Source organism: Ruegeria sp. L12, assembly GCF_056531745.1.
On the sequence record NZ_JBQFMH010000003.1, the window covers coordinates 111,944 to 334,098 of the forward strand.

Below are 222,155 nucleotides of genomic sequence, written 5' to 3' on the forward strand. Positions count from 1 at the left end.
AGTTGTCGACCTCGACATTCTCGGTCTCGACGCTGAGTTCGGGGTTCGCTGGCACGTCATACGGGTCTGAGATGCCGGTGAATTCCTTGATCTTGCCCTCTCGCGCCAGCTTATACAAACCTTTGCGGTCACGGCGTTCGCATTCTTCGATGGTGGTGGCCACATGGACCTCGCAGAAGGCACCGAACTGTTCGATCTCTTCGCGCACGGCGCGGCGGGTGGTGGCATAAGGTGCGATTGGCGCGCAGATGGCGATACCGCCATTCTTGGTGATCTCACTGGCCACATAGCCGATGCGGCGGATGTTCAGGTCGCGGTGTTCTTTCGAGAAACCCAGCTCTGACGACAGGTTTTTCCGCACGATGTCCCCATCCAACAGAGTCACCGGACGTCCGCCCATCTCCATCAGCTTGACCATAAGCGCGTTGGCGATGGTGGATTTGCCCGAGCCCGAAAAGCCGGTGAAGAACACGGTGAAACCCTGCTGCGAACGTGGCGGCTTGGTCTTGCGCAGCTCGGCCACAACCTCGGGGAAGCTGAACCATTCCGGGATTTCCAGTCCTTCGGACAGACGGCGGCGCAATTCCGTACCCGAGATGTTCAGGATGGTGACCTTGTCCCTGTCCAGAATCTCGTCATTGGGTTCGTATTGCGCGCGTTCCTGCACATAGACCATGTGTTTGAAATCGACCATCTCGACGCCGATTTCGTCCTGATATTTGCGGAACAGGTCCTGCGCATCATAGGGGCCATAGAAGTCTTCACCGGCCGAGTTCTTGCCCGGGCCCGCGTGATCGCGGCCTACGATGAAATGGGTGCAGCCGTGGTTGGCGCGGATCAACCCGTGCCAGACCGCCTCGCGCGGGCCGGCCATGCGCATGGCCAGGTTCAGCAGTGACATCGAGGTGGTGGATGCGGGGTATTTATCCAGCACTGCCTCATAGCAGCGGACGCGGGTGAAGTGATCCACGTCGCCCGGCTTGGTCATGCCGACGACCGGGTGTATCAGCAGGTTGGCCTGTGCTTCTTTCGCGGCGCGGAAGGTCAGTTCCTGATGGGCGCGGTGCAGCGGGTTACGGGTCTGGAAGGCAACGATACGGCGCCAGCCCAGTTTACGGAAATAGGCCCGCAATTCGTTCGGCGTGTCGCGGCGGCCGCGGAAATCATAGTGGATGGGTTGCTGAATTCCGACCACCGGGCCGCCCAGATAGACCTTGCCAGCCACGTTGTGCAGGTAGTTCACCGCCGGATGCGCATCGTCATCGGCGCCGAAGACCTTCTCGGCCTCGCGCGCCTTGTCTGGGGTCCAGCGGTCGGTGACGGTCATGGTGGCGAGGATGACACCCTCTTGATCGCGCAGAGCGATGTCCTGACCCAGCTCGATTGTGTCGGCGAAATCCTCGCTGACATCCAGCGTGATCGGCATCGGCCAAAGTGTGCCGTCCGCCAGACGCATGTTCTCGACGACGTTGTCGTAGTCGGCTTCGCTCAGGAAGCCCTTCAGCGGGTTGAAGCCGCCGTTCATCAGCAGCTCCAGATCGCAGATCTGACGCGGGCTCAGGTCATGGCTGGTCAGGTCGGAGGCTTCCACCTTCAACTTCTGGGCGGACTCGTAGGAGACATACAATTCGGGGATCGGGGCCAGATTGGCTAGCATCGTCATCGAAAAACTCTTGTCGCAGTGTCGTGTGCTTCTGTTTCAGGGGTATTTGCATGGGCATTTGCCCCGTGCCGTAGAGGAAGTCCAGAGCTTCGCATAAACAAAGGACGATATGAGTGGTTTTTGCCGCGCATGGGAATCTGTTCCGGTTTGCCAGGGTAAATGCGACGGGATTTCCCCGCATCATCGATCCGGGTAGCGGAATCAGGCAATCTGTTCCTGAGGCGAGAGCTGTTGCTCCAGCGCAGCTGCATGTTCAATCGGAAGGGCCGAGATCGGCGCAGAGACCCCGCGAAGCTGAAAGTCGCGCAAATCTCGAGGATCGCAGTGCAGGTCAGCGGCCAGCAGAACATCCTGAGACAACAGAAGTTCAACACCCAGAGCCTTGGTTTCGCTTTCCAGTCGGCTGGCAACATTCACCGCATCGCCGATGATGGTGCGGGGGGCGTTCTTGGCTGCCCCGATTTCACCCAATACCAGATCACCCAGATGCAGACCCATACCAATACGAACGGGTTGGCTGCCTTCGGCTTGAAGCTGCTGGTTGAAGCGTTCCAGCGCTCGTCCGATGTCAGCGGCGGCCTTCAGCCCGGCGCGGGCCGAGCTTGCGGCATCGGCCGTCTCGAACATCGCCAGCAAGCCATCACCCATATATTTATCGACCACACCGCCTTGCGCCGTAATCGACGGGACGATCGCGTCGAAAAACCGGTTCAGAAGGAAGACGATGTCATAAGGAAGCTGCCCGGTGGTGCGCGCTGTGAAGCCGCGCATATCCAGGAACAGCACGGCCAGCTGACGCTCTTGCCCCTGACTGGCATGTGCCCGGTCGCGCGCGCCGTCAGGGCGGAAGACACGGAAGACCGTGAGGGGATCATTGGGGCGCATCTGACAAGCCAGTCGGGTTCCTTCCGGAGCGCCAACGGCTTTCAGACTTCGCGCCTCGATTTCGGTGGGTGGGGGCAGGTTTTCGGCCCCTTGTTCAACGATCACGCGGCAGGTGGTGCAGCGGCCTTTGCCGCCGCAAAGTGCGGTATGCGGGATACCGTTGGCATGTGACATCTCAAGCAGGGTCATGCCTTTTTCCGACACCACTTCGGGCCCGTTCACATACCGGATGCGCACTGAATGCCGCCGCCGCCACAGTTTACGGCCCAGATAAGTCATGCCGGTCAAGGCAAGTGCGGTCCAGAACACGGTCAGAGTGTTGCTCTGAACAGCGAACATATTCTGAAACGCCTCCGAGGACGGCCAATTGTAATGCTCGATATATTGTTCGCGTAGGTCCGGGTCGGCGAAATCGGTCCAGATGCGGCGGCCCTCGGTCAATACGCCAGAAAGCGCAAAGGCGGGCACGAACACGGCGACGCCGATCAGATAGGGCACCAGCCTGCGCCACCAATCTGTCATGCGCAGCCACTTATGCAGCCCGATGCAGCCATGCACCCAGACCAGCAACAACAGCAGGCTTTGCATCCAGATTGCGGTGCTGGGCCACATCAGAATGATGATGTAGCCCATCTCATCGTTCACGTCATAGATTTCGTGGGCATAGCGCGTATGCACGATGTGGGCGATCAGTTGCAACGGGATCAGCAAGCCCAGAACCACCTGCAACGCCATGCTAAACGGCATCCGCAACGTACGGCGCGCCGCGATCGAGGTCAGCGCAAGACCAGCGTGGACCAACAAGGATACATAGAGAAGAAGGCTGACAAGACCATGTCGCGACACGGCAATTCGGCCGTCCTGCATCCCATGCAGCAGGTCGGTGTGGAACAGGCCAAGGCCGATATTAATAAAATGGAAGAACGCAAAAACAAACAGCACCAGACCGCTCGCGATCCTGAGCCGGCTTGTCCATCCGCCGCGCCAAAGAGCACTCTTCAAAGGCTCACCCGTCTTTTGCTTTGCTCAGGCGATCCTGATACGCCACCGCCCGGCGGTCAAGGCGAGGGCGTTTGAGCGGGCGGCAGAATTCCCCGAAACGGGCCGGGGAATTCCATGATCCTATCAGTCGTTTTCTGCCAGAAACCGCTCGGCATCCAGCGCGGCCATGCAACCCATACCGGCGCTGGTCACGGCCTGACGATAGACGTGGTCGGTCAGGTCACCGGCGGCGAATACGCCCGGAACCGAAGTCTGCGTCGTACCCGGCTTGGTGACCACATAGCCGCCCATATGGGTTTCCAGCGTGTCCTTGACCAGTTCATTCGCCGGGGCGTGCCCGATGGCGACGAACACGCCTTTGCACGGAATTTCGGTGATTTCGCCGGTCTCCACATTCTTGACCCGCACGCCTTCGACACCCAACGGCGCATCGGTGCCGATAACTTCATCCAGTTCGTGGAACCAGAGCGGCACGATCTTTTCGTTCTTGAGTAGCCGGTCCTGCAGGATCTTTTCAGCCCGCAACTCATCGCGGCGATGGATCAGGGTGACCTTGCTGGCGAAATTGGTCAGGAATAGTGCCTCTTCGACCGCCGTATTGCCGCCACCGATCACCACAATCTCCTGACCACGATAAAAGAACCCGTCACAGGTCGCACAGGCCGAGACGCCAAAGCCTTTGAACTTCTCTTCCGACGGCAGGCCCAGCCATTTGGCGCGAGCGCCGGTGGCCAGAATGACCGCATCGGCGGTATAGACCGTGCCGCTGTCGCCTCTCGCAGTGAAGGGGTGCTTGCTGAGATCCAGATCGCTGATGATATCGCCGATCACCTCGCATCCCATCGCCTTGGCGTGGTCCTGCATCCGGATCATCAGATCGGGGCCCTGAACTTCGGTGTCGCCGGGCCAGTTCTCAACCTCGGTGGTGGTAGTCAGCTGTCCGCCCGGCTCGATCCCCTGCACAAGAATCGGCTCCAGCATGGCGCGGCTGGCATAAACGCCCGCAGTGTATCCTGCCGGTCCCGATCCGATGATCAGAACCTTGGTGTGTCGTGTTTCAGCCATGGTACCCCCACTCAATCTGCCTCGGCGGACATTTTGTCCGGTGCGGATCGATATAGCGACGGTGAAGCCGCGCTTAAAGCCCCTTCCTGCTGCAATTCAGAATTGCATTTCACTGGGATGGTCATGGCTAAACCTACATGTGAAATAAAGAAAATTGCGCGGCTGTGAAATATAATTGCGCCCGCCACACCTGCTGCTATAACAACTGAAAACTTCAGGAGTATTCGATGGTCACGACTCGGCTGGATGAAATCGATCGCAAGATTCTGGCAGAACTGCAGGCCGATGGCCGAATGACCAATGTCGAGCTTGCCAAACGGGTTGGAATCTCGGCTCCGCCCTGTTTGCGCCGGGTGCGCACGCTGGAGGATTCTGGTTTTATTCGTGGCTATCATGCAGAGGTCAACGCCCGCGAACTGGGGTTCGAGGTGCAGGTCTTTGCCATGGTCGGATTGGAAAGCCAGGCCGAATCCGAACTCAGCGCCTTCGAGAACAAATGCCGCGAATGGCCGCTGGTCCGCGAATGCCACATGCTGAACGGCGAGGTGGATTTCATTCTGAAATGCGTCTCACCCGACCTGAGCAGTTTTCAGCAGTTCCTGACGGGTGAGTTGCTGACCACGCCGAACGTGGCCAGCGTTAAAACCTCGCTTGTTATCCGAGGCGCAAAAGACGAGCCAGGCGTACCATTTGACGTGCTGGAAGACCGGATGAACCGGTCGGCCTGATCCTGGCTGTGTTTGGTTCGGTGGCGCAGGGCGGCAAAAGGGCCGCCACGGCCAAGTAAAATATCCATCCTAGTAATAGCTGCATGATGCCCCCACACTTGCAGTAATCATTAACATCTTAAGCGGTAAGAGCGTCAATCTCACCATCACCGGCACGCGGCAACAGCAACGGGCCGAAATCGCTCAGCGATTCGATATGAGAGAATAGATTCAAATAGATCGAACGCAAAGAATGACTGATCATCCGCACCGCATTTACGCCCGGATGGTAGGTCTCGAATTGCAGACCATCGACGCGAATGACCGAATGGCGCGCCGTGCAGATGTGAAACAATTCCACCGGAGTCGGCGGCAGTGTTTCGATAACGCCCATTCCATCCTGGAACTCGTGCACAGGTGTCAGCATCTGTTGTCCGCTGCTCAGGTGACGCAGATGGGCCGGTGTGCCAAGCAGCCGCGCCGCAGGCCCGGCGATCACGCCCGACATGGGTTTCTGCATGCCAAACGTATCGGCCATGATCCGCGTCAATGGCCGTGTGCGCCCGCGCGAGTCAGGGCGACCGGGGATCAGCGTAACCGAACCCTTCCAGAGCACAGTCTCGGGCAATCCATCCTGGTTCAGAACTTCATCCCCGGGCAGCAGATCCTCGATTGCCATCGGGCCTTGCGACGTCTCCACCAGCGAGCCGCGTGTGAACGCGCAGAACGCGTCTTCGAACATCGGCAGGGCCGGGGCAATGTGGCGTGTCTGTGAAATCTCCCCGTTTTTCAGCAAAGAGCTCACTTCATAGCGCCTTAACTGCGCCTTCGGTGTGGTCGTTGGACGCGGTGCATCGCGGAGCAGAGCAGATGTTTCAACCGCGTTTCTGGCCGCGCGGGCCAGTGAATTTGGAATAGTCATATATATTCCGTCCCCTCTAAAATACGTCCCGACGGGTTGAACCCCCGTGCAGTCCCGCAGGACGATTTTGTTCTTTGTCTTTTTTCAAATGGGCAAACGCAGGTTGGACGCCGCAAAGACACCACGCCGCGAGAGAAAATAGCAGTATTTCGGCCAACTTCATGACCCCCCAAGACAAACTCGTTAACCGCAGGCGACAATTGCCTGCTGCAGACACACTCCGAAACATGGCCGCATAATCTCTGCGACCGCGCATACCGAACCGGAGCTACATCCGATACGCGCTTAGCCCTGTGAGACCGGCAGCTGGTCTCGTGGGGTGATCTTGTGTCAGCGGCGTGCGGCCAATCGGCGCGCGACCCTGACTGAGTGACTTGAAACCCGCTTCCAGGGCATTTCAGGTTCCTGTTCCCTGACCGCCTCGAAGACGGCATTCAGAAAGCGTGATTTCGATTTCATTTTATTGCCCTGCGTCGATGGAGCACGCTGCCCCGGTTTCCGTAAGTGAACCTAATGTGACGCTGGTTTGCGGCGCTCATAAGGCTGCACCGGGATGAAATGAGGACAAAATGAAGGTTCCAAGTACCTCTTTAATTGTGTTGCCGGCCCGGGGTTGCCTGAAAAAACGGTAACCGTCTGAGCGTTGGCAAAAATTTGAGACGATTTCGACTCAGATAAACACAACAAATGTGGCAAAAGCTGGGCAATCCCGCCCTATTTCGGGCAGAGATTACAATCTGATCGCAGAAATCAGACGGCCATAATCGGCCTCGGCGGAATGGGTTGACCGTCTGTAGGAATAAAACCGATCAGGGTCGGAATAAGTGCAATGGCGTGTCCATTCCGCGTGCCCGATTCCGGCCTCGCGCAGGCGATGCAGGCCGAAGGCCGGCAGGTCGAAATGCAGCCGGTCAGCTTGCCCATTTGCGAAGAAACGTGTGTTTTCGGGCGCATCGGCCATGAAGTTATCCAGAAATTCTGGCCCCACTTCATAAGCATATTGAGAAATCGTCGGGCCGATCACTGCGATCGTGTTTTCACGATTCGCGCCGAGAGCTTCCATTGCGTCCAGAGTGGCCTCAAGAACGCCGTCCAATGCACCGCGCCATCCGGCATGTGCCGCGCCAATCACTTTTGCGTCAGGATCGGCAAACAGAACGGGTTGGCAATCTGCGGTCAGAATCGTCAGGGCCAGGCCGGGCGTTGCGGTGACGACAGCATCCGCCTTGGGTTTGCCGCCTGTTAGCGGACCATCGACGGTAATCACAGCAGGGGAATGCACCTGATGCACGCCAATCATCGCATCGGGCGTCACATCCATTGCGTCTGCCACGCGTTTGCGATTCAGGGCTACCACTTCGGCCAGATCCGACGAACCGGTGCCGCAATTCAGTCCTGAAAAGATGCCTGAAGACGCCCCGCCACGGCGGCTGAAAAAACCATGCCGGATGGGGGACAGCGTCTCGGATGTCAGAATTTCCAGCGTCATGTTTCCAGTCCCGGTGGTGGCGTGGCATCGGGCGGGTAAAGGCCCATCACTTTGAACAGGTTTCCCATTTCATCGGGATGCGTCAACCGTCGATGTGCGGCAATCAACGTGTCAAGCTGAGGCCCGCTGAGCGTTGCCGCCAGGGATTGCGCCCGTGCGGTGATGCCAAGCCGTTCCAGAAACACGCCTTGTGGCGTCAAACGGGTATGCGCGCACCCGGCGGTGCGGGCTGTCAGGGCCAATGGCTCGAAATCCACATGCGCCGTCAGGTCGGCCTGACCCGGGACGGCGAGCGGGTCCGCGGCCTTATGGTCTCGCACCGCCTGCAGCGTATCGCCCAGCGAGCGCCAGTCGCCATAGTCGACGATTAGCGCCGCCCCGCCATAGCGGGTGATCTGAGCGGCAATGACACTAAGAATCGGGACGGAAGCGGAGCAAAGCTCGACTAGATCCCCATCCTTTGTGTCGGTCAGGCGGTCGTTCAGCGCCGGTTGCGCCGATTGAGCGCCAAGGCCGAAAGCCAGCGCGCCATTCTCGTTTCCAACCAACCGCTCGCGCCATGCATCGCCGTCGCGCAGGAATTGGCGGATGGGAAGCGCGTCGAAGAACTCGTTCGCGACCAGAAACAGGGGCCAGTCGGGCAGATCGGCGATGCTGTCGATCCATTCGGGCGCGAAGGCCTTCAGGGTTTCGGCCTGTAGCTTGCGCAGGGTAGGCGAGGCTTCGAGCAATGTGATCCGTGCCGCAGCGTGAAACCCGGGAACCTGCCGTGTGGCGCGCAGGATATCCTCCATCAGCGTCCCGCGCCCGGGGCCAAGCTCGACCAGCGCAAAAGGATCGGGTTGACCCTGATCCAGCCAACACTGCGCCAGTGACAGGCCGATCAGCTCTCCGAACATCTGGCTGATTTCCGGGGCAGTGATGAAATCGCCGCGTGCGCCAAACGGGTCCCTTGTGCTGTAATACCCATGGATCGGGTGCAACAGGCATTCGGTCATATAGTCGGCGATGGTCATCGGACCATCGGTCTCGATGCGAGCCAGCAGATGGTCTTTCAAGCTCATGGCGCGTGCCGGGCACGTAGGGCAAACCACAGGCCAAGCGCGATCATCGGCACGCACAGCAACTGCCCCATGGTCAGGCCGTAGCCACCCACATGCCACGCCAGTCCCAGTGGATTGCCGGGTGAGACAAACTGCGCGTCAGGCTGGCGAAAAAACTCGACCACGAACCGGGAGGCACCGTAGCCGGCGAGAAAGACCCCCATGATCAATCCAGGCTTCTGAAATGCGCCGCGTCGATAGGCCAACCAGATCAGTACGGCACCCAGTACCAGCCCCTCAAGCGCAGCCTCATAAAGCTGCGAGGGGTGACGGGCGCACAGCCCCACCACATCGGGACAGTCCTGCGCGGCGGCGCCCGGGAAGATAACTGCCCAAGGAACATCGCTGGGGCGGCCCCAAAGCTCGGCATTGGTGAAGTTCGCCAGTCGTCCCAGCAAAAGGCCGGGCGGCACCGTATGGGCGACCAGATCTGCAAGCGACAGAATGGGAATCTGATGCCGCATGCCATAGAGATATGTGGCGATCACTACGCCCAGCAATCCGCCATGGAAGGCCATGCCGCCTTGCCAGACCATCAGAATCTCAAGCGGATGCGTTAGGTAATAGGCAGGCTGGTAAAATAGCACAAAGCCCAGCCGCCCGCCCAGTATCACACCCAGAATGATCCAGGTGACCAGATCCTCAAGCTGATCGGGTTTCATTGGTGGAGTTTGGCCGGGCCAAAGCGTGGGCCTGCGCAACGCCATTGACGCCATGCGCCACGCGATCAGAATGCCGACAATATAAGCCAGCGCATACCACCGCAGCGCGAACTCCATCCCGAACAGAGAGATCGAGAACAGTTCAGGGGACAGATCGGGGAAATTCAGAACAGCCTGCATGTGCGTCTCATTGCCCGGGGTTTGCGGGGCAAGTCAACCTTGAGCCCGCGCCATTCTTTACCCATATAGGGGGCAATCGTGTAATCGGAGAAAGCCCATGCAAACCCGCAACAAGATTTTGGACGATATGTCTCAGCTTATGACCAACGCCATGGGCGTGGCGCAAGGCGCGCGGGAAGAGGCGGAAAATGCGATGAAGTCGATGATGGATCGGTGGCTGGCCGACCGCGACTTTGTCACCCGCGAAGAATTCGACGCCGTGCGTGCCATGGCGCAAAAGGCGCGAGAGGAAAACGCTGCTTTGGAACAGCGTATCGCCGCGCTTGAGGCGAAGCTGGATAAGTAACCTTCGCAATAAAATAAAATTTTGGGTAAAGGCATACGCCGCGCAATCCTGACCTGGATTGTGCGGTGTTGTGTATTTTGCCGCTTTGCACGGCTTAATCAAGGTAAAGCTGCATCAAACGCCAATATTTTGATCGACGTTGCCGACTGTCCACAACTTATTGCTGTTATCCCCAATAAATAGGGTTGCCAGAACTCTGCTCGCGTCGCACCATATTTAGTACAGGCAGACTGGGGAAGCCCGGCTTGTAGAGCAGGCAACTAGCGCTGGGGCGCTGCCAGCCCCAAAATGCTAGAGATTAGTGAGGTGGCATTATGGCCCTTTCCGAGCAGTATCTCGAAGAAGACCTTCATCCGATCGACATTGTTGAACATCTTGCCGAACATCACGACTGGGATTTTGACCGGATCGGGGATGATCAGATTGCCATGGCTGTCGAAGGGCAGTGGCGCACATACTCGATCACATTGGCCTGGTCGAACTATGACGAAACGCTGCGCATGGTGTGCTCGTTTGAAATGGAGCCGCCGTCCGAGCGGGAATCGCAGCTTTATGAGTTGCTGAACAAGATGAACGATCAGTGCTGGGCCGGGGCGTTCACCTATTGGGCCAATCAGAAGCTGATGGTTTATCGCTATGGTCTGGTTCTGGCCGGGGGGCAGATGGCCAGCGCCGAACAGATTGACACCATGATCAACGCCGCGGTGCTGAGCGCCGAACGCTATTACCCCGCGATCCAGTTGGTCACCTGGGGCAACCGCGACCCCGAAGAGGCGATGCAAGTCGCCATTGCAGAGGCCTACGGCCGCGCGTAAAGCTTTGCCCCAAACCGTATAAGGGGAGGGGCAATCATGGACATGTCACGCGTCGCCGAGCAGGGGCTGGTGCTTCTGGGATGCGGCAAGATGGGATCGGCCATGCTCGCCGGGTGGCTTGAGCATGGCCTTCCTGCATCTTCGGTCTGGGTTATCGATCCCTATCCCTCGGATTGGCTGAAGGCGCAGGGCGTCAACATCAACACACCGTTGCCCGAAGCGCCTGCCGTGGTTCTGGTCGCGGTCAAGCCGCAGATGATGGGAGAGGCCCTGCCAGCGATCAAAGCGCTTGGGGGCGGCAGCAGCCTGTTTATCTCGGTTGCGGCGGGCACGTCGATTGCCACCTTTGAAACGGTGCTGGGCGAAGCCACCCCGATCGTGCGCGCCATGCCGAACACTCCCGCAGCGATCCGTCAGGGAATCACCGCACTCATCGGGAATTCCGTCGCGTCAGAGGAAGACGTGGCACTGGCCGAAAGCCTGCTCTCGGCCATTGGCGAGACCGTCCGGCTGGAGGACGAAGCGCAAATGGACGCGGTTACCGGCCTCAGCGGTTCCGGCCCGGCCTATGTCTTCCACCTGATCGAAACACTGGCCGCAGCCGGGCAGGCGCAGGGTTTGCCGCACGATCTGGCGATGAAACTGGCCAAATCCACCGTGGCCGGGGCAGGGGCTTTGGCGATGGCGGCCGAGGAAGATCCATCGCAGCTGCGGGTCAATGTCACGTCTCCCAACGGCACCACTCAGGCTGCGCTTGAGGTGTTGATGCACGAAGAACAAGGTTTCCCCGACCTGCTGCACCGCGCGGTCAAGGCCGCAACCGACCGATCCAAGGAGCTGTCTCGTGAGTGAGATTACATTTGACGATTTTCTCAAGGTCGATATTCGCGTCGGAGAAGTCACCCGCGCTGAACCTTACCCCGAGGCCCGCAAGCCCGCGATCAAGATGTGGATCGACTTTGGGGATGAGCTTGGCGAGCGTAAGACCTCGGCCCAGATCACCGAGCATTATGATCCTTCGGTTTTGGTGGGCAAACAGGTGATGGCGGTGGTGAATTTCCCGCCGCGCCAGATTGGCAAGTTCATGTCCGAGGTGCTGGTTCTGGGTCTGCCCGATGAGCACGGGGAAATCGTTCTGGTCGGACCCGATGGTGAAGTTCCCGTTGGCGGACGGATGCACTGATGAAACTGCTGATCGCCCGCCCCATGACCCCGGCGGTCGAAGCCCGGGCGCGTGCCGAGTTCGACGTGGAAATCCGCAGCGAGACTCTGCCTCTGACAGCGGATGAGATGCACCGCGCACTGACCGAATTCGACGTGGTTGTTCCCACGCTGGGGGATCTCTTTTCGGCACAGATCTTTGCGCAGGCGCCGTCGCCACGCTGCAAGCTGTTGGCAAATTTCGGTGTTGGCTACAATCATATCGACGTGGCTGCCGCGCGGGCGGCTGGCATCGCGGTCACCAACACGCCCGGCGCGGTGACCGATGCCACTGCCGACATCGCCATGACCCTGCTGCTGTCGACTGCACGCCGTGCGGGCGAGGGCGAGCGGCTGGTGCGCGCTGCCCAATGGCAGGGCTGGCATCCGACGCAGATGCTGGGTCATCACGTCACCGGCAAGCGGGTGGGAATCGTCGGCATGGGGCGCATCGGGCAGGCGATTGCCCGACGGTGCCATTTCGGTTTCGGCATGAGTGTCGCTTATCAGTCCCGCAGCCCCAAACAGCTGGATTTCCCGGCTGAATACGTGCCCGAGTTGCCCACTCTGGCCGCGTCGGTGGAATTCCTTGTCATTGCAGTTCCTGGCGGGACTGAAACCCGGCATCTGATCAATGCTCAGGTGTTGGAGGCGATGAACCCCGAGGGTATTCTGGTCAATATCGCACGCGGAGAGGTGGTGGATGAGGCCGCCCTGATCGCGGCACTGCAGGCCAGCCAGATTGCAGGCGCGGGGCTGGATGTCTACGAATTCGAACCTGCCGTTCCGCAAGCTCTGATTGATATGCAGAATGTCACGCTGCTGCCCCATCTGGGCACGGCAACCGAGGAAGTGCGCAGCGATATGGGGCATATGGCGCTGGACAATGTCGCAGCCTTCGCGGCCGGGCGGGACCTGCCTAACCCGGTTTAGGCGCCCACCGCCTCGCGCCAGTGTTTGCGGCAGAGCGAAACATAGGTTTCGTTCCCACCGATCTGGACTTGCGCCCCTTCGGTGATGGTGTCGCCGTTTTCGTCCTGACGAATCACCATCGTCGCCTTGCGACCGCATTTGCAGATGGTGCGGACCTCGCGCATTTCATCGGCCAGCGCCAGCAGGGCGGCGGAACCGGGGAACAGCTTGCCCTGAAAATCCACACGCAGCCCATAGGCCAGCACCGGGACCTTCAGATCATCCACAGCCCGGGCCAGTTGCCAGACCTGATCCTCGGACAGGAACTGTGCTTCGTCGATGAAGACACAGGCAACCGGTCCCTGGTTCAGGCGGTTTTCGATCATGGCAAAAACGTCATCCTCGGGGCGAAACGTATCAGCCTGTTCCGAGATACCGATCCGCGACGCTATTCGCCCCGCACCGGCGCGCCCGTCAATATGCGCGGTCATAAGATAGGTATCCATGCCGCGCTCGCGGTAATTGTGCGAGGCTTGCAGCAATACGGTCGATTTGCCCGCATTCATGGTGGAATAGTTGAAATAGAGCTTTGCCATGGCGACGGTCTAATTCCCGCACTCTGCCGGGGCAAGCCCATCAATACGCAAATCAAAGTGACGCCGCCGTTGCGGCTGCCAAGGCCGAGCAGATGCTCTTGGGGATGGATAACCCCGCGCCCTCAACAGCGGCGTCGTCGGCCTACATGCGGCCTTAACGAACAAGGCTAATAATGTTGCCTTGCATAAACTCTTTACCGGCACGAACGGCCGCCACTCACTCACAAAATCCCTGCATATCTGAGGGATAGTTAATTTATGGCATTTCAATTTTGACTCGAATATGGGAAATTTCCCTACCCTTTCCCCCGGCAAGGACAGACAGGGGGGGCAGGGAGCGCAGGTAACAAGGGTAGCAAAATGGCAGATATCGGGGCCTATCTGAAGAAGCATACCGAGGCATTGGTGAAGGATGTCGGGATCGAAGCCGCGTGTGAGATCACGGGAAAATCCAAGGCGACGCTGGGGCGTTACTATTCCGACAATGCCGAACACGCGGATCGGTTCATGCCAGTCGACGCCGTCGCGCGGCTGGAGAATGCGGCAGCCTATCCGCATGTCACCGCCGCATTGGCAGATCTGAAGAACATCACGCTGTCGTATGACGGGCGTAACTCGGACAACCCACGCACGGGCGGTGTGAATTCAGACGTCATAGCGCTGAGCCAGCGCTTTGCAATGCTGATGACCGAGTATCAGTCGGCGATCGAGGACGGCATCATCACCGTGAACGAGGCCAAGCGCCTGCTGAAAGAAACCAGCATGCTGCAGCAGGTTCTGATCGAGATGAAGCTGCATCTGGAAGAGGAAAGCGTCAGCTAAGAGCGGCGGGATTCGAACCACGCGCCGAGCCGAGCCACATAATCAGCCCCGCTCAGCCTTGTGATTGGCGCAGTTACATCGCACGCACTATTTCTTGCCGCCGCCTTTGCCGGGCTTATCTCCTCCGTGGCCGCCCTTGCCGCCACCTTTACCGGGCTTGTCGCCTCCGTGACCGCCCTTGCCGCCACCCTTGCCGGGCTTGTCACCCCCGTGACCGCCTTTGCCGGGTTTGCCGCCTCCGTCGCCGGGCTTATCACTTCCATCGCCAGGGCCACCTCCGTCACCTGGACCGCCCCCATCACCCGGCCCATCGTCATTACCGGGATTGTCCCCATCGTTGGGACCACCTCCGCCGGAATTGCCAGAGTTTCCACTGCCTGATCCGGTGGTGCCGCTTGACGGATCGCTGTCGCGGTTCTCGCCTGAACTTGCGTTTGAAATCGACGCAGTCGGCAAGTCGGTCAGAAGATTGGCCAGCCCGGCACATTGCATCGAAGTGTTCTGCAGAATGGATTCAAAATCAGACCGTTTCTGCAGATAGGAAACGAAACCGGGCGTCACCTTCGAACATCCGCACAGTGTGTCATAGTCTGCCGTATTCGCTGACACCCGCGCCGTATTGACGGTACAGATTTGCGGTTCGGCCAATACGGTTCCGGTCGCCATGAACCCAAAGAACGGCGCGGCGACAAGTGCGGCCATTCCAACTCGTGAATTGCGTTGCATAACAGGGTGCTCCTTTGGCTACATCACATGAATGCACAGGGCATCCTGTGGTGATGTGGGGCCTGCAGATAAAGGAGCGGTTGTGCCTGCCTGAAGAATTCTTAAGGCGGTCGCGGTCGTATCAGCCGTGTCGCTTGACGATCACCGAGCCCACCGAATACCCCGCGCCAAAGGAACAGATCAGCCCGACATCGCCGTCGCTCAGGTCATCCGAATGTTTGGAAAAGGCAATAATCGACCCGGCAGAAGATGTGTTGGCATAGTCTTGCAGTATGTTGGGTTGCTCGCCCGGTTCCGGTTCGCGGCCCAGAACCTTTTTGCCGATGAAATCGTTCATCGTCTTGTTGGCCTGATGCAGCCAGAGCCGTTTCAGGTCATCGCTGTTGATGCCCTCGGCCTCCATATGGTCGCTGATATGCTTGCTGACCATCGGCAGGACCTCTTTGAACACCTTGCGCCCGTTCTGCATGAACTGCATATCGCGGCGGTCAACAACTCCATCCGGCCGTGACCGGCGCAAGAAGCCGTTATTATTGCGAATGTTGTTGGAAAAGGACGTGGCGCAACGGGTCGAGACGATCTCGAAATGCGGGCCTTTGGCATCGTCCAGTCGTTCGACCAGTGTCGCGGTGGCCACGTCTCCAAAGATGAAGTGACAATCCCGGTCTCGCCATTCCAGATGGCCCGAGCAGATCTCGGGGTTCACCACCAACGCTGCCCGGACCGAGCCCGAGCGCACCATGTCCGCAGCTGCCTGAATGCCGAACGTGGCCGAAGAACAGGCCACGTTCATGTCAAACCCGAACCCATCAATCCCCAAAGCCTGTTGAATTTCGATGGCAACCGCCGGATAGGCCCGTTCGTGGTTCGACGCCGCGCAGATCACCAGATCGACATCCTCGGCGCCCCGTCCAGCCTGCGCCAGCGCTTTGCGGCAGGCATCCACTGCCATCTCGGTCATGATCCCCGGCTCGTCGTCACTGCGTTGGCGCAGCGAAGGGTGCATGATCTCGGGGTTCAGCACACCGGTCTTGTCCATCACATAACGGTTCTCGATCCCCGACGCCTTGACGATGAACTCTTCTGAGGAATGCTGCATCGGCTCCATCTCACCTGCTGCAATCGCTTCGGCATTCTTGGCGTTCATCCGGTCGACATAGGCGTTGAATGCTTCGACCAGTTCGGCATTGGTGATGACGTTCTCGGGCGTATAGACACCGGTTCCGGTGATGGCAGGGGTGTACATGGCGGGTCCTGAGTTCATGATCTGCACAAAATGCAGCCCCTGCTGGCTTTGATCAAGATGTGTTGACCCAAGGGAATGTGTCGGTGGCCGCTTCAAAACTTGAATAGTTCATAATTCGAAGTATATTCCGCCGCGACTCGGACGGAGTACCACAATGTCAGATGACATCAGCACTCGATTGGGACGCCTCAGCCCTGAGATTCAGGCGATGATGGGGGTCTATGCGCTTTACTGGAAACTGGAAGAAAGCTTTGACTGCATTGAAACAGACCTGAGCCATCAGGAATGTCACATGCTGATCAAGCTGGATGCGCCCAAACGTATGGGGGTGCTGGCGGCAGATATGCTGACTGTACCGTCCACGATCACCGCCACCGCTGATGCGCTTGAAAAGGTCGGGCACCTGACCCGACAACGCGACCCCGAAGATCGCCGCGCCTGGCTTTTGGTCCTGACCGAACAGGGCGAAGAAGCGCGCAACATGCTGGTGGCCGTGGCCGGAGAGCTGTTTCACAGCGCCTCTGGCCTGAACGCCGAAGAAACCGCCGAGTTCGCCCGTCTGGCGCGCAAAATTCGCGACAACATTCTGAAAACCGGAATTCCCGAGGGACTGAAGAAATGAAACTCCTGACCTCTGTTTGCCTTGTTCTGGCGGTATTGACCGCGCCCGCCCTGGCAAAAGACCACGCCAAGCCTGTGAAGCTGATGCAGGTCAGCGAGACCTCGCCCGGTTTTTCGCGCCAGTTCTTTGGCCGTATCGCCGCGCGCCAGACTGTTGATCTGGCGTTTCAGGTCGCCGGGCAGATCGTCGAGATGCCAGTGACTGAGGGCTTCGTAATCCCAAAGGGAGAGCTGATTGCCCGCCTCGATCAGGAGCCATTCGAGTTGCAGCTTGACCGCACGCGGCTGCAAAAGGATCAGGCGGATCGCACCCTTGCCCGCCTGTCGCGCCTGCGTGGAACGGCGGCCAGCCAGGTGGCCGTTGACGACGCCGAAACCGCCGCGCAACTGGCCGCGATTGCGGTGCGGGATGCAGAATATGAGATGGAACATGCGACGCTGACCGCACCGTTCGATGCGCTGGTTTCAAGTCGCGCGGTTGAGGCGTTTACCACGGTTTCCGCGGGCACACCTATCGTTCGGATACACGATATGTCCGAGCTGCGGATCGAAGTCGATGTGCCTGAAATTCTGTTTCAGCGCTCGGGGCAGCAGGATGACATAACGATCACCGCCAAGTTCCCGGTCAGCGATGAGATCTTTCCGCTGGAGATACGAGAGTTCGACGCCGAATCCTCAAGCGTGGGTCAGACCTTCCGCATCCAGTTCGGCCTGACACCGCCCGAGGGGCTGCAGATCTTGCCGGGTTCCTCCGTAACGGTCACGGTTCAGGTGCAGGACGAACGCACCGGCATCATAATTCCGCCGACGGCTGTAGTTGCTGACGCCAGCGGGGCGCTGGGCGTGCTGGTCTTCTCTCCGGCGGGGGCCGACGAAGGCACCGTCCGCCGGGTTCCCGTAACGATTGAACCTACGCAAAGCGGCGATGTGCGTGTGCTCACCGGTCTGACGGATGGCGATGAAATCGTTGTGGCTGGCGGGGGCGCACTGAGTGACGGCCAGACCGTCCGCCGCTTTGCCGGTTTCTCGAACTGAGGGCGGATTCATGAGCATCGCACGCGCTTCGATCGACCGGCCGCTCTATACGTGGCTGTTCATTCTGATCGCCCTGTTCGGCGGCATCTGGGGCTTCCTGTCTCTGGGCCGCCTTGAAGACCCGGCCTTTACAATCAAACAGGCGGTTATTGCGACCCAATATCCCGGCGCGACCGCCGAGCAGGTGGCGTTGGAGGTATCGGAACCGCTGGAATCCGCCATTCAGCAAATGGGCGAAGTGGATGTCATCACCTCGGTCAACCAACCGGGTCAGTCGCTGATCGAGGTTGAGGTCAAATCCACCTATGACGGCAGCGAATTGCCCGACATCTGGACCCGTCTGCGCGCCAAGGTGCGCGATGCGGCACGCGGTCTGCCTTCGGGCGTGGGTGTGCCATATGTGAATGACGGATTCGGGGATGTGTTCGGCCTGTTTTACGCGGTTACGGCAGACGGGTTTTCGGACGCCGAGAAACACGAGCTGGCCACCTACCTGCGCCGCGAATTGCTGACGGTCAGCGGCGTCGCCGATGTCGAGGTTCAGGGTCTGCCGGACGAGGCAATTTTCATCGAACCCGACCTGTCGATCTCGGTCAATCAGAACGTGCCCTTACAGGCGATCAACGAAGCCATCGCAAATGCGGATTCGGTCAACGCCTCGGGCTCGTTGCGGTCCGCAGGTGACCGGACCACGATCTTGACGGCAGAAGGATCGGACAGTGTTTCGGCCATCGCCGGACTGTCGGTCGGGTCGCAGGGGCAGGTGATCAACCTCTTTGATATGTCCGACGTCTACCGCGGGCGGCAAAACGATCCCGATATCATGATCCGGTTCAACGGGACCGAGGCCTTCACATTGGGCATCGCCGGGCTTGCCACGGAAAACATTGTCGAGGTCGGTCAACGCGCGGATGCCAAGCTGGCCGAGCTGGATTCCGAAATCCCCTTTGGCGTCGAAATCCTGCCGATCTATCAGCAGCATGTGGTTGTCGATGAGGCCTCGAACGCCTTCCTGTTGAATCTGGCCATGTCGGTGAGCATTGTTGTCGCCGTTCTGGGCATCTTCATGGGCTGGCGCGCAGCCATTGTCGTGGGCACGACCCTGCTGCTGACCGTCGTTGGGACGCTGCTCTTCATGTCGATGTTCTCGATTGAAATGGAGCGGATTTCGCTGGGCGCCCTGATCATCGCCATGGGGATGCTGGTCGACAACGCCATCGTGGTGGCCGAGGGAATGCAGATTTCGATGCTGCGTGGCAAATCCTCGCGCGATGCTGCCGAAGAGGTCGCGTCGAAAACGCAAATCCCGCTGCTTGGGGCGACAGTGATCGGGATCATGGCGTTCGCCGGAATCGGCCTTAGCCCCGATGCCACCGGAGAGTTCCTGTTCTCGCTATTCGCCGTGATCGGTATTTCGCTGCTGCTGAGCTGGGTTCTGGCAATCACCGTCACACCGCTGCTGGGGCACTATTTCTTCAAACAGGGCAAAGAGGGTGAGATTGATGCCTATGGCGGCATCCTGTTCCGCGTCTATGGCGCGATCCTGAACTGGGCGCTGCGGTTCCGCTGGCTGGTGGTCGCCGGGTTGATCGGAATCACGGTCGCCTGTTTCGCGGGCTTCGGGCTGATGAAACAGCAATTCTTCCCCAACTCGAACACACCGCTGTTCTTCGTGCATTACAAGCTGCCGCAAGGCACTCCGATTGCCCGCACCGCCGAAGACATGACCGTGTTCGAGGATTGGCTGGCGCAGCGTGATGATGTTGTCTCGGTCGCCACATTCGTGGGGCAGGGGGCGACGCGATTCATGCTAACCTATGCGGCCGAAAAGCCGAACCCAAGCTATGGCCACATGATCATCCGCACCGAAACGCTTGACGATATCCCGGCATTGCAGGCCGATCTCGAAGCGTTCGGCTCAGCCCAATTTCCCGAAGGGGAGTTCCGCACCAAACGGCTGATTTTTGGTCCGGGCGGCGGCGACCCGATTCAGGCCCGGTTCTCGGGCAGTGATCCGATTGTATTGCGCCAACTGGCCGAAGAAGCCGTGCAGCGCATGTCAGCGGCCTCTCCGAACGCGCTGCATGTGCATCACGACTGGCGCGAACAGGAACTGGCCGTCCAGCCGATCTATGCCACCGAACGGGCCCAGACAGCAGGGGTGACGCGCGAGGATATCGCGGCCACGCTGCAATTCTCGACCGATGGCATCACGGGGGGCGTTCTGCGTGAACGCGACCGCCAGATTCCGATCATTCTGCGCCGTCCGGCGGATGGAGAGTATTCAATCGTCGATCAGGTAGTCTATTCCGATCAATCGGGACGGTTCGTTCCCATCGAGCAGATGGTGGATGGGTTCGAATACAAGGCGCTCAACACGCTGGTCCACAGGCGTGACCGGGTGCTGACCATCACGGTCGGTGCCGACATCCCGCCCGAGATGACCGCCGCGCAGGTTCATTCCGAAGTGCGTGGTGCCATTGAGGCGATGGAATTGCCCATCGGTTACAGAATGGAATGGGGCGGTGAGTTCGAGGATTCGGGCGACGCGCAGGCCAGCCTTGGGCGGCAATTGCCCCTGAGCCTGTTGATCATGGTGCTGATCTCGGTGCTGCTGTTCAACGCGATCCGGCAACCTGTCATCATCTGGCTGCTGGTCCCGATGTCCGTCAACGGTGTGGTCATCGGTCTGCTTGGGACGGGCCTTCCGTTCACCTTTACGGCGCTGCTGGGGCTGCTGAGCCTTTCGGGCATGCTGATCAAGAACGGCATCGTGCTGGTTGAAGAGATCGATCTGGTCCGTGCCACCGGCAAAGCCCTGCGTCCCGCGATTGTCGAGGCATCCGTATCGCGTCTGCGCCCAGTGATGCTGGCCGCGATCACGACCATTCTGGGGATGGCGCCGCTGCTGACGGACGCGTTTTTCGTGTCGATGGCAGTGACGATCATGGGTGGTCTGGCCTTTGCCACTATCCTGACCATGGTCGCCGCGCCGGTGTTTTATCTGCTGTTTTTTTCACGGGAAGAACGGCGGAAACCAGCACCGCAACCCGTGCTGTAAACGAAAAAAGCCCCGGCGTCGTGCCGGGGCCTTTTTTCAGATTTATGCGCTAGGATCAGCCCTGCAGGGACTTCACCTCGACATCCCCCTCGGCCTGCGCCTTGATCGCCAGCGCTGCGGCGTGGCTGGCGGCGGCGGTGGTGAAATAGGGGATCTTGTCATACAGCGCGATTGAGCGGATGGATTTGCTGTCCTCGACCGCCTGCGCGCCTTCGGTGGTGTTCATCAACAGCTGAACCTGACCGTCTTTCAGCATATCCACGACGTCGGGGCGGCCTTCATAGACCTTGTTCACCACGTCGCACGGGACGCCCTGATCGGACAGCCAGCTTTGAGTGCCGCGTGTGGCGACCAGGGTAAAGCCCTGATCGACCAGAACCTGCGCGGCCTCTAGCATCGCGGCGGTTTTGTCCGCGTCCTTGATCGAGATGAAAGCACGACCCGAAGACGGCAGCACCATCCCGGCGCCCATCTGCGCCTTGAGGAAGGCGCGCGGGAAGTCGCGGTCCCAGCCCATGACCTCGCCGGTTGAGCGCATTTCCGGGCCCAGAATGGTATCGACGCCGGGGAAGCGGGCAAAGGGCAGCACCGCCTCCTTCACCGAGAACCACGGCATGTCCGGGTCGGCCAGCGTCATCTGGTCGGCGATTTTGGTATCATCGACCGTTTTGTAGGGCGGGCGTTTCGGGAAGTTCGCCAGTTTCTCACCGGCCATCACACGCGCAGCGATGGAGGCAATCGCGCTGTCAGTGGCTTTGGCCACGAAAGGCACGGTGCGGCTGGCACGCGGGTTGACCTCGATCAGGTAAATCTCGTCATCCTTGATGGCGAACTGTACGTTCATCAGGCCCACAACGTTCAGCGCCTTGGCCAGTTTGAACGCCTGATCCTTGATCTGGGCGATGATCTCTTTCGAGAGCGAATAGGGCGGCAGCGAACAGGCCGAGTCGCCCGAGTGTACGCCGGCCTCTTCGATATGCTGCATGATACCTGCAACATGCACGTCAGTACCATCGCACAGCGCGTCCACGTCCAGCTCAACCGCACCGGCCAAATAACTGTCCAAGAGAACGGGGCTATCACCCGAGACCACCACGGCCTCGTTGATGTACCGCCGCAGCTGATCCATATCGCGCACGATTTCCATCGCGCGGCCACCCAGAACGTAAGAAGGACGGATCACCAGCGGGAAGCCGATTTCTTCGGCAATTTCCAGCGCCTGTTCATCGGTCGAGGCGATGCCGTTCTTGGGCTGTTTCAGACCCAGTTCGTTGACCAGCGCCTGGAACCGTTCCCGGTCTTCGGCCAGATCGATGGCGTCCGGCGTGGTGCCAAGGATCGGAATGCCTTCGGCCTCCAGCGCGTTGGCCAGTTTCAGGGGAGTCTGGCCGCCGAACTGAACGATCACACCGTGCAGGGTGCCGTTTTCCTGTTCCTTCGTCAGGATTTCCATCACGTGTTCGAAGGTCAGCGGCTCGAAATACAGACGGTCCGAGGTGTCATAGTCGGTTGAAACCGTCTCGGGGTTGCAGTTGACCATGATGGTTTCATAGCCAGCGTCGGTCAGCGCGAAACAGGCGTGACAGCAGCAATAGTCGAACTCGATGCCCTGACCGATCCGGTTCGGGCCACCGCCGAGGATGACGACCTTCTTGCGGTCGCTCGGGCGTGCCTCGCACTCGACCTCACCCATCATCGGAGCTTCGTAGGTCGAATACATATAAGGCGTCTGCGCCTCGAACTCGGCGGCGCAGGTGTCGATGCGTTTGAACACGGCGGTCACGCCCAGATTGCGGCGGGCGCGGCGGACGTTGTCTTCGTCACGGCCGGTCAGGTTGCCCAGTCGCGCATCGGTGAAGCCCAGCATCTTCAGCTTGCGGATGCCATCCTCGGTCACCGGGAGGCCGTCCTTACGCACCACGCGCTCGGCCTCGATGATTTCGCGGATGCGGGCGAGAAACCACGGGTCGAACTTGGTGACGCTAAAGATTTCATCGTCAGCCAGACCATGACGCATGGCTTGCGCGATGGTACGCAGACGGTCGGGGGTCTGCTGGCTGATCGCCTTGATCACGGCGGCCTTGTCGTCGGCCTCTTCCCAGACACCCACATTCAGACCGGGGATTTCGACCTCATCAAAACCGGTCAGACCCGATTCCATCGAGGCCAGCGCCTTCTGCATCGATTCGTGGATCGTGCGACCGATGGACATGGCCTCACCCACCGATTTCATCGCGGTGGTCAGGTACGGTTCGGAACCGGGGAATTTCTCGAAGGCGAATTTCGGGATCTTGGTGACGACATAGTCGATGGTCGGCTCGAAGCTGGCGGGCGTGACCTTGGTGATGTCGTTGTCCAACTCGTCCAGCGTATAGCCCACGGCCAGTTTCGCGGCGATCTTGGCAATCGGGAAACCGGTTGCCTTGGACGCCAGCGCCGAAGACCGCGATACACGCGGGTTCATCTCGATCACGACCATGCGGCCATCATCGGGGTTGATCGCCCACTGTACGTTCGACCCGCCGGTCTCGACCCCGATCTCGCGCAGAACGGCGATCGAACCGTTGCGCATGATCTGGTATTCCTTGTCGGTCAGCGTCAGCGCCGGGGCCACGGTGATCGAGTCGCCTGTGTGGACGCCCATCGGATCGACGTTTTCAATGGAGCAGACGATGATGGCATTGTCGGCAGTGTCGCGCACCACCTCCATTTCGTATTCTTTCCAGCCCAGCAGGCTTTCATCGACGAGGATCTGGTTCACCGGCGAGGCATCCATGCCCGAGCGGCAGAAATGGATGTAATCCTCGCGGTTATAGGCCACACCGCCACCGGTGCCGCCCAAGGTAAAGGCCGGGCGGATGATGGCGGGCAGGCCGATCTCTTCCAACTCGTCCAGGGCCATCTGCACACCCGCATCCAGATCGGCAGAGCCATCTTCCTTCTTGGGTGCGGTGATGATGGTCGCCTTGGGGTTTTCCAGCCCCAGCCGGTCCATCGCTTCGCGGAACAGGGCGCGGTCTTCTGCCATTTCGATGGCGTCACGCTTGGCGCCGATCATCTCGACGCCGAACTTGTCCAGCACACCCATCTCTTCCAACGCCAGCGAGGTGTTCAGCCCGGTCTGTCCACCCATGGTGGGCAGCAGGGCATCGGGGCGCTCTTTCTCGATGATCTTGGCGACGACCTCGGGGGTGATCGGCTCGATATAGGTGGCATCGGCCAGACCGGGGTCGGTCATGATGGTCGCGGGGTTCGAGTTCACCAGAATGACCCGGTAGCCTTCCTCGCGCAGCGCCTTGCAGGCCTGTGCGCCGGAATAGTCGAACTCGCAGGCCTGACCGATAACAATGGGGCCCGCCCCGATGATCATGATCGACTGGATGTCGGTTCTTCTCGGCATTGGCCTTGTTCCTTCGATTGTCCGCGAGTCAGGGCACCGCCCCAGCGCCCAAATTGTCCTGCGTTATAGGGACCGCGCGAAAAGGTGCAAGAGGTATCGGAAACCGAGGCGAAATTGCCGCTTTCCCCCCTTTCGCCTGCTGTCGTATCCTCTATATCGCGCAGCACGATAAATGAGGATGCACTTGCGTATTCGTTTCGATCAAGGACCAGCCGGGCGCGGAACCCGGTTCGAGCGTCCGTCCCGGATTATCCGCGCGGATCAGGCGGAGGAGGTGCCCCAGGCTCTGGCGGCGCTGGATCAGGCGCGCGCGGACGGAGGCTGGCTGGCCGGATATGCAAGCTATGAGCTGGGTTATGTGCTGGAACCGCGTCTCGCGGATCGCCTGCCCGAAGGGCGGCGGCTGCCGCTGCTGTGTTTCGGTGTGTATGACGCGCCGGATCGTGTTGGCCTGTCAAAAGACATCGGTGGCATCACTGCGTTTCAACCCCGTTGGGACGAGGCGCGCTATACGCAGGCCTTCCGCACGGTGCATGACGCCATCGGTGCCGGGGACATCTATCAGGCGAATCTGACCTTCCCGATTGACCTTGACGTGACCGACGGCAGTGCCGCGCTTTATGCGACGCTTGCGGCGGGTCAGCCTGTCGGCCATGGCGCATTGGTTGAGCAGGACGGGTTGCCCGATCTGCTCAGCCGCTCGCCCGAGCTGTTCTTTCGGACCGATGCCGAAGGTCGGATCGAAACGCGCCCGATGAAGGGCACCCAGCCGCGCAGCGAGGACCCTGTCGAAGACGAACGCCGCCGTGCCTTTTTGACTTCGGACGAAAAGAACCGCGCGGAAAACCTTATGATCGTCGACCTGCTGCGCAACGATATCAGCCGCGTGGCGCTGGCCGGGTCGGTCAAGGTGCCCGAGCTGTTCAAGGTCGAAACCTATGCAACCGTCCATCAGATGGTGTCGCTGGTGCAGGCGCAATTGCACCTTGGGGTCGGTCTTTCGGATATCCTGACGGCGCTGTTTCCATGTGGCTCAATCACCGGAGCCCCCAAGATTCGCGCCATGGAGATCCTGTCCGAACTGGAGCCCTGGCCGCGCGATGTCTATTGCGGCACCATTGGCTGGGCGGCGCCGGATGGGCGGTCTGAATTCAATGTGGCCATCCGCACGCTCATGGTCGAAGACGGCAAGGCGACCCTGAATGTCGGCGGTGGTCTGGTCTGGGACAGCACCGCCCCTTCGGAATATGAGGAGGCGCTATGGAAAGCTCGCTTCGCCCACCAACTGAGCCTGATTTCCGCCTGATTGAAACTCTGGGCTTTCGACCCGGACAAGGTTTCGTCCGACGGGATCGGCATATCGCCCGCATGGCCCGCTCGGCTGAGGCGCTGTCGCTTCCTTTTGACAGTGTCGCCGCACAGGCGGCCTTGTCCGAAGTGACCGGCGCCGCACCGCTGCGCTGCCGCCTGACCATGGATGCTGCGGGCGATTTTGATCTGACAACCGCTCGGCTTGCCGATAACCCGGCCATCTGGCGGCTGGCGGTTTCGGAAACTCGCTTGACCTCAGACGATATCTGGCTGCGCCATAAAACCACCCGGCGTGCGATCTATGACAGGGCCCGTGCCGAAATGCCCGAGCGTGTCGACGAGTTGCTGTTTCTGAACGAACGAGGCGAGCTCTGCGAAGGGTCGATCACCAACCTGTTCGTTGAAACCCGGGACGGAGACCGTTTCACCCCGCCGCTGTCCTGTGGGTTGCTGCCAGGTGTCTTGCGCGAAGAGTTATTGGAAAAAGAAGAGTTTACCGAGGCAGTTTTAACCCTGAACGATCTGAAAGACGCGCAAACCGTGTATTTGGGTAATTCCCTGCGCGGTTTGATCCGGGCAGAGTTGGTGGGTCAATGACCAGCGATGAGACGACGGCCGTCTCTTCGGCCGCACTATCGCGACTGCGGTTCGAGTTCGGTGCGTTCTTCATTGCCGTGCCCCTGCTGATTGCAGTTTTCTTTCCGCCCAACTGGATGTTTCCGGCGCTATTTGCGTTTACGGGGCTGGGCATTGTCCTGCTGCACGCGACGCCCGGTTTCTATTGGGCGGAACTTCGATACGCGTGGGGGAATTGGTCGCTGCGCGAACTGGTGCTGTTCTCGCTTGTGATGGCGGCATTCTGTACCGCGCTGATCTATGCCACCCGCTCCGAAGCCGCCTTTTTTCTGCTGAAACACCGGCCCGAGATGCTGGCCTTCATCTGGATCGGCTATCCGCTCTTGTCGGCGCTGCCGCAAGAGCTGCTGTTTCGCCCGCTGTTCTTCCGCCGGTACCACGCCATTCTGCCCGAAGGGCGCCGGGCCGACATCCTGAACGCGGCCATCTTTTCCTTCGCCCATCTGATGTATTGGAGTTGGATCGTCGCCATCATGACCTTTGTCGGCGGGCTGCTGTTCTGCTGGGCATACCGCAAGCGCGGCTCGTTCTTTTATGCCGTTCTGCTGCATGCGATTGCGGGGAATATCATCTTTGCCGTCGGGCTGGGTGTCTATTTCTATTCCGGCAACGTGCAAAGGCCGTTTTGACGGCGCGACCTGCCTTGACTTTCCGGGCCTGACAGGGTGTATCGGCGCGACGAATTCTGCGCCCGAAGGGATATTCCATGCACGCCTATCGCAGCCACACCTGCGCCGCTCTGACCGCCGCCAATGTCGGTGAAACCGTTCGCCTGTCCGGTTGGGTGCATCGGGTCCGAGATCACGGCGGCGTGCTGTTCATCGACCTGCGCGACCATTTCGGTGTGACGCAGGTTCTGTGCGACGGTGACAGCGCGGCTTTTGCCGAACTCGAGAAAGTGCGCTCGGAATGGTGTATCCGCATCGACGGTACCGTAAATGCGCGTGACGCTGATCTGGTAAACCCGAAACTGCCCACCGGCGAGATCGAGGTTTATGTGCGCGAGCTGGAAGTGCTGGGCGCGGCCGACGAGCTGCCGCTGATGGTCTTCGGCGATCAGGAATACCCCGAGGAAACCCGCCTGCGCTATCGTTACCTCGACCTGCGCCGCGAGGCGATGCAGCGCAACATGACGCTGCGCTCGGACGTTGTGGCATCCATGCGCCGTCGGATGTGGGATCAGGGCTTCCGCGAATATCAGACGCCGATTATCACCGCCTCGTCGCCCGAAGGCGCGCGTGACTTTCTGGTGCCCTCGCGTCTGCATCCGGGCAAGTTCTACGCGTTGCCGCAGGCGCCGCAGCAGTTCAAGCAGCTGATCATGGTGTCGGGCTTTGACAAGTATTTCCAGATCGCGCCGTGTTTCCGCGACGAAGACCCGCGCGCCGACCGTTCGCCGACCGACTTCTACCAGTTGGACCTTGAGATGTCGTTTGTCGAACAGCAGGACGTGTTCGACACCATCCAGCCCGTGCTGACCGGTGTATTCGAAGAGTTCGGCGGTGGCCGCAAGGTGGATCAGGAGTGGCCGCAAATCTCCTACAAGGACTCGGCCCTGTGGTATGGCACCGACAAGCCCGACCTGCGCAACCCTATCAAAATGCAAGTGGTGTCCGACCACTTCCGCGGGTCTGGCTTCGCGATTTTCGCGAAGCTGTTGGAGCAGGAAGGCACCGAAATCCGAGCCATCCCCGCGCCGACCGGTGGCAGCCGCAAGTTCTGCGACCGTATGAATGCGTTTGCCCAGAAAGAAGGCCTGCCGGGTATGGGGTATATCTTCTGGCGCGATCAGGGCGAGGGGATGGAGGCCGCAGGTCCGCTGGCCAAGAACATCGGCCCCGAACGGACCGAGGCGATCCGGCAGCAACTGGGTCTGGGTGTCGGCGATGCAGCGTTCTTCCTGGGCGGCAAGCCGAAGGCCTTTGAAAAGGTCGCCGGCAAGGCCCGTGACGTAATCGGTGAGGAACTGAACCTGACCGAAAAAGACCGCTTCGCCTTTGCCTGGATCGTGGATTTCCCGATCTATGAGCAGGACGAGGAAACCGGTACGATCGACTTTGAACACAACCCGTTTTCGATGCCCCAAGGTGGCATGGATGCACTGAACGGCAACCCGCTGGACGTGCGTGGATACCAGTACGATCTGGCCTGTAACGGGTATGAGCTGGTCTCGGGCGCAATTCGGAACCACAAGCCTGAGATCATGCTGAAAGCCTTCGAACTGGCGGGCTATGGCGAGGATGAGGTCAAATCCCGCTTTGGCGCGCTGTTCAACGCCTTCCATTATGGCGCGCCGCCGCACGGGGGCTGCGCTGCGGGTATCGACCGGATCGTGATGCTGCTGGCCGATGAGGCCAACATCCGCGAGGTCATGATGTTCCCGATGAACCAGCGCGCCGAAGACCTGATGATGGATGCGCCCTCTGATCCGACCTCGGATCAGTTGATGGAACTGGGTCTTCGCATCATCCCGCAGGATTGATCAAAGCCGCCCGCCTTGTGCGGGCGGTTTTCATTTTGTGTAGGCACATCCTGTGGATGGACCTCAGTCCAGCGGATTTCGGATATTCTGCCGGTTGCTGCGGATGCTTTTTGCCGTCATGCGTGTCTGGCGGTAAAGCCAGAGGCACAGGATGGACGCGGTTACGAAATAGGCTGTCACCATCTCAGATCGCCTCCCGCCGTTCCAGCCGTTCTTGTACCAGCCCCGCCAGCCGGGCGGCCTGCGCCATCAGCGGGCTGCCCTGCTGGCGCGAGGTAGCCAGCTGTTTCGCTGCGTCGGCCAGCACAATATCCTCGGCATCGCGCGCTACGCCGTGCAGAAATTGCGCTGCGTAGTCCAACGTGCTCTGATCCGTCGGACCGCTGAGTACATCCGCGATATGGGCCATGTCGTCCTGATAGGCCAATGGATCGGGGTGAACGACCTCGTCCCGCACCGCATCCAACCCTCCGGGGCGGCGATCTTCCGGCAATCGTTCGAGTATCGTTTTCTGAAAATAGGCAACAGAACTCAGCGGTTTGGCCAGAAATCCGTCAGCTCCGGCGCGTAGGGCCAGTGATTTGGCATTGTCATCGCCCGACAGGCCGAGAATGACACCGATGCGCGGCACCGCGTTGGCATGTTCGGCGATCAGATCGGCACCCGATCCGTCAGGCAGCCCCATATCGACGATCAGCACCGAGGGGCGATAGATCTGCAGATGCCGCCGCGCCGATTTCAAGCAATCCGCCCGCCGAATGCGCGCGCCGCTGTGCAGGCACATCAATCGAATTGCATCGCAGGCATAACGGCTGTCTTCGACCACAAGGATGGTCTGGCCCAGCAGCGGCCGCATCTTGGTGGCCAGCGCCGGCGCAGCGAAAGGACCCGAATCGTCCATGGCAGAACTCCTAATCAGCAGATGCCTCACGCTAGGAACATTCGGCTAATACAGGGTTAACGCGCGATTTGGCGCACTTGCCCTTTGACCGGACTGCCCCCATAACCGCTGCAACGCAGAAGGAAGGAAAGTCTCATGATCGGTCGCCTTAACCATGTCGCTATTGCGGTTCCTGACCTCGAAGCCGCCTCGGCCCAGTATCGGAACGCGTTGGGGGCCAAGGTTGGCGCACCTCAGGATGAGCCTGACCACGGGGTCACCGTGGTGTTCATCGAACTGCCCAACACAAAGATCGAACTGCTTTATCCGCTGGGGGAAAACAGCCCGATCAACGGTTTCCTCGAAAAGAACCCCTCGGGCGGGATCCACCACGTTTGCTATGAGGTCGACGATATCATCGCCGCGCGCGACCACCTGAAAGAGACCGGTGCGCGGGTTCTGGGGTCAGGCGAACCCAAGATCGGGGCCCATGGCAAGCCGGTTCTGTTCCTGCATCCCAAGGATTTCAACGGCTGCCTCGTTGAGCTGGAGCAGGTCTGACGCCGATGACGATCACCGCTGCACTGGTCCTGTTCGCCGTCATCTGGTTCCTGACCCTGCTGGTCGTGCTGCCGATACGGATCAAAACGCAGGGCGATCTGGGCGAGATCGTTCCGGGCACCCATGCGGGTGCGCCGGAAGTGCATCATATGAAGAAAAAGATCTGGATCACCACCGGCATTACGGTGGTTCTGTGGGCGATCATCGCTGGCATCATTCTTTCGGGCCTGATCACGGTGCGGGATCTGGACTGGCTGAACCAGCTGGAACCGCGTGAATAGCACCTAGTCGCGCGTCCCGGACAAGCCGTGATAAAGATGCGTGAAGGTTGCGGCCCCGAGGATCGGGATCAGCAGGTTCACCAGTGGCACCGATAAGGGAACGGCCATCAGGATGCCCGCAGCCCAGATGGTCGGGCTGTGTTTTGCACGCAGTTTCCGCGCACCCTCACGCCCCAATCTGCGCATGGCGGCGAGGGTAAAATACTCCCGCCCCAGCAGAAAACCGTTCATCCCCCAGAAAATGAACAGCGCGAAGGGCGTGAAAAGGGCATAGAAGATCAGGGCCAGCAGGTTGGCAACGACCAGCACACCCAGAAAACTGAGCGTGTCACGCAGCGCGTCGCCAAAGGGGACACGCTGGGCCGGGGGCAGGCCGGGATAATGCCTGTCCTCGACCGCCTGTGCGACGTCGTCGAGAAACATCGAGGTAATGGCAGAGGCGACGGGCACCATCAGGAACACTGACAGCACCATCATCAGCAGGAATGACGACACGCTGAGCAGATCGTTCAGCCAAGTTACCTCTCCCAGGATCGGCAGGGTTGCCTGTTCGCCAACCAGAACGTTGATCAGCCAAAGAAACCCGGCATAGGTCGCAACCAGCAGCGCGAAGGTCAGCCCGACCCCCAGCAGCAGCACCTTGCGGAACCGGGGGTCGCCGATCTGGCCGAGCGCCTTCAGAAAGGACTGAACGATGATCATTCCGAAACCCATTGGGTCAAGGCGGCGACATCGGGGCGGGGGCGTTCGGGCGGCGCTGTGCCTTCGGTCGCGATGTGGATGAAACCTGCGATGGATTCGTTGTCGGCCAAACCCAGCGCCGCCTGACAAAACGCCCGATCATGGGATTGCCAGCCCGACAGCCAGTTTGCACCCCAACCCGCCGCCAGGGCTGCGTTCAGCAGCGCCAGACAGACGGCCCCAGCAGAGTAGGTCTGCTCGATCGCCGGGATCTTGTCCGAAGGTTTCTGCGCCTCGATGACTGCGACTGCCAGATGCCCCATGTCGAACTGAGAGCGGGCTTTTGCAATCTCCTCCGGGGTCTTGCCTAGCGATTGCCCGCACGTCTCGGTCAGCGCAGCCATACGTGGCATTGCACCCTTTTCGATGATGACGAACCTCCAGGGTTCCAGCTTGCCATGATCCGGGCTGCGTGCGGCGGCTGTGAGCAGCGGCAACAGTTCATCGCGCGTTGGGGCCGGGGCCACCAGAGTCTTGGCCGGGCGCGAGCGGCGCATTTGCAGAAAGTCCAGCGCAGCTTGGTTCTTCAGGGACATATGTTAACTTCCTTCACATGGGCCGTTTGTATGTCGGGGACATGCCGTCCTGTTTCAAGGGCAAACTGCCCCTGAAAGAGTGACAAATTCAATCGGAAATGCCGCCGGAATCCTGCTCCAACGCGGAAGAGAACCGCTATTCAGTCGGCGTGTCGGTCTCACGAATTTGGTAGACCCCTTCGGGCAGGTCCAGTGCGGCGGCCAGATCGCGCACTTGTTCGGGGGACAGGGTGATCTTCTGGATCTGATCGGTCCGCGGGTCCAGTTGTTCAATCGTTACGCATTCGGCGAAGCTGTTGATCACAATGTCTTCCTGCAAAGGCTTTGGGCCTTCATCCACCAGCGTAATGACCGTCGAGTCGAATTCGTGTTCTATTGAAAACATGCGGGCAGAGTGCCGATCACGGCCCTGTAATGCAACCCGGTAAAGGGCGGATTCCGCGGTGGCACCGCATGTTCCGCCACGCTATGGTGATCTGCGGTCAGAGTGACTGAAAGGAACCCGAATGCGCCGTCTTGCCCTTTTGTTGGTGTTGTTTCTGGCGGCGTGCGAAACCTCTTCGGTTGTGGCGGTTCCGGCTGATGAATGGCAGCCGAAAGCGCCCGGTCAGAGCGGTGCGGCGCGCAGCTTTGAACAGGTGGGTCGCGCAGTTGCCGAGTCTGCTGGCCGGGAATGTCGCCGCCGTTTGCGTTCGGCCAATTGCGAATTTGTCGTTCTGGTTGACCTGAACCCAAGGGCGCCTGCAAATGCGTTCCAGACGCTGGACGACGATGGGCGCCCGTTGATTATCTTTACCCAGCCCATGATCAGCGCGACGCAAAACGCTGATGAGATCGCCTTTGTCATGGGGCACGAAGCGGCGCACCACATTCTGGGTCACATTGCACGGCAGGCCGCAAATGCCAAGGACAGCGCCCGTATCTTTGGCGATCTGGCGCGCGCGCAAGGCGAAGACACAGCTGGCATCGAACGGGCGCAGAAATTGGGTGCCGAGGTTGGTGTGCAAACCTATACCAAGCAGTTCGAGCTTGAGGCGGATGAATTGGGAACGGTGATCACCTATTCGGCGGGATATGATCCGCTGATCGGCATGAATTTTTTCCAACGCATTCCCGACCCGGGTGACCGGTTCCTAGCAACACATCCCCCGAATGCCGAACGGGTGGAAACGGTGCTGAAAACCGCGCGCCGGCTGGGTTTGCGCTGATGGCGGAACTGACACAACTAGGCGTCGTGCTCAGCGATCGCGGATCAAAATACGCGGTGACCGGGGCGCGGGTGACCAGTCGGGCCGAAGTGGATGCAGTGCTGGCCGAGCTGAAATCGGACAAAGCCTATGCCAAGGCCACCCACAACACCTGGGCAGCCATGCTGCCCGCTGGTGCATTAAAGGCCGATGATGGTGAAAGTGGCGCTGCGATGGTCATTCTGCGCATGATCGAACGGGCCGGACTCTCGGACCATGTCATCATCGTAACCCGCTGGTATGGCGGCAAGAAACTGGGCGGAGATCGATTCCGCCGGGTGCAGGACGCGACACGCGCCTATCTGGATCGTCTGGGGCTTTGACCTGAGTCAAAGGCAGCAGTGGCCGGATCGGATAGCTTTTCCTAACGCATGACAGGGAGAGGAAACCGCATGTCCCATCGCGATACACTAAAGCGCCACGCCGGCCTTGTGGACGAAATGGCCACAACGCTGGGCGTCGATCTGCAGGAAGCTGCAATCGGTGGAGCCTTACGGGTGGATGAAATCTCCGAGGCGGTACTGCGCTGTGCCGACTGTCCAAACCCGGGTCATTGCGAGTCGTTTCTGGCAAAAAACAAGGCGGCTTCGCGGACGCCGGAATATTGCCAGAATCAGGAATTGCTGCAGCGCTTGATGCCGTAGATATTTGGATCAGTGATGTTACGACTCGGTCAGGTCATGACGCATTTGAGGCTGGTTTTGCGCATGGCGCGCACCACCGGAACCGATCTTGCCGAAGCGCATCGTGACGGCCATTTGAGTCAGGAAGACTGGGCCGAGATGGTCCAGCTCTGTCGCGGATGCGAATGGGCGCGTGCCTGTCCGGACTGGTTGAGCGAAAACGAAACAGCGGAACATGCGCCTTGTACCTGCCCCAACCGTGATCGGTTTGCAGCCCTGAAAACGCTGGCTTCATAGGTGATTAGATGCCACAGATACCGCTGGGTGAAATCGAAAAGCACTTCTGGCTCACGCGTTCGGTGGCGCGCTGCATGGGCGTTTCACTGACCGAAGCGATGGCCGAAGACAGGCTGGCCGCGGATGACTATGCAAAGATCGTCACCCGCTGCCGGGCTGCACATTGCAGTGAGAAATGCGAACTCTGGCTGGCGTCCCAGCAAACGTGCGCCAAGGCCGCCCCCGATTTCTGCGCCAATGCGAAACCGCTGAACGATCTGATCTGCTCGCGCTAGAGCTTGGCGTGGGATCCGTCGCATAGCGGTGCTTTCGTGCTGTGTTTGCAGCCACAAAAGAACAGCTTCTTGCTGCTTTCGGCGGTGTATTTCATCGGCTCAAGCCCGGTTTCCTTATGCGATCCATCACAGAATGGCTGACGCTGAGACCTTCCGCAGGTGCACCAGAAATAGGTTTTGCCCTCGGTCACTTCGACGGGATAGGGGGCCTTTTGGGCAATGATGGGTGCGTCTGACATTGGCTACTCCGTTGTTGGCTGCTGTCGCAAAAACAGTCTAGAGCGTGAAATCGAAAAGGACAGCAGGCCGGTTCGGATTGCTGCGCTAGCGCCGTTTCGCCTTAAATCACGTCTGCGTGATCGAGCCGGTTGCCAGATCAGCTTCTTGGTCTTATTCTGATACCGGCCCCGAAAAATTGGGCAATATCAGAAAAGTAATAGAGGATTGACGGACATGAAACTGAAATTTGCTGCCATCTGTGCCACTGCCGTTGTACTGACTGCGTGTTCGCAGCAAGAGGAACCGACCCCGGTTTATATCCAGCCCGACTATGACAAGTACGGCACACCCAGCTGTGCTGCGGGCTATGAACTGGCCACAACCGAGGCTGGCCAGACCGTCTGTAATCCGGTCACACAATAAGCCTTTGGCAGACGGTCCCGATTGGGGCCGTCTGCATCCGCACTGATCATGTCACCGCCTTCGGGGCGGTTTTTTCTTGCCTTTCCGCGGTTGCTGCTGAACGTGTGGCTCAGAGTTTCGACCGGATGGACAGATGCGCAATTTCTTCGAACGCCTGAACGACCGCACCCGCTGGAGTTGGCAGGGTCTGTGTGCCACTTGGCGTGACGAATATTCTTTCCGAACATGGGGTTGGGCCAACCTGATCTCGACCGCGTTGGCGATCCTGCTGCCATTGGGCATGGCGGAACGGGCGATGATTCTGATCTTGGGTCTGCTGGTTCTGGTGGCTGAACTGTTCAACACGGCTATCGAGCGTGCGGTCGACCACACTTCAACCGACCATCATGCACTGGCCGGGCAGGCCAAGGATGCGGCCAGCGCGGCGGTTGCCCTGACCGCCATCGCTGCTGGCGTGGCTTGGGTTTTTGCACTGATCGGGATGCTCTGAGGCGCTCAGGCCATTGGCCGCAGGCGCCCCCACAGATCATATTCGCCCGCTTCATCCACCTCGACCGAAACGATGTCACCGGGTTTGAGATCCTCGAACCCTTCGTCGATAAACAGGTTCCCGTCGATCTCGGGCGCGTCGGATTTGGTGCGGCAGGTTGCGGCCTCACCATCGACCTCGTCCACGATGACATCCAGCGTCCGGCCGACCTTCGCCGCCAGCTTCGCCTCGGAAATGGCCTGCGCTTTTTCCATGAACCGGTCCCAGCGCTCTTGCTTGACCTCGGCGGGGACATGGTCGGGCAGGTCATTCGACCGGGCACCATCGACGTTTTCGTATTGAAAACAGCCGACGCGATCCAACTGCGCCTCATCCATCCAGTCCAGCAAGGTCTGAAACTCGGCCTCGGTTTCACCGGGATAGCCGACGATGAAGGTCGACCGCAGGGTGATATCGGGGCAGGTGGCGCGCCAGGCGGCGATCTCATCCAGCGTTTTGGCACCCGCCGCGGGGCGGGCCATGCGTTTCAGGACATCCGGATGGGCGTGCTGAAACGGAATGTCGAGATAGGGCAGCACATTGCAGCCCGCATCCGCCATCAGCGGAATCAGATCCCGCACATGGGGGTAGGGGTAGACATAGTGCAGCCGCACCCAGGCATCGAACTGTCCCAACTCCCGCGCCAGATCGGTGATATGGCTGCGCACTTCGCGGTTTTTCCACGGGTTGATGTCATATTTGCGATCCAGCCCATAGGCCGAGGTATCCTGCGAGATCACCAGCAATTCACGCACGCCATTGTCGACCAGCTTTTCAGCCTCGCGCAGCACCGCATGGGCCGGGCGGCTGGCCAGTTTGCCGCGCATGTCGGGGATGATGCAGAACTTGCACTTGTGGTTACAGCCTTCGGAAATCTTGAGATAGCTGTAATGGCGCGGTGTCAGCTTGACGCCCGACGCAGGCAGCAGATCGACGTAAGGATTGGGATCCGGCGGCACCGCGGCGTGCACCGCGTCTAGCACCTGTTCGTATTGATGCGGTCCCGTGACGGCCAGAATTCGGGGATGATGTTCCCTGATATAGTCAGGCTCGGCCCCCAGACAGCCGGTTACGATGACCTTGCCATTCTCAACCAGCGCCTCACCGATCGCCTCCAGCGACTCGGCCTTGGCGCTGTCCAGAAACCCGCAGGTGTTCACAATCACGGCATCGGCCCCGGCATAATCCGGCGAAATGCCGTATCCTTCGGCCCGCAGCCGGGTCAGGATACGTTCGCTGTCGACCAGCGCTTTGGGACATCCCAAAGATACCATCCCAAGGGTTGGCTGGCCTCGACGCGGTGTGTCGGTGATCTGCGCCGAAGGGGCCAGATCAGGGCGGAGGTTTGGCGGGTTCGTACTCATGGCCGGGCATATAGAGGGGAAAGCTTCCCCTTGCAAATATTGCCCGCACAGGGCTGACTTGGGAAAGAGCAGATAAGCCGGAAAGGCGGACCCATGAAGTGGCTCATTCGTATTCTATTCCTTTTGGTTGCGGCCTTCGGGCTGGTGATCGGCGCGTTGCTGCTGATGCCGGGCGACAAGCTGGCGACGATTTTGGCTGAACAGGTCAAGGCGCAAACCGGGCGCGAACTGAAGCTGACGGGCGATGTCAGCCTGTCCTTCTGGCCGGTTCTGGGTATGGAGACCGGCCCGGTCACCTTCGGCAACGCCCCCTGGGCCGGGGCCGAACCGATGCTCAGCGCGCAGAGCCTTGCGGTGGGGGTTGATGCCGCAGCATTGCTGTCGGGGGATATCCGGATCAAGCGAGTGCTGGCCGACGGCCCGGTTTTGCGGCTGGAGCGCAGCGATGGGCGTGGAAACTGGGAATTGCACCAGCCCGGCAACTCTGATACCACCGGCACCTCGGCGCAAGCGGTTGAGAGTCGACCAATCACGCTCGAACGGTTGGAATTGACCGGTGCCCGGCTGATCTATGTAGAAAACGGCGCAGTCAGTATGGATTTCGCCAATGTCGACCTGTCTGCGCGCTGGCCTGACGTGACCGCTCCGATGGAGATGCAGGCGCAAATGTCGGTGCCCGGCGGGGCCGTTCAGGTTGAATTGACGATCCCCGATCTGCCTGCCTTTTCCAGCGGGACCGTAACGCCGCTTGAACTGGGCCTGACTGCGCCGGGTGGAGATGTTCAGTTCTCGGGCCGGGTCAATCTGGCCGGTGAAATGGATGGTAAAACTTCGGTCACGGCACGGGATACGCATAAGATGCTGGCCGCGTTCGGGCAGGGTGGCGTATCCGTGCCCGAAGGTCTTGGACGGGTGGCCTCAGTCTCGGGGCAGATGACCTATACCAGCGATGGTCGGATTTCGATGCGCGATATGACCACGATGCTGGACAGCAACCGGCTGGATGGCGAAGCCGATATCCAGATCGCAAACCCGCCACAGATCACGGCGCGCCTTAAGGCGGGGGACCTTGATCTGTCAAAGGTGGCAGGAGAGGACACGTCGAACGGAGGGTCAGGTTCGAGCGGAGGCTCGGGTTCGGACGGATGGTCGAAAGCGCCGATTGACGCCTCATTTCTTGCACTGGCCAACGGCACCATCCGCTTGCAGGCCAACTCGATCGCGGTGCCGGGTATGCGGTTCGGCAAAAGCGATCTGACGCTCAGCCTCGACAACTCGCGCGCGGTTCTGAAGATGCAACCGTCCTCATTGTTTTCCGGGCAGCTGAACGGCCGGGTAGTCGCCAATAACCGCAACGGCCTGTCTGTTGGCGGCAAGCTGAAAGCCGACAACATCGATATCAAAGAGGCGCTGGTCACGTTGGGGGGTATCGAACGTCTGTCCGGTACCGGCTCGGGCGCGCTCGAGTTTCTGGGCGTAGGTCAGACCGAGGATCAGATCATGCGCTCGCTCAGTGGTAAGGGCAGCATTGATGTGGGCAAAGGGGTGATCGCGGGGCTAGATCTCGACCGGCTGATGGGCCGGGGTGAGGGTTCGGGTGGCACGACGGTGTTCAACAGCCTGACGGCCAGTTTCACGATGCAAAACGGTGATCTCAACAACGATGACCTGCTGATGAAGCTGGATAACTTTCGCGCAGACGGGGCAGGACGCGTGGGTCTGGGTGCGCGCGATATCGACTATCTGTTCACGCCCGTCGCCTTGCGCGCCAATTCCGGGCAGGGCCTTTCGGTCCCTGTGCGGATTGTCGGGCCGTGGAGCAATCCTTTGATCAAGCCGGACCTGAGCAAAGTCATCGAGGCCGCTGCTGAAGGTAAAATCAAAGAGCTTGAAGGCGACGCCAAAGACAAGGTTCTCAAAAAGGTTGGAGACGAGTTTGATACCACGATCACCGACACCGATCAGGTCGAAAAGGCGCTGAAGAAGAAGCTTGAGGATGAGGCCAAAAAGGGCCTGCTGAAACTGCTGGGCGGGGACTGAGCGAGGGGTGCCGTGACCGGCACCCCAGAAGGATCAGATCGTCTGATCGTAATCGCCAACACCGGGTTCGGTACGAATGACGGCGTCGATATCAGCAAAGATCGCGCGCATCTCGGCTTCGCTTTCGCTGCTTTCGCAGACCACAACAAGGTTGGGCGTGTTGGACGAGGCGCGCACAAGTCCCCAGCTGCCATTGTCCAGAATGACCCGTGCGCCGTTGACCGTCACGACCTCTTTGATCGCACGGCCCGCAAAGCTGTCGCCCGCGTCGGCCTTGGCCACCAGCTTGTCGACCAGACGCTGCAGAATATCGTACTTTTCGGTGTCGGCAGCATAGGGCGACATGGTGGGCGTCGACCACGTCTTGGGCAGCGCTTTGCGCAGGTCTGACATGCTCTGATCCGGGTTTCGGTCCATCAGCTTGCAGATTTCCACCGCCACGCGCATGCCGCAGTCATATCCGCGCCCGACGGGCTCGGCCAGAAAGTAGTGACCTGATTTCTCAAACCCGGCCAGCGCTCCGATTTCCTTGACCCGGCGTTTCATGTGACTGTGACCGGTCTTCCAATAGTCGGCCTTTACATCGCGCGCCTGCAATTCCGGATCGCTGGCGAACAGGCCGGTGGATTTCACATCGGCGACAAAGGTCGAACCCGGATAAAGCTTGGCCAGATCGCGCGCCATGATAACGCCGACCTTGTCGGCGAAAATCTCTTCGCCTTCATCATCCACTACGCCGCAACGATCGCCGTCACCGTCGAACCCCAGTGCCAGATCGGCACCGCTGGCTTTGACCGTGTCGGACATATCGTGCAGCATTTCCATGGCTTCGGGGTTCGGGTTGTAATTGGGGAATGTGTAATCCAGCCGCGTGTGGCTGGGCACGACCTCGACCCCGATCCTTTCGAAAATCTCGGGCGCGAAAGCGGCGGCGGTGCCATTGCCGGTGGCGCAGACCACCTTTAGCGGGCGAGACATTTTGAAATCACCGACCAGATCGTCAATATAGGCTTCTTTCACGCCATCCACGAATTCATACGACCCGCCCGGGCGCGCAACGCCTTCGCCGTTCAGGACGAGGTCGCGCAGTTCTGACATCTCATCCGGGCCGTGAGTCAACGGGCGGTCGAAACCCATTTTGACACCGGTCCAGCCGTTTGGGTTGTGGCTGGCCGTGACCATCGCAACCGCAGGCACGTCCAGATGAAACTGCGCGAAATAGGCCATCGGGCTGAGCGCCGGGCCGATATCCTTGACCTGAATGCCCGCCTGCATCAGCCCCACGATCAGCGCGTTCTTGATCGACAGCGAGTAGTCGCGATAGTCGTTGCCCACCGCAATCACCGGTTCAATCCCGCGTTTGTGCATCTGGGTGCCCAGACCCAGACCAAGGGCGGTCATGCCCGGCAGGTTGATCTCATCCGGATATTTCCAACGCGCATCATATTCGCGAAAGCCGGTCGGCTTGATCATCGGGTCGCGCAGAAAGCTCCAGGTGTTCGGGGTCACCTCGGCGAGGGGTTTGGTCATTACAAATCTCAATCGTTAAATTTGAATCGGGTTTTCTTTGGCCAGCGCATCGAAGCGCATCAATGTGTCAATCAGATGGCCCATCTGGTCCAGAGGAATCATGTTCGGCCCATCTGAGGGTGCAGAGTCAGGATCCTGATGCGTTTCGATGAAAACAGCCCCCACGCCCAGAGACACAGCAGCACGTGCCATCACCGGCGCAAATTCACGCTGTCCACCGGATGAGCCACCCTGACCGCCCGGTTGCTGCACCGAATGGGTTGCGTCCATGACGACCGGATATCCGGTTTGCGCCATCTGCGGCAGCGACCGCATGTCGGCGACCAGCGTGTTGTACCCAAACGAAGTGCCACGCTCGGTCAGCAGGATGTTCTGATTTCCGGTGCTTTCGATTTTCGTGACGATATTGGGCATTTCCCAAGGGGCCAGAAACTGACCTTTCTTCACGTTCACAGCTTTGCCGGTATTGCCCGCCGCCAGCAACATGTCCGTCTGGCGGCACAGGAATGCGGGGATTTGCAGGATATCGACGGCATCGGCCGCAATCGCGCACTGTCCTTCGGTGTGAACGTCGGTCAAAACGGGGATACCCATCGTTTTGCGGATATCGTCCAGCACCTTCAGCCCGGCATCAATGCCCATGCCGCGCTTGCCGGACAACGAGGTTCTGTTGGCCTTGTCATAGGACGCCTTGAACACATATTGCGCCCCGGCGGCATCGCATGCCTCTTTCATGGTGCCGGCGATCATCTGGGCGTGATCGGCGGTTTCAAGCTGGCAGGGGCCGGCGATGATGGTCAGCGGAAGGTCGTTGCCAACCGTCAGGTCGGCGATTTTTACATGTTTCATGGGTCTTTACGAGGATACCTGTTCACGAAGGACCGACGCGGTAAGCGAGATCATCAGGTAGATACCAGCAAATAACAGGAAAGCCAAAATCGTATTTTCGAACTTGCGCGGATAGCTGGGTTCCTCACTGGGCACCGGGTTTACCGAAACGGTCAGATAGCGCACCTTGCGATTGGCCTCGGTCCGTGTGGATTCCATTTGCTGCATTGCCGTTTGCAGCATCATATCCCGTGCCACCAGATCGGCCTGCGCCATCTGGATACGCACGCTTAACCGTGCCAGCGAGTTTTCGCCTGCGGACACGTCCAGCATCTCGGCATTCAGCTCTTCAAGCACGGCTTCGAGGCGGGCGATATCCGCGCGGGCACCGTCCACCTTGGCCTGATTGGGGCGCAGATTGTCCAGCAGGGCGGCAAGTTGCAGTTCCTTGTCCTGCAGTTCGACTTCGAACTGATCGATCCGGCCACGCAGGCTGGCGATCACGCTTTCAGGATCCAGAATCGCGCCCTGCAATTGCAGTTCGATCAGGTCTTCCTGTGCCTGCCTGCGTGCGGCTTGTGCGGCTTCAAATCCCTCAACCGCATCGCGCATCTGGTCTTCGCGCTTTTTCTCGGACAGAGCGTTCACCCGGTCCTCGGCATAAGAAATCAAACTCTCGGAAAACCGGGTCGAGGTTTCGGCGTCCGGGGCGGCGACCTCCATTCGGATCACGCCCTCGGTGGGATCATATCCGATTGTGATCATGCGCTTGAAGGTCTTGTAGGCCTGCTCAAGCGAGGCATCCGGGGCCAGACGTTGAATAGGGTCGATCCATTCCTGCTTGAAGACATCAGAGAAACCGGCGTCGCGATCCAGCAGGATCAGGGCTTCTTTTGACTCCAGAAAGGACTGCACCGAGATCGAATCCTGTGTGGTTGCGAATTGGGTGCCTGCGAGCAACCCGCCGATGCTGCCGGGACCTCCATCCGCCTGCAGGATCAGGAACTCGGAATCGCTGGCATACATCGGAGTCGCAATCCGGTAGAAATAGAACCCAACGACCAGCGTCGGCAGCATCACAAAAGCGGCCAGCCGCGCGAACATCGCCATGAGCTTGCGGCGACGGCGCCGGGCGATATCCTTCTGGATCTGGCCGATTTCATATTCGCGCCGCTGGGCCGGGCTAAGCTCGGGTCCCGGCAGATTTTTCTGCGATTCTTTGGCGGTCTGGGGTAAATGGATCTTGATGTTATCCTGCGCCTCGTCACTCGCAATCGCGGTTGTGTCTATCGTCGTCAGATCAAGCAGATTGGCACGTCGAAACGGATCGATGCCTTTGAGGCGCAGCAGGCGCACGGCATCATAGTCCGAGGTTGCCGCCAGACCGTTTTTCTGCGCCAGCCGACGGGCCACGCGCAATTGCCGGCCTGTCAGCCCTTCGCGTTTTATCGCGTCAAGCTCAGTACCCGGTTGGGTATCATTCGCGGCCTCGGGTTTTTGCGTCGCCGCGCGGATACGCGCCATGGCATCGGCGCGCGCCTCAGCCGTGCCCTCACCGCTGGGGGTGCGGTCGGGGTTGTATTTTCTAGCCTTGGGTTTCGTAGTCATAAAGCTGCTTCGCCTCTTCCAAGGTATCAAACATATAAAGCTGACCATCCAGCAGAACCGCAGCCTGGCGCGCGAATTTCTCAAGCACGGCGGGGTTGTGCGACACGATCACCAGTGTCGTGGTGCGCAATCGTTCCTGCAGGATGGCGCCTGCCTTCTTGTTGAATTCCACATCCGTTGTCGAGGGCATCCCCTCATCGATCAGATACATGTCAAAATCCAGCGCCAGCATCAGCGCAAAGGTGAAACGCGCCCGCATCCCGGCCGAATAGGTGCCCAGCGGCTGGTCGAAATACTCACCCAGATTGCACAGCCATTTGCAGTAGGCTTCGACATAATCGGGATCCATGCCGTAGATCTTGGCGATGTAACGCGCGTTTTCCAGCGCCGAGAGCTTCTTGGCCACGCCGCCGGTAAAGCCCATCGGAAACGACACGCGGCAGTCGCGCCGGATCACACCTTCGTCAGGTTTTTCCAGTCCCGCCATCATGTTGATCAGCGTGGTTTTGCCTGTGCCGTTGGGGGCAAGCACGCCCAGCGAAGTGCCAAGCTCGACCCGAAACGACACTTGGTCCAGAATCACCTTGCGGCGGGTTCCGGTCCAGAAGGACTTGCTGACATTGTCAAATTCCAGCATGCGCAGCCTGTAGATCGCTCGGGTCTCTGTCGGTTTGAAAGCGTGGGTGCTACCGATCCATGTTGGCCACATTATGTCGAAATATGAAACAAATGATCAATGCACATCCGGGGTATCCCGACGAAGTGTTGCAGGGGCTCCTGTCTTGGACCGGGCGATGAATCCACCTATCTTGGCCCGGAGAACTCCGGAAAGCCCGATTGCCCATGACCGCCTTGATTGACGAAATCCGTGCCTGCCGCCTTTGTGCGGATAAATTCGCGCGGACGGCAACCGCGCATGAACCGCTCCCGGTTGCGTGGTTTCGCCCCGGTGCCCGCATCCTGATTGCAGGCCAGGCGCCGGGCGCGCGGGTTCACGAGTCCGGCCGGCCCTTTACCGATCCTTCGGGTGATCGGCTGCGCGATTGGCTGGGCGTGGATAGTGCCGAGTTCTACGATCGAGACCGCGTGTCAATCGTGCCGATGGCATTTTGCTTTCCCGGTTATGACGCACGCAAGGCGGATCTGCCGCCGCCGCCGATCTGTGGCAAGACCTGGCATGACAAGGTAATGGCTGCGCTGGGCGACGTGCCGCTGACCGTGCTGGTGGGTGGACATGCACATAAGTACCATCTGGGGTCTAAAACGCCTGTGACCGAGACTGTCAGCCGTTGGCGGGACCATGCGCCGCGGGTCTTTGCCTTGCCTCATCCCTCGTGGCGCAATACGGGTTGGCTGAAGAAAAACCCGTGGTTCGAGGCCGAGCTGCTGCCGGTTCTGCGCGCCCGGGTCCAAGAGGTGATGAATGGCTGAAACCACGGCGCTTGATGCCGCACATGCCGCGATGGAGGCGGCTCCTCAGGATGACGCGGCGCGGCTGCGGTTCTTCGAGCGGCTCGCCGACAGCGAACTGTTCCTGATGCTGACCGAGGAAGCCCGTGACGAGAATATCTCGCCCGAGCTGTTTGACGTCGCAGACGGACGCTTCGTGCTGGCCTTCGACCTTGAAGAGCGTCTGGCGCGGTTTGCGGGCCGCCCGGTGCCTTATGTGGCGCTGTCGGGACGGGTTCTTTCGTCGATGTTGTCGGGTCAGGGGATCGGGCTGGGGCTGAACCTCGAGGCCGCGCCTTCGTCGATGCTGATTCCTGCCGAGGCACTGGGTTGGCTGGCCGAGACCTTGCAGCATGGCCCGGAAGAAGTGCAGCAACGGTTGTCCGAGTTCAGCCCGCCCGTGGGTTTGCCCGATGTCCTGCTGACGGCGCTGGATACCAAGCTGGCCACAGCTGCGGGGCTTGCCGCCGCGGCGTTTCTGGTGGGAACCAGATCGCAGGACGGCGGTCAGGGTCATCTGCTTGGCTTTGTCGCTGCAGTTGAGGGCGCGCAGCCCGCGCTGGCGCGGGCCGTGTCAGAAGCCCTGACATTCTCGGGGATTGAAGCCGGGGAGCTGGATGTGGGTTTCTTTGCACCGGACGACCCCGCCGCAGCCGCTTTGGCAAAGGTCGGGCTGCGGTTTGATCTGCCACAGCCGCAGGCACCGCATATGGAAAGGGCCGCGCCGGGCTCTGATCCCGCGCGGCCCCCAATTCTCAAATAGTCACCGGATCAATCAGTCCGCCGGTGCCAGTTTGTCCTGCGTGCGGGTCTCGAAATCGCTGGCGTCGTGCCGTTCGTGCAGTTGTGTGTGCGGCTCGCCAAAGGGGCGGTTGACCATGCGGCCGCGCTGAACCGCCGGGCGCGCATCAATCTCTTTGGCCCAACGCAAGACGTTCTTGTAGCTCTCCACATCCAGGAACTCTGCCGCGTCATAGAGACGACCCAGAACCAACTGCCCATACCAGGGCCAGATCGCCATGTCGGCGATGGTATAGTCCTGACCCGCGATATAGGGCTTGTCGGCCAGTTCCCGGTCCAGCACATCCAACTGACGCTTGGCTTCCATCGCGAACCGGTCGATCGGATATTGCCATTTCTCGGGCGCGTAGGCGTAGAAATGTCCAAAGCCGCCGCCCAGATACGGCGCGCTGCCCATCTGCCAGAACACCCAGTTCATCACCTCGGTGCGCGCAGGTCCATCTGCAGGCAGGAATTCCCCGAACTTCTCGGCCAGATGGAACAGGATCGAGGCGCTTTCGAACACGCGGGTTGGCGCATCCCCAGAGCGATCCCAAAGCGCCGGAATTTTCGAGTTCGGGTTGGCTCCCACAAAGCCCGAGCTGAACTGATCGCCCTCGCCAATATCGATCAGCCAGGCGTTGTATTCAGCACCCTCGTGACCAAGGGCCAGCAGTTCCTCAAGCATCACGGTCACTTTGACGCCGTTGGGCGTGGCCAGTGAATACAGTTGCAAGGGGTGCTTGCCGACCGGCAGGTCCTTGTCATGGGTTGCTCCGGCGATGGGACGGTTGATGTTCGCAAAGCGCCCGCCGCTCTCGCTGTCCCAGGTCCAGACTTTCGGAGGGGTATAGGTGGATTGTTCGCTCATCTCTTACCTTTCCTTCAGAACCGGTCATCCGGCCACTGAAACCACAGCTAATATTGCAGAACCCGAAGTCCAACCCCGAACGCAGCGCGATCTTTGTAACAATACGCGTGGATCGGCTCACAAATCGCCATCTGATGTCACAGCGGCGCGAGTGGGTCTTCGCGCCGGAGGAAAATCACTTATTGTCTGACCAGACCCAACATTTCGGGTTCCCGAAAACCGATAGGATTATGAGGACCAATCACATGAAACGCTTTGCGCTGAGCCTTGCCGCAACGATCGCCTTTGCCGTTCCCGCCTTTGCGGGGGATCAATATGTCGATGGCACCGGATTCGCCGTGTCAGGATATGACGTTGTTGCCTATCGTGGCCTGGATCAGGTCGCTGTAGGCCAGTCGCAGCCCGAGGCCGTGCGTGGCCGGGCCGACATCACCGCAGACTACAACGGTGCGACCTGGGCGTTTTCCTCCGAAGAGAATCGCGACAAGTTTCTGGAAAACCCGGCCTATTATGCCCCCCAATATGATGGCCACTGCGCTTATGGCGTCTCACGCGGCGGTAAGGTTCCGGCCAATCCGAACCTGTGGCGGATCGTCGATGACAAGCTGTATCTGAACATCACCGATGTTGTTGTCGGCTTCTGGGAAGAGGACGTGCCGGGCAACATCAACCTGGCTGAAGGCAACTGGCCGGGCATCGAGCCCGATGCGGCCTCGACCAGCGTGATCCCCAAATTCACCTCGGAAGGCCCGATCGCGAACTGATCGCATGGATCCGACAAAGAAGCCCGGCCTCGGCGGCCGGGCTTTTTCGTTTGTGATGGGATTTAGCCCGCCAGCTCGTACATGTCCTGCATGTGCTGATCCGCTTCAAATCGAATTCTCACGCTTTTTGCACCGGGAAATTTACGTTCGCGGATCGGGTCGGGGATGACGATTTCCCCCGAGCCTGAGCTTTTGGACTGGAATGTCAGGATTTCGGTTTCAGCTTTCCGGCAACTGGCCAGAACCGAGGTCGGCAGTGCGACCCGGTTTGACCCTTCGCAGACCGAAGAGGCCACGAAATAAGTCAGATCACGTCCGAAACAGCCGATGGCGTCGGGCACATGGTCCGAAGGCGCGCCGCTGGCCTTCTCCTCCGAATCCGGTTCACCGCTGGACAGGTCAGACAGGGCGCGTTCGGGGTTCAGCAGGTGGCGGCAATATTCGATCTCATCCGCGCACAGTTGGATCACGCGCTTTTTCAGCCGCGGTCGGCGCGGTATCGATGAACCGGACGGCCCTTTGCGGGTCAGCCCCTCAGTACGCAGATAATCATATGCCGCCTTGGCCTGCGAAAACCCGTCGTAATCACCGCCGGTGTGATCAGGATGATCGTGGAAGGCAACGCTGCGCCAGGCCTCTCGGATTTCGTCTGCACCGGCGTTCTGCGACAGGCCCAAAACCTGCAACGCCTCAGTCCGAGCCCTTATCTTGCTCACTGGCTCCATACTCAAAACACTCGTTAAAACTACACTGACCCCAGATTGCCAGTGGCCACTTTTTTGTCAAATTTTACCGGGTATTAGCCTGGGATCACTCAACAGTTAGCGTGGGTGTGTTTTGATTGTCGCCGATATAGTGGTGCCTTGCGTAAGGAAGCACGTTCCGACCCCATCACAAGGGCCGGAACGCGCCGTCGTCATGCGACGTTCTGCAACTCCGCCTGCGGTGTGATGCCCAATGCAAAGCAGACATCACGGGTAAGCTCCGGCCGGTTCAGCGTGTAAAAGTGCAGCTTGTCGACGCCGCCCTCGATCAGGTCCGAACACAGCTCGGTACAGAGCGCAGTTGCCAGAAGCTCTTCGCGATCATCGCGAACGGCTTTGTCAAAGGCGCTTTCGACCCAGTTCGGGATGCGGGTGCCGCAGCGCTGGGCAAAACGGCGTGCGCCGGTCCAGTTTTCGATGGGCAGAATACCGGGCACGATGGGTTTGTCGATGCCCGCTTTCTCACAGGCATCACGGAACCGGAAGAACGTCTCAGCCTCAAAGAAGAACTGGGTCAGCGCCTCGTCTGCGCCAGCATCCAGCTTGGCCTTCAGCCAGTCTACATCGGCACGCGCATCGCGCGCTTCGGGATGGATATCGGGATAGGCGCCAACGCGAATGTTGAACATTTCGGTTTCGGCCAACGCCTCAATCAGCTCCACCGAATTGGCAAACCCCTCAGGGTGGGGGATGAATTTGTCCTGACCCTTCGGGGGATCGCCCCGCAGCGCGACAATGTTCTCGACACCGGCGCGGGCGAACTTGTCGGCGATTTCCAGCGTTTCCTGACGCGAGGCATCCACGCATGTCAAATGCGCCGCAACCGGCAGGCCCGAAGACTTGTGCAATGTGGCAACCGCATCCCGGGTCAACTCGCGCGTGGTGCCGCCCGCGCCATAGGTGACCGAGACAAACCGGGGATCAAGCGGGGCCAGCGTCTGCACCGTGTCCCAAAGCCGGAATGAGGCTTCCAGCGTTTTGGGCGGAAAGAACTCGAATGAGATTTCAGGTTTTGTCATCACGGCCTCTCAGGATCATTTGCGCCCTTGTGCCACGTTGAGCGATGTGAGACAAATTCATATTGTTCAAGAACAACATGAGTCACACTGAATATGCATATTGAATTCCGGCATCTGCGAACCATCAAGGCCATCCATGAATGTGGCGGGCTGGCGCGTGCCGCTGATCAGTTGAACATCACCCAATCCGCATTGAGCCATCAGATCAAGGGTTTGGAGGATCAGGCCGGGGTTGAGCTGTTCCTGCGACGGTCAAAACCGATGAAACTATCGGCCGCGGGCCTGCGTCTATTGCGGCTGGCAGAACAGATCCTGCCGCAGGTCGAGGCGATGCAGCACGAGTTTTCCTCGCTCCGCGACGGGCGCACGGGCCGTATGCATATCGCGATTGAATGCCATGCGTGTTTTGAGTGGCTGTTCCCGGTGCTCGAAGCATTCCGCAAGTCTTGGCCGGATGTCGACGTAGATATCCGCCCCGGTCTGGCATTTGACGCGCTGCCCGCGTTGCAGAAAGAGGAGGTCGATCTGGTGGTCTCGTCTGATCCCGAAGATCTGCCGGGCGTCGAGTTCGTCGAACTGTTCGACTACAACGCGGTCTTCGTCGCTGCCTCATCTCACCCGCTGGCCGAGAAACCCTTTGTCGAGGCCGGGGATTTCCGTGGCCAGACCCTGATCACCTATCCGGTCGAGCGCACGCGTCTGGATGTGTTCAGCCAGTTGCTGATCCCGGCGCGGGTTGAACCGGCCTCGATCCGGCAGGTTGAACTGACCGCCGTGATCCTGCTGCTGGTGGCGTCGAACCGTGGCATTTCCGTTCTGCCGGATTGGGTGGTGCGCGAGGTGAAGTACAATTCCGACTATGTCACCCGCCCACTGACCAAGGACGGGGTCACCCGCAGGCTTTATGCTGCGGTGCGCAGCGAGGATCTGGAAAAACCGTTTGTGCAGGAACTGGTAAGCCTGGCCCGGACCGAGGCGCGCAAGCTGCAATCACAGTAGCGCCCGGCGCAGGGCAGCCATGCGTATCATTCCTCTTGGCAAGGCTGCGTTGCACCAGTATACGCGCGGCTTGACCGGACAGGAGCCTATGGAAAATGGTTGGCAGTGCAAATCTCAACATCATGATCAAAGCCGCGCGCAAAGCGGGGCGGTCTCTGGTCAAGGATTTTCGTGAAGTCGAGAACCTGCAGGTGTCGATGAAGGGCGCGGGCGACTTTGTGTCAAAAGCCGATATCGCAGCCGAGGCGATCCTGAAAGAGGAACTGCTGGGCGCACGCCCCACCTATGGCTGGCTGGCCGAAGAGGGTGGCGCGATTGACGGCGAAGACCCGACCCGTCGCTGGATCGTCGACCCGCTGGATGGCACCACCAACTTCCTGCACGGGCTGCCCCATTGGGCGGTTTCAATTGCCCTGGAACACAAGGGCAAGATCGTGGCCGGTGTGATCTATGACGCCGCCAAGGACGAGATGTTCTTTGCCGAAAAGGGCGAGGGCGCGTGGATGAACGATATGCGCATCCGCGTCTCGGGCCGTCATCGCATGATCGAATCGATCTTCTCGACCGGTTTGCCGTTCGGCGGCCGCTCGGACCTGCCTGCGACCCTGCAGGATCTGGCTCGCCTGATGCCTGCCTGCGCCGGTGTGCGCCGCTGGGGCGCTGCGGCGCTGGACATGGCCTATGTCGCCGCCGGTCGCTACGAAGGGTTCTGGGAACGCCGTCTGAACGCCTGGGACGTGGCCGCCGGCATCATCATCGTAAAAGAGGCGGGCGGGTTTGTTCAGGCCCTGAACCCCGAAGGCAGCGTGCTTGAGGATGGCGAGGTGATCTGCGCCAATGAGCCGATCTTTGACAATTTCGCCAAGGTGATCCGGGGCTGATACCAACCCCGGTCTGTCGATCCTGGTGCGCGCGTCCGATCCGGGCGCGCGTTTTGGTTTAGAAGTCAACCTCGATCGCGATCCCCTGCTGGACGGCCAGATCAACGACCGCGCTTGCCACCGCAAGGTCCTGCAGTCCGACTCCGGTGCCGTCGAACAGGGTCACTTCATCATCCGACGCGCGCCCGGGATGGGTGCCGTTGATGACCTCTCCGATCTGACGGATATCGCCTTCGGCTTTGGTTCCGGCAGCCACCGCATGCTGGCTTTCCCCCAGTGTCACGGCCTGCGCGACCTCGTCGGTAAAGACGCTGGCGCGGGCGATCAGGTCGGTGGCGACCTCTTGCTTGCCGACCGTATCGGTGCCCATGCAGGCGATATGGGTGCCGTCCGAGACATGCTCGGACATCAGGCTTGGCGCGAAGGAGGAGGTGATGGTGACAATCACATCCGCTTGTACCATGCCAGGCAGGTCCACAGCCTCGAAAGGCAGACCAGCCTCAGCCGCGACCTTTTCGATTTTCGGCAGCATTTCGGGGTGCAGGTTCCAGCCGATAACCTTTTCGAACGGGCGCTGTTCCAACGCGGCGCGCAATTGGAATGTCGCCTGATGCCCTGCGCCAACCATGCCGATCACCTTGGCATCCTTACGCGCAAGGTGATTGATCGACACCGATGAGGCCGCCGCTGTGCGCAGCGCCGTCAGAAGGTTACCCCCAACGATGGCGCGGACGCGACCGGTATCGGGATCGAACAGAAACACGGTGGACTGGTGATTTATCAGACCATGCGTTTCCATATTGTTGGGCCAGTACCCCCCGGCCTTCAGGCCCAGGCTCATACCCGCGCGGTCAAACCCGCCTTTGAACCCATAGAGCGCATCCGCATGGCCAATCGCCTCTCGCACGACCGGGAAGTTGTAGGCGTCGCCTGCAGCCATCGCTGCAAACACCTGCTCAACCGCGCTATAGCTTTCCTTGCGACCCAGCAGAGCGCCGATTTCCTTTTCAGGAACGATGATCATCGCCTATGCCTTTCTTTCTGATGGCATCAAAAAGGGGCGGCACCCAAGCGCCGCCCTTTGTTGCTTTTTTCGACAGTTCAATAAGCCTTGCCGCGGGCCGACACCGGCCAGAGCGCCTCGACCTTGCCGCCGCGCACGCCCACATACCAGTCATGGACGTTGCAGGTCGGGTCGCAGTGGCCGGGCACCAGCCGCAGCTTGTCGTTAACCTTCAGCAGGCCGTCCGGGTCGCCGATCACGCCGTGTTCGTCCGAACATTTCAGGTATTCCACGTCATCGCGTCCATAGATGAACGGCAGGCCGCTATCGACGGATTGCGCCTTCAGCCCCGCATCGCAGATTGCTTTGTCCGCTTTGGCGTGGCTCATCACACTGGTCAGAATGAACAGGGCGTTTTCCCATTCACCCTGATCAATCCGCTTGCCTTCCTTGTCCAGAATGCGACCGTAATCGGCATCCATAAAGGCGTAAGACCCACATTGCAGCTCGTTATAAACGCCTGAATTGCTTTCGAAATAATAAGAGCCCGTGCCGCCACCTGAGACCAATTCGCACTCGATCCCTTCGGCCTTCAACCCATCCACAGCATCCTTGACCATGGCGATGGCGGTATCGAGCTTCTCTTTGCGGGCCTCATACGTATCCAGATGCTGCATCGCACCCTGATAGGCCTGAATGCCGGTAAATTTGAGATTTGGCGCGGCCTCGACCGCCTTGGCGATTTCGATCACGGCAGGGGTCGTGGTGACACCACAGCGGCCCGCGCCGCAGTCGATCTCGACAAAGACCTCTAATTCAGTGCCATGTTTTGCGGCTGCAGCAGACAGGTCAGCGACGTTGTCCACATCGTCGACGCAGACGATGGTGCGCGCGCCAAGCTGGGGCAGACGCGCCAGACGGTCGATCTTGGCAGGGTCCCGCACCTGGTTTGACACCAGAATGTCCTTGATACCCCCGCGCGCAAATACCTCGGCCTCGGACACTTTCTGGCAGCAGACACCCACCGCACCGCCGATTTGTTCCTGCAGTTTCGCGACGTCCACCGATTTGTGCATCTTGCCGTGCACCCGGTGCCGCATCCCATGCGCCGTGGCATAGTCGCCCATCTTTTTGATGTTTCGCTCCAGCGCGTCCAGATCGAGGATCAGGCAAGGCGTCTGGATCTCAGATTCATCCATGCCAATCGCGGCAGGGATGTCATAGCCAACTTCGAGTTGTTCGATATTCATGGGTTTGTTCATCCTGTTTCTCCTTACCCTGTCAGCCAGGGAAGTTTGTCCAGATCCACGTTGCCGCCGGTAATGATCACGCCAACGCGCTTGCCCCGGAAGACCTCGGGGTTCTTGAGGATCGTCGCCAGTGGCACCGCCGAGGAGGGCTCCATCACCACCCGCAGGTATTTCCAGGTCAATTTCATCGCATCGATGATCTCGGCATCAGAGGCGGTGAAAATGTCGGTCACGTTGTTGGATACAAAGTGCCAGGTGTTTTCCTTGAGCGGCACGAGCAGCCCGTCGGCGATTGTTTTGGGCGCGTCATCGGCGATGATGTGACCCGCCTTGAAAGACCGATATGCATCGTCGGCCTGTTCCGGTTCGGCCGCGTAGATTGCCGTCTCTGGCGCAAGGTTCGAGACCGTCAGGCAGGTGCCTGAGACCATACCACCGCCGCCAATGGGGGCGATTACGGCGTCCACGCCATCGGTTTGCTCCAGCATCTCTGCCGAGCAGGTGGCCTGACCGGCGATGACGCGCGGATCGTTATAAGGGTGCACGAACTCTCCGCCTGTCCGGGCCTGCACCTCGGCAAATGTCGCCTCGCGAGACGAGGTGGACGGCTCACATTCGGTGATCGTTCCGCCATAGCGGCGCACGGCGTCCTTCTTGGCTTGCGGCGCGGTGCGCGGCATGACCACGTTGCAGGGGATGCCGCGTCGACCGGCAGCATAGGACAATGACAGCGCGTGGTTGCCGCTGGAATGCGTGCAGACACCTTTTGCGGCCATATCGTCACTTAGACTAAACACGGCATTGCAGGCCCCGCGCACCTTGAACGCGCCGGCTTCCTGAAAGTTCTCGCATTTGAAGAACAGCCGGGCGCCGGTCAGGTCATTCAGATAGTCCGAGGCCATAATGGGTGTGCGACGGATGTAGGGTCTGATCCGATCATGCGCGGTGCGCATGTCGTCGATGGTCAGATCGGCAGCCGGGATGTGGTCCAACATCATTTCCTCCTCAGGCTGCGGCTTTGGCATGGCCAGACGGGCCGGTGCGGAAATAGTCCTGCGCCGCGGCCACGCCGCTGCCCAGCTTGATCGGATAGTTCAGATCCGCCATCGCCATTTCGATTGCACCCAGACCGGACAGCACCATCACATCCGTCAGACTGCCCAGATGGCCGATGCGGAAGGCTTTGCCGTTCAACTCGCCCAGGCCGATACCGAAGGACACGCCATAGGTATTGAACGCATGATCGGTCAGCGTGTTGCTGTCATAGCCCTCGGGCACGTAAATCGCACTGACGGTGTCCGAGTAGAGATCGGGCGACTGCGCGACCAGTTTCAGGCCCCAGGCATCAACAGCACGGCGGACGCCCTCGGCCAGCCGGTAGTGGCGGGCATAGACGTTTTCCAACCCTTCTTCGAACAGCATCTTCAGGCTTTCGCGCATGCCATAGATCAGCTGCAGCGGCGGTGTATAGGGAAACCCGCCCAACGCATTCGCGGCCATCATGTCGCGGAAATCGAAGAAAGTGCGGGGCAGTTTGGCGGTTTCCATCGCGTTCAGAGCCTTGGGGCTGACGCACAGGATCGCCATGCCGGTGGCCAGCATGAACCCTTTTTGCGAGCCAGAGACGGCAATATCGACGCCCCAACGGTCAAAGTCGAACGGCATCGAGGCCAGAGAGCTGACGCAATCGACGAACATCATCGCCGGGTGGCCGCTGGCATCCATTGCCTTGCGGACCGCTTCGATGTCCGAGCGCACGCCGGTTGCCGTTTCGTTATGGGTGACCAGAACGGCCTTGATCTGATGCGATGTATCCGCTGCAAGCGCGGCCTCGAACTGATCGGCGGGCGCGCCGGTACCCCAGGGGCATTCGATGATCTGAACGTCCAGACCATGCCGCTGACACAGATCGATCCAGCGATGGCTGAACACGCCATAGCGTGCCACCAGCACTGTGTCGCCAGGGCTGAGCGTGTTGGTGATCGCAGCCTCCCAGCCACCGGTGCCGCTGGCGGGGAAGGTGACGATCTGGCCATCGCTTGTGCCGAACACTTTCTTTGTGTCCTCAAGCACCGGCGCAAACGTCTCGACAAAGTCCGGTGCGCGGTGATCCTGAGTTTGCACCTGCATCGCAAGCCGCAGGCGATCCGGGATGTTGGTCGGGCCGGGAATGAAAACCGGGTTCTGGTTTGACATGGTTGTTGTCCTTTGCTCTCGAACCAAGTGTCACCCGGGCATCGTGTTTTTGCAATTTTCTTGAAAAATGTTTTCATTTTAGATAAATAAATGGCAATCGACTGAAATTTAACAACTTTCAGTTTCTCAAAATTTATGCGCCCAGGATTGGTGAACTGCGTCATTTCCTGAATGCGACCACGTATCCGGAGGGTTCAGCCAGAATGGATTCGCAAAAACGGCCCCGCGGCAGGCCGAAATCACTGTTCAAGGAAAGTTCGGCCGGGACCATGCAATCGTTGGACCGCGCGCTGGGCGTTCTCACGACGGTGGCCCGGCTTGAACGATCGGCGCTCAGTGATCTGGCGCGCGAGGTTGAGGTTCCGACAGCCACCACCCATCGCATACTCGTGACCCTGCAGAAACACGGGTTCGTTACCTTCGATGAAGAGCGTCAGGAGTGGATGGTCGGGATTGAGGCCTATCGCACCGGTGCCTCATTCCTGCGCCGCAACAGCGTGCTAGAGATCGGCAGACCGATCCTGCGACGTCTGATGCAGGAAAGTGGTGAAACGGCCAATCTCGCTGTACCGGATGGCGGAGAGGTCGTGTTCGTCGGGCAGGTCGAGACCCAGAACCCGATCCGGGCGTTTTTCCCGCCCGGGGCGCGGACGCCGATGTATGCCTCGGGCACGGGCAAGGCCATATTGGCAGCGATGCGCGAAGAACGGTTGGGCAAACTGCTCTCGGCCATTGAACTGATCCCATTTACCGCGAACACGCAGTTGCCCGATACGGGGTTGCCGGACGATCTGGCCCAGACACGCGAACGCGGCTGGTCCTTTGATCAGGAAGAGCGCTATGAAGGCATGTCCTGCATCGGCGCGGCCATTTTTGACGATCGGGGCGAACCTTGCGCGGGTATTTCGGTCTCTGGCCCGACCGTGCGGTTCAGCAAGGAACGCGCGCCAGAGCTGGGGGCGTTGGTTACCAGCGCCGCGCAAGAGATCACGCATCTCAGCGGCGGACGGTTTCCTGATTAAGCAACGCTATCGGCGCGGCACCTTGGGAATGCGCGATTGCGACAGCTTGTATTTGTGTTCGGGGTGCGGTGGGTGGCCGTGTGTACGGTTCCAGAACCCGGTCCCGCCACGCCGGATCCAGAGCGGGATGCACAGCACAAGCCCGACAAAGAACCCCCCGGTATGGGCCCAATAGGCGACGCCGCCTTCATCGGGATTGCTGGACAGGCTGCCCAGGAATTGCAGACCCAGCCAGACGCCCAGCATGACGAATGCGGGGATGGTGAAGATGCGGAAATAGACGATCAGGATCAGTAGGATATCAACGCGCGCTTTCGGGAACAAAAGCAGGTATCCCCCCATCACCCCGGCAATGGCGCCGGAGGCCCCGATGGTCGGCACCACTGAATCCGGGTCCGAGATTACGTGGATCAGGCCAGCCCCGATCCCGGCCAGAAGATAGAATAGCAGAAACAGAATGTGGCCCATCTCGTCTTCGAGATTGTCGCCGAAGATCCACAGAAACAGCATGTTCCCGGCCAGATGCATCCAGCCGCCGTGCAGAAACATCGAGGTGACCAGTGTTTCCAGCGCGAAACCATCCGAGATACGCGCGGGGATGACCGCATAGTCGAAATAGAACCGGTTGATCAGCCGCGCATCCTCCATGATTCCCACATAGCTGAGGAAGATCAGGATGTTGGCGGCCATCAGGGCATAGACAACGAAGGGGGTGCGCCCCGAGGGGTTATGATCACGGATCGGAAACATGGCGCGACGCTGGGCTTTTCGCCGCCCAGCGTCAAGGTCCGGTTATGCCGCACCTCCCAAAAGGGCGGCGTTGCCTCCGGCGGCGGTGGTATCGACGCAGACATGGCGCTCTCCCAGAACCCGCGCGCGGTCGGGTTTGCCCAGAATCAGCGGGATGATCGGGCCATCGCGCCGGGCCAGATGCTGTTCGATCTGGCGACCGGTGTCGTCGTCGCCCCACCACAGGACGCCCGAGAAACCGGTCAGGTTTTCAAGCCGGTGCAAATCCAGCGCTCCGGTCATCCGGATCGCCGTACCACCCAGCGCCTTGACCGCGTCGACCTGCGCCCGCGCAGCCTCCGCCCCCGGACCCATGCACAACAGCGGCGCGCGGGCGTATTCGGTCAGACGGTTCGACTCGCCGGTTGGCCCGGGCAGTGACCGAGTGCGCGGCGGGGCAGGCTGACCCTCCGGTTTGCCCGGTTCAGCCGTCGCGTCCCAAATGCCCGACGAAGACTGCCGATCCGGGGCGCAGAAGCGCGCCATGTAATTCGGGCCGCCCGCCTTGGGGCCGGTACCGGACAGGCCCTCGCCCCCGAAGGGTTGCGAACCCACGATTGCCCCGATCTGGTTGCGGTTGACATAGAGGTTGCCGGCGTGGATCGCCTCGGTCACATGCTGTACCCGGTCGTCAATCCGGGTGTGCAGGCCGAAGGTCAGACCATAGCCCGTTGCGTTGATGTCGGCGATGATCTTGTCGATCTCTTGCGCCTTGAACCTGACGACATGCAGCACCGGGCCGAACACTTCGCGTTCCAGCGCCGAGATGCCGGGGATTTCGATCAGGGTCGGCGCGATGAATGTGCCTTCGGGCGGGGTGGAAAGCTCTTTCAGAACCCGTCCCTCGGCGCGGGCTTTGGCGACGTGATCCGCGATGCCTTGCCGGGCCTGCTCATCGATCACCGGGCCGCAATCGGTTGAGATCAACCATGGGTCGCTGATATGCAAAGCGTCCATCGCGCCTTGCAGCATAGTCAGAACATCCTCGGCAATGTCTTCCTGCAGGTAAAGACAGCGCAGGGCTGAACAGCGCTGACCTGCAGACTGGAACGCGCTTTCGATGATCGACTGCACGGCCTGTTCCGGCAGCGCGGTGCTGTCCACGATCATTGCATTCAGGCCGCCGGTCTCGGCGATCAGAGGCGTGCCGGGGCGCATATGCTGGGCCATGGCAGAGCGGATTTTCAGCGCGGTTGCGGTCGAACCTGTGAAAGCCACACCCGATACGCGCGCGTCCGAAGTCAGCGCTGCGCCCACTTTCGGCCCGCCCGGAAGCAATTGCAGCACATCGCGCGGAACGCCTGCCTCGTGCATCAGTTGAACGGCGCGGTGCGCGATCAGCGGTGTTTGCGGGGCAGGGGCGGCCAGCACGGCGTTGCCAGTGGCCAGCGCCGCCGAAATCTGCCCTGAGAAAATCGCCAGTGGGAAGTTCCACGGGCTGATGCAGGTAAATATTCCGGCGGGTTTGGTCGCCGGAATGTTGGCAGCATAGTAACGCAGGAAATCAACCGCTTCGCGCAGTTCGGCCACCGCATCAGGCAGGGATTTCCCGGCCTCGCGGGCGAGCAATGCAAACAGCTCTCCGAAATGCGCCTCATAGAGATCGGCGGCTTTGTTGAGGGCTGCAGCGCGCGTCTCGGCCGGGGCTTGCCATGGGCACGCGCTGGCCAGCGCCAGTTCCACGTCTGCCGGGCTGGCCGCAGCAACCGAACCGGGGCGGTCCTGAGGCACCGCCGGGTTGACGACTGGCGCGTCGTCTTCGGGCTGTGCGCTATCCGACAGCAATGGCCGGGCATGCCAATGATGGGCACGATAGGCGTCGCGCGCGAGATCGATCCGGTCCAGCGTCGGCGTATGGTGCAGATCAAACCCTTTTGAGTTCGGACGCTCCGGCTCAAACAGCTCGGGTCCGGTTGGCAGCGGTTTGGCGGGTGCCTGAACGGTCACGAACGGGTCTGCGGCCACGGTTTCGGGGGCGACATCCTCATCAACGATCTGGTTCACGAAGGATGAGTTCGCGCCGTTTTCCAGCAGGCGGCGCACCAGATAGGCCAGCAGATCACGGTGCGCACCGACCGGCGCATAGATGCGGCAGCGGGCGTTCTGCTTGTCGCGCACGATCTGATGCAGCGTCTCACCCATTCCGTGCAGGCGTTGGAATTCGAATGGTTGGTCGTTAGCCATGTGCAGAATCGCGCTGACCGTGTGGGCGTTATGGGTGGCAAATTGCGGATAGATGCGGTCGGTCATGCCCAGCAGCTTGCGGGCATTTGCGATGTAGGACACATCCGTCGTCGCCTTTTGGGTAAACACCGGGAACCCATCGACACCTTCAACCTGTGCACGCTTGATCTCGGTGTCCCAATACGCGCCCTTCACCAGCCGTACCATCAGCTTGCGGTCGTGCCGCTCGGCCATTTCATAGAGCGTGTCCAGCACCAGCCCGGCACGTGGGCCATAGGCTTGCACAACGATGCCGAACCCGTCCCAGCCTGCCAGTGCGGGCTCGGCCATCACTTCTTCGATCACCTGCAGCGACAGGGACAGACGATCAGCTTCTTCGGCGTCGACGTTCAGCCCCATGCCCGCGGCCTTGGCCAGCAGCGCCAGCGCGCGCAGGCGGGGCACCAATTCCTCCATCACTCGGTTTTCCTGCGCCAGCTCATAGCGGGGGTGCAGCGCGGACAGCTTGACCGAGATACCGGGGTTTTCGCGGATGTCGTTGTGGGTGCAGGCCTCGGCAATGGCGGCGATGGCGCGCGAATAAGACAGGTGATACCGGGCGGCATCGGCCTCGGTCCGCGCAGCTTCGCCCAGCATGTCGTAGGAATAGGTGTATCCCTTGTCTTCCATCCCCTTGGCGCGCTTCATGGCGGATTGAATGGTCTCGCCCAGCACGAACTGGCGCCCCATCTCTTTCATCGCGCGGCCTACGGCGGTGCGGATCACCGGTTCGCCCAAGCGTTTGATTGCGCCGCGCAGGGCACCCACGGGCGAGGATTTGTCCTCATCCAGTACTCGCCCTGTCAGCATCAGCGCCCATGTCGACGCGTTCACCAGTGACGAGGATGACTGACCAAGATGCTTACCCCAATCGGACGGCGCGATCTTGTCTTCGATCAGTGCGTCGATGGTGTCGGCATCCGGCACGCGCAACAGCGCCTCGGCCAGACACATCAGTGCAACGCCTTCGTCGGTGGACAGGCCGTATTCGGCCAGAAACACTTCCATCATGCCGGGTGAAGTGCTGGAGCGGATATCGCGTACCAACTGCGCCGCGGCCTCACAAATGGCGGTACGGTCGGCCTGTGACAGATCGGCCTGAGCGATCAGCGCGTCCAGAACGGCGGTCTGGTCAGCATAGGTGTGGGTGTCGATTTTGGTGCGCAGACTGTGTGACATGTGTACTCCGGGGCTTTTGTCTAATATAACTGCGCTTAGGCAGGAGAATGGACTGTATTTCGTCGCTTGGCGGTCGAATGGACTGAAATTATAGGATCAGAAGGTGCGAAACGACTTATCCGGACTTGATCGGTTCGATCAGGCCATCCTTACGGCACTTGCTGAAGATGGCCGGATTTCGGTGACGGATCTGGCGCGCAGAATCGGCTTGTCCAAGTCGCCGACGCAGGCGCGGCTCAAGCGGCTAGAGGCGGACGGGATCATCACCGGTTATCGCGCCATGCTGGACCCGATCCGATTGGGCCTCGACCATGTGGCCTTTGTTGAGGTGCGCCTGACCGACACCCGCGAAAAGGCGCTGGCCGAGTTCAATGCGGCAGTGCGCAAGGTCGCCGAGATTGAACAGGCGCATATGATCGCCTCCAACTTCGACTATCTGCTCAAAATCCGCACCAGGTCGATGTCGGAATATCGCGCCGTACTGGCCGAGAAAATCTCATCCCTGCCGCATGTTGCCAACACGTCTACCTTCGTGGCGATGGAGGCGGTGAAAGAGGCCGGGTTGCTGGCCCCGCTCGAAAGCGGTTGACCCGAGGGGATTGGGGATCAGGTTAGAAGGTATGAAAACTGCGCTGACCCTTATCCTACTTGCAACCTTTGGCACGCCGGTCTCTGCCGAATGCCCGGACGCACCGGACCATATCTCGGGGATCGACGCCCTGATCGCAAAGGCGCAGGGCGCGTCATCCGAAGACGAGGCGCGGGGAATTTCAGGCCAGATGTGGCAGTTGTGGACTGATGCGCCGGATGCACGCGCGCAAACGCTGCTGGATCGCGGGATGTTACGGCGGGAATCATGGGATCTGGTTGGTGCATTGGCCGAGTTTGACGCGCTGGTCGCCTACTGCCCTGACTACGCTGAAGGGTATAATCAGCGCGCGTTTGTCAATTATCTGCGGCAGGACTTTCAGGCGGCCTTGATTGATCTGGACCGGACCATAGCACTGTCCCCGAACCATGTCGCGGCAATCAGCGGGCGGGCCCTGTCGCTATTGGGTCTCAAACGACTGGACGAAGCGCGCGCAACGCTGAACCATGCGCTAGAGCTGAACCCGTGGCTGTCCGAGCGCGCGCTGCTTGCGCCGGGCGGGCTGCTTGACCCACCGGGCGAGGATATCTGAGCGTGAGGCCCCCGTATGCTGGCGCTTGGGCAGGTGTCCGAGTTCAGTCTCTTGGTCCCTAAAACGACCTAGGCGGCCTTTACTTTGCTGCGGCAATAACAGGACGCATGCACCGGCACCGTGGCACGGGCCGAAGCCTGATCCAGCAGAAGTTTGATATGCCGTGCCTCGGTCTCTTCGCCGCGCCGCGCCAGACATTCATGCAGGCCGTGCAGACTCCAGATATTGCGGGGATGCTGACAGGCGCGCGCCAGCGTGTTGTCCAGACCAAGATCGGCGCGATAGACGGCTTCGGCCTCATCATACTGACCAGCCTCCATCAGCAACGCCCCCAGCGCGTGGCGGGTGGGCTGCATCCAGCCCCAGGGTTCGTCATAGACCAGCGCATCATCCAACTCGACCGACCGACGCAGATGGGCCAGACCACCCTCATGATCACCGGATTTGAACGCGATCTCACCGTCCATCATCGCCTCACCGATCATCAGGACGTCCTCGGCGGTATTGTTAAAGACCAGACGGCTTTCGGGCACCGCTTTGCGCGCCTGAACGGCGATTTCCCGCGCTTCTTTGGCGGCGTCCAACCGTCCCAGATTGGCCAGCGCCACGGCGCGCGCCTGATGGATCGCGGCGGTGGTGTAGCTGTACAATTCGGCGTCACCCGGCATTGGTTCATCCAGAATCTCCTGCCACATGCCAAAGCGGACCATGACGTGGATCTTCTTGCCATAGAAGGATTCGAACAGGTCGGGGAAGAAGCGGATCACATTGTCGGGCAGCATCCGCATCAGCTCTTCCGACGCGGCCAGCGCCTTTTCGGGTTGACCGAGGAACATCGCGCCATAGGCTTCGAAATGAACATTGTGAACGCGGTAGACGGTATAGAAATTCTCACCCCCCGCCATCGCTTCGTATTTCTGATCGACGGCCGCAGCGCGATGATTGCGCCAGACTACGTTCTGATATTCGCCGCACAGAACGTCGATATGCGTGGCCATGTGCACCAGATGCCCGCTGTCGGGCACCAGATCGACCAGCCTGTCACCATGCTGAAGCGCCTTTTCGGGCGTAGGCGACATCTCCATCAGGTGGATATACATGTGCAGCAGGCCGGGATGGTCCCACGCACCCGGCAGCGCATCGAAGGCGCGCTCCAGAACGGTCTGCGCTTCGGTGGTCGAGGCACCTTCGGCGGGCACCCCGTTCTTGAGATCCCACAGCATCCACGGTGTGCGGTTCATCAAAGCTTCGGCGAAGATCGACGAAACCTCAAGATCGTCGGGATAGTCGGCATAGACCTTGCGCATCGAATCCGAAAATGCGTCGTTCCACGGCCCGTAGTCTTCGATTTCGGGGTCTGTCGGGAACCGGTGGGCGATGGCCTCGATCAGGGCGGCTTCGACCGAAGTGACCTTCTCGCGCAGCGTCATCGCAGCCTCGACCGCCTGATGCGCGCGCTCAAGCGTGGCGACCTTTTCGTCGGGTTCAAAAAACTCCCAGGGTTTGTTGTAGTTCGGTCCGATCGCATAGGCGACGCCCCAATGGGCCATGCCACAATCCGGGTCTTTTGCGATGGCCTGTTCAAAACACTGCGCCGCTGCTTCGTGATTATAGCCAAACAGCCAGATCAGCCCCTGATCGAACAGGCGCTGAGCCTCCTTGGATGTGGTCGTGATGGTGCGTTGGTAGGTACCAAGATCAAATTCAGTCATTTGGAATATCCCCCACAGTAAATCCGCTGAAGCCGCCGATCAGGCGTTTTGCCGCGGATTTTCGCACCTTAACACATTTTCGTGATCGGTGCCGGGATGGGAACATGCCATGATCGCCAAGGTGGCGCCCATCAGTTGTAAAACGAAAAACAGAAAATCCACCCTTGACCGCAAAATGGCGATGAAATACACCCGCTCGGGCTGAGCGGGCGTCGTATACTGGCTATTACCTCAGCCTTCCAAGCTGATGAAGCGGGTTCGATTCCCGCCGCCCGCTCCAAAGACATCAGCCTTCACAAAAAACGCTTAAACACCCGTCTGATTTGACGGTTTAATGCGTTGAAAGTTAAAAGAAATCCGACATCTCCGAACATGATCGCCTTGGGGGCGTTTCTGTTTCAGATGCGGCCGTAGGTTTCAGATCGGCCCCGTCGTGGAATGCGTCAAAAGGCCCGGATCACCCTTGGATACGCGCCCAAAGCTTGACCCCATCCGCCTGTGTCGCCAAGAAGCGGGGATGTGCGCCCGATGCGGGCGATGACCAGAAGACAAGGGCCAGACATGGCAAGAACACGCTCCGCCAGTCAAGCAAATGCACAGGCACCCGGTGCCCATGAAGAACGGGCCGGGTCGAAGAAGATCGGCGTTCTGAGGTCGCTTTGGCCCTTCATGAAACCCTATCGTCTGCTGATGATCGGTGCGACGCTGGCGCTGATCCTGACCGCCAGCATGACCCTGACCCTGCCGCTGGCCGTGCGGCGTGTCGTCGACAATTTCCGCATCGAAGATGGTGAGCTTCTGGATTGGTATTTTGTGGCGGCACTGGCCATTGCCGGTATCCTCGCCGTGGGTACTGGCATTCGCTATGCACTGGTGACACGGTTGGGTGAGCGCGTGGTGGCGGATATCCGAAAGGCCGTGTTCGACCGCGTGATCGGGATGAGCCCCGAGTTCTACGAACGCATCATGACCGGAGAGGTCCTGAGCCGGATCACCACCGACACCACGCTGATCCAGTCGGTGCTGGGATCTTCGGTGTCGATCGCTTTGCGCAACCTCCTGATGTTTGCGGGCGGGTTGGTACTGATGCTGCTGACCTCGGCCAAACTGACCGGCATGGTTCTGCTGCTGATCCCGCTGGTGATCGTGCCGATTCTGGTGCTGGGCCGCCGGTTGCGGGCGATCAGCCGCGAAAACCAGGACTGGATCGCGGCGTCCTCGGGCAATGCGGGCGAGGCGCTGGGGGCGGTACAGACCGTGCAGGCCTTTACCCATGAACAGGCCAGCCGGAGGCAATTCGGCGAGATGACGGAAACCTCGTACAAAGTTTCTCTGCGCCGTATTCAGACCCGCGCGGTGCTGACCGTCATCGTTATTTTTCTGGTCTTTTCCGGCATCGTCGGCGTGCTGTGGATGGGTGCGAATGACGTGCGCAACGGAGTCATGACCGAAGGCGTGCTGATCCAGTTCGTGATCTATTCGATCATCATGGCCGGTTCAGTCGCCGCCCTGTCGGAAATCTGGAGTGAACTGCAGCGCGCCGCTGGTGCGACCGAACGGCTGGTCGAGTTGCTGAACGCGCAGGACACGGTCAATGATCCGTCGCAGGCGCATTCCTTGCCCACCCCTCTGCGCGGTGAAATTCGTTTTGAGGATGTGACGTTCCACTATCCCGCGCGCCCGGACATCGTTGCTCTGGACCAGTTCTCGCTGCAGATCAAACCCGGAGAAACCGTCGCCTTTGTCGGCCCGTCCGGCGCGGGCAAGACCACAGTGATCCAGATGATTCAGCGGTTCTATGATCCCGATGCGGGACAGGTCAGCCTCGACGGCCTCGACCTGCGCGACCTGAACCGTGACGACTTCCGCCAGCACATGGCGCTGGTCCCGCAGGATCCGGTGATCTTTGCCGCTTCGGCGCGTGAAAACATCCGCTTTGGCCGTCTGGATGCCTCGGATGCCGAGGTTGAGGCCGCCGCCCGTGCCGCCGCCGCGCATGAATTCATCTCTGCTCTGCCCGAGGGCTATGACAGCTTTGTAGGCGAGCGTGGCGTGATGCTGTCGGGCGGTCAGAAGCAGCGGATCGCCATCGCCCGTGCCATTCTGCGCAACGCGCCGGTGCTGCTGCTGGACGAGGCGACCTCGGCGCTGGACGCGGAAAGCGAACGCGCGGTGCAGGGGGCGGTCGACAATATGCGGGCCGGACGCACGACGCTGATCGTGGCGCACCGTCTGGCGACCGTAAAAAAGGCCGACCGGATTGTCGTGCTTGAGGCCGGGCGCATCGTGGCGCAGGGCACCCATGACGATCTGGTGGCGCAGGATGGGCTGTATGCCCGTCTGGCGCGGCTGCAGTTCACCGACGGGGTGGCCGCAGAATAAAGTGACGCTCCGGCACATATCGTCTCGCCGTAGCGTCATTCTACATTTTCCCGGTCCCGACAGTTAAGCCGTCGCTTGCGTGTGCTGTGTTTTGCTTTCATCTTGGAGGCGACAAACAAGCCCGCGCATGACACGGGAGAGAGATCAGGGGAGGAGCCGTATGGCCTTTGTGGGATTGGAAGACAAGGCGCGCATCGAGCAGGAGATGACGTGGGAGGATCGGGATGTGCCCGTCACCTTCCATCAGCTGTTGTCGCGGACGGCGGGCAAGTTCCCGAACCACAAGGCAATCAGCTTTCAATTGCTATCCGGCCCAACCGACAAGGCCGAGACGCTGACATGGTCCGAACTGTTGGGCAAGGTCAATCAGGCGGCCAACCTGTTCCGCTCGTTGGGGGTGGGGGAAAAGGACGTGGTGGCCTATGTGCTGCCCAACTGCAACGAAACACTGGTCACCATGATGGGAGGCGCGGTTGCAGGGATCGTGAACCCGATCAACCCGTTGCTGGAACCCGAACAAATTGCCGCGATCCTGCGTGAAACCGGGGCGAAGGTCGTGGTCACGCTGAAATCCTTCCCCAAGACCGACGTGGCCCAGAAGGTGGAAGAAGCGGTGCGCCATGCGCCTGGGGTGAACACGATCCTCGAGATCGACCTGAACCGCTATCTGACGCCGCCGAAATCCTGGCTGGTGCCCCTCCTGCGTCCCAAGATGGGCGACAAGGAAAAGCTGGCCCACGCGGATTACAAGAACTTCAATGCCGAGCTGAACAAGCAACCCAAGACGCTGAACTTCGAGGACAGCACCGAAGATCGTGTCGCTTGCTACTTCCATACCGGCGGCACCACTGGCATGCCGAAAGTGGCGCAGCACAAATATTCGGGCCTGATTTACAACGGTTGGCTGGGCAACACGCTGCTGTTTGACGAAAACGACGTGATCATGTGCCCGCTGCCCATGTTCCACGTCTTTGCGGTGCATGTGATCGTGATGGCCGCCGTGTCCTCGGGCGCGCATGTGATCTTCCCGACACCTGCCGGGTATCGCGGCGACGGAGTGTTCGACAATTTCTGGAAACTGATCGAACGCTGGAAAGTGTCGTTTATCATCACCGTGCCAACCGCGATCTCGGCCAAGATGCAGCGCCCGGTGGATGCCGATATCTCAAGCGTGAAAACCGCCTTCTCGGGCTCGGCCCCGTTGCCGGTGGAACTGTTCCGCCGCTTTGAAGAGGCGACGGGCGTCACCATTGTCGAAGGCTATGGCCTGACCGAGGCCACCTGTCTGGTTTCCTGCAACCCGGTGGATGGCGAGAAAAAGATCGGCTCGATCGGCATTCCGTTCCCTTATACGGATGTCAAAATCCTGCAGGACGGCCCGGACGGCCCGACCGAATGCGGCACGGATCAGATCGGTGAGATCTGCATCTCGAATCCCGGCGTTTACGCGGGCAACACATATACCGAGACCGACAAGAACACGAACCTCTATCACTTCGATAAATACCTGCGCACAGGTGATCTGGGTCGGTTTGACGAGGATGGCTATCTGTGGATCACCGGCCGCGCCAAGGACCTGATCATTCGCGGTGGTCACAATATCGACCCCGCCGAGATTGAAGAGGCCCTGCTGGGACACGAGGCCGTTGCCTTTGCCGGGGCCATCGGCCAGCCCGATGCGCATTCGGGCGAGGTGCCTTGCGCTTTTGTCGAACTGGTCGACGGCGCCTCGGTCACCGAACAAGAGCTGATGGAATACTGCAAGGTTCACGTCCACGAACGTGCGGCGCAGCCCAAGCATATGACCATTCTGGACGAATTGCCGAAGACAGCCGTCGGCAAGGTGTTCAAACCCGACCTGCGCAAACAGGCCATAACCCGCATCTATAACGGCGCACTGGAAACCGCCGGCGTTGCTGCGCGCGTTGTTTCCGTGATCGACGACAAGAAGCGCGGGCTTGTCGCGCAGCTTGACGCGAACGGATCTTCCGAAGACGATGTGGCCAAGGTGCTGGGGTCATTCACCCAGCCGTGGGAGTGGTCTGAATAAGCCGCAGGAGGGACAATGGACTATGAACGCCTGATCGACGAAGAAACCTGGGCGTTCATACGTCGCACGGCTGAAAGCTATCCCGACGACGCGGTCGATATGTCCATCGAGGATCAGCGCCGCGTTTATGACGCGATGTGCGAGGATTTTCGCCAGCCTCGCCCGCCGGGAGTTGAAGTGGAAGACCGTGATGCGGATGGTGTGCCCGTCCGGATCTATTCCGCGGGCGACCCGACCCGGAGTGTCGTCTATTTCCATGGCGGAGGGTTTGTTGTCGGTGGGCTGGACAGCCACGATGACGTCTGCGCCGAATTCTGTGCGCAAACCGGATACCGCGTCGTCGCGGTCGACTACCGACTGTGTCCGGCACATGTACACCCCGCCCAATATCAGGACAGCTGGACCGCAACCTGCTGGGTCATTCGCGAATTTGGTGATCCCATCGTTCTGGCCGGAGACAGCGCGGGCGGCAATCTCGCCGCATCCGTAGCGCATCATGGTCGGGGCCGGCTGGATAACGTGCTTGGGCAGGTGTTGATCTACCCTGGGCTGGGCGGCGACATGAACACAGGTTCGTATTTCGAACACGCAAACGCCCCGCTGCTGACGCGCGACGAAGTGTTGTTCTACCAGACCGTTCGCTGTGCCGGAGACGCGCCCGAGAATGACCCGACCTTCGCCCCCTTACAGGACAGCGATTTCTCGGACCTTCCGCCAACCGTTGTTGTGACTGCCGATTGTGACCCGCTGCGCGATGACGGTCCCGCCTATTGCGCCCGGATCACCTCTGCCGGGGGGCAGGCGCATTGCATCAACGAACCCGGGCTGGTCCATGGCTACCTGCGCGCAAGGACGACCGTCAAGCGCGCCGCAGACAGCTTTGAGCGAATATCGGTCGCTATCGAGGCGCTGGGGCAGGGGATCTGGTCTTACGATTGACGCTTAGATCAGAAAGGGCTTTGCCTTCATCGTTTCTGCTATCGGCGCGCCCATGCGGGTCAGGACGGTTGGCGCCAGCTGGAGTTGGTCGATGACGGCATCCGCGTCCGGGCCTTCGGCGTCACCAAAGTAGTACAGTGCCGTTTCCTGCTGCAACGGGCTGCGTCCACCGTGATGGCCACGCTCGTCCTGACCGTGATCGGCGGTGACAATGACCTCGTAACCCAGTTGCCGCCAGCGCGGAATGAAGGGGGCTAGCATCTCGTCAGCGACGAAACAGGCATGATCCATCTCGGGGCAGTCGTGGTGGAAACGATGGCCCATGCTGTCCAGCGTACAGGTGTGCAGGATGCCGTAATCCAGCCCAAAACGCAGGCAGAGATTGGTGAGCGAGGCAAACAGGTCCACGTCGCAAGGCGTCATCTGATTGGCGTTGCCATAGCCGGTCATGGTGTGGAACCGACCATGGTTGATGGTCTTGCTGTCCGGTTCGTCATATTCCACGTCGCGGACATACTCGAACGGATGCCGGTTGAAGAACTGCGACCAATAGCTGTGGGTGACGGCTCCGGTCACGCCTCCGACCTCGCGCACCTGGCTGAATACGTCCTTATGGCTCAGGCGAAAGACATTGCCATTGCCGGTACAGCCATGTTCCTGCGGCGTCACGCCGGTATGGATCGAAGCATAGCAGCTGGCCGAAGTTGAAGGTAGTACCGAACGCAGTTTCCACACCCGCGCCTCGCCGCTGTCGACCCAGCCTTCGAGGTTGCCGAACAGGCGGCGAAAATTGCGCCAGGGGACGCCGTCGAGGATGATCAAAAGCAGTTTGCGGTCCATGATCCAGCCTTCTTTCCGTACTTTCCGGCAACCCTATAGGTTTCGATTTTCAATGGCCGCCGATTTGCGCCCCCAATAGCAAAATCCCGACACCTGTCATCAGACGATGCGCCGGGATTTCATTTCTTCAACGAACTGTCACACGGGATGTCAGTTCCCCGCGCTCTCCATCTTGCGATGGGCGACAACTTCTTCCAGCCAGCCCAGATGCATCTCGGGGACCGAGCTGAGCAGCAGATCGGTGTAGTCGTCGAACGGCGGGCTCAGCACCTGTGATTTTGAACCATAGCGCGCCACGCGACCCTGATACATCACCGCGATGCTGTCGCTGATCGCGCGCACTGTCGCCAGATCGTGGGTGATGAACAGATACGCCACATCCTCGATCTTCTGCAGGTCCAGCAGCAGTTTCAGGATGCCGTCCGCCACCAGCGGGTCAAGGGCCGAGGTGACCTCATCGCAGATGATCATCTTGGGCTTGGCCGCCAATGACCGCGCGATGCAGACACGCTGTTTCTGGCCACCGGACAATTCCGCCGGATAGCGATCCATGAACTTCTCGCCCAACTCGATCTCATCCAGCAGTTCGATGATCCGCTTGCGCTTCTCGGCCCCGCGCATGTTGAAGTAGAACTCCAGCGGGCGACCGATGATTGTGCCGACGGTCTGACGCGGGTTCATTGCCACGTCGGCCATCTGATAGATCATCTGCAGCTCGCGCAGGTCCTCGCGCGAACGCCCGGCCAGATCGGAGCTGAGCTTGCGCCCGGCAAAGGTGATCTCGCCATCGCGGGGCGGCAGAAGGCCGGTGATCACCCGCGCCAGCGTCGACTTGCCCGAGCCGGATTCACCCACAACCGCCAGTGTCTGCCCCGGATGAAGCTCGACATTGACATTATGCAGCACGTCGAAATTCAGCCCCTTGTAGCGCGCGGTGATGCCGTCGACGCTCAGCACCGGTTCCGGCGTTGGCTGTTTCTCTTCGTGTTCAATGGACCGGACCGAGACCAGCGCCTTGGTATAGTCCTCTTGCGGGTCGTTGATGATCTGATCGGTAGAGCCGTATTCGACCGTATTGCCCATGCGCAAAACCATGATGTCGTCGCTCACCTGCGCCACGACCGCAAGGTCATGGGTGATATAAAGAGCGGCAACGCCGGTATCTGCGATGGCCTCTTTAATGGCCATCAGAACATCGATCTGCGTGGTCACGTCCAGCGCCGTGGTGGGCTCATCAAACACCACCAGATCAGGCTCGGGGCACAGCGCCAGCGCAGTCATGCAGCGCTGCAGCTGACCGCCGGAGACCTGGTGCGGATAGCGTTCGCCGATATTATCCGGATCAGGCAGACCCAGCTTGGCGAACAATTCACGCGCGCGGGCCTCGGCCTCTTTGCGGCTGAACTTCTTGTGTTCAACGGCTGCTTCGACCACCTGATCCATGATCTTCTTGGCAGGGTTGAACGACGCCGCAGCGGATTGCGAGACATAGGCTACCTCGCCCCCGCGCAGATTGCGGATGTCACCCAGCGACGACTTCAGGATATCGCGCCCGTTCACCCAGACTTCGCCGCCGGTGATCTTCACGCCACCCCGGCCATAGGCCATCGAGGCCAGGCCGATAGTGGATTTACCAGCCCCGGATTCCCCGATCAGCCCCAGCACCTTGCCGCGTTTGAGGTCGAAATCGACCCCGTGCACGATCTCGATGTCATGAGGTTTCTCACCCGGCGGATAGACGGTCGCGCCAATCTTGAGGCCTCGGACCTTGAGAAGGATATCGTCGCTCATCCCCGGCCTCCTTTCAGCGATGTGGTACGGTTCAGGACCCAGTCAGCCACAAGGTTGACCGAGATTGCCAGCGTGGCGATGGCTACGGCGGGATAAAGCGCCGCACCGATGCCATAAACGATGCCGTCCTTGTTTTCCTTCACGATGCCGCCCCAGTCCGCCAGCGGCGGCTGCACGCCCAGGCCCAGAAAGGACAGGGTCGAGATGAACAGAACCATGAAGATGAACCGCAGCCCCAACTCGGCAACCAGCGGTGACAATGCGTTGGGCAGGATTTCGCGGAAGATGATCCAGACCCGGCCTTCACCGCGCAGCTTGGCGGCCTCGACATAATCCATCACGTTGATGTCCACGGCGACCGAACGTGACAGGCGATACGGTCGTGTGGCGTCCAGCAGGCCCATCACAAGGATCAGGATCGGGATGGTCACGGGAACAATCGCCAGAATAACCAGCGACAGGATCAGCGTGGGAATGGACATGATCAGGTCAACCGTACGGCTGAGGACCTGATCGGCCCATCCGCCCAGCACTGCCGCCAGCAGACCCAGAGAGGTCCCGGTGACAAAGCTGAGAATCGTGGCCGCCGCCGCAATGAAGATGGTCGTACGTCCGCCATAGATCATGCGGGTCAGCAGGTCGCGACCGATATTGTCTGTACCCAGCAAATGCTCGGCACTCGAAGGTTCCCAGACGTCGCCGACCACTTCGGCCATGCCATAGGGTGCAATCAGCGGTGCAGCGATGGCGACGACAAAGTAAAGGCCGGTGAAAAACAGACCGATTGCAGCCGAAACAGGAATATTCTTCATCATTTCGGATGCCTCAGTCTTGGGTTGGCAAGGATCGACACAATGTCGGCGATCATGTTAAGGCCGATATAGACCGCAGCGAACACGACACCGCAGGCCAGAACAACTGGCACGTCGCGCTTGGTCACGGAATCCACCAGATACTGACCCATGCCGGGATAAACGAACACCACCTCGACAACGACAACGCCCACGACCAGATAAGCGAGGTTCAGCATCACAACATTGACGATGGGTGAAATGGCATTGGGAAAGGCGTGCCGGGCAATGACCTGAAATGTGGTCAGACCCTTCAGCTCGGCGGTTTCGATATAGGCCGATTGCATCAGGTTCAGGATCGCCGCACGTGTCATCCGCATCATCTGTGCCAGAACCACCAGCGTCAGGACGAAAGCGGGCAGGGCAATCGCATAGAGTTTCTGACCAAAGGACATCGAGTCATTGATCATCGCGAGCGATGAAAACCATCCCAGTTTGACCGAGATGAAATAAACCAGCACATAGCCGATCAGGAATTCGGGAATCGAAACCGTCGTAAGCGTAATGGCAGAGATCAGTTTGTCGGGCCAGCGGTTGCGGTAACGGACGGCGAGCAGGCCCAGAAAGATGGCCAGGGGAACCGACACAATCGCGGCGACGCATGCCAGAAACAGAGTGTTGCCCAGCCGTTTGCCGATGCTTTCTGCGATGTCGAGCTTGTTGGTCAGGGATGTGCCCAGGTCACCTTGCAGGATGCCACCCAACCATTCGAAATAACGGGTCGTGGCAGGGCGGTTGAGGCCCATCTCTTCACGTAGGTTGGCCAAAGACTCGGGGGTTGCGGATTGACCAAGGACCGCTTGGGCAGCGTCCCCGGGAAGAGCTTCGGTGAGGCCGAAAATCAGAGCCGATGCACCGAAGAGAAGCAGGAGTCCCAGCGCGAGGCGCTGGGAAACCAGTTTGATGATGGGATGCATTATCCGGGGCCTAGATCAGGCGAACCACATTTTGCGTGTGGCCTGGCCACCCATCAGTTCGTCATACGGATCAGGCTCCCAACCTGCCAGTTGATCGCTGACACCGTCAATGAACTGGTTGAACATCGGACAAATCAGGCCGCCTTCTTCATTGAGCAACCGGCCCATCTGCGAATACAGCTCTTTGCGCTTGGCGGTATCGAGCTCTCCTTTTGCCTTGTTCAGCATGTCATCGAACTCGGGCCGTTTCCAGCGCGTGTCGTTCCAGTCGGCGGTCGAGAGATATGCGGTGGTGTACATCTGATCCTGAACCGGACGACCAGTCCAGTAAGAGGCGCAGAACGGTTGTACATTCCAGACCTCGGACCAGTATCCGTCACCGGGTACACGCTCGATCACCAGCGGGATGCCGGCGGCATTGGCGCTTTGCTGGAACAATTGCGCCGCATCCACGGCACCGGGGAAGGCGACCTCGGAGGTGCGCAGAACGATCGGCGATCCGTCGTGGCCAGACTTCTTGTAGTGCTCTGCCGCTTTGGCCAGATCGAACGGACGCTGCGGGATCGTATCGTCAAACAGCGGATAGGCCGCATTGATCGGGATGTCGTTACCGACGCTGCCATAGCCCTGCAGGATTTTCTCAACCAGTTCTTCGCGATTGATCGCGTATTTCAGCGCCAGCCGCAGATCGAGGTTGTCGAACGGCGCGGTGTCAGCATGCATGATGAAGACATAGTGCCCGCGACCTGTCGTAGGCTGTACAGTCAGACCCGGAGCGCGGCTCAGAAGTCCTGCAACCTTGGGCTCCACCCGGTTGATCAGGTGAACCTGACCGGACTGAAGCGCCGCGGTGCGTGCTGTGGAATCGTTGATGGCGATAATTTCGACGCTGTCAAAGTGGCCATCATCCGCCCAATAATTATCGAACTTGGTAAAGACGTGGCGCACGCCCGGCTCGTCCACTTCCATCTTGTAGGGACCAGTGCCGATACCAGCGGCCGGGTTGTCGAGGCCACCGTCCGGCTGAATGATCAGGTGGTAGTCAGCCATGAGGTAGGGCAGGTCGGCATTCGGGTTGTTCAAGGTGACCGAGAACATGTCGCCGTCAGCCTTCATCGACTCGATCTCTTTCATGATGCCCAAAGCACCGGATTTCGAGTTCTCGTCCGAGTGGCGCTGCATGGTCTTCAGCACGTCTTCGCTGGTCAGCGATTTGCCGTTATGGAATTCAACGCCCTGACGGATCTTGAAGTTCCAGGTCTTGGCGTCTGCACTGGCTTCCACGCTTTCCGCCAGGCGCGATTCAATCGAGCCATCCGGCGCGACAACCACCAGGGTGTCTCCGAATTGGCGACCGTTGAGGGCAGGTACCTGGCTGGAGTAGGTTGCCGGGTCCAGAGAGTTCGTCGACTCACCGCCGACGGAACCGATCTTCAGATCGCCACCCTTTTTCGGGTCAGCAGCGCGCGCGGCGTCGGCGAACATAGTGCTGGCCATTGCTGCAGATACACCCAAAGCAGCCGCTTTCCCCATGAATTCACGCCGCGTCAGTTTTCCTGCCGTGACTTGATTGGCCATGTGAGTGAGTTGATCGTTCATCCAGAAATCTCCCAGTTGGTTGGATGGTGAGCCTTTGGTGGGCTTTTTATTGACGCATGAGTCAAAGTAGGCGCATTTTTGGCCGACGAGCAAGCAATAATCTGTCACCCTTTGGGTCTGAAATTCACATATGATTGCGCGCTATGGAGTCCTCGACCGGTTTTAGAAAAGCCAAAATCTCGTTTTCCTAAGCGTTTACCTGCGCACTTGGATGAAAATGCCCCGAATCGGAGCGTTTTTTGCGAGTGATGAAGGTCAGAAATCGGACACCCTCCCGTCACGGATCAAAGCCTCATTTATCGGCGTGACCCAACGTAAGCGTCAGGTCGCTGATTTTTTTGCGCTTAGGTGCAACGCGGCGATTTCAGACGCGACCGGACCGAAAGCCGAAAGGGCTCGGGCCCCAGTCGTTTCAGGCGGAAACTGACCCGGCCAAAATGCGGGATCAGTCCCGGATGGCAATCACCAGATCCATGACATTCGTCCCCGTAGGTCCCGTAACCAACAGCGCCCCGGCCAAGTCCAGATAGCTGCCGCTGTCGGCTCGATCCAGATAGCTTTGGGCCTCGTCCGCCCATGTTTCGCCTGTCACGATGGCCCCGGCGGCATCAGTGGGTCCATCCGTGCCATCGGTGCCGCCCACAATCACGGTCAGGTCCTTTTGCCCCGCGATCTCGCGGGCCAGGGCCAGGGCCAGCGCCTGATTGCGCCCGCCGCGTCCGGGGGTGTCGGGCAGAATGACCGTGGGCTCTCCGCCAAACACCATCACGCCTTTTGGCATCTGGCGCAGCTGCGCGCCGATACGCGCAGCGACGGTCAGGTAATCGTCATGCAGCGATTCGTCATTGGCCAGTACCGCGAACCCCGCCTGTTGCGCCGCCAGTGCCGCTGCATCGCGGGCGTGAGCGTTGGAGGCGATGATCGAGGTATGCGCCGCGAACGCCGGCGCATCCGGCAAAGAGCCGATGCCCGATCCGATCACACCCAGATCGTCGCCGGGTACATCCGAAATCGCCAGAACCGTCGCCCGCGCGCCCCGGAAGTGAGACAACAATCCACTGCCCTTGATCCGTGATAGTTTGCGCCGTTCAGCATTCATCGCGCCGATATCCAGCCCGTCGGCCAGCAACTGCCGGTTCAGCGCCTCCAGATCGTCCAGAGTTTTCCCGGGCACCAGATCCTCGGCCAGTGACGAGGCTCCGCCCGAAACCAACAACAGCAGGTGGCTGTCGGCGGGCAGAGCCTCAACCGCTTCACGCAGGGCACGCCCTCCGGCCAGAGAGCGGGCATCGGGCACCGGGTGCGAAGCCTCCAGAACTTGAATATGCGCAGGCAGGCCCTCGCCATGGCCATCCTTGGTCACGACCAGCGCGGGTGCATCGCCAAACCGTTCCGCCGCCGCGCGCGCCATCGCGCCTGCAGCCTTTCCGACGGCCAATATCAGGTCGGGACGGTCCATGTCTTGCGTGGCCTTCAACGTCGCTCGATAGCCATCAACCGCCGCCACCCCGGCGCGCCAGAACTCCAGTGCCTGCTGAGAGAGCTGCATCAGCTTTCCATCCAGATCGTGACCGGCCCGTCATTGACCAGTTCTACCGCCATGTCCGCGCCGAATGCACCGGTTTCAACCGGAACCCCCAAAGCCGCCAGTTTGCGTGCAAACGCTTCGTACAGCTTTTCCCCATCGGTCGCAGGCGCCGCCGCGGAAAAGCCGGGCCGGTTTCCGCGTGAAGTGTCCGCCGCCAGCGTGAACTGGCTGACCACCAGAGCCGAGCCCTGAACGTCCTGTATCGAGCGATTCATCTTGCCCGCTTCATCCTTGAAGATTCGCAGCTTAACGATCTTTTCAGCCAGTTGCGCAACCTGAGCCTCGCCATCCCCCTGCATCGCACAGACAAGGATCAATAACCCCGGCCCAGACCGGCCGATTACGGTTTCATCGACGGTGACGGAGGCTCGGGAAATGCGTTGAAGCAAGGCGCGCATGGTTGGTCTTCTCTTTCAATTGGGCTGCAGATTTACCCGCGCCATTCGATGATCTGGTCTGCCTCGGCACGGCCCGTGCGAAACGCATTGGCCGGGTGCTCGGTGTCTGGGTGGCCGAATGAGATGGCGCAGAGGATCAACCGATCCTCGGGGATATCGAAATACCGGTGCAGAAAAGGGCCGTAAGACGCGACCGCTGCCTGCGGGATACTGGCCACGCCCAGAGCCTGCGCTGCCAGTGCAAACCCGGTCACGAAGCCACCGCAATCCATTGCGCCATACGCACCCAGTTCTGCCGGGCTCGACAGGATCGCGCAATGGGGCGCGCCGAACAGGGCAAAGTTCTCCATCATCTGCCGGGCCGAGGCGGCGCGATCCCCTTTCTCAACTCCGACAGCGTCGTAAAGCGCCCATCCGCAGGCGCGGCGCCGATCCTGATAGACGCCGGAATAGCGGGTGGGGAAGGGCAGGTCAGGGGAAGGGATGCCGTTTGCAGCCTCGTGCACGAGCGCCGCGCGGAACGCGTCGGTCTCGGACCCGCTGGTAATCGTCAGTTGCCACGGCTGCGCATTACACCAACTGGGGGCGCGGCTGGCGCTGGCCACGATCTGTTCGATCTGATCGCGCGGCACCGGATCGGGCTTGAATGCCCGGCAGGAGTGGCGCGCATGCAGCAATTGGTTCAACGCTTTGAATGTCACGGTGTCCCTCCGGTCCGGTCACCGCGAAGATGACCTTGGTGGGCGTGATGCGCAAGGCCGCTATTGCTGGCCTGTGGCCACCAGATAGCCGACACCTGCCGCGACCAGCAGACCCAGCACAACCGCGATGGTGATCTTGATGGCGGACCATGGCCGCTCACCCTGAACGCGTCCGGTGCGGCCATTGACCACAAAGCGATAAGTTTCGCCACGATACTTGTATGCCGCCATCCAGACCGGCAACAGGATGTGTTTGAATGTCACATCGCGCACATCGGTTTCGACCGCATGAATACGCTGCCGATCGCCGCCAATGTCAAAGCGGACATCGCGCTCGATGACGCGGGCCATATGCGCGCGCGCCTCGGAATAGCCCTCCTGCAGCTCTATCGTGTAGGCCTCGGCCCGGAAACCGGCCAGATATTCCGGCTGATAAGGCTCAAGCGCGGGCAAATCCCAGGGTTCCAGCGCATCCGTATAGGATTTCGGCAGCGACCGAGAGGCCAGCACCAGAACATCATCGAAGAACCGTGCCACGCGTCCGGATTTCGGCGTCCAGCGCACTTTGGGGACCTGCTGCTGCACGCGCTTGCCATCCCGCATTACTGTTCGGGTTTCGTAATATACCACTCCGCGCTCGCCGCTATAGCGGGACTTGGTATCGGCATCAAAAGTCCAATAGGGCACATAAATACCCTGCATTTTGCGGCCCTTGCGGGCATATTCTTTCAAGCCGTTCGGCGCGAACCAAAGCCGCCCCAGCCAATCGCCCATCGCCTTGTGCGCGCTGCGCTCATCCAGCGCAAACGGCAGCACGCCGCGCGGCTTTATGTGACGGCTCACGCCTGTGTCGGTCACCACCGGGGTGGCACAGAACGGGCACTCGGCGGCATGGGTGTTTGGGTCGAACTCGACCTGCGCGGCACAGTTCGGGCAGGTCAGAACGCGGGTTTCTTCGATCTCGCTGTCCGGTAACCGCTCCGCGATGGCTGCATCGAAATCCAGCTCGCGCAAACTGGCGCCGCCCCACGGGCCCGATCCGATGGGTTCGGAATGGCCGCAATGATCGCAGGTGAGCCTCCCGTCACCCGGATTGAACCGGTAATCCGCCCCGCACTGATCGCAGGGAAAGCGGTGTTCGTCTTCGGTCATTCCAGCCCCTCGATCTGAGTTGTCAGCGACCGTTTACGCACCCGGAGGCGGAGGTGGAAGGATCGTGAACAACTGTGCCAGTTCCTGCACATCGCCTGCCTTTTTCCAGCCATCCTGACCGGCTGTCCAGACATGGGTGTCGCGCGTCAACTCTCCGTCGGCGGCCATACGGCCCATCTTGGCCTTGGAGAACGGCCCGCTGGTCTGCCCGTCAACCGCAATATGCCACACATGTTCAACGGGCGGGGGGGGCGGCGGTGCCACTTGCGCCGCGGGTTGCGGCGCAGCGGGGGCGGAACCGCCCCACGGACCGCGCGGCTGACCCGGTGCCATGTTCGACATCTGCTGTGCCATTGCCATGCCCATTCCCATACCAAGGCCGGCACCCATGCCGCCGCCCTGACCGGGATTGTTGGCCGCAGCCGTCATCGCCTCGGCCGCCGAATACTGGGTGAACTTGCCCAGATCACCCGCCAGCCCCATCGAGGTTCGCTTGTCCAGCGCCGCCTCGACAGCAGGCGGCAGTGAGATGTTCTCGATATAGAACTCCGGCATCTCCAGCCCATAGCTGTCCAGCACGGGCGAAACCTCAGCCGCGATCAGCTTGCCCAGATCGGCGGTGTTGGCGGCCATGTCCAGCACCGGAATGCCGGACCCAGCAATCACACGGCTGAATTCCTGCACAATGATATTGCGGATCTGAAAGCTGATCTCGTCCATGGTGAACTCACCATCAGTGCCGACAATCTCCACCAGGAACTTCGCAGGGTCCTTCACCCGCACGGTGTAGGTGCCAAAGGCCCGGATGCGGGTCGGCCCGAATTCGGGATCGCGCAGCATGATCGGGTTCTTGGTGCCCCATTTCAGGTCATTGAATCGCGTCGTGTTGACGAAATAGATCTCTGACTTGAACGGCGACTGAAACCCATGGTCCCAATGCTGTAGCGTCGTCAGGATCGGCATGTTGTTGGTTTCCAGCATATACAGGCCGGGCGTGAACACATCCGCCAACTGCCCTTCATGCACAAATACCGCCGCCTGTCCTTCGCGCACGGTCAACTTGGCACCGTATTTGATCTCGTGCCCCTCGCGTTCGAACCGCCAGACCATGGTGTCGCGGGTGTCATCGACCCAGTGGATGACGTCGATGAATTCGCCGGTCAGAAAATCAAAAATTCCCATTGGATTTCTCCTGTCTTCGGGGTCAGAGCGACTGCCCCATCAATTCGCGTGCGATGATACGGACCACCGGGCGCGCCTCGTCGGCGGTCATGCCCGCGCGCAGGCGCGGGTCGTAGAGGATGGTCAGAAGCTTCTCGTCATGGCTGGTGAGCAGGGCAAACTCGTCGTCGTCATTGAAGATCGACGGGCGGGCCTGGGGGCTGTCATTCGGCAGCCCCAGCCCCTGCGCAATCTCTTCGTGAATGCAACTGAGTCGCACCAGATCCGGATGCTCGGACCGGATCAGGGCGACCGCCCGCGTATAGGTTTGCGGCGCACCGTTCGAGGCCGAGGCGAAGACGAAGCAATAGAAGGACCGGGGCAGCTGATCAAAGAGATCAAGCTGCGCCTGCCCGATACCGGGGATCAGTTGCCGCAACCGTTCCTGCACATAGGCTGTATCGTCTTCGCCCGCGACGAATACGTGAAAATTCGCATTGCGGCTGACAGTCGAGACCGGATGACCCGTCAACCGCGACAGCCGGTTGGCGTAGCGATCAATCTGGGCCGCATCCAGTTGCCGAACCTCAGGCGCGACCGAGGGGCCAAACTCGGGTTTGATACGCACCGCGCCCGACCACCGGCTGAGCTGCCGGCTGGTCCGGCGCGCGCCGGTCGAAACACCTTGGCCCGGATACTCAGAGTAAAACGCGATGGCCTCGAAATTGCGCGCCAGATCATCCGCATCATAAGGCGTATCCGGCCCGCCGCCATCTATGCGCAGCAACCCGCGCGTCAACAGGTTGTTCTGCACGCTCTCATAGTACCGCGCCAGATCAAGGCTTGCGGCAGAGGGCGCGACATATGCGTTACCGGGCGTCTGCGGCTGCACCGGGCGCGGTTCCGGCACAACCGAGGTTGTCAGCACCTCGTCACAACCGGCCAGAGCCAGAAGCGACAGACCAAGCACGGCAATATTGAACCTGAAAACCGGTCGCACGCGCGTTGTTTCCTTAACCGGGCACGGCCGTCCCGGCATTGTCGCCGATCCCGTCTTGTCGTGCCTTGGCGGAGGCCAGCGTATCGCGCAGCTCCGCTTCCATCTTCTGCAACTCTTGCTCGGCTGCGGCGCGTTTGGCCTTGCCCTCATCTGCGATGGCCAGGCTTTCGTTGATCGTGCCGATCAGGTCCGCATTGGCCTGTTTGACGGCTTCGATATCGAACACGCCACGCTCCATCTCTTCGCGGATCATCTTGTTCGACTCGCGCAGATTGGCTGCGTTCGAGGTCAGCAACTCGTTGGTCAGGTCATTGGCATCGCGCACGGCGGCAGCCGCTTCGGCGCTGCGCTGGATGGTGACGGCCTGTGCCAGCTGCGTTTCCCACAGCGGCACGGTATTGACCAAAGTCGAGTTGATCTTGGTCACCAGCGACTTGTCATTCTCCTGCACCAGACGGATCGAGGGCAACGACTGCATCGTCACCTGACGCGTCAGCTTCAGGTCGTGCACGCGGCGCTCCAGATCATCGCGGGCGGCGCGCAAGTCGCGTAGTTCCTGTGCCTTCATCACCTGCTGGTCCTCGGGCGCGGCCTGAACTTCAGCCTCTTTTTCTGGAATGTCCTGGCTGTCCAGTTCGGTCAGCTTTTCTTCACCCGCGGCGATGTAAAGCGCCAGTTCGTCGTAGAATTCCAACGTCTTTTCATAGAGCAGATCAAGCGATTTGATGTCTTTCAGCAGCGTGTGCTCGTGCCCCAGCAGATCGTCAGTGATCTTGTCGATCTGACCCTGCACGCTTTCATACTGCGCGGTGAACTTGGCAAAGGGCGCGGCGCGGCCCAGCAGCTTTTCCCACCAGCTACGCTCGCGCCGGACATCCAGTTCACTAACTGAAAATCCCCGAATGGTGGTCACGATATTACGCAGGCTGTCACCAGCCGGGCCCACATCCTTGTTGCGCACATCGGCCAGCATCGCCTGGCTGATCTCTTGCAATTCGGCCTGAGCGGACGATCCGAACGAGACGATCGAGTTGGTATTGCCCATGTCGATCTCATTCATCCGCTTGCGGATTTCGGCCCCAACGGGCTCGTCAGCTTCTTCCAGCGGAACAATGTCTGCTTGCGGTTCGGGCAGCGTGACGGCGGTGACTTCCTGCACCAGCGTTTCGGCCTCGACCGCTTTGTTCTTGATATCATCGGACATGGGGATAATCCTCGCTCAAATAGTGGCCGGTCAGTCCAACCGGACGCCTTCGCGCTGCAGCCGATCGCGCAGCACATCAATTTCAACCGTCAGATCACTGCGGTCATCCAATAGCATTTTTCGCGTGCGGGCCGAGAAATTCTGTTCCAGATCGTCCAGCAGGGCCGAATAATCCTGCAGCGCCTGCGCATCACGGGTGCGGGCGTAGACATCCGAGAATTTCACCGTCGCATCGCGTGCGCCCTGCAAATACACTGTCAGGTATTTCCGCGCGCCGGCCAGATCGCGCGGATCTTCCTCGACTGTGCGGAACAGATCACGGGCGGTGTCCTGAAAACGCTCGACCCGCGCCTCGATCCGGCGGTCACCGGCGCGTTTGATCGCATCGGTCATTTCGGTCAGATGGGTTTCTGCATCCTCGACCACTCGCGCCACACGATCCTGCTGGAAAGTGTCTATGCCCTCCATCCCCTTATCCTTCATCGGATCAAGTCCGAACGAGACGGAATGCAAAACCGTCGCAGCGACGCCAAACAGGACCGGCGCCAACAGGCTGGCCTGCGAGGCCGTTTCGGCATCCAGAAACTCGGTCCGGTACGAGGCCAAAGCGGCGCCCAATCCAGTCAGAACACTGGCAAATATCTTGCGCGGAAACGCTGGCCTGCGCGCGGTTCGACGCGCGTGATAGGCGCTTTCGGCCCGTAGTCCTTCGCGCAACAGAAAAGCGGCGGCGGTCAGCAGGCCGGCCGCAACCAGGCCGATGGTCATCCCGATTGCGCCATCGTTCAGCGACAGGAACACCAGCGGAATCGCGGGGACGAACAGCACATTCGCGCGTGCACCCGCAGGTTCGACGCGGGCACCATCAAATTGTCCGCGCACAGGCTGTTCCTGCGTGGGCGCGTCGCCCTGAGGACTGAATTTGCCGCCGTACCGCTTGGCCATATCCCTACAGGCCCCCCAAAAGGCCGGTACAGACGCCGAACAGCAGCACCAACAGGGCTGCATAGGCCAATTTTTGTACTCCGGTGCCGGACATGGCGCCCCCCAACTGTGGCTTTCACAGAAAAGTTAGGCGATGCGCGGGCTTGGCGCTAGGGGGAAGGTTGCTTAACCTGCATCACTTGCGAGGTTTCTTGCCGATCGCCGGTCTTTTGCGCTGAGGCCGGGCCGGGCGTTTGGCCGGGGTCTTGTCGCCATCCTCGGGGCCGAGGCCCAGTTGGTCCCGCATCACGCGGCGGCGGATCTCCTCGACCTCGCCGGATTTCAGATCGCCCAACTGAAACGGGCCATAAGAGACCCGCAACAGCCGGTTCACCACATAGCCGATATCTTCGATGGCGCGCCGAATTTCGCGGTTCTTGCCCTCGCGCAGACCGATGGTCAGCCAGGCATTGGCCCCCTGTTGGCGGTCCAGCGAGACGGTCATCGGCTGAAACCGCTCTCCGTCAATCACCAGACCCTTGCGCAGCGGCTCGAAATCCTCGTCCTTGGGCCTTCCATTCACGCGCACGCGGTACTTGCGCAGCCATCCGGTTGCGGGCAGTTCCAGCTTGCGCTTGATGCCGCCATCATTGGTCAGCAGCAGCAACCCCTCCGAATTCAGGTCGAGCCGCCCGACGCTCATGACCCGCGGCATGTCCTCGGGCAGGTCGTCAAAGATGGTTTTGCGCCCCTTTTCGTCGCGCGCCGTTGTCACCAGACCCGGCGGCTTATGATACAGCCACAGGCGCGAAGGTTCGGGTTCGGACACTGGCTTGCCGTCGACGGCGATCCTGTCCTTGGCGGTTACGTTCAGCGCCGGGCTGCTGATCGCCTTGCCGTTCACGGTCACACGACCGGCTTCGATCATGCGCTCAGCCTCGCGGCGCGAGGCGACACCGGCGCGGGCCAGCACTTTGGCGATCCGGTCGCCGGGAGGAGGGGTCTGTGTCATCCCCCGGCCATAGCCTATCCCGGCGGCTTGCGAAAGGCAGGTTTCTGGGGCAGTCAGAGGCATGGAGTTCAGATCCCACATGAAACAGGCGCTGGAGCAGGCAAAGGCGGCGGCAGACCGGGGCGAGGTGCCGGTCGGCGCGGTGATCGTCGCGCCCGATGGGCAGGTGGTGGCCGCAGATGGGAACCGCACCCGCGAGTTGAACGACCCCACTGCGCATGCCGAGATTCAGGTCCTTCGTGCTGCCTGTGCTGCGGCCGGGTCGGAGCGGCTGCCGGATCATGACCTTTACGTCACGCTGGAACCCTGCGCCATGTGTGCCGCCGCGCTGGCCGCTGCGCGCATCCGGCGGATATATTACGGCGCGTCCGACCCGAAATCCGGCGGGGTCGCCCATGGTGCGCGGGTGTTTTCGCATCCGCAGGCGCATCACAGGCCCGAAATCTATGACGGGATCGGGGCGGAAGAGGCCGAGCGATTGCTGAGGGAATTCTTCGCGGGACGGCGCTAGCACGCTACCAATTCAGGCTGTAAACCGTGTGATTGCCGGGCAGACCTTTCAGCGCAACTGACCGAGGAGGGCCAAAGGTCAGCTCATCTTGCCCCTCCGCCAGAAGCTGGGTTGCGTCTGACACGCAGACCTCGCCCGGCGCGGCTGCGGATGCGACCCGGGCGGCCTTGTTCACCACCGTTCCAAAGAAGTCATCATCGGTCTGGATCACGTCCCCGGTATGTATTCCGACGCGAATCTGCAGGGTCGGTTCAACCTGTTCCGCCGCGTTGCGCCGCTGCAGGTCTGTTGCGGCAATCAACGCCGCCCGGGCCGAGGTGAAGCTGGACATGGTGCCATCCCCCAGCGATTTCACCAGAGTTCCGCCATGAGATTCGATAGCCGCGCGCGCCAGTTCGAAATGCTTGTGGATTGCGTCGGTCCATATCCGGTCTCCCAGCTTCTCGGCGATGGCGGATGAATTGACGATATCGGTGAACATGACCGAAGCCATGCCTTCGCGCTGATCTTGACGAAACCCTTCGCGCGCAGCAGCAACCAAAGCGTCCAGCGCCTTATGTTCAATACCGATTTTCTCCATATTGGGAATCGGGTTGGATACGTGGACATGAACCATCTTCCACACGCCATCTTCGAGGTGCAGGACGAAAGTAAACCTGTGCACCATAGCCTTCTGATTGTTGGCAAAGCGCAACGTTGCAACGCAATGGGCCCAGCCAACCGCGCCGCATTCAAAGGCCTCAAGGCTATGCTCTTGCCAGTCATAGTCCGGGATTTCGGCAACGTGATCGGGAAAACCCTTTCGAAACAGAGAGCCGGACCAGAACTCTCCTTCAGCCGTGCCCTGGTATCGCAAATGATCTGAGGTTGACAGCATGTTGAACAGCGCAGGGCCGTCTTTATCATGAACTGCAGCGTTCCAGCGCCGCACCACAGCGATCAATTCGGGTGAAGGGCGGATGGGCTGTTTCATATGGCTTTCACCATCCTTTCACGCGGGATTTCAGGCAGCGGCGGGCCGCCCTTTGCCATCAGCATACATCTGTCGGTGATTGCCGGACACCATTCAGGGTGCCTCGGGCGGACGGCCATATGCTCCAGCTGCTCAGTGGCGTCTTAGGGTGGTGGACTCGTCCAAACCGCATGGGCATCAGAGCGTGATCGCCTGCATGACCTGAGGTTCGATCACATCGACCCCCGGCAACCCGTCTTTCAAGGCCTCGGCAGATTGTTCAAGGATCGGGAAGGTTTGATAGTGGCACGGGATCACTGTTTTGAAGTTGAAATACCGTTTGGCCGCATAAGCCGCGCCCCTCATATCCATGGTAAAGTGGCCACCTGCCGACAAGATGCCGATATCGGGTTTGTAGTAATCCCCCATCCACTCCATATCCGCCATGATGTCGGTATCGCCCGAGACATAGAGCATGCGATCTTCGGCAGCGATCATATAGCCGATCTCGGTGCCCCCGGTCCGCAGCCCATCCGGGGTCGAGAAGGTCGAGCTGTGCGAGGCCGGAACCATCGAAACTTTCACACCGTTCAGATCCACCGTGCCGCCTTTGTTGAAGCCGACGGTCTCAATGCCCTCAGCCTCGGCCCAGTATCCCATCAGATCATACTGCCCGACGACGGGAACCTTCAGGTTCTTTGCAAGGGGCAGCACATCAACAACGTGGTCAAAATGCGTGTGGGTCAGCAGAATATGCGTCGCATCCGCGACCGCGGCATCATGCTGATCTTCGGGCAGCGCCGGGTTGCCGGTCAGCCAAGGATCGATCAGCAGAACCTGCCCTGCGATTTCAATACGAAAGCTGCCATGCCCCAGCCAGATGATGTTCATGAAGGTCCCTCCCAGTTTATGGTTGGAGTCAGCCTAGCATCGGCTATGTAAAAATCCATGGACTGGACGCAGGAAATTGATGGCTATTGTGAGCGCCTGTCGCCCGTATACTGGGCCGAGCCGATCAATGCCGTAACCAACGCGGCGTTTCTGATCGCTGCATTTGTCATGTGGCGACGCGTACGCGGGCAGGGGATGCCGCTGGCGATGGCTTTGGTGATGGTTCTGGCGCTGATCGGGATTGGCAGCTATCTGTTTCACACCCATGCGCAGGTTTGGGCGGCAATGGTCGATGTCGCTCCGATCCTGCTGTATATCCTGATCTACATTTTCGCGGTCAATCGCGATGTCTGGGGAATGCGAACGCTCTATGCGTTGGGGCTGACCAGCCTGTTTTTCCTCTACGCGGCCCTGACCGTTCCGGTCTTCAAGTTGGTGCCCGGACTTGGGGGCTCGGCGGCCTATGCCCCGGTGCCGCTGCTGATTCTCATCTACGCCGCCCTTTTGCGCCGCAAAGAGCCGGAAACTGCTCGTGGTTTGGCAATCGGGGCGATGATCCTGATCGCCTCGATCACATTTCGCGCGCTGGATGAGCCGATCTGCGCGCGCCTGCCGATGGGGACGCATTTCATGTGGCACATCCTGAATGCCACGATGCTGGGCTGGATGATCGAGGTCTATCGCCGGGCCATCGTTTCAAAACGTTTCGCGTCAGTCCCGAAACGCGGCGGCTAATGCGTCAGGCAGATCGAATTCATCCAGAACCCGGGCACGGCCCTCGGCCGACATCTTGAGCGCGGTTTTCTCGACGATGCGCTGGATTTTCTCGGCCGAGTGCTTGGCTGCGAAGGGGGCGAAGTACCATTTCAGGAATACAAAACAGATCACATCCTCTAGGGCCTGCACTTCGTCGTCACGCTTGATACCCTGTTTGCGCAGCATCTTCTCGGCAGCTTCGATCTGATCCGCGCCATACTCGGCCTGCTCCATCAGGCCGCGTACGACATCGGCGTGAAACACCCCCTGCGCCTTACGCCAGGCAAGATAGCCCGCGCGGCCTTCGGGATATTCGCTGCGCTTCAACTTCCAGCGCTCGACATGCTGCCCGCGCGCGGCGATCTGCAGGGCATCCGATGCGTCGGGGAACAAGCGGTCCAGTTCGGCACTCATGCGTTGACCATAAAGCAGCGCCTCGGGTTGGCCATCTTCAATATTGGGATCCTGCGCATTGGCCGCGTCGATTGCGTCCAGAACTGCTTGCTTGCGAGTGCTCATCTTTCGCTCCGTTAGCTTGCCGGGCAGTCGCCCTTCTGTGCGGTTCGGCTGGGTTTTCAACACCATGCTAACGGCTTGTTGCGGCGTGTACAGCCGTCAATTGCATCTGCGCCGGATCAGGAGGGGGGACTGATCCGGCGCGCCGGACCGGGCTACTTGACGGCCTCGGACTGGTCCTTGGTCACGGGTTCCGATACCGGCTTGGGGAAGCTGAGGGTACGGGTCAGGTTATCCGCGCCGATCCCCAGCGCCATGGCCGGAGCAGTCAGAACGGTTGCAGACAGGGCAAGGGCAGTGACGAAGGTCTTCATGGGTGTTCTCCCGGTTTGTGTGGGTCACATCCATCAGGTGAACTGTGCGGTTCAGTTTTTCAATATTGAAAGTGAACTAATTGGTTTACTTCTGTGTATATCGGCAATTCATAAATGCATGGGCCGATTTGCGTCGCCTATGCCAGCAGCGGTCTTGCGAGTGCTGCGGCAGACAGGTAAACGCCGTCCTTAAGCGTATATGAGGGTTTCCGATGTCGATTGACCAAAGCACCGCCGCCAAGGTGGCCAAACTGGCCCGGATCAAGGTCGAGGATGACGCGCTGCCTGCGCTGGCGTCCGAGTTCAACAACATCCTCGGGTTCATCGAACAGCTGAACGAGGTGGATGTCGAAGGCGTCGAGCCGATGGTCTCGGTCGAGCCGATGCGCCTGAAACGGCGTCAGGATGAAGTCACCGATGGCAACCAGCAGGACAAAGTTCTGGCCAACGCCCCCGACGCCCGCGAAGGGTTCTTCGCAGTCCCCAAAGTGGTGGAGTAAGACATGAGCGATCTGAACAAACTGGGCCTGGCCGAGGCCCGCGACGCGCTGCGCAAAGGTGACGTGACCTCGGTCGAGCTGACCGAATCCTGCTTGAAAGCGATTGATGAAGCCGACGCGCTGAACGCGTTCGTCCACAAGACCCCCGAGATCGCGCTGGAACGCGCCAAGGCGGCGGACGCACGTATCAAATCGGGCGATGCGCCGTCGATGTGCGGCCTGCCCATCGGCATCAAGGACCTGTTCTGCACCAAGGGCGTGCCGTCGCAGGCGGCCTCAAAGATATTGGAAGGCTTCAAGCCGGAATACGAATCCACCGTGTCGCAGCAACTGGCCGATGCCGGTGCCGTCATGCTGGGCAAGCTGAACATGGACGAATTCGCCATGGGCTCGTCCAACGAGACCTCGGTATACGGCAACGCGGTCAGCCCGTGGCGGCGTGGCAATGACGATGCGCAGCTGACACCCGGCGGCTCGTCGGGCGGTTCGGCTTCGGCCGTATCCGCCGACCTGTGTCTGGCGGCGACCGGCACCGATACCGGCGGCTCGATCCGCCAGCCTGCGGCCTTCACCGGCATCACCGGCATCAAGCCGACCTATGGCCGCTGCTCGCGCTGGGGCATCGTCGCCTTCGCCTCTTCGCTGGATCAGGCCGGACCGATGACCAAGAACGTCCGCGATGCGGCGATCATGCTGGAAACCATGTGCGGCCATGACCCCAAGGATTCCACCAGCGCCGAACTGGCCGTCCCGAATTTCGAGGCGATGCTGACCGGCGACATCAAGGGCAAGAAAATCGGTATCCCCAAGGAATACCGCATGGACGGCATGCCCGCCGAGATCGAAAAGCTGTGGGCCGATGGTGCTGCGATGCTGAAGGATGCGGGCGCCGAGATCGTCGATATCTCTCTGCCGCACACCAAATACGCGCTGCCTGCCTATTATGTGATTGCCCCTGCCGAGGCATCCTCGAACCTCGCGCGCTATGATGGCGTGCGTTATGGCCGCCGCGCGCAACTGGCGCAGGGCGATGGCATCACCGAGATGTACGAGAAAACCCGCGCCGAAGGCTTCGGCCACGAGGTGCAGCGCCGAGTGATGATCGGCACCTACGTGCTGTCGGCAGGCTTCTACGACGCCTATTACAACCGCGCCCGCCGCGTCCGCACCCTGATCAAGAAGGATTTCGAAGACGTCTTTGCCGCGGGCGTCGACGCCATCCTGACCCCGGCCACGCCGTCGGCCTCGTTCGGACTGGGCGAGATGACCGAGGCCGATCCGGTTCAGATGTATCTGAACGACGTGTTCACCGTGACCGTGAACCTTGCCGGCCTTCCGGGCATCTCGGTACCTGCAGGGCTGGACAAGCAAGGCTTGCCGCTGGGTCTGCAACTGATCGGGCGTCCCTGGGACGAGGGCGATCTGCTCAACACCGCCTATGCGCTGGAAAACGCTGCCGGGTTTGTGGCCAAGCCCGGGAAATGGTGGTAAGCCTCAAGCCCGAAACGACATCAGAAAACCGGAGCAGCCCAATGCGCAAAACGCTTCTGATCCCGGCCCTTGGGCTGTTAGCGGCCTGTGAAACCGTTGCCCCCGTTTCGGGCAGCGGGTTCAACACGCCGGAATATCAGGCACAGCGCGAGGCTGAACTGGCGGGTCAGGGCCTGTCCGGCAATCCGCTTCTGCCGCCCGAGGCGATCTCGGAACAGCCTCTTTCAGCGCAGGGTACAGTCGACGGTGTGCCGACCGGTGATGCGTCTGACATTGCAAACCAAACGGCAATTGCGCTGGCCAACACATCTGGACAAGCCGCACCCGTCGCACCTCTGTCCGCCACAAACAACACCGCCATCTCGGACGAGCAGGATTTTGCGGCCGTCTCGAATCGGCGCAGCATCGACGACGATGCCGCGAGGATCGAGCAGAACCGGCAAACCTATGAGGTTGTCGCCCCGACTGCGGTACCCGACCGGGGCTCTGACGGGCAGCCCAATATCGTGCAATACGCGCTGAGCACCTCAAACCCCGTCGGCACCCAGCTCTACAGCCGCGCGGGGTTCAATCTGCAGGCCAAGGCACAGCGCAACTGCGCGCAGTTCGCCTCGCCCGATCAGGCCCAGATCGAGTTCCTGTCGAATGGCGGTCCACAGCGTGATCGCAAAGGGCTGGATCCGGATGGCGACGGCTATGCCTGCGGCTGGGACCCCAGCCCGTTCCGCAGTGCCGTCAACAACTGAGCGCCCCCCGATCTGGCACCCATCGCCCAATTTCGGCCCCCGCCGGGGTGGGCTGAAGCCGACGCTGATCGTGCTGCACTATACAGCCATGGAAAGCGCTCAGGCCGCTTTGGAACGCCTGTGCGACCCGGCTCACGAAGTGTCCGCCCATTATCTGATCGGGTCTGATGGCACGCTGTGGCAGATGGTGCGCGAAGATGACCGCGCATGGCATGCCGGGGCAGGGGAGTGGTGCGGGCAAACAGACATAAATTCCCGCTCCATCGGCATTGAACTGGATAATACAGGCACACACCCATTTGCCGAGCCTCAGATGGCTGTTCTGGATCGTCTGCTGCCGCAAATCATGGACCGATGGAGTATCGCCGCTGAAGGTGTCATCGGGCATTCCGATATGGCGCCCGGGCGCAAAACCGACCCGGGCCCTCGATTTGACTGGCAGAGACTGGAATTACAGGGCATCGCCGCCCCGCGCGGCACCGCCAACCCAACTCAGGACAGTTTCCACACACTGGCGCAAAAGCGAGGCTATACGGCAGCGGTCGACGACGACACTCTGCTCAGATCGACACGCCTGCGCTACCGTCCCTGGGCCAGCGGCCCTTTGCACCCCGATGATCTCAAAACGCTCGGCCCGGCTCAAAATCCAATCTGATCCGCCTCTTCATCGGGCTAAAAATATCTCGGGGTTGAATTGGCCGCAGGCCAAGAAGGGGCTGGTCCCTTCACCATCCCAACCACCCTTGACGCCGCCGGGCGCACAACATACCCACCCCAGTGCGCGGAGGGCCGGATGGCCGCTGGGGCCGCATGGCCCGAGAGGAAAGTCCGGACTCCACAAGGCAACGGTGCCGGGTAACGCCCGGGCGGGGAAACCCGACGGAAAGCGCCACAGAAATCAGACCGCCAGGGGCCTCGGCCCAGGGTAAGGGTGAAACGGTGGGGTAAGAGCCCACCGCGCCGCTGGCAACAGCGGTGGCACGGCAAGCCCCACCGGGAGCAATGCCGAATAGGGTCCCCGCGCGGGCCGGTCGGCGCAAACCGATACCGCCGCTAGGCTCGCCTTGGCCGAGAGGGACCGGGTTGGCAGCTTGAGCCGCGCAGCAATGCGCGGCCTAGAGGAATGGTCATCGAAGGGGGCAACCCCGGAACAGGATCCGGCTTACAGGCCCTCCGCGCATATCTCCTCAGCCACTTGGTGGCGTATAGGATTCGGTCAGCGCAGCGGCTTTCTGGACCACCGAAACAAAGTCTTCGGCAGACCAGGCCCGGACGGTTTCGATACTGGACACCGCGCCCGTGCTGGTAACAGCCATTCCGACCGCAACAGCATCGGTGCCATCGGGCATGTCAGTGATCACAACCGCATCGTTGCTGCCGGTGGTAATATAAAAGGAAATCAACTTTCCACCCGCTTTCTCTATCAGAGCTCTGACGGGTCCTGTCCGATCGTGCGGATTGGCCATGATCGCCTTGACGGACTCGGCCGAATAGGAGGCGTAGGTGATGAAAACAGGCATGAATATCTCCTTTGAGCTTCAAGTTGTTCGGAACCTCTTATGCGACCGGCTCCGTGGCCGTTTCGCGTGCTTCGACACGCAAAACCCAAACACACCCCGTCGAAAACACGACCGGATCAATGCAATAGTGTGAGCGGTGCAGGTGGGTGAGCGTCCAATATGACTGCTGAACCCGTATACGGCCTTCCCCCTCAGGCCGTTTGCAGCGCACGGTATCACAAACCCGTGAACTCACCAAGCAAAGACGCGCCCCGGTCAGCGAGGAATTGTTCCGGGAACCCGTCGAATCCGGTTGACTCGGGCGCATGAGCGGGTAAAAGCGCACGCTCATAGGAATTCAACCGAAGGGCCCTGCCTTTTCGGACGCAGGAGATAACCATGGCGAAGCCGACGACAATCAAGATCCGTCTGAACTCGACCGCGGGCACGGGCCACTTCTATGTGACCAAGAAAAACGCACGCACCATGACCGAGAAAATGACCATTCGTAAATACGATCCGGTCGTTCGGAAGCATGTCGAGTACAAAGAAGGCAAGATCAAGTAATCTTGCCCTCTGACATGAATTTTTAAGAAGGACTCTGCCGGGCAGGGTCCTTTTTGCTGTTTGGGCTGTGCCACGGGCGTTGCAGGGGCGCATCAGGCAATCGGGTGTTCTGACTTCCGGCGGCTTGCTTTTTCGCATTCCCTGCCGCTACGCTTCAGCAACCCTTTCCAAAATGTTGACCGCCATGAAAAAAATCCTGTTGCCCGCCCTTGCCGTTCTGACCCTGTCAGCCTGTGAAGACCCGTTCAACCGCGAAGGCGTCGGGTTCACCGGCATTGATGGCGAACCGCGCACGATCTCTGACGTCAAAGGCACCGCAGCATTTGTGCCTGAAGCCACGAATATCCCGGCAGAACTGGCCGAGCTTCCGCCTGTCCGGGTTGCTTCGGAAGAAACCGACCCGTCCAAGCTGGCGAAGGTTGCGATCGAAAACGGAGGCCGCACCGACACCACCGCCGTTCAGATGTCCGGTCAAAGCACTACTTTGTTGCTGAGCACCGTTGAGGTGAACAACACTCTGTACGCAGTGCTGCGCACCGCCGAGGGCGACACGCGGGTCGATAATTCTATCGGCGCGGCCTTCGGCGCGCAGACCGAACGCTTTACCGGCTGCCTGCCTGCGGGCCAGGTCTATCGCCGGGGCTCGTCCAAGAACAGCTCGGGCTTTGCCGTGCCGCTGAACTGCAGCTGATCAGAGCATGACCCCAGTACATCCCGGACCCCCGCCATAGCGGCGGGGGTTTTTTGTTGCGCATCACCATCCTGCCATTCGGTGAATATCATGGCGTTGGGGTTGGTGTTTCAGGCGCAGATCGTAAACCTGATGCAGCAACGGCAATAGCCGATAGATGTCTGTCGGAAACAGAAAGGCAGCGGACATTGGGGGGCACAAAAAGGGCGGGTCGTTTCTGACCCGCCCTTCGGCTTGCGATATGCAACCGCGTTATTCGCGGTTTCCAAGCAGCTGCAGCAGGAACATGAACATGTTGATGAAGTCCAGATACAGGTTCAGCGCGCCCATGATGGCAGCTTTGCCCAGCCATTCCTGATCGCCCGCATGGGCCATCTGCAGGTAGGTGTTCTTGATGTTCTGCGTGTCATAGGCGGTCAGACCGGCGAAGATCAGCACGCCCAGGATCGACACCGCGAACATGATCGCGGGCGATTGCAGGAACAGGTTGATGATCATCGCAACCACCAGACCGATCACACCCATCATCAGGAAGGTGCCCATGCCGGACAGGTCTTTTTTGGTCACATAGCCATACAGCGACAGGCCTGCGAAGGCGATCGAGGTCACCAGGAATACCTGCGCGATCGAGATGCCGGTGAAGGCCACGAAAATCCAGCTCATCGACAGGCCCATGACGGCTGCGAAAGCGTAGAAGAATAGCTGCGCGCCGGCGGCGGACAGGCGGTTGATGGCAGCGCCGAAGGCAAACACCATGCCAAGCGGTGCAAACATCACGACCCAGCCCAGAATATTCGGGCTCAGTGTCACCGGATCACGGAAAATGGACAGCAGTTGCGGGCTGGTGCCAACGGCCCAGGCCACCGCAAAGGTGATCAGCATGCCTATGGACATAGTGCCATAGACTTTGTTCATATGGGCGCGCAGGCCCTCATCAATCTCGGCGGCGCGCGCACCGGTCGCCGTCCGGATCGTGTCGAATTGTGCCATAAAGGGTCTCCCTTCAATATTCTGTTCTCAGCCTGCGATTACAGGCCGGTTTCCCAGCAAATATCGGAGAGTGCGGCCCGTGTTTCAAGAGTTTTAGGACCAATTCTCAGCAAAACTGTCAGCAAATTTGGCGGCAGTTGTGAAAACGCCGCCAAATGCTTCTTATTTCTCAATTAATACAGGTGTTTTTGCCAGCTGTCCGGGGCATCCCATATCGGGCGCTTGGCCTCGGCCTCGGCCTCGGAGCGGGTGATGCCGATATCTTCGAGCGCACGATCATCAAGTTGCGCAAGCTTGCGGCGCTGCCGGGCGAGGTTGAGCAAGCCGAGCATCCGTTTGCCAAACGCCTTGTTTCGAACGGGGCGGTGGGTTGAGATAGCAATATGGGTCATGATCTTTGCCCTTTCGTGGTTGTCTGATGAAACATACAGCTTCAATCAATTTCCTTGATCTATATGGATCACTCTGACATATTTTGGAAATGAATGTTTATGAACTGACTCATAAAGGATCGTGAAGATGCGAAATCTGGACATCACCACATTGCGCTCATTCGTGGCGGTTGCCGATTACGGCGGCGTGACACGGGCCGCTGGATTCCTGCACCTGACGCAATCGGCCGTTTCGATGCAGCTCAAGCGTCTGGAGGAACTGCTGGGGCTTGAGTTGCTGGATCGTTCGGGCCGCACCATCGCGCTGACCGCTTCGGGTGAGCAGTTGCTGGCCTATGCCCGCCGTATGATCGCGCTGAATGACGAAGTTATCGGACGCCTGACCGATCAGGCCTTTGAGGGAGAGGTAACGCTGGGCGTGCCGCATGATGTGGTACATCCGTTCATCCCGCGGGTACTGCAGCGCTTCAATGCGAGTTTTCCGCGGGTCAGTGTCAACCTCGTGACGTCGAACACACGCCAGTTGAAAGATGAATTCGCGCGCGGTGCGTTCGATCTGATCGTCACAACCGAATCCGGGGCAGGTGACGGGGCCGAAACCCTGCACCACATGCCGTTACGCTGGGTCGGGGCGTTGAACGGGTCGGCCTGGCGGCAAAAGCCCCTGCGTCTGGGGTTCTGCCGGAACTGCATCTTCCGTCCGGTTGCGGTCTCGGCGCTGGACGATGCGGGGATCGAGTGGGACATGAGCATCGACAGCGACTCGGACCGCACGGTCGAGGCCACGGTCAGCGCCGATCTTGCCGTGGGTGTACTGCTGGAAGGCACACAGCCAAGCCATCAGGAGTTGATCGATCATGCAGGCGTGCTGCCGGAATTGCCGGTACAGTTCATCAACCTCTACGGGGCCGAGCGCGTGCGCGAAGAATATGTGGGTGAGCTTGCCAATCTGCTGCGCCAGAACTTTTCGCGCCCGGGGGCACAGCCGCTGAAGGTCGTCAGCTGATCTGAATGACCACTTTCCCGGTGGATTTACGAGCGCGCAGCAACTCAAGACCCTGTTCTGCCTCCTGCAGGGGCAGAACATGGCTGATATGAGGTTTGATTTTCCCTTCTGAATGCCAGCGGAACAAGGTTTCAAAACTCTTGGACACCACTTCGGGCCGGAAAGTCAGATACCCTCCGATATAGACGCCGATCACGCTGAGGTTCTTGACCAGCAAGTGGTTGGCAGGAATTTGTGGCACGTCACCACCGGCAAATCCGATCGGCAGAATGCGGCCCTCGGGGTTGGTTGCGCGGAATGCGGCCTTGAACACATCGCCGCCGATCGCGTCATAGACGACATCCGCGCCACCCAGTGCCAGAACGCGCGCGCGCAGATCCTCGTCCGCGTCGATCAGGTGATCTGCCCCGGCCTGTTGCGCCACGGCCAGCTTGTCTGCACCGCGCGCCTGCGCGATGACCGTCGCGCCCATCAGCTTGCCAATCTCAACTGCGGTCAGGCCAACCCCGCCCGCGGCGCCCGTCACCAATAGCGTTTCACCCGGCTGCAGACGGGCCCGGTGATCCAGGGCGATATGGCTGGTGCCATAGGCGATCTGGATTGCGGCAGCATCCTCGAAACTCATGGAATCGGGCAGCGGAACAGCCCGCGCGGCATCAAAAACGCCTGATTCGGCCAGCCCACCCTGACCCGAATAGACAGCAACGTGATCCCCGGGCCTTAGATTCGTGACATTGTTTCCGATTTCATCAACAATCCCGGCGATCTCCATTCCCAGCGTAAACGGCGCATCAGGCGTATCCTGATACGTGCCCTTCTGCATCAGCAGGTCCGCGAAGTTCAGGCCGCATGCCTTGATTGTGACGCGAATCTGATTCTCGGCCGGGGCGGGCAGATCGACCTCGCACAACTGCGCTGCGGCCCCTTTGGTCCTGATATGATATGCCAGCATGGTCGCTCTCCGCGTTTTGATCGACATAGGCGTATCGGCGAGGCGCTTTGTCAATTCCCATCAGAAATACCGTCGGATTTCGATGCAGATGGAGCGCCTATTGTTTCGATTGGGGAAACGCTTTGACTGTCTGCGGCGCGTACAACCACAAACCACTGTACCGGATAAGCGATTCAACCCGCTTGAAAAAAATAATCAATGCGGCAATATTGTTGCTATGGTGCTGTTCGGGGGGCACGATCCGAATTAGGGAGTTCTTAAGCAGCGACCCGCTAACTTGGCGGCGACGGCTGTTGTCGCGTTTTCCCGGACAGGTGTTTGTGTAAAGGAGACTACCAATGACCCATCACGTCGATGTCCATGTGGGCAAACGCGTCCGGCATCGCCGCTGGCTGATTGGCATGACCCAGCAGCAGTTGGCGCAGCAAGTTGGTATTAAGTTTCAACAGATCCAGAAATACGAAACGGGTGCCAACCGGATCAGCGCGTCTCGCCTGTGGGACATTGCCGAGGCATTGGATGTACCGGTCAGCTTCTTCTTTGAAGGTTTGGAAGAAACGCAGAAATCGGACGCCGATAAGAAATCCGTGCCTGCCGACCTGATGGGCGACAAGGAAGCGCTCGATCTGGTGCGGTCATATTACGCCATTCCGGAAAACCAGCGCCGCCGGCTGTTTGAACTGGCCCGCGTACTCAGCGACGTCGCCTGATACAATCGACTTGACTTCGCGGGGCGATAACCGCACGGAATTGCCATGCAACACGCCCCACTAAGTGATCTTGAGATCGCAGAAAAAATGGCCGACGCGGCGCGGGCGGCCATTCTACCGTATTTCCGTCAGACCAACCTGCAAACGGACAACAAGCTTGCCGATGGGTTTGATCCGGTGACCGTTGCGGATCGTGAGGCTGAACAAGCCATGCGCGCGGTTCTTGCCAGACACCGGCCCGACGACGGCATTTTTGGCGAAGAGTTCGGACAAAGCATCGGCACCAGTGGGCGCGTCTGGGTGCTGGATCCGATTGACGGCACGCGCGGCTTTATCAGCGGCACACCGACCTGGGGTGTCTTGATTGCGCTGAGCGATGAGACCGGCCCGATGCTGGGTGTGATCGACCAGCCCTATATTGGCGAACGGTTCGTCGGCGGCGGCGGGCAGGCCTTTGTTCAAGGTCCCCTGGGCCACACTGAGCTTGCGACGCGTCCGACACGCTCGCTGGATCAGGCGATTGTATTCACAACTTTCCCCGAGGTCGGGTCCGAGGCAGAGGGCGCCGCATTCCGGGCAGTTGCCTCGCAGGCAAAACTGACCCGCTATGGGATGGATTGCTATGCCTATGCGCTGCTGGCAGCGGGGCAGGTCGATCTGGTGATCGAGGCCGGGCTGAATGCCTATGACATTCAGGCCCCGATCGCAGTGATCGAAGCTGCGGGGGGTGTCGTCACCGACTGGCAGGGCAACCCCGTTCATGAAGGTGGGCGCGTACTGGCGGCTGCCACACGTGAACTGCATGCTGCTGCACTGGATATCCTGCGTCAGTACTAAATTCGGTTGCCGTCATGCCACGGAATCCTTAAACTATATATGGCTGGTTCTTACGCCCGTTTTCCACCAGCCCTGCACTTCACGCATGAGACGGGCCTATGCGGGAGTGCAAGAAAATGACCGAATTCCTGATTAAGAACGCCGATCTGATCCTGACGATGGACGACTCGCGGCAAGAGCTGGCGGGTGCCGATCTGTTGATCCGAGACGGGCAAATCGCCCGGATTGGCCATAGCCTGACCACTGTCGGAGAGACTCATGATGCCTCGGGATGTGTGGTGACGCCCGGATTGGTGAACACGCATCACCATCTTTATCAGACCCTGACACGCGCGGTGCCCGGCGGGCAGGACGCGCTGCTGTTTGGCTGGCTGCAAACGCTCTATCCGATCTGGTCCCGCTTTGGCCCAGAAGAGATGTTTGTCTCCGCCCAGATCGGCCTTGCGGAACTGGCGCTGTCGGGCTGTACGCTCAGTTCCGATCACCTGTACCTTTATCCGAATGGCGCGCGGCTCGAGGATACGATCCACGCCGCTGCCGAACTGGGTCTGCGGTTTCACCCCACACGTGGCGCGATGAGCATCGGCGAAAGCGATGGGGGCCTGCCGCCCGATGCGCTGGTCGAGGCCGAGGCGGCTATTCTCGAGGATATGACCCGCGTCGTCGATGCCTTCCATGACCCTTCCGATGGGGCGATGTGCCGTGTCGGTCTGGCTCCGTGCTCTCCGTTCTCTGTCAGCCGTGAACTGATGCGCGACGCGGCTCTTCTGGCCCGCGATAAAGGCGTAATGCTGCACACGCATCTTGCCGAGAATGATGAAGATATCGCCTATTCGCAGGCCCAGTTCGGCTGCCGCCCCGGCCAATATGCCGAAGACCTCGGGTGGACAGGATCGGATGTCTGGCACGCCCATTGCGTGAAACTCGACGGGGCCGAGATCGATCTCTTTGCGCGTACCAGAACAGGTGTTGCCCATTGCCCCTGTTCCAACTGCCGCCTCGGTTCGGGCATCGCCCCAATCCGTGCGATGCGCGATCAGGGTGTTCCGGTCGGGCTCGGGGTTGATGGATCGGCCAGCAACGATTGCAGCAATCTGGTGTCAGAGGCTCGCCAGACCATGCTGCTGCAACGGGTCGCGAACGGGGCCGACGCCATGTCGGCCCGCGAAGCGCTCGAGATAGCTACGCGCGGTGGCGCGGATGTTCTGAACCGCCCCGATTGTGGCCGACTGATGCAAGGTAAACGCGCCGACATTGCCATCTGGGATGTAACTGGCATCGAAAGCGCCGGCAGCTGGGATCCGGCGGCCCTGCTGCTTGCGGGACCAACCCGTGTCAAACATCTCTTTGTGGAGGGCCGCCAGATCGTCCGCGATGGTCAGATCGCCACAATCGATCTGCCAAAGGCCATCGAAACGCAAAACCGTCTCGCGCGCGCCCTGATTGACTAGCGGATCGGACCTTCATCTGGCCCAAATACTTCCGCCGGAGGCACGCGCTGCAAGCGCGTCCCTCTTACGCTTGCACCTTTGAGCCACCGATCCAGACATCGGCCACCGCCCGGTCATCCCCCATCATGATGGTCGGAAACACCGCTTCCCACAAATCCTCTGCACAGGCTTCACGCTGCGCGATTGCCGGGGTCGAGGCGAGATCAAGCACGACCAGATCCGCCTCCATCCCAGCTGCGACATTGCCGATGCAATCGTCCATATGCAGTGTCCGGGCCGAGCCGATGGTCCCCAGCCACAGCAATTGTGCCGGATGCAGCGGGACACCACGCAGCTGACCGATCTCATAAGCCGCGGCCATAGTCCGCAGCATGGAAAAGCTGGACCCGCCGCCGGTATCCGTGGCCAGCCCGACACGATGGCCTTCGCGCATCAAGCCGGCCATATCGAACAATCCCGACCCGATGAACGTGTTCGAGGTCGGGCAATGGATCAGCGCCGCGTCCATCTCACGCAACCGATCCCGCTCGCGCTGTTCTAGGTGGATGACATGGCCATAAAGCCCGTTCTTGCGCAACAGACCAAACTGCTCGTAAGTATCCAGATAGTCCCGCGCATCGGGAAAGAGGGACCGGACCCACTCGATCTCATCCGTCTGTTCGCTCAGGTGGGTCTGCATCAGGCAATGCGGGTATTCCCCCCACAGCGCCCCCATCGCCTCAAGCTGTTCCGGCGTCGAGGTCGGTGAAAAGCGCGGCGTGATGGCATAAGAAAGCCGGTCGATGCCGTGCCATTTCTCCAGCAACGCCTGCGACTGATCATATGCCGTTTGCGCGGTGTCGCGCAGACCCTCGGGGGCGTTACGGTCCATGCAGGTCTTGCCCGCAACCACCCGCTGGCCCCGCGCCTGAGCTGCCGTGAAAAATGCATCAACGCTTTCGGGATGGATGGTGCAAAAGCTGCACATTGTCGTGGTGCCATGGGCGGCGGTCAGGTCCAGATAACGGTTGGCGATCTCCGACGCATAAGCCATGTCGCCGAACTTCATTTCCTCAGGAAAGGTATAGCTGTTCAGCCAGTCAATCAGTCGCTTGCCCCAACTGGCGATCATCGCGGTCTGAGGGTAATGCACATGCGGATCGATAAAACCCGCCATGATCAGATGGCTGCCATAGTTCACGATCTCTGCCTCAGGATGCGCCCGCCCAAGATCGGATGCCGTGCCCAACGCTGCGATGCGTCCGTCCTCGATCACCAGTGCCTCGTGCAACGCTACTGCATCGGTCGGCTCGCCTTCGAACGGCGATCCTTCAAAGTTCAGTACGCGCCCTTTCAAAAGCGTCTTTTGCGCCATTTTCCCTGTTCTCCGCGTGTTTTGGACCGTTCTTCAGCATAGGGGGGCGAAAGATGTGGGTAAATCCGAGCATTGTCATTGTTTTCCGGTAGCTGCTTCTTCTATCAAGAAGCAATCGCGCGGAATGAGGGGCAGAGCATGACCACAGGCATTGATGAAGCCGGACACGATCAGCCCCGGGACGAAGACGCCTACGCGCTGGACATGCGAACCGTTGCGGCCATCCTCTATGCGGTGGAGGTCGAGGACCGCGACAAGCTGATCGAGTTGATGGATCCGCTGCACGCGGCCGACATCGCCGACCTTCTGGAACAGATCGACCCTTATGAGCGATCCCGGCTGATCCGCCTGTATGACAAGGAATTTGACGGCGACATCCTGTCCGAACTTGACGAGTCGGTTCGGGAAGAGGTGATCGATATCCTGAACCCCGACGTGCTGGCAGACGCTGTGCGGGACATGGAAAGCGACGATGTCGTCGACCTGCTGGAAGACCTCGAAGAGCCGCAGCAAGAGACCATTCTGGACGCTCTGGAAGATTCCGAGCGGATCGCAGCGGAACAGGCGCTGTCCTATCCCGAGAACTCGGCAGGCCGTCTCATGCAGCGCGAAGTGGTCATGGCGCCCGAGCACTGGACGGTGGGGCAGGCCATCGATTTCATGCGCGCCAACGACGATCTGCCCGAGCAATTCTATCATGTCATTCTGGTCGATCCACGGCTGAAACCCGTTGCACAGATCACGCTGGGCAAGCTGATGGCAACCAGGCGCGAAGTTTTGCTGCAGGACATTGCCGAAGAAGAATTCCACATCATCCCGGTCGATCAGGACGAAGAAGACGTCGCCTATGCGTTCAATCAGTATCACCTGATCTCGGCCCCGGTGGTGGATACCGACGGGCGTCTGGTCGGCGTGATCACCATCGATGATGCGATGGTGGTGCTGGACGAGGAATACGAAGAGGACATGCTGCGCCTCGCCGGTGTTTCGGACGAAAGCTCGATCTCGGACAGCGTGGCCGCGACCAGCAAGCGGAGGTTGCCATGGCTGGGGGTCAATCTGGTTACCGCGATCTGTGGGTCGCTGGTGATCTCGCAGTTCGAGGCGGCAATTGACCAGTTGGTGGCGCTGGCGATCCTGATGCCCATCGTGGCGTCGATGGGCGGCAATGCGGGCACGCAGTCGCTGACGGTCGCGGTGCGCGCGCTGGCAACGCGTGACTTGACGAGCTCGAACGTGGGCCGCGTTATCCGGCGGGAATTGCTGGTCGGGATGCTCAACGGCTTATGCTTTGCCATCGTGCTGGGCACGGTGGGTATGATGTGGTTCGATTCTCCGCTACTGGGTGTCGTGATCGGGTCGGCCTTGGTCGTGAACATGATCATCGCGGGCTTTGCAGGTACGGTAGTACCGGTTGTGCTGGACCGTCTGGGCGTTGACCCGGCGCTGGCGTCGGGGACTTTTGTGACCACCACAACGGATGTCATGGGGTTCTTCATATTCCTGGGGCTGGCCAGCGTGGTGCTACTGTGACCGATACGACCGATCTGACTGAAATCAAGGCGGCGGCCCGCAAGGCTGCCTTCGCCCGCCGCAAGGCCGCCTTTGACGCGCGGCCACCGGGTGCGGCAGGCCGCCTGTCCGAGGTTCTGGCCGGGCACCGTGGCGTTCCCATCTCGGGCTACATGCCCATCCGCACCGAGATCGACCCGCTGCCCGCCATGGCCGAGGCTGCCGCCTACGGCCCGGTTGGTGTGCCGGTCATTCAGGCCGCAGGCCAACCGCTGCGCTTTTCGCGCTGGACGCCCGAAGGGGTCCTGAAAGACGGACCGTTTGGCGCTATGGTGCCCGAGGTGGATGATTACTTTGACCCGGAAATCCTGATCGTGCCGCTGGTGGCATTCGACGCGAAGGGCGGGCGGCTGGGCTATGGCGGCGGGTTCTATGACCGCACGCTGGAGGGCCTGCGCGCCAAGCGCCCGACGCTGGCCATCGGCTTTGCCTTCGATGCGCAGGAAGACGAGGGCCTGCCGCTGGAGCCAACCGACCAGCCGCTGGATATGGTGATCACCGAAAGCCGCGTGCTGAGCTTCTGAAACAACGTCCCGAGCGACAAGAACGGTAACGGCCCGGTATTCTGTTGTTTTTGTTGCCGACTGGCTCTAGGACCGCTGGTATGAAGATACTTTTTCTGGGTGACGTGATGGGCCGCGCGGGGCGTGCGGCCATACAGCAGCATTTGCCACGTCTGCGTGATGAATGGCGGCTGGATTTCGTTGTGGTCAATGGCGAGAACGCCTCGAACGGGATGGGCCTGACCGGCGATCATGCCAAACTGCTGCTGGATGCGGGCGCGGATTGTGTGACGCTGGGTGATCATGCGTTCGACCAGAAAGACATGCTGCAATTCATCGAGAAAGAGCCGCGCATCGTGCGCCCGGTGAACTTTGCGAAAGGTGCGCCGGGGCGGGGACATCGGCTGTTCACCGCACCGGGCGGGCGCAAAGTGCTGGTGGTGCAGGTGCTAGGGCAGGTCTTTATGAAACGGCCGTTTGACGACCCGTTCTCGGGCGTTGAACCGATACTGAAATCGCACCCGCGCGGCGGGCAGGCGGACGCCATCATTGTCGACATGCATTGCGAGGCGACCTCGGAGAAGATGGCGATGGGTCACTACTGCGATGGCCGTGCCAGCCTTGTGGTGGGGACGCATACGCATGTGCCCACAGCGGACGCTCAGATCCTGCCGAATGGCACCGCCTATCTGACCGACGCGGGGATGTGCGGCGATTATGACTCGGTCATCGGCATGGATAAACTGGAACCGATGCGCCGGTTCATAACCGGGATGCCCAAAGCCCGGTTCACGCCCGCAAATGGCGAGGCCACGCTGAGCGGCGTGTTCGTCGAAACCGACGACCGCGACGGGCGCGCAAAATCTGTGCAGATGGTCCGCATTGGCGGGCGATTGCAGCAAGCTGGCCTCTGAAAACCACGTCAGGCTTGCTCTGCTGCGCGCAATGCGAGACACTGACGTTCAGGCGCGTATGCCAGGCCAGGGTTCGGACAGAATACCAAGAATGCAATTCCTTCAACTGACAGAGATGGGCAGCGCAATCGTGGCGCTGATGATCGTTGCGGGCATGTTCGTCATGTTCCTGCGCGAGGTCTACCCGACCGAAGTGGTGGCCATCGGCGGCGTCGCCCTGATGCTGGCCACCGGCATTCTGCCGTATCAAAGTGCGCTGGCGGTGCTGTCGAACCCCGCGCCGTGGACCATTGGCGCCATGTTCATCATCATGGGCGCGCTTGTGCGGACCGGGGCGCTGGATGCCTTTACCTCGACCGCGCAGAAGCAGGCGCAGGTCAATCCGCGCATCGCCATCGGGTTGCTTATGGGCTTTGTCGTCATCGCCTCGGCCTTTGTTTCGAACACGCCCGTTGTGGTGGTGATGATCCCCGTCTTCATTCAGATCGCACGGACGCTGGACGTTCCGGCCTCCAAATTGCTGATCCCGCTCAGCTATGCGGCCATTCTGGGCGGCACTCTGACGCTGATCGGCACCTCAACCAACCTGTTGGTTGACGGCGTGGCCCGCGCACAGGGCATGACGGCCTTTACCATCTTCGAGGTGACCCCGCTGGGCATCGCCGTTGTGATCTATGGCATGGTCTATCTGCGTTTCATCGCGCCGCGCCTGCTGCCCAATCGCGACAGCATGGCCGACCTGCTGAGTGACCGCTCCAGAATGAAGTTTTTCACCGAGGCCGTCATTCCCCCGGACAGCAACCTGATCGGGCGCGAGGTGATCGGCGTGCAGTTGTTCAAACGTCCCGGCGTGCGCCTGATCGACGTGATCCGGGGTGACGAGTCGCTGCGGCGCAACCTCAAAGGGGTTGAGCTGCGCGTGGGGGACCGGGTGGTGCTGCGCACCGAAATGACCGAGCTTCTGAGCCTGCAGAGCAACAAGGAGCTCAAGCGGGTCGATCAGGTCTCGGCGGTTGAGACCAAGACCGTTGAGGTGCTGATCACGCCGGGCTGTCGGATGGTCGGGCGGACGCTGGGCGCGATGCGTCTGCGCCGTCGTTATGGTGTGTATGTGCTGGCGGTGCATCGCCGGAACCAGAACATCGGGCGTCAACTTGACGATCTGACCGTGCGCGTAGGGGATACCCTGCTGCTGGAAGGTTCGCCTGCGGATATCCAGAAACTGGCCGCCGACATGGATATGGTCGACGTCACCCAACCCTCGGCCCGCGCGTTCCGGCGCAGCCACGCCCCGATTGCCATTGGGGCGCTGGTCGGGATTGTCGCGTTGGCCGGGCTGGGGGTCGCGCCGATCCTGCTGCTGTCGATCATCGCCGTCGCGGTGGTCCTGGTGACTCGCTGTATTGATGCGGATGAGGCGTTTTCCTTCGTCGAAGGCCGCCTGTTGGCGTTAATCTTTGCGATGCTGGCGATTGGGGCCGCGCTGGACAAATCCGGCGCGGTTTCTCTGATCGTCGAGGCCGTGGCCCCCGGGCTGGGCATGTTGCCGCCGTTCCTGATCATCTGGGCGGTTTACCTGCTGACCTCGATCCTGACCGAGCTGGTGTCGAACAACGCGGTGGCCGTCGTCGTAACACCCATCGCCATTTCGCTGGCGCAGGCGGTGGGGATCGACCCGCGCCCGTTGGTTGTGGCGGTGATGGTGGCGGCCTCGGCGTCGTTCGCAACGCCCATCGGCTATCAGACCAACATGATGGTTTATGGCCCCGGAGGATACCGGTTCACCGATTTTCTGAAAGTCGGCGTGCCGCTCAACCTGACGGTGGGCTTGCTGGCGTCGCTGCTGATTCCGCTCATCTGGCCCCTGTAGCACCGGCGCGGAATCGCCGACCCGAGGGGGACAGGTCTTGTAAACGATAATCTGGTCACAATCTTTTCGGTAACGACGCACGCGAAAGGATGGGATCATGCCGTTTCCCAAACTCGGACAGGCCATTGTGGCCGGAGCAGTCATACTGGCCCTGCTGGGCAGCCAAAGCCAAGCCGGATCGGTGACCGGGACCGCGACATATCGCGAACGGATTGCCTTGCCGGAAGACGCGACGCTTTATGTCGAGTTACAGGATATCTCACGCGCGGATGCGCCTGCGGTGACATTGGCCTCGCAACGTTATGCGCTGACCGGTGTGCCCGCCGAGTTTGAGCTGAGCTTTGACGACGCGCTGATCCGCGACGGGATGACCTATGCCATAAGCGGATCGGTCTATCGTGATGGTGAACTGTTGTTTACCACCGACACCGTTCATCCAGTGCTGACCAACGGTTCGGGGGATAGCGCCGATCTTGTGCTGGTGCAGGCCGGCAGTCAGGATGCAGTGATGCTTGAAAACACCGACTGGACCGCAATCGGCATCAATGGCGCGGTCGTACAGGCCGAGCGCCCACCGCAATTGTCCTTCGGGCAGGGCGGCTCTTTTGGCGGTTTCGGAGGCTGCAACCGGTTTACGGGGCAAGCCGAAATTACCCGGGATCGTCTGGAGTTTCCTGACAATATGGCGGCTACCCTGATGGCCTGCCCGCCAGCGATGGAAGAGGTCGAAGACCAGTTTTTCGCCGCCCTGCAAGGCGTGACCACCTATGCCGTTGCAGGCGACGGTCTGGTCTTGCTGGATGCCGCGGGCGAGCCGGTTCTGAAATTCATCCGCACCCCGTAATCAGGCTACGGCGCGCGACCGTCCGGCATTGCGGCCCGAGAAGATGCAACCGCCCAGAAACGTGCCCTCCAGCGCGTTATAGCCGTGATAGCCGCCGCCGCCGAAACCTGCAACCTCACCGGCTGCAAACAGGCCGGGGACGACCTGACCGTCTGCACCGATCATCTGGCTGTCGAGATTGGTCTGCAATCCGCCCAGCGATTTGCGGGTCAGTACATGCAGCTTGACCGCGATCAGCGGGCCGTTTGACGGATCAAGGAACCTGTGCGGTTTGGCGGTGCGGATCAGCTTGTCGCCCCGGTAATTGCGCGCCGCGAGGATCGCCATCATCTGTGCGTCTTTCGAGAACGGGTTGTCGACCTGAGAATCCCGCGCCTCGATCTGGGCGCGCAGATGGGCCTCGTCAATCAATCCGCCGCCCAGCTGGTTCATGCCGGTAACCAGTTCGGTCAACGTGTTGGCAACAATGAAATCCTCGCCCTTTGCCTTGAAAGCCTCGACCGGACCTGTGGCTTTCGAGCCGGACAGGATGCGCTGACGGATCACTTCTTTCCAACTGCCCGAGGTGAAATCGGGATTTTGTTCCGAGCCCGAAAGGGCGAATTCCTTCTTGATCACCTTCTGCGTCAGGACGAACCAGCTGTATTCGTGACCGGTTTTCAGGATTTCGCGCAGCGTGCCCAACGTATCGAACCCCGGCAGACAAGGTGGCTTCAGCCGGTTGCCGCGCGCGTCGAACCACATCGAACTTGGGCCGGGCAGGATGCGAATGCCATGTGCGGGCCAGATCGGATCCCAGTTGCGCACGCCTTCGGTATAGTGCCACATCCGGTCGCCGTTGATGACATGCCCGCCCGCCTTCTCGGCGATCGGAATCATCCGGCCATCCACATGGAACGGCACTCCTGCGACCATATCCTTTGGCGGTTCCCCCAGCCGGTCGCGTGGCCAGTTTTTGCGCACCATCTCGAAATTGCCGCCGATTCCGCCCGAGGTGACGATGACCGAAGGCGCGTAGACCTCGAATTCACCCACTTCATCGCGGTTGGTCTTGCCGCCGCGCTGGGCGGTATCGTCGGCCAGAACCTCTCCGGAAACGCCTTTGGCACAGCCGTTCTGCATGATGATGTGGCTGACCTGATGGCGGAATTTCAACTGTATCAGCCCGGCGCTGATGTGCTCTTGCACACGGCGGACGAAGTGTTCCAGCACACCGGGCCCGGTGCCCCATGTGATATGAAAGCGCGGGACCGAGTTGCCGTGACCATCCGCATAGGATCCGCCGCGCTCGGCCCAGCCAACTACCGGGAACCAGCGCAGGCCCATCGCATGCAGCCATGGGCGCATCTCACCAGCGGCAAATTCTACATAGGCCTCAGCCCATTTACGCGGCCACGCGTCCTCGTCCCGGTCGAACTGCGCACTGCCCATCCAGTCGCGCAGGGCCAGATCGTGGCTGTCGCGAATGCCCATACGGCGCTGTTCCGGGGTGTCGACCATGAACAGCCCGCCAAGGCTCCAGAACGCTTGTCCGCCCAGGAAATGCTCTGGCTCCTGATCCACAACGATAACCCGCTTGCCCCGGTCGCCCAACTCGGCTGCGGCGGCAAGCCCGGCCAGGCCCGCGCCGACAATGATCGCGTCTGCGGTATTGGTGGTCATGCGATGGCCCCTCGGATCGGTTGCGGCGGTTGTGCCGTCAGCCTAGGCGAGGGGTCACGGATCAGGCAACCGCGTCGTGGGGTCAGCCATAACGCTGCGCAAACCGGCGCAGGATTTCGCCCGGCTGCGTGACATCAGCGGCGTGGCACATATCGATCAAACCTTGCGCATCATCTGGCGGGAAATAGCCGTGATCCTTGTAGATATGGATGCGCTGTTCAAAGTCCTTGGCATCCGCTTCGGGGTGGAACTGAGTGGCATAGACATTTTGCCCCCAGCGGATCATCTGAAACGGACAGGGGTCCGAGGCCACCAGATGCACGCAGCCATCGGGTAGGGATTGCACGGCCTCTTTGTGTCCGACAAAGGCTTCGAATTCCGGTTGCAGGCCAGCGGTCAAAGGGTCCGCTGCACCATCCTCGGTCAGGCGACAATCGGAAGGCCCGACCGGTTCGCCATACTGCCGTTTGCTGACATCGCCGCCCAGATGCGCAGCCAGTATACCCAGGCCATAGCAGCAGCCCATGAACGGGTGATCCTGCGCGGTGATCTGCGGCATCAGCCCCATGATCGCGCCTTCAATCCGTGCATCCAGTGCGGATTTGCTGGCCGGATCGTCACTGACACAGCCCGGCCCGCCGCCCACGATGACACCGGCATAGTCGGTCACATCCAGCCCTTCGGGCAGGTCTTCGCAATCCAGCCGGATGCGATGGGTCTGCGCCGGGACCAGCCCGGTTTTATCCAGAATCGAGGCATATTCGGCATCTGACGCGTCGGTTTCCGGGCGCAGTTGCAGGATCAGAAAGCGTTTCATGCGCAGCCTTTAGCCTTCAAAGCGGCCAGAACACAAGGATCGAGGGGATTGAGACAGCGATGATCAATACCTCCAGCGGCAAGCCCATGCGCCAGTAATCGCCGAAATGATATCCTCCGGGTCCCAGAACCAGCGTGTTGTTCTTGTGCCCGATGGGGGTCAGGAACGCAGCCGAGGCCGCCACGGCCACTGTCATCAGGAACGGATCGGGCGAGACATCGAGCGTGCGCGCCATCTGGATACCGACTGGCGCTGCGACAATGGCGGTGGCCGTGTTGTTCAGCACGTCCGACAGGGTCATCGTGACCACCATCAGCACCGTCAGAATGGCCCATGCAGGCAGCCCGTTGGTCAACTGGATCAGGGCGTTGGCGATCAACTCGGTCCCGCCCGAGGTTTCCAGCGCACTGCCCAGCGGGATCATCGAGCCCAGCAGGACGACCACAGGCCATTCGATGTGATTGTAGATATCCGCAATCGGCATGATCTTGGTCAGAACATAGGCCACAACCACGAGACCCAAGGCGATGGGCAGATAGATCAGCCCGATACTGGCGGCCAGCACAGCCGCCGCGAACAGGCCGATGGCCAGCCACGCCTTATCGTTGGCCGTCACGTTCAACCCGCGTTCCGCCAGCGGCAGGCAGCCCAGCCATTCGGTCACATCCGCGCTGCGGTCACGCGAGCAGAGCAGCAGCAGGATATCACCCGGCTCGACCTCGGTCTTGCGGACCTGTTCACTAATGCGGCGCCCCTGACGCGAGATGCCCATCAGCACGGTACTTTGCCGCCACGCCAGCCCCAGCGCCTGCGCGGTGCGCCCGGTGATGCGGGCGCTTTCGGGGACGACAACCTCGATCACCTCCAGCCCGTCGCCCTCGGCTGTCAGCACTTCCTGCCGCCGCGTATCCGAGAAATCCAGATTGAGCGCGGCGCGGAATTCATCCAGCGCTTCGGGCCGCGCCTCCAGCACCAGCGCATCGCCTTCGTGCAAGGTCGCGTGGGCCGAACGGCCATAGCGGCGCTTGCCGTCCCGGATCAGACCGATGATGGCCACGTCGGATTTCTCGGCCGCTTCATACAGCTCGCTGACCCGCTTGCCGATATGCGGTGACCCGGGCGGAACGGTCAGTTCGGCGATGTATTCGGCCAGAACCTCCGAGGTCTCCTGTTGCACGCCGCGGTTGGGGATTAGACGCCAGCCGATCAACGCCACAAAGGCCAGACCGGCAATGGCCGCGATCCCGCCGACGGGGGCGAAATCGAACATCTGGAACGGCTCCCCCAGTGTTTCGGCCCGGATCGAGGCAATGATGATATTCGGCGGTGTCCCGATCAACGTTGCCATCCCTCCAAGAATGGTGGCGAAGCTCAGCGGCATCAGCGACAGGCCCACCGGGCGCGCCGCCTTGCGGGCGGTCTGGATATCGACCGGCATCAACAGCGCCAGCGCCGCTACATTGTTCATGAAGGCCGACAAGACGGCACCGATCCCGCCCATCAGCGCGATATGGGCGCCGAGGCCTCGCGAGGCATCGACCAGTGTTCGCGTGATCATGAACACCGCTCCTGACCGCACCAGACCGGCAGAAACCACAAGCACCAACGCGACAATGATCGTGGCAGGGTGTCCGAACCCGGCGAAGGCATTGTCGACCGGGACAACTCCCAGCGTAACTGCAATCATCAGGGCGGTGAAGGCCACAAGGTCATACCGGAACCTGCCCCACAGCAGCATTCCGAACACGGCGATGAAAAGGGAAAAAAGAATGATCTGATCTGTCGTCATGTCGCCACCATAGCCGCACAGGATGTTGGGGCAAGCCGATCCCTTGATCCTGCCCCCCGCAAACGTCTATATGAGCGCCGAACACGCAATCACGAATAACGAGGACGCACCATGGCAGGCCATTCCAAATGGGCCAATATCCAGCACCGCAAGGGACGTCAGGACGCCGCGCGGTCCAAACTGTTTTCCAAGCTGTCGAAAGAGATCACCGTCGCCGCCAAGATGGGCGATCCCGATCCCGACAAGAACCCACGTCTGCGTCTGGCCGTAAAAGAGGCCAAGTCGAACTCGGTCCCCAAGGACGTGATCGACCGCGCGATCAAGAAATCGGTAGCCGGTGAGGGCGACGATTACGAAGAAATCCGGTATGAGGGTTACGGCCCCAACGGCGTGGCCGTGATCGTCGAGACGATGACCGACAACCGCAACCGCACCGCATCCACTGTACGTTCGACCTTTTCCAAGAACGGCGGCAATCTGGGTGAGACCGGCTCGGTCGGGTTCATGTTCGACCGCAAGGGTGAGGTTGTCTATCAGGCGGACGCAGGCGATGCGGACACCATTTTTGAAGCAGCCATCGAGGCCGGTGCCGAGGATGTCGAAAGCTCGGATGATGGTCACATCATCTGGTGCGCCGATACCGATCTGAACGATGTGTCGAACGCGCTGGAAGAGGCGCTGGGTGAATCCGAATCCACCAAGCTGGTGTGGAAGCCCACCACCACGACCGAACTGGGTCTGGAAGACATGCAAAAGCTGATGAAGCTGGTTGACGCGCTGGAAGACGACGATGACGTGCAACGTGTCACCACCAATTTCGAGGCCACAGACGAGGTCATGGCGCAGCTCTGACCTTTCGCGCCCCATTGGTTTTCAGCCCGGCCGGTTAGGCCGGGCTTTTTCGTTTCAGGCTTTTTCAGCGGTACTTGGCCGACATTCGCGTTCAGAATAGGCTGGGACCCGGAAACTGAAACTGGGACTGGCCTGCGCGCATATCGGTGTTGCGGCAGGTGCTGCCGCGAAACATGGCGAAAAACGCGACAGAATTGGCAAAGCGCAACGTCCCGGTCCTGACCGGGCAGAGCATTCTGTCTCAGGTCGCGTGGACATTGGGCAGCCCGTCGGTGGTGTTGCCGTTTCTGGCCGTGTCCTTCGAATTGCCGATGTTTGTGGCGGGGGCTTTGGTCTCGGTCCGTATGGTCGGCAGTTTGATTGCGGATTTCTTTCTGGCCCGGACAATTGCTGCCCAGCCCAGGAAAAAGCGCGGCATCGCAATGACGGAGTTTGCGGTTGGTGTGTGCCTGCTGATCGCCATGGCGATTGCGGCGACCGGCTTTGTGCCCGCGATAGCGGTGGCCTTTCTGCTGATCTTTTTTCTTATTGGTCTGGTCACCGAGATCCAGAACCTCATGTTTACCGATCTGATCGGCGATCATGTGCAGTCCAAATCCCGGATGGTGATGCACTATCTGCAGCTTGGGGCAGGCGGTTCGGTCGCGATTGCGCTGGCGCTGCTGGTTCACGAGATCACCAAGGACAATCCGCCCTTCTCGCGCCATTCGGCGGTCATTGCCGTGTCCTTTGCGTTCTTCGTGTTTTCGGCGCTGTGCATTCTGGCGCTGTCCGAGATCGGCAAGACCCCGAGCGCATCAACCGGGAAAGAACCTGTGGCCCGGCTCTCGCTCAGGGCCAATGCGCAAGCTGTCATCGACATGTTCGATTATGCCTGGTTTCGCCGCTACCTGGTCATGCGCATGCCGCTGGTTGTCATAACGCTGTCAGTCCCGTTCTTCGCCCTGATCGCCGCCGAGGCACATCATACCTCGGCCAAAGGGCTGACGGCCATGATCATATCGTCGGCCTCCGGGTATCTGGTATCGGCCCCGTTGTGGCAATTCGTGAACATGAAATCGCATCGCGCCGTCATGGTGACGGGGGCTTGCATGGTGGCCGCGACGGGGACGGTCCTGTTGGCGTTTCATTACCTCAAGCTGGATCACGATGTGCATATGCACGCCATTGCCCTGTTCATCGTAACGGTCGCCGTGACGGGCATCAGCGGCGCGCGCAAACTGTATTTTCTGGACGTCGCCCCCAAAGACCAGCGCGTTCAGGCATCGGCTGCGATCAAAAGCATTGCCCGATTGTCTGGTGTCGCCATCTCTGCCTTGCTGGCGGCCATTGCGCATATGCACGAGGTCGCGCTGGCCGTCTTCTTCATCGTGATCTGCAGTCTGATTGCGGCTGTGGCGTGTTACCGGATCGCCGCTCCGGCAACAGAGGCAACGATCGGGGCATCCGAAGGTTAGGCCTCAAAAGAATGACGAGATCTCGTCCAAAGGCTTTTTCAGCTTGGCCACCGCAGGGACCGTTGCATTCTCTGACGGATGCCCAACCGCGATTATCATCGTCGGCTTTTCAGAGGCAGGGCGCCCCAATGCGCCATTGAGGAATTTCATGGGGTTGGGCGTATGGGTCAGCGTCGACAGCCCGGCGTGATGCAGCGCGGCCAGCAGGAACCCCGTGGCGATATTCACGCTTTCGGGCACATAGTAGTTCTTATAGCGCGTACCGTCCTCGAACTCTCCCCAGCGCTGGGCAAAGACCACAATCAGCCATGGGGCGATGGTCAGATGTTCCTTGACCGCATTGGTGCCGATGGGCTCAAGCGCTTTGATCCACTCATCCCCCGCACCCCCTGCGTAAAAGCGGCGTTCTTCTTCTTCGGCCTCTTCGCGAATACGTTGTTTCAGGGCGGGGTCTGCGATGGCGGCAAAATGCCAGGGCTGATGATTGGCACCCGATGGGGCGGTGCCGGCAGTGCGCAGGCAGGTCTCAATCACCTCTCTGGCGACCGGACGGTCAGAGAAATCGCGCACGGTGTGGCGCTGCCGCATCTTGTCATGGAAGGCCAGCGCGGCCTCCTGCATCCGGGCATCGGTGATCTCGCAGCGATCCGGCAGAGGGATCGGGTCATAGCTGAGAGCGTCGCGTGAAAACATGAGGTTACTCCGAGGTTTGGCCCTTTATCCGGCGGCCTGTCACGGGGATCAAGTGCTTTGCAGCAGCCTGCCGGATGGCGCGGGTCAACGGAGTCAGGGCAGGGGCCAGAACGCGCCCGATCTGCCATGTCAGGGCAACATCCAGCGGCGCGTTTTGTAAAAGAGTCTGCAATCGACCGTCGGCCAAGGGCGCGCGGACCAGCGGTTCGGGGTTCATGCCCCATCCGATGCCCGCGACTGCCGCGTCGACGAAGCCTTGCGACGAGGGCAGAAAGTGCGACGGTGGGTTGAGACGTCGACCGGTTTGCACCTCCATCCACGCTTTCTGCAGCCCGTCCTTGCGATTGAACACCAGAGAAGGGGCTTTGCTCAGCGTCGCCGCATCTACCCCTCCGCCGAACCACTGCTGCATGAAGGCGGGGCTTGCCGTGGGCAAGTAGCGCAGCGCGCCTAGTTCAACCGCATCGCACCCAGTGACCGGCTGGCCGCCGACGGTAATGGCGGCGCTGACCTCGCCCCGGCGCAGCCATTCGGCCGAGTGATCCTGATCGTCGATCACCAGATCGAAGTGTATCCCCGGCGCTTTGGCCATGGCATCGACGAACCAGGTGGCCAGAACATCAGCCGGAAGCGCCACGCGCACGCGCGCTGCATTGACGTTTTGCCCCAGCGAGATTTCGCGGGCCAGCTGCGCCTCGAGCAATCCGATATCTTCGGCATGCCGCGCGATGCGCAACCCTGCCGGGGTGCCGGTGCAGGGCGTGCCCCTATTGATCAAGGCTGCGCCCACACGATCCTCAAGCGCCTTGATTCGTTGCGAAATTGCTGACGGTGTCACCGCCAGCTCCGACGCCGCCGCATCAAAGCTGCCATGGCGCAGGATTGCCGACAGGGCGGACAGGTGATGTGGATCAAGCAGCATTAGTCATACTTAATTCAGATGAGTATCTTTAATTTGATAGGCCTGCGCGCAGCCGGTAGTCAACGGTGCAGACAGAAGGAGATCACATGTTTTCTGCCCCGATTGCCGGGTTTGCCCTGGGTTTCAGCCTTATTCTCGCCATTGGCGCGCAAAACGCTTTTGTCTTGCGGCAGGGCCTGAGGCGCGAGCATGTTTTGGCGCTATGCCTGACCTGCGCGGTCTCGGACGCGATTCTGATTGCGGCAGGGGTGGCCGGGTTTGGCACACTGGCTGAGGCCGCGCCATGGTTTGAAACCGTAATGCGTTATGGCGGTGCCGCGTTTCTGATCTGGTACGCGCTGCGCAGTTTCCAGTCTGCGCTGCAAGGGGGCGCCGCGATGGAGCTGGACGGAGGACAACGCACCAGCCTGCGCGCTGCGCTGCTGACGGTGATGGCGTTCACCTGGCTCAATCCGCATGTCTATCTGGATACGGTGGTACTGATCGGGTCGATCTCGGCCCAGTATGACGACCGTCTGGGATTTGCGCTGGGGGCGATGACTTCAAGCTTCGTGTTCTTCTTTTCGTTGGGCTACGGTGCTCGCATTCTGTCACCGGTGTTTACCCGCCCGCGCGCCTGGCAAGTGCTGGATGTGGTGATCGGAGTCGTCATGCTGATGACCGCTCTGAAACTTGTTATCATGTGAAGGGTTGTCCCGGGCGGAAATCCGGTGTTCAACCGATTGCATGATCTCTCCCGATGATAGCTACCGGCCACTGACCGGCATGTTCTGGATGCTTGCTGCCGGACTGTCCTTTGTGGGGATGAATGCGCTGGTGAAAATTCTCGGCACCAGCATGAACCCGATACAGGCGGCATTCCTGCGTTACGTGCTGGGGTTGGTTTTCCTGCTACCGGCGCTGCGGGCGATCCTGGATACGCGGCTGACACGCCGGAACCTGACATTATTCGGTCTGCGTGGCGTGGTGCATGCGGTGGCCGTCATGTTGTGGTTCTTCGCAATGACCCGCATACCGCTGGCCGAGGTGACGGCGATGAACTATCTGACACCGGTCTATGTGACCCTGGGGGCTGCGCTGTTTCTGGGCGAGAAGCTGGCCTTCCGCCGAATCGCAGCCATCGGCGTGGCCCTGATCGGGGTGGTGATCATCCTGCGCCCGGGATTCCGAGAGGTTCAGCCGGGACATCTTGCCATGCTGGGCGCAACGCTGGCGCTTGGTGGTTCCTACCTGTTGGCCAAGGCATTGGTCCGCGATATCCGGCCTTCGGTTGTGGTGGCGCATCTGTCGATCTGGGTGACTCTGGCGTTGATCCCCTTTGCCATCGCCGTGTGGGAGCCGCCCAGCCTGCGCGATCTAGGGATTTTGTTCATCGTCGCCAGCTTTGCCACGGCCGGTCATTATTTCATGACCCTTGCCTTGCAGGCCGCGCCGGTGGCCGTAACCCAGCCCGTGACGTTCCTGCAGTTGATCTGGGCGACCCTGCTGGGCACACTCGCCTTTCACGAAAGCATCGATATCTGGGTCATCGCCGGGGGCACGCTGATCCTGATGGCGGTCAGCTTCATCACCTGGCGCGAAGCCAAAATCAAACGTGACGGCGCAGTGCCCCCCACGCCGCCTCAGGGGTCTGAAACCCCGTTGCGTAGCGTTAAAAAGGTTATTGATTGACGGGTCAATAAAAACGCCTTAGCCTTTCACATATCAGCAGATGTGGCAGAGGGGCAGAGATGCCGAAACTCGGAATGGAACCGATCCGGCGGGAAGCGATCGTCAAGGCGACGATTGCCGAGTTGGGCGTGCAGAAAACCCTCGATGTCACGGTCAGCCAGATCGCCAAACGGGCTGGTATGTCCAGCGCGCTGGCGCATCACTATTTCGGTGGCAAGGATCAGATATTTCTGGCTGCCATGCGCCGTATTCTGGCGGATTTCGGGGCAGAGGCGCGCGCGCAGCTTGCGGATGCAGGCCCTGGTGAACGGGCGCAGGCCATCATTCGCGCCTGTTTTGCGCCGTCCTGTTTCACGCCGGACGTCATTGCCGCCTGGATGACATTTTATGTTCTGGCGCAGACCAATGACGATGCGCTGCGCCTTTGGCAGATTTATCAGGCCCGTATCCGATCCAACCTGATCCACGCGTTAAGCCCGCTGATGAAGGATCCGGTTGAGGCGGCAGAGGACATGATCGCGCTTATTGATGGTCTTTATATCCATGCTGCTTTGAATGCCCCTGAACAACCGCAATTGGCGGTAAACCACGCGTTGCGCACGCTAGAGACCTTCCTCGAGGCTGAAAAATGACAAAACCTAACATTCTGATCCTGATGGTGGATCAGCTCAACGGAACCCTCTTTCCCGACGGTCCCGCTGACTGGCTTCATGCGCCAAACCTGAAAAAGCTGGCGGAGCGTTCGACCCGGTTTGCGAACACCTATACGGCCTCGCCGCTCTGTGCGCCGGGGCGGGCGAGCTTTATGTCGGGCCAGTTGCCTTCGCGCACCGGGGTCTATGACAACGCGGCCGAGTTCCGCAGCGATATCCCCACCTATGCGCATCACCTGCGCCGGGCGGGCTATTACACCGCACTGTCAGGCAAGATGCACTTTGTCGGCCCCGATCAGTTGCACGGGTTCGAGGATCGCCTGACAACCGACATCTACCCCGCCGATTTCGGCTGGACCCCCGATTACCGCAAACCCGGTGAGCGGATCGACTGGTGGTATCACAACATGGGCTCGGTCACCGGCGCGGGCGTGGCCGAGATTTCCAACCAGATGGAGTATGATGACGAGGTCGCCTACAACGCCAAGGCCAAGCTCTATGATCTGGCGCGCGGCAAGGATGATCGCCCGTGGAGCCTGACCGTCAGCTTTACCCACCCGCACGACCCCTATGTGGCGCGGCGCAAATACTGGGACCTTTACGAAGATTGCGAACACCTGCTGCCCGAGGTGGCCGATATCGGCTATGATAATCAGGACCCGCATTCCAAGCGCATCTTCGACGCCAATGACTGGCGCAGCTTCGACATCACCGAAGAGGATATCCGCAAATCCCGCCGGGCGTATTTCGCCAATATCTCTTATCTCGACGACAAGATCGGTGAGATCCTTGAGGTGCTGGAAACCACGCGGCAAGAGGCGATCATCCTCTTTGTCTCGGATCACGGCGACATGCTGGGCGATCGGGGCTTGTGGTTCAAGATGAACTTCTACGAAGGCTCGGCCCGGGTGCCGCTGATGATCTCGGCGCCGGACCTGCCCGTGGGCCGGATCGACACGCCGGTGTCCACCATCGACGTGACGCCTACGCTGGGCGCGCTGGCCGGGGTCGACATGGCCGAGATCGCGCCCTGGACGGATGGTGAAGACCTAGTGCCGCTGGCGCAGGGTATCGAACGCACCGCCCCGGTGGCGATGGAATACGCGGCCGAGGCGTCTTATGCGCCGCTGGTTTCGCTGCGCTATGGCAAGTGGAAATACAACCGCTGCGCGCTAGACCCCGATCAGTTGTTCGATCTTGAGGCCGACCCGCACGAAATGACAAACCTTGCGGATGATCCCGAACATGCAGGCACCCTGCAAACGTTGCGTGCCAAGTCCGAGGCCCGCTGGGATCTGGACCGTTTCGACGCCGACGTCCGCGCCAGCCAAGCCCGCCGCTGGGTGGTCTATGAGGCGCTGCGCCAGGGTGGGTATTACCCGTGGGATTACCAGCCGCTGCAGAAAGCGTCGGAACGCTACATGCGCAATCACATGGACCTGAACATCGTCGAGGAAAGCCAGCGTTTCCCGCGTGGCGAATGACACGAACCCGAAGACCGGAATACCAATAGATGACTTACCCAACCCAACCCACTGCGAGCCATTTCATTGGTGGGGAATATGTCGAGGACACTGCTGGCGCACCGATCGAGGTGATTTATTCCGCCACCGGAGACGTCATCGCAACCGTTCACGCCGCCACTCCGGCCATCGTTGAACGCGCCATTGCCAGCGCCCGCACTGCCCAGAAACAATGGGCAGCCACCAGCGGGACCGAACGCGGCCGCATTCTGCGCCGCGCCGCAGACATGACACGCGAACGCAATCATGACCTGAGCGTGCTGGAAACCTTCGATACCGGCAAACCGTATCAGGAAACCTCGGTCGCCGACGCGACCAGTGGTGCCGATGCGCTGGAATATTTCGGCGGCATGGCGGCGACCCTGACTGGCTCGCATATCCCGCTTGCCGATGGCGACTGGGCGTACACAAGGCGCGAACCGCTGGGGGTCTGCGTCGGCATCGGCGCGTGGAACTACCCCACTCAGATCGCTTGCTGGAAGGGCGCGCCAGCGCTGGCCTGCGGCAATGCGATGATCTTCAAGCCTTCTGAGACCACCCCGCTTTGTGCGCTGAAGGTGGCGGAAATCCTGCACGAGGCTGGACTGCCGGCCGGGCTTTACAATGTGGTGCAGGGGCTGGGCGACGTCGGTGCGGCGCTGGTGAACGATCCGCGCATCGACAAGGTATCGCTGACAGGCTCGGTGCCGACGGGCAAAAAGGTCTATGCCGCCGCGGCAGCCGGGCTGAAACATGTGACGATGGAGTTGGGCGGCAAATCCCCGATGATCGTGTTTGACGATGCCGATCTGGAAAACGCGGTATCGGGTGCGATCCTTGGAAACTTCTATTCCTCGGGTCAGGTCTGTTCGAACGGAACCCGTGTCTTTGTGCAGAAGGGCATCAAAGAGGCGTTTCTGGCGCGGCTCAGCGAACGGCTGCAACAGGCGAAAATCGGTGACCCGATGGATCCCGACACCAGCTTTGGTCCGATGGTCAGCCAACGGCAGATGGACATTGTGCAGGGCTATATCGCAAAGGGCGTCGAAGAAGGCGCGCGGCTGGTCACCGGCGGAGATCGCCTGGATCGCGACGGCTTCTATCTGCAGCCCACGGTCTTTGCCGATGTCACCGACGACATGACCATCGCCCGCGAAGAGATTTTTGGCCCCGTCATGGCGGTTCTCGACTTTGCGGAAGAAGACGAGGTGATGGCCCGCGCTAATGACACCGAATTCGGGCTGGCCGCAGGGGTGTTCACCCGCGACCTGAGCCGCGCGCATCGCGTCGCCGCAGGTTTCGAGGCCGGGACCTGTTTTATCAACAGCTACAACGACGCCCCAGTCGAAGTGCCCTTCGGCGGCTCAAAACTGTCGGGCGTCGGGCGCGAGAATTCGGCGGCTGCGATCGAGCATTATTCGCAACTCAAATCCGTCTATGTCCGCATGGGCGATCTGGAAGCGCCTTTCTGAGGCCAGCCGCCAGAAACACGAACTTCAAGGCGGATCATGATCCGTCTTTTGCGGGGCCTGATGGCCCGGGAGACTGAAATGGAAGCAGATTTTGTCATCGTTGGCGCCGGGTCTGCCGGGTGTGCTATGGCCTATCGGCTGAGCGCGGCCGGAGCGTCGGTTCTGGTGATCGAACATGGCGGTACCGATGCGGGGCCGTTCATCCAGATGCCTGCCGCGCTCAGCTATCCGATGAACATGTCGCGCTATGATTGGGGTTACAAATCCGAGCCCGAGCCGCATCTGAACAACCGTCGGCTGGCCTGTCCGCGCGGCAAGGTGATCGGCGGGTCGTCCTCGATCAACGGGATGGTCTATGTGCGCGGGCATGCGCGCGATTTTGACACCTGGGCCGACATGGGCGCGGACGGGTGGTCCTATGCCGACGTGCTGCCCTATTACAAGCGGATGGAGACCTGGCATGACGGCGGCCATGGCGGCGATGCCGCCTGGCGCGGCACCGACGGCCCGCTGCACGTATCCCGTGGCCCGCGCGAGAATCCGTTATTCAAGGCCTTTGTCGATGCCGGTCAGCAGGCGGGCTATCAGGTCACCGGCGACTATAACGGCGAACAGCAGGAAGGTTTTGGTCCGATGGAGCAGACCGTCTGGAAGGGGCGGCGCTGGTCGGCGGCGAATGCGTATCTGAAACCGGCGCTGAAGCGCGACAACTGCGAAATCGTGCGTGGCCTTGCGACGCGGGTCGTGATGGAAAATGGCCGCGCAACCGGCGTTGAACTGATCCGGGGCGGCAAAACGGAAGTCATCCGTGCCCGGCGCGAGGTGGTTCTGGCGGCCTCCTCAATCAACTCGCCCAAGCTGCTGATGCTGTCCGGTATCGGCCCGGCGGCGCATCTGGCCGAACATGGGATTGAAGTGGTCGCAGACCGGCCCGGCGTCGGGGCGAACCTCCAGGACCATTTGGAGCTCTATATCCAGCAGGCGTCGCTGCAGCCGATCACGCTCTATAAACACTGGAACCTGATCAGCAAGGGAGTGATCGGGGCGCAGTGGTTGTTTACTAAAACCGGTCTGGGTGCATCGAACCAGTTCGAAAGCGCGGCGTTCATCCGGTCGAAGCCCGGCGTCGAATATCCTGACATTCAATACCATTTCCTGCCCATCGCCGTGCGCTATGATGGTCAGGCAGCAGCCGAAGGCCATGGTTTTCAGGCGCATGTCGGTCCGATGCGCTCGCCCTCACGCGGGGCGGTGACCTTGCGCTCGGCCAAGGCCGAAGACGCACCGGTGATCCGCTTCAACTATATGAGCCACGAACAGGATTGGGAGGATTTCCGCACCTGCATTCGTCTGACCCGCGAGATTTTTGGTCAGGACGCGTTCAAGCCCTATGCAGGCAAAGAGATTCAGCCCGGGGCCGATGTGCAATCGGATGAAGCATTGAACGCCTTCATCGCCGAACATGCCGAGAGCGCCTATCACCCCTGTGGCACCTGCCGTATGGGAGGTGCTGACGACAAAAACGCTGTCGTCGATCCGCAGGGGCGAGTGATCGGGGTCGAGGGGCTGCGGGTCGCGGACAGCTCAATTTTCCCGCAGATCACCAATGGCAATCTGAACGCGCCCTCGATCATGGTGGGCGAGAAGATGTCGGATCATCTGCTAGGCCGGGATGCGTTGCCGAAGGCAAATGACCGGCCCTGGATTCACCCCGGCTGGGCAACGGCGCAGCGCTGATTCTGTGCGGTCTTTGACGCGGATTTGATCCGCGTCAAAGCAACACCTGACGGTTATCTTTAGCCTAGGGACGTAACGCAGATAGAGGAGCGCACAGTATGTCCCACACCCCGCATGAACTGGCCGAGGAATTCCCCGAAAAGGTCGAATTGATGAGCCAGCTCAAGCAAACGGACGCGCATTTCGCGCGCCTTGCGGATGAGTATCACGAGATCAACCGCAACGTTCACCGGGCCGAGACCAATGTCGCCCCGATGGAAGAACTGGCCGAGGTTGAGTTGCGCAAGAAACGCGCGGTGCTCAAGGATGAGATCTGGGCGATTTTGTCAAAAAGCTGAGACAAGGGCGGGGGCTCTGCCCCCGTCGCGGCAGGCCGCGACTCCCCCGGGATATTTGGGGCCAGATGAAGATCAGGTGACTTCGTAGGGCAGGGTGCCCCGGGTATGGGCGTCGATGGTCAGGCGGCGTTCCAGCGGCGGAACCGAGCGCTGGTGGCAGGTCTGGCGTTCGCAGATGCGGCACGAAATGCCGATGGGTTCGAATGCGCTGGCGTTGTTGATGTCGAGATTATCGGCATAGACCAGCGCCTCGGCATGGCGAACCTCGCACCCCAGGGCGATGGCATATCGGCGCACCGGCGCGCCAAACGATCCGCCGGACTTCGAGACATCGCGGGCCAGTGAGATATAGCGGACACCGTCCGGGGTTTCTGCCAGTTGCTGCAGGAAATGGCCCGGCGTTTCAAAGGCACGGTGGACGTTCCACAGTGGGCAGGCGCCGCCGAAACGGGCAAATTGCAGGCGCGTGGCCGAGTGGCGCTTGGTGATGGTCCCGGCCTGATCGACGCGCACGAAGAAAAACGGGATGCCCTTGGCACCCGGGCGTTGCAGGGTCGACAGGCGGTGGGCGATCTGTTCGATGGACGCGCCGAAGCGGTTGCTCAGCAGTTCAAGATCGTGACGGTATTCCTGCGCCGCCGACAAAAACACGGCATAGGGCATCAGAGAGGCCCCGGCGAAGTAGTTGGCAAGCCCGATTTTGGCGATCGCACGGGCCTCGTCGCTTTGGAAGCGTGCAAAATCGAGCGTTGCTTCAAGCAGCTTGTCCTGACTGATCAGCGCCACTTGCAGCAGCAGTTGAAAGACCTGTGTCTGAGGTGCCGCGCGCGAAGACAGGCGCAGGGTTTTGTCTGTTGCGCTATAACTGCGCAGGGTTTCGGTGTCTGCGAAAGTGACATGGATGCCGCGTTCGGACAGGCTGTTGAGGGCGGCCTGACGGATACCCCCAGCCTCTTCCGCTCGTGCGGCGAAGCGTTCCGCCGCGCGGTCCACCGCGTCGATATAGTTGTCGCAGTAGTGGAAGAAGTCGCGCACTTCTTCCCACGGGCTGGCCTGAATGCGCGCGTCCTCGCGCCCCAGGGCTTCGTCCAGCGAGGCGAGGCGCTCGTGGGTCTGGCGATAGCTGCGGTGCAGTTCGATAAAGGCACGCGCCAGCGCTGGTGCGTTTGACGCGGTGAGGCGCAGATCGGCCAGCGGAGGCATCGTATCGGCAAAGACCGGATCGGCCAGCGCCTCGCGCATGTCCGAGATGAGCCGCTCGCTGTCACCTGTGCTGAGTTCGGTGACATCCATACCGAACTCTTGCGCAAGCGCCAGAACAACCGTGGTCGAGATCGGACGGTTGTTGTTCTCCATCTGGTTGAGGTATGGCAGCGAAACGCCCAGTTTCGTGGCGAATTCCTTCTGCGTCAGGGACAGGCGCGTGCGCATCTCGCGCAGCTTGGCGCCGGCATAGAGTTTCTGGGTGGCCATGGTGGTTCTTTGCAGCTTTCCTGAATGTGCAGGCTAACTTTGCAAACCCATTCTTGCAAGCGTCTAGAGACCCAGTGTTTTCTCGCGCCAGATGACGCTGCTGATCGCGACGATGGCCAGGATCGAGGTTGCCAGCATCAGCCAAAGCAGCGGCATTGCCCCGGTTTCGCGCGTCAGCAGGGCGCCCGCCCCAGCGCTGAGGGCGGCGCCGCCGCCCAGCATGATCGCGCCGCTCAGGCCCGAGGCGGTTGCAGCCAGATGCGGGCGCACCGACAGGGCCCCTGCGGTGGCGTTCGGGATCGACATGCCGTTGCCCAGCCCGACAAAGGTCATCAGGCCGAAAAAGCTGATTGCTGTGCCCATCCCGGCCAGAAACAGGGCAGCAGAGATGAAGACGCCGATGGCGTTCAGGCAGCAGCCCCACAGCACCATCCGATTGACGCCGAAGCGCACCGAAAAGCGCCCGCTTGTGAAGTTCCCGAAGAAATAGCCCAGTGCCGGGGCGCCGAAATACACGCCGACCTCGGCCGCAGTCATGCCGAAGATTTCGGTTCCGATGAAAGGCGCGCCGCCGAGATAGGCGAAGAAGGCACCCGATGACAGCGCGGAGGATAGGGAATAGCCCCAGAAACGCGGAGATTTCAGCAATTCGGGATATTCGCGGAACTGCTCAATCAGTGTCTTGCCGCTCGACGCGGCGGTTTCGCCAAAATCCTGATAGGTCAGCCACAGGGCAAAGGCGGCCAGACCGAAGGGAAGCCAGAAATTGGCCTTCCAGCCGAACGCTTCCTCAAGCAAGCCACCCACAGCGGGGCCGAGCATCGGGACAACGGCCATCCCCATGGTGACATAGCCAAGCATCGAGGCGGCTTTGTCCTGAGAATACATGTCACGCACCGCCGCCCGGCTGAGGACGATACCCACGACGATTACGGCCTGGCCCATGCGGAAGGCCAGAAAAACCTCGATCGTTGGGGCATAGATACAGCCCAGCGTGGCCAGCAGGAACAAGGCAAGCCCCCACAGTAATACGGGCCTGCGCCCGGCCTTGTCCGCCAGCGGTCCGATCAGGATTTGCAGCACCGCGTTGACCAGAAGATACAATGCGATCGACAGTTGCATCGTTTTATAATCGGTCTGGAAATATGTCGCCATGAAAGGCAGGCTGGGCAGGTACAGGTTCATGCTCAGCGCCGATAAGCCTGACAATAGTACAAGCGTTGCCAGCGTGGGTGGCGTGCGGTTGATGGCGGTCGATCTGAACTGCATGGTTCACCTTTAGGGCCTGCGCGTGTGAATTGCCATCAGCAGTTTCAATTTGAGGTGAAATTAGCAGATTTGCATTTACCTCAAGTTCCATTTTCAAAACTTTGCAAATTTGCCGAAAACTTCTTTGGGCTTTAGGGCAGGCCCGGTATGGTCCCGCAAAATTTCATAGGGGACTACCGTCATGAAAGATATCCTTTCCGAGCTTGAAGACCGCCGCACCAACGCCCGGCTTGGCGGTGGGCAAAGGCGGATCGATGCCCAGCACGGGCGCGGCAAACTGACTGCGCGCGAGCGGATCGAACTGCTGGTCGACGAAGGCAGCTTTGAAGAGTTCGACATGTTCGTCAGCCATCGCTGCACTGATTTCGGGATGGAAAACCAAAAGCCTGCGGGAGACGGTGTCGTGACCGGCTGGGGCACGATCAACGGTCGCATGGTTTATGTGTTCAGTCAGGATTTCACTGTGTTCGGCGGTTCGCTGTCCGAAACCCATGCGCAAAAGATCTGCAAGATCATGGATATGGCGGTGCAAAACGGGGCGCCCGTGATTGGCATCAACGACTCGGGCGGGGCGCGGATTCAGGAAGGCGTGGCTTCGCTTGCGGGCTATGCAGAGGTGTTCCAGCGCAACATCATGGCCTCGGGCGTGGTGCCGCAGATCAGTGTGATCATGGGCCCCTGTGCGGGTGGCGCGGTTTATAGCCCGGCGATGACCGACTTCATCTTCATGGTCAAAGACACGTCCTATATGTTCGTGACCGGCCCCGACGTGGTGAAGACCGTCACCAACGAGGTCGTGACCGCCGAGGAACTGGGCGGAGCGTCGACCCACACCAAGAAATCTTCGGTCGCCGACGGAGCGTTTGAAAATGACGTGGAGGCCTTGGCCGAAGTGCGCCGTCTGGTCGATTTCCTGCCGCTCAACAACCGTGAAAAGCCGCCCGTGCGTCCGTTCTTTGACGAACCTGACCGGGTTGAAACCTCGCTGGATACGCTGATTCCGGATAATCCCAACACGCCCTACGACATGAAAGAACTCATCACCAAGATCGCGGATGAGGGGGATTTCTACGAGATTCAGGAAGATTATGCCAAGAACATCATCACCGGTTTCATCCGGCTTGAGGGGCAGACCGTGGGTGTCGTGGCCAACCAGCCGATGGTGCTGGCCGGGTGTCTGGATATCGACAGCTCGCGCAAGGCGGCGCGGTTTGTGCGCTTCTGCGATTGCTTTGAAATCCCGATCCTGACCTTTGTCGATGTTCCGGGCTTCCTGCCGGGGACGTCTCAGGAATATGGCGGCGTGATCAAGCACGGCGCGAAACTGTTGTTTGCCTATGGCGAAGCGACGGTGCCGAAGGTGACCGTGATCACCCGCAAAGCTTATGGCGGCGCTTATGACGTTATGGCCTCGAAACATCTGCGTGGCGATTTCAACTATGCCTGGCCTACAGCCGAGATTGCGGTGATGGGCGCCAAAGGCGCGACCGAGATCATTCACCGTGCCGATCTGGGAGATGCCGAGAAGATCGCGCAGCATACGCAGGATTACGAAGATCGTTTCGCTAACCCCTTCGTCGCCGCCGAGCGTGGCTTCATCGACGAGGTGATCATGCCGCAATCGACCCGCCGCCGTGTCTCGCGCGCATTTGCCAGCTTGCGGGGCAAACAATTGAAGAACCCGTGGAAAAAGCACGACAATATTCCGCTGTAAGGACGCAGGTCATCACCTGACGGTGTTTCATGATGCAGTTTGCCAGACATAAGATCGCGCAGGCCCAACGGGCTCTGCGCCTGACCCCGAAGGGTGGAGTCCGCCCCCAGCAGGTCCGGGGTTATGTTCTGGCATGTGCTGTCCTGACGGCATCGGCGACCGCTCCGGCGCAGGCGGAAAACCTGCTGCCGGTGCCTTCGGGGCAGCCGGTGCAACTCAGCAACGTGTTGCTGGACGACAATCCGGGCGAGCTCTGGGTGCGGTTCCGGTTCATTGCGCCCAAGATCGGCTCGACAGCGGGTCGCATCACCTATGATGTCGCGGTCATCGACATGGAGCATCTGTGCCAGACGCTGGCCGTTCCATATGTGGCGCTGCACGAGTTGGAGCCCGCCCGTGTGGTTATCTCATTCTCGGACCGGCCAGTGGATTTCGGCAGCGCGCAACCCGATGCCACCCAGTTTTTCGAGGCCTACCGGCTGGAGCAATCCACGTGTATCTGGGAGGGGCTCTGACCATGATCACTCATACCCTCAGAGCGTCCCATTCAAACACTGCGGCTTTGGAGGTGCGCATGATCGCTCTGCCCCGGAAACCGGACCGGTTTTCCTGTCTTTTCAATACTCTGTCACACGGGGTTTTGCCATGTTGAAACATCGTGGATTTCCCGGTCGGCTGTCCGGAACCGATTTTCAGTTCACCATCCGGCGTGCCAATCCCAAGGGTGTCACACCCCTGACCCGGCGCGAACGATTCCGGGATCGTAAACCGGCGGACAAACGCGCTGATGCTGCGTTTCTCGAAGCGCTGTGGGCGCATTTTGGCGATCAGCCGTTCGAACGTGGCAATCTGGACGCCGGTCGGCTCAGTTGGCTGTTCGGGCGCGAGGTTGTGGCGGCGGAAGATCCGTTTGATCCGGCCAGCTACGACGCTTTGCTGGTGATCGATCTGGGCGCGGCGCGTCAGTCGTTTCCCGACATCTTCGATGGGATAGGCTGATCATGTTGGGGGCGGTCGCACATAACCTGATTTTGGGTCATGACGGTGTGACCCTGCCCGCGAACGGGCAGGGTGCGCTGTTGGGATCAGAAGTTCAGCTGCGCGGCAAGCTGAATGCGGCTGGCATCGAAGTCGTCGCCAGAAATCGTATCGTTCCGCTCACCATAGATGTACTCGGCGCTGAGCGTCAGGTTGTCAGTCGCCTGATAGAAGGCGTTGACATGGATCGTTTCCAATTCGGTGAACGACAATGTCCCGGTCGAAGTCGGCAGGTCATAGTCCTCGTAGCCATACGAGACACCCACATTCCATTTGGGGGTCAACTGCTGTCGGAGTTCGACAGTGAAACCATCAACATCGTTGGCTTCACCACCAACGATGGGATCACCCAGGCCAATCAACCAGGGGCCAAGGGCTTCACCGGTGACATAGTTGGCCTGGATCAGGCCACCTTCCCAAAGACGCGCCGAGGCGGACAGAGTCAGGCCTGTCTGGTCAACCTCACTGCCGCCATCTTCGGCTTTACCGTAAAGAAGGGCACCGCGGGCAATGTACTTGCCGTCATTATATTCCGCCGAAGCAGTGAAGACCGGATCATCCGAGTTCGAGCCTCCAACATTCTCTTCGATCGAGACGGCGAAGCTGGTGTTTTTTACCGATGTGTTTGTGTAACGCACCTGCGGAACCCGCGCGAAAGCAATACCAACAGGGCCATTGAATTCGACCGAGGTCGGATAAGTGTCCAGTGGCTGGAAGTTGGTCCAGTACTGACCGATCAGCCATTGTTCGCCAATCCGGATGTTGGCGTGACGGATCCGGAATTCTGCGGTGCCGCCCGAGCCAAACGCATCAACTTCGATCTGGCCCTGAATGTCACCGATTCCCGAAGGGGTGTTGGTACGCAGGCCAATCCGGGATTGACGGACCGTGGCACCGAATGTGCCGCTGGTGGCCGCCGAGGGTTCCCCGACGACGTTTACGAACGCAGTGTCGCCCTGATCGAAATCGAAGTCATAGAAGAAGTCGGCCTTGATGTAGCCATAGACGTCCAGCGTGGTGTTTCCGATCTGCAGATCGCCGGTGCCCGACCCGGTTTTACCAGCCTCAAGTGCTTCGACCCGGGCGCGCAGCGCGTCCAGTTCGGCCTGAGTTTGTGCATCCTGCGCCAAGGCTTGCATTCCGGTCATGGAAAGCGTGCTGGCGGCAAGCAAGCTGGCTGTTTTAGCCTTTATTTTCATTGCATTAGTTCCTTGTGTGCGAGTGTGCGCCGGCACCGTTCCACGCCAGAGGGCACGAGGGAAATCACTAAAAAGCGAGAAAAAACGCGCCATTTCTCAAGCAAATGTGCTTCAAAGTTTCACTGTGATCACGACGTTGAGAGAGGCGGCGCTAAGCCTCTGTGCAGGGACAAGATTTTCTGTGACTTGGTCGAGAGTAATTGTGAGCTCGTACTGATACACAATTTGTATTCAAACCGGTTTTGTAACGAAACTGTGACGGGTTCGGACGCGCGCGTGGCCGCCAGCCCGGTTTATTCGGTCGGCGCAATTTTGCGCGGAAATTCGCCGGATGGGCAGGTTTCAGCCGGAAATTCCATTGGAAACAATGAGTCACTTGCGGGTGTAATTGTGCAGTGCATGGTGAAGGGGCAGTGCGGCTCTACTTTGCCTGCGTCGCACAAGCACCTACTATTCCGTACCCCTTCCTTCCGCGGGCAGGCTTGTGTTCCCCACATGGTCCTGCCCGCGTTTTTCTTTTCTGCACAGGCACAAAAAGAACGGCAAAAAGCTGCGCATAACGCCGATTTGTCCGCTTTGATATTGCATAACAATGCAGGGTTTCGGCATCTGGCGACAAATACGCCAAGAAACCTGAAAGGGCAGTATCCATGCGAACTTCACGACTATTCCTTGTTCTTGCGACCTGCGCGGGCCTCGCGGCCTGTGGCGACTCGCTCGGCGAACAGGCCATCCTTGGCGGTGGTGCCGGGGCGGTTGGCGCCGCGGTCCTCAGTGCGGACCCGCTGCTTGGGGCAGCGGTCGGTGCTGCGGGCAACGTCCTGTATTGCAAGACGCAGAATAACTGCAACTAACTCTGAATTGATCGGGGCGCTTCAGGCCCCGTCCGTCATCGCGCATCACGCCGTCGTGGGGTCATCGCCCTGCGGCGGCGTTTTGCGTTTCCAGAACCCCAAGACAAAGGACGTTCCATGTTCAACAAGATCCTGATCGCCAACCGGGGCGAGATCGCCTGCCGGGTCATCAAGACCGCGCGCAAGATGGGAATCGGCACCGTTGCCATTTACTCGGACGCCGACAAGAACGCGCTGCATGTGTCGATGGCGGATGAGGCTGTGCATATCGGCCCGCCACCTGCCAACCAATCTTATATCGTGATCGACAAAGTCATGGATGCGATCCGCCAAAGCGGTGCGCAGGCAGTGCATCCCGGTTATGGCTTTCTGTCCGAGAACTCGAAATTCGCCGAGGCGCTGGACGCTGCAGGCGTGGCTTTTGTCGGCCCTCCGGTGGGTGCCATCGAAAGCATGGGCGACAAGATCACCTCGAAGAAGATTGCGCAGGACGCAGGCGTTTCGACGGTGCCCGGCTATATGGGCCTGATTGAGGATGCGGACGAGGCTGTCAAGATCTCCAACGACATTGGCTATCCGGTCATGATCAAGGCCAGCGCCGGTGGCGGCGGCAAAGGCATGCGGATCGCCTGGAACGATGAAGAAGCGCGCGAAGGCTTCCAGTCGTCCAAGAACGAGGCTGCGAACTCGTTCGGTGATGACCGGATCTTCATCGAGAAGTTCGTGACCCAACCACGTCACATCGAAATTCAGGTTCTGTGCGACAGCCACGGCAACGGCATTTATCTGGGTGAGCGTGAGTGTTCGATCCAGCGCCGCAACCAGAAAGTGGTGGAAGAGGCACCATCGCCCTTCCTTGACCCTGAGACCCGCAAGGCAATGGGTGAGCAGGCGGTCGCGTTGGCCAAGGCGGTGGATTATGCCAGCGCGGGTACGGTGGAATTCATCGTGGACGGCGAAAAGAACTTCTATTTCCTTGAAATGAATACCCGTCTGCAGGTGGAACATCCGGTGACCGAATTGATCACCGGCGTCGATCTGGTCGAACAGATGATCCGCGTGGCGGCGGGTGAGCCTTTGTCGATCACGCAGGATGACGTCACCCTGACTGGCTGGGCCATCGAAAACCGTCTGTATGCCGAAGACCCGTATCGCGGCTTCCTGCCTTCCATTGGTCGCCTGTCCCGTTATCGCCCGCCACAGGAAACCGCGGCTGGTCCGATGCTGTTCAATGGCAAATGGCAGGGTGATGCGCCCGAAGGCCCTGCGGCTGTGCGCAACGATACCGGCGTTTATGAGGGCGGTGAGATCAGTATGTATTACGATCCGATGATCGCCAAGCTGTGCACATGGGCGCCCACCCGCGAACAGGCGATTGAGGCGATGCGCGTGGCGCTGGACAGTTTCGAGGTCGAAGGCATCGGTCACAACCTGCCGTTCTTGTCGGCGGTGATGGATCATCCGAAATTCATCAGCGGTGACATGACGACGGCTTTCATCGCCGAGGAATACCCGGACGGATTCGAAGGTGTCGATCTGCCCGAGGCCGATCTGCGCCGGATCGCAGCCTCGTGCGCTGCGATGCACCGGGTGGCCGAGATTCGCCGCACCCGCGTGTCGGGACGGATGGACAATCACGAGCGCAAGGTCGGTACTGATTGGGTTGTGACCCTGCAGGGGCAGGAGTTTGCCGTTGCCATCGATGCGGACAAAGATGGGTCGTCGGTGACATTCGCGGATGGCACCACCTCGCGCGTCGCATCGGACTGGACGCCGGGGGATCAGCTTGCGATTCTCGATGTGGATGGCAGCCCACTGGTGCTGAAGGTGGGCAAGGTTTCCGGCGGGTTCCGCATCCGCAATCGCGGCGCGGATTTCAAGGTGCATGTGCGCACCCCGCGCCAGGCCGAACTGGCGCAGCTGATGCCCGAGAAACTGCCGCCCGATACCTCAAAAATGCTGCTTTGCCCGATGCCCGGCCTGATCGTGAAGATCGATGTCGAAGTGGGGCAGGAGGTGCAGGAGGGTCAGGCGCTCTGCACTGTCGAGGCGATGAAGATGGAAAACATCCTGCGCGCCGAGAAGAAGGGCGTGGTCGCCAAGGTCAACGCAGGCCCCGGCGACAGCCTTGCCGTGGACGATGTGATCATCGAGTTCGAGTGATCATGCCCGCGTTTTCACCATATCGCACAAGCGTCCCGGCGTACTGCGCCGGGGCCTGCGGGCGTGGTGAAAGCGCTCAGCCGCCTTCGCGCCGCTCGCGAATCTCGCGTTCGCGCAGGGGGGTCTTGTCGATGGACCGACCGATTTCGCGCACGCTCCAGGGGCTGGGTTTGCGCAGTTTGACCACGCCGTCCTTGTCGACAAACACCATCTGGAACCCGCGCGGGCGCAGTTGCGACCGGATCGGGGACCGCGCCTTGGGATCTGTGTCGGTCAGCACGATCACATCGCGATCCCGCATCGCGTCTTCGCCTTCCAGCAGCATGTCGATCTGCTGTTGGAATCGCGGGTCGGCGGGCGTGTCGGCAAAGACGACGATAGGGCGACTGACCCAAAGAAACTCGTCCAGCGTGTTGTCACCTGCGGGTCGCACAAAGGCGTCATCCGCAGGTGCGGACCCGTCAGCGGCCAAAACGGCCAGCGGGAATAGTGCCGAGAAAACAAGGGCAAGCGTGCGTGTCATGTGGCCTCCTGTTGTGATGAATATAGCCTCTGCTTGGGCGAATGCGACTGGCGAAATGTCCATCAGCATCAAAAATATGTTCATCAGACGCGGTTCTATCCATCAAGTAGCCACCAGAGGGTACAGAAAACCCGCCATTCCTTCGATCTTTCGGACAGGAGTGTAAGCGGATGGAAATTATCCTGCATTGCGGCGCACATCGGTGTGCAAGCACCAGTTTCCAGAACTATCTGAGCCGGAACACGCAGATACTCGCCAATCAAGGATTGGCATATTGGGGGCCGGAACGAACACGTTCCAATGGCCTCAACAGCCTAAACAAGCTAACGCCCGAGGTCTGTGACAGGATACGTCGCGAGTTGGACGCATGTCAGCAAGATGGTGCGATGCAGCTTTTGGTCAGCCAAGAAAACTTTGTGGGCTCGATGTCGCGCAATATTGCCTTGGCGTCACTTTATCCCGGTCTGCAGACGCGCGGGCATCTCTTGGCGCAGGCCTTTGGTGGCAGAGTGACCAAAATCGCTCTGAATATCCGAGCGTTGGACATGTATTGGTCTTCCGTGGCCGCCTACAAGTTCAAACGTGGCGGTGACCCTATAGAGCCGGCAAAATGGAAACGCATCGTGCAAAGCAAGCGGAGCTGGCGCGATGTCATCACCGACTTAAGTCACGCCTTCCCGAACGTCCCATTGCTCGTTCTGCCTTTCGAGGATTTCGCGGGCTGTCAGCAGGCGCAGCTTGCGGCGCTGTTGACTGGCCCCGCGCCCGCATTCAGTGACGGCCTTGCGCTGAATGCGGCACCCATGCCCGCGCCCCATGGGCTGAGCGCTGAACAGGCCATGAAGCTTTGGGCCGACTACGCCGATGATTTGGAATGGCTGGCCTCAGGTGCTGATGGGCGAGCCGAACTGATCTGCCGGACAGATGGAAATATGTGCGGGGCCACCCCCGCCGAAACCGGAATTGAACAGAGGAAACCGACATGACCGACACGAAAGACTGGCAGGCGCTGGCCGAGAAAGAGCTGCGCGGACGCCCGTTGAACGATCTGACCAGGGAAACGCTCGAAGGCATCGACGTCAAACCGCTTTATACACAGGAAGACACCGCCGATCTGCCGCATATGGGCACGCTTCCGGGGTTCGGCCCGTTCACGCGCGGTGTGAAGGCAACGATGTATGCCGGGCGTCCGTGGACCATTCGTCAATATGCGGGGTTTTCGACCGCCGAGGAATCAAACGCCTTTTACCGTCGCAATCTGGCCGCCGGGCAGCAGGGCGTTTCCGTCGCCTTCGATCTGGCGACGCACCGGGGATATGACAGTGATCACCCGCGCGTGGTGGGCGATGTCGGCAAGGCCGGTGTGGCCATCGACAGCGTCGAGGATATGAAGATTCTGTTCGATGGTATCCCGCTGGACAAGGTTTCGGTCTCGATGACCATGAACGGCGCGGTGATCCCGGTTCTGGCCAGTTTCATCGTTGCGGGCCAAGAGCAGGGGCATGACAAGGCCGTGCTGTCGGGCACCATTCAGAATGACATTCTGAAAGAGTTCATGGTGCGCAACACCTATATCTACCCACCCGAGCCGTCGATGAAGATCATCTCGGACATCATCGACTATACCTCGAACGAGATGCCCAAGTTTAACTCGATCTCGATCTCGGGCTATCACATGCAAGAGGCCGGCGCCAATCTGGTGCAGGAACTGGCCTATACGCTGGCAGACGGGCGCGAATATGTGCGCGCCGCGACCGAGGCCGGGATGGACGTGGACAAGTTCGCGGGCCGTCTGTCGTTTTTCTTTGCCATCGGCATGAATTTCTTCATGGAGATCGCCAAACTGCGCGCCGCCCGCACCCTGTGGCATCGGGTGATGACGGATTTCGGCGCGAAATCCGAGCGCTCCAAGATGCTGCGGACGCATTGCCAGACCTCGGGCGTCAGCCTGCAGGAACAGGACCCCTATAACAACGTGATCCGCACCGCCTATGAGGCGATGAGCGCGGTTCTGGGCGGCACCCAGTCGCTGCACACCAACGCTCTGGACGAGGCGATTGCCCTGCCCACTGATTTCTCGGCCCGTATCGCGCGGAATACGCAGCTGGTGTTGCAGGAAGAGACCGGCGTGACCGATGTGGTCGATCCGCTGGCCGGGTCGTATTACGTCGAAAGCCTGACCAATGAGCTGGTTGAAAAAGCCTGGGCTCTGATGGAAGAGGTCGAAGAGATGGGCGGGATGACCAAGGCCGTGGCCTCTGGCATGCCCAAGCTGCGGATCGAGGAAAGCGCAGCCCGCCGTCAGGCCATGATCGACCGTGGTGAAGAAGTCATCGTCGGCGTCAACAAATACCGCAAGGAACAGGAAGACCCGATCGATATTCTCGACGTCGACAATGTCGCCGTGCGCGAGGCGCAGGTGGCACGGCTTGAACGTATCCGGGCGACTCGTGACGAAGCGGCATGCCAGCAAGCACTCGACGCCTTGACTACCACCGCCCGTGATGGTGGCAACCTGCTGGCCGCCGCCGTCGAGGCCGCCCGCGCCCGCGCATCCGTAGGAGAGATCAGCATGGCAATGGAAAAGGAATTCGGCCGTCACCGCGCCGAGGTGAAAACGCTGGCCGGTGTCTATGGCGCGGCTTACGAAGGCGACGAAGGCTTTGCCGCCATCCAGAAATCCATCGAGGATTTTGCCGAGGCTGAAGGCCGTCGCCCCCGCCTGCTGGTGGTCAAGATGGGACAGGACGGGCATGACCGGGGCGCCAAGGTGATCGCCACCGCCTTTGCCGATATTGGTTTCGACGTGGATGTCGGCCCGCTGTTCCAGACCCCTGCCGAGGCGGCGCAGGACGCGGTGGACAACGACGTGCATGTCATTGGCATTTCGTCTCAGGCTGCGGGGCATAAGACGCTGGCACCTCAACTGGTGGAAGAGCTGAAAAAGGCTGGGGCCGAGGATATCATCGTCATCTGCGGCGGCGTGATCCCTCAGCAGGATTATCAGTTCCTTTATGATCATGGGGTGAAGGCCATCTTTGGCCCGGGCACCAACATCCCCGAGGCGGCGCAGGACATTCTGCGCCTGATCGGCGAAGCGCAGGGCTGAGAAGGCGGCAGGGGGGCTGTCTGCCCCCCATCGCGCAACGCGCGATTCCCCCCGAGGATATTTCTGGCCAGATGAAGATGCGGTTCCCTTATTGTCCGGGGGATGGAGATGGCTGTAAGCTTGGCGCTTCATGCTGGAGAATGGACGATGAGACTGGATCACCTGGCCGTTGCAGGCGAAACGCTTGGCGAAGCTTCGGCGCATATTGAAGACGCGCTGGGCGTGCGGTTGCAGGATGGCGGCAAGCACAAAAAGTTCGGCACGCATAACCGGCTTCTAGGCCTGCGCGAGGGGTTGTATCTGGAGGCCATTGCCATCGACCCTGAGGCCGCCATTCCACAAAGAACCCGCTGGTTTGATCTGGACCGGTTCAAAGGGTCGCCGCGTCTGACCAACTGGATTTGCCGGGTTCCTGATATCGAATCGTCGTTAGCCGTTTTCCCGGATGGCATCGGCCAGCCGATTGATCTGGACCGGGGTGCTTTGCGCTGGCGCATGGCGGTTCCGCCAAACGGGCGTCTTCCATTCGACAATCTGTTTCCGGCGCTGATCCAGTGGCACGGCGATCTGCATCCGGCGCAAATGCTGCAAGACAGTGGTTGCCGATTGCGTCGCCTGATCGTGTGCCATCCGGATGCGCTGGATCTGGCCAAGTCTTTGGGCGCGTTGGAGCGGGTCGTGTTTGACAGCGGTCCGGTGGCATTGCGCGCCGAAATCGAAACACCGCACGGGCTGTGGGTTCTGGAATGAACATCCGACAGGCGATGGCTAAGGATGCACCTGCGATTGCCGCGATCACCAACGCGATCATCCGCGACACGCTGGTCACCTTCACCACTGATGAACGCAGTGTTGAAAGCATCGTTGCGGATATCGAGGCCAAAGGTCCGGCTTTTCTGGTCGCCGAGCGCGAAGGTGTTGTGCTGGGCTTTGCGACCTATGGCAATTTCCGCTCTGGCCCCGGATATACGCAATGTCGGGAACATTCGATTCAGTTGGCACCTCAGACCAGAGGGCAGGGCGTCGGTCGCGCTCTGATGGCTGCGTTGGAGGATTGCGCAAAGGCGGATCAGGTGCATGTGCTGGTCGCAGGCATCTCGTCGGCCAACCCGGCAGCTATCGCCTTTCACGCGGCCATCGGCTTTGAACATGTGGGCCGTATGCCCGAAGTGGGGTTCAAGTGGGGTCAGCGATTGGACCTTGTCCTGATGCAGAAAATACTCGGCCCGCAGTCATCTGTCGCACCTGACAGGGACAAAAAGGCACGCTAGGGTGCGCCCATGTCGATCTGGACCAGAATAGCCGACGCGCTGAATGCGCTTGCCCAGGGCGAAAGCCTGACCGCGGTTTTTGAGAAACTGCGCACGCCGCCCGAACGTTCGGTGGCTTTTGCGATTGCCGTTGTGGCGCTTGGCGCCAAAATGGCCAAGGCCGACGGTCAGGTGACGCGGGATGAGGTCACCGCCTTCCGCGAAGTGTTTCAGATCGCGCCCGAGGATGAAGACGGGGCGGCCAAGGTCTTTGACATGGCACGAACAGATGTCGCGGGATATCAGGACTATGCCCGCCGGATTGCCCGCATGTTCGCCGAAGACAGCACCACCCTGTGCGACCTTATGGAAGGGCTGTTTCACATCGCGATGGCAGACGGGTTCTACCACCCGAACGAAAACGAGTTTCTGGAAGAAGTCAGCCGTATTTTCGGTCAGACCGACGCGCAGTTCATGGCCCTGCGCGCGCGTTTTGTGCCGGATGCGCCGAAAGACCCCTATACCGTGCTGGGCGTGCCCCGCGACGCTCCTCTGACCGAAATTCGCAAGGTTTGGCGGCAACTGGTGCGCGAGACCCATCCCGATGCGATGCTGGCGCGCGGCGTACCGGAAGAGGCGGTGCGGCTGGCCGAGAAAAAGATGATCGATATCAACCGCGCCTGGGATGAAATCAACGGCGCCAAGGTCTGATCCCATGCGATTGGCGACCTACAATATCGAATGGTTCGCCAATCTGTTCGACCGAAATGACACACTAGTCGTCGATGACAACTGGTCGGGGCGGCATGACGTGACGAAGGCCCAGCAGGTCGAAGCGGTGGCCAAGGTTCTGACAGCGATCGATGCCGATGCCCTGCTGATTGTCGAGGCTCCCAATACGGGTAAAGCCCAGAACACAGTGCGTGCCCTGCAGGGTTTTGCCGAAGCGTTCGAATTGCGCACAAGCCACGCAATCATGGGGTTTGCCAATGACACCCATCAGGAACTGGCCCTTCTGTACGATCCTAAGGTGCTGAAGGCCCGCCACGATCCGAAGGAGGCAGAGGACGCCCCCCGGTTCGATACGGACTTTCGCATCGATCTGGATGTGGATGCCACCGAAGATCAGGTGCAGTTTTCCAAACCGCCGCTGGAATTGGCGATTGAGACCGCCTCGGGGCGGGCGTTCCGCCTGATCGGCGCGCATCTGAAATCCAAGGCGCCCCATGGTGCCGGATCGCGGGACGAGATGATCCGGATATCGATTGCCAATCGTCGCAAACAGCTGGCGCAGGCGGTCTGGCTGGCCCGCCGGGTCACGCATCATGTCGCGGCGCAGGAATCGATTGTTCTGCTGGGCGATCTGAATGACGGGCCAGGGCTGGATGAGTTCGAACACCTGTTTGGCCGATCATCGGTCGAGATCCTGTTGCAGGCCGGGCTCTATGATCCCCATGCGGCCCGGGCGCTGGAGTTCCGCCCCGGCTCGGTCCCGGCCACCGCCCGATTTGCCCGCCCAAAGGAAGGCCGGTATCTCGAAGCACTGCTGGATTACATCATGATCAGCGAAGATTTGCGCGGCTATCAGCCGGACTGGCGCATCTGGCATCCGTTTCGTGATGCCGCCTGCTGGGGTAATCCCGAACTGCGCGATGCGCTGCTAACGGCGTCCGACCACTTTCCGGTGACTTTGGATATCGCGCTCTGACCTTTCACCCATGGCCATCCGTGATTATATTCCCGATATGCGACATCTGATGTTGATCTCTGCGGCCTGTACCGCGCTGGCCTTGCCTGCCCAAGCGCAGGAAGATTCGGGCAAATCGCTGATGGAGCGTGGGGCCGAGTTGTTTCTGGAAGGCCTGCGGCAGGAAATGGAGCCCACGATTGAAGACCTGCGCGGGCTTGCCGATCAGCTTGGCCCGGCCTTGCAATCCTTCATACAGGAAATGGGCCCCGCACTGGCCGACCTTGCGGAACAAGTACAGGATTGGAGCGCCTATGAAGCGCCCGAGATGTTGCCGAATGGCGATATCATCATCCGCAAGAAACCCAAGGACCAGCCCGAAGACCTGACGCCGCAGGAAGACCCCTCTGACGGGTTCACCGATATCTGATCATCCCCGCAAGATCACGCGCGGCTCGGATTTCAGTGCGGAAGCCAGCGAGTTTAAACGCGATTCGGCCACTTCGTTGAACAAGGGACCGGCCGCCTTGGGCAGGCGCAGCTCAAGGACTTGTTTCTTGGGATAAAAACGCAGTTTGCCCATGGTCGCATCGGTCTGCATCCACAGCATCGCCCCGAAGCGCAGCGCTTTGCCCAGAATCTCGGCCTGTTCCTGGCCGCGTTCGTCCAGCAACTCATAGAGATCGGTGAACCGGTTCCCCTCGCGTTTGTTACGATAGCGGTGTTGCAGGGCCAGTCCGATGAGTACCCGTTCCGAATGCTTTATCCCGCTCATATTGGCGCGGGTGACATATTCGAAACAGGCCTCGGCGCGATAATCGGGATGGGCGCGCCAGCTTACGTCATGCAGCAGGCAGGCGGCCTTGATCAGGCGCAGGCGCTGTGGTGGGGCTGATTTGAACAGCGGCTGGACAAAATCATACAGATGTTTGCCAAAGCCGGGCAGGCGGGCATCCTTGGCCTCGGCAAAGCGGCAGGCTTCGATCAGCGGGTCGCGGTCGCGCAGGCGCTGGGGCATCTGCTCGTACAGCAACCCTTCGCGGATACCATAGCTTGAGATGGCGATATCCTTGGGTTTGAACGTGCGGATCAGCCGCGTCAGAACATCCATCGCATAGGGGATCAGCGCCATACGCGAGCTGGACACACCAGCCATGACGCGCAACTCGGTCGGGTCGTTCTTTTCGATGAACTTGATGGTATCGCGCACCTGCGCCTGCGTCATTCGGTATTCATGCAGCACGTTCAGCGGATAGCCCCGGCGCAGCATGTCCAGCCGGGCAAAGGCACGCCAGCTGCCGCCGACCAGAAACAGGCGGTCGCGTTGCGGGCCCATCCGGTCGCGCATCTCTTCCAGCGTTTCCTTGATATATGCCTTGCGCGCCCGCCGTCCGCCCTTGATGTCGCGCAGTTTCAGCGGCCCAAGGGGCGAGGTCATCCGCCGCCCGACCTTGCCGCCACCGATCTCGGCCAGCTCCACCGAAGAGCCGCCGATATCGCAGATCAATCCATAGGCACCGGGCCATCCCAGCAACACGCCCTGTGCCGACAGCCGCGCCTCTTCCTCGCCATCGACAACGTTGATGATCAGCCCGGTTTCGGCCTTCACCTGCGCGCAGAACTCCGGCCCGTCGCTGGCCTCGCGCACCGCGGCGGTGGCGACTGCGTGCAGGGCGGGCAGGCCCAGATCGTTGGCAAGGTGCTGAAACCTGTGCAGGGCCGCCAGCGCGCGTTTTCGGCCTTCCGGGTTCAGTCGGCCCGTTTCAGACAGACCCGCGCCCAGTTCGCACATCACCTTTTCATTGTAGAAATAGGCCGGTGACCGTGCCGCGCCGTCAAAGATCACCATCCGGACCGAGTTCGACCCGATATCGACAACCCCGACCCGGGACAGCGCACGCGCTCCCGGATCTTCGAACAGTGGCCTTCCGAACAGCCCGTGATCCGGGAAATCAGTCTCGGCGATCTTGGTCATGGTGTCCCCAGGTCTTTTGCGCGACAGGATGCGAGATCGGCCTTCGCCGGTCAATTGCAGGCACCCGATTGTTCGGCTTCTGTGTTCAATAGACGCACCGCCAGCGCACGGGTGATATCGCGCTTTTCGGTCAGTGCGATGTCGTCCAACTGCTCGACCATCCGTGCGGCGGTTTCAAAGCTGCGGTCCATGTGCTTGACCAGATAGGCGATGACATCCGGCCCGGGGTTGAGCTGCCGGTCGATGAACAGCTTGGCCAACACCGCACCGAGCAGCGCGTCGTCAGGGGCGTCCAGCGCCACATGATGCGCCCCCTCGGCCCGGCTTTGCAGATCGGCCAGCGACAAATGCCATAGTTTCGGCGCCGCGCGCCCGGTCATCAGCAGGGCGTGGCCCTCGGCCAGAACCAGATTGTGCAGGTGAAACAGCGTTTTCTGCTGCTCGGAATCCGCAGCGATCACGGGGACATCCTCGACCGCGACCGGCGCGCGGGCAAGCTCGGGCACTTCGTCATAGCGCAAAGCGGCAGCCTGCACGATCCGCCCACCGGTTTCCGCCGCCCAGACATGGGCCAGATGGGTTTTGCCTGACCCCGCAGGGCCGCTCAGCACCAGCTTGTTGCCGGGCCACGACGTGGCCGAGATCATCGCAACCGCCAGTGCATTGGCGGGCGAGACATAGAAATCCTCGCGGCCCAAGGCAGTCTTGGACGGCAGATCAAAGCTGAGCTGTGTGGCCATTTATTCGTCGTCCTGCTGCAGCCCTTCAAGCCCGGTATAAAGGCGGCTACTCATATACTGCTCGGTCGCGAACCGCGCCAGCACGCCCAGGGCTGCGGCAACAGGGACAGCGACCAGCATTCCGACAAAGCCGAACAGCGCGCCAAATACCGACAGCGCCAGCAGCAGCCAGACCGGATGCAGACCGACCGAACTGCCGACCAGCTTGGGGGTCAGGAAGTTGCCCTCGGTCACCTGTCCGATGGCAAAGATACCGGCGACCAGCCCGACCTGCGCCCAGTCGCCCCAGAACTGAAACAGCGCCAGCCCGATGGCCAGCGAGCCGCCGATCAGCGCGCCCAGATAGGGGATGAACGTGACCAGCCCGGCAATGAATCCGACGATCAGGCCAAACTGCAGCCCAACCAGCATCAGCGCGACGGCGTAATAGGTGCCAAGGATCAGACAGACCGTGCCCATGCCGCGCACGAACGAGGCCAGAACCGCGTCGATCTCACCCGCCAGCCGCTTGATGGTGGGGGCGTGGTCACGGGGCAGCAGCTCTCCGATCCGGGCGATCATACGGTCCCAGTCCATCAGCAGATAGACCGCGACAACCGGCACGATGACCAGCAGGACCACCACGTTAATCGCCGAGCCCAGCGAGGACAGAACCGTTTGCAGCACATCCCCGGTCTTGGATTTCAGCGTTTCGCCGAACGAGACCAGCATCTGATGCGTGTTGGATTCGCGATCCAGCAGGGATGGGAACTGCTTTTCTATGAAGGCGCGCAATTCTTTGAACAGGGCGGGCAAGGTATCGACCAGATCCAGCAACTGGGTGATCAGCGCGGGCACCACCATCAGGATCATCAGCACAAAGCCCAGCACGCCGACCACGGTGATGATCCCGGTGGCAGCCATCCGCGACAGGCCCAGCTTTTCCAGCCGGTCGGCCACCGGATCAAGGAAATAGGCAATCGCGCCGCCGATGACGAAGGGTAGCAGCACATCGCCCAGCAGGTACAGAACCACCACAAAAACCGCTGTGGCAATGCCCCAGTATCTGAGTTGATCCTTCACCGGCAAAGCCATGGCGCGTTCCTTGTTGCACAGCGTTGCCGTGTTCTTGGCTCATGATGCCCGGCGATGCAAGCGCTTCATCGGTCGCGCATTTCGCGCTTCAGTCGGTCAGGGTGCCCAGTTCCGGTGTGTCCTCCGAGGCCGTTTCGTCAGGCCAGTTGGTGCGCCAGATTTCTGCCGACCAGTGGCCGCAATGCACCGCAGGCCGGTCAAAGCCCGGCTGGGCGGTTAGCAGCGGCGCAACCACGACGTCGTGGCGCGGAACTGCGAAATAGGGGAAGGAATAGCGTTCGCGCCCGGATCGATTGACCACCCGATGCGGGGTGGATTTCAACCGCCCGCCCGACCACAGCTCCAGCATGTCGCCGATATTGACCACAAATCCGCCGGGCGGACAGTCCGGCGTGATCCAACCGCCGGAGCGGGTCTGAACCTCAAGCCCACCGACCGGATCAGGCGCGATGATGGTCAGCGCGGACGTGTCTTTATGCGGGTGAATGCCATAGCCGCCCTCATCTGGTGCCTGCGGCGGGTAATGCAGCAGGCTCATGTTGGTCATCGGATCGCGAAACGCCGCGCGCAGGGCGTTTGGTTCCACCGCAAGCCCCACCTCTAACGCGCCGAGCAGCAGGTCGGTCACGCCATCAAGCTGTCGCCAATAGTCCAGAATGACATCGCGGGCCTCGGGCGTTTCGCGGGGCCAGATATTTGGCCCGTACAGCGCGCAATCGGCCCGGACCGGGGCATCCTCGGCCGTTTCGAAATGCAGCTTGTACCCCTCGTATTTATCCGCCGTGCCCGATCCGTCGTTCGGGGTGAAGAACCCCATCGGGATATATCCGCGATAGTTTTGGCGGGTGATGGCCTGATCCCATTTGCTGGTCTCTTCAACATCAAAGATCGCCCGGACGCAGGCGCGGACCTGATCAATGCGCTCGACCGTGATGCCAGTGCCAGTGATTGACAGAAACCCGATGCTGGTGCAGGCGTCCATGACCTGGGCAACCGTGGCTTGGAACCGCGGATCAGCCGGATCTGCCAGCGGTGAGATATCGATGGTGGGGATATGATCCATCAACTGATCCTAACGCCTTGACGCTCAAGCTCTTGATGCACCGGCGTCAGGTTCATACGGTCGAGCTCCTGATTGCTTTTCAGAGACAGGGCCGCAGCGATACCCGCGCCTTGTCCCATCACCGCGCAGCAGGACATGTTGCGTGTCGCGGCATGGGCCACCCGGTCTGACCCGTGCGAGCGGCCCGCCACCAGCAGGCCCTTGATGCCCTTCGGCAGCATTGAGCGATAGGGGATCTGCATGTACCGTCCCGTTGTCGGCAGGATCAGGATGCCGTAGCCGTCGATGAATTCGGGATAGATGCCGATGGTGTCCTCGAACCGGCCCTGATGGCGGGCGTCATCCTCGGTCATGTTATAGACCGCGTCGATCTTGCGGGTGTCGCGGATGCCGATGGTCATGCCAAAATTCCGCAGCCGAGCACTCTCGCAGCCGGGCATGAAGCGGCGCAGGGCGTCGATGGCCAGCATGGATTGCCGCCGCCCCTCGATCTCGCCCCGTGTCAGGCTGTCAGGGTCTGTGCCATCAATGCCGTCCAGATGGATCAGGTTCATGTAAGTCAGCTCACCCGTGTCGTGCATCGCCCCCCAGGTGCCCGCGATGGTGTTCAGATGCGGCGGGATCAGCCCTTCCTCGATGGCCTGCTGAAACGGTTTCTTGACGAAGGGCGAGAACATGTCGTCCTCTTTGCCCGTGGTTTCGATGTTCCATTCGCCACCGCCGCCCCAGTCCTTGTAGGTTTGCGGGTCGGCCTTGATCCCCTCCATGAAGGCCCGTTTATCGACACCGGCCAGATGGAACATCACCGAGGCCGCCATCATCCTCTCGGGCGCGGTCTTGTGGGTGGGCGCCCCCGCGCGATGGGCTACATCCGCGTCGCCTGTGGCGTCGATCACCACCTTGGCCAGAATCGCCTCGCGCCCGGCCTTGGATTCAGTGATGACGCCGGTGATCCGGTCACCCTCCATGATCGGAGCGACGAACTGACGGTGCAGCATCGGATGCACGCCTGCCTCTTCCACCAGCCGGTCGGCGACCAGCTTGAACCCTTCGCTGTCCAACTCATAGCTCAGCGACTGGCTTTCCGGCACTGCTGCGCCCATCTCTTTGGCGCGGGTCTCGAACTCCAGCCCGATGCCACCGGCCTCGACCGTCTGTTCGTGGCGGTACCAGGCGAACCCCTCGACCCCCACGGCGGTGATATTGCCGCCCATGCAACCGAACCGATCCATGAGCGTTACTTCGGCCCCAGCCCTTGCAGCTGCCAGCGCGGCGGACAAGCCAGCAGGGCCTGAGCCGACCACCAGAATGTCAGTTCGGTGAACCACAGGAATTTGGCGGGCCGGTTCCTGAATGGTTTGCATTTGCGTCCCCCTCGCAATCATGTTTGCGCCACCATTCCGGCTCTGATCTTGGGCGTCAATCGAAAAACCGACCCGGCTGGGGTCGCAAAAACGGCATTGCGCGATTGCCCCCGGCGGGGCTTTGGCATAATCAGCTTTGAAGTCGAATTCTCACCCGTAAAAGGTCCTCCAATGCGCCTCAGCCGTTACTTTCTGCCCGTTCTCAAGGAAAACCCCTCCGAGGCTCAGATCGTCAGCCACCGGCTGATGCTGCGTGCGGGCATGATCAAGCAGGCCGCCGCCGGGATTTATTCCTGGTTGCCGCTGGGCTTCAAAGTATTGCGCAAGCTGGAAAACATCGTGCACGAAGAACAGGCGCGGGCGGGTCACATCGCGATCCAGATGCCGATCCTGCAATCGGCGGACCTGTGGCGCGAATCCGGGCGTTATGACGATTACGGTCAGGAAATGCTGCGGATGCAGGACCGGCACGGGCGCGACATGCTGTACACGCCGACCGCCGAGGAGTTGGTGACCGATATCTTCCGGGGCCACGTCAGCAGCTACAAGGATCTGCCGCTGACGCTCTATCAGATCCAGTGGAAGTTCCGCGACGAAATCCGCCCGCGTTTCGGCGTGATGCGGGGGCGCGAGTTCTACATGAAGGACGGCTACAATTTCGACCTGACCAAAGAGGACGCGCTGCACGCCTATAACCGCCATCTGGTCAGCTATCTGCGCACCTATGAACGCATGGGTCTGCAGGCCATCCCGATGCGCGCCGATTCCGGGCCCATCGGCGGTGATGACACACATGAATTCCTGGTGCTGGCTGATACCGGTGAATCCGAAGTGTTTTATGACAGCGCCGTCACGGATTTGACCTTTGGTGATCGTGAGATCGACTATGACAGCCGTGAGCAATGTCAGGCGATCCTTGAGGAGTTCACCTCGAAATACGCGCGCACGGATGAAACCCATGACGAAGCGCTGTTCAATCAGATCCCCGAAGAGCGCCGCCGCGTGGCGCGCGGGATCGAAGTTGGTCAGATCTTCTATTTCGGCACCAAATATTCCGAACCTCTGGGCGCAACCGTTCAAGGCCCCGATGGCAAGCCGGTTCCTGTCCATATGGGCAGCCACGGTATCGGCGTCAGCCGCCTGATCGGTGCGATCATCGAGGCCAGCCATGACGACAAGGGCATCATCTGGCCCGAGGGCGTGACGCCGTTCCATTGCGGGATCGTCAATCTGAAACAGGGTGATGATGAGGCGGACGCGGCGTGTGACAAACTCTATGGCGCGCTGACCGCGCTGGGGCTTGAGCCGCTCTATGATGACCGCAATGAACGGGCCGGGGGCAAGTTCGCCACCATGGACCTGATCGGTCTGCCATGGCGCATCACCGTGGGTCCGCGTGGATTGAAAAATGGTGTGGTTGAACTGACGTGCCGCCGCACCGGCGAAAGCGAGGAACTCAGCCCCGAGGCCGCCGTGACTAAAGTTGCCGAGATTTATCAGGGCATCGCCTGATCCGGGCGATGCGCATCTGATATCACAGTGTCAGGGCGCCGGGCGTGCTGACACGATATCGCCATCCGCTTTGCTGCCGCGCGGGATGACGATGGGGCGTCCCATGCGCAGGACCAGATCACGCAGTTCGAAGCCGAGGAAGCGCAATCCGCAAATGCGTTCTCCGGTCGTGCGGTCTGAGATGCACAGTCGTCCCTGACGAAATGCCAGGTGATACCCCTTGTCGCTGAGAATGTCTGTCAGGCTGGCCCAGTTCGCTGCGCCGCTGAACAAGGGCCTGATCGCGGCCCGCAACAATGCGGCGCTTTCACAATCCAATTCCCTTGCTGCCTGCCGGGTCATAATCGGACCCGATCCTTCCATGTGTTCCTGAATACCCATTGAGCGAACCTCCGCTCTTCACTCTTTAAAATGTGTCCCCCATAAATAGGGTACAAAGTTTCTCACAATAATCAATTTGCGAAACAATATTGCGTGCCTAATGTTGCGATTGTGACTCAGTTGGGCCGCTAACGTTTCACATTGACTTCATAGCTGAAACAATAAGCCCTTGTCTGTGAAGGGGGTCACAACCACCGGTATATTTGAAATCTGGAATGTTCCCGCATGGACAGAGCCTCGCGGCGCCATTGCATATCGATTCGGAAGCCGTACCACGCCCAATGACCGTAGAATTGCCTGCCCGGGTTCGTGTGGCGAGAACCGGCTTGACCATCGGGCCAAATGCCGAAAGGGTCGCGCCGAACTGATCACCGAGGCAGCATGGCCAAGACACCACCGCCCTTCGCTCCATTCGAATGGAAAATCGCCTGGCGTTATCTGCGCGCCCGCCGCGCCGAGGGTGGCGTCAGCGTGATGACCTGGATTTCGCTGATCGGGATCACGCTGGCGGTGTTTGCCCTGATCGCGACGCTGGCGGTGCGGTCGGGGTTTCGGTCAGAATTCGTGGGCACCATTCTGGGGGCCAACGCGCATGTCACCGTATTCTCTGCCGGTGAGGTCACCGCACAGGGCCGGTTGGATCGCACCATCGCCGATTTCGACGGCATGGCGGATCGGATCGCGCAAGTGCCGGGGGTCGAGCGTGCCGCTCCGCTGGTCAAAGGGCAGGTGTTGATCACCAACGCCGACCGCAGCGCCGGGGTGCAGGTCTTTGGCATCCGTCCTCACGATCTGGCCGACTTGCCGGGCATTGCCGAAAGCGAACAGGCCTATGGCGACCTGTCCCGGTTCGCCGACGGTATCGCCATCGGCTCGGGCGTGGCGCGGTCCATCGGGGCGACGGTGGGGGATCGGGTCAAGCTGACCTCGCCCAACGGGGTGAAAACCGCGTTCGGGACGTCTCCGCGCGTGAATGCCTATGAGGTGGTCTATGTCTTCTCGGCCGGGCGCTATGACATCGATCGCACCCGCGTCTACATGCCGTTTGCCGAGGCACAGAGTTTCTTCAATCGCGAAGGCGTGGCCGATGAGATCGAGGTGATGGTCGAACGCCCCGAGGAACTGACCCCGATCCTGATCCCGATCCTTGAAGCCGCCGGAGAGCGCAGCCAGATCTGGACCTGGCAGGATGCCTCGGGCGGGTTCCTGCGCGCGCTGGAGGTCGAAGACAACGTGATGTTCATCATCCTGTCGATCCTCGTACTGATCGCGGCGATGAACATCGTCTCGGGCCTGATCATGCTGGTGAAGAACAAGGGCCGCGATATCGGCATTCTTCGCACCATCGGACTCAGCGAAGGGTCGGTGTTGCGGGTGTTCTTCATCTGCGGTGCGTTCACCGGCATCATCGGCACCGCGATGGGGGTCATTCTGGGCTGCCTGTTCGCCATCTATATCGACCCGATCTTCTCGTTCGTGAACTACGTCATGGGCGGTGGCGTCTGGGACCCCTCCATTCGCGGCATCTATGCCTTGCCCGCAGAGCTGCATCTGAGCGATGTTCTGAAGGCCATCGGCCTATCGCTGGGCCTGTCCTTCCTTGTCACCTATTTCCCGGCCCGCCGCGCGGCGCGGCTGAACCCGGTCGAGGCGCTGCGCTATGAATGATGTGACGCTGAGGCTCAGCGGTCTGACCAAGACCTATCTGCAAGGCACTCCCGGCGAGGTTCAGGTGCTGCGCGGTGCCGATCTGGAACTGCGCGCCGGTGAGGCGGTGGCGCTGGTTGCGCCTTCGGGCGCGGGCAAGTCGACCCTGCTGCATATCGCGGGCCTGCTGGATACGCCGGATACGGGCGCGGTCGAGATTGCCGGGCAGGGGGCCTCGGGCAAGGGGGATCGGACACGCACGGCGATCCGGCGACGCGATGTCGGCTTTGTCTATCAGTTCCACCATCTGTTGCCCGAGTTCACGGCGCTGGAAAACATCGTGCTGCCGCAACTGGCCAACGGCGCGTCCGAAAAAACGGCGCAGGCGCGGGCGATGCAGTTGCTCGACCACGTCGGTGTCGCGGCGCGCGCAGATCACCGGCCAGCCGCCTTATCGGGCGGGGAACAACAGCGGGTGGCCTTCTGCCGGGCGCTGGCCAATCAACCGCGCGTGCTGCTGGCGGATGAACCGACGGGAAATCTGGACCCTGAAACCTCGGATCAGGTCTTCGCGGCGCTCATGGCGCTGGTGCGGGACGAAGGTCTCTCGGCGCTGATTGCCACGCACAATCTTGATCTGGCGGCGCGGATGGACCGGATGCTGCGGCTGGAGGGCGGCGTTCTCAGGCCAGCTGAGTGATCGCGACGCCAGCGGCCATCACCGCAATACCCCCCGCCCGTATCCATGAAAGTGGCGTGACCTGCGCGCCAAACAGGCCGAAATGGTCGATGGCCGCCGCGCTGATCAACTGCCCCAGCAGCACGAAAAACACCGCGTTGCCGACCCCGAAATGCGGGGCGACATGGGTGATCGACAGCACATAAAAGGCGATCAGGACTCCGGCCAGAAACAGGTGCTTGGGGGCCTGCGCGGCCTTGGCAAACGCCTGACCTCCGGGCAGCAGGATCAATGCCAGCGCCGAGGCGGCAAAGGCGATGGCGAACAGCATGACAGCGGCTGTGTTGGGCGAGCCGATCAGCTTACCCAGCGCCGCGTTCAGGGCCGCGAGAATCGGAATGCCGAATCCCGCTGCCAGCATGATGGCTGCGTACTGTGTCATTTCGGGACTCCCTGCCGGCCTCGTTGATCTGGATCATTGCGTCATGGCGGCTGCCGGGCAAGCCTGTAAATGCCTGATTGTAGCGGAGGATGCGATGACAAACCGGTTACTCAAGACATGTCTGGTGGCTTTGACCGTGGCAGCCCCGGCTGTGCGGGCGCAGGACGTTGAGGCCGGGGCCGAGCTGTATCAGCATTATTGCGCCACCTGTCATGGGCTGGACGCAACGGGACATGGTCCGATGGCGGGGGTGCTGGTGATCCAGCCGACGAACCTGAAGACCCTGGCTGATGCGGATGGCGTCTTTCCCACCGCACGCGTGGTGGCGCGGATCGACGGGCGGGATCCATTGGTCAGTCATGGCAGCCCCATGCCTGTCTACGGCCCGTTCTTCGAAGGCAATGACACGGCGATCAAAACCCCGACCGGGCAGCCGATCCTGACCAGCAAGCCCATCGTCGATCTGGTTGCCTATCTGAAAACCCTGCAAGAGGGCTGAGCCTCAGCGGCAGATGCCCTCAACCTCGGCCCCTGCCCATGGCAGTTGCACGGCACTTGCGCGCCTGCTGCCGGGCAGGGTCGCGACATCGAAATGCGCGCTCAGCATGTCATGCAGCCGTTTGGTGCGCGGCGCATCCGGGTCCAGCGCGCGGCAGCAGACATATTCCTCGACAATCGCGCCTTGCTGTTCAAAGCCGTAGGACAGGAAATCGGCTGAGGTTCCCAGATCGAACAGGTAGGGGTCATCGTTGCGCCCGTGCTCAGCCGCTGCGCGCAAGGGGTGATAGCCGGTGGTATCGCGATTCTGCCATTGCCAGATATGGGTCAGCTCATGTGCCAGCAGCATCGCGGCGATCAGGTTCACTCGCTCGGGATATTGGGACATGTAGTCGTCCAGGTACCAGTCGCGGGTAAAATACACCCGGTTGAACAGCGCCACGGCGGCGGGCTTTCCGGTAACGGTTTCCTCTCTCACGGGCGGCAATATCCGCTCGCGGCAGGCCAGCCGTGGCCGCGCCTTGCGCGTATAAGTGATCGCCGCGACCGGTGCGCCTTCGACCAGACGCACGCGATCAAGGTTCAGCGTATCCCCCTGAATGTTCCCGGCAAATGCGCGTTCCTGCTCGGTCAGGGGGCGACCGCAGGAAGCGAATAACAGCAGGATCAAAATCAGAAGGGGGCGAACCATGTTTGAAAGCCTAATGCGCCCGCCTTGCTCTGCAAGCCGTTTTCACAGGCTCATTGCCAGAACCCGGCTGATTTCCGTCAGCGAACGCCCGGATTGGTCCATCCAAGTGTTGAAGGCCCCCTGCACGGCGGCCATCGCCTTTTTTGACGTGGCCGGTTTGTCGATCACCCCTTCGGCTATCAGACGGGCGGTCACGTCACGCGACAGCATAAAGCCATCCCGCCCGGCAAAACGCATAGCGAACTGAGCGGTCGTTCCGCCCAGCCGGGAGCCTCGTTTGCCCAACATTGCCAGCAATCCGATGAAATCTTCGGAGGGCCAGCCGCCCAGAACCTTCCCGGCGCCGCCTTCTTCCCGCAGTTCCAGCAGAAAGGCCGCATTGTCGCGCACGGCGGCAATCTTGGTGCCGTTGCGCACAATCCGGGTGTCCTGCAGCAAGGAATCGAATTTCTCGTCATCCATGAACGCGCAGCGTCCGACATCGAAACCGTCAAAAGCGGTCTCGAACCCGTCCCATTTCGACTCGATGACCTTCCAGTTGAAACCGGCCTGAAACACGGTCTTGGTGATGATCGACAGCCACCGGTCCTCGGGCATTGCCGCAAGCTCGGCAGGGGGTTTCGGTTTGCCCAGCTTCGATTCCAACGCGTCGGGCCCGCCATGACGGTCAGCGGCCATGGTGTAGATATCGTCAAAATGATGCATCGCCAGATCCCTCCGCGCGGTAAGGTTGGTCCTTTTTGCGCCGGTCTGACAAGGGGAAAGATGACGTAGATGCGTTGGAGTCGTTTTATAATTGACTAGTCAATCAATATCCCTAACCTGTCCGAATGAACGGTGCCGGGCGCGAGCGATACGTTGCGGGTGGGACTGGAGTGGAGGACAGATTCAAGCGCAGCGCAGAAAGTCGCGGCGGCTGTTACTGTTCCCTTTCCTTTTTCAGCCGAATTTGTGCATGTTGCGACAGGTGCCATCACCATAAATTCCGCCGGGCTGCGCGAGGGCGTAGTCCAAGGGCAAGCAGAACAAAACAGGGAGTAAACTCATGAAAAAGCTTAGCGTAAGCCTTTTGGCCATCGCCGTTGCCGGATCGGCCCATGCCGCCGATATGGGCGCAGTGGACGAGCCGATCAAACTGGCGATCAACGAATGGACCGGTCAGCACGTCACGACTCATGTGGCGGGTGAGATGCTGAAGGCCGCAGGCTACAACGTGGAATACGTGACCGCCGGCATGATGAATCAGTTCCAGGCGCTGGCCGATGGCGACATCGATGCGACGCTGGAAATCTGGTCGTCCAACGTATCCGACGAATATGCCAAGAAGATCGACGAAGGCACTGTGGTTGAAATCGGTGATCTGGGTCTCAACGCGAAAGAAGGCATTGCCTATCCCGCGCATGTGGCCGAGCTGTGCCCGGGCCTGCCCGCATGGGAAGCGCTGAAGGATTGTGCGCAGGTCTTCGCCACGGCTGAAACCCTGCCCGGTGGCCGTCTGGTCGACTACCCGGCCGATTGGGGCACCCCCGGCGCGGATCGCATGACCGGCCTTGAACTGCCGTTCAAAGCGGTTCCTGCGGGGTCTGAAGGCGCGCTGATCGCTGAACTGCGTGCGTCGACCGAGCGGAAATCGCCGCTGCTGATCACCTTCTGGCAGCCACATTGGGCGATGTCGGCCTATGACGTGCAGTTTGTTGATCTGCCAGCGGGCGAAGAGGCGTGCTTTAACGATCCCGCATGGGGTCCGAACCCCAACGCGGTGAACGATTGCGACTTCTCGCCCTCGCGCATCTTCAAGGCCGGTTGGAGCGGCATGGAAGAAAAATGGCCCGCCGCTTATGAAATCCTGACCAACTATCAGTTGGCGGTCGAAGACCAGCAGCCGATGATGGGTGCGATTGATGTTGACGGCGGTGCCGTCGAAGAAGTCGTCGCTGCATGGATGGCTGAAAACGAAGACAAGTGGCGTCCGGTCGTAGACGCGGCAACGAAGTGAGCCAGCCTAAGTGACTGACGCTACGACGCCAGCCATCGCCTGCCAGAATCTCTGGCAGGTGTTTGGCACCGGTGCTGACAAAGCCCTGACCGACGCGCTGTCTCGGTCAGGGAATGACGCCGACAAAGCCGCCACCTATCTGCGCGAAGCCGGGTTCATCCCCGCCGTTCAGGATGCCAATTTCGAAGTGCGCGAGGGCGAGCTGTTCGTCATCATGGGCCTTTCGGGCTCGGGCAAGTCGACGCTGATCCGCTGTATCTCGCAACTGCTGCCGGGCACCGGGGGCGAAATCCGCGTGGATGGCGAGAACGTCATGGGGGCCTCCAAGAAGGCCCTGACCGAGCTGCGCCGCAAAAAGCTGGGCATGGTGTTCCAGCATTTCGGCCTGTTCCCGCATATGACCGTGGCCGAAAACGTGGCCTATCCGCTGCGTGTACAGGGCGTGAGCAAAAAGGAACGGCTGGCCCGCGCGCAGGAAGTGATTTCGCTGGTCGGTCTGGAAGGCCGCGAAGACAGCTTCCCCCGGCAGCTTTCCGGCGGTCAACGCCAGCGTGTGGGGATCGCGCGTTCGCTGGCTGTGAATCCCGATATCTGGTTTCTGGATGAGCCGTTCTCGGCCCTCGATCCATTGATCCGTCGCCAGTTGCAGGACGAATTCCTGCGCATTCAGGCGACGCTGAAGAAATCCATCGTCTTCATCACGCACGATATCCAAGAGGCGCTGAAGCTGGCTGACCGCATCGCCATCATGCGAGATGGCAAGATCGTTCAGATCGGCACGCCGACAGATATCGTACTGCGCCCGGTGGACGACTATGTGCGTGAATTCTCAAAAGATGTAGCCAAAGGCCAGCACGCCAAGGTCGCCTCGGTGATGCGGGATCAGGCGGAATGCGGGCCGGATGATCCGGGTCTGACCACCTCGATGACATTGGATGCTGCGCTGGCGCATTGCATGGAATTGTATGAACCGGTACCGGTGCGCGATGCCGAGGGCAATGTCGTGGGCACCGTGCATCCGTCCGATCTGGCCGCTGCCTTGCAGGTTGACGAAACATGACCGCCGTCACGGACATCCCCGCGCGGCAGGCGCGGTTGACGGCGGGCGCGCAGGCGGCGCTGATCACGGTGATCATCGGCGCGGTTTGCCTTGGGCTGGAAGGCGTCGCCCCGTGGCTGGTCAAATGGCCCGCCGCGTGGGAATTGCCTGCAACTCAATGGGTTGGGGCATTTCTGGATTGGTTTCTGAACGGCATCAAACCTGCCATGCGGCTATTTTCGGACCTGATGACTTATCCGATGAATGCTGCCAACTATGTGCTGGGGAACACCCCGTGGCCGATCCTCATCGGTATCGTCACCGCTCTGGGCTGGTATCTGGGTGGCTTGCCCATGGCTGCGCTGGGCTTTATCGGCCTCAGCTTCGTTCTGGCCTCGGGCTATTGGGCCGAGAGCATGAACACGCTCGCCCTCGTCGCCGTGTCCGTGCCCGTGGCGCTGATCATGGGCGGCGCGATCGGCATCCTCGCCAATGAGGTGCCGCGGGTGAAGTCTTTCGTGCAGGCGGTGCTGGACATCATGCAAACGGTACCGACATTCGCCTATCTGACGCCGCTGCTGCTGCTGTTTGGTTTTGGTCCAGTGGTTGGCCTGATCGCCTCGGCCATCTATGCGGCGCCGCCGATGGCGCGCAACGTGATGCTGGGGTTGGAACGGGTGGAATCCGAGATCAAGGAAGCCGCCATCATGTCCGGCGGCACCCGCCTGCAGCAACTGTTTCAGGTCGAGATTCCGGCGGCCACCACGCAGATCATGGTCGGTGTGAACCAATGTCTGATGGCGGCCCTGTCGATGGTGATCATCGCAGCCGTCATCGGCGGTTTCAACGACATCGGCTGGGAGGTTCTGCTGACCATGCGCAAGGCGCAGTTCGGCGAATCCCTGATGGCCGGTCTGGTCATTGTCGTCTTCGCCGTGGTGATCGACCGGATGAGCGGTACTCTGGCCACCGAGCGCAAACGCTATGACAGCCGCGTTGTCTGGGCGATGCTGGGCTTTGCCGTGCTGTTCACAGCCGCCTTCTGGGCGTGGCTGCCCAACCCGTCCGAGCTGACCGTGCTGGACCCGATGGCCGGGGCAATTGACAGCGGCCTGACCGCGTTCACGCAAGCCAACGGGCCGTGGCTGGATGCGCTCAAGAACAACTCGCTGTTCTATGTGCTGCTGCCGCTGCGGATCGGACTGGACCAGGCGGTGCTGCCTTTTACCTGGGGCTTCCAGTGGACATCGGCCATGAGCTTCGGCCTCTTTGCCATTGGTGCCGCAATCGCGCTGCTGATGGCATGGCGCGGTCACCTGACCGGAGGGCTGGTGGTTCTGATTCTGATCGGCATGCTGGAAACCGGCATCGCCAACCTGCCATGGCCCTTTGTCCTGACCGGCGCTGCTGCGCTGGGCTGGGTCGCGGGCGGCTGGCGTCTGGCGGCGCTGTCGGTGGGTCTGCTCTGCACCATCCTTGTCTCGGGCCTGTGGGAACGCGCCTTGCTGTCGCTCTACCTCAGCGGCGCTGCGGTGTTCTTCTGCGCCGTACTGGGCGGGCTGATCGGTTTGGCCAGCGCGGTCTGGTCGCCGGTCTGGACTATCGTGCGTCCGATCTGCGACATGCTGCAGACGATCCCGCTGTTCGTGTTCCTGATCCCGGTGCTGATGGTGTTCCAGATCGGAGAGTTCTCGGCCTTCCTTGCCATCTGCGCCTATGCCATCGTCCCGATGATCCGCTATACGCGGCACGGGCTGGTCAACACACCGGATGAGATGATGGAGGCCGCCATCTCCAGCGGCGCGACCGAGTGGCAGATCATGCGCGACGTGCGCGCGCCCTATGCCGCGCCGACCATCCTGCTGGGGCTGAACCAGACCATCCTCTATGCCTTCGCCATGCTGGTGATCGCGGCGCTGATCGGCACCACCGGTCTGGGCCAGTCGATCTATCTGGCGCTGGGGCAGGCGGATGTGGGGCTTGGCATCTCAGCCGGGGCGGCGATGGCCATCCTCGCGCTGATCGCCGACCGTATGGTGCAGGGCTTTGCTGAAGAACGGCGCAAAGCACTGGGTCTGTAAAACAAGGCAGGGGCGGGCAACCGCCCCATGCCTCACTTGATTTCGGACAAAGACCGGCCCGCCGTCACGATCTAAACCGGGCGCAACACGTTCGGAGACTTTCATGACCGGTTGGGGCCTTTTCCTCGCAGCACTCGCCACCTTTCTGCTCAGCCACATGATCCCGGCGCGCCCGGCGGTGCGCGGCTGGCTGATCGGCACTTTGGGCCGCACCGGGTACTTCACTGCTTATTCGTTGGTGTCGCTGGCGATTCTGGGCTGGCTGATCATCGCCGCCGCCAACGCACCTTATGTCGAGGTCATCCCGCCGCTCACCGTCTTCCGGTGGCTGCCCGTGCTGGTCATGCCCGTCGTTTGCTGGCTGGCCGTTGCCGGGCTGTCGATCCAGAACCCGTTTTCCTTTGGCGGGCTCGGGCAGCGCCCGTTCGACCCGGAAAACCCCGGTATCCTGCGCACCACGCGCCATCCGATTCTGGTTGCCCTGATGCTTTGGGCGCTGGCGCATCTTCTGGCCAATGGCAGCCTGTCACACGTTATCCTGTTCGGCCTGTTCGCTGGGTTTGCCGCGATGGGCATGACCCTGATCGACCGCCGCACCGCCCGCATTATGGGGCCGGAGTGGCACCGTCTGTCCCGCAACACCGCGCGCCTTTCCCTGCGCCCCCCGCGCCCATGGCCGCGTCTCTGGGTCTGGCTTGCCGCCATCGCGGGTTACGCGATTCTCCTCCACCTGCACACACCTGTGATCGGGCTTTCCCCGCTGCCCTAGCGCCTTGGAGTGGCCGAACTGCCCCGCCCGTGCTATCTGATCTGTCACCAATCGAAGTCTTGAGGTCCCAAAATGCATCTGGCCTATGTCACAACCACCGACCGCGGCGCGACCGACCGCCTGCTCAGCGCGTTTGCTGAGGCTTTGACAGATGCGGGCACCGCGTTGTCGGGCGTGGTGCAAACCAACACCGAATGCGCCGAAGGCTATAAATGCGACATGGACCTGAAGGTGTTGCCCACCGGAGAGACCATCCGCATCTCGCAATCGCTGGGCAAGAACGCGCGCGGCTGCCGGCTGGACCCGGCCGAGTTGGAGCGCGCCGTGGGTCTGGTGACACAGTCGCTGGACAATGCTCCGCAACTGCTGATCATCAACAAATTCGGCAAGCACGAGGCCGACGGGCGCGGCTTCCGCCCGCTCATCGCCGATGCGCTGGAACGTGGCATTCCCGTGCTGGTCGGCCTCAACCAGCTCAATATCGAGCGGTTTCAGGAATTTGCTGGCGGAATCGCGGATGCGCTGGACCCTGACCTCGGCAGCCTGACCGATTGGCTCGACAGTATTCGTCAGACCGATACGCAACGAACGGCTTGACCCTTGCCGCGATGCAACGCTTGCGCGCGGCCCGGACACGGAAACGTGAAAAAACTGGACTCGTTGCAATACATCAGGTCTAGCTTCGGCCAGAATGGCAATCCGGTAGCTTGACCAGTAATAGGCGCACCGGCCGGTTCGGGGCGCCAAATGAAACAGAGTCAGACTGGGCCGCTCGAGTCCTCATCGACTGGTGACAGCCAGATGCCGGCTCTTATGTCGACTCATCGGTTCTGGCTCTGGCTCTTCGTTGGGTATTTTTTGCTGCATTTGGGCCTGCGCCTCGCAACCGGGGGTGCGCTTGGTCTGGATGAGGCTGAAATTCTTCTGGATGCCCGTACCCTGGAGTGGGGATACGGCCCTCAACTGCCTTTGTATGCCTGGCTGCAATGGGCGGTTTTCCAGGTCACCGGCCCCGGAATTCTTGGATTGTCGATCCTGAAGAACGGGTTGCTGCTGGCCACCGTTATCACCTTCTACCTGATACTGCGCACACGTCAGGCGCCGCTGATGTCCGGGCTCGCGATCCTGTCGCTATTGATGCTCTATCAGTTCAGTTGGGAGGCACAGCGCGCGCTGACACATACGGCATTGGCCAATTTCTGTTCTGTCCTCACGTTCGCCGTACTTTGGCAGCTGATCCGCAAGCCGACCACCTGGGGATTCGTTCTGTTCGGCCTCGTTATCGCGATGGGCGGGCTGTCTAAATTCAACTATGCCATTGCGCTGGTGGCTATGCTGCTGGCAGGTTTCAGCGATCCGGTGACGCGCAAGCCGCTTTGCTCGCTTCGCATGCTGGCTTCGTTGGGCATTGCAACAGTATTGCTGATGCTGCCTCTGCATTGGATTCAGCACAATCCCGAAGAGGCTTTGGCCAGCGCGCGAAAGCTGAATATGTCAAGCGAGGGTCTCACGCTTGTTGTGGCGTTGCAGGGTTTGGCAGAGCTTGCGGTGGCCGCGCTTGGTTTTGTATCGCTGTTGCTCATTGTACTTGGGGCGCTTTGGTTGACCTGCCGAAAGCAAGGAACAGTCGTTTCAGCCGACGATCTGACGAGGCTTATGTTTCGCATAGTGTTCTGGGCGCTGGTCCTTATGGTGCTGGCCGTGTTGGCCAGCGGTAGTACAAATATAAAAGACCGTTGGCTGCAACCGATCCTGATTTTTGCTGGTCCCGCTCTGGTGCTTTGGCTGTTGCCTCAAACGGGGGCTATTGGCACCCGTCGATTTGTTCAGATAAGCGCTGGTCTTGCCGGATTAATTGCAGTGGCCATGCTTCACCATAATCTTGTCGGAGACGCCAAGCGCGCAGCGCCCTTTGCCGATCTGACGCGTCAGATCGTGGATCAGACCCCGCAGGGCAGTGCGATCGTCGCGCATAATTGGCTGGCCGGGAACATGGCCTACTTCGCGCCTGAACAATCAATCTATATGAACCGGGGCATGCCACCCGAAGGGCCCATTCTGCGCGTCTGGTTGACTGAAGAAAGAGTTCCGAAAGACATCGATCCAGAGCGCATTGTCACACTGGCAAAGCCCTATCGCTTTGACGATGGCGAAGTGATGTCGCTGTCTTTCGCGCCCGTTAAGGACTAGGTTAAGCCCAAACCTGTTCCACAGATATACATGATGAAAGAAGCTGGTGGTGGTCGCAGTCTCCTGCGAACTGGTCTCAGCCAAGATTTTCCCGTTTACAGGGAATTAACAGGGATTTTCGCCGAGATTAGGGGCAATATCAGCACATTTCAGGGATTCAACGGACGATTTTACGCGTGATTACAGTGGCTTATCGCGGGTTTCCCTGTTCTTTGAGTAACAGGGAATTGACCCGTCAGATTCAGGGAAGCCCCCAGCCGTATCAGGGAAGGCCTTCAGGTGTTTCTGGGAACCACTGAACGCGGCTAGGAATGCCGGCGGCGCCAGATATCGTGCACGCGCGTTCGGCTCTGATGTCACGGCCAAAATTGTGGGGTTTTCGGGTTGCATACGTTCATGTTATGTTCACACTGAGCGATTCTATCACAAAAGCGGTTTCGCTCAGCTGGGACAACCTGCCCAAAGGCGCCCTTCGTTAAGGACAGCCCCTGGCCAGCAGGATCCGAGCGCGAACACACTGTCGGGACAAGCCACCGCCGATGAGGCCTTGGCACCCCGAAGTTGCCTTGACGAGCGTTGCCCCGAATGCGTGAGGCGACCCGAATTCACCACAAATTTGAACCGCCAAGGGCGCAGCGACCGGTTGCCTGAGCTCTTGCGAAGGAAAGGACTGACGTATGACACGCCAAGTCAAATACATCGCGATCAGCGATCTCAAACCCTGGGCCCGGAATGCCCGAACCCATTCGAAGAAACAGGTGCGCCAGATTGCGGACAGTATTGAGGCATTCGGGTTTACCAACCCGATCCTGATTGATGAACGACGCACGATCCTTGCGGGGCACGGCCGTGTGGATGCGGCGCGGCTTCTCGGCAAATCGGAAGTCCCCTGCCTGCGGCTTGATCACATGAGCGAGGCGGAGAAACGCGCCTATGTTATTGCTGACAACAAGTTGGCCCTGAACGCGGGATGGGATGACGATCTATTGGCGGCTGAGCTTGGGGCGCTGATGTCAGACGATCTCCAGTTCGATGTTGGGCTTACTGGCTTCTCGATTCCAGAGATCGATAACCTTCTGGATGCCGTGGCACCGGAAGAGGGGGGTGATCCGGCCGATGAAGCCCTTCCAGGCGACATCTGGCAACTTGGCCGACACCGGTTGATCTGTGGTGATGCGCTGGACGCAGGAACCCTCACTTTCCTGATGGACGGCGAGACCGCGACGATGGTCTTCACCGATCCGCCCTACAATGTCCCGATCGACGGCCATGTCGGCAATTCGGGCAAGATACAGCATCGTGAGTTTGCCATGGCATCCGGTGAGATGAGCGTGCCAGAGTTTACGCGCTTCCTGGAACAGGCCTTGTGCAATATGGCGGATCACAGCGTGGAAGGATCGATCCACTTCATCTGTATGGACTGGCGCCATATGAGTGAGATGCTCGCAGTGGGGCAGGCGGTCTATGACAGCCTCAAGAACCTGATCGTCTGGGCGAAAGACAACGGCGGGATGGGCACGTTCTATCGTTCCCGACACGAATTGATCTTTGCCTTCAAGAAAGGCGATGCGCCACATATCAACACCTTCGAGCTGGGCCAGCACGGGCGCTACCGGACCAATGTCTGGCAGTATCGCGGGCTGAATACCATGCGGGCTGGGCGTATGGAGGAGCTGTCGCTTCACCCAACGGTGAAGCCTGTGCAGATGATTGCTGATGCTATCCGGGATGTCTCCGGGCGGGGGGATATCGTGCTGGATGTTTTTGGCGGCTCCGGCTCAACCTTGATCGCCGCGGAAAAAACCGGCCGGTGCGCCTATCTCTGCGAGTTGGACGACATTTACTGCGATCGCATCATTGCCCGCTGGGAGGCGTATGCCAGGGACGAGGCGGAACAGCTTCTCTGCGGCTGGGCACCGCCGGCTAGCGCCAAACTGTTGGAGGCGGCAGAATGAGCGTCGGCAAGAACAAGCGCACTTTGGTAGGCCGTACCGGCTACGACGTAGGATATGGAAAGCCTCCCAAAGACACCCGGTTCAAACCGGGGCAGTCGGGGAATCCGAAGGGCCGGCCCAGGGGCTCGAAGAACAAGCGCCCGGGCCTGCATGAAGAGAGGATGAAGGACATCATTCTCGATGAAGCCTTCCGGGACATCACGATCAACGAAGGGCATCGCCGCGTGACGATCCCCATGGCGCAGGCCGTCATGCGCTCTATTGCGGTGAATGCCGCGAAAGTCCAGCATCGGGCGCAGCGGCTCTTTGCGGAATTGCTGGCATCGGTCGAAAGCTCGCGGAAGATCCTGCACGATCAGTGGCTGGATACCGCAATCACTTACAAGGTCGAGTGGGAAAAGGAACTGCGTCGTCGAGAACAGCTCGGCATCACCGACCTGCCCGAACCGCTGCCGCACCCCGATCACGTGAAGATCGACATGATCGAGGGAACCGCCAGGGTCGTGGGTCCGGCCACGAAAGAGGAGAAGGCCGAGTACGACTGGCTCGTCGAACGGCGTGGCATGTTCGAAGACGAACTGCAGTATCTGCAGGCCCAGCGGGCCAACGCCACAGACACATGCCAGGTCAACAAGCTCGACGAGGAAATCCGACGAGTCCGTCGTATCCTCGAAACTATCGATGCAAAGCTGCCCGATTAGGCTCCGCATCTCGCCGACCGGGGCCACGAACCCCGGTCGGCGAAAGACCAGGTTGCAGCGCATACCGGTCATCTGACCGATCTACTCAGATGACTGCCCTGAGCCCATTTTGACAAATGCTGCGCGCGCACGAGTGACTTCGAAGCTCTGATTGCTGCCATGGGTCTGCGCAAGGATCACCCCTTGCGGACGTTGACCAGACTATCTCCACGCTACGGTGCCGTCCGCCTAAGCTGCCATTGATGTACTGCGGCACGATTGCCGAAAGGGAATTTTATTGCGGCAATTGATGCGAAATATCCTCAATCGTCCCGCAGAATTAGATCTTTTGACCATCATTCAGTTTTCACCTGAAACCCAAAACAGACCCGCCTGACGACGGGTCTGTGTTTCGGCCGAACGATGTATTGGGAGGAACATCGATTGGCCGTAGCGGTCTCGCCGGAGGTTCAACCAAAATGCTCTTTGAAGCGATCAATACAGCGGCGGAAACCGTCTTCGAAATTTCCGTTACCGGGGTGGTAGACACTTTCGAATGATATCACCCCATCATAGGCGTCGGCTTTCAGAGCATCCGCCATCGGCTGAAACTGATCGGCCAGTTGGCCTTCGCCCATTTGTTTGACCGTCAATGTCGCGCGGGGCGTGTCGACTTGAACGTCCTTGATGTGGATGTGCCCGAGATAACCATCTTTTACTTCGTCATACCCAGCAGGAAACGCTTGTTCGTGACACCAGCAATTGTTGGCCGGGTCCCAAAGTACCTTTAACGTGTCTTTGGCATCCAGATCATCGATCAGCTTACGGGCGGTGTAATTCGAATTCACCATGGTCCCGTTGCCCGTTTCGACGACCAAAGTCACTCCGCCGTCCTTGGCAACGTCAATCGCCGGTGCAATCAGGGGCAGCATCGCGTCCCATGCACCCTTGGCGACGTTCCACTTTTCGGCACCTCCGTACCCCCAAAGGATTTGCTCTTTCTTGGGCGTCATAATGCGAACCAATGGGCTACCGACCACATGCGCCATGTCGATCACGCGCTTCAGAGAATCCAAATGCTTGCTGTGCAGGTCGTCCCCTGGTTTGTTCGCTCCGCTCATTCCCGCGAAGATGTGGCGCGACAGACAGGATACAGGCTTGCCGCGGTCACGCAGCAGCGTATCAATTTCCCGGATCTCATCCGCCGAGTGATCGCCAACCTCGGTATCGCCGACGAATTGTAGTTCCGCATATTCGAGATCAAACTCATCCATCACATCGACCGCGTGTTTCAGGTCCCGACTGATGCCATCACAGATAACGCCAAGTTTCATGTTCTTGTCCTTTCTCAGCGATGCAACTCAGCGCCGACAATGTCTTCGATCACACGGGTGCAGGCCCAGTTGTCGCCATCGGGGAATTTGGTTTTGCCAGCATGGAAAATCTGCATGGCAGATGAAGCAGTATGCATCGGAACGCCTAGCTCTTCGGCCAGATCCAGTGAGATGGTCAGGTCCTTGTGCATGGTGCCGATGCCCGAGCCGGTGTTTTCGAATTTACGGTCGATGATGTTCTCCAACGCCGTGTTAGTGCATCCGCATCCCGCGCCAGAGGTCGAAAAGACCTTGAACAGGTTTTCGCCCTTCACGCCCGCCTTGGCGGCAAGAACCGACGCCTCAAATGTTGCCGAAAAGATTGAACCGATCAGAGTCTGCAGACATGCTTTTACGGTCTGACCTTGGCCGGGCCCGTCCCCTACGCGGTGAATGGTGGCCGAGACCGCCTCCATCACTGGTTGGAATTCGTCCAGTATGGCATCGGGGGCCGCGGCCATCATGGTAAGAGTGCCGCCCTGAGCGCCTGGAAATCCGCCAGAGACGGGGCTGTCGATCAGGTGGATGCCCGAACCGACCATGGCCTCGCCAATCTCGCGGGCCTCACGCGGTTTGATCGTGGCCGTCAGAATGACCGCCCCGCCTTGCGCCATGTGACGGACCAGACCGTTTTCACCAAGAATGACAGCCTTGGCCTGATCGCCGTTCATAACCATGACATAGACCGCATCCGCGTTGGCCCCTACATCTACCACACTTGCTGCAGGCGTTCCGCCCATTTCAGCCAGCGCCTTCAGGCGCGCTTCACTCAGATCAAACCCGGTGGTTTCGAACCCGTTTTTGATCAGGTTCCTCGCCAACCCGCTGCCCATATCCCCTAATCCAATGACACCTGCACGTTGCATAATTGTCTTCCTAATGTGTCGTCCGGCCCGGCCGGAGTTGAGGTTTGGCGCCCCAATTTCCGAGGCGTCGATGTGTGCGGGGATTTCAGGCATTGGCTGACCAAGGCCGGGCAGGTCCGGAAGACACCCCGCTGCCCAATTCCGTGTCGTTACGGCCCCATGACCGCGTCCGGTATCCACATGACCAGTTGCGGGAAGATCGCGATCAAAATCAGCACCACCACATTTGCCAGCAGGAACGGCGCGGCCCCGACGAAAATCTTTCCGATCGGCATCCGGCAGATTGCAGCGCAGACGTTCAGGCAATTCCCCACCGGTGGCGTGCACGCACCAACCGCCAGACCCGAAACCATCACCACACCAAAATGCACGCCAGACACGCCCAGCTTTTCAGCGACCGGCAATAGAACCGGTGTCAGCAAAAGAATGGCGGGGCTAACGTCGATGAACGTACCCGCCATCAGGATCAAAATGGCTGTCAGAACCATGAAGGCGACCGGGCCAAGTCCGAGTCCCGAAACGAAATCGGCCAGTTGATTGGGTACACGTTCCAGCGCCAGAACAGTGATGAACACCTGACTGAATGCGATGATCATCATGATCTTAGCGGACATGATGATTGCGTGGCGCATGGCCCCCGGGAGATCTTTCAGAACACCAAAGCCGACAATGAACAATCCGATGATCAGGCCATACACTACAGCAGCTCCGGCTGTTTCGGTCGGGGTAACAAAGCCGAAGACGACGGAACCTACGATCAAGATCGGCATCAGTGCTACGGCGGCAGAACGTCTGGCCTGCCGCCCGGCTTCGGCCAATGTGAACGGTACGTCTTCGGTCGGGTAATCGTTCCTCTTGGCCAGCAACCACACGACGATCAGTTGAAGTAAACCAACCATGATACCGGGAATGATCCCGCCCAGAAACAGGCGACCGATGCTCTCTTCGGCAGCGACGGCGTAGATAATCATGGGAACAGACGGCGGGATGATCATGCCCATAGTGGACGAGGCAACCGTGATCCCCGCTGCGAAACTCTTGGGGTATCCTCGTTTCTCCATCTCAGGAATCAGCACAGACCCGATTGAAGCAGTATCCGAGGCGGAAGAACCCGAGATGCCGCCAAAGATCATCGAGCCCACGACGTTGACCAATCCCAGCCCACCTTTCAACCGACCGACGAAGAACATGGACAAGTCCAGCAGCCGCCGCGTGATGCCTCCGGAATTCATCACCAAGCCCATCAGGATGAAGAAGGGCAGTGAAACCAGCGGATAATTATTGATGCCGGAGAAGAAACGCTGAACAACGAACCCGGTCGCCGCAGGAGCCTCGATCAGGAAATACGCCAGTGACGCCAGCCCCAGAGAATAGGCAATTGGAACTCCGCAGACCAACAATATTCCAAGCGTGGCAAACAGGATCAACATGTCAGTCCTCCGGCATCCAGAGAACATCGATGGAATCCCGACCGCCCAGAGTCAGAACCACACGAACAAAGCAATAAAACACGGCAATCGAACAGGAGATCGGAACAATGATGAACACATAAGCCTGAGGCATCCCGAAGGGTTGCCACATGTTTTTGCCTGGCCCTGCGATCCAATCGATGGACAGCCAGACCAATGCCGCGTTCATCACTCCGACAAGGACAAGCCCTGCCACGTATAAGGCCATTTTGACGTAGTAGGGCATCATGTCGATGAAGAATGTGATTGCGATATGCTCGCGCTTCGTAATCGCGACGGCACCGCCCAAGGCCGAGGTGCAAAGAAACGCGATCTTGACCTGTTCGTCGACGCCGTAGATCGCCATGTCAAAGGGGCGCATCAGGACTTTGGTGACGACAATCACCAGAAACACCCCAAACAGCACGACCATCAACGCTTCGATAACGCGCGTCAGTACACGGTCAATTGCAGAGAGCGTATCCATAAACCGGTTCCGTTAAGAAGGGAATCCGGGCGCAGGGTAAGAGCGCCCGGAATTGCCGTTTCAGATCAGCCGCAGGACGCCGCTGCCGCACGGGCTGCGTCGATATCATCCATCGTGAAATGACCTGCGTCGATCATTTGTTGATAGACCGGCGCAACGGCTTCCTGGAAACCCGCCAGGGCTTCGGGCGTCAGTTCGTTGATCTCCATGTGCTTGCCGAGTTCGCCGACGATGTTCGTTTCAGCATCGCGATACAGCTTGTCCGACATCGCCATCGCTTCGACCGCAACCTCGTCAAAGGTGGCCTGAAGATCTTCGGGCAAACCGTCATACCATGCCTTGTTGACGATCAAAGGATCGGGGCCGGTCATGTGGTTCGACAGTGTCAGATACTTCTGGACTTCATGAATGTTAAAGTCCCAGATATTTTGCGGCGGGTTGTGCTGACCGTCGATCACGCCCTGTTTGAATGCCTGATATGCCTCTGAAAACGGCATGGCGACCGGAACAGACCCGATGGCCGTGCCCGTGGCGATCATCAGATCAGATTGCGGTTCGCGAATGCGCAGACCTTGCAGATCGCCAACCGAGGTTATTGGCTGAACGTTGTTGGTATATGCCCGGAACCCTTGGCTGATACCGGTGGCAGGGATGTGGTACCCGTTTTCCTCTGCACGAGCCTGCACTCCCTTGGTGAAGTCCGAACCGACCAGACATTCCATCTCATCCCAATTCGCGACGAGGAACGGCAACTGGTACAGGTTGAATGCCCCGGACGCGTCGGCAAAGAAACCGCCACGCGTGCCTTGCAGCAGACCGGCCGTCACCTGATCCATCATTTCACGCTCGTTACCAAGCGCGGCACCAAAGAAATTCTCGACTTCGATGCGACCGTCCGTACGTTTTTCAAGTTCGGTCTTGAACCAGTCCATGGACTGCGAACGGATTGATGTTTCCGGCTGCTCATTGCCATATTTAAAGGTGAAGTCCGCCGCCAGTGTTGTACTGGCCGTCATTATTAGGCCGGCAACCCCGGCCAGTAATTTAGCTGTGTAGGTCATGTTATCCTCCCTGAACGGGACTCGATCCCGTTGCATGACGTTGGGATAAGCCCCCTCACAATTCGGTGGCAAGAAAAACTGCATCAGATGACGGTAATGATGTTTTTTGATGTTATGTGAAGTTAATTTGAGGATGATTTTGATCGGAAATGATGTTAGCAGGGGCCTATGAGTGATGAAGCTGTAATAATCCCAAAGAAGGCACGCGTCTCCGAGATTGCGAGGATTGCGGGGGTCGGCACTGCTACGGTTGACCGGGTTTTGAACAACAGATCAAACGTAAAGCCTGAGACCCGCCAGCGGGTTTTGCAAGCCAAGAACGCGATCGAATCCGGCGCTCAATTGGACCAGCCTGCGCGACCCTGGCGGCTGAAGATATTTCTGCCAGAGGAAGCCGGGCCATCGACAGAATTTCTGGGCGACTGTTTCCAGAATGTTTTTACCAATGGCCGCGCCACTGTCGAGTGTGTGTTTTCCACGAAACTGGAACCATCTGTGTTGGCGCGAAAACTGAGAGCCTGCGCCGGGCAGGGAATTGATGCAGTGGGTTTTCAGGCTTTGGATGATCCGCGGGTGCGCGACGCTGTCGAAGCGCTGCACGGTTTGAATATTCCCTGCATACCTGTCGTCTCCGATCTGATCAGCCCAGTTCTGGGCCAATTTGTCGGGACGGACAACATGGCCGCAGGACGAACAGCGGCCTATTTTATGGGTCGGATGCTTCGGCAATCCGGAACTGTCGGTGTGATTTCCGGCGAGCAACTGTATCGCAACCATTCGGATCGCGAGATGGGGTTTCGGTCGGCCTTGCGAAGGGATTTCAGTCACCTCCGCGTTGTGGGCACTTATATCGGCCACGATGATGTGCAGGAAAATCGCGTGGTGGTGGGCCAGATGCTGGACGAACATCCTGGGCTGCTGGGCATTTATAACGTTGGCGGCGGCAACGAAGGCATTGTTGCGGCTCTGGCTGATCGCGATTTGACGGGAGAAATCATGCTGATCGGCCACAACCTTACGCCGAAGACGAGAAACTACCTGCTGGACGGATCAATGGATCTTGTCATTCATCAGAATATGCAACGGATCGCTGAACAAGCCGTTCAGACCCTGATCGCGACACTGGAAAACCGGCCCCATCAGGCTGAGGTCGTTCCAGTTGAAGTCATTACCCGTGAAAACATCAACGGCGCCACCTTCGGCTGATGCTCACAGGTTTTCAGATGTGCAGAGATCAAACGGAATAACTCCAACCTGTTCCTGAATTGGTTTTCCGGTCAGACACCGAGACATCATCTGAGTCACGCGATCTGCAACCTGATCCAGCGGGTTGTTAATCACCAAATCGATGCTGCCATCGGCAAGCGCGGCTTCGGTAACCGGTGTCCGTTCATGGCAGATGTAGACAATCTCCCGCGATTGCCCTGCCTCGCGCAGCGCTTTCAATGCTCCGGTCACCCCGCCTCCACAATGATAAATACCGGAGAGGTCTTTGTTGGCCCGCAGCAATTCTGCTGTCGCTTCATATGCGACTGCGGCGTCATCCAGATACACCACAGAGTCTCGAAGAGGTTTCTGCGGTGCAAATTCGCGCATGTAGCTTCTGAACCCACTCTCAAGCGCTTCGTGCCCCAGATACCTGTGCGACCCGATAAGGATGCCAACCGCGCCTTCGGTTCGATCAAGACGCGCCATCGCCCAACCTGCTGTCCGCCCTGCTTTTCGACTGTCGATCCCGACATAGGCAGTAACGTGAGGCGATGACAGGGGCGAGAGCAATGCAATGACAGGGACATCGGCGCTGGCGATCGCACGATTGATCTCCGGATGATCAATCGCAACCAAGCCTATGGCGTCTACCTTGCCGCGCATTTCGTCAATCGCAGTTGCAAGCTCGGACGGCGACAGGCTTTCTACATACCGGATCACAACATTTGCGCGGATACTGCGCAATTGCTCTGCTTTTTGCTGCAACTCGATTGCCAATTCGCGATAAAACCACTTGCTTTCTTTTTGAAGAATGAACCCCAACCGTTTAGCTGGAGCCATCTCCTCAACCCGGCGCCGCAACAATCCTGCCGAGCGATACCCCAACGCTTCTGCCGCTGAAAGAACCCGCGCAGATGTCGCCGCAGAAACCGGCGCACGCGCATTCAGAACGCGGTCTACCGTTGCGACGCCTACCCCCGCCTTTTCTGCGACGTCTTTGAGTGTGACACGGGCCATAGCACGCTCCATGATAAAACGTATCATCTATTTTGCAGAATATTATGAGAGAAATGATAGAAAATATCACGACAGGTTTGACGATTCAGACGCCCTTCGGTTCTGCTCGGCAACAGCTATGTAGAAAAGGAACCTGATGTGCTGAAGGACAATACCCTTCCTTGGCGGGATTATTCGCTGACGGGCCGGGACAGCGGTCCAAGCTTTGCACCTAAACAGTGGTATTCTACTCCAGTCCCTCGGAAACGGATGAAGGAACTGATGAAGCGCCGCGATGCTCCAGCCTTGATCGACTATGGGATCTGGCTGGGATTGGTGTTGGCAACCGGTGCTCTGGTCGTTCTGACCTGGGGTACATGGTGGGCAGTGCCGTCTGTCATCCTCTACGGGGTTTTTTATGGATCCTGTGCCGACAGCCGTTGGCACGAGTGCTGCCATGGGACTGTGTTCAAAACGCCTTGGCTGAACACCGCAGCCTATCAGCTGGCCTCATTCATGTCGCTGAAAAACCCCTATCTTTGGCGGTGGAGCCATACACGCCATCACACGGATACGGTGATTGTCGGAAAGGACCCCGAGATTGCGTTTCCCCGGCCTCCGCATCCACTCAACATCCTATGGAACATGCTGCATCTGCAATCTGGCTGGAATGAATTGAAGAAGATGTTTTGGTTGTCGGCTGGTCGTTTGACTAAAGATCAGAAAACCTTCCTCATCGAAGCCGACCGTTCTAAGGCGTTCTTGGCGTCGCGTGTTCACCTCGCAATCCTCGCGATGACATTTGCTTTGGCAATGGTGCTGCAATCATGGCTGCCCATTGTGCTGATCGGCGGACCGACGTTTTATGGTTCGTGGCTGCATCACTTGCTGGCATCTCTGCAGCATGCCGGTTTGGCAGAAGACGTCCCGGATCACCGATTGAACTCGCGAACCGTCTACATGAACTGGTTCTTCCGCTTCGTGTATTCGAACATGAACTACCATGTGGAACATCACATGTATCCCATGGTGCCGTTCTACAATCTCCCGGCCCTGCACGAAGAAATAAAAGTCGATTGCCCACCAGCTTACGCGGGAACAATGACCGCATTTCGCGAAATGCTCCCGGCCATTCTGATCCAGCGGCGCGATCCGTTCTACTTTGTCGACCGCAAGCCGCTGCTGCCCAAGGACGCTAACCCCAGCCCAGAATACACTCGGCCAACAGCCATAGCGGCCGAGTGACCCAATCCCCGGAATACAGGAAAGCCCATGACGAACTGGACCCGCGCCTGCGCTTGCGATGACATCGAAACCGAAGATCTAATCCGTTACGACAATGGCGATCGTACCTTTGCCATCTACCGAAGCCCCGAGGACGAATTTTACTGCACCGACGGCCTGTGCACCCATGAAGAAGTGCATCTGGAAGACGGTCTGGTCATCGATCATCTGATCGAATGCCCCATGCACAACGGCCAATTCGACTATCGCACCGGCGAGGCAAAGCGCTCACCGGTCTGTGTGAATCTGAAAACCTACCCCGTTAAGGTCGAAGGCGGAGATGTCTTTATCGATATCGGATGATACCATGAAACGGATCTACGACTGGGACGCGAAGTTCTCACTTAGAAACTACACCGCTTCCGACCTTCGTGCGCTGAAGGGTATCCGCAAGCTGGTTCAGACAACGGCGAATACAACCGAAGAGGCAGCAGCCGCGAAAGATGCCGGAATTGACTTGATCATGGGCAATGCCCACAACACCTCCACCGTGCGTCAAGGCGCGCCTGAATTGTTCTTCACCGCTGCACTCGGTCTCCCGGACTTTGCAACCGAAAGTGACGTGCTGACCGCCGCGTTTGCAGCCATGAAAGATGGTGCCGACAGCATCTACACGGCAAGAGGGCCGCACATTGTTGAACTTTTGGCGCGCGAAGATATCCCTGTGATGTGTCATCTTGGCCTGGTTCCTCGCAAATCCACTTGGCGGGGCGGCCTGCGTGCCGTTGGTAAAACTGCGGACGAGGCTTTCGCGCTTTGGAATGCGTTCCGCACAATGGAAGATGCCGGAGCCTTTTCGGTAGAGGCTGAAGTTATCTGTGACCGAGTATTGGCTGAGATTTCCGCCCGCACATCTCTGATTACATCCTCGCTCGGATCGGGCCCCAGTGCAGACATTATCTATCTTTTTCAAAATGACATATGCGGAGAGCAACCCGAAAGCCCGCGCCATGCACGTGCCTTTGGCGATCTCAATTCACTGTATGAACAGATAAAACACCACCGCCGAGCTGCACTTTCAGCGTTCAGGGACTCTGTTGAAGAGGAGCAATTTCCAGGCCCAAGCGAATGCGCAACAATCTCAGACGCGGAGTTTGAGAGTTTTTTTGAGCGACTAAAATGATTTTTGGTCAAGGAATGCTGAACCCAGATCCACATTTTGAAAGCCGGAATTATTACCCATCGGTAATAGATGTACGTTGGTCACCTTTGGCGACGACTAGTAAAGAAGTTTGCAATCGCAGTGAAAGTCCCTTTCCCGCCCGACCTGCGGGGGGTCGCCGTCGCGATCCGCCAGCAGTTGTCGTTCGAGCAACCGCAGCGAATTCGGACTTTGTCCCGCAACTCGGACCTAGAACATTTTCTGATGAAGGTCCGATGCATTCCATAAGCTGACTTTCGTGCTATAAAAGCAGAACATCAACCATCAAGGGTTGCATTTATCGCTAGCGGACCTTCGTTAAAAAATTGGCGAAGGTCCGGGTTGCGGACAAAGCCGAATTTGGATTCTTGGCCTTCGCTGACGCAGCATGTGCTCGCAGGTGAGGCAAGTATTTCGCTGCACTTCTTTCGATGTCGTAAGACCGGTCGTTCGCGGGTGTCGAATTGGCCTGAACCGAAACCGCACGTTCGCTGCAAGGGTCATAAACTCGAAGACGCGGACAAAGCGGTTATTAGGGGCATTGCAAGTAGAACAGCTTTGCTGAGCCCCGATCCAATCATAGGCTTCCACAGAACTCTATTTTCTTGCCGCATTTGCTCGTCGTCCATGACCTTTTCGACCACGCGGTCCCGCAAAGCATAGCATTTCAAAAAGTGACGCAAAGGGTATCGTCCAGTAGGGCATAGTCTTTCTCCATAACAAAGGTCGACGATGCTCACGCTGCCCGAGCCCGTGGCCGAAACCCACGGACCACAACCGTAGAAACCTGTAAGAAACCCGTAAGAAGCTTGGGCAAAGCGAAGACTTTTGGCATGCTGGTGCTGTTGAACCCAGCAGTTACCAATACCAAAATGAAAAATTGGACGTCTCTTTTTGCTCAGAAACTACGTTCCCATCGAATTGGCAGCGGTCGCCATGGCCGTATGACGCAAGAGGAACTGGCGATGATACTCAACGTAAGTGTTGACGCCATTAGCAAATATGAGCGCTCGCTGTCGTATATTCGTGGTGACCTTGAGTACCAACTGCAAGAAAAGCTCGGTTGGAGCTTAGAGGATGTGGTTGCTTGCCGAGCGGATTGGGAGGCCGGGCGACCACAGCATTCAGGGTCTGCCTATCGTTTGTTAAACAATCAGGAAGTGCTTAGCGAATTCGGTGGCTCCTCATCGGCGGTAACAGAAGCCGTGGCATGCATGGAGGTGGACCATGGAGAAGGCTTACCCAGTGGGTTTTCAGCCGCTGATACGGTATGGCGTGACATACAAAAATCGGGCCTTTTGTCTGGACCCTATGTAATGCTTGGGTCGAAAATCGTTGGGCACGTTGGCTTGATATTTCCAAAGTCCGATCCCGAAAAACGTTTCTTTGAACTACTGTTCGATGAAGCGGAGCTTACACCGGATCATCTGAAACGTCCTTTGTTGCCAGGGGACTACTTTGCATATTGCCCGGCGATTTATGTTGCGCGTGGACATGAGAATGCGACTCGCTTGCTCCTCTCAGGTTTTGTTTCAGAGTTGGAAGAGCTTCTCGACAGAGAGATCTTTATTCGTGAGATTGGAGCAATCTCAGTGAACGGTCTTGGAACTCAATTGTGCGAGGACCTTGGCCTCAAGTTTCTTGGAGCTCATCAGCGATACGCCGGTTTCGGAGTCTGGACTTTAAGTTGCTCGGGTATCGCCAATTCAATTGTTGGACGCCGAAGTACTAAACTTCGAGATGCCTATCTAAGTACACTCCCTTCAAGTTGACACTGAAAACTTCCAGTTCCGCTTTGGGATCACCTTCAAGATTAGCCGCCAGCCGCACAAAGGTCGGCTCAATGCTGTCTAAGGTCCGATACTCTGTTTTGTCATAGAAAATTCATGTGGTTGGCGAAAATCACAGATGACTGGTCTCGGTCAGCCTGCCGCAACGGCATCGCCGCGTAAGCATTGGGCCGGTGAGAGCCCAATGCCGACACACGGCAGAGTGCGTGTTAAACTCCCCTTGCTCTGAAATGGAGGGGTGTGATGAGAAGTACCGTACTGACGCTTGCCACAGCTTTTTGGATGACTTCACCGATAAGCATTTCGGCTCAGGAAATCGCAAACGAAAATAAAATCGAACTGCTTGTCTCCGACTATTAAACCATCATCGCAATTGAGCACGATTCCCGCCACCTTTATCACCTTCAGACAAAAGCGCTTGTTGCGCATCTTGGCGGTTGGGCGCGTCCGGCCAATGAAGATGGTTCTGAGATGGACAGTTTTACAGGCATTTCCGAGCAAGTAATTCCAATCAATCTCAACCGGATAAAGGCGCGCATTCGCAAGGGTGATGTGGACGACGATGTGGCATCCGAATTGTCCGAGATCATCAGTATGTTTGAAGCAGCGATCGAAACCGGCCTAGAATTGGCAAATCAACTCGAGGCGGGCGATCTTACCACCGCCAGCGAGATATACCGTATTCGTTCGACGCCTGAATACGAACGACTTTGGCGGCGAATATTCACAATGAGGCGCGATATCGAAAGAAAACTCTGATGCGGTTATCAGTTTGGTCTGTTCTTCAGCGGATATGTTGCATTGAGACGTAAACCAAACGAATGGCAACTTTGTCCCGCAACTCAGACATCCGCACAGTCATTTTCGCTGCGGTTAGGCTGAATGTCTGCTTTTACTCTGCGGCGCGGCCAAAAACTTTGGCTTTTCGGTTGCTGCACTTGCGAGCTTCAGCGCAGAACCGCTTCCGCTCTGGGCTCCAAGCAGACGGTCGCAGCGTGTGTCGCGAAGGTCAGGCGTGCTCTTGGAACCGGCCGTTCGATCAATTGGTAAAGTCGTTCAGTTGACGCGGTGTCGATGTTTGGAGTGGGAGGGGCGGATGGAGGACGATCAATGTCCAAAATTCAACTTCCCGCCATCAAACCGAAACGCAAGCCGTGGAATAAGGGGCGCCTGATCGGTCAGAAACGCCCGCTTCTTGCCAAGCAGGTCTGGGCCATCCGAGCCCGGTTGGAACTTGCGGGAAATCCCAGGGATCTGGCACTGTTTAATCTGGCGATTGACAGCAAGTTGCGTGGTTGTGACCTGGTTCGGTTGAAAGTCACCGATCTTGTTGTTGGTAACCGGGTTCGCGAACGTGTGACAGTGATCCAGAGCAAGACCCGGCAACCCGTTCAGTTCGAAGTTTGCGAGAACACCCGCGATTCCATCTGGAATTGGGTATGTCACCCGGAGATGCTCGGATGCCCGTTCTTGTTTCCCAGCCGCTTCCACGACAGGCCGCACGTATCGACCCGGCAATATGCCCGGTTGGTCCGTGATTGGGTGGCCGCGATTGGTCTTGATCCGAGCGGATATGGCACGCACTCGCTACGGCGCACCAAGGCTGCGCTGATCTACCGGAAAACCGGCAATCTGCGTGCGGTACAGCTATTGCTCGGCCACACCAAGGTGGACAGCACAGTTCGATACTTGGGCGTCGAGCTGGAAGACGCGCTGAGCATCGCTGAAAAGATCGACATATTAGGGTTTAGCGGGCGGCTACAGCCGCCCGCCTTTTTAACTTGAAACGTCCGCAAGAGTGTCAATCTTCCACTGGACTTACGAGCCAAGACGAGCGTCACTGACGACGGTGAACGAATTGAGCCTCCCACCCGGAACGCCGGGCTTTGGTCAGTACAGGGCGCGAGAAAGCCCTGCGACCAAGAGGAGATGAAAATGACTGAACAACAATCCCTGCCCCTCAAGACCGACCATACCAAGCCCGGGCCATCCAAACTCGCGGGCAGGACCAAGTCAGGCGAACTATGCAAACTGCTATCGCGCCGTTCCGGGGCGACGGTGGCCCAGCTTAAGAGACAACTGGATTGGCAACCGCACACAATTCGGGCAGCGATATCACGGCTGAGGAAGTCGGGCGTGACGATTGATCTTGACCGTTCCGGAAAAGCCTCGCGTTACCGCATTGTCTCGAAAAAGGCAGACCAATGAATGGGCCGGGGGATCAACTGGAGGTCCTACAAATTGAGCAGATGGATGCAGCAGAGCTTCGAGGGCTCTGGAGACAGCTCAAAGGGGTTCACCCCCCGAAGACGTTCACAGCGCGCCTGATGCGGGTGGCGCTGGCCTGGGAGGTGCAAGTCAAGCGGTCTGGGGGTGAATCCACTAGGGCGCGACGTGGGTGGCTTAGGGTCATCAGTAACCGGATAAAACGAAGTGGCGAAAGTCGGGTGGGTATTACGTTTGTATCTGACACCGTCGATGGCACACGTATTCTGAAGAAATGGGGCGGAGCCACGCACGAGGTCTTCATCACCGGGCAGGGCGTGATGTGGAATGGACAAGGCTATTCGTCCCTGTCTGCGGTAGCGCGCGCGATGACCGGCACCAACCGGAACGGCCCGAAGTTTTTTGGTCTGCGGGAGGGCGGACAGTCATGATCCGCAAGCGCTGTGCCATTTACACACGCAAGTCGACCGAGGAGGGGCTGGAACAGGACTTCAATTCGCTGGATGCCCAACGCGAAGCCTGCGCGGCCTACATACTCAGCCAGAAGCACGAAGGCTGGAGCCAGCTTTCAGAGGCCTACGACGATGGCGGGTATTCCGGGGGATCGATGGACCGCCCAGGTCTCCAGCAACTCTTGAACCATGTTCGCAACGGTCGCATCGACATCATCGTTGTGTACAAAGTGGATCGGCTGACGCGGTCTCTGAGTGACTTTGCCAGGATGGTGGACACATTTGATAGAGTAGGGGTGTCTTTCGTTTCGGTTACGCAGGCCTTTAACACCACGTCTTCCATGGGGCGATTGACATTGAACGTGTTGTTGTCATTCGCGCAGTTCGAGCGCGAAGTGACGGCTGAACGTATCAGGGACAAAGTTGCCGCCTCAAAACAAAAAGGGATGTGGATGGGAGGATCTGTGCCCTTTGGATACGAAGCCGTTGACAAAGCCTTGGTGGTCAATGAGGCCGAGGCGACCTTGGTGCGAACCATTTTTGCCGAATACCTGGCCACCGGTTGCGTCCGCAAACTATCGGCTCGCCTGCGAGAGTTGAACATCCTTAGCAGACGTTGGGTTGATCGGCATGGACAGAGCAAAGGCGGTAAGGTCTTCTCGCAAGGCGCGCTCTACTACATGCTTCGAAACCCGATTTACGTTGGAAAAACCAGGCACAAGAAGGAGATACACGAAGGGCTTCACACGGCTATCATTGACGATGCGACATGGCATTCTGTGCAAGCCCAACTGGCGAAACATGGGGGTCGAGAAACCAATAGCAAACGCCACAACACAGATCGTGCTTTGATTGGCCTTCTGTTTGATTCTTCTGATCGGAAGATGGGGGCCACCTATGCCAGCAAATCGGTGTTCCGGGATGGCGTGCAGACGACAAAACGCTACTGGTACTACGTTTCGACCAAGGCACGGCCAGATGATGACGTTCCAGTTGAGCGCCTGCCTGCGCAGGAGATCGAACGCATTGTTTTGTCGGCGCTTACCGAGAAGCTCTCCGATCATGTTTGGATTGCTGATCACGTAGAAATGCACATCCAGGATACTGCTCTTGTTGCGGACGTCCTTCGTGCGGCCACTGCGTTGAGCCAATCTGATCATTTAGGCGAAGAAGCCAATGCAATCCAAAACCTGTATTCCCTGATCACCCGAGTCGCTGTAAGGGCGGATAGACTGGAGATTTCGATGAACCTAGCAGCAATGTTGGGGCCAGATAACAACCCTGAATCCATTCCCGCCAACTTCGAATTCCCATTCAAACGTCGCCAGAATGGTCGTGCAAAGCCGGTCGTGATTGTTCCACGCAGTTCGGCAAATCCAGACCCGGATCTCATTGCCTTGGTCGCCGATGCGCGGCGGTGGGCAAAGGAATTGATGGACGGGAGTGTCTGTTCCATCAAGCGGATCACAGAACGGGAAGGTTTGCGAACTGGTGCGGTCAGTCGCATCTTGCCGCTGGCTTGGCTGGCACCGGATATTTCGACGGCCATTCTGGTAGGGCGCCAACCAGCGCATCTAACAGCGAAGACACTTCGCGACCTTCCTGAGTTGCCGCTGGACTGGGAAAAACAGCGCGAGCTTCTTGGGTTTCTGTAGACCCGAGACCACCGATAGGTCCCAAGACCTCACGCGAACCTGGCCCGCTGAGACATTCTTCGAAATCGACCGAATAGTGCTCTGATCGGAGCTCAGAATCGAGGTCTCTGGCGTCTTGATTGCCTGTAACCCATTGAAATTGCGGCGTCATTGATTCCGCTTGAAAAAACTCAGGTTCGAGAGAGAGAAAGTGGTGGGCGACCCTGGAATCGAACCAGGCGTGCGTCTCCGCGAGGGAGTTACAGTCCCCTGCCACACCTTGCGGCCTGTCGCCCACTGTCAGGCGTTGCACCTGACGTGGAGGCGTGATTACTAGCGCGTCTAAAGGGCGTCAACAGGAAAATACCGCTTTGACGCAGGAAACCGAATTCCCGGCCCGGAGGCCCGTGACATGAAGAAACCAAAGTGGGTCGTTCAGAAGGAACAGGCACGTAAAGTGGCGGCTGCGGAAACCGTCTGGCTGTTCGGTTTACACGCCGTGCGTGATGCGCTGATGAACCCGAAACGACAGAAACTGCGCCTGATCGTGACCCGGAATGCGGGCGATAAGCTGGTCGAAGCCATTGAGTTTGCGGGAATCACGTCTGAAATGGTCGATCCGCGCAAATTCACCGCTCCGATCGATCCGGGTTCGGTCCATCAGGGCGCCGCGCTTGAGGTGAAGCCGCTGGATTGGGGTGGATTGGCCGAGAATTGCATTGGCCGTGAAAACCCGCGCGTGCTGCTGCTGGATCGGGTGACCGACCCGCATAACGTCGGGGCGATTCTGCGCTCGGCCGAGGTGCTGGGTGCGAGCGCCGTGATCGGCACCCGGCATCACTCGGCCCCTGAAACCGGCGCGCTGGCGAAAACCGCCAGCGGTGCGCTGGAACGGCAGCCCTATCTGCGGGTGCGCAATCTGGCCGACACCATTGTCGAACTGCAGAACATGGGCTTTCTGGTGCTGGGCCTGGATGGCGAGGCGGACGAGACCATCGAAACCGCCCTGCACGACAAACGCGACCGCCCCGTGGCGCTGGTGCTGGGGGCCGAGGGACCAGGCCTGCGGCAAAAGACCAAGGAAACGGTAGATCAACTGGTCAAGATTGACGCGTCGGGGGGATTTGGCTCGCTCAACGTCTCAAATGCCGCGGCAATCGCCCTATATGCTTCCCAGCACAGATGACAGGAGGCCCCCATTCCCACTCCGCATAAAATCGCGACCTGCTGCTATTGCGGCACCCGCGCCGCGCTGGTGCTGAAAGGCAAGCAGCAGCACGAGCTTAGCTGTTCCAGCTGCGGCGCGCCGCTGCACAACCTCAAAATGGTGCCCAAGGCCAGGCTGACCGAACGGCCTGCGCCGACATACAAACCTGATCGCAAACCCCTGAAACAGACCAAGCGTAAGAAAAAGAGGAAAAGCCTGTTTTCGAAGGTTCTGGATGAAGCCTGGGATGTGATCGAGGACGTATTCGACTAGCATCCGTTCACATCGGCGTCATAGGGGGTTTTCGCAGCCGTGTGAAATATGCATCTTAAAACCTTCATTATTCAAGCCGATGAATCGCCAGATGCTGACCCGACGTAGCTTTGTAACCAGTCTGTCCTGTCTTGCCGTTGCCCCCATGGTCCGGGCGCAGGAAAAACCCATGTATTATGCCGATAACGGGGCAGCTATTTCGGGCTATGATACGGTGTCATACTTTCAGGTCGGAGAGCCGGTACAAGGCGATCCCGATATCGCGCTGATCTGGAAAGGCGCGCGCTGGCAATTCGCATCCGAAGAAAACCGCGACCGGTTCGAGCGCAACCCACGTGCCTTTGCGCCTCAGTTCGGCGGCTATTGCGCCTACGCAATGATCTATGGCGATCTCTCCAGCACTGATCCGGCGGCCTGGCAGATCGTTCAGGGCAAGCTTTATCTGACGCATTCGCAAGCGATTGAGCGGATCTGGAAGCAAAACGTGTCGCAGAATATCCGCAAGGCCGAGGCCAACTGGCCCGCAGCCCTTTACTAGCGGCAGGCGATTTTCCGCTTTTCGTGATCTGTCATCACAAAAATGCGCGCCCCCTCTTTTTTTTGGCGAACTCATGCTTAAATGTCACAGTGACCGCGGAATGGAACTGCCGCGGGTCATTTCACTGTCCCTCGTTCCAACAACTGGCGCCCAAGGTTTCTTGGGCGCTTTTTTCTTTTTGGAACCCTGCTAAGGATGGGGCATGCCAGATTATTCCGACGCCTTTCTGAAAGACATCCTGCATCGCACCAAAACCGTCGCTGTTGTGGGCGTGTCGATGAACCCTGTGCGGCCCAGCTATTACGTGGCGCGTTACCTGTCGCTAAAGGGGTATGCGGTGATACCGGTCAATCCCGGCCATGCGGGCAAGCTGCTGTTCGGTCAGACGGTGCGGGCCTCATTGTCCGAGATTTCCGAGCCCGTCGATATGGTCGACATCTTCCGCCGCTCCGAGGCGGTGCCGCCCATAGTAGACGAAGCACTGGACGCATTTCCAAACCTGCGCACCATCTGGATGCAGATCGGCGTCGAACACGCCGAAGCCGCGAGCAAGGCTGAGGCGCGTGGCGTTGATGTGGTGATGAATCGCTGCCCCAAGATCGAATACCAGCGCCTATTTGGCGAACTGCGCATGGGCGGTTTCGCAACCGGGGTGATTTCGTCCAAGCTATGACGGCTAGCCGCCCGCATAGGGCTTCAGTTCCCCATATTGCTCTATCCGCCGTTGCTGAAGCACCACCTCACGCGGGACCCAGTCGTATTTGGTGTCTTCGGTCAACGGGGACCAGAACAACACACCGCCATACCGCCATGGGTCTAGCACAACGCCGTCATACATCGTCTCACCTTTGCGGCTGATGATGGCGGTGCTGTGGTCGATGCGGAACGGATTGTCCGCGTTGGCGATGGCGCGGTGCATTTCCAGCGTGCGGAATTGTTCCAGGTCCAGGCGCCGCTCGATATCCTCGGCCCAATGCCAGCAGAGGCCCCGCGGGCGCAGGCCCTTGTTGACCTTGGCGTTGTGGATCAGGGGTGGGTCGGTGATTTCGTATTCCCGCACCAGCTGCGCCGTATAGGCATAGGCGATCCGCGCCGCCCGCTGCGCCTCTTCCGGGTCGATATCGGGGCCCAGGCTTTGGATTTCGCTGGCCAGTCTCTGCACCTCGTCCCCAGACGAGCGCGGAGGCGCAGCGCAGGCTGCAAGGGTTGCAAGGGCTGCGGCAAACACCAACGCTCTGATCATTCACGTGCCCTTCGCCCCACTGCGTCCCGATGCCCGAGTATAGCCAGCGACATCGTTGCAAGAAACCCGGCAGTTCAGCCCTTTGGTCTGGCCGCCTTTTCGGCGATGCCGCTGGTGCCCTGGCGCCGGTCCAGTTCGGCCAGCACATCATCCAGCGCCACATCGCGCGCGGCCAGCATGACCAGCAGGTGATATAGCACATCCGCCGCCTCAGAGGTCAGTTTCTCACGATCCCCTTTGACCGCTTCGATAATCGCCTCAATGGCTTCTTCGCCGAATTTCTCAGCGCATTTCTCGGGGCCTTTGGCCAGCAGTTTGGCGGTCCAGCTGCTGTCGGGGTCCGTGCCCTTACGCGCGTCGATGATAGCGGTCAGTTCGTGCAGGATGCTCATGTCAGCCTCATCGGAATGCCGGCGGCGGCCATGTGCTCCTTGGCCTCGCGGATGGTATATTCGCCGAAATGGAAGATTGAGGCGGCAAGCACCGCGCTGGCCCCGCCCTTGGTGACGCCTTCGACCAGATGGTCCAGAGTGCCGACGCCGCCCGAGGCGATGACGGGCACGTCAACGGCGTCGGAAATGGCTCGGGTCAGGGGCAGGTTGAACCCCGCCTTGGTGCCATCGCGATCCATCGAGGTCAGCAGGATTTCCCCTGCGCCCTTGGCAACGACGGTCTTGGCGAACTCCACCGCGTCGATGCCGGTGGGCTTGCGCCCGCCATGGGTGAAAATCTCCCACTTGCCGGGACTGACGGTCTTGGCGTCGATGGCGCAGACGATGCACTGGCTGCCAAACTGGTCCGCGGCCTCGGCAATCACATCCGGGTTGGCGACGGCGGCAGAGTTGAAGCTAACCTTGTCCGCCCCCGCCAGCAGCAGGGCGCGCACATCATCCTTGGTGCGCACGCCACCGCCCACGGTCAGCGGCACAAAGCACTGCTCGGCCGTGCGCTGCACCACATCGAACATGGTGCCGCGATTTTCATGCGTGGCGTGGATGTCCAGAAAACAGATCTCGTCTGCACCGGCGGCGTCATAGGCCTTGGCCGATTCCACCGGATCGCCCGCATCGCGCAGGCCAACGAAATTCACACCTTTGACCACGCGGCCATCGGCGACATCCAGACAGGGAATGATACGGGTTTTCAGCATTGGGTGCCCTCTATTGCGGGCACCTCTACCGGCAAAGCCCTGCCGATGCCAGACTTGTGATTGTGATCTGTCGTGAAGCCATGGAATTTAGAGGTGAAATTCATGAAAAGGATTATCGAGATGCGACATCTTATTCTGGCTTCAATACTCACATTCGGAGGCGCACTGTCCGCCATGGCTGAAGACATCATCAAAGTGGAAACCAACAAATCCGTGGCCGAGGCGCTGGACGCGCTCGAAGCTGCGGTGGGCAATGCGGGCGCGACCGTGTTTGCCCGCGTCGATCACGCAGCAGGGGCCGAGAAGGTGGGGCTGAGCATCCCAGCCAATCAGGTGCTGATTTTCGGCAACCCGAAACTGGGCACGCCCGCCATGCAGGCCGACCCGCGCGCTGGTCTGTTCCTGCCGCTGAAGGTGCAGGCCTATGAGGACGCAGACGGGCAGGTCTGGCTGGCCTATGAGGACCCTAAAGAGACGATGGATGATCTCGACGCGGTCGAGGACTCTCCGGTCATCGAAAAAATGCGCGGCGCTTTGGCGAAACTGACCGCCGCTGCCGCGCAATAAATCAGCTCAGGGCGCGAATGGCCTCAGCCAGGTCAATCGCGCCATCATAGAGTGCGCGACCCGAGATCGCGCCGTTCAGTTCAACTCCACAATCGCGCAGGGCGATCAGATCGCCCAGCGAGCTGACGCCACCCGAGGCGATCACCGGGATCGACACCGCCTGTGCGAGCGCCGCCGTGGCCTCAATGTTCGGGCCTTGCATCGCACCGTCGCGGTTGATGTCGGTGTAGATGATGGCGGCCACGCCCGCGTCCTCGAAACTGCGGGCCAGATCGGTGACCTGCACGTCGGTTTCCTCGGCCCAGCCCTTGGTGGCGACCATGCCGTTACGCGCGTCGATGCCCACGGCAACCTTGCCGGGGAAGGCTTTGGCCGCTTCGCGCACCAGATCGGGATTTTCCACCGCCACAGTGCCCAGAATCACCCGCGCCAGACCTTTGTCGATCCAGGTCTCGATGGTGGCCATGTCGCGGATGCCGCCGCCCAGCTGCGCGGGCACGTTGCACGCCTTCAGGATCGCCTCGACCGGGGCGGCGTTCACCGGCTCACCCGCGAAGGCGCCGTTCAGATCGACCAGATGCAGCCACTCGCACCCGGCTTCGACAAAGGCGCGGGCCTGCGCGGCGGGGTCTTCGTTGAAGACCGTCGCCTTGTCCATTTCACCGCGCAGCAGGCGCACGGCATTGCCGTCTTTCAGGTCGATGGCGGGGTAGAGGATCATGTCGGGCGGCCCTATATCACTGTTACACGCGCGGGATATCGCACAGGCAAGGCAGGGGCGCAACGCGACGCCAAGTCATTCTTGCCCGCCGCCCTTTCGCGGGCCAGACTGGCCGAAAAACAGGGAGATTGCCATGAACAGATATACACTTGCGGCGGCGTTCACCGCCCTCGCCACCAGCGCCTTTGCCGCCGACCCGGTGGACGGGTTGTGGAAGACCGCGCCCGGCGATAGCGGGGGCTATCTGCATGTTTCGATTGCCGAATGCGGCAGCGCCATCTGCGGCACCATCGACAGCGCCTTCGACGCGGATGGTAACCAGCAACTGGAATACGAGAATCTCGGCAAGCAGATCATCTGGGATATGATCCCCGAAGGGGACGGCAGCTATGATGACGGCAAGATCTGGGCTCCGGATCGCGACAAGACCTACAGTTCGAAGATGACGCTGGACGATCAGAACAAGCTGACAGTCAAAGGATGCGTTGCAGGTGGTCTGGTCTGTCGCGGGCAGGTCTGGACCCGCATCGAATAACGCCTATGGCGCCCAGGTCAGGAAGTTGCCGATCATGCGCAGGCCGACATCCTGGCTTTTCTCAGGATGGAACTGCATCCCAACCATCGTGTCGCGGCCAATAACGGCCGTGACCTCTTGCCCATACTCTACGAAAGCCAGCCGCTCTGCCGGATCAGTCACCCGGAAGTGGTAGGAATGGACGAAATAGGCGTGATCGCCCGAGCTTACCCCGTCAAAGACCGGGTGGTCGCTTTCCAGCACCAGATCGTTCCAACCCATATGCGGCACCTTCAGGGCGCTGTCCGAGGGCTCGATCCTGACAACATCTCCGGCCACCCAGCCCAGACCGTCGGTCTCGGAATACTCATGGCCCGTGGTCGCCATAAGCTGCATGCCGACGCAGATGCCCAGAAACGGGCGGCCCTTCTGCTCGACCGCCTCGACCATGGCGTCATAGATGCCCTTGTGGCCCCGCAGTTCCGCCGCGCAAGCCGGGAAAGCGCCATCGCCCGGCAGTACCAGTCGATCCGCCCGTGCCACGACATCCGCGTCCGAGGTCACGACGACCTCGCCCGCGTCCATCTCGCGCGCCATACGCTGAAACGCCTTCTCTGCCGAGTGCAGATTGCCGCTTTCGTAATCGATGATCGCCGTCAACATCGCGTGACCCTGTTCTTCTTCTTGTTAAAAATACGGCGGAGTGAATTGGCCGCAGGCCAAGAGGGGCAACGCCCCACTACCCCAGCTTACAGCGCGCCCTTGGTCGACGGAATCGCATCCGCCTTGCGCGGATCGGTCTCGACCGCGTCGCGCAGGGCGCGGGCGACGGCCTTGAAGGCAGCCTCGGCGATGTGGTGGCTGTTGAAGCCGTGCAGCTGGTCGATATGCAGCGTTATGCCGCCATGGGTGCTGAGCGCCTGAAAGAACTCGCGCACCAGCTCGGTGTCGAAGGTGCCGATCTTCTGCGTCGGCAGATCCACATTCCAGATCAGGAACGAACGCCCCGACAGGTCGAGCGCACAGCGCACCTGTGCGTCATCCATTGGCAAATGGCACGCGCCATAGCGGCGGATACCCTTCTTGTCCCCCAGCGCCTGCGTCAGTGCCTGACCCAGCGCAATCCCGGTATCCTCGACCGTGTGGTGGTCATCGATGTGGTAATCGCCCTTGGCCCGGATCGTCATGTCGATCAGCGAATGGCGCGCCAACTGGTCCAGCATGTGGTCAAAGAACCCGACGCCGGTCTGGTTGTCATACTGGCCGGTGCCGTCCAGATTGACCTGAACCGAAATCTCGGTCTCGGCGGTCTGACGGCTGATCTGAGCGCTGCGCATGGGCGAATTCCTTTTGCTACAGGGGCGCTTATAGACGCGGAAAGGCTGCCTATCCAGACCGCTTGACACCTTCGCCGCAAACTGTTGCAGGGGATTGCACCCGGACGCAGCCCGTGCCAGCCTGCGGGCAACACGAACCAACAAGGCCCGGCCCATGTCCACCTGCGTTTTCATCCAGATCCGCTGCAAACCCGGTTCCACCTATAAAGTGGCCGAAGAGATCGCCCTGCGCGAAATCCATTCCGAGCTTTATTCCACCAGCGGCGAATATGACCTGCTGCTGAAACTCTACATCCCCGAGACCGAGGATGTGGGCCATTTCATCAACGAAAACCTGCTGGTGATTCCCAATATCGAACGCTCGCTGACCACGATGACGTTCAAGGCGTTCTAGCCCAGTTCAAACGTGGTCACGCCGAAGATTCGGCTCAGATCAATCTCGGGTTCGTGGCCGGTGTACATCCGCGCGGTTTCAAAGACCTTTTCCAGCCCAAGCTCGGACGCCAAAGCGAAAGCGGCCGCGTTGGGCTGGGGCATGTCGATAAACACCTCGCGCCCGGCCTGATCGGCGGGCAGGGCGGCCAGAAGGTCGGCCAGCAAGGCACGCGCGATCTCTGCGTCATCGGCAAACAAGGGGCCGATCTTGTACCCGGTTCTGCAGGGGCGAAGCGTGGCGTGTCCCTTGATATTCCCATCGCTGACGAAAACACGGGACATATGCCCCGGAGCGTTCAGCCAATCCTGCAGGAAGGCATCGCGCGCAGCGGGAAAGAGTTGGCGGTCATAGGTTCTGAGATCCTCGGACAGCGCCGTCAGCGGTTCGGTGTCTGCTGATGGGTTCAGTGCCCTCTGCATGTCCCCGGCGATGCCGGTGAAGCGATAGTTGTTATAGGCAAAGCTGAACCCCGATTTGCGATAGTTGTGTTGCTGATCGACAACCCCATCCAGCCCGATATTGCCCGCGGTACAGCGATCCAGCGCATGGCGCCAAAGCTTATACCCATGGCCGCAGCCGCGATGTTCGGACCGAACGATATAGAACCCAAGGAACGCAAACGCATCGTTGTAATGAACGAGCGAGATTGACGCGATCATCTCGCCATCCAGAAACCCGCCCAGAAACCCCTTTGGGTCGGTGCTGCGAAAACATGCGGCGTCCTGATGGCCGGGGTTCCATCCCTCGTGCCCGGCCCAATCCACGGCTTTCTGCACTTCGTCTGCGTTAAGCGGGCGGATGACATAATCGGGCATGAGCTGAATCCTGCATTGCGGAATACAACCAGAATGGCGCACCCGACGCGAAAGAACCAGCATGTTGGGAAGGTTTGGTATCTGGAGCGGGCGAGGCGATTCGAACGCCCGACCCTAACCTTGGCAAGGTTATGCTCTACCCCTGAGCTACGCCCGCATCAGATACATATGTTGGTCCGAAGACCTCTCAATGGAGCGGGCGAGGCGATTCGAACGCCCGACCCTAACCTTGGCAAGGTTATGCTCTACCCCTGAGCTACGCCCGCGCCGTTGAGTGAGGAGGGATGTATAAATTCCCACACGAGGCTGCAAGCGGAAAAACACAAAAAGCCGCAAAAATCTTTCGACGGAAATCCACGGCTGATGCGTTGAATGGGCATAGGGCTTGGTGAAACGAGGGATTGAATAAACAAAATGACGGATATCACAGACATAAAAATGGCGATACTGGCTGCGCTGATCGCTCTGACCACGGTTATCTGTGGTCAAAGCGACGATGAACTGGCGGAAGTGCAGCCGATCCCGCCTCATGCGCCTTCGGTTCAGGCGCAGGTTCTGACGGGATAAGCCGCGCGCTCACAAAACCAGCACGAAATTCGCAATCGCGGCCAACAGAATCGCCGCGAATGTCAGCCCCATGCCGATCTGGCGCAGGATGATGATCTGCGGTGTCTTGCCAAAGCCGTGGGCGTGCAGCAGACGCCCCGCCAACAGCGACAGTCCAAGCAGATTCACGAGCCACCCGCCAGCGCCCTGCAGCTCGACCATAGCGATCAGCAGCAAGGCAAAAGGGGCGTATTCGGCGCAATTCGCCTGTGTTCGCATCGCCTTGATCATGGCCTTGTCGCCATGGTCGCCGACCGAGATTTTGCCCGCCCGGCGTTGCAATATGACGTTCACGCTGAGCGCTACAAACAGAAAGGCGATCAACGCGGCGTAGATCGGGGTGATGGTCAGCATGGCGTCTCCTGATGTTGAAAGGGCCGCCCGGTTCCCCGAACGGCCCTTGTTAGCTTAGAAGGCTAAACCGGTTATTCCAGTTCGACCAGCAGGTCCTTTGCGTCAATCTGACCGCCGGGCTGGACATGGACGGCCTTGACCACCGCGTCGCGCTCGGCGTGGATGCCGGTTTCCATTTTCATCGCCTCGATGGTCAGCAGCAGATCGCCTTCCTTGACCTCTTGCCCGGCGCTGGCGGCAACCGTGGCCACCACACCCGGCATCGGTGCGCCGATGTGGTTGGGGTTGCCAGACTCGGCCTTGGGGCGCTGCGCTGTGGTGGCCTTGACCAGTCGGTTCGGCACCCGGATCACGCGGGGCTGGCCGTTGAGTTCGAAGAACACGCGAACCTCGCCATTCTCATCCGTTTCACCGATGGCCTGACAGCGGATTTCCAGCGTCTTGCCGGGGTCGATCTCGGCGGTGATCTCCTCTCCCGGCTCCATGCCATAGAAGAACGTCCGCGTCGGCAGCGTGCGCACCGGGCCATAGGTGCGGTGACGGCCCATATAGTCGAGGAACACCTTGGGATACATCAGGTATCCGTTCAGGTCCTCGTCATCGATCTCTTTGCCCTCAAGCTGTTTGGACAGATCGGCACGGGTGGCTTCCAGATCGACCGCTTCGACATGTTTGCCGGGGCGCTCAGTGTTGGGGGCCTCGTCTTTCAGGACCTTCTGGATGATGGTGTCCGGGAACCCGCCCGGAGGCTGGCCCAGATTGCCACGCATCATGTCGACGACCGAATCGGGGAAGGCGACATCGGTGTTCGGATCCTCGACCTGTTCGCGGGTCATGTTCTGGCTGACCATCATCAGCGCCATGTCACCGACCACCTTGGAAGACGGCGTCACCTTGACGATATCGCCGAACATCTGGTTTACGTCGGCATACATCTGCGCGACCTCGTGCCAGCGTTCCTCCAGCCCCAATGAGCGCGCCTGCGCCTTGAGGTTGGTGAACTGGCCGCCCGGCATCTCGTGCAAATAGACCTCGGATGCGGGGGCCTGCAGGCTGGATTCGAAGGCCGCGTATTGGCCGCGCACCGCTTCGAAGTAATCGCTGATCTCGCGGATCGCCTTGATGTCCAGCCCGGTGTCACGCTCGGTATGGCGCAGCGCCTCGACCACGGTGCCCAGCGTCGCCTGTGAGGTGTTGCCGCTGAAGCTGTCCATGGCGCAATCCACCGCGTCCACACCGGCCTCGGATGCCGCAAGGATGGTGGCGCTGGCGATACCGGCTGTGTCATGTGTGTGGAAGTGGATCGGCAACCCGACCTCTTCCTTCAGCGCACGGATCAGGATCTTGGCCGAGGCCGGTTTCAGCAGGCCCGCCATATCCTTCAGGCCCAGCACATGCGCGCCCGCGTCGCGCAGTTCCTTCGCCATGCCGACATAGTATTTCAGGTCATACTTGGCACGGTCCGGGTCCAGAATGTCACCGGTATAACAAACGGTGCCTTCACAGATCTTGTTGTTCTCGATCACCGCATCCATGGCGACGCGCATGTTCTCGACCCAGTTCAGCGAATCGAACACGCGGAATACGTCGATACCCTTGGCCGCCTGGCGCACGAACTCTTGCACCACGTTGTCGGGGTAGTTGGTGTAGCCAACCCCGTTGGCCCCGCGCAGCAGCATCTGGGTCATCAGGTTCGGCATCGCTTCGCGCAGGTCGCGCAGGCGCTGCCATGGGCATTCCTGCAGGAAGCGATAGGCCACATCAAACGTCGCGCCACCCCAGCATTCGACGCTGAACAGCTGCGGTAGGTTCGCGGCATAGGTCGGCGCCACTTTGATCATGTCGATCGAGCGCATCCGGGTCGCCAGCAGCGACTGGTGCCCGTCGCGCATGGTGGTGTCGGTGATCAGCAATTGCCGCTGCGCCTTCATCCAGTCGGCGACAGCCTGCGGGCCTTTTTGCTCCAGCAGGTTGCGGGTGCCCATCATCGGTTCCGCCTTGGGCGCGGGGGCTTTGGCCTCTTTCAGGTCGGCGCGCGGTTCGGGGCGGTCCTTGGTTTCAGGGTGCCCGTTCACCGTGATGTCGGCGATATAGTTCAGAACCTTGGTGCCCCGGTCGCGGCGCTTTTTGAAGGCGAACAGGTCCGGTGTCTCGTCGATGAACTTGGTGGTGTATTCATTCGACAGGAAAGTCGGGTGCTTCAGCAGGTTCTCGACAAAGGCGATGTTGGTGCTGACACCGCGCACACGGAATTCGCGCAGGGCGCGGTCCATACGGGCAATCGCCTTTTCGGGCGTCGGCGCCCATGCGGTGACCTTGGTCAGCAGCGAATCGTAATACCGCGTGATCACCCCGCCCGCATAAGCCGTGCCACCATCCAGACGGATGCCCATGCCGGTGGCCGAGCGATAGGCAGTGATGCGGCCATAATCGGGGATGAAGTTGTTCAGCGGATCCTCAGTGGTCACGCGGGTCTGCAGCGCGTGGCCGTTCAGACGGATATCATCCTGCGCAGCTTTGCCGGTGGCCTCGGCCAAAGTCTTGCCCTCGGCGATCAGAATCTGAGCCTGCACGATGTCGATGCCGGTGACTTCCTCGGTGACGGTGTGTTCCACCTGCACGCGCGGATTCACTTCGATGAAGTAGAACTTGCCGGTGTTCATATCCATCAGGAATTCGACGGTACCGGCGCATTCATAGTTCACATGGGCGCAGATTCGGCGGCCCAACTCGCAGATTTCGGCGCGCTGCTCTTCGGTCAGATACGGGGCAGGGGCGCGTTCCACCACCTTCTGGTTGCGGCGCTGGACCGAGCAATCCCGTTCGTACAGGTGATAAATCTCACCATGCTTGTCGCCGAGAATCTGAACCTCGACATGGCGGGCGCGGGTGATCATCTTTTCCAGATAGCCCTCACCATTGCCAAAGGCGGCTTCGGCCTCGCGGCGGCCTTCCAGGACCTTCTCTTCCAGCTCATCCTCGGACAGGATCGGGCGCATGCCGCGCCCACCGCCGCCCCAGCTGGCTTTCAGCATCAGAGGGTATCCGATCTCGGCCGCCTCGGCCTTGATCGCTGCCATGTCATCCCCCAGAACTTCGGTGGCCGGGATGACGGGAACGTCGGCCGCAATGGCGACCTTCCGGGCGCTAGCCTTGTCGCCAAGGGCGCGCATGGTCTCGGCCTTGGGGCCGATGAAGGTGATGCCGTTCTGAACACAGGCATCCACGAAATCCGGGTTCTCCGACAGCAGGCCATAACCGGGGTGGATAGCGTCGGCGCCGCATTCCTTGGCCACGCGAATAATCTCGTCAATCGACAGATAGGCGGCAACGGGCCCCAGGTCTTCGCCGATGCGATAGGCCTCGTCCGCCTTGAACCGGTGCAGGCCCAACTTGTCCTCTTCGGCGAAGACCGCGACGGTGCGCTTGCCCATCTCGTTGGCTGCCCGCATCACGCGGATGGCAATCTCGCCGCGGTTGGCGATCAGGATTTTCTTGAAGTCAGTCATTTCAGGTCCCGGTCTTTATAGCTGTGGCCCAGTGCATAGGCGGACAATAGGGCCACGTACATCTGTAGTTCTGGGTAGAACCGGCATGTTAACGCTCGCAAACGCCGCCCCTTGGCGCTTTTCTTTTACACGCGCTGCGCCGCAGCATCAAATGTTGTATTTTGAGTGTCTGAATGAACCTGGTTCAACTGGGCAAGCACGGGGTTATGAGCTGCATTTTCCGCTCCACGGAGCTTCGATTCCTGTTGTGCACAGGTTCCCTGGTTTCTGCTTATTGCTTGATGGCACCGATGACATCCTGAAGGCCGCAAATCCGCACAGGCCTGCGACCCCTGCAGCACGCTCAGCGTTGCCGATCCACTGCCATCAGGCCGCCGAGTTCCTGGGCGCGGGCCGAGCCGTCGGGGTTGTTTGACTGTTGTCTTCACAACGCCCCGCAATTGCCCCGGATTGCGCCACCTGAACCTGATTGCGTCCCTTGTCCTTGGCTATATAGAGCGCGTCATCCGCCGCGCGCATCAGATCCTGCGGCATCGCGCCATGCGCCGGATAATGCGCAACGCCGACTGATATGGTGATGCGCGGCAGCGATTTCTCTCCATACCGGACAGTGATCGCCTCGACCGCCTGCCGCACCTGCTCGGCGCGGGTCATGGCGTCATCCGGGGCGTTGTCCGGCAGGATCAGCATGAATTCCTCACCGCCGATCCGACAAGCAATCTCGTCCCGGTCGCAGCCCTGTTCAAGCGCCGACCCCACCGCGCGCAGCACCATATCGCCAGCGTCATGCCCGTGGGTGCCGTTGAATTTCTTGAAGTGATCCACATCCACCGCGATCAGACTTAGCGGAGCGCCGGTCTGCTGGCTGCGGCTGATGGACTTGCGCAGCGTGTCGGTCATGTGGCGGCGATTGAACAGGCCGGTCAATGGGTCGCGCACCGACTGGTCATGCAACTGATCGCGCATGCGTACATTCGCAATCGCCATGCTGATCTGTTCCGAGCATAACTGAGCCAGTTTGCGGCTTTTATTGAAACACTCATCGCGGCCCTCAATGGCGCGCAGATGCAACAGGCCGACCGTCTCGCCATGCGCGAGAATCGGAAAGCAGAAATAGGCCCGCCCGTCATGCGGCTCGGCATGTTCGCAGACGAAATCGATCTCGGATGCGCCGAATTCATAGGTCCGCCCGCGCCGCAAGCCCCAACAGCCCTCGGGGTGGATATGCGCCTTGTGTGTGCCGCCATTCCAGCTGGCGCAGCCGTCCAGCACATCGCGTGAGTTGGAATAGACATACACGCTGCCTTCGGCCTCGGGCAGGATATGCGTCATGAAGCGCGAGACCATATCGAACAGCTCGTCCAGCGAACGGCTGGATTGCAGCCACTCGTTCAACTCACCCAGCAGACGGACTTCACGCGCAAGGCGCAGTTGTTCATCCATCAACTCACGTTCCTTGGCAGCGCGCACCCGCAAATCGCGCACCTGCCTGCGATTGGTTCGGTAGATCACCAGAATAACTGCCGCCAGCGCCAACAGAGCCACACCGCACAGCACCGCCAAAGACCACCGGACGCGGTTGATGAACAAATCCCGCTGCGGCGTGATGTCCGCGTAGAATTCGATGGCGCCCAGAAACTGCCCGTCTTTGAAGACGGGCGTAAAAATCTCGGCCACATGACAACTTTCCTTGCCGGACCCTGCCATCACCTCGTGATCCAGCGCGCTGACCTCGGAGATCGGTTGTTCCTCGTGTTTGTAAAATGACCCGCCCACTGCAAGGGTTTCCTGAAAGAAGGAATCAGTATTTACGGTTCCGATGTCAGCCGCGCGGGTCGACCAGAAAACGCGCCCTTCGCTGTCAAACAGCTTGAAACGGTAGATGTCCGAAGTCTGGGGCAACAGTTCCAGAAACTCTGCATCATGCTCGTCAAGCATACCGTATCGAAACGTGGCTTCCACGTCATCCAGATGAGATGCGACCTGTTGGTTCAACTGCATCGCGCGGTGTCGCAGGTCCGTTTCCAGCATCCGGTCGACCACCGGGGCCGGGATCGCGTAAATCCCCCAACCTGCCAGCGCCGTCAGCACCACCAGCATCAGCGAGATACCCGCCATTTTCAGGCCCGAGGTCCGGCCTGTTTGTTCTAACTGTTTCATAACCCGCGCTCCCACAGCAATAAGGGCAGCATCTTTGGCGAGGTTTGACAGAGGGTTAACGGCACCGGCGCGTTTGTTTAGAATTTAACGGAACGGGTGGTAAATTCCTTGCGAACAACCCGTGAACAAAGCCTTTCCCTCCGCGCCCATCCGGCGTAGTTTGGAGCTATGAGCAGTTTTGACGAAATGGACGCCTTCGAAGGCGCATCGCTGTCGGCGCGGGCGATGCCTGCGGCGTCGGCAGACTATCTGAACGACCTCAACCAGGCGCAGCGCGAAGCGGTCGAGCGGCTGGACGGTCCGGTTCTGATGCTGGCCGGGGCCGGGACAGGCAAGACCAAGGCGCTGACCGCGCGGATCACCCATCTGCTCAGAACCCACCGCGTGCGCGAGAATGAGATTCTGGCGGTGACCTTCACCAACAAGGCCGCGCGTGAGATGAAAGAACGCGTTGGCCGCATGCTGGGCCGCCCTGCCGAGGGGATGCCGTGGCTGGGCACGTTCCACGCGATCTGCGTCAAGCTGCTGCGCCGCCATGCGGAACTGGTCGATCTGAAATCGAACTTCACCATTCTGGACACCGATGACCAGAAACGGCTGCTCAAGCAACTCACTCAGGCCGCCAATATCGACGACAAGCGCTGGCCCGCGCGGATGCTGGCGGGGATCATCGATGATTGGAAGAACCGCGCCCTGACGCCCGACAAGGTGCCCGCTGCGGATGCCGGGGCCTTTAATCACAAGGGCATCGAGCTTTATGCCCAGTACCAGACCCGCCTGCGCGAACTGAACGCGGTGGATTTTGGCGACCTGTTGCTGCACATGGTGACGATCTTCCAGACCCATCCAGATGTGCTGGAACAATACCAGCGCTGGTTCCGCTACATCCTCGTCGACGAGTATCAGGATACCAACGTCGCCCAATACCTCTGGCTGCGTCTGCTGGCCGGGGGGCACAAGAATATCTGCTGCGTCGGTGACGATGACCAGTCGATCTATGGCTGGCGCGGGGCCGAGGTGGGCAACATCCTGCGGTTCGAAAAGGATTTCCCGGGCGCTTTCGTCGTGCGGTTGGAGCAGAACTACCGTTCGACCCCGCATATTCTGGCCGCTGCGTCGAATGTCATTCGCGGCAATGAAAACCGTTTGGGTAAGGAACTGTGGACCAACGCTGAGGATGGACACAAGGTCCATCTGATCGGCCATTGGGACGGCGAGGAAGAGGCGCGCTGGATCGGTGAGGAGATCGACGCGCTGCAAGGCGGCACGCGCGGTATCCGCCCGATGAACCTGGATGAAATGGCGATTCTCGTGCGCGCCTCGCACCAGATGCGCGCCTTCGAGGACCGATTCTTGACCATCGGTCTGCCCTACAAGGTAATCGGCGGCCCGCGATTCTATGAGCGGATGGAGATCCGCGATGCCATGGCCTATTTCCGGCTGGTGGTCAGCCCCGAGGATGATCTGGCCTTCGAGCGCATCGTGAACACGCCCAAACGCGGCCTTGGCGACAAGGCGCAGCAAACCATTCAGGTGGTGGCGCGCGAAAATGGGGTATCTCTGGTCGAAGGCGCGCGGATTGTTGTTGAAAGAAAACTGATCGGCGCAAGAGGCGTCAAGGCCTTGCGCGAGTTGATCGACGGGCTGGCGCGGTGGAGTTCTGTTGTTATTTCTGGAGGACGAGCAGCAACCTCACAAACGCCACAGCGGCCGCCTCGCTCACTCTTAGGTGAAGAGTACGATGCATCTTATCGTCAGGAAGAAGACAACGATGATGTCTTAGAGCCGGTGGTCGAAACAATGCCTTCAGAGTCTGCTCGCGGCTATGATCATATCGAACTCGCCCAAACAATATTGGATGAGTCGGGCTACACGCTCTCCTACTTTAAGCCTCAGACCGAAGAAGAACGTGAACGCGGTGACCCACTCGTTCATACTAGTCCCGAAGCGCCAGGGCGGCTGGAAAACCTCAAGGAACTGGTCAACCAGCTGGATAATTTCGAGAACCTGCAGGGGTTCCTGGAACATGTCAGTCTGGTGATGGATAACGAGCAGGATTCGGACGGGGCCAAGGTCTCGATCATGACCCTGCACGCAGCCAAGGGGCTGGAGTTTCCCGCCGTGTTCCTGCCGGGGTGGGAAGATGGCCTGTTCCCTTCGCAGCGGTCGATGGACGAATCGGGCCTCAAGGGCCTCGAAGAGGAACGGCGGCTGGCCTATGTCGGCATCACCCGCGCCGAAGAGGTCTGTACAATCTCCTTTGCCGCCAACCGGCGGGTGTTCGGGCAGTGGCAGAATTCGATGCCGTCGCGATTCATCGACGAGTTGCCCGAGGATCATGTGGAGGTGCTGACGCCTCCGGGCCTTTATGGTGGTGGTCAGACAACAGCCGGGATCGAGACCCGCGCAGCCGAGGCGAATGTCTATAACTCACCCGGCTGGAAACGTCTGCAGGCGCGGCAGGGGCAGTATGGGATGTCTCAGCCGAAAGAAAGCCGCAACACAGTGATCGACGCCACCGCATTGGCCAGTTTCACGCTGGGCGAGCGGGTGTTTCACCAGAAATTCGGCTATGGCGCAGTGATCGGCATCGAGGGCGACAAGGTCGAGGTCGATTTCGATAAGGCGGGGGTGAAGAAAGTCGTCTCGCGGTTCCTGACCAACAAAGACGACGTGCCGTTCTGACGTTTACAGCCCTTCGACCAGCACCAGATTGGTGGTCGCCGTTTGTTGCCTGATCTTTGCCAGCTCGACATAATCCGGGTCGTCCTTCCAGGCCCGGGCTGCGGCCATGTCCGGAAACTCCATCAGGACGATGCCGTCTTCGGCCCAGCTGCCCTCGATCACTTCGACGGGTTTTGAGGAAACGGTCAGCAAACGCCCGCCATGGCGGTCAAAGATCGGCATGAAGCCTTCAAGATATTTCTGATACCCCTCGGGGTCATGAATGGAAATCTGGGCGATGAAATAGGCGGCCATGGGATGCTCCTGAGAAATCGTTCACGGCCCCAGCTTACATCTTGTGCGTCAAAACGAAAAACGGCGGTTCCCAGGGAGGAGGAAGGGGAACCGCCGTTCTTTTCTACATCAGGACAGGGAGGAGGAAGCCCCGATGTATCCGAACCCGGGTCTGATCCCGGTATGAGGAAGACGCGGCGACGTCAGGGAGGAGGAAGGCGTCGCCGCGCGCTTTCAACATCGGGGCAGGGAGGAGGAAAGCCCCGATGTATCAGGTTCCGGCAGTCAGGGCCGGTATAAGGTGCGGCAACGTCAGGGAGGAGGAGAGGCGTCGCCGCTGAAATACAGGTCCGAAAGGGAGGAGGACGGACCTGATCTCGGTGTTTCGAGTCGCGCTTATCGAGTGGCGCGGTCTTCGCTGGCCTGCAGCGCCAGGCGGCGGATCATCGAGCGGTGCAGCCCCAGATCGGCCAGCTCGCGGTCCGACAGTGCCGACAGTTCGTTGACGGTCTGGCGGTACAGAAAATATTGCCCAACGCGGGTTTTTACGGTTTCGACCAGCGCGGCGATCCCGAAAGCGGGGGTGCCTTTCAGAGCTGTTTGTGTGCCTGCCATTGCCATTTTCATCATCCGTTCATTCTTGCGTGCCGGTGTCGTCCGGCGTTTACTTGAGACTGAAAATAGGTGAATGCTGCAATTGCACAATAGCTTGCGTCGTCAATGCTGCTATGCAGCAAGCGCATGGATTGTCGGGATATTCCGGCAAACCCCAAAATGGGCTTTTGCAATACATCTATATGCAGGCGGAAAGACGCCTCTGCCAGTCAGGTGCATAGAGCATGGGGGCATCCCCTGTGTTCGTGCGGGTCATTTATGTGGGCGAATATGCTGGCGCGCAAAGCAACGCGCCGGTCCGGGACAATGTTGGCGGCGGCTTATGGGAAACCATGGGCTGTGCACGGGAAAGACCTGTCGGGGGCCGTGATTCGCGGTGGAAAAACGAATTTTTGCAGCAACAACGACAGTTTTTATACTTAATTGGAAAATTGTCGGGAATTCACGGGAATATTTATTAGCCCGAATTTTGTGGATATGTGGTAGTAAACTGATCTGTGTTCGCAATTTGTGGTGTATGTATTTTGAAATTCGATTGTTTTAACCTCGTTCCGAGGCCTGAGTAGATTCTCTTCAGGCAAATTTCCTGTTGATTTCCATAAATTCCCATGGCATCCCTTAGATACCCGATGAGGGCGAGGACAGTTAAGGGGCGCCAAACGACCCCGAACCAAAAATACAAAACAGGTTTCATACAGGCATCTCGCTTTCATCACTTAACAGATCCGGCGCGCGGGCGAGCAGACATCCCCCCAGGTGGCGCGCGCAGCTGGACATCCCGCAAAGCGGGTCAATGCGGCGGGTTGATCAGTGGCAGCAGATCAACCCGCCGTTTTTCATCCGGGGGGAACGTGAATTTTGAGGTGGGGCGCAAGCGAAAGGGACAGTCGTCTTGGCGCGCAGGTTTAGAGGTGAAAGCCACCATAAGGTGGACACGAAGGGCAGGGTCTCGATCCCGGCCTCGTTTCGCCGTGTGCTTGAGGCCTCGGACCCCAACTGGCAGCCCGGTGACAATCCTGAACTTGTGATTGTCTATGGCGACCACCGCCGCAAATACCTTGAATGCTATACGATGGAAGCGATCGACGAGGTGGACGCCAAGATCGACGCGCTGCCGCGTGGCTCGATGCAGCGGCGGATGCTGCAGCGGATGTTCCACGGTCAGTCCTTCCCGACCAACGTGGACGAAACCGGCCGTCTGGTACTGCCCGCCAAGCTGCGCAACAAGATCGATCTTGAGAACGAGGCGTTCTTTATCGCTGCCGGTGACACCTTCCAGATCTGGAAGCCCGAGACATACGAGGCCGAGGAACTGGCCACGACCGAGGAATGGCTGGACGATCTGCCCGAGGATTTCGATCCGATGCAGTATCTCGATGGCATCGGGGATGGGTGACGGCATGGCCGGCGCTCAGAATTCTTCCGACAAACCTCATATCCCTGTTCTGCTGCGCCCGTTGCTGGCTGCCGTGGCGCCGGTATCCGGTGTCTGGCTGGATGGCACATTCGGCGCAGGCGGTTATACCCGTGGTCTGCTCGAGGCCGGGGCCGAGAAAGTCATTGGCGTGGATCGTGACCCGCTGGCCTTTGAAATGGCCGCCGATTGGGCCGGGGAATACGGGGGACGGCTGGTAATGCAGCAGGGCGTGTTCTCTCGCATGGATGAATATGCGCAGGGTCTCGACGGTGTGGTGCTGGACCTTGGCGTGTCGTCGATGCAACTGGATCAGGCCGGACGCGGATTTTCCTTCATGAAAGACGGCCCGCTGGACATGCGCATGAGCCAGGAAGGCGAAAGCGCCGCTGATCTTGTGAACGAGGCGACCGAGGCGAAACTGGCCGATATCCTGTTCCATTTCGGCGAGGAACGCGCCAGCCGTCGCATCGCAAAGGCCATCGTCAAGGCGCGGGCTGAGGAACCGATCACCACGACCCTGCGTCTGGCCGAGATCATCGAATCCTGCCTGCCGCGCCCGAAGCCCGGTCAATCGCACCCGGCGACACGCAGCTTTCAGGGGCTGCGCATCGCGGTGAATGCGGAATATGAAGAGCTGTTTCAGGGCCTCATGGCCGCCGAACGCGCGCTGAAACCGGGCGGGCAACTGGCCGTTGTCACTTTCCACTCCATCGAGGATCGGATGGTCAAACGGTTCTTCCAGTCGCGCGCGGGCAAGACCGGCCGGGCCAACCGCTATGCGCCCGAGATGCAGCAGGAACAGCCTCAATTTACCCTGAAGACCCGCAAGGCCGTGGGGCCGGACGATCAGGAATTGCAGGAAAATCCGCGTGCGCGCTCGGCCAAGCTGCGTGTCGCGGTCCGGACGGACGCTTCGGCCGGGGAAATCGAAGCCCGCGCCATCGGCATGCCGCAACTGGGGGGGAAGGCAAGATGAAGAGTATTCTGTATGTGTTGACAGCCCTTTCCGTGTTCGGTCTGGCGCTCTGGGCCTATCAGGAAAACTATCGCACCCAGCAAGTGCTGCGGGAAACGCAATCGCTGCAGGGCAAGATCGGTATGGCGCAGGCGCGGCTGGCGGTGCTGAACGCCGAATGGGCCTATCTGAACCGGCCCGACCGTCTGCGCGAACTGGCAGACCTGAATTTCGAACGTCTGGGCCTGCTGCCCCTGCGCGCCGAACAGTTTGGTCGCGCTGACCAGATTTCCTATGGCGAAGACCCGGACCTGCCCATTGTCGACCCGCTTGAGCTGGAGCAGATCACCGACGTTCAGGCTCTGATCGAGGTGCAGATTCCATGACCCGCACACCGCTCCGCCCTTTGGCCCGTATCCTCGACGCCCGCGCCAAAGGCGAAAACCCCAAAGCGATTGAGCGTGAGAATATCCGCAAGCGCCACGAAGACATGAAAGACCGCGCCCGTGCCCGCGCCGAAGGCCGTCTGCTGGTGCTGGGTCTGTTTTTCTTCTGCGCCTTCTCGGTCGTGGGCTTCCGCATGGGTGCTTTGGCAACGTCCGAGGCGCAGGAGCCGCTGGCCAGCGCGCCGGGTGCCTCCATCGCCATGCAGCGCGCCAATATCGTTGACCGTGAAGGCCGCATTCTGGCAACCAATCTGGACACTTACTCGGTCTACGCGCAACCGCCGCTGATGATCGACCCGATTGCCGCTGCCGAGCAACTGGTCGCCATCTTCCCCGATCTGGACAGGGACCGTCTGGTCAAGGACTTCACCGGCAAGCGCAAGTTCCTCTGGATCAAGAAACGCATCTCGCCCGAGCAAAAGCAGGCGGTGCATGATATCGGCGATCCGGGCATTCTGTTCGGGCCCCGTGAAATGCGGCTGTATCCGAACGGACGACTGGCCGCGCATATTCTGGGCGGCTCGGGATTTGGCCGCGAAGGAGTCAGCGCCGCCGAGGTGATCGGCGTGGCGGGCGTCGAAAAGCAGTTCGACGACTATCTGCGCGACCCGGCCAACGGCAACAAGCCCCTTCAACTGTCGCTGGACCTGACCGTTCAGGCCGCCGTTGAGCAAGTGCTCTATGGTGGCATGAAGATCATGAATGCCAAGGGGGCTTCGGCGGTTCTAATGAATGCGCATACAGGTGAGGTGGTTTCTGCCGCCTCGCTGCCATCCTTCGATCCCAACGACCGCCCGCGTCCGCCGACTACGGGCTTTGATCCCTCGGACAGCCCGCTGTTCAACCGCTATGTGCAGGGTGTTTATGAGCTGGGTTCGGTGTTCAAAATTTTCACTGCCGCGCAGGCGGTGCAACTGGGGCTGGTGAATTCAAACACAATCATCGACACCTCTGGCCCGATGAAAATCGGCCGCTTCCCGATTGGGGAATTCAACGGCAAGAACTATGGCGAGATCAGCGTGGCTGATGTGATCGTCCATAGCTCGAACCGGGGCACCGGGCGATTGGCGCTGCAGATCGGCGGGCAGCGGCAGCAGGATTTCCTGAATGCACTGGGCATGTTCGACCCCACTCCGTTTGAGATTGTCGAGGCCAAAGGCGGTCAACCGCTCAAGCCCAAGAAATGGGGCGAACTAAGCACCGTGACCATCTCGTACGGTCATGGCCTGTCGACCAGCCCGATGCATCTGGCCGCCGGGTATGCCGCGATTGCCAATGGCGGGCACTATGTCAGCCCGACCATCCTGCGCCGCAATGGTCCGCAATACGGCCCACGCGTGATGTCCGAAAACACGGCCAAACAAGCGCAGAACATGCTGCGCAAGGTTGTCACCGATGGCACGGCCAGCTTTGGCGACGTTAAGGGATATGATGTGGCAGGCAAAACTGGCACTGCAGACAAGCCCAAACCGCGTGGTGGGTATTATGATGACAAGGTAATCGCCACCTTCGCCACCATTTTTCCGGCCTACGATCCGAAATATGTGCTGATCGTCACGCTGGATGAGCCGTCCATCGTTGCCTACGGCGAAAAGCGCCGCACGGCAGGTTGGACCGCCGTTCCCGTGGCCGCCGAATTGATCGGGCGGGTGGCACCGCTTTTGGGTCTCAGACCCCGGCTTGAGCCTGAGGCGCGCGCTGCTATAACGCTGACCTCGAATTAGGCTGTCCGACAAGAGGTGGGTCATGGGCAATCGATCAAAGAAACTCAGCGAACTGGCCCTGACCGCACGGGGCGGGGCGAATCCCGACATCACCGGACTGGCCGTCGACAGCCGCGAGGTGAAGGACGGCTTCCTGTTCGCAGCCCTTCCCGGCACCCGCCTTCACGGGGGTGAGTTCATCCAGTTCGCCCTGCGCATGGGCGCTGCCGCCATCCTGACCGACGCCAAAGGGGCCGAGATCGCGGCCTCCGAACTGGCCGCATCCGACGCCGCATTGATCGTGACCGAGGATCCGCGTCAAGCGCTGGCCGGTGCCGCCGCACTATGGTTCGGCGCGCAACCGCAGACCATTGTGGCGGTCACCGGCACCAATGGCAAAACATCCGTGGCCAGCTTTGTCCGACAGATCTGGACCGAGCTTGATCTGGCCGCCGTCAATCTCGGCACCACCGGGGTTGAAGGCGCATGGACCGCGCCGCTGGCCCACACCACGCCCGAGCCAATCACGCTGCACCGTTGTTTGGCCGAGGCGGCCCAGAACGGTGTGACCCATGCGGCGATGGAGGCATCCTCGCACGGGCTCGAACAGCGCCGTCTGGACGGGGTGCATCTGACCGCCGCCGGATTCTCGAACTTCACGCAGGACCATCTGGATTATCACGACACCTTCGCGGCCTATTTCGCTGCCAAGGCGGGTCTGTTCGACCGGGTGCTGCCCGAAGACGGAATCGCGGTGATCAATCTTGGCGACCCGAAAGGTGCCGAGATGCGCAAGATCGCCGAGGCGCGGGGCCAGAATGTCATCACGGTGGGGCCTGAGGGCTCTGACCTTTGCCTGTTGAATCAAAGGTTTGACGCCACCGGACAGGACCTGCGTTTTTCCTGGAAGGGCAAGGTGTATCAGACCCGCCTGAACCTGATCGGCGGGTTTCAGGCTGAAAATGTTCTGCTCGCCTGCGGTCTGGTTATTGCGGCGGGCGAGGACCCCGAGCGCGTGTTTGAAACCCTGCCGCACCTGACCACCGTGCGGGGCCGGATGCAACTGGCCGCCACCCGCGAAAACGGCGCGGCGGTGTTTGTCGATTACGCCCATACACCCGATGCGGTGGCCACGGCGCTGAAAGCGATGCGCCCGCATGTGATGGGCCGCCTGATCGCCATTGTCGGCGCGGGCGGCGACCGCGATGCCACCAAACGCCCGCTCATGGGGCAGGCAGCGGCGGACAATGCCGATCTGGTCTTCGTCACCGACGACAACCCGCGCAGCGAAGACCCGGCCACCATCCGCGCCGCTGTCATGCTGGGCGCGCCCGAGGCCACCGAAGTCGGCGACCGGGCCGAGGCCATCCTGCGCGGCATCGACGCCCTGCAACCGGGCGATGCGCTGCTGATCGCGGGCAAAGGCCATGAAACCGGTCAGATCGTGGGTGATCAGGTGCTGCCTTTTGACGATATGGAACAGGTCAGTATCTCGGTCGCCGCGCTGGACGGGAGGGTCGCATGACGCTCTGGACCGCAGCCGAGGCCGCCGAAGCCACCAAGGGTCGTGCGACCTCAGATTGGCAGGTCAACGGAATCTCCATCGATACTCGCACATTGCAACCGGGCGACCTGTTCGTGGCACTGAAAGCCGCCCGCGACGGTCATGATTTCGTGGCGCAAGCGCTGGAGAAAAGCGCGGGGGCCGCGCTGGTGTCCCGCATCCCCGAAGGTGTACCCGAGGATGCGCCGCTGCTGATCGTAGATGATGTGTTGCAAGGGCTCGAGACGCTGGGGCAGGCCGCCCGCGCCCGGACCGACGCGCGCGTGGTTGGCGTGACCGGCAGCGTCGGCAAGACCTCGACCAAGGAAATGCTGGCCAGCATTCTGGAAACGCAAGGCAAAACCCATGCCAGCGTCGCCAGCTACAACAACCATTGGGGTGTGCCGCTGACGCTGGCCCGGATGCCGCGCGACACCGAATTCGCGGTGATCGAGATCGGCATGAACCATCCCGGCGAAATCGCCCCTTTGGCCCGTCAGGCACAACCGCATGTAGGGCTGGTGACGACCGTGGCTGCGGTGCATCTGGAAGCTTTCGACTCGGTCGCAGGCATTGCGCACGAAAAAGCCGCGATCTTCGACGGGCTGACCGATGGCGGGGCCGCCATCGTCAATGCGGATATCGAGCACGCCGACATCCTGCGCGACTGCGCTGAGGCCAAGGGTGCAAGGATTGTCGAGTTTGGCCGCAACGCGCGGGACTATTCCCTGACGGACGTGGTGCAGGGGCCGGACAACGTGCAGGCGCAGGGGACGGTTGGCGGCAAGTCCGTCCGGTTCGACGTGCATTCTGCTGGCACGCATTTCGCGATGAACGCATTGGGCGCTCTGGCGGCTTGTGCCGAATTGGGCGTCGATCTGGATCAGGCTATTGCGGGCCTGCGCCGCTGGTCCCCGGTCAAGGGGCGCGGTGTGCGCGAGATGATTGCGCTGCCGAGTGGCGGTCAGATTGAGCTTCTGGATGACAGCTACAACGCCAACCCGACCTCGATGGAGGCCGCGTTGGACGTGCTGGCCGCATCGCAGGGCAAACGCAAGATCGCGTTTCTGGGCGATATGAAAGAACTGGGCGCGCAGGAACAGGCGATGCACGCCGCCATGGCTGAGGTGACCGCGATGGCGCAGGTCGATCAGGTCCATTGCATCGGCCCGCTGATGCAATCGCTGCATCAGGCGTTGCCCGAAGACAAACGCGGGCTGTGGACCGAGACCAGCGATGAGATGGCCGCCCGTCTGTCCCAGCTGATCCGGGATGGCGATGCGGTGTTGGCAAAAGGTTCGCTCAGCATGGCATTGGCGCAGATTGTTGACGGTCTGCGGAAAATGGGGCAAGGGGGCGCGCTTGAGCCGTAAGCGCCGTTGATGCCCGTGTGAGAAAGGTATTGGTATGTTCTATTGGTTGACCGCCCTGTCGGACGGAGGGGATTTCTGGAACCTCTTCCGCTATATCACGTTCCGGGCAGGGGGCGCCTTTCTGACCGCGCTGATCTTCGGGTTTCTGTTTGGCAAGCCGCTGATCAACGTGCTGCGCCGCAAGCAGGGCAAGGGTCAGCCGATCCGCGATGACGGCCCCGAGGCGCATCTGTCCAAAGCCGGAACCCCCACCATGGGCGGGCTGCTGATCGTGGGCGCGCTGGTGACCTCGACCCTGATCTGGGCGCGCTGGGACAACCCGTATGTCTGGATGGTGCTGTTCGTGACGCTGGCCTATGCGGCGATCGGCTTTGCGGATGACTATGCCAAAGTGTCGAAACAGAACACCAAGGGCGTTTCCAGCAAAATGCGGCTGGCGCTGGGGATTATCATCGCCGTGTTGGCCTCGCTCTGGGCGGGATTGCATCACCCCGCCGATTTGCAGAACCAACTCGCCCTGCCGGTATTCAAGGATACGCTGATCAATCTGGGGCTGTTCTATATCCCGTTTGCTGTGATCGTCATCGTCGGCGCCGCCAATGCGGTGAACCTGACAGACGGTCTGGATGGTCTGGCCATCATGCCCGCGATGATCGCGGCCTCGACCCTGGGCGTGATTGCCTATGCGGTGGGGCGGGTCGACTTTACCGAATATCTGGACGTGCATTACGTGCCCGGTACCGGAGAGATTTTCATCTTCACCTCAGCACTGTTTGGCGCGGGCCTTGGATTTCTGTGGTATAACGCCCCCCCAGCGGCGGTGTTCATGGGTGATACCGGATCACTGGCCCTGGGTGGTGCGCTGGGCGCGATTGCCGTGGCCACCAAGCATGAGCTGGTGCTGGCCATTGTGGGCGGTCTGTTCGTGGTCGAGGCGCTGAGCGTGATCATTCAGGTGCTTTATTTCAAACGCACTGGACGACGGGTGTTTCTGATGGCGCCGATCCATCACCACTATGAGAAAAAGGGCTGGGCCGAACCCACCATCGTGATCCGGTTTTGGATCATCTCGCTGATCCTGGCGATGATCGGGTTGGCGACGCTGAAAGTCCGGTAACGCTCCCGCCGGGTTCGGAGGGCCTGTGGCCCCCTGCCACCCGTTGGGCCCGGCTCGCGCTGGCGCGCGAGCCTGAACGTGCCCTTGCCTTTGGGAAATCCTTCGGTGCAGTGTGGCGCAAATTTCTAATCGACGAAGGTGAGCAGCAGATGATCCCGGTCAAAGGGTTTTCAGGACAGAAGGTTGCGGTTCTGGGGCTGGGCCGGTCGGGCCTGACCACGGCGCGGGCGTTGCGGGCTGGCGGGGCCGAGCCGATCTGCTGGGATGACAACCCCGCCGCGCGTGAAGCCGCGGAGAGTGAGAGCTTTGCCTGCGCCGACCTGCGCCGTCACGGGGCGTTTGACGAGATCGCCACCCTGATCGTCTCGCCGGGTATCCCGCACCTGTATCCGACGCCGAACCCGGTGGTGGCCGCCGCGCAGGAGGCAGGCGTACCGGTCGACAATGATATCGGCCTGTTCTTCCGCTCTTTCGCCGGGCCGGAATGGAACAACTACGACACGCCGCCGCGTGTCATTGCGGTGACCGGATCGAACGGCAAATCGACCACCGCTGCGCTGATCCATCACGTCCTGACTGAGGCGGGGCGCGACTCGCAACTGGCGGGCAATATCGGGCGCGGTGTGCTGGATATCGATCCGGGCGGCGATGGGTCGGTGGTGGTGCTGGAACTGTCCAGCTATCAGACCGAACTGGCTCGCGCGCTGACTCCGGATGTGGCGGTGTTCACCAATCTCTCACCCGATCATCTGGACCGGCATGGCGGCATGGGCGGTTACTTCGCCGCCAAGCGCCGCCTGTTCGCCGAAGGAGGCCCGGATCGCGCCGTGATCGGCATCGACGAGGCCGAGGGCGCGTTTCTGGCCGGGCAACTGGCCGAAGGATCTGCGGATGACCGGGTGATCCGCGTCTCGGTGGCGCGCAAGCTGACCGGGCCGGGCTGGCAGGTCTTTGCCCGCAAGGGGTTCCTGTCGGAATACCGCAAGGGCCGCCAGGCGGGTTCGATCGACCTGCGCGGCATCAGGGGCCTGCCAGGCGCACATAATCACCAGAACGCCTGTGCCGCCTATGCCGCCTGCCGTTCGCTGGGTCTTGCCCCGCGTGTGATCGAGGACGCTCTGCACAGCTTCCCCGGCCTGCCGCATCGCAGCCAGATCATCGCCGATGCGGATGGCGTGACCTATGTGAACGACTCGAAAGCCACCAATGTGGACAGCGCCGCCAAAGCGCTGAGCGCCTTCAAGAAGATCCGCTGGATCTGCGGCGGGCTTGAGAAAGAGGGCGGGCTGGACGCCCTGAACACCGCGGCCGAGCAGGTGATCAAGGCCTATGTCATCGGACGCGAGGCGGCTGGGTTCGCCATGCAGTTGACTGCCGAGGCGCAGGTCTGCACCACCATGGCCGCCGCCGTCGAACAGGCCATGGCCGACGCACAGCCGGGCGAGGTGGTTCTGCTGGCCCCCGCAGCCGCCAGTTTCGACCAGTATGACAACTTCGAACAGCGCGGCGATGACTTCGTGGACGAGGTGAAAAAACGTCTCTGAAAGCAATACGTTTGCAATAGACCGCCGGTTTGGCGAAGCTGTGGCCTATCTGCTTGACGCGCCCTGCGCATTGGTTTTTGCCTTCAGGAAATGAAACACGAGGTCATGAATATGCCAAACCGTAAACTTCTTCTGATCGTTCCCGCCCTGCTGGCTGTCGCAGCCTGCACCAATACCGGCGCCAGCTATCAGCCCGTGATCGACGGCCCGGTGGGCCCGAACTACAACTCTGATCTGGCACAGTGCCAGCAACTGGCGGCCTCGCAGGCCAGCGTTGATGGCTCGACCGCAGGTAACGCCGCAATCGGTGCGGCGGGTGCAGCAGCCGTCACCGGCATCGTTCAGGACAGCAGCGACAATCTGGGTCGTGCAGCCGTTGCCGGTGCGCTGGTCGGAGCCGGTGCCGATGTGATCAACAAGAACCAGAACAAGGAAGTCATCGTGCGCAACTGCATGCGCGGACGTGGCTATAACGTCGTAGGTTAACCGCTTGCGATGGCGCTTCCGGCGGCGTGGCCCGAGGACCACGCCCACTGGAAGTTATAGCCACCCAGCCAGCCGGTGACATCCACCGCTTCGCCAATGACATAGAGGCCGGGGACATCCCTGGCCTCCATCGTTTTTGACGACAGCCCCTCGGTGTCGATACCGCCCAGAGTGACCTCGGCAGTGCGATAGCCCTCGGTGCCCGAAGGCGTAAGCTGCCAGTCGGACAGCGCAGTGATCAGATCTGACAGCGCCGCGTCGGACTGATCTGCAAGATTACCCTTCATCGGAATATGGTGCTTGAGATGGTCCACCAGCCGCGCGGGCAGGTGGCGCGACAGCTCGGTGGTCAGAGCCTTGCGCCCTGCGGCCTGTCGCTGCTCTCGCAGCAGATCGAACAGGGGCAGATCGGGGATCAGGTTGACCCGGATCGCCTCGCCCTCGCGCCAATAAGAGGACAATTGCAGCACTGACGGTCCGCTGAGGCCGCGATGGGTGAACAGCAGCGCCTCGTCAAAACTGGTGCGGTCGTTTGACAGACGCGCGGGCAGGGCGACGCCGGACAGGTCCTTGAACTTGCCGTCCGAGAAGGTGAACGGCACCAGCGCCGCGCGCGTGTCGGTCACTTGCAGCCCGAATTGCCGCGCAATGTCATAGGCCAGCCCGGTCGCGCCCATTTTGGGGATCGACTTGCCGCCGGTGGCCAACACCAGATTGTGGCAGGTCAGGTGCAGGCGCTGGCCTTCGCGCTCGACCTCCAGCGCAAAACCGCTCTCGGTCTTGCGCAGATCACGCTGCGCGGTCTGCACCCACAGCTCGACCCCGGCGCGTGCCATTTCGTCCAGCAGCATCTGGATGATCTGTTTCGACGATCCGTCGCAGAACAGCTGCCCCAATGTTTTCTCATGCCAGGCGATGCCGTGACGACCCACCAGATCGACGAAATCCCACTGCGTATACCGGGCCAGCGCCGATTTGCAGAAATGCGGGTTCTGAGACAGGAAATTGCCCGGCCCCGCATACATGTTGGTGAAATTGCACCGCCCGCCGCCCGAGATGCGAATCTTCTCGCCCGGCGCTTTGGCGTGATCGATCACCAGAACCCGCCCTCCGCAATGTGCAGCGCACATCATGCCGGCGGCCCCGGCACCAAGGATAATCGTATCATAGGTCATCTGCCGCCATTGGCCTGTTCCGGGCACAATGGCAAGAGGCTCGTGCCCGAGACTGCCGCTGATCTCTGATCCTGGGGGCGGCAGATGGCTCAGGACCGTGCGCGTGGGCCACAGAGGCCAGCGAACCGGACAGGTCGACTTGACCAGAGGGAACCCAGTCCTTAGCAAATCGCTAACGCTTATTGGTGAATAAGTGCGTGTTTATTGGTTTGGTGGAGTTAACCCAAAATGCCGACAACAATTTACGGAGCTTTTCGCAGCGACTCTACTTTGTCAGACGCCGGAGCCTCTTCCAGTGTCGAGGGCTCCACCTTTCAGATTTCCGCCTACAGCCAGATCACCATCGAAGATGGCGCAGACGGCACCATCTTTGATGGCGACAGCGTCTCGAACGAAACTGCGAATGACCCGACTCAAACACTCGATGGTGACATCATCTTCTGGGATTTCACGGTCTCAGTCACGGATGGAACCAATACCTACCAGATCGGCTTTTTCGATTATGACATCAATGGCGATGGCGACTCGATCGGGGTCGACAGCGAAGATGCCTATTTCATGGCCTTTATCGGCGGGACTATTCCGCCACTCAATACAACGCTGACGATCGTCGATATTATCGATAATGGCCCCGACATCGATATCGATACGGTCGTGCCATGTTTTACGGCCGGAACCCTGATCGACACCCCGAACGGCCCGAGGGCGATCGAGACGCTCAGGGCAGGGGATGCGGTGCTGACCCTCGATCACGGGCCGCAGATCATTCGCTGGATCGGGTCGCGTGATCTGGACAGCATCGATCTTCGCACCAAGCCCAAGCTGCGCGCAATCCGAATTTCCCAAGGTGCGCTTGGCGATGGACTGCCCTCGAGGGATCTGCGTGTGTCGCCGCAGCATCGGATGCTGGTGCGCTCGCCCATCGCGGTGCGTATGTTCGACACCGATGAAATCCTCGTGGCGGCACGCAAGTTGCTGGACCTTCCGGGCATCTGCGTGGATGCCGACGCGCCCGAGATCACCTATTTCCACATGTTGTTCGACCGGCATGAGGTGGTCTTCGCCGAAGGTGCCCCGTCCGAGAGCCTCTTTACCGGTCCCGAGGCCCTGAAAAGCGTTGGCGCAGCTGCGCTGGCCGAGATCAAAGCGCTGTTCCCCGAGATCTCGTCAGAGGTCTATGCGCCGCAGCTTGCGCGTCTGACACCGAACCGGGGTGCACAGGTCCGCTCGCTGATCCGGCGGCACGTCAAGAACGGGAAACCGCTTCTGACCTGAAGGCGGTGTGTGTGCCCAGCCACCGCGGCGCGCATTTCTTAGCGAAAATAGATCACTACGATTTGAAGTTAACATGCCTGTGAACTTGGTTTCTGACGGGCTGGCGAATGCACGAATTATTCCGGCCATGCGGCGGTTGTCGGAAATTGGAACAACCCCGCTTAGAAATGTCTCAAACCCTTTCATTCCACTGGCCTGAAAGCAAAATTCCCTGTAGACTCTCAAACAGATCCCGAAAACGGGACGTTAACGAGGCAGATAGTGGCGGTATCTCATGACTGAGATGGTGTATGGCGCGGTCCAGGACCAGCGCGGCGAACCGATTCTTCCAAAGTGGTGGCGGACGACTGACCGCTGGACGATGTCCTGCGTGCTGATCCTGTTCGTCATCGGGCTGTTGCTGGGGCTGGCCTCGTCGCCGCCTCTGGCTGGGCGCAACGGGTTTGATCCGTTTTATTACGTCGAACGTCAGGCGCTGTTTGGCGGCATGGCGCTGGTCGCGATGCTGTTGACCTCGATGATGTCGCCGACGCTGGTGCGGCGGCTGGCGGTTCTGGGCTTTCTGGCCTCCTTTGTGGCGCTCGCCTTCCTGCCCGTCTTCGGCACCGATTTCGGCAAGGGCGCGGTGCGCTGGTATGCGCTGGGCTTCGCCTCGATGCAGCCTTCGGAGTTTCTGAAGCCCGGTTTTGTCGTGGTCGCCGCCTGGCTGCTGGCCGCCTCGCAGGAAATCAACGGCCCGCCGGGGCGGCTGTGGTCCTTTGCGCTGTGCATGGCGATCGTGGCGATGCTGGTGATGCAGCCCGATTTCGGGCAGGCCTGCCTGATCCTGTTTGGCTGGGGCGTGATGTATTTTGTGGCGGGCGCACCGATGCTGCTGCTGCTTGGCATGGCCGGGGCGGTGGTGCTGGGCGGCATGTTCGCCTATTCCAACTCCGAACACTTCGCCCGCCGCATCGACGGGTTCCTGAACCAAGAGGTCGATCCGACCACCCAGCTGGGCTATGCCACCAACGCCATCCGCGAAGGTGGGCTGTTCGGTGTCGGCGTGGGCGAGGGGCAGGTGAAATGGTCGCTGCCCGATGCCCATACCGATTTCATCATCGCCGTCGCGGCCGAGGAATACGGCCTGATCCTGGTGCTGATCATCATCGCGCTTTATTCGCTGATCGTCGTGCGCTCGCTGCTGCGGCTGATGCGCGAACGCGACATGTTCATCCGTCTGGCCGGGACCGGTCTGGCCTGCATGTTCGGCGTTCAGGCGATGATCAACATGGGCGTCGCGGTGCGCCTGCTGCCCGCTAAGGGCATGACACTGCCGTTCGTCAGCTATGGCGGCTCGTCCCTGATCGCGGGCGGCATTGCGGTTGGCATGTTGCTGGCCTTCACCCGAACCCGTCCCCAGGGCGAGCTCGGTGATATTCTGCGCGGACGAGGCTGATGGGCACACCTTACCTTCTGATCGCGGCGGGCGGCACCGGGGGGCACATGTTCCCGGCGCAGGCACTGGCCGAGGCGATGTTGAAAAAGGGCTGGCGCGTGCGCCTGTCCACCGACCCACGCGGCGCGCGCTATACCGGCGCGTTCCCCGAGGGCGTCGAGATTGTCGAGGCCTCCTCGGCCACCTTTGCCCGCGGCGGTCTGGCCGCCAAGGCGCTGGTCGGCCCGAAGATCGCCGCAGGCGTGACGGGCATGGCAGCCCAGATGCTGCGCGACAGGCCGGGCGTGGTGGTCGGCTTCGGCGGCTATCCGTCGATCCCGGCGCTGGGGGCGGCGACGCTGCTTAAAATCCCGCGTATGATCCACGAACAGAACGGCGTGTTGGGCCGCGTGAATCAGGTCTTTGCAACCCGCGTGGCGCAGGTCGCCTGCGGTGTCTGGCCCACCGACTTGCCCGACGGGGCGCAGGGTATCCACACCGGCAACCCGGTGCGCGCCGCCGTGCTGGAGCGCTCCGCCGCGCCCTATATCCCGCCAGGCGATTATCCGATGTCGGTGCTGGTCATGGGCGGCTCTCAGGGTGCGCGCATCCTCAGCGATGTGGTGCCCGACGCGATTGCGGCGCTGCCCGAATATCTGCGCGGCTTTGTCCGTGTTTCACATCAGGCCCGCGCGGAGGATCAGGCGCGGGTGGCCGCGTTCTATGCCGAACACGGCATCCTTGCCGATGTACAACCCTTCTTCGAAGACGTCCCCCGGCGGATGTCCGAGGCGCAGCTGGTCATCTCGCGCTCGGGCGCGTCCAGCGTTGCCGATATCTCAATCATCGGGCGGCCCTCGATCCTGATCCCGCTTGCCACGGCCGCTGGCGATCACCAGACCGCCAATGCGCGCGGGCTGGTGCAGGCGGGCGGGGCGATCCTGATCCCTGAAAATGCGCTTGACGTTGCCGCGCTGACGCAGCAAATGACCACGGTTCTGACCAACCCCGAAGCCGCACAGAAAATGGCCCATGCCGCGCTGTCGACCGGCGCACCCGACGCAACCGATCGTCTGGTGGCCCAGGTTGAACATCTGGCGCAGAAGGAGACCGCATGACCCCAGCAACCAAACTGCCGCAGGACGTAGGGCCGATCCACTTCGTGGGCATCGGCGGGATCGGGATGTCGGGCATCGCCGAGGTGCTTCTGAACCTTGGCTACCGGGTACAGGGGTCGGACCTAAAAACCTCGAAGATCACGGACCGGCTGGCCGCGCTGGGGGCCGAGATTTTCGAAGGCCAGCGCGCCGAAAACCTTAAAAACGCCGCCGTCGTCGTGGTCTCGACCGCGATCAAGCCGGGCAACCCGGAACTGGATCAGGCGCGCGCGCAGGGTCTGCCGGTGGTGCGCCGCGCCGATATGCTGGCAGAGCTGATGCGCCTGAAATCCAACATCGCCATCGCCGGAACCCATGGCAAGACCACCACGACCACGATGATGGCCGAATTGATGGTCGCGGGCGATTTCGACCCCACAGTGATCAATGGCGGCATCATTCACGCCTATGGCTCGAATGCGCGTATGGGGCAGGGCGAATGGATGGTGGTCGAAGCGGATGAGAGCGATGGTTCCTTCAACCGCCTGCCCGCAACCATCGCCATCGTCACCAATATCGACCCCGAGCATATGGAGCATTGGGGTGATTTCGACCTGCTGCGCGCAGGTTTTCATGAATTCGTCTCGAACCTGCCCTTCTATGGCCTCGCCGTCTGCTGCACCGATCATGCCGAGGTTCAGGCACTGGTCGGTCGCGTCACCGACCGCCGCGTACGCACCTATGGCTTCAACGCGCAGGCCGATGTGCGGGCCGAGAATCTGACCTATAAGGGGGGCGTCGCCCATTTCGACATCCACCTGCAATATGAAGACAAGATGATCGAGGGCTGCACCCTGCCGATGCCCGGCGACCACAACGTCTCGAACGCTTTGTCTGCTGTGGCCGTGGCCCGTCATCTGGGCATGAAGGCCAGTGAAATTCGCGAGGCTTTAGCCAATTTCGGCGGCGTCAACCGCCGTTTCACCAAGGTCGGAGAGGTCGATGGCGTCACCATCATCGACGATTATGGCCACCACCCGGTGGAGATTGCCGCCGTCCTCAAGGCCGCCCGTCAGGCCACCGAGGGCCGCGTCATCGCCGTCCACCAACCGCACCGCTATTCGCGCCTGTCCAACCTGTTCGACGATTTCTGCACCTGCTTCAATGACGCCGATGTGGTCGCCATCGCCGAAGTGTTCGCCGCCGGAGAAGACCCGATCGAGGGTGCGTCCCGCGACGATCTGGTGCAGGGCCTGATCCGCCACGGCCACCGCCATGCACGTGCGATCCTGGATGAAGGTGACCTCGAACGCCTCGTCCGCGAACAGGCTCGCCCCGGCGATATGGTCGTCTGCCTCGGCGCCGGCACCATCAGCGCCTGGGCCAACGGGTTGCCCGACCGGCTGATCGCCAAAGCGAGCTGATCCCGTGGCGTGGTCACTGATAACCGCTTGCGGCTGGGTCCTCGCCTCAACCATCGTGGCGATGCTGCCCATGCGCCTGCAATTCCCGCCGGGCGTGGTGCTGTTTGCCAGCGCGCCCGCCCTGATCCTGTGGCTGAGTATCGACTATGGCTGGTTCATCGGGGTGCTGGCCGTTGCCGGTTTCGCCTCGATGTACCGCAACCCGATCCGCTTCTATTGGCGCAAATGGACGGGCAGAGAGGTGTCGGAATGAACTGGTCGATTGCGCTTGCCGGTCTTTGGGGGCTGACCGCCAATGTTCTGGCCATGCTGCCCAGCAAGGACAACCACTGGCGGCGCGCTTATTTCCTGATCGCCGTGGGCGTTCCCATCCTGGGCTATGTCACCTATGAAAACGGCCCGTGGGTCGGGCTGCTCGTTCTTGCCGCAGGCATGTCGGTGCTGCGCTGGCCAGTGATTTATCTGACCCGTTGGACAAAGTCTAAAATGCAGGGCATGAAGGCAGCCAACAAGTAACCGACCGTCTCAAGGAGGCCCCCATGGTCGACATCGCCACATTCGCTTATCTGCCACTGATTTTCTTCGTCCTCGGCGCCGCAGCGGGCTTTGTTGCCGGGCGCTGGATCGGCACCAAGGGGTTGCTGTGGCTGATCGGGCTGGCCTCGGTCGTGGCGGTGGTGCTGATCGTGATGCTGGCCGGGATCGGCACCGGCGAAGAAGAACAGGCCTTTGGCCCCTTCGTCTGGCTGACTGGCGGTGTTCTGCCCTTCCTGTTCGCGACCATCATGGGCGGCGTCGGCGGGCGCAGCCTGGCGGCACGGGCGGACGCATGATCGAACTGCCCGAGGTTCGGGGGCGTCTGACGCAGGCCCGTCCTCTGAACGACCTCACCTGGCTGCGGGTCGGCGGCCCGGCGGACTATCTGTTCCAGCCCGCCGATACCGAAGACTTGCAGGCCTTTCTACGCGACTTGCCCGCTGATGTGCCTGTCTTTCCCATGGGCGTCGGCTCGAACCTCATCGTCCGCGATGGCGGCCTGCGCGCCGTGGTGATCCGGTTGGGGCGTGGGTTCAATGGAATTTCCATCGACGGCAACACGGTGACCGCAGGCGCCGCGGCGCTGGACGCACATGTGGCGCGCAAGGCGGCGGATGCGGGCGTTGACCTGACATTCTTGCGTACCATCCCCGGTTCCATCGGCGGCGCGGTGCGCATGAACGCAGGCTGCTATGGCAGCTACACGGCGGATGTGCTGCAAACGGCCTCCGTCGTTACCCGGTCCGGTGACCTTATCGATTTGACCCCGCAAGACCTCAACTTCCGCTACCGCCAATCCGAACTGCCCGCAGGCGCGGTGCTGGTTTCGGCCACGTTCCAGGGTCCCTCGGGCGATCCGGCAGAGCTGCACGCCCGCATGGAAGCGCAATTGCAAAAGCGCGACGAAACCCAGCCCACCAAGGACCGCAGCGCCGGGTCGACTTTCCGCAATCCGGCCGGGTTCTCTTCGACCGGGCGCGCCGATGATGTGCATGACCTCAAGGCATGGAAAGTGATCGACGACGCGGGCATGCGCGGTGCCACGCGCGGCGGCGCGCAGATGAGCCCCAAGCACTCGAATTTCCTGATCAATACCGGCACCGCCACCGCCGCCGACCTCGAAGGTCTGGGCGAAGAGGTGCGAAAAAAGGTTTACGAAACAAGCGGCATCACGCTAGAGTGGGAAATCATGCGGGTCGGTGATCCGCTGAAAGAATAAAGCCCCAACCGTCAGACCAAAACAGGCAATTAACGGCGACGGATCAAAGGCATAAACGCAGTACGGACCACCACATAAGGTCCGGGGACATTGAGGCGCACATTGGGAATGTCGAGCAGGACAAACCCCAAAGTGGCGGTATTGATGGGCGGCCCCTCGGCGGAACGCGAGGTGTCTCTCAGCTCTGGGCGCGAATGCGCGGCCGCCCTTGTGGGAGAAGGCTTTGAAGTGGTCGAACTGGACGCTGGTCCCGACCTTTACGCGCGCCTTTCAGATATCAAGCCGGATGTGGTTTTCAACGCCCTGCATGGCCGTTGGGGCGAAGACGGCTGCGTGCAGGGCCTGCTGGAATGGATGCGCATTCCCTATACGCATTCCGGCGTGCTGGCCTCGGCCCTTGCGATGGACAAGCAGCGCAGCAAAGAGATTTACCAGACCGAAGGCCTGCCTGTTGTCCCCAGCATGATCGTGCCCAAACCCGAAGTGATCGCAGCCCATGTGATGGAACCTCCCTACGTGGCCAAGCCCAACAATGAAGGCTCCAGCGTCGGCATCTATATCGTGCATGAAAACGCCAACGGCCCGCCGCAACTGGACGCGGCGATGCCCGATCAGGTGATGGTCGAGAAATATGTCGCCGGTCGCGAGCTGACGGTGACCGTAATGGGCGACCGCGCCCTGACGGTGACCGAGATCATGACCGATGGCGGCTGGTACGACTATGACGCCAAGTATAAACCGGGCGGCTCGTGGCACGTGCTGCCCGCCGACATCCCGCAGGACATCTTCGACCGCTGCATGGATTACGCGCTGAAAGCCCATGCCGCACTGGGCTGCCGCGGCGTGTCCCGCACCGATTTCCGCTGGGATGACAGCATGGGCGCAGATGGCGTGTTCCTGCTGGAAACCAACACCCAGCCCGGCATGACACCGACCTCTCTGGCCCCCGAGCAGGCCGCGCATATCGGCATGACATTCGGCCAGCTCTGCGCCTGGATGGTGGAGGACGCCTCATGCGACCGCTGAGAGCCACCCGCGCGCCGGTGATCCACCGGACCAAGGCTCTGGCCGGGCCGGATGCGGATTTTGAAGCGGCCCCAAGGCCCGAACCCAAATCCAAACCCAAGCTGCGCCTGCGCGGGACCCGGTTCCTCAGCCGTACCCGGCTGTCCGATCCCGCGCCGTCGCGCCTCAGCTACCGCTTTCAGCGCTGGATGCTCACCCCCGGCATCCGGCGCGGGCTGAAGATCGGCCTGCCGGTTCTGGCCGTTCTCGGCCTGATCGGCGGCTTCTTTGCCTCCGAAGACCGGCGCGAGGCGGTCAACACCTATATCGCCGACATCAAGACCTCGATTCAGGAACGCCCTGAATTCATGGTCAACCTGATGGCCATCGACGGGGCAGGGACCACGCTGTCCGAAGATATCCGCGAGATCGTGCCGCTCGATTTCCCGCTCAGTTCCTGGGATCTGGATGTCGAGCAGATCCGCGACACCATCACCGGGCTTGATCCGGTGAAATCGGCCACCGTGCGCATTCGCCCCGGCGGCATCCTGCAGGTGGACGTGGTGGAACGTCAGCCGGTCATCGTCTGGCGCACCCGCGACGGGATCGAGCTGCTGGACGAAACCGGTGCCCATGTGGACATGATCGCGGCGCGGGCCGATCACGCCACCCTGCCGCTGATCGCGGGGAAGGGAGCGGACAAACACGTCCCCGAGGCGCTGCAGATTCTGACCACCGCCCGAAGTCTGGGCGAGCGGGTCCGGGGCCTCGTCCGCGTCGGCGAAAGGCGCTGGGATCTGGTGCTGGATCGCAACCAGCGCATCATGCTGCCGACCGAACGTCCGGCCCGCGCGCTGGAACGCGTGCTGGCGGTGAATGAGGTGCAGGACCTTCTGGAACGCGACGTGGCTGCGGTCGATATGCGACTGGGCCAGCGGCCAACCATCCGAATGAACGAAACGGCCAGCGCAGACTGGTGGAACACAAAAACAGATGTGAGTAGCGGGCAGTAACGACCATGATGACCGATCTTTATCAGTCCCAACGCGCCATGCGGCAGATGCGCCGGCAGGCGATGCAACGCGGCGTCGTCGCCATTCTGGATGTGGGCAGCTCGAAAATCGCCTGCCTTGTTCTGCGCTTCGATGGCACCGGGCGGTTGTCCGAGGATAACTCGATCGGTTCCATGGCCGGTCAAACCGGGTTCCGGGTGATCGGGGCTGCGACCACCCGTTCGCGCGGGGTACAGTTCGGCGAAGTTACCGCGATGCAGGAAACCGAACGTGCCATCCGGACCGCCCTGCAGGCGGCGCAGAAGATGGCCGATATCCGCGTCGATCACGTCATCGCGTCGTTTTCGGGGGCAAACCCGCGCTCTTACGGGCTGGACGCGCAGGTCGATCTGGAAGGTCAGCTTGTCACCGAGGCCGAGGTCGGCCGTGTTCTGAACGCCTGCGACGTGCCCGATTACGGCGAAGGGCGCGAGGTGCTGCATGCCCAGCCGGTGAATTTCGCGCTCGACAACCGCTCGGGTCTGATCGATCCGCGCGGGCAGATGGGGCAGAGCCTTGCCGTCGACATGCACATGCTGACCGTCGATGCGATAGCGATCCAGAACATCGTCCGCTGTATTAAGCGTTGTGATTTGGAACTGGCGGGGATTGCGAATTCGGCCTATGTCTCGGGCATTTCCGCGCTGGTCGAGGACGAACAGGAACTGGGCGCGGCCTGCATCGACATGGGTGGCGGCACCACCAGCGTGTCGATCTTCATGAAGAAACACATGATCTACGCCGATTGCGTGCGCATGGGCGGCGATCACGTGACCAGCGACATCTCGATGGGCCTCGGCGTGCCCGCAGCGGTGGCCGAACGGATCAAGACCTTCAACGGCGGCGTTCACGCCACCGGGGTCGATGACCGCGACCTGATCGATATCGGTGGCGATACCGGTGATTGGGAACACGACCGCCGCACCGTCAGCCGCGCCGAGCTGATCGGCATCATGCGCCCGCGCGTCGAGGAAATCCTCGAAGAAGTGCGCACCCGTCTGGACGCTGCCGGGTTCGATCACCTGCCCAGCCAGCAGATCGTGCTGACCGGCGGCGGCAGCCAGATCATGGGCCTTGACGGGCTGGCCAGCCGCATTCTGGGTCAACGCGTGCGCCTGGGCCGTCCGTTGCGCGTCCACGGCCTGCCGCAGTCGGCGACCGGGCCGGGGTTTTCTTCGGCGGTTGGTCTCAGCCTGTTTGCGGCGCATCCGCAGGACGAATGGTGGGATTTCGAAATCCCCGTTGACACCTATGCTACGCGCCCGTTCAAACGCGCCGTGCGCTGGTTCCGTGACAATTGGTAAAGCCCTGCGCCGGGCAGTTCTCGGTGCGGCACTGTGGCCCGCTGCGGTCCCGGCTCAGACCTTGATCACACCCGAGGCATTCCTGAACGCCGTTGTCGGCAAAACCGTCACCTTCCACGAAATCCGCAGCGATATGCTGGTCGGGACCGAGGAATTCCTCAGCCCGACTCTCTCAGTCTGGCGGATGGAGGGGCGGGGCTGTGTCTATGGTCAGATCACCACGCCGAACGGCCAGATCTGCTTTCTTTATGATGATGCGCCCGATGGGCTGCCGGTTTGCTGGTGGCCCTTCCTGCATGATGACCGGCTGATGGTCCGGCTGGCCCGTTTCGTCGGCAGCGAAACGCAAGAGATCCGCAGTGTCACCGAGGACAGCCTGAACTGCCCAAGTATACCGATAGGCTGAAGAAATCGGTTGCGGCGCGGTCCGAATTCCCGCAAGATAACCTCAAGGCCCGGCAGAGGCCCAGCGGCAGGACATTGAGCAGTTTTCCGCGACCCGAACAAGTAATCCCCGGTTTTCGCACCCTCTTCAGGTGGGTGGGGTCTTTTGTTGTGTAGTGCCGCATGAGGCTTGCGTCGCAACATGTGGCGCTAACAGCGAAATGCCGCTGTTTGCTGCCTTATTTCCTCCATATTTTGTGGATTCTGGCGATTTTTCTGGTGACGTTTCCGAAATGACACAGTAAAATCATCTGTGGATAGGTCAGAAAAAACCGCATTTTGCGGCAACATAAAAACAGGCGGACAGAGCATGACTTTAAATCTTTCGATGCCCGGGCACGACGAACTGAAGCCTCGGATTACCGTATTTGGCGTTGGCGGCGCTGGGGGCAACGCTGTCGACAACATGATTGAAAAGCAGTTGGACGGCGTTGAATTTGTCGTCGCCAACACCGACGCGCAGGCGCTGCAGCAAAGCCGCTCGTCGGCGCGGGTGCAACTGGGTGTCAAGGTCACCGAAGGGCTGGGCGCGGGCGCACGCCCGACCGTGGGCGCTGCGGCGGCCGAAGAAAGCATTGAACAGATCGTCGATCATCTGGCGGGCGCGCATATGTGCTTCATCACCGCCGGTATGGGCGGCGGCACCGGCACCGGCGCGGCCCCGATTATCGCGCAAGCGGCGCGTGAGCTGGGTGTCCTGACTGTCGGCGTTGTCACCAAACCCTTCCAATTCGAAGGCGCCAAGCGCATGCGTCAGGCCGAAGACGGCGTTGATGCCCTGCAAAAGGTCGTCGACACGCTGATCATCATCCCGAACCAGAACCTGTTCCGTCTCGCCAATGAAAAGACCACGTTCACTGAGGCATTCTCGATGGCCGACGACGTTCTGTATCAGGGCGTCAAAGGCGTAACCGACCTGATGGTGCGTCCGGGCCTGATCAACCTTGATTTCGCAGACGTTCGTGCCGTGATGGATGAGATGGGCAAGGCGATGATGGGTACCGGCGAAGCAACCGGCGAAGACCGCGCCATTCAGGCGGCCGAGAAGGCCATCGCCAACCCGCTGCTGGACGAAATCAGCCTCAAGGGCGCCAAGGGTGTGCTGATCAACATCACCGGCAGCCACGACCTGACCCTGTTCGAACTGGACGAGGCCGCCAACCGCATCCGCGAGGAAGTGGACCCCGAGGCCAATATCATCGTCGGTTCGACCCTCGACACCGAGATGGAAGGCGGAATGCGCGTGTCGGTCGTTGCCACCGGTATCGATGCCAGCGAGAAAACCGACGATGTGCCGGTCGCGCGCCGCTCGATGTCGGCGCCGCTGACCCGCACGGTTTCGGCAGAAGAAACCGCCCAGGAACACGTCGCCGCGGATGAGGCCCCCGCCGCGGAAGACGATGCGAACATCGCCCCCACGCTGTTCGAATCCATCGAAGATGTCGAACTGAACGAAGGCTGGCACGAAGAACAGCCCGCCGCGCAACAGGATGACGGCCTGCCGCCACCCGCCTATCAGCCGCAGGTGGCGCAGTTCGAACCCCAGCCCGAACCGGAAGAGGTTGACGCTTCCTATGCCGCTCAGCGTGCCCAGACCCCCGGCACACCGTCGCCCGAGGCGATGCAACGGCTGCAGGCTGCAGTGCAGAAAGTACCGCAAAGCCGGATGCGTCCAACCCCCACGGCACAGCGCGAACCGGCCCCTGAACCGCAGCATTCGGCCGAGGATCGTCCGCGTTTCGGCTTCAATCGCCTGATCGATCGGATGACCGGCCATGCGGGCGATACCCCGGCCCAACCGGCGCGTCAGCAGCCCGCAATGCGGTCGACTGAAGCCACGGCACCGGCCCGGGAAGAGGCCGATCCCGAACAGGATCGCATCGAAATTCCGGCCTTCCTGCGCCGTCAGGCCAACTGATCACGGTAACAAAATCGCTAACAAGGGTCGCCATCTGGCGGCCCTTTTATTTTGAATTACAGGGCCTTGGCAGGGGCTAAGCAGGGTTTTGCCGATCTGTCACAAACATGTTTCAATCGGTTGCAAAGAGTGAGTTGAGCCTTTGAGCCCCCTTCCTTAGTTGGGGTGCAACACAGCCGACACGAGGCTGGACACCACGCGCTGAGGCTCACTTTGCAACATACGCTCAAATCTTCGGTTACGTTTACAGGCACCGGACTTCACGGCGGACAGCCTGTGACGATGGTCCTGAAGCCGGCGGCAGCCGGTCATGGCATCTGGTTCAAGCGTACCGATATCGAATTGGGCAATGCACTGATCCCGGCGATCTATGACGTGGTCGAGCGGACCCCGCTCTGCACCCGTCTGGTGAATGAAGCAGGCACGTCCGTTTCCACCGTTGAGCATATCATGGCCGCCCTGGCCGGGTGTGGTATCCACAACGCCCTGATCGAGATCGACGGCCCCGAGGTTCCGATCATGGACGGCTCGTCCGTTGAATTCGTGCAGGGCATCATGGCGAAGGGCGTGCGCCGCCAGGCCAGCCCGGTTCTGGCCTTTGAAGTACTCAAGCCGATCACTGTGTCGCGCGAAGGCGCAAGCGCTTCGATCGTTCCCGCCGACGGGCTTGAAATCGAATTCCACATCGATTTCGAAGACGACGCCATCGGCAGCCAGACCAAGGTTCTGGACATGCGCAACGGCTCTTTCGCCCGCGAATTGTGTGACAGCCGCACATTCTGCCGCCGCACCGATGTCGAGGCGATGCGCGAAAACGGTCTGGCGCTGGGTGGCACACTGGAAAACGCCGTCGTCGTACAGGGCGACGAAGTTCTGACCCCGGGCGGCTTCCGCCACGCGGACGAAGCGGTGCGTCACAAGATGCTGGACGCGCTGGGTGATCTGTATCTGGCGGGCGGCCCGATTCTGGGACGCTTCACCGGCGAGAAGTCGGGCCATTCCATGACCAACACCCTGCTGCGCAAGCTGTTCGAGACACCCGGCGCGGTGCGTCCGATCCTGTGCACCCCGGAACAGGCGGCGCGTCTGCCCGGTCAGGGCCTTGTGCGCAGCGAAATCCCTCAGGTGGCGTAAGCCGATCAACTCTGGCGACATTTGCGTCACGAGGGTGCATAAGGCGTTTTGCCCCGGAATTTTATGTGCTAGACCAAGGTCCGATCCGGGGTAGATCCGGCCAGGTAAGTTAACAAGGATGGGCGGAATGGTTGGCACCAAAGCGGCAGTCAGATTCGCAGGGGCGATTCTTCTGGCAGCAGTTTTGACCGCTTGCGGTAACGGGGGGCTGTTCGGCAGCAAAGGCGCGGATCGCAACCAGAACCTCGAAGGGTTCACCCCTGAACAGATCTATACCCGTGGCGAATACGAACTGTCGCAGAATCGCTCGGATGACGCGGCCTGGTATTTTTCCGAGGTTGAACGGCTCTATCCCTATTCCGACTGGGCCAAGCGCGCGCTGATCATGCAGGCGTTTTCGTTCCACAACGACAAGAATTATGCCGAAAGCCGCGCCGCCGCACAGCGCTATATCGATTTCTATCCGACCGATGAAGATGCGGCCTACGCCCAGTACCTGCTGGCGCTCAGCTATTATGACCAGATCGACGAAGTGGGCCGCGATCAGGGCCTGACCTTCCAGGCGCTGCAGGCGCTGCGCACCGTGATCGAGGTCTATCCCGACAGCGAATATGCCACCTCGGCGATCCTGAAATTCGATCTGGCCTTTGATCATCTGGCCGGCAAGGAGATGGAGATCGGGCGCTACTAT

At 60.2% G+C, this 222,155-nt stretch carries 219 protein-coding genes, 4 tRNA genes and 1 other RNA gene (2 of these 224 running past the window's edge); 130 read left to right on the top strand and 94 right to left on the bottom strand.

Annotation, left to right across the window (positions count from 1 at the left end; translation table 11 throughout):
* The 3 genes from ACR0K9_RS05995 to trxB form a co-directional block, all read right to left on the bottom strand.
* Positions 1-1,663: the 5' portion of a bifunctional sulfate adenylyltransferase/adenylylsulfate kinase gene (locus ACR0K9_RS05995; protein ID WP_480821542.1), read on the bottom strand. It extends 56 nt beyond the left edge of the window; only the first 1,663 of its 1,719 coding nucleotides appear in the window; the start codon lies at positions 1,661-1,663; its stop codon lies off the left edge, out of view.
* A gap of 201 nt (positions 1,664-1,864) precedes the next feature.
* Positions 1,865-3,550 (bottom strand): adenylate/guanylate cyclase domain-containing protein, encoded by a 1,686-nt coding sequence (locus ACR0K9_RS06000; RefSeq protein ID WP_480821544.1) that lies wholly within the window; start codon positions 3,548-3,550, stop codon positions 1,865-1,867.
* A 123-nt stretch (positions 3,551-3,673) separates the two neighbouring features.
* Positions 3,674-4,615: a thioredoxin-disulfide reductase gene (trxB, locus tag ACR0K9_RS06005; RefSeq protein ID WP_480821546.1), complete on the bottom strand. Its 942-nt coding sequence runs from the start codon at positions 4,613-4,615 to the stop codon at positions 3,674-3,676.
* A 227-nt stretch (positions 4,616-4,842) separates the two neighbouring features.
* On the opposite strand from trxB, the gene ACR0K9_RS06010 reads away from it, so the two are divergent.
* Complete coding sequence (locus tag ACR0K9_RS06010) at positions 4,843-5,343, top strand: Lrp/AsnC family transcriptional regulator (RefSeq protein WP_480530369.1); 501 nt, start codon at positions 4,843-4,845, stop codon at positions 5,341-5,343.
* 118 nt (positions 5,344-5,461) lie between these two features.
* On the opposite strand, the gene ACR0K9_RS06015 is transcribed toward ACR0K9_RS06010, so the two are convergent.
* The 4 genes from ACR0K9_RS06015 to lgt all read right to left on the bottom strand — a co-directional run bounded on the left by ACR0K9_RS06015 (position 5,462) and on the right by lgt (position 9,678).
* Complete coding sequence (locus ACR0K9_RS06015) at positions 5,462-6,244, bottom strand: Hint domain-containing protein (protein ID WP_480821548.1); 783 nt, start codon at positions 6,242-6,244, stop codon at positions 5,462-5,464.
* A gap of 730 nt (positions 6,245-6,974) precedes the next feature.
* Complete coding sequence (pgeF, locus tag ACR0K9_RS06020; RefSeq protein ID WP_480821550.1) at positions 6,975-7,733, bottom strand: peptidoglycan editing factor PgeF; 759 nt, start codon at positions 7,731-7,733, stop codon at positions 6,975-6,977.
* Positions 7,730-8,797, bottom strand: a complete 1,068-nt coding sequence (locus ACR0K9_RS06025; protein WP_480821552.1) for a class I SAM-dependent methyltransferase — start codon at positions 8,795-8,797, stop codon at positions 7,730-7,732. Before ACR0K9_RS06025 ends, pgeF begins: the two co-directional genes overlap by 4 nt.
* Positions 8,794-9,678, bottom strand: a complete 885-nt coding sequence (lgt, locus tag ACR0K9_RS06030; RefSeq protein WP_480821554.1) for a prolipoprotein diacylglyceryl transferase — start codon at positions 9,676-9,678, stop codon at positions 8,794-8,796. The genes ACR0K9_RS06025 and lgt overlap by 4 nt, the downstream gene beginning before the upstream one ends.
* Before the next feature lie 97 nt (positions 9,679-9,775).
* Between lgt and ACR0K9_RS06035 the strand changes: the two genes are divergently transcribed.
* The 5 genes from ACR0K9_RS06035 to ACR0K9_RS06055 all read left to right on the top strand — a co-directional run bounded on the left by ACR0K9_RS06035 (position 9,776) and on the right by ACR0K9_RS06055 (position 12,972).
* A complete protein-coding gene (locus ACR0K9_RS06035) occupies positions 9,776-10,024 on the top strand; it encodes an accessory factor UbiK family protein (protein WP_010441801.1) in 249 nt (82 codons plus the stop codon).
* A gap of 314 nt (positions 10,025-10,338) precedes the next feature.
* Positions 10,339-10,839, top strand: a complete 501-nt coding sequence (locus ACR0K9_RS06040) for a type III secretion system chaperone family protein (RefSeq protein WP_480530359.1) — start codon at positions 10,339-10,341, stop codon at positions 10,837-10,839.
* 36 nt (positions 10,840-10,875) lie between these two features.
* A complete protein-coding gene (proC, locus tag ACR0K9_RS06045) occupies positions 10,876-11,691 on the top strand; it encodes a pyrroline-5-carboxylate reductase (RefSeq protein WP_480821556.1) in 816 nt (271 codons plus the stop codon).
* Positions 11,684-12,022 (top strand): tRNA-binding protein, encoded by a 339-nt coding sequence (locus ACR0K9_RS06050; RefSeq protein WP_480821558.1) that lies wholly within the window; start codon positions 11,684-11,686, stop codon positions 12,020-12,022. Before proC ends, ACR0K9_RS06050 begins: the two co-directional genes overlap by 8 nt.
* Entirely contained in the window at positions 12,022-12,972 is a 951-nt protein-coding gene (locus ACR0K9_RS06055) for a 2-hydroxyacid dehydrogenase (protein ID WP_480821560.1), read from the top strand. The genes ACR0K9_RS06050 and ACR0K9_RS06055 overlap by 1 nt, the downstream gene beginning before the upstream one ends.
* Here the strand turns inward: ACR0K9_RS06055 and ACR0K9_RS06060 are convergent.
* Complete coding sequence (locus tag ACR0K9_RS06060) at positions 12,969-13,547, bottom strand: thymidine kinase (protein WP_480821562.1); 579 nt, start codon at positions 13,545-13,547, stop codon at positions 12,969-12,971. The genes ACR0K9_RS06055 and ACR0K9_RS06060 overlap by 4 nt on opposite strands.
* A gap of 360 nt (positions 13,548-13,907) precedes the next feature.
* Here ACR0K9_RS06060 and ACR0K9_RS06065 point away from each other — a divergent pair, with 360 nt between their 5' ends.
* Positions 13,908-14,369, top strand: coding sequence for a hypothetical protein (locus ACR0K9_RS06065; RefSeq protein ID WP_480821564.1), 462 nt, complete (start codon positions 13,908-13,910; stop codon positions 14,367-14,369).
* A gap of 87 nt (positions 14,370-14,456) precedes the next feature.
* On the opposite strand, the gene ACR0K9_RS06070 is transcribed toward ACR0K9_RS06065, so the two are convergent.
* The gene (locus tag ACR0K9_RS06070) at positions 14,457-15,071 is read right to left on the bottom strand and encodes a hypothetical protein (RefSeq protein WP_480821566.1); all 615 of its coding nucleotides are present in this window, start codon (positions 15,069-15,071) and stop codon (positions 14,457-14,459) included.
* Between the two features lie 145 nt (positions 15,072-15,216).
* Positions 15,217-16,341 carry a beta-ketoacyl-ACP synthase III gene (locus tag ACR0K9_RS06075; RefSeq protein WP_480821568.1) on the bottom strand — a complete coding sequence of 375 codons (1,125 nt, stop codon included), beginning with the start codon at positions 16,339-16,341 and terminating at the stop codon, positions 15,217-15,219.
* Positions 16,342-16,495: 154 nt separating this feature from the next.
* Between ACR0K9_RS06075 and ACR0K9_RS06080 the strand changes: the two genes are divergently transcribed.
* The 3 genes from ACR0K9_RS06080 to ACR0K9_RS06090 are packed head-to-tail and all read left to right on the top strand — an operon-like array spanning position 16,496 to position 21,058.
* Complete coding sequence (locus tag ACR0K9_RS06080) at positions 16,496-16,963, top strand: MarR family winged helix-turn-helix transcriptional regulator (RefSeq protein ID WP_480821570.1); 468 nt, start codon at positions 16,496-16,498, stop codon at positions 16,961-16,963.
* On the top strand, positions 16,960-17,997 hold the full coding sequence (locus tag ACR0K9_RS06085) for an efflux RND transporter periplasmic adaptor subunit (protein WP_480821572.1): 1,038 nt from the start codon (positions 16,960-16,962) through the stop codon (positions 17,995-17,997). Before ACR0K9_RS06080 ends, ACR0K9_RS06085 begins: the two co-directional genes overlap by 4 nt.
* Positions 17,998-18,007: 10 nt before the next feature.
* Complete coding sequence (locus tag ACR0K9_RS06090; RefSeq protein WP_480821574.1) at positions 18,008-21,058, top strand: efflux RND transporter permease subunit; 3,051 nt, start codon at positions 18,008-18,010, stop codon at positions 21,056-21,058.
* Between the two features lie 55 nt (positions 21,059-21,113).
* Here the strand turns inward: ACR0K9_RS06090 and carB are convergent, their stop codons facing one another.
* Complete coding sequence (gene carB / locus ACR0K9_RS06095; protein ID WP_480821576.1) at positions 21,114-24,458, bottom strand: carbamoyl-phosphate synthase large subunit; 3,345 nt, start codon at positions 24,456-24,458, stop codon at positions 21,114-21,116.
* Positions 24,459-24,636: 178 nt separating this feature from the next.
* Here carB and ACR0K9_RS06100 point away from each other — a divergent pair, with 178 nt between their 5' ends.
* From ACR0K9_RS06100 to aspS, 4 genes are all read left to right on the top strand, one after another.
* Complete coding sequence (locus ACR0K9_RS06100; protein ID WP_480530335.1) at positions 24,637-25,764, top strand: aminodeoxychorismate synthase component I; 1,128 nt, start codon at positions 24,637-24,639, stop codon at positions 25,762-25,764.
* Positions 25,719-26,366 (top strand): aminotransferase class IV family protein, encoded by a 648-nt coding sequence (locus ACR0K9_RS06105; protein ID WP_480821578.1) that lies wholly within the window; start codon positions 25,719-25,721, stop codon positions 26,364-26,366. The genes ACR0K9_RS06100 and ACR0K9_RS06105 overlap by 46 nt, the downstream gene beginning before the upstream one ends.
* Positions 26,363-27,034: a CPBP family intramembrane glutamic endopeptidase gene (locus ACR0K9_RS06110; RefSeq protein WP_480821580.1), complete on the top strand. Its 672-nt coding sequence runs from the start codon at positions 26,363-26,365 to the stop codon at positions 27,032-27,034. Before ACR0K9_RS06105 ends, ACR0K9_RS06110 begins: the two co-directional genes overlap by 4 nt.
* A gap of 77 nt (positions 27,035-27,111) precedes the next feature.
* On the top strand, positions 27,112-28,887 hold the full coding sequence (aspS, locus tag ACR0K9_RS06115) for an aspartate--tRNA ligase (RefSeq protein WP_480821582.1): 1,776 nt from the start codon (positions 27,112-27,114) through the stop codon (positions 28,885-28,887).
* 184 nt (positions 28,888-29,071) lie between these two features.
* Here the strand turns inward: aspS and ACR0K9_RS06120 are convergent, their stop codons facing one another.
* Positions 29,072-29,788: a response regulator gene (locus ACR0K9_RS06120; RefSeq protein WP_480821584.1), complete on the bottom strand. Its 717-nt coding sequence runs from the start codon at positions 29,786-29,788 to the stop codon at positions 29,072-29,074.
* Between the two features lie 135 nt (positions 29,789-29,923).
* On the opposite strand from ACR0K9_RS06120, the gene mce reads away from it, so the two are divergent.
* The gene (gene mce / locus ACR0K9_RS06125; protein WP_480821586.1) at positions 29,924-30,328 is read left to right on the top strand and encodes a methylmalonyl-CoA epimerase; all 405 of its coding nucleotides are present in this window, start codon (positions 29,924-29,926) and stop codon (positions 30,326-30,328) included.
* Between the two features lie 5 nt (positions 30,329-30,333).
* On the top strand, positions 30,334-30,609 hold the full coding sequence (locus ACR0K9_RS06130) for a DUF1467 family protein (protein ID WP_480530323.1): 276 nt from the start codon (positions 30,334-30,336) through the stop codon (positions 30,607-30,609).
* Between the two features lie 3 nt (positions 30,610-30,612).
* Here the strand turns inward: ACR0K9_RS06130 and ACR0K9_RS06135 are convergent, their stop codons facing one another.
* The 3 genes from ACR0K9_RS06135 to ACR0K9_RS06145 all read right to left on the bottom strand — a co-directional run bounded on the left by ACR0K9_RS06135 (position 30,613) and on the right by ACR0K9_RS06145 (position 32,271).
* Positions 30,613-31,311: an EI24 domain-containing protein gene (locus ACR0K9_RS06135; RefSeq protein ID WP_480821588.1), complete on the bottom strand. Its 699-nt coding sequence runs from the start codon at positions 31,309-31,311 to the stop codon at positions 30,613-30,615.
* Positions 31,308-31,886, bottom strand: a complete 579-nt coding sequence (locus tag ACR0K9_RS06140) for a nitroreductase family protein (protein WP_480821590.1) — start codon at positions 31,884-31,886, stop codon at positions 31,308-31,310. The genes ACR0K9_RS06135 and ACR0K9_RS06140 overlap by 4 nt, the downstream gene beginning before the upstream one ends.
* A 136-nt stretch (positions 31,887-32,022) precedes the next feature.
* On the bottom strand, positions 32,023-32,271 hold the full coding sequence (locus ACR0K9_RS06145; RefSeq protein ID WP_480821592.1) for a hypothetical protein: 249 nt from the start codon (positions 32,269-32,271) through the stop codon (positions 32,023-32,025).
* 121 nt (positions 32,272-32,392) lie between these two features.
* Between ACR0K9_RS06145 and ACR0K9_RS06150 the strand changes: the two genes are divergently transcribed.
* The 5 genes from ACR0K9_RS06150 to ACR0K9_RS06170 all read left to right on the top strand — a co-directional run bounded on the left by ACR0K9_RS06150 (position 32,393) and on the right by ACR0K9_RS06170 (position 34,328).
* The gene (locus ACR0K9_RS06150) at positions 32,393-33,094 is read left to right on the top strand and encodes a M48 family metallopeptidase (protein WP_480821594.1); all 702 of its coding nucleotides are present in this window, start codon (positions 32,393-32,395) and stop codon (positions 33,092-33,094) included.
* Entirely contained in the window at positions 33,094-33,456 is a 363-nt protein-coding gene (locus tag ACR0K9_RS06155; protein ID WP_480821596.1) for a YigZ family protein, read from the top strand. Before ACR0K9_RS06150 ends, ACR0K9_RS06155 begins: the two co-directional genes overlap by 1 nt.
* Before the next feature lie 69 nt (positions 33,457-33,525).
* A complete protein-coding gene (locus tag ACR0K9_RS06160) occupies positions 33,526-33,777 on the top strand; it encodes a DUF6455 family protein (protein WP_480530311.1) in 252 nt (83 codons plus the stop codon).
* Positions 33,778-33,792: 15 nt separating this feature from the next.
* Complete coding sequence (locus ACR0K9_RS06165) at positions 33,793-34,053, top strand: DUF6455 family protein (RefSeq protein WP_480530309.1); 261 nt, start codon at positions 33,793-33,795, stop codon at positions 34,051-34,053.
* 8 nt (positions 34,054-34,061) lie between these two features.
* On the top strand, positions 34,062-34,328 hold the full coding sequence (locus ACR0K9_RS06170; RefSeq protein WP_480530307.1) for a DUF6455 family protein: 267 nt from the start codon (positions 34,062-34,064) through the stop codon (positions 34,326-34,328).
* On the opposite strand, the gene ACR0K9_RS06175 is transcribed toward ACR0K9_RS06170, so the two are convergent.
* Entirely contained in the window at positions 34,325-34,567 is a 243-nt protein-coding gene (locus ACR0K9_RS06175; protein WP_480530305.1) for a CDGSH iron-sulfur domain-containing protein, read from the bottom strand. The genes ACR0K9_RS06170 and ACR0K9_RS06175 overlap by 4 nt on opposite strands.
* Before the next feature lie 214 nt (positions 34,568-34,781).
* On the opposite strand from ACR0K9_RS06175, the gene ACR0K9_RS06180 reads away from it, so the two are divergent.
* Together ACR0K9_RS06180 and ACR0K9_RS06185 are read left to right on the top strand one after the other, a co-directional pair.
* On the top strand, positions 34,782-34,970 hold the full coding sequence (locus tag ACR0K9_RS06180; protein WP_480470516.1) for a hypothetical protein: 189 nt from the start codon (positions 34,782-34,784) through the stop codon (positions 34,968-34,970).
* A 133-nt stretch (positions 34,971-35,103) separates the two neighbouring features.
* Positions 35,104-35,460 carry a diacylglycerol kinase gene (locus ACR0K9_RS06185; protein WP_480821598.1) on the top strand — a complete coding sequence of 119 codons (357 nt, stop codon included), beginning with the start codon at positions 35,104-35,106 and terminating at the stop codon, positions 35,458-35,460.
* 5 nt (positions 35,461-35,465) lie between these two features.
* On the opposite strand, the gene rimO is transcribed toward ACR0K9_RS06185, so the two are convergent.
* Positions 35,466-36,863, bottom strand: coding sequence for a 30S ribosomal protein S12 methylthiotransferase RimO (gene rimO, locus ACR0K9_RS06190; RefSeq protein WP_480821600.1), 1,398 nt, complete (start codon positions 36,861-36,863; stop codon positions 35,466-35,468).
* Between the two features lie 93 nt (positions 36,864-36,956).
* Between rimO and ACR0K9_RS06195 the strand changes: the two genes are divergently transcribed.
* A complete protein-coding gene (locus ACR0K9_RS06195) occupies positions 36,957-38,903 on the top strand; it encodes an AsmA family protein (RefSeq protein ID WP_480821602.1) in 1,947 nt (648 codons plus the stop codon).
* Between the two features lie 33 nt (positions 38,904-38,936).
* Here ACR0K9_RS06195 and ACR0K9_RS06200 read toward each other — a convergent pair whose 3' ends face one another.
* The 4 genes from ACR0K9_RS06200 to ACR0K9_RS06215 are packed head-to-tail and all read right to left on the bottom strand — an operon-like array spanning position 38,937 to position 43,506.
* Positions 38,937-40,433 (bottom strand): phosphomannomutase/phosphoglucomutase, encoded by a 1,497-nt coding sequence (locus ACR0K9_RS06200; protein WP_480821604.1) that lies wholly within the window; start codon positions 40,431-40,433, stop codon positions 38,937-38,939.
* A 15-nt stretch (positions 40,434-40,448) separates the two neighbouring features.
* A complete protein-coding gene (gene kdsA / locus ACR0K9_RS06205; protein ID WP_480821606.1) occupies positions 40,449-41,282 on the bottom strand; it encodes a 3-deoxy-8-phosphooctulonate synthase in 834 nt (277 codons plus the stop codon).
* Between the two features lie 6 nt (positions 41,283-41,288).
* On the bottom strand, positions 41,289-42,869 hold the full coding sequence (locus tag ACR0K9_RS06210; RefSeq protein ID WP_480821608.1) for a KpsE/RkpR family capsule polysaccharide export protein: 1,581 nt from the start codon (positions 42,867-42,869) through the stop codon (positions 41,289-41,291).
* Entirely contained in the window at positions 42,847-43,506 is a 660-nt protein-coding gene (locus tag ACR0K9_RS06215; protein WP_480530291.1) for an ABC transporter ATP-binding protein, read from the bottom strand. Before ACR0K9_RS06215 ends, ACR0K9_RS06210 begins: the two co-directional genes overlap by 23 nt.
* 206 nt (positions 43,507-43,712) lie before the next feature.
* Here ACR0K9_RS06215 and ACR0K9_RS06220 point away from each other — a divergent pair, with 206 nt between their 5' ends.
* A complete protein-coding gene (locus tag ACR0K9_RS06220) occupies positions 43,713-44,300 on the top strand; it encodes a uracil-DNA glycosylase family protein (protein WP_480821610.1) in 588 nt (195 codons plus the stop codon).
* Entirely contained in the window at positions 44,293-45,081 is a 789-nt protein-coding gene (locus ACR0K9_RS06225; protein WP_480821612.1) for an SseB family protein, read from the top strand. The genes ACR0K9_RS06220 and ACR0K9_RS06225 overlap by 8 nt, the downstream gene beginning before the upstream one ends.
* Positions 45,082-45,093: 12 nt before the next feature.
* On the opposite strand, the gene yghU is transcribed toward ACR0K9_RS06225, so the two are convergent.
* Positions 45,094-45,969 carry a glutathione-dependent disulfide-bond oxidoreductase gene (gene yghU / locus ACR0K9_RS06230; RefSeq protein ID WP_480530285.1) on the bottom strand — a complete coding sequence of 292 codons (876 nt, stop codon included), beginning with the start codon at positions 45,967-45,969 and terminating at the stop codon, positions 45,094-45,096.
* A 245-nt stretch (positions 45,970-46,214) separates the two neighbouring features.
* On the opposite strand from yghU, the gene ACR0K9_RS06235 reads away from it, so the two are divergent.
* Complete coding sequence (locus tag ACR0K9_RS06235) at positions 46,215-46,733, top strand: YHS domain-containing (seleno)protein (protein WP_480530283.1); 519 nt, start codon at positions 46,215-46,217, stop codon at positions 46,731-46,733.
* Between the two features lie 62 nt (positions 46,734-46,795).
* Here ACR0K9_RS06235 and ACR0K9_RS06240 read toward each other — a convergent pair whose 3' ends face one another.
* Positions 46,796-47,458 carry a J domain-containing protein gene (locus tag ACR0K9_RS06240; RefSeq protein ID WP_480821613.1) on the bottom strand — a complete coding sequence of 221 codons (663 nt, stop codon included), beginning with the start codon at positions 47,456-47,458 and terminating at the stop codon, positions 46,796-46,798.
* A gap of 191 nt (positions 47,459-47,649) precedes the next feature.
* Entirely contained in the window at positions 47,650-48,516 is an 867-nt protein-coding gene (gene metF, locus ACR0K9_RS06245; protein ID WP_480821615.1) for a methylenetetrahydrofolate reductase [NAD(P)H], read from the bottom strand.
* Positions 48,517-48,609: 93 nt separating this feature from the next.
* Here metF and ACR0K9_RS06250 point away from each other — a divergent pair, with 93 nt between their 5' ends.
* Positions 48,610-49,515: a LysR family transcriptional regulator gene (locus tag ACR0K9_RS06250; RefSeq protein ID WP_480821617.1), complete on the top strand. Its 906-nt coding sequence runs from the start codon at positions 48,610-48,612 to the stop codon at positions 49,513-49,515.
* A 95-nt stretch (positions 49,516-49,610) separates the two neighbouring features.
* Positions 49,611-50,396: an inositol monophosphatase family protein gene (locus tag ACR0K9_RS06255; RefSeq protein WP_480530275.1), complete on the top strand. Its 786-nt coding sequence runs from the start codon at positions 49,611-49,613 to the stop codon at positions 50,394-50,396.
* Between the two features lie 58 nt (positions 50,397-50,454).
* On the opposite strand, the gene bhcD is transcribed toward ACR0K9_RS06255, so the two are convergent.
* From bhcD to bhcA, 4 genes are all read right to left on the bottom strand, one after another.
* Positions 50,455-51,420, bottom strand: a complete 966-nt coding sequence (bhcD, locus tag ACR0K9_RS06260) for an iminosuccinate reductase BhcD (protein ID WP_480821619.1) — start codon at positions 51,418-51,420, stop codon at positions 50,455-50,457.
* A 77-nt stretch (positions 51,421-51,497) separates the two neighbouring features.
* Complete coding sequence (bhcC, locus tag ACR0K9_RS06265; protein ID WP_480821621.1) at positions 51,498-52,661, bottom strand: 3-hydroxy-D-aspartate aldolase BhcC; 1,164 nt, start codon at positions 52,659-52,661, stop codon at positions 51,498-51,500.
* 11 nt (positions 52,662-52,672) lie between these two features.
* On the bottom strand, positions 52,673-53,644 hold the full coding sequence (bhcB, locus tag ACR0K9_RS06270) for a beta-hydroxyaspartate dehydratase BhcB (RefSeq protein WP_480821623.1): 972 nt from the start codon (positions 53,642-53,644) through the stop codon (positions 52,673-52,675).
* A 10-nt stretch (positions 53,645-53,654) separates the two neighbouring features.
* Positions 53,655-54,845, bottom strand: a complete 1,191-nt coding sequence (gene bhcA, locus ACR0K9_RS06275) for an L-aspartate--glyoxylate aminotransferase BhcA (RefSeq protein WP_480821625.1) — start codon at positions 54,843-54,845, stop codon at positions 53,655-53,657.
* A 203-nt stretch (positions 54,846-55,048) separates the two neighbouring features.
* On the opposite strand from bhcA, the gene ACR0K9_RS06280 reads away from it, so the two are divergent.
* The gene (locus tag ACR0K9_RS06280) at positions 55,049-55,867 is read left to right on the top strand and encodes an IclR family transcriptional regulator (RefSeq protein ID WP_480530265.1); all 819 of its coding nucleotides are present in this window, start codon (positions 55,049-55,051) and stop codon (positions 55,865-55,867) included.
* 6 nt (positions 55,868-55,873) lie between these two features.
* Here the strand turns inward: ACR0K9_RS06280 and ACR0K9_RS06285 are convergent, their stop codons facing one another.
* A complete protein-coding gene (locus tag ACR0K9_RS06285; RefSeq protein ID WP_480821627.1) occupies positions 55,874-56,617 on the bottom strand; it encodes a rhomboid family intramembrane serine protease in 744 nt (247 codons plus the stop codon).
* A gap of 42 nt (positions 56,618-56,659) precedes the next feature.
* Positions 56,660-60,058, bottom strand: a complete 3,399-nt coding sequence (putA, locus tag ACR0K9_RS06290; protein WP_480821630.1) for a bifunctional proline dehydrogenase/L-glutamate gamma-semialdehyde dehydrogenase PutA — start codon at positions 60,056-60,058, stop codon at positions 56,660-56,662.
* 103 nt (positions 60,059-60,161) lie between these two features.
* On the opposite strand from putA, the gene ACR0K9_RS06295 reads away from it, so the two are divergent.
* Positions 60,162-60,647, top strand: a complete 486-nt coding sequence (locus ACR0K9_RS06295) for an Lrp/AsnC family transcriptional regulator (protein WP_480821632.1) — start codon at positions 60,162-60,164, stop codon at positions 60,645-60,647.
* Between the two features lie 31 nt (positions 60,648-60,678).
* The gene (locus tag ACR0K9_RS06300; protein ID WP_480821634.1) at positions 60,679-61,239 is read left to right on the top strand and encodes a tetratricopeptide repeat protein; all 561 of its coding nucleotides are present in this window, start codon (positions 60,679-60,681) and stop codon (positions 61,237-61,239) included.
* Positions 61,240-61,307: 68 nt separating this feature from the next.
* On the opposite strand, the gene ACR0K9_RS06305 is transcribed toward ACR0K9_RS06300, so the two are convergent.
* Positions 61,308-62,951 (bottom strand): hypothetical protein, encoded by a 1,644-nt coding sequence (locus tag ACR0K9_RS06305; protein WP_480821636.1) that lies wholly within the window; start codon positions 62,949-62,951, stop codon positions 61,308-61,310.
* Positions 62,952-63,156: 205 nt separating this feature from the next.
* Here ACR0K9_RS06305 and ACR0K9_RS06310 point away from each other — a divergent pair.
* From ACR0K9_RS06310 to ACR0K9_RS06325, 4 genes are all read left to right on the top strand, one after another.
* Positions 63,157-63,231 (top strand) — tRNA-Gly (locus tag ACR0K9_RS06310).
* A gap of 281 nt (positions 63,232-63,512) precedes the next feature.
* Positions 63,513-65,333 carry an ABC transporter transmembrane domain-containing protein gene (locus ACR0K9_RS06315; RefSeq protein WP_480821638.1) on the top strand — a complete coding sequence of 607 codons (1,821 nt, stop codon included), beginning with the start codon at positions 63,513-63,515 and terminating at the stop codon, positions 65,331-65,333.
* 160 nt (positions 65,334-65,493) lie between these two features.
* Positions 65,494-67,383, top strand: a complete 1,890-nt coding sequence (locus tag ACR0K9_RS06320; protein ID WP_480821640.1) for an acyl-CoA synthetase — start codon at positions 65,494-65,496, stop codon at positions 67,381-67,383.
* Positions 67,384-67,398: 15 nt separating this feature from the next.
* Positions 67,399-68,322, top strand: a complete 924-nt coding sequence (locus ACR0K9_RS06325) for an alpha/beta hydrolase (protein WP_480821642.1) — start codon at positions 67,399-67,401, stop codon at positions 68,320-68,322.
* Positions 68,323-68,325: 3 nt separating this feature from the next.
* Here ACR0K9_RS06325 and ACR0K9_RS06330 read toward each other — a convergent pair whose 3' ends face one another.
* The 14 genes from ACR0K9_RS06330 to ACR0K9_RS06395 all read right to left on the bottom strand — a co-directional run bounded on the left by ACR0K9_RS06330 (position 68,326) and on the right by ACR0K9_RS06395 (position 83,523).
* Entirely contained in the window at positions 68,326-69,162 is an 837-nt protein-coding gene (locus ACR0K9_RS06330) for an alkaline phosphatase family protein (protein WP_480821644.1), read from the bottom strand.
* 150 nt (positions 69,163-69,312) lie between these two features.
* The gene (locus ACR0K9_RS06335; protein ID WP_480530246.1) at positions 69,313-70,953 is read right to left on the bottom strand and encodes an ABC transporter ATP-binding protein; all 1,641 of its coding nucleotides are present in this window, start codon (positions 70,951-70,953) and stop codon (positions 69,313-69,315) included.
* Positions 70,950-71,765: an ABC transporter permease gene (locus ACR0K9_RS06340; protein WP_480530593.1), complete on the bottom strand. Its 816-nt coding sequence runs from the start codon at positions 71,763-71,765 to the stop codon at positions 70,950-70,952. The genes ACR0K9_RS06335 and ACR0K9_RS06340 overlap by 4 nt, the downstream gene beginning before the upstream one ends.
* Positions 71,765-72,721: an ABC transporter permease gene (locus ACR0K9_RS06345; RefSeq protein ID WP_480530244.1), complete on the bottom strand. Its 957-nt coding sequence runs from the start codon at positions 72,719-72,721 to the stop codon at positions 71,765-71,767. The genes ACR0K9_RS06340 and ACR0K9_RS06345 overlap by 1 nt, the downstream gene beginning before the upstream one ends.
* Before the next feature lie 15 nt (positions 72,722-72,736).
* Positions 72,737-74,320 carry an ABC transporter substrate-binding protein gene (locus ACR0K9_RS06350; RefSeq protein WP_480821646.1) on the bottom strand — a complete coding sequence of 528 codons (1,584 nt, stop codon included), beginning with the start codon at positions 74,318-74,320 and terminating at the stop codon, positions 72,737-72,739.
* Between the two features lie 445 nt (positions 74,321-74,765).
* Positions 74,766-75,869 (bottom strand): glycerate kinase type-2 family protein, encoded by a 1,104-nt coding sequence (locus tag ACR0K9_RS06355; RefSeq protein ID WP_480821648.1) that lies wholly within the window; start codon positions 75,867-75,869, stop codon positions 74,766-74,768.
* A complete protein-coding gene (gene dtd / locus ACR0K9_RS06360) occupies positions 75,869-76,306 on the bottom strand; it encodes a D-aminoacyl-tRNA deacylase (RefSeq protein ID WP_480530238.1) in 438 nt (145 codons plus the stop codon). Before dtd ends, ACR0K9_RS06355 begins: the two co-directional genes overlap by 1 nt.
* Before the next feature lie 32 nt (positions 76,307-76,338).
* Positions 76,339-77,007 carry a nitroreductase gene (locus tag ACR0K9_RS06365; RefSeq protein ID WP_480821650.1) on the bottom strand — a complete coding sequence of 223 codons (669 nt, stop codon included), beginning with the start codon at positions 77,005-77,007 and terminating at the stop codon, positions 76,339-76,341.
* Between the two features lie 60 nt (positions 77,008-77,067).
* Complete coding sequence (locus tag ACR0K9_RS06370) at positions 77,068-78,159, bottom strand: TFIIB-type zinc finger domain-containing protein (RefSeq protein WP_480821652.1); 1,092 nt, start codon at positions 78,157-78,159, stop codon at positions 77,068-77,070.
* A 33-nt stretch (positions 78,160-78,192) separates the two neighbouring features.
* Positions 78,193-79,341, bottom strand: a complete 1,149-nt coding sequence (locus ACR0K9_RS06375; RefSeq protein WP_480821654.1) for an SPFH domain-containing protein — start codon at positions 79,339-79,341, stop codon at positions 78,193-78,195.
* A gap of 22 nt (positions 79,342-79,363) precedes the next feature.
* Positions 79,364-80,320: a DUF2927 domain-containing protein gene (locus ACR0K9_RS06380; protein ID WP_480821656.1), complete on the bottom strand. Its 957-nt coding sequence runs from the start codon at positions 80,318-80,320 to the stop codon at positions 79,364-79,366.
* Positions 80,321-80,333: 13 nt separating this feature from the next.
* Positions 80,334-81,524, bottom strand: a complete 1,191-nt coding sequence (locus ACR0K9_RS06385) for a toxic anion resistance protein (protein WP_480530228.1) — start codon at positions 81,522-81,524, stop codon at positions 80,334-80,336.
* Positions 81,525-81,554: 30 nt separating this feature from the next.
* Positions 81,555-82,469, bottom strand: a complete 915-nt coding sequence (locus tag ACR0K9_RS06390; RefSeq protein ID WP_480821658.1) for a 5-bromo-4-chloroindolyl phosphate hydrolysis family protein — start codon at positions 82,467-82,469, stop codon at positions 81,555-81,557.
* Positions 82,470-82,644: 175 nt separating this feature from the next.
* Positions 82,645-83,523, bottom strand: a complete 879-nt coding sequence (locus ACR0K9_RS06395) for a pseudouridine synthase (RefSeq protein ID WP_480821660.1) — start codon at positions 83,521-83,523, stop codon at positions 82,645-82,647.
* On the opposite strand from ACR0K9_RS06395, the gene ACR0K9_RS06400 reads away from it, so the two are divergent.
* On the top strand, positions 83,522-83,971 hold the full coding sequence (locus ACR0K9_RS06400; RefSeq protein WP_480821662.1) for a nucleoside deaminase: 450 nt from the start codon (positions 83,522-83,524) through the stop codon (positions 83,969-83,971). The two genes, ACR0K9_RS06395 and ACR0K9_RS06400, sit on opposite strands and share 2 nt — an antisense overlap.
* A gap of 4 nt (positions 83,972-83,975) precedes the next feature.
* Here ACR0K9_RS06400 and ACR0K9_RS06405 read toward each other — a convergent pair whose 3' ends face one another.
* Both ACR0K9_RS06405 and ACR0K9_RS06410 read right to left on the bottom strand, forming a co-directional pair.
* Complete coding sequence (locus ACR0K9_RS06405; RefSeq protein ID WP_480821664.1) at positions 83,976-84,944, bottom strand: adenylate/guanylate cyclase domain-containing protein; 969 nt, start codon at positions 84,942-84,944, stop codon at positions 83,976-83,978.
* A gap of 177 nt (positions 84,945-85,121) precedes the next feature.
* The gene (locus tag ACR0K9_RS06410; RefSeq protein WP_480821666.1) at positions 85,122-85,814 is read right to left on the bottom strand and encodes a metal-dependent hydrolase; all 693 of its coding nucleotides are present in this window, start codon (positions 85,812-85,814) and stop codon (positions 85,122-85,124) included.
* Between the two features lie 57 nt (positions 85,815-85,871).
* Here ACR0K9_RS06410 and ACR0K9_RS06415 point away from each other — a divergent pair, with 57 nt between their 5' ends.
* Entirely contained in the window at positions 85,872-86,549 is a 678-nt protein-coding gene (locus ACR0K9_RS06415) for a ceramidase domain-containing protein (protein ID WP_480821668.1), read from the top strand.
* Here the strand turns inward: ACR0K9_RS06415 and ACR0K9_RS06420 are convergent.
* The gene (locus ACR0K9_RS06420; protein WP_480821670.1) at positions 86,526-87,089 is read right to left on the bottom strand and encodes a DUF4202 domain-containing protein; all 564 of its coding nucleotides are present in this window, start codon (positions 87,087-87,089) and stop codon (positions 86,526-86,528) included. The genes ACR0K9_RS06415 and ACR0K9_RS06420 overlap by 24 nt on opposite strands.
* 152 nt (positions 87,090-87,241) lie before the next feature.
* On the bottom strand, positions 87,242-87,400 hold the full coding sequence (locus tag ACR0K9_RS06425; protein WP_480821672.1) for a hypothetical protein: 159 nt from the start codon (positions 87,398-87,400) through the stop codon (positions 87,242-87,244).
* Positions 87,401-87,612: 212 nt separating this feature from the next.
* On the opposite strand from ACR0K9_RS06425, the gene gatC reads away from it, so the two are divergent.
* The 5 genes from gatC (at position 87,613) to rnpB (ending at position 91,318) form a co-directional block, all read left to right on the top strand.
* Complete coding sequence (gatC, locus tag ACR0K9_RS06430; protein WP_480821674.1) at positions 87,613-87,900, top strand: Asp-tRNA(Asn)/Glu-tRNA(Gln) amidotransferase subunit GatC; 288 nt, start codon at positions 87,613-87,615, stop codon at positions 87,898-87,900.
* Between the two features lie 3 nt (positions 87,901-87,903).
* Entirely contained in the window at positions 87,904-89,391 is a 1,488-nt protein-coding gene (gene gatA / locus ACR0K9_RS06435; RefSeq protein ID WP_480821676.1) for an Asp-tRNA(Asn)/Glu-tRNA(Gln) amidotransferase subunit GatA, read from the top strand.
* Between the two features lie 41 nt (positions 89,392-89,432).
* On the top strand, positions 89,433-90,137 hold the full coding sequence (locus ACR0K9_RS06440; RefSeq protein ID WP_480821677.1) for a hypothetical protein: 705 nt from the start codon (positions 89,433-89,435) through the stop codon (positions 90,135-90,137).
* Positions 90,088-90,792, top strand: a complete 705-nt coding sequence (locus ACR0K9_RS06445; protein ID WP_480822075.1) for an N-acetylmuramoyl-L-alanine amidase — start codon at positions 90,088-90,090, stop codon at positions 90,790-90,792. The genes ACR0K9_RS06440 and ACR0K9_RS06445 overlap by 50 nt, the downstream gene beginning before the upstream one ends.
* Before the next feature lie 126 nt (positions 90,793-90,918).
* Positions 90,919-91,318, top strand: an RNA gene (gene rnpB / locus ACR0K9_RS06450) — RNase P RNA component class A.
* A 6-nt stretch (positions 91,319-91,324) separates the two neighbouring features.
* On the opposite strand, the gene ACR0K9_RS06455 is transcribed toward rnpB, so the two are convergent.
* Positions 91,325-91,657 (bottom strand): GYD domain-containing protein, encoded by a 333-nt coding sequence (locus ACR0K9_RS06455; RefSeq protein ID WP_480821679.1) that lies wholly within the window; start codon positions 91,655-91,657, stop codon positions 91,325-91,327.
* Positions 91,658-92,035: 378 nt separating this feature from the next.
* On the opposite strand from ACR0K9_RS06455, the gene rpmG reads away from it, so the two are divergent.
* Positions 92,036-92,203, top strand: coding sequence for a 50S ribosomal protein L33 (rpmG, locus tag ACR0K9_RS06460; RefSeq protein WP_037309480.1), 168 nt, complete (start codon positions 92,036-92,038; stop codon positions 92,201-92,203).
* 184 nt (positions 92,204-92,387) lie between these two features.
* Positions 92,388-92,894: a hypothetical protein gene (locus ACR0K9_RS06465; protein WP_480821681.1), complete on the top strand. Its 507-nt coding sequence runs from the start codon at positions 92,388-92,390 to the stop codon at positions 92,892-92,894.
* A gap of 252 nt (positions 92,895-93,146) precedes the next feature.
* Here the strand turns inward: ACR0K9_RS06465 and ACR0K9_RS06470 are convergent, their stop codons facing one another.
* Positions 93,147-93,884, bottom strand: coding sequence for a Bax inhibitor-1/YccA family protein (locus ACR0K9_RS06470; RefSeq protein ID WP_480530198.1), 738 nt, complete (start codon positions 93,882-93,884; stop codon positions 93,147-93,149).
* A 173-nt stretch (positions 93,885-94,057) separates the two neighbouring features.
* Entirely contained in the window at positions 94,058-94,276 is a 219-nt protein-coding gene (locus tag ACR0K9_RS06475) for a DUF1127 domain-containing protein (protein ID WP_480821683.1), read from the bottom strand.
* Positions 94,277-94,403: 127 nt separating this feature from the next.
* Between ACR0K9_RS06475 and ACR0K9_RS06480 the strand changes: the two genes are divergently transcribed.
* Positions 94,404-95,282: a LysR family transcriptional regulator gene (locus ACR0K9_RS06480; protein ID WP_480821685.1), complete on the top strand. Its 879-nt coding sequence runs from the start codon at positions 94,404-94,406 to the stop codon at positions 95,280-95,282.
* Here ACR0K9_RS06480 and ACR0K9_RS06485 read toward each other — a convergent pair.
* Positions 95,275-96,234 carry an NADPH:quinone oxidoreductase family protein gene (locus ACR0K9_RS06485; protein ID WP_480821687.1) on the bottom strand — a complete coding sequence of 320 codons (960 nt, stop codon included), beginning with the start codon at positions 96,232-96,234 and terminating at the stop codon, positions 95,275-95,277. The genes ACR0K9_RS06480 and ACR0K9_RS06485 overlap by 8 nt on opposite strands.
* 338 nt (positions 96,235-96,572) lie before the next feature.
* Here ACR0K9_RS06485 and ACR0K9_RS06490 point away from each other — a divergent pair, with 338 nt between their 5' ends.
* The 3 genes from ACR0K9_RS06490 to ACR0K9_RS06500 all read left to right on the top strand — a co-directional run bounded on the left by ACR0K9_RS06490 (position 96,573) and on the right by ACR0K9_RS06500 (position 99,232).
* Entirely contained in the window at positions 96,573-96,944 is a 372-nt protein-coding gene (locus ACR0K9_RS06490; RefSeq protein ID WP_170588513.1) for a helix-turn-helix domain-containing protein, read from the top strand.
* Between the two features lie 45 nt (positions 96,945-96,989).
* The gene (gene hisN, locus ACR0K9_RS06495) at positions 96,990-97,781 is read left to right on the top strand and encodes a histidinol-phosphatase (protein WP_480821689.1); all 792 of its coding nucleotides are present in this window, start codon (positions 96,990-96,992) and stop codon (positions 97,779-97,781) included.
* A 116-nt stretch (positions 97,782-97,897) separates the two neighbouring features.
* The gene (locus ACR0K9_RS06500) at positions 97,898-99,232 is read left to right on the top strand and encodes an 8-oxoguanine deaminase (RefSeq protein ID WP_480821691.1); all 1,335 of its coding nucleotides are present in this window, start codon (positions 97,898-97,900) and stop codon (positions 99,230-99,232) included.
* A 64-nt stretch (positions 99,233-99,296) separates the two neighbouring features.
* On the opposite strand, the gene guaD is transcribed toward ACR0K9_RS06500, so the two are convergent.
* On the bottom strand, positions 99,297-100,586 hold the full coding sequence (gene guaD / locus ACR0K9_RS06505) for a guanine deaminase (protein WP_480821693.1): 1,290 nt from the start codon (positions 100,584-100,586) through the stop codon (positions 99,297-99,299).
* A 138-nt stretch (positions 100,587-100,724) separates the two neighbouring features.
* Here guaD and mgtE point away from each other — a divergent pair, with 138 nt between their 5' ends.
* From mgtE to ACR0K9_RS06530, 5 genes are all read left to right on the top strand, one after another.
* Complete coding sequence (mgtE, locus tag ACR0K9_RS06510; RefSeq protein WP_480530183.1) at positions 100,725-102,119, top strand: magnesium transporter; 1,395 nt, start codon at positions 100,725-100,727, stop codon at positions 102,117-102,119.
* A complete protein-coding gene (locus tag ACR0K9_RS06515) occupies positions 102,116-102,682 on the top strand; it encodes a 5-formyltetrahydrofolate cyclo-ligase (protein WP_480821695.1) in 567 nt (188 codons plus the stop codon). Before mgtE ends, ACR0K9_RS06515 begins: the two co-directional genes overlap by 4 nt.
* Before the next feature lie 80 nt (positions 102,683-102,762).
* Complete coding sequence (locus tag ACR0K9_RS06520; RefSeq protein ID WP_480530179.1) at positions 102,763-103,575, top strand: TIGR00282 family metallophosphoesterase; 813 nt, start codon at positions 102,763-102,765, stop codon at positions 103,573-103,575.
* Positions 103,576-103,666: 91 nt separating this feature from the next.
* Positions 103,667-105,445, top strand: a complete 1,779-nt coding sequence (locus tag ACR0K9_RS06525; protein WP_480821697.1) for an SLC13 family permease — start codon at positions 103,667-103,669, stop codon at positions 105,443-105,445.
* Between the two features lie 97 nt (positions 105,446-105,542).
* A complete protein-coding gene (locus ACR0K9_RS06530; protein WP_480821699.1) occupies positions 105,543-106,289 on the top strand; it encodes a YbaY family lipoprotein in 747 nt (248 codons plus the stop codon).
* Here the strand turns inward: ACR0K9_RS06530 and ACR0K9_RS06535 are convergent, their stop codons facing one another.
* The 3 genes from ACR0K9_RS06535 to ACR0K9_RS06545 form a co-directional block, all read right to left on the bottom strand.
* Positions 106,290-107,951 (bottom strand): FAD-binding dehydrogenase, encoded by a 1,662-nt coding sequence (locus tag ACR0K9_RS06535; protein WP_480821701.1) that lies wholly within the window; start codon positions 107,949-107,951, stop codon positions 106,290-106,292. It lies immediately after the preceding gene.
* A gap of 82 nt (positions 107,952-108,033) precedes the next feature.
* Positions 108,034-108,768: a glutamine amidotransferase gene (locus ACR0K9_RS06540; protein ID WP_480530171.1), complete on the bottom strand. Its 735-nt coding sequence runs from the start codon at positions 108,766-108,768 to the stop codon at positions 108,034-108,036.
* A 16-nt stretch (positions 108,769-108,784) separates the two neighbouring features.
* On the bottom strand, positions 108,785-110,557 hold the full coding sequence (locus tag ACR0K9_RS06545; protein ID WP_480821703.1) for an SLC13 family permease: 1,773 nt from the start codon (positions 110,555-110,557) through the stop codon (positions 108,785-108,787).
* Positions 110,558-110,668: 111 nt separating this feature from the next.
* Between ACR0K9_RS06545 and ACR0K9_RS06550 the strand changes: the two genes are divergently transcribed.
* On the top strand, positions 110,669-111,409 hold the full coding sequence (locus tag ACR0K9_RS06550; protein ID WP_480530167.1) for a YebC/PmpR family DNA-binding transcriptional regulator: 741 nt from the start codon (positions 110,669-110,671) through the stop codon (positions 111,407-111,409).
* 173 nt (positions 111,410-111,582) lie between these two features.
* A complete protein-coding gene (locus ACR0K9_RS06555) occupies positions 111,583-112,866 on the top strand; it encodes a permease (protein ID WP_480821705.1) in 1,284 nt (427 codons plus the stop codon).
* A gap of 3 nt (positions 112,867-112,869) precedes the next feature.
* On the opposite strand, the gene ACR0K9_RS06560 is transcribed toward ACR0K9_RS06555, so the two are convergent.
* Positions 112,870-113,559 (bottom strand): nitroreductase family protein, encoded by a 690-nt coding sequence (locus tag ACR0K9_RS06560; protein WP_480530163.1) that lies wholly within the window; start codon positions 113,557-113,559, stop codon positions 112,870-112,872.
* A gap of 4 nt (positions 113,560-113,563) precedes the next feature.
* Entirely contained in the window at positions 113,564-114,481 is a 918-nt protein-coding gene (locus tag ACR0K9_RS06565; protein WP_480821707.1) for a LysR family transcriptional regulator ArgP, read from the bottom strand.
* Between the two features lie 86 nt (positions 114,482-114,567).
* On the opposite strand from ACR0K9_RS06565, the gene ACR0K9_RS06570 reads away from it, so the two are divergent.
* From ACR0K9_RS06570 to ACR0K9_RS06600, 7 genes are all read left to right on the top strand, one after another.
* The gene (locus ACR0K9_RS06570; protein ID WP_480821709.1) at positions 114,568-115,167 is read left to right on the top strand and encodes a LysE/ArgO family amino acid transporter; all 600 of its coding nucleotides are present in this window, start codon (positions 114,568-114,570) and stop codon (positions 115,165-115,167) included.
* Between the two features lie 40 nt (positions 115,168-115,207).
* Positions 115,208-116,152, top strand: a complete 945-nt coding sequence (locus ACR0K9_RS06575; RefSeq protein WP_480821711.1) for a DMT family transporter — start codon at positions 115,208-115,210, stop codon at positions 116,150-116,152.
* Positions 116,153-116,211: 59 nt separating this feature from the next.
* Positions 116,212-116,784 (top strand): choline-binding transcriptional repressor BetI, encoded by a 573-nt coding sequence (betI, locus tag ACR0K9_RS06580; protein WP_480530155.1) that lies wholly within the window; start codon positions 116,212-116,214, stop codon positions 116,782-116,784.
* Positions 116,781-118,289 carry a choline-sulfatase gene (betC, locus tag ACR0K9_RS06585; RefSeq protein ID WP_480821713.1) on the top strand — a complete coding sequence of 503 codons (1,509 nt, stop codon included), beginning with the start codon at positions 116,781-116,783 and terminating at the stop codon, positions 118,287-118,289. The genes betI and betC overlap by 4 nt, the downstream gene beginning before the upstream one ends.
* 29 nt (positions 118,290-118,318) lie before the next feature.
* Positions 118,319-119,779 carry a betaine-aldehyde dehydrogenase gene (betB, locus tag ACR0K9_RS06590; RefSeq protein ID WP_480821715.1) on the top strand — a complete coding sequence of 487 codons (1,461 nt, stop codon included), beginning with the start codon at positions 118,319-118,321 and terminating at the stop codon, positions 119,777-119,779.
* A gap of 78 nt (positions 119,780-119,857) precedes the next feature.
* Positions 119,858-121,516, top strand: a complete 1,659-nt coding sequence (gene betA / locus ACR0K9_RS06595; RefSeq protein ID WP_480821717.1) for a choline dehydrogenase — start codon at positions 119,858-119,860, stop codon at positions 121,514-121,516.
* A 98-nt stretch (positions 121,517-121,614) separates the two neighbouring features.
* Positions 121,615-121,854, top strand: a complete 240-nt coding sequence (locus ACR0K9_RS06600) for an HP1242/YdcH family protein (protein WP_480821719.1) — start codon at positions 121,615-121,617, stop codon at positions 121,852-121,854.
* Positions 121,855-121,926: 72 nt separating this feature from the next.
* Here the strand turns inward: ACR0K9_RS06600 and ACR0K9_RS06605 are convergent, their stop codons facing one another.
* Together ACR0K9_RS06605 and ACR0K9_RS06610 are read right to left on the bottom strand one after the other, a co-directional pair.
* A complete protein-coding gene (locus ACR0K9_RS06605) occupies positions 121,927-123,327 on the bottom strand; it encodes a helix-turn-helix domain-containing protein (protein WP_480821721.1) in 1,401 nt (466 codons plus the stop codon).
* Positions 123,328-123,390: 63 nt separating this feature from the next.
* Positions 123,391-124,596 (bottom strand): multidrug effflux MFS transporter, encoded by a 1,206-nt coding sequence (locus tag ACR0K9_RS06610; protein WP_480821723.1) that lies wholly within the window; start codon positions 124,594-124,596, stop codon positions 123,391-123,393.
* Between the two features lie 181 nt (positions 124,597-124,777).
* On the opposite strand from ACR0K9_RS06610, the gene ACR0K9_RS06615 reads away from it, so the two are divergent.
* The 3 genes from ACR0K9_RS06615 to ACR0K9_RS06625 all read left to right on the top strand — a co-directional run bounded on the left by ACR0K9_RS06615 (position 124,778) and on the right by ACR0K9_RS06625 (position 127,309).
* Complete coding sequence (locus tag ACR0K9_RS06615) at positions 124,778-126,310, top strand: acyl-CoA carboxylase subunit beta (protein WP_480530141.1); 1,533 nt, start codon at positions 124,778-124,780, stop codon at positions 126,308-126,310.
* Between the two features lie 32 nt (positions 126,311-126,342).
* On the top strand, positions 126,343-126,825 hold the full coding sequence (locus ACR0K9_RS06620) for a DUF6497 family protein (RefSeq protein WP_480821725.1): 483 nt from the start codon (positions 126,343-126,345) through the stop codon (positions 126,823-126,825).
* A gap of 130 nt (positions 126,826-126,955) precedes the next feature.
* Positions 126,956-127,309: a hypothetical protein gene (locus ACR0K9_RS06625; RefSeq protein ID WP_480821727.1), complete on the top strand. Its 354-nt coding sequence runs from the start codon at positions 126,956-126,958 to the stop codon at positions 127,307-127,309.
* Between the two features lie 86 nt (positions 127,310-127,395).
* On the opposite strand, the gene ACR0K9_RS06630 is transcribed toward ACR0K9_RS06625, so the two are convergent.
* Positions 127,396-128,547, bottom strand: a complete 1,152-nt coding sequence (locus ACR0K9_RS06630; protein WP_480821729.1) for a DcaP family trimeric outer membrane transporter — start codon at positions 128,545-128,547, stop codon at positions 127,396-127,398.
* Positions 128,548-129,197: 650 nt separating this feature from the next.
* Here ACR0K9_RS06630 and ACR0K9_RS06635 point away from each other — a divergent pair.
* Together ACR0K9_RS06635 and ACR0K9_RS06640 are read left to right on the top strand one after the other, a co-directional pair.
* Positions 129,198-129,401 carry a hypothetical protein gene (locus ACR0K9_RS06635; protein WP_480821731.1) on the top strand — a complete coding sequence of 68 codons (204 nt, stop codon included), beginning with the start codon at positions 129,198-129,200 and terminating at the stop codon, positions 129,399-129,401.
* Positions 129,402-129,518: 117 nt separating this feature from the next.
* Positions 129,519-131,564, top strand: a complete 2,046-nt coding sequence (locus tag ACR0K9_RS06640; RefSeq protein ID WP_480821733.1) for an acetyl-CoA carboxylase biotin carboxylase subunit — start codon at positions 129,519-129,521, stop codon at positions 131,562-131,564.
* Between the two features lie 76 nt (positions 131,565-131,640).
* Here ACR0K9_RS06640 and ACR0K9_RS06645 read toward each other — a convergent pair whose 3' ends face one another.
* Positions 131,641-132,087, bottom strand: coding sequence for a DUF4174 domain-containing protein (locus ACR0K9_RS06645; protein WP_480821735.1), 447 nt, complete (start codon positions 132,085-132,087; stop codon positions 131,641-131,643).
* A gap of 170 nt (positions 132,088-132,257) precedes the next feature.
* Between ACR0K9_RS06645 and ACR0K9_RS06650 the strand changes: the two genes are divergently transcribed.
* The 7 genes from ACR0K9_RS06650 (at position 132,258) to ACR0K9_RS06680 (ending at position 138,563) form a co-directional block, all read left to right on the top strand.
* Entirely contained in the window at positions 132,258-133,073 is an 816-nt protein-coding gene (locus ACR0K9_RS06650; RefSeq protein WP_480530127.1) for a hypothetical protein, read from the top strand.
* Positions 133,070-135,196 (top strand): methylmalonyl-CoA mutase, encoded by a 2,127-nt coding sequence (gene scpA, locus ACR0K9_RS06655; RefSeq protein WP_480821737.1) that lies wholly within the window; start codon positions 133,070-133,072, stop codon positions 135,194-135,196. The genes ACR0K9_RS06650 and scpA overlap by 4 nt, the downstream gene beginning before the upstream one ends.
* A 147-nt stretch (positions 135,197-135,343) precedes the next feature.
* Entirely contained in the window at positions 135,344-135,946 is a 603-nt protein-coding gene (locus tag ACR0K9_RS06660) for a VOC family protein (RefSeq protein WP_480821739.1), read from the top strand.
* On the top strand, positions 135,943-136,467 hold the full coding sequence (locus ACR0K9_RS06665; protein ID WP_480530121.1) for an N-acetyltransferase family protein: 525 nt from the start codon (positions 135,943-135,945) through the stop codon (positions 136,465-136,467). Before ACR0K9_RS06660 ends, ACR0K9_RS06665 begins: the two co-directional genes overlap by 4 nt.
* 9 nt (positions 136,468-136,476) lie before the next feature.
* The gene (locus tag ACR0K9_RS06670; protein WP_480530119.1) at positions 136,477-137,157 is read left to right on the top strand and encodes a TerB family tellurite resistance protein; all 681 of its coding nucleotides are present in this window, start codon (positions 136,477-136,479) and stop codon (positions 137,155-137,157) included.
* A 4-nt stretch (positions 137,158-137,161) separates the two neighbouring features.
* Positions 137,162-138,154: an endonuclease/exonuclease/phosphatase family protein gene (locus ACR0K9_RS06675; RefSeq protein WP_480821741.1), complete on the top strand. Its 993-nt coding sequence runs from the start codon at positions 137,162-137,164 to the stop codon at positions 138,152-138,154.
* 10 nt (positions 138,155-138,164) lie between these two features.
* On the top strand, positions 138,165-138,563 hold the full coding sequence (locus ACR0K9_RS06680; protein WP_480821743.1) for a hypothetical protein: 399 nt from the start codon (positions 138,165-138,167) through the stop codon (positions 138,561-138,563).
* On the opposite strand, the gene ACR0K9_RS06685 is transcribed toward ACR0K9_RS06680, so the two are convergent.
* The 5 genes from ACR0K9_RS06685 to ACR0K9_RS06705 form a co-directional block, all read right to left on the bottom strand.
* On the bottom strand, positions 138,564-140,108 hold the full coding sequence (locus ACR0K9_RS06685) for a Ppx/GppA family phosphatase (protein WP_480530113.1): 1,545 nt from the start codon (positions 140,106-140,108) through the stop codon (positions 138,564-138,566).
* A gap of 50 nt (positions 140,109-140,158) precedes the next feature.
* Positions 140,159-140,848: a P-loop NTPase family protein gene (locus tag ACR0K9_RS06690; protein WP_480821745.1), complete on the bottom strand. Its 690-nt coding sequence runs from the start codon at positions 140,846-140,848 to the stop codon at positions 140,159-140,161.
* On the bottom strand, positions 140,849-141,922 hold the full coding sequence (locus tag ACR0K9_RS06695; RefSeq protein WP_480821747.1) for an AI-2E family transporter: 1,074 nt from the start codon (positions 141,920-141,922) through the stop codon (positions 140,849-140,851). It lies immediately after the preceding gene.
* An 88-nt stretch (positions 141,923-142,010) separates the two neighbouring features.
* Positions 142,011-142,985 carry an isopenicillin N synthase family dioxygenase gene (locus tag ACR0K9_RS06700; protein WP_480821749.1) on the bottom strand — a complete coding sequence of 325 codons (975 nt, stop codon included), beginning with the start codon at positions 142,983-142,985 and terminating at the stop codon, positions 142,011-142,013.
* The gene (locus ACR0K9_RS06705) at positions 142,985-144,370 is read right to left on the bottom strand and encodes an FAD-dependent oxidoreductase (protein ID WP_480821751.1); all 1,386 of its coding nucleotides are present in this window, start codon (positions 144,368-144,370) and stop codon (positions 142,985-142,987) included. The genes ACR0K9_RS06700 and ACR0K9_RS06705 overlap by 1 nt, the downstream gene beginning before the upstream one ends.
* A gap of 150 nt (positions 144,371-144,520) precedes the next feature.
* Between ACR0K9_RS06705 and proS the strand changes: the two genes are divergently transcribed.
* Positions 144,521-145,861, top strand: a complete 1,341-nt coding sequence (proS, locus tag ACR0K9_RS06710; RefSeq protein WP_480821753.1) for a proline--tRNA ligase — start codon at positions 144,521-144,523, stop codon at positions 145,859-145,861.
* 30 nt (positions 145,862-145,891) lie between these two features.
* Here proS and ACR0K9_RS06715 read toward each other — a convergent pair whose 3' ends face one another.
* Complete coding sequence (locus ACR0K9_RS06715; RefSeq protein ID WP_480821755.1) at positions 145,892-146,242, bottom strand: hypothetical protein; 351 nt, start codon at positions 146,240-146,242, stop codon at positions 145,892-145,894.
* Between the two features lie 381 nt (positions 146,243-146,623).
* On the opposite strand from ACR0K9_RS06715, the gene ACR0K9_RS06720 reads away from it, so the two are divergent.
* A complete protein-coding gene (locus tag ACR0K9_RS06720) occupies positions 146,624-147,910 on the top strand; it encodes a lipoprotein-releasing ABC transporter permease subunit (protein ID WP_480821757.1) in 1,287 nt (428 codons plus the stop codon).
* Positions 147,903-148,589, top strand: coding sequence for an ABC transporter ATP-binding protein (locus ACR0K9_RS06725; RefSeq protein WP_480821759.1), 687 nt, complete (start codon positions 147,903-147,905; stop codon positions 148,587-148,589). Before ACR0K9_RS06720 ends, ACR0K9_RS06725 begins: the two co-directional genes overlap by 8 nt.
* Here ACR0K9_RS06725 and ACR0K9_RS06730 read toward each other — a convergent pair.
* Entirely contained in the window at positions 148,573-149,010 is a 438-nt protein-coding gene (locus ACR0K9_RS06730; RefSeq protein ID WP_480821761.1) for a DMT family transporter, read from the bottom strand. The two genes, ACR0K9_RS06725 and ACR0K9_RS06730, sit on opposite strands and share 17 nt — an antisense overlap.
* A 94-nt stretch (positions 149,011-149,104) precedes the next feature.
* On the opposite strand from ACR0K9_RS06730, the gene ACR0K9_RS06735 reads away from it, so the two are divergent.
* Positions 149,105-149,509: a c-type cytochrome gene (locus tag ACR0K9_RS06735; protein WP_480821763.1), complete on the top strand. Its 405-nt coding sequence runs from the start codon at positions 149,105-149,107 to the stop codon at positions 149,507-149,509.
* A gap of 3 nt (positions 149,510-149,512) precedes the next feature.
* Here the strand turns inward: ACR0K9_RS06735 and ACR0K9_RS06740 are convergent, their stop codons facing one another.
* Positions 149,513-150,199 carry a hypothetical protein gene (locus ACR0K9_RS06740; RefSeq protein WP_480821765.1) on the bottom strand — a complete coding sequence of 229 codons (687 nt, stop codon included), beginning with the start codon at positions 150,197-150,199 and terminating at the stop codon, positions 149,513-149,515.
* Between the two features lie 42 nt (positions 150,200-150,241).
* Positions 150,242-150,904 carry a DNA-3-methyladenine glycosylase I gene (locus tag ACR0K9_RS06745; RefSeq protein ID WP_480821767.1) on the bottom strand — a complete coding sequence of 221 codons (663 nt, stop codon included), beginning with the start codon at positions 150,902-150,904 and terminating at the stop codon, positions 150,242-150,244.
* Between the two features lie 340 nt (positions 150,905-151,244).
* Between ACR0K9_RS06745 and ACR0K9_RS06750 the strand changes: the two genes are divergently transcribed.
* The 8 genes from ACR0K9_RS06750 to ACR0K9_RS06785 all read left to right on the top strand — a co-directional run bounded on the left by ACR0K9_RS06750 (position 151,245) and on the right by ACR0K9_RS06785 (position 160,930).
* Positions 151,245-152,195, top strand: coding sequence for an ABC transporter substrate-binding protein (locus ACR0K9_RS06750; RefSeq protein ID WP_480530088.1), 951 nt, complete (start codon positions 151,245-151,247; stop codon positions 152,193-152,195).
* A 10-nt stretch (positions 152,196-152,205) separates the two neighbouring features.
* Positions 152,206-153,255, top strand: coding sequence for a quaternary amine ABC transporter ATP-binding protein (locus ACR0K9_RS06755; RefSeq protein WP_480821769.1), 1,050 nt, complete (start codon positions 152,206-152,208; stop codon positions 153,253-153,255).
* Positions 153,252-155,315: an ABC transporter permease gene (locus ACR0K9_RS06760; protein WP_480821771.1), complete on the top strand. Its 2,064-nt coding sequence runs from the start codon at positions 153,252-153,254 to the stop codon at positions 155,313-155,315. The genes ACR0K9_RS06755 and ACR0K9_RS06760 overlap by 4 nt, the downstream gene beginning before the upstream one ends.
* A gap of 103 nt (positions 155,316-155,418) precedes the next feature.
* Positions 155,419-156,084, top strand: coding sequence for an NnrU family protein (locus ACR0K9_RS06765; protein WP_480821773.1), 666 nt, complete (start codon positions 155,419-155,421; stop codon positions 156,082-156,084).
* A 72-nt stretch (positions 156,085-156,156) separates the two neighbouring features.
* A complete protein-coding gene (locus tag ACR0K9_RS06770; RefSeq protein ID WP_480821775.1) occupies positions 156,157-156,681 on the top strand; it encodes a DUF2478 domain-containing protein in 525 nt (174 codons plus the stop codon).
* Positions 156,682-156,885: 204 nt separating this feature from the next.
* Positions 156,886-158,274 carry an ArnT family glycosyltransferase gene (locus ACR0K9_RS06775; protein WP_480821777.1) on the top strand — a complete coding sequence of 463 codons (1,389 nt, stop codon included), beginning with the start codon at positions 156,886-156,888 and terminating at the stop codon, positions 158,272-158,274.
* 677 nt (positions 158,275-158,951) lie between these two features.
* Positions 158,952-160,229, top strand: coding sequence for a site-specific DNA-methyltransferase (locus ACR0K9_RS06780; protein WP_480821779.1), 1,278 nt, complete (start codon positions 158,952-158,954; stop codon positions 160,227-160,229).
* On the top strand, positions 160,226-160,930 hold the full coding sequence (locus ACR0K9_RS06785; protein WP_480821781.1) for a DUF5681 domain-containing protein: 705 nt from the start codon (positions 160,226-160,228) through the stop codon (positions 160,928-160,930). The genes ACR0K9_RS06780 and ACR0K9_RS06785 overlap by 4 nt, the downstream gene beginning before the upstream one ends.
* Positions 160,931-161,379: 449 nt before the next feature.
* Here the strand turns inward: ACR0K9_RS06785 and ACR0K9_RS06790 are convergent, their stop codons facing one another.
* From ACR0K9_RS06790 to ACR0K9_RS06810, 5 genes are all read right to left on the bottom strand, one after another.
* Positions 161,380-162,243 (bottom strand): sugar phosphate isomerase/epimerase family protein, encoded by an 864-nt coding sequence (locus ACR0K9_RS06790; protein WP_480536366.1) that lies wholly within the window; start codon positions 162,241-162,243, stop codon positions 161,380-161,382.
* Positions 162,244-162,257: 14 nt separating this feature from the next.
* A complete protein-coding gene (locus ACR0K9_RS06795) occupies positions 162,258-163,148 on the bottom strand; it encodes an NAD(P)-dependent oxidoreductase (protein WP_480536365.1) in 891 nt (296 codons plus the stop codon).
* A 149-nt stretch (positions 163,149-163,297) separates the two neighbouring features.
* A complete protein-coding gene (locus tag ACR0K9_RS06800; protein ID WP_480536364.1) occupies positions 163,298-164,578 on the bottom strand; it encodes a TRAP transporter large permease in 1,281 nt (426 codons plus the stop codon).
* Position 164,579: 1 nt separating this feature from the next.
* Positions 164,580-165,083 carry a TRAP transporter small permease gene (locus tag ACR0K9_RS06805; protein WP_480536363.1) on the bottom strand — a complete coding sequence of 168 codons (504 nt, stop codon included), beginning with the start codon at positions 165,081-165,083 and terminating at the stop codon, positions 164,580-164,582.
* A gap of 65 nt (positions 165,084-165,148) precedes the next feature.
* A complete protein-coding gene (locus ACR0K9_RS06810; protein WP_480628395.1) occupies positions 165,149-166,144 on the bottom strand; it encodes a TRAP transporter substrate-binding protein in 996 nt (331 codons plus the stop codon).
* A 168-nt stretch (positions 166,145-166,312) separates the two neighbouring features.
* On the opposite strand from ACR0K9_RS06810, the gene ACR0K9_RS06815 reads away from it, so the two are divergent.
* Positions 166,313-167,350: a LacI family DNA-binding transcriptional regulator gene (locus tag ACR0K9_RS06815; RefSeq protein WP_480821783.1), complete on the top strand. Its 1,038-nt coding sequence runs from the start codon at positions 166,313-166,315 to the stop codon at positions 167,348-167,350.
* Positions 167,351-167,353: 3 nt separating this feature from the next.
* On the opposite strand, the gene ACR0K9_RS06820 is transcribed toward ACR0K9_RS06815, so the two are convergent.
* Entirely contained in the window at positions 167,354-168,397 is a 1,044-nt protein-coding gene (locus ACR0K9_RS06820) for a LacI family DNA-binding transcriptional regulator (protein ID WP_480567134.1), read from the bottom strand.
* A 111-nt stretch (positions 168,398-168,508) separates the two neighbouring features.
* Here ACR0K9_RS06820 and ACR0K9_RS06825 point away from each other — a divergent pair, with 111 nt between their 5' ends.
* From ACR0K9_RS06825 to ACR0K9_RS06865, 9 genes are all read left to right on the top strand, one after another.
* The gene (locus ACR0K9_RS06825; protein WP_480821785.1) at positions 168,509-169,594 is read left to right on the top strand and encodes a fatty acid desaturase; all 1,086 of its coding nucleotides are present in this window, start codon (positions 168,509-168,511) and stop codon (positions 169,592-169,594) included.
* 27 nt (positions 169,595-169,621) lie between these two features.
* On the top strand, positions 169,622-169,936 hold the full coding sequence (locus ACR0K9_RS06830; RefSeq protein WP_170680686.1) for a MocE family 2Fe-2S type ferredoxin: 315 nt from the start codon (positions 169,622-169,624) through the stop codon (positions 169,934-169,936).
* A gap of 4 nt (positions 169,937-169,940) precedes the next feature.
* Positions 169,941-170,756 (top strand): 3-methyl-2-oxobutanoate hydroxymethyltransferase, encoded by an 816-nt coding sequence (locus ACR0K9_RS06835; protein WP_480821787.1) that lies wholly within the window; start codon positions 169,941-169,943, stop codon positions 170,754-170,756.
* An 851-nt stretch (positions 170,757-171,607) separates the two neighbouring features.
* The gene (locus ACR0K9_RS06840; RefSeq protein WP_480821789.1) at positions 171,608-172,546 is read left to right on the top strand and encodes a helix-turn-helix domain-containing protein; all 939 of its coding nucleotides are present in this window, start codon (positions 171,608-171,610) and stop codon (positions 172,544-172,546) included.
* Positions 172,547-173,035: 489 nt separating this feature from the next.
* A complete protein-coding gene (locus ACR0K9_RS06845) occupies positions 173,036-173,323 on the top strand; it encodes a hypothetical protein (RefSeq protein ID WP_480821791.1) in 288 nt (95 codons plus the stop codon).
* Between the two features lie 351 nt (positions 173,324-173,674).
* Complete coding sequence (locus ACR0K9_RS06850; protein WP_480821793.1) at positions 173,675-174,349, top strand: tyrosine-type recombinase/integrase; 675 nt, start codon at positions 173,675-173,677, stop codon at positions 174,347-174,349.
* 150 nt (positions 174,350-174,499) lie between these two features.
* On the top strand, positions 174,500-174,772 hold the full coding sequence (locus ACR0K9_RS06855) for a DUF3489 domain-containing protein (protein WP_480821795.1): 273 nt from the start codon (positions 174,500-174,502) through the stop codon (positions 174,770-174,772).
* On the top strand, positions 174,769-175,221 hold the full coding sequence (locus ACR0K9_RS06860; RefSeq protein ID WP_255700209.1) for a DUF2924 domain-containing protein: 453 nt from the start codon (positions 174,769-174,771) through the stop codon (positions 175,219-175,221). Before ACR0K9_RS06855 ends, ACR0K9_RS06860 begins: the two co-directional genes overlap by 4 nt.
* A complete protein-coding gene (locus tag ACR0K9_RS06865; RefSeq protein WP_480821797.1) occupies positions 175,218-176,897 on the top strand; it encodes a recombinase family protein in 1,680 nt (559 codons plus the stop codon). The genes ACR0K9_RS06860 and ACR0K9_RS06865 overlap by 4 nt, the downstream gene beginning before the upstream one ends.
* A gap of 191 nt (positions 176,898-177,088) precedes the next feature.
* Here the strand turns inward: ACR0K9_RS06865 and ACR0K9_RS06870 are convergent.
* Positions 177,089-177,172 (bottom strand) — tRNA-Tyr (locus ACR0K9_RS06870).
* A gap of 116 nt (positions 177,173-177,288) precedes the next feature.
* Between ACR0K9_RS06870 and rlmB the strand changes: the two genes are divergently transcribed.
* The 4 genes from rlmB (at position 177,289) to ACR0K9_RS06890 (ending at position 179,567) form a co-directional block, all read left to right on the top strand.
* Positions 177,289-178,062 carry a 23S rRNA (guanosine(2251)-2'-O)-methyltransferase RlmB gene (rlmB, locus tag ACR0K9_RS06875; RefSeq protein ID WP_480821799.1) on the top strand — a complete coding sequence of 258 codons (774 nt, stop codon included), beginning with the start codon at positions 177,289-177,291 and terminating at the stop codon, positions 178,060-178,062.
* A 12-nt stretch (positions 178,063-178,074) separates the two neighbouring features.
* Positions 178,075-178,356 (top strand): hypothetical protein, encoded by a 282-nt coding sequence (locus ACR0K9_RS06880; protein WP_480822077.1) that lies wholly within the window; start codon positions 178,075-178,077, stop codon positions 178,354-178,356.
* Between the two features lie 91 nt (positions 178,357-178,447).
* Positions 178,448-178,894 carry a YHS domain-containing (seleno)protein gene (locus tag ACR0K9_RS06885; protein WP_480530072.1) on the top strand — a complete coding sequence of 149 codons (447 nt, stop codon included), beginning with the start codon at positions 178,448-178,450 and terminating at the stop codon, positions 178,892-178,894.
* A gap of 202 nt (positions 178,895-179,096) precedes the next feature.
* Positions 179,097-179,567: a CoA-binding protein gene (locus tag ACR0K9_RS06890; protein ID WP_480821801.1), complete on the top strand. Its 471-nt coding sequence runs from the start codon at positions 179,097-179,099 to the stop codon at positions 179,565-179,567.
* Between the two features lie 3 nt (positions 179,568-179,570).
* On the opposite strand, the gene ACR0K9_RS06895 is transcribed toward ACR0K9_RS06890, so the two are convergent.
* The 3 genes from ACR0K9_RS06895 to hisF all read right to left on the bottom strand — a co-directional run bounded on the left by ACR0K9_RS06895 (position 179,571) and on the right by hisF (position 181,287).
* A complete protein-coding gene (locus ACR0K9_RS06895; RefSeq protein ID WP_480821803.1) occupies positions 179,571-180,137 on the bottom strand; it encodes a hypothetical protein in 567 nt (188 codons plus the stop codon).
* A 74-nt stretch (positions 180,138-180,211) separates the two neighbouring features.
* On the bottom strand, positions 180,212-180,529 hold the full coding sequence (locus tag ACR0K9_RS06900) for a phosphoribosyl-ATP diphosphatase (protein ID WP_480821805.1): 318 nt from the start codon (positions 180,527-180,529) through the stop codon (positions 180,212-180,214).
* Positions 180,526-181,287, bottom strand: a complete 762-nt coding sequence (hisF, locus tag ACR0K9_RS06905; protein ID WP_480530064.1) for an imidazole glycerol phosphate synthase subunit HisF — start codon at positions 181,285-181,287, stop codon at positions 180,526-180,528. The genes ACR0K9_RS06900 and hisF overlap by 4 nt, the downstream gene beginning before the upstream one ends.
* Before the next feature lie 174 nt (positions 181,288-181,461).
* Between hisF and ACR0K9_RS06910 the strand changes: the two genes are divergently transcribed.
* Positions 181,462-181,854, top strand: a complete 393-nt coding sequence (locus ACR0K9_RS06910) for a DUF302 domain-containing protein (RefSeq protein ID WP_480530591.1) — start codon at positions 181,462-181,464, stop codon at positions 181,852-181,854.
* Position 181,855: 1 nt separating this feature from the next.
* Here the strand turns inward: ACR0K9_RS06910 and hisA are convergent, their stop codons facing one another.
* On the bottom strand, positions 181,856-182,575 hold the full coding sequence (gene hisA / locus ACR0K9_RS06915) for a 1-(5-phosphoribosyl)-5-[(5-phosphoribosylamino)methylideneamino]imidazole-4-carboxamide isomerase (RefSeq protein ID WP_480821807.1): 720 nt from the start codon (positions 182,573-182,575) through the stop codon (positions 181,856-181,858).
* Between the two features lie 133 nt (positions 182,576-182,708).
* Between hisA and ACR0K9_RS06920 the strand changes: the two genes are divergently transcribed.
* A complete protein-coding gene (locus ACR0K9_RS06920; RefSeq protein WP_480530060.1) occupies positions 182,709-183,110 on the top strand; it encodes a DUF2147 domain-containing protein in 402 nt (133 codons plus the stop codon).
* A gap of 3 nt (positions 183,111-183,113) precedes the next feature.
* Here the strand turns inward: ACR0K9_RS06920 and hisH are convergent, their stop codons facing one another.
* Together hisH and hisB are read right to left on the bottom strand one after the other, a co-directional pair.
* On the bottom strand, positions 183,114-183,752 hold the full coding sequence (hisH, locus tag ACR0K9_RS06925) for an imidazole glycerol phosphate synthase subunit HisH (protein ID WP_480821809.1): 639 nt from the start codon (positions 183,750-183,752) through the stop codon (positions 183,114-183,116).
* Positions 183,753-183,838: 86 nt separating this feature from the next.
* Positions 183,839-184,426, bottom strand: coding sequence for an imidazoleglycerol-phosphate dehydratase HisB (hisB, locus tag ACR0K9_RS06930; RefSeq protein WP_480821811.1), 588 nt, complete (start codon positions 184,424-184,426; stop codon positions 183,839-183,841).
* Positions 184,427-184,580: 154 nt separating this feature from the next.
* Here hisB and ACR0K9_RS06935 point away from each other — a divergent pair, with 154 nt between their 5' ends.
* A complete protein-coding gene (locus ACR0K9_RS06935; RefSeq protein ID WP_170615187.1) occupies positions 184,581-184,820 on the top strand; it encodes an Lrp/AsnC ligand binding domain-containing protein in 240 nt (79 codons plus the stop codon).
* On the opposite strand, the gene ACR0K9_RS06940 is transcribed toward ACR0K9_RS06935, so the two are convergent.
* The 3 genes from ACR0K9_RS06940 to ACR0K9_RS06950 form a co-directional block, all read right to left on the bottom strand.
* Positions 184,817-185,677, bottom strand: coding sequence for a GNAT family N-acetyltransferase (locus ACR0K9_RS06940; RefSeq protein WP_480821813.1), 861 nt, complete (start codon positions 185,675-185,677; stop codon positions 184,817-184,819). The genes ACR0K9_RS06935 and ACR0K9_RS06940 overlap by 4 nt on opposite strands.
* Positions 185,678-185,759: 82 nt before the next feature.
* Positions 185,760-185,834 (bottom strand) — tRNA-Gly (locus tag ACR0K9_RS06945).
* Positions 185,835-185,868: 34 nt separating this feature from the next.
* Positions 185,869-185,943: transfer RNA gene (locus tag ACR0K9_RS06950), tRNA-Gly, on the bottom strand.
* Between the two features lie 148 nt (positions 185,944-186,091).
* Between ACR0K9_RS06950 and ACR0K9_RS06955 the strand changes: the two genes are divergently transcribed.
* On the top strand, positions 186,092-186,244 hold the full coding sequence (locus tag ACR0K9_RS06955; RefSeq protein ID WP_480821815.1) for a hypothetical protein: 153 nt from the start codon (positions 186,092-186,094) through the stop codon (positions 186,242-186,244).
* A gap of 9 nt (positions 186,245-186,253) precedes the next feature.
* Here the strand turns inward: ACR0K9_RS06955 and ACR0K9_RS06960 are convergent, their stop codons facing one another.
* The 3 genes from ACR0K9_RS06960 to ACR0K9_RS06970 all read right to left on the bottom strand — a co-directional run bounded on the left by ACR0K9_RS06960 (position 186,254) and on the right by ACR0K9_RS06970 (position 192,306).
* Positions 186,254-186,637 (bottom strand): MAPEG family protein, encoded by a 384-nt coding sequence (locus tag ACR0K9_RS06960; RefSeq protein ID WP_480821817.1) that lies wholly within the window; start codon positions 186,635-186,637, stop codon positions 186,254-186,256.
* A gap of 71 nt (positions 186,638-186,708) precedes the next feature.
* Entirely contained in the window at positions 186,709-190,146 is a 3,438-nt protein-coding gene (locus ACR0K9_RS06965) for a pyruvate carboxylase (RefSeq protein ID WP_480821819.1), read from the bottom strand.
* Positions 190,147-190,512: 366 nt separating this feature from the next.
* The gene (locus ACR0K9_RS06970) at positions 190,513-192,306 is read right to left on the bottom strand and encodes a sensor domain-containing diguanylate cyclase (protein WP_480821821.1); all 1,794 of its coding nucleotides are present in this window, start codon (positions 192,304-192,306) and stop codon (positions 190,513-190,515) included.
* Between the two features lie 168 nt (positions 192,307-192,474).
* Here ACR0K9_RS06970 and ACR0K9_RS06975 point away from each other — a divergent pair, with 168 nt between their 5' ends.
* On the top strand, positions 192,475-194,991 hold the full coding sequence (locus tag ACR0K9_RS06975) for an ATP-dependent helicase (RefSeq protein ID WP_480821823.1): 2,517 nt from the start codon (positions 192,475-192,477) through the stop codon (positions 194,989-194,991).
* Between the two features lie 3 nt (positions 194,992-194,994).
* Here ACR0K9_RS06975 and ACR0K9_RS06980 read toward each other — a convergent pair whose 3' ends face one another.
* Together ACR0K9_RS06980 and ACR0K9_RS06985 are read right to left on the bottom strand one after the other, a co-directional pair.
* Positions 194,995-195,285, bottom strand: coding sequence for a DUF1330 domain-containing protein (locus ACR0K9_RS06980; protein WP_480821825.1), 291 nt, complete (start codon positions 195,283-195,285; stop codon positions 194,995-194,997).
* 375 nt (positions 195,286-195,660) lie between these two features.
* Positions 195,661-195,879, bottom strand: a complete 219-nt coding sequence (locus ACR0K9_RS06985; RefSeq protein ID WP_480530040.1) for a DUF1127 domain-containing protein — start codon at positions 195,877-195,879, stop codon at positions 195,661-195,663.
* A gap of 892 nt (positions 195,880-196,771) precedes the next feature.
* Between ACR0K9_RS06985 and mraZ the strand changes: the two genes are divergently transcribed.
* The 9 genes from mraZ (at position 196,772) to ACR0K9_RS07030 (ending at position 206,463) form a co-directional block, all read left to right on the top strand.
* Positions 196,772-197,275 (top strand): division/cell wall cluster transcriptional repressor MraZ, encoded by a 504-nt coding sequence (gene mraZ / locus ACR0K9_RS06990; RefSeq protein ID WP_170476981.1) that lies wholly within the window; start codon positions 196,772-196,774, stop codon positions 197,273-197,275.
* A gap of 4 nt (positions 197,276-197,279) precedes the next feature.
* Positions 197,280-198,272: a 16S rRNA (cytosine(1402)-N(4))-methyltransferase RsmH gene (rsmH, locus tag ACR0K9_RS06995; RefSeq protein WP_480822079.1), complete on the top strand. Its 993-nt coding sequence runs from the start codon at positions 197,280-197,282 to the stop codon at positions 198,270-198,272.
* Positions 198,269-198,637, top strand: coding sequence for a cell division protein FtsL (ftsL, locus tag ACR0K9_RS07000; RefSeq protein ID WP_480821827.1), 369 nt, complete (start codon positions 198,269-198,271; stop codon positions 198,635-198,637). Before rsmH ends, ftsL begins: the two co-directional genes overlap by 4 nt.
* Entirely contained in the window at positions 198,634-200,421 is a 1,788-nt protein-coding gene (locus ACR0K9_RS07005; protein ID WP_480821829.1) for a peptidoglycan D,D-transpeptidase FtsI family protein, read from the top strand. Before ftsL ends, ACR0K9_RS07005 begins: the two co-directional genes overlap by 4 nt.
* Positions 200,422-200,443: 22 nt before the next feature.
* Entirely contained in the window at positions 200,444-201,925 is a 1,482-nt protein-coding gene (locus ACR0K9_RS07010; RefSeq protein ID WP_480821831.1) for a UDP-N-acetylmuramoyl-L-alanyl-D-glutamate--2,6-diaminopimelate ligase, read from the top strand.
* Positions 201,922-203,316: a UDP-N-acetylmuramoyl-tripeptide--D-alanyl-D-alanine ligase gene (locus ACR0K9_RS07015; RefSeq protein WP_480821833.1), complete on the top strand. Its 1,395-nt coding sequence runs from the start codon at positions 201,922-201,924 to the stop codon at positions 203,314-203,316. Before ACR0K9_RS07010 ends, ACR0K9_RS07015 begins: the two co-directional genes overlap by 4 nt.
* A 34-nt stretch (positions 203,317-203,350) precedes the next feature.
* Positions 203,351-204,433 (top strand): phospho-N-acetylmuramoyl-pentapeptide-transferase, encoded by a 1,083-nt coding sequence (gene mraY, locus ACR0K9_RS07020; RefSeq protein WP_480530029.1) that lies wholly within the window; start codon positions 203,351-203,353, stop codon positions 204,431-204,433.
* Between the two features lie 149 nt (positions 204,434-204,582).
* Complete coding sequence (gene murD, locus ACR0K9_RS07025) at positions 204,583-205,977, top strand: UDP-N-acetylmuramoyl-L-alanine--D-glutamate ligase (RefSeq protein WP_480822081.1); 1,395 nt, start codon at positions 204,583-204,585, stop codon at positions 205,975-205,977.
* Between the two features lie 111 nt (positions 205,978-206,088).
* Positions 206,089-206,463 (top strand): glycine zipper family protein, encoded by a 375-nt coding sequence (locus tag ACR0K9_RS07030; RefSeq protein WP_480530024.1) that lies wholly within the window; start codon positions 206,089-206,091, stop codon positions 206,461-206,463.
* Here the strand turns inward: ACR0K9_RS07030 and ACR0K9_RS07035 are convergent.
* Positions 206,460-207,638 (bottom strand): BaiN/RdsA family NAD(P)/FAD-dependent oxidoreductase, encoded by a 1,179-nt coding sequence (locus ACR0K9_RS07035; RefSeq protein ID WP_480821835.1) that lies wholly within the window; start codon positions 207,636-207,638, stop codon positions 206,460-206,462. The genes ACR0K9_RS07030 and ACR0K9_RS07035 overlap by 4 nt on opposite strands.
* Positions 207,639-207,866: 228 nt before the next feature.
* Between ACR0K9_RS07035 and ACR0K9_RS07040 the strand changes: the two genes are divergently transcribed.
* The 15 genes from ACR0K9_RS07040 to ACR0K9_RS07110 form a co-directional block, all read left to right on the top strand.
* The gene (locus tag ACR0K9_RS07040; RefSeq protein WP_480821837.1) at positions 207,867-208,913 is read left to right on the top strand and encodes a Hint domain-containing protein; all 1,047 of its coding nucleotides are present in this window, start codon (positions 207,867-207,869) and stop codon (positions 208,911-208,913) included.
* A 274-nt stretch (positions 208,914-209,187) separates the two neighbouring features.
* Positions 209,188-210,351 carry a putative lipid II flippase FtsW gene (gene ftsW, locus ACR0K9_RS07045; RefSeq protein ID WP_480530018.1) on the top strand — a complete coding sequence of 388 codons (1,164 nt, stop codon included), beginning with the start codon at positions 209,188-209,190 and terminating at the stop codon, positions 210,349-210,351.
* Positions 210,351-211,448, top strand: coding sequence for a UDP-N-acetylglucosamine--N-acetylmuramyl-(pentapeptide) pyrophosphoryl-undecaprenol N-acetylglucosamine transferase (locus tag ACR0K9_RS07050; RefSeq protein WP_480821839.1), 1,098 nt, complete (start codon positions 210,351-210,353; stop codon positions 211,446-211,448). The genes ftsW and ACR0K9_RS07050 overlap by 1 nt, the downstream gene beginning before the upstream one ends.
* Positions 211,445-212,851 (top strand): UDP-N-acetylmuramate--L-alanine ligase, encoded by a 1,407-nt coding sequence (murC, locus tag ACR0K9_RS07055; RefSeq protein WP_480821841.1) that lies wholly within the window; start codon positions 211,445-211,447, stop codon positions 212,849-212,851. Before ACR0K9_RS07050 ends, murC begins: the two co-directional genes overlap by 4 nt.
* 4 nt (positions 212,852-212,855) lie before the next feature.
* Complete coding sequence (locus tag ACR0K9_RS07060) at positions 212,856-213,104, top strand: DUF2484 family protein (RefSeq protein ID WP_480821843.1); 249 nt, start codon at positions 212,856-212,858, stop codon at positions 213,102-213,104.
* Entirely contained in the window at positions 213,101-213,367 is a 267-nt protein-coding gene (locus ACR0K9_RS07065; protein WP_480821845.1) for a DUF2484 family protein, read from the top strand. The genes ACR0K9_RS07060 and ACR0K9_RS07065 overlap by 4 nt, the downstream gene beginning before the upstream one ends.
* A 23-nt stretch (positions 213,368-213,390) precedes the next feature.
* On the top strand, positions 213,391-213,684 hold the full coding sequence (locus ACR0K9_RS07070; protein WP_480821847.1) for a hypothetical protein: 294 nt from the start codon (positions 213,391-213,393) through the stop codon (positions 213,682-213,684).
* Entirely contained in the window at positions 213,681-214,607 is a 927-nt protein-coding gene (gene murB, locus ACR0K9_RS07075; RefSeq protein WP_480821849.1) for a UDP-N-acetylmuramate dehydrogenase, read from the top strand. The genes ACR0K9_RS07070 and murB overlap by 4 nt, the downstream gene beginning before the upstream one ends.
* A 102-nt stretch (positions 214,608-214,709) precedes the next feature.
* Entirely contained in the window at positions 214,710-215,633 is a 924-nt protein-coding gene (locus ACR0K9_RS07080) for a D-alanine--D-alanine ligase (protein ID WP_480821851.1), read from the top strand.
* Positions 215,621-216,625 carry a cell division protein FtsQ/DivIB gene (locus ACR0K9_RS07085; protein ID WP_480821853.1) on the top strand — a complete coding sequence of 335 codons (1,005 nt, stop codon included), beginning with the start codon at positions 215,621-215,623 and terminating at the stop codon, positions 216,623-216,625. The genes ACR0K9_RS07080 and ACR0K9_RS07085 overlap by 13 nt, the downstream gene beginning before the upstream one ends.
* An 8-nt stretch (positions 216,626-216,633) precedes the next feature.
* Entirely contained in the window at positions 216,634-217,968 is a 1,335-nt protein-coding gene (gene ftsA, locus ACR0K9_RS07090; protein ID WP_480822083.1) for a cell division protein FtsA, read from the top strand.
* Complete coding sequence (locus tag ACR0K9_RS07095) at positions 217,955-218,374, top strand: hypothetical protein (protein WP_480530000.1); 420 nt, start codon at positions 217,955-217,957, stop codon at positions 218,372-218,374. The genes ftsA and ACR0K9_RS07095 overlap by 14 nt, the downstream gene beginning before the upstream one ends.
* Before the next feature lie 348 nt (positions 218,375-218,722).
* Positions 218,723-220,330, top strand: coding sequence for a cell division protein FtsZ (gene ftsZ / locus ACR0K9_RS07100; protein WP_480529998.1), 1,608 nt, complete (start codon positions 218,723-218,725; stop codon positions 220,328-220,330).
* A 213-nt stretch (positions 220,331-220,543) separates the two neighbouring features.
* The gene (lpxC, locus tag ACR0K9_RS07105; RefSeq protein WP_480821855.1) at positions 220,544-221,464 is read left to right on the top strand and encodes a UDP-3-O-acyl-N-acetylglucosamine deacetylase; all 921 of its coding nucleotides are present in this window, start codon (positions 220,544-220,546) and stop codon (positions 221,462-221,464) included.
* A gap of 127 nt (positions 221,465-221,591) precedes the next feature.
* Positions 221,592-222,155: the 5' portion of an outer membrane protein assembly factor BamD gene (locus ACR0K9_RS07110; RefSeq protein WP_480821857.1), read on the top strand. Its footprint extends 297 nt past the window's final position; 564 of the gene's 861 nt are visible here — the first part of the coding sequence; it begins with the start codon at positions 221,592-221,594; its stop codon lies beyond the right edge, outside the window.

Excerpts from the sequence above, each read along its gene's own strand:
- ACR0K9_RS06410 (WP_480821666.1), bottom strand. The coding sequence starts at position 85,814 with ATGAACATCATCTGGCTGGGGCATGGCAGCTTTCGTATTGAAATCGCA.
- ACR0K9_RS06800 (WP_480536364.1), bottom strand. The coding sequence starts at position 164,578 with ATGTTGATCCTGTTTGCCACGCTTGGAATATTGTTGGTCTGCGGAGTT.
- ACR0K9_RS06900 (WP_480821805.1), bottom strand. The coding sequence starts at position 180,529 with ATGAGCATCCTGCACGAACTGACCGCTATCATCGACGCGCGTAAGGGC.
- ACR0K9_RS06675 (WP_480821741.1), top strand. The coding sequence starts at position 137,162 with ATGCGATTGGCGACCTACAATATCGAATGGTTCGCCAATCTGTTCGAC.
- ACR0K9_RS06075 (WP_480821568.1), bottom strand. The coding sequence starts at position 16,341 with ATGTACACCCCTGCCATCACCGGAACCGGTGTCTATACGCCCGAGAAC.
- ACR0K9_RS06110 (WP_480821580.1), top strand. The coding sequence starts at position 26,363 with ATGACCAGCGATGAGACGACGGCCGTCTCTTCGGCCGCACTATCGCGA.
- ACR0K9_RS06350 (WP_480821646.1), bottom strand. The coding sequence starts at position 74,320 with ATGAACGATCAACTCACTCACATGGCCAATCAAGTCACGGCAGGAAAA.
- kdsA (WP_480821606.1), bottom strand. The coding sequence starts at position 41,282 with ATGAAACATGTAAAAATCGCCGACCTGACGGTTGGCAACGACCTTCCG.
- ACR0K9_RS06530 (WP_480821699.1), top strand. The coding sequence starts at position 105,543 with ATGCCGTTTCCCAAACTCGGACAGGCCATTGTGGCCGGAGCAGTCATA.
- betA (WP_480821717.1), top strand. The coding sequence starts at position 119,858 with ATGGAAGCAGATTTTGTCATCGTTGGCGCCGGGTCTGCCGGGTGTGCT.
- ACR0K9_RS06085 (WP_480821572.1), top strand. The coding sequence starts at position 16,960 with ATGAAACTCCTGACCTCTGTTTGCCTTGTTCTGGCGGTATTGACCGCG.
- ACR0K9_RS06610 (WP_480821723.1), bottom strand. The coding sequence starts at position 124,596 with ATGCAGTTCAGATCGACCGCCATCAACCGCACGCCACCCACGCTGGCA.
- ACR0K9_RS06820 (WP_480567134.1), bottom strand. The coding sequence starts at position 168,397 with ATGATACGTTTTATCATGGAGCGTGCTATGGCCCGTGTCACACTCAAA.
- ACR0K9_RS06520 (WP_480530179.1), top strand. The coding sequence starts at position 102,763 with ATGAAGATACTTTTTCTGGGTGACGTGATGGGCCGCGCGGGGCGTGCG.
- ACR0K9_RS06940 (WP_480821813.1), bottom strand. The coding sequence starts at position 185,677 with ATGCCCGATTATGTCATCCGCCCGCTTAACGCAGACGAAGTGCAGAAA.
- ACR0K9_RS06170 (WP_480530307.1), top strand. The coding sequence starts at position 34,062 with ATGCCACAGATACCGCTGGGTGAAATCGAAAAGCACTTCTGGCTCACG.
- ACR0K9_RS06455 (WP_480821679.1), bottom strand. The coding sequence starts at position 91,657 with ATGCCTGTTTTCATCACCTACGCCTCCTATTCGGCCGAGTCCGTCAAG.
- ftsW (WP_480530018.1), top strand. The coding sequence starts at position 209,188 with ATGACTGAGATGGTGTATGGCGCGGTCCAGGACCAGCGCGGCGAACCG.
- betC (WP_480821713.1), top strand. The coding sequence starts at position 116,781 with ATGACAAAACCTAACATTCTGATCCTGATGGTGGATCAGCTCAACGGA.
- ACR0K9_RS07015 (WP_480821833.1), top strand. The coding sequence starts at position 201,922 with ATGACGCTCTGGACCGCAGCCGAGGCCGCCGAAGCCACCAAGGGTCGT.
- ACR0K9_RS06960 (WP_480821817.1), bottom strand. The coding sequence starts at position 186,637 with ATGCTGACCATCACCCCGATCTACGCCGCGTTGATCGCCTTTCTGTTT.
- ACR0K9_RS06860 (WP_255700209.1), top strand. The coding sequence starts at position 174,769 with ATGAATGGGCCGGGGGATCAACTGGAGGTCCTACAAATTGAGCAGATG.
- ACR0K9_RS06180 (WP_480470516.1), top strand. The coding sequence starts at position 34,782 with ATGAAACTGAAATTTGCTGCCATCTGTGCCACTGCCGTTGTACTGACT.
- ftsA (WP_480822083.1), top strand. The coding sequence starts at position 216,634 with ATGACCGATCTTTATCAGTCCCAACGCGCCATGCGGCAGATGCGCCGG.
- ACR0K9_RS06805 (WP_480536363.1), bottom strand. The coding sequence starts at position 165,083 with ATGGATACGCTCTCTGCAATTGACCGTGTACTGACGCGCGTTATCGAA.
- guaD (WP_480821693.1), bottom strand. The coding sequence starts at position 100,586 with ATGGCGCAAAAGACGCTTTTGAAAGGGCGCGTACTGAACTTTGAAGGA.
- ACR0K9_RS06370 (WP_480821652.1), bottom strand. The coding sequence starts at position 78,159 with ATGACCGAAGACGAACACCGCTTTCCCTGCGATCAGTGCGGGGCGGAT.
- ACR0K9_RS06850 (WP_480821793.1), top strand. The coding sequence starts at position 173,675 with ATGTCCAAAATTCAACTTCCCGCCATCAAACCGAAACGCAAGCCGTGG.
- hisH (WP_480821809.1), bottom strand. The coding sequence starts at position 183,752 with ATGTTGACGGCGATCATCGATTACGAAAGCGGCAATCTGCACTCGGCA.
- ACR0K9_RS06980 (WP_480821825.1), bottom strand. The coding sequence starts at position 195,285 with ATGGCCGCCTATTTCATCGCCCAGATTTCCATTCATGACCCCGAGGGG.
- ACR0K9_RS06975 (WP_480821823.1), top strand. The coding sequence starts at position 192,475 with ATGAGCAGTTTTGACGAAATGGACGCCTTCGAAGGCGCATCGCTGTCG.
- ACR0K9_RS06620 (WP_480821725.1), top strand. The coding sequence starts at position 126,343 with ATGCAGTTTGCCAGACATAAGATCGCGCAGGCCCAACGGGCTCTGCGC.
- ACR0K9_RS06105 (WP_480821578.1), top strand. The coding sequence starts at position 25,719 with ATGGAAAGCTCGCTTCGCCCACCAACTGAGCCTGATTTCCGCCTGATT.
- ACR0K9_RS06315 (WP_480821638.1), top strand. The coding sequence starts at position 63,513 with ATGGCAAGAACACGCTCCGCCAGTCAAGCAAATGCACAGGCACCCGGT.
- ACR0K9_RS06010 (WP_480530369.1), top strand. The coding sequence starts at position 4,843 with ATGGTCACGACTCGGCTGGATGAAATCGATCGCAAGATTCTGGCAGAA.
- ACR0K9_RS06775 (WP_480821777.1), top strand. The coding sequence starts at position 156,886 with ATGCCGGCTCTTATGTCGACTCATCGGTTCTGGCTCTGGCTCTTCGTT.
- ACR0K9_RS06055 (WP_480821560.1), top strand. The coding sequence starts at position 12,022 with ATGAAACTGCTGATCGCCCGCCCCATGACCCCGGCGGTCGAAGCCCGG.
- proC (WP_480821556.1), top strand. The coding sequence starts at position 10,876 with ATGGACATGTCACGCGTCGCCGAGCAGGGGCTGGTGCTTCTGGGATGC.
- ACR0K9_RS06725 (WP_480821759.1), top strand. The coding sequence starts at position 147,903 with ATGAATGATGTGACGCTGAGGCTCAGCGGTCTGACCAAGACCTATCTG.
- ACR0K9_RS06345 (WP_480530244.1), bottom strand. The coding sequence starts at position 72,721 with ATGCATCCCATCATCAAACTGGTTTCCCAGCGCCTCGCGCTGGGACTC.
- ACR0K9_RS06415 (WP_480821668.1), top strand. The coding sequence starts at position 85,872 with ATGGACTGGACGCAGGAAATTGATGGCTATTGTGAGCGCCTGTCGCCC.
- ACR0K9_RS06185 (WP_480821598.1), top strand. The coding sequence starts at position 35,104 with ATGCGCAATTTCTTCGAACGCCTGAACGACCGCACCCGCTGGAGTTGG.
- ACR0K9_RS06300 (WP_480821634.1), top strand. The coding sequence starts at position 60,679 with ATGAAAACTGCGCTGACCCTTATCCTACTTGCAACCTTTGGCACGCCG.
- ACR0K9_RS06760 (WP_480821771.1), top strand. The coding sequence starts at position 153,252 with ATGACCGCCGTCACGGACATCCCCGCGCGGCAGGCGCGGTTGACGGCG.
- dtd (WP_480530238.1), bottom strand. The coding sequence starts at position 76,306 with ATGCGCGCCTTGCTTCAACGCATTTCCCGAGCCTCCGTCACCGTCGAT.
- ACR0K9_RS06140 (WP_480821590.1), bottom strand. The coding sequence starts at position 31,886 with ATGTCCCTGAAGAACCAAGCTGCGCTGGACTTTCTGCAAATGCGCCGC.
- ACR0K9_RS06700 (WP_480821749.1), bottom strand. The coding sequence starts at position 142,985 with ATGGATCATATCCCCACCATCGATATCTCACCGCTGGCAGATCCGGCT.
- ACR0K9_RS06895 (WP_480821803.1), bottom strand. The coding sequence starts at position 180,137 with ATGATCAGAGCGTTGGTGTTTGCCGCAGCCCTTGCAACCCTTGCAGCC.
- ACR0K9_RS06040 (WP_480530359.1), top strand. The coding sequence starts at position 10,339 with ATGGCCCTTTCCGAGCAGTATCTCGAAGAAGACCTTCATCCGATCGAC.
- ACR0K9_RS06625 (WP_480821727.1), top strand. The coding sequence starts at position 126,956 with ATGTTGAAACATCGTGGATTTCCCGGTCGGCTGTCCGGAACCGATTTT.
- ACR0K9_RS06570 (WP_480821709.1), top strand. The coding sequence starts at position 114,568 with ATGTTTTCTGCCCCGATTGCCGGGTTTGCCCTGGGTTTCAGCCTTATT.
- ACR0K9_RS06630 (WP_480821729.1), bottom strand. The coding sequence starts at position 128,547 with ATGAAAATAAAGGCTAAAACAGCCAGCTTGCTTGCCGCCAGCACGCTT.
- ACR0K9_RS06545 (WP_480821703.1), bottom strand. The coding sequence starts at position 110,557 with ATGACGACAGATCAGATCATTCTTTTTTCCCTTTTCATCGCCGTGTTC.
- bhcD (WP_480821619.1), bottom strand. The coding sequence starts at position 51,420 with ATGATCATCGTTCCTGAAAAGGAAATCGGCGCTCTGCTGGGTCGCAAG.
- ACR0K9_RS06785 (WP_480821781.1), top strand. The coding sequence starts at position 160,226 with ATGAGCGTCGGCAAGAACAAGCGCACTTTGGTAGGCCGTACCGGCTAC.
- ACR0K9_RS06500 (WP_480821691.1), top strand. The coding sequence starts at position 97,898 with ATGACCGAATTCCTGATTAAGAACGCCGATCTGATCCTGACGATGGAC.
- ACR0K9_RS06855 (WP_480821795.1), top strand. The coding sequence starts at position 174,500 with ATGACTGAACAACAATCCCTGCCCCTCAAGACCGACCATACCAAGCCC.
- rlmB (WP_480821799.1), top strand. The coding sequence starts at position 177,289 with ATGAAGAAACCAAAGTGGGTCGTTCAGAAGGAACAGGCACGTAAAGTG.
- ACR0K9_RS06475 (WP_480821683.1), bottom strand. The coding sequence starts at position 94,276 with ATGACCCATATTGCTATCTCAACCCACCGCCCCGTTCGAAACAAGGCG.
- ACR0K9_RS06715 (WP_480821755.1), bottom strand. The coding sequence starts at position 146,242 with ATGGGTATTCAGGAACACATGGAAGGATCGGGTCCGATTATGACCCGG.
- ACR0K9_RS06955 (WP_480821815.1), top strand. The coding sequence starts at position 186,092 with ATGACGGATATCACAGACATAAAAATGGCGATACTGGCTGCGCTGATC.
- ACR0K9_RS06470 (WP_480530198.1), bottom strand. The coding sequence starts at position 93,884 with ATGGCACAATTCGACACGATCCGGACGGCGACCGGTGCGCGCGCCGCC.
- ACR0K9_RS07065 (WP_480821845.1), top strand. The coding sequence starts at position 213,101 with ATGAACTGGTCGATTGCGCTTGCCGGTCTTTGGGGGCTGACCGCCAAT.
- ACR0K9_RS06780 (WP_480821779.1), top strand. The coding sequence starts at position 158,952 with ATGACACGCCAAGTCAAATACATCGCGATCAGCGATCTCAAACCCTGG.
- ACR0K9_RS06740 (WP_480821765.1), bottom strand. The coding sequence starts at position 150,199 with ATGGTTCGCCCCCTTCTGATTTTGATCCTGCTGTTATTCGCTTCCTGC.
- ACR0K9_RS06220 (WP_480821610.1), top strand. The coding sequence starts at position 43,713 with ATGACCGCCTTGATTGACGAAATCCGTGCCTGCCGCCTTTGTGCGGAT.
- ACR0K9_RS06705 (WP_480821751.1), bottom strand. The coding sequence starts at position 144,370 with ATGATTGCGAGGGGGACGCAAATGCAAACCATTCAGGAACCGGCCCGC.
- ACR0K9_RS06015 (WP_480821548.1), bottom strand. The coding sequence starts at position 6,244 with ATGACTATTCCAAATTCACTGGCCCGCGCGGCCAGAAACGCGGTTGAA.
- ACR0K9_RS06035 (WP_010441801.1), top strand. The coding sequence starts at position 9,776 with ATGCAAACCCGCAACAAGATTTTGGACGATATGTCTCAGCTTATGACC.
- ACR0K9_RS06730 (WP_480821761.1), bottom strand. The coding sequence starts at position 149,010 with ATGACACAGTACGCAGCCATCATGCTGGCAGCGGGATTCGGCATTCCG.
- ACR0K9_RS06810 (WP_480628395.1), bottom strand. The coding sequence starts at position 166,144 with ATGACCTACACAGCTAAATTACTGGCCGGGGTTGCCGGCCTAATAATG.
- murD (WP_480822081.1), top strand. The coding sequence starts at position 204,583 with ATGATCCCGGTCAAAGGGTTTTCAGGACAGAAGGTTGCGGTTCTGGGG.
- ACR0K9_RS06745 (WP_480821767.1), bottom strand. The coding sequence starts at position 150,904 with ATGCATCATTTTGACGATATCTACACCATGGCCGCTGACCGTCATGGC.
- ACR0K9_RS06640 (WP_480821733.1), top strand. The coding sequence starts at position 129,519 with ATGTTCAACAAGATCCTGATCGCCAACCGGGGCGAGATCGCCTGCCGG.
- ACR0K9_RS07085 (WP_480821853.1), top strand. The coding sequence starts at position 215,621 with ATGCGACCGCTGAGAGCCACCCGCGCGCCGGTGATCCACCGGACCAAG.
- ACR0K9_RS06910 (WP_480530591.1), top strand. The coding sequence starts at position 181,462 with ATGGCTGAAGACATCATCAAAGTGGAAACCAACAAATCCGTGGCCGAG.
- ACR0K9_RS06575 (WP_480821711.1), top strand. The coding sequence starts at position 115,208 with ATGATCTCTCCCGATGATAGCTACCGGCCACTGACCGGCATGTTCTGG.
- bhcB (WP_480821623.1), bottom strand. The coding sequence starts at position 53,644 with ATGTTGGACCACATCCCGGCTGCCGATCTGACCATCGACGACATGCGC.
- betI (WP_480530155.1), top strand. The coding sequence starts at position 116,212 with ATGCCGAAACTCGGAATGGAACCGATCCGGCGGGAAGCGATCGTCAAG.
- ACR0K9_RS07035 (WP_480821835.1), bottom strand. The coding sequence starts at position 207,638 with ATGACCTATGATACGATTATCCTTGGTGCCGGGGCCGCCGGCATGATG.
- ACR0K9_RS06480 (WP_480821685.1), top strand. The coding sequence starts at position 94,404 with ATGCGAAATCTGGACATCACCACATTGCGCTCATTCGTGGCGGTTGCC.
- mraY (WP_480530029.1), top strand. The coding sequence starts at position 203,351 with ATGTTCTATTGGTTGACCGCCCTGTCGGACGGAGGGGATTTCTGGAAC.
- pgeF (WP_480821550.1), bottom strand. The coding sequence starts at position 7,733 with ATGACGCTGGAAATTCTGACATCCGAGACGCTGTCCCCCATCCGGCAT.
- ACR0K9_RS06060 (WP_480821562.1), bottom strand. The coding sequence starts at position 13,547 with ATGGCAAAGCTCTATTTCAACTATTCCACCATGAATGCGGGCAAATCG.
- ACR0K9_RS06685 (WP_480530113.1), bottom strand. The coding sequence starts at position 140,108 with ATGACCAAGATCGCCGAGACTGATTTCCCGGATCACGGGCTGTTCGGA.
- ACR0K9_RS06255 (WP_480530275.1), top strand. The coding sequence starts at position 49,611 with ATGGTTGGCAGTGCAAATCTCAACATCATGATCAAAGCCGCGCGCAAA.
- ACR0K9_RS06400 (WP_480821662.1), top strand. The coding sequence starts at position 83,522 with ATGGAGTTCAGATCCCACATGAAACAGGCGCTGGAGCAGGCAAAGGCG.
- ACR0K9_RS06795 (WP_480536365.1), bottom strand. The coding sequence starts at position 163,148 with ATGCAACGTGCAGGTGTCATTGGATTAGGGGATATGGGCAGCGGGTTG.
- ftsL (WP_480821827.1), top strand. The coding sequence starts at position 198,269 with ATGAAGAGTATTCTGTATGTGTTGACAGCCCTTTCCGTGTTCGGTCTG.
- ACR0K9_RS06600 (WP_480821719.1), top strand. The coding sequence starts at position 121,615 with ATGTCCCACACCCCGCATGAACTGGCCGAGGAATTCCCCGAAAAGGTC.
- betB (WP_480821715.1), top strand. The coding sequence starts at position 118,319 with ATGACTTACCCAACCCAACCCACTGCGAGCCATTTCATTGGTGGGGAA.
- ACR0K9_RS06680 (WP_480821743.1), top strand. The coding sequence starts at position 138,165 with ATGGCCATCCGTGATTATATTCCCGATATGCGACATCTGATGTTGATC.
- hisN (WP_480821689.1), top strand. The coding sequence starts at position 96,990 with ATGCAACACGCCCCACTAAGTGATCTTGAGATCGCAGAAAAAATGGCC.
- ACR0K9_RS06565 (WP_480821707.1), bottom strand. The coding sequence starts at position 114,481 with ATGCTGCTTGATCCACATCACCTGTCCGCCCTGTCGGCAATCCTGCGC.
- ACR0K9_RS06720 (WP_480821757.1), top strand. The coding sequence starts at position 146,624 with ATGGCCAAGACACCACCGCCCTTCGCTCCATTCGAATGGAAAATCGCC.
- ACR0K9_RS06285 (WP_480821627.1), bottom strand. The coding sequence starts at position 56,617 with ATGTTTCCGATCCGTGATCATAACCCCTCGGGGCGCACCCCCTTCGTT.
- yghU (WP_480530285.1), bottom strand. The coding sequence starts at position 45,969 with ATGAGCGAACAATCCACCTATACCCCTCCGAAAGTCTGGACCTGGGAC.
- murC (WP_480821841.1), top strand. The coding sequence starts at position 211,445 with ATGACCCCAGCAACCAAACTGCCGCAGGACGTAGGGCCGATCCACTTC.
- ACR0K9_RS06375 (WP_480821654.1), bottom strand. The coding sequence starts at position 79,341 with ATGGGAATTTTTGATTTTCTGACCGGCGAATTCATCGACGTCATCCAC.
- ACR0K9_RS06735 (WP_480821763.1), top strand. The coding sequence starts at position 149,105 with ATGACAAACCGGTTACTCAAGACATGTCTGGTGGCTTTGACCGTGGCA.
- ACR0K9_RS07010 (WP_480821831.1), top strand. The coding sequence starts at position 200,444 with ATGGGCAATCGATCAAAGAAACTCAGCGAACTGGCCCTGACCGCACGG.
- ACR0K9_RS06605 (WP_480821721.1), bottom strand. The coding sequence starts at position 123,327 with ATGGCCACCCAGAAACTCTATGCCGGCGCCAAGCTGCGCGAGATGCGC.
- ACR0K9_RS06235 (WP_480530283.1), top strand. The coding sequence starts at position 46,215 with ATGAAACGCTTTGCGCTGAGCCTTGCCGCAACGATCGCCTTTGCCGTT.
- ACR0K9_RS06070 (WP_480821566.1), bottom strand. The coding sequence starts at position 15,071 with ATGGCCGCACTTGTCGCCGCGCCGTTCTTTGGGTTCATGGCGACCGGA.
- ACR0K9_RS06340 (WP_480530593.1), bottom strand. The coding sequence starts at position 71,765 with ATGAAGAATATTCCTGTTTCGGCTGCAATCGGTCTGTTTTTCACCGGC.
- ACR0K9_RS06970 (WP_480821821.1), bottom strand. The coding sequence starts at position 192,306 with ATGAAACAGTTAGAACAAACAGGCCGGACCTCGGGCCTGAAAATGGCG.
- ACR0K9_RS06670 (WP_480530119.1), top strand. The coding sequence starts at position 136,477 with ATGTCGATCTGGACCAGAATAGCCGACGCGCTGAATGCGCTTGCCCAG.
- ACR0K9_RS06445 (WP_480822075.1), top strand. The coding sequence starts at position 90,088 with ATGCCTGCGGCTGGGACCCCAGCCCGTTCCGCAGTGCCGTCAACAACT.
- ACR0K9_RS06890 (WP_480821801.1), top strand. The coding sequence starts at position 179,097 with ATGCCAGATTATTCCGACGCCTTTCTGAAAGACATCCTGCATCGCACC.
- ACR0K9_RS06330 (WP_480821644.1), bottom strand. The coding sequence starts at position 69,162 with ATGGACCGCAAACTGCTTTTGATCATCCTCGACGGCGTCCCCTGGCGC.
- mgtE (WP_480530183.1), top strand. The coding sequence starts at position 100,725 with ATGACCACAGGCATTGATGAAGCCGGACACGATCAGCCCCGGGACGAA.
- ACR0K9_RS06150 (WP_480821594.1), top strand. The coding sequence starts at position 32,393 with ATGCGCCGTCTTGCCCTTTTGTTGGTGTTGTTTCTGGCGGCGTGCGAA.
- ACR0K9_RS06175 (WP_480530305.1), bottom strand. The coding sequence starts at position 34,567 with ATGTCAGACGCACCCATCATTGCCCAAAAGGCCCCCTATCCCGTCGAA.
- ACR0K9_RS06790 (WP_480536366.1), bottom strand. The coding sequence starts at position 162,243 with ATGAAACTTGGCGTTATCTGTGATGGCATCAGTCGGGACCTGAAACAC.
- ACR0K9_RS06660 (WP_480821739.1), top strand. The coding sequence starts at position 135,344 with ATGAGACTGGATCACCTGGCCGTTGCAGGCGAAACGCTTGGCGAAGCT.
- ACR0K9_RS06485 (WP_480821687.1), bottom strand. The coding sequence starts at position 96,234 with ATGCTGGCATATCATATCAGGACCAAAGGGGCCGCAGCGCAGTTGTGC.
- ACR0K9_RS06250 (WP_480821617.1), top strand. The coding sequence starts at position 48,610 with ATGCATATTGAATTCCGGCATCTGCGAACCATCAAGGCCATCCATGAA.
- bhcC (WP_480821621.1), bottom strand. The coding sequence starts at position 52,661 with ATGAACAAACCCATGAATATCGAACAACTCGAAGTTGGCTATGACATC.
- ACR0K9_RS06540 (WP_480530171.1), bottom strand. The coding sequence starts at position 108,768 with ATGAAACGCTTTCTGATCCTGCAACTGCGCCCGGAAACCGACGCGTCA.
- murB (WP_480821849.1), top strand. The coding sequence starts at position 213,681 with ATGATCGAACTGCCCGAGGTTCGGGGGCGTCTGACGCAGGCCCGTCCT.
- ACR0K9_RS07040 (WP_480821837.1), top strand. The coding sequence starts at position 207,867 with ATGCCGACAACAATTTACGGAGCTTTTCGCAGCGACTCTACTTTGTCA.
- ACR0K9_RS06535 (WP_480821701.1), bottom strand. The coding sequence starts at position 107,951 with ATGACCACCAATACCGCAGACGCGATCATTGTCGGCGCGGGCCTGGCC.
- ACR0K9_RS06770 (WP_480821775.1), top strand. The coding sequence starts at position 156,157 with ATGCATCTGGCCTATGTCACAACCACCGACCGCGGCGCGACCGACCGC.
- ACR0K9_RS06395 (WP_480821660.1), bottom strand. The coding sequence starts at position 83,523 with ATGCCTCTGACTGCCCCAGAAACCTGCCTTTCGCAAGCCGCCGGGATA.
- ACR0K9_RS06080 (WP_480821570.1), top strand. The coding sequence starts at position 16,496 with ATGTCAGATGACATCAGCACTCGATTGGGACGCCTCAGCCCTGAGATT.
- ACR0K9_RS06550 (WP_480530167.1), top strand. The coding sequence starts at position 110,669 with ATGGCAGGCCATTCCAAATGGGCCAATATCCAGCACCGCAAGGGACGT.
- ACR0K9_RS06865 (WP_480821797.1), top strand. The coding sequence starts at position 175,218 with ATGATCCGCAAGCGCTGTGCCATTTACACACGCAAGTCGACCGAGGAG.
- ACR0K9_RS06210 (WP_480821608.1), bottom strand. The coding sequence starts at position 42,869 with ATGACTACGAAACCCAAGGCTAGAAAATACAACCCCGACCGCACCCCC.
- ACR0K9_RS06165 (WP_480530309.1), top strand. The coding sequence starts at position 33,793 with ATGTTACGACTCGGTCAGGTCATGACGCATTTGAGGCTGGTTTTGCGC.
- ACR0K9_RS06465 (WP_480821681.1), top strand. The coding sequence starts at position 92,388 with ATGAAAAAAATCCTGTTGCCCGCCCTTGCCGTTCTGACCCTGTCAGCC.
- ACR0K9_RS06280 (WP_480530265.1), top strand. The coding sequence starts at position 55,049 with ATGGATTCGCAAAAACGGCCCCGCGGCAGGCCGAAATCACTGTTCAAG.
- ACR0K9_RS06320 (WP_480821640.1), top strand. The coding sequence starts at position 65,494 with ATGGCCTTTGTGGGATTGGAAGACAAGGCGCGCATCGAGCAGGAGATG.
- ACR0K9_RS06355 (WP_480821648.1), bottom strand. The coding sequence starts at position 75,869 with ATGCAGCTCTCTCAGCAGGCACTGGAGTTCTGGCGCGCCGGGGTGGCG.
- ACR0K9_RS06490 (WP_170588513.1), top strand. The coding sequence starts at position 96,573 with ATGACCCATCACGTCGATGTCCATGTGGGCAAACGCGTCCGGCATCGC.
- ACR0K9_RS06420 (WP_480821670.1), bottom strand. The coding sequence starts at position 87,089 with ATGAGCACTCGCAAGCAAGCAGTTCTGGACGCAATCGACGCGGCCAAT.
- ACR0K9_RS06615 (WP_480530141.1), top strand. The coding sequence starts at position 124,778 with ATGAAAGATATCCTTTCCGAGCTTGAAGACCGCCGCACCAACGCCCGG.
- lgt (WP_480821554.1), bottom strand. The coding sequence starts at position 9,678 with ATGCAGGCTGTTCTGAATTTCCCCGATCTGTCCCCTGAACTGTTCTCG.
- ACR0K9_RS06765 (WP_480821773.1), top strand. The coding sequence starts at position 155,419 with ATGACCGGTTGGGGCCTTTTCCTCGCAGCACTCGCCACCTTTCTGCTC.
- ACR0K9_RS06200 (WP_480821604.1), bottom strand. The coding sequence starts at position 40,433 with ATGACCAAACCCCTCGCCGAGGTGACCCCGAACACCTGGAGCTTTCTG.
- ACR0K9_RS06135 (WP_480821588.1), bottom strand. The coding sequence starts at position 31,311 with ATGATCATCGTTCAGTCCTTTCTGAAGGCGCTCGGCCAGATCGGCGAC.
- proS (WP_480821753.1), top strand. The coding sequence starts at position 144,521 with ATGCGCCTCAGCCGTTACTTTCTGCCCGTTCTCAAGGAAAACCCCTCC.
- rpmG (WP_037309480.1), top strand. The coding sequence starts at position 92,036 with ATGGCGAAGCCGACGACAATCAAGATCCGTCTGAACTCGACCGCGGGC.
- ACR0K9_RS07030 (WP_480530024.1), top strand. The coding sequence starts at position 206,089 with ATGCCAAACCGTAAACTTCTTCTGATCGTTCCCGCCCTGCTGGCTGTC.
- putA (WP_480821630.1), bottom strand. The coding sequence starts at position 60,058 with ATGTCACACAGTCTGCGCACCAAAATCGACACCCACACCTATGCTGAC.
- ACR0K9_RS06815 (WP_480821783.1), top strand. The coding sequence starts at position 166,313 with ATGAGTGATGAAGCTGTAATAATCCCAAAGAAGGCACGCGTCTCCGAG.
- ACR0K9_RS06405 (WP_480821664.1), bottom strand. The coding sequence starts at position 84,944 with ATGAAACAGCCCATCCGCCCTTCACCCGAATTGATCGCTGTGGTGCGG.
- ACR0K9_RS06920 (WP_480530060.1), top strand. The coding sequence starts at position 182,709 with ATGAACAGATATACACTTGCGGCGGCGTTCACCGCCCTCGCCACCAGC.
- bhcA (WP_480821625.1), bottom strand. The coding sequence starts at position 54,845 with ATGTCAAACCAGAACCCGGTTTTCATTCCCGGCCCGACCAACATCCCG.
- hisF (WP_480530064.1), bottom strand. The coding sequence starts at position 181,287 with ATGCTGAAAACCCGTATCATTCCCTGTCTGGATGTCGCCGATGGCCGC.
- ACR0K9_RS06325 (WP_480821642.1), top strand. The coding sequence starts at position 67,399 with ATGGACTATGAACGCCTGATCGACGAAGAAACCTGGGCGTTCATACGT.
- rimO (WP_480821600.1), bottom strand. The coding sequence starts at position 36,863 with ATGAGTACGAACCCGCCAAACCTCCGCCCTGATCTGGCCCCTTCGGCG.
- ACR0K9_RS06845 (WP_480821791.1), top strand. The coding sequence starts at position 173,036 with ATGGACAGTTTTACAGGCATTTCCGAGCAAGTAATTCCAATCAATCTC.
- aspS (WP_480821582.1), top strand. The coding sequence starts at position 27,112 with ATGCACGCCTATCGCAGCCACACCTGCGCCGCTCTGACCGCCGCCAAT.
- ACR0K9_RS06130 (WP_480530323.1), top strand. The coding sequence starts at position 30,334 with ATGACGATCACCGCTGCACTGGTCCTGTTCGCCGTCATCTGGTTCCTG.
- ACR0K9_RS06385 (WP_480530228.1), bottom strand. The coding sequence starts at position 81,524 with ATGTCCGATGATATCAAGAACAAAGCGGTCGAGGCCGAAACGCTGGTG.
- ACR0K9_RS06305 (WP_480821636.1), bottom strand. The coding sequence starts at position 62,951 with ATGACTGAATTTGATCTTGGTACCTACCAACGCACCATCACGACCACA.
- ACR0K9_RS06650 (WP_480530127.1), top strand. The coding sequence starts at position 132,258 with ATGGAAATTATCCTGCATTGCGGCGCACATCGGTGTGCAAGCACCAGT.
- ACR0K9_RS07070 (WP_480821847.1), top strand. The coding sequence starts at position 213,391 with ATGGTCGACATCGCCACATTCGCTTATCTGCCACTGATTTTCTTCGTC.
- ACR0K9_RS06965 (WP_480821819.1), bottom strand. The coding sequence starts at position 190,146 with ATGACTGACTTCAAGAAAATCCTGATCGCCAACCGCGGCGAGATTGCC.
- ACR0K9_RS06885 (WP_480530072.1), top strand. The coding sequence starts at position 178,448 with ATGCTGACCCGACGTAGCTTTGTAACCAGTCTGTCCTGTCTTGCCGTT.
- ACR0K9_RS06025 (WP_480821552.1), bottom strand. The coding sequence starts at position 8,797 with ATGAGCTTGAAAGACCATCTGCTGGCTCGCATCGAGACCGATGGTCCG.
- gatA (WP_480821676.1), top strand. The coding sequence starts at position 87,904 with ATGAGCGATCTGAACAAACTGGGCCTGGCCGAGGCCCGCGACGCGCTG.
- ACR0K9_RS06690 (WP_480821745.1), bottom strand. The coding sequence starts at position 140,848 with ATGGCCACACAGCTCAGCTTTGATCTGCCGTCCAAGACTGCCTTGGGC.
- ACR0K9_RS06635 (WP_480821731.1), top strand. The coding sequence starts at position 129,198 with ATGCGAACTTCACGACTATTCCTTGTTCTTGCGACCTGCGCGGGCCTC.
- trxB (WP_480821546.1), bottom strand. The coding sequence starts at position 4,615 with ATGGCTGAAACACGACACACCAAGGTTCTGATCATCGGATCGGGACCG.
- ACR0K9_RS07050 (WP_480821839.1), top strand. The coding sequence starts at position 210,351 with ATGGGCACACCTTACCTTCTGATCGCGGCGGGCGGCACCGGGGGGCAC.
- scpA (WP_480821737.1), top strand. The coding sequence starts at position 133,070 with ATGACCGACACGAAAGACTGGCAGGCGCTGGCCGAGAAAGAGCTGCGC.
- hisB (WP_480821811.1), bottom strand. The coding sequence starts at position 184,426 with ATGCGCAGCGCTCAGATCAGCCGTCAGACCGCCGAGACCGAGATTTCG.
- ACR0K9_RS06240 (WP_480821613.1), bottom strand. The coding sequence starts at position 47,458 with ATGGAGCCAGTGAGCAAGATAAGGGCTCGGACTGAGGCGTTGCAGGTT.
- ACR0K9_RS07005 (WP_480821829.1), top strand. The coding sequence starts at position 198,634 with ATGACCCGCACACCGCTCCGCCCTTTGGCCCGTATCCTCGACGCCCGC.
- ACR0K9_RS06390 (WP_480821658.1), bottom strand. The coding sequence starts at position 82,469 with ATGGCCAAGCGGTACGGCGGCAAATTCAGTCCTCAGGGCGACGCGCCC.
- ACR0K9_RS06835 (WP_480821787.1), top strand. The coding sequence starts at position 169,941 with ATGAAACGGATCTACGACTGGGACGCGAAGTTCTCACTTAGAAACTAC.
- gatC (WP_480821674.1), top strand. The coding sequence starts at position 87,613 with ATGTCGATTGACCAAAGCACCGCCGCCAAGGTGGCCAAACTGGCCCGG.
- ACR0K9_RS06840 (WP_480821789.1), top strand. The coding sequence starts at position 171,608 with ATGCTGGTGCTGTTGAACCCAGCAGTTACCAATACCAAAATGAAAAAT.
- ACR0K9_RS06750 (WP_480530088.1), top strand. The coding sequence starts at position 151,245 with ATGAAAAAGCTTAGCGTAAGCCTTTTGGCCATCGCCGTTGCCGGATCG.
- ACR0K9_RS06065 (WP_480821564.1), top strand. The coding sequence starts at position 13,908 with ATGGCAGATATCGGGGCCTATCTGAAGAAGCATACCGAGGCATTGGTG.
- ACR0K9_RS06100 (WP_480530335.1), top strand. The coding sequence starts at position 24,637 with ATGCACTTGCGTATTCGTTTCGATCAAGGACCAGCCGGGCGCGGAACC.
- metF (WP_480821615.1), bottom strand. The coding sequence starts at position 48,516 with ATGACAAAACCTGAAATCTCATTCGAGTTCTTTCCGCCCAAAACGCTG.
- ftsZ (WP_480529998.1), top strand. The coding sequence starts at position 218,723 with ATGACTTTAAATCTTTCGATGCCCGGGCACGACGAACTGAAGCCTCGG.
- hisA (WP_480821807.1), bottom strand. The coding sequence starts at position 182,575 with ATGATCCTCTACCCCGCCATCGACCTGAAAGACGGCAATGCCGTGCGC.
- ACR0K9_RS06985 (WP_480530040.1), bottom strand. The coding sequence starts at position 195,879 with ATGGCAGGCACACAAACAGCTCTGAAAGGCACCCCCGCTTTCGGGATC.
- ACR0K9_RS06120 (WP_480821584.1), bottom strand. The coding sequence starts at position 29,788 with ATGGACGATTCGGGTCCTTTCGCTGCGCCGGCGCTGGCCACCAAGATG.
- ACR0K9_RS06335 (WP_480530246.1), bottom strand. The coding sequence starts at position 70,953 with ATGAGCGACGATATCCTTCTCAAGGTCCGAGGCCTCAAGATTGGCGCG.
- ACR0K9_RS06665 (WP_480530121.1), top strand. The coding sequence starts at position 135,943 with ATGAACATCCGACAGGCGATGGCTAAGGATGCACCTGCGATTGCCGCG.
- ACR0K9_RS06525 (WP_480821697.1), top strand. The coding sequence starts at position 103,667 with ATGCAATTCCTTCAACTGACAGAGATGGGCAGCGCAATCGTGGCGCTG.
- ACR0K9_RS06645 (WP_480821735.1), bottom strand. The coding sequence starts at position 132,087 with ATGACACGCACGCTTGCCCTTGTTTTCTCGGCACTATTCCCGCTGGCC.
- ACR0K9_RS06560 (WP_480530163.1), bottom strand. The coding sequence starts at position 113,559 with ATGTTTTCACGCGACGCTCTCAGCTATGACCCGATCCCTCTGCCGGAT.
- ACR0K9_RS06160 (WP_480530311.1), top strand. The coding sequence starts at position 33,526 with ATGTCCCATCGCGATACACTAAAGCGCCACGCCGGCCTTGTGGACGAA.
- ACR0K9_RS06225 (WP_480821612.1), top strand. The coding sequence starts at position 44,293 with ATGGCTGAAACCACGGCGCTTGATGCCGCACATGCCGCGATGGAGGCG.
- rsmH (WP_480822079.1), top strand. The coding sequence starts at position 197,280 with ATGGCCGGCGCTCAGAATTCTTCCGACAAACCTCATATCCCTGTTCTG.
- ACR0K9_RS06195 (WP_480821602.1), top strand. The coding sequence starts at position 36,957 with ATGAAGTGGCTCATTCGTATTCTATTCCTTTTGGTTGCGGCCTTCGGG.
- ACR0K9_RS06215 (WP_480530291.1), bottom strand. The coding sequence starts at position 43,506 with ATGCTGGAATTTGACAATGTCAGCAAGTCCTTCTGGACCGGAACCCGC.
- mce (WP_480821586.1), top strand. The coding sequence starts at position 29,924 with ATGATCGGTCGCCTTAACCATGTCGCTATTGCGGTTCCTGACCTCGAA.
- ACR0K9_RS06155 (WP_480821596.1), top strand. The coding sequence starts at position 33,094 with ATGGCGGAACTGACACAACTAGGCGTCGTGCTCAGCGATCGCGGATCA.
- ACR0K9_RS06695 (WP_480821747.1), bottom strand. The coding sequence starts at position 141,922 with ATGGCTTTGCCGGTGAAGGATCAACTCAGATACTGGGGCATTGCCACA.
- ACR0K9_RS06935 (WP_170615187.1), top strand. The coding sequence starts at position 184,581 with ATGTCCACCTGCGTTTTCATCCAGATCCGCTGCAAACCCGGTTCCACC.
- ACR0K9_RS06145 (WP_480821592.1), bottom strand. The coding sequence starts at position 32,271 with ATGTTTTCAATAGAACACGAATTCGACTCGACGGTCATTACGCTGGTG.
- ACR0K9_RS06425 (WP_480821672.1), bottom strand. The coding sequence starts at position 87,400 with ATGAAGACCTTCGTCACTGCCCTTGCCCTGTCTGCAACCGTTCTGACT.
- ACR0K9_RS06090 (WP_480821574.1), top strand. The coding sequence starts at position 18,008 with ATGAGCATCGCACGCGCTTCGATCGACCGGCCGCTCTATACGTGGCTG.
- carB (WP_480821576.1), bottom strand. The coding sequence starts at position 24,458 with ATGCCGAGAAGAACCGACATCCAGTCGATCATGATCATCGGGGCGGGC.
- ACR0K9_RS06830 (WP_170680686.1), top strand. The coding sequence starts at position 169,622 with ATGACGAACTGGACCCGCGCCTGCGCTTGCGATGACATCGAAACCGAA.
- ACR0K9_RS06440 (WP_480821677.1), top strand. The coding sequence starts at position 89,433 with ATGCGCAAAACGCTTCTGATCCCGGCCCTTGGGCTGTTAGCGGCCTGT.
- ACR0K9_RS06555 (WP_480821705.1), top strand. The coding sequence starts at position 111,583 with ATGGCGAAAAACGCGACAGAATTGGCAAAGCGCAACGTCCCGGTCCTG.